The following is a 230,686-nucleotide window of genomic DNA, read 5'->3' as shown; positions in this document are numbered from 1 at the left end:
GCCACCTTTGCCATCACCACCATAGCGGGCTTCCTGGCGTTCACGGAAAAATTCTTTATAGGTCATCACCGGTTTATCCGGGTGGTTATCTTTCATATGTTGCACATAGGTATCGTAGTCAGGTACGCCGACGAGCATACGTGCGGCCTGCCCTAAATATTTCCCTGCCTGACCGAGGTTGCCGAACATTCGTTTTCTCCAAAGAAAAATACCCTGCATCATTATGCAGGGTATCCATCAAATCACCATCAGTGGTGCGACGAAACTTTGACGCCACCCTCAGGAACCGGCACGTATGGCGTTTCCTGATCGGTACGTTTCGGGTTTTTGTGCGCTGCCATGGCCGTTTTGATGCCAAAGAAGATGATGCTGTAGACCACCAGCAGGAACAGGATGCTCAAACCGGCGTTGGTGTAGTTGTTCACCACGATATGGTTCATGTTGGCAACCTGTTGTGCGGTCAGTTCGGCACCGCCCTCGGCGATTTTGCGCTTGTACTCCTTGGCCAGGAACAGGAAACCTTCCAACTGCGGATTGTCGCTGAACAGTTTCAGGCCGAGTGCGTAGGTGGTGCAGATCAGCAGCCAGATAGCCGGAACCACGGTCACCCAGATGTACTTGGCGCGCTTCATCTTAATCAGCACAACGGTCGCCAGAACCAGCGCCACCGCAGCCAGCATCTGGTTGGAGATACCAAACAGCGGCCACAGGCTCTTCACGCCGCCGAGCGGATCGACCACGCCCTGATACAGCAGGTAACCCCACAGGCCAACGCAGCCCGCGGTGCCGACCATGCCTGCTACCAGTGAATCGGTTTTCTTCAGGAACGGCACAAAGTTGCCCAACAAATCCTGCAGCATAAAGCGGCCGGAACGGGTGCCCGCGTCCAGCGCGGTCAGGATAAACAGCGCTTCAAACAGAATGCCGAAGTGGTACCAGAAGCCCATATTCGCGCCAGGGATGATCTGGTGGAACACGTGAGCGATACCCACCGCCAAGGTCGGTGCGCCACCGGCACGGTTCAGCACCGAAGGTTCGCCGATGTCCGTTGCGGTTTGCAGGATCTGTTCTGGGCTGATCACAAAGCCCCAGGAACTGACGGTGGCCGCCGCGTGGGCGGTTACGTCACGCAAAGAGGCCATGATCATCGGCGCATCTTCGGTTCCCAGGCGGTGCAGGTCTGGCATGGTGATGCCGAGCGCCGCCGGTGGGGTGTTCATGGCAAAGTACAGGCCTGGCTCGATAATTGAAGCCGCCACCAGCGCCATAATCGCCACGAAGGATTCCATCAGCATGGCGCCGTAACCGATAAAACGCGCATCGGTTTCGTTGGCCAGCAGTTTAGGCGTGGTGCCGGAAGCGATCAGCGCGTGGAAGCCGGAAACGGCACCGCAGGCAATGGTAATAAACAGGAACGGGAACAGGGTGCCTTTCCACACTGGGCCAGTGCCGTCAACAAACTGCGTCACTGCCGGCATTTTCAGGTCTGGGTTGAGGATCACGATACCGATCGCCAGCCCGACGATCACGCCAATTTTCAGGAAGGTCGCCAGGTAATCGCGCGGCGCCAGGATCAGCCACACCGGCAGCAGGGCGGAGATAAAGGCATAGCCGATCAGGGTGTAGGTGATGGTGGTGTCTTTAAAGGTCAGCGCCGGGCCCCAGTAAGGGTCATGGGCGATCACCCCGCCGAACCAGATCGAGGCCACCAGCAGCACGATGCCAATGATCGAGACTTCACCCACGCGGCCAGGGCGCAGGAAGCGCATATAGATGCCCATAAACAGGGCAATCGGCACGGTGGAGCAGACGGTAAATACGCCCCACGGGCTTTCTGCCAGGGCTTTCACCACGATCAGCGCCAATACTGCCAGGATGATGATCATAATCAGGAAGCAGCCAAACAGCGCGATGGTGCCTGGGATTGGGCCCATTTCCTTTTTGATGATCTCGCCCAAAGAGGCACCGTTACGGCGTGAAGAGATAAACAGCACCATAAAGTCCTGTACCGCCCCTGCCAGCACCACGCCGCCTAGCAGCCACAGCGTGCCGGGCAGGTAGCCGACCTGTGCCGCCAGCACCGGGCCAACCAAAGGGCCAGCACCGGCGATCGCCGCAAAGTGGTGGCCGAACAGCACGTTCTTGTTGGTTGGCACATAGTTCAGGCCATCGTTATTCACCACCGCCGGTGTGGCGCGGGTGGCGTCCAACTGCATCACCTTGGTGGCGATGTAAAGGCTGTAGTAACGATACGCCACTAGGTAGACCGCTACCGAGGCGACGATGATCCACAGCGCACTGATGCTTTCACCACGGCGCAATGCCACCACGCCCAGGCAGGAAGCACCCAGTATTCCCAGTAAGATCCATGGGATATGTTTTAAAATTCCCTCGCGTTTCATGAGGTGTCCTTATTCCAATCTGCAAAAAATGAGTGATAAATCCGGTTATTTGTTGTTGCAGGCAAACAGCCGCCTGTTATCGGACATCGGTGTTGTAACGTCTTCCCCTGGTAGGGGCAGGTTTAGGAACAGCTCATCATCACTGGCCTGGGGAGGGGAATACATCTGATTTTCAGCCAGCGGTTTAATACGCTGATGAGCGGTTGGAATCGAAAGGTGAGCGGTTAGGCTGGGGTGAGTTGGGGCAGAGTATGCCCCATGGATGTGTCAGGCCGTATTACAGTGACCGCACCTTATCCCAGCTTAAACCGAAGCGCGCCAGGTATTTCCGCAGCCGGTCAGCATCGTTGGGCTGCTTTTTCTGCTGGCGTGAGACGGCAAACAGTTGCCGTCCGGCTTCGGAAAGCGAAGCAGAGGCACGGCACACCTTCAGCACCGTTGCCAACTGGCTTTGTTCGAACAGGTCGATCTCGGCCAGTTCTGCCGGCAGTGGAATTGCTGGGCTTTCTTGCCAGTGTGATTTCAGCCGGGCAATCTCTTCATCAACCAACGGTTGAGTGATGCGCCCTTGCTCCGCCAAGGTTGCCATGCGGGCGATGGAGGAACCCAGCTCGCGGAAGTTGCCGCGCCAAGCGGCCTGCGGTGAGTGGGCAAAGGCCAGGTAATGCTGCCGGGCGTGTTTATCGAAGCGCACCTGTGTCTGGTTGCTGCGGGCAAAGCGCTGTAATTCATAATCGATATTCGGCTCGATATCTTCGCGGCGCTCCGCCAGGCCAGGCAGCGGAAAGGTCCACATATTGATACGTGCGTATAAATCCTCGCGAAAACGGCCTTGGGCGATCCAGTCGCGCATATTGCGATGCGTACCGGCAATCAGTTGGAAATCGCTGCTGGCCTCTTTGTCGGAGCCAAAGGGGAAGAAGCGTTTCTCTTCAATGGCTTTCAGCAGCATCGCCTGTTCGTCTAACCCCAGCTCGGCGATCTCATCCAGAAACAGCACGCCGCCGTCGGCCTCGCGCAGCAGGCCCGCCCGCGCCTGCAGTGCGCCGGTAAACGCGCCTTTCACATGGCCGAACAGCGTGGACATGGCGTTATCGCCGCGCAAAGTGGCGCAGTTCACCGCCACGAAACGGCCTTTTACCAAGTGGCGGCAGTGGCGCAGTTGATAGATACGTTCGGCCAAAAAGGACTTACCCGCGCCGGTGGGGCCGGTGAGCAGCAGCGGGGCATGGGAGCGCAGAGCCACGCGTTCGATCTGGTCAATCAGGGCATTAAAGGTAGCGTTACGCGTCTCAATACCAGATTTCAGGAAGGATACCGAGCGCTGTTGCTCGTGCAGGAAACGGCTGGTGAGGGCCGCGTAGCGGCTGAGATCCAGATCGATCACCGAGTAGATCCCCTGCGGTGACGGGCGATCGGTTTTCTCTCCAGGGGCGGTTTGCAGCAGTTGCGCGGGCAGGTAGCGCGCTTCCGTCAGCAGGAACCAGCAGATCTGCACCACGTGGGTGCCGGTGGTGATGTGCACCAGATAATCTTCGTTCTCGGTATCAAACGGATAGCGGCTGGCGAAATCCAGAAAGGCGCTGTACACCTCTTCCAAATCCCAGGGATCCTTTAGCGCTACCTGTTGCAGCACCACCTGAGTGGCGGGCGACACCGCCACGATGTCTTCAGCCACCTGCTGAGCCATGCCTTTATCACGCGGCTGGTGCAGCAGTTCCAGGCGATCGATCGGCAGATCGGCCTGCTGGCACAGCCCCACCGTCGGCCGCCATTTGCTCCAGCGGTTTTCCCGTTTTCCGCGCCTGTCCAGCGTGGTGCCTAAAACCCCGATCACAACTTTACGCTTCATGTTATCCCATAAGATAAATAGTTATCCTTAAAGATAAAATATCCTCTTATTGACGTTCGCTCCACTGGAACGTGAAAATTATTAATTTGTTTACTATCAATGAATTAATTTTTATTAAGCGATGTTTATCCGAGTTGGCACAGCTTTCGCTATATCAATAGGGTCAATAAAAAAGGATGACCAACATAATGAAAAATAACTATGAACTGATGGCACCGGTAAACAGTGCACCGATCAAAATGTGGACACAGGGCGTGCCCGTTGAGCCAGAAGCGCGCGAGCAATTGCTGAATACGGCAAAAATGCCATTTATTTTCAAACACCTGGCGGTCATGCCGGATGTGCATCTGGGTAAAGGCTCCACTATTGGCAGCGTTATTCCAACTCGCGGTGCGATTATCCCGGCGGCGGTGGGTGTGGATATCGGTTGCGGCATGATTGCGGTGCGCACTTCGCTGGTGGCTGCCGATCTACCAGATAGTCTGGCCGGGCTGCGTAGCGCTATCGAACAGGCGGTGCCCCATGGCCGGACTTCAACCCGCTCGAAAAGAGACAAAGGGGCGTGGGCTAACCCGCCGCAAACGGTGGATCAACACTGGGCCACGTTGGCACCGCGCTTTAAGCGCCTGACCGATAAATACCCGCAGTTGCTGAAAACCAACAATTACCAGCATTTGGGAACCTTGGGGACGGGGAACCACTTTATCGAAGTCTGCCTGGATGAAACGCAGCAGGTGTGGGTGATGCTGCACAGCGGTTCCCGGGGCGTAGGTAATGCCATCGGATCGTTGTTTATCGCGCTGGCACAGCAGGATATGCAGCAGCATATCGCCAATCTGCCGGACCGTAATCTGGCCTATTTCGAAGAGGGCAGCCTGCATTTTGACGATTACATGGAGGCGGTTGGCTGGGCGCAGGATTTTGCCCGTCATAACCGGGAAGTGATGATGGAACACGTGTTGGCAGCGCTGTCGCGCATCGTGACCAAGCCGTTTACCACCCAGCAGGAGGCGGTGAACTGTCACCATAACTATGTGCAGCGCGAGACGCATTTTGGTGAGCCGGTGTTGGTGACGCGTAAAGGGGCGGTATCGGCGCAAAAGGGGCAGATGGGGATTATTCCTGGCTCAATGGGGGCAAAAAGCTTCATCGTGCGTGGTTTGGGGAACGAAGAAAGCTTCTGCTCCTGCAGCCACGGTGCCGGGCGAACCATGAGCCGTACGGCGGCGAAAAAACGCTTCACCGTGGCCGACCAGATTCAGGCAACCCAGCATGTGGAATGCCGTAAAGACAGCGAGGTGATCGATGAGATCCCTATGGCTTATAAAGACATCGACGCCGTGATGGCAGCGCAATCTTCGCTGGTGGAGATTGTGCACACTCTGCGGCAGGTGGTGTGTGTGAAAGGATAAGAATGATGGAACAGCAGTTAAATGGCGTAGGCAGCGCGATGCGGGAAAAAGTCACGCAGGTGCTGCGTGACGTGGAGCAGCGTTACGATGTGCGGGTGCTGTATGCCTGCGAATCCGGCAGCCGTGGCTGGGGCTTTGCCTCACCAGATAGCGATTATGACGTGCGTTTTTTGTACGTCCACCCGCCGCAATGGTATCTGCGGGTCGAGCCGCAGCGGGATGTGATCGAACTGCCGATCGATCATGAGCTGGACGTGTGCGGCTGGGAATGGCGCAAGGCGCTGGGTTTGCTGAAACGGGCTAACCCAACGCTGATCGAGTGGCTGGATTCCCCGGTGATCTATCAGGAAACCGCCGAGAGCATCGCGGCGTTGCGCAGCATAGTTCCCGAGTGGTTCTCCGCCCAGCGGGCGCGTTGGCACTATCTGTCGATGGCGCGGAAAAACTTCCGCGGTTACCTACAGGGGGAACAGGTGCGGCTGAAGAAATATTTCTACGTATTGCGCCCGCTGCTGGCGGTGCGCTGGATCGAAGCGGGTAAGGGGGCACCGCCGATGCGCTTTGACAGGCTGCTGGCCGCAACGGTGCAGGATCCGCGGTTGTTGGCAGAGATCCACCAGCTATTGGCGGCGAAACGGCGCGCTGGTGAGGCGGAATATGGCCCGCGCCGGGAAGCGATCCACGCGTTTATCACCCAGGAACTGGCGGCAGATGCCCGGCAGACGGCGCTGCCTGCGAGCCCGGCGCGCAGCGATCGATCGTTGGATCAGCTGCTTTATCGTACGGTGATGGGGTAATTTGCGGGGGGGCGGTATTTCCTCGGAGTTCCCATTCCCTTGTATAGAGGGGGAGGGGAAGCTCACCAAACTAAAGCCTCCTGCCAGCGACAATGATCCGGAGTATCGCGATTAACGGCGCTCGGCATAGCCTTTTCGGTGTGCTTTCTCTTCACCGCCTTTACGCCGATCGTTAGCTCCAGATAACCACAGGTAAAGTAAGTGAAAATGAATCGTACATGAGGATTGACGTGGTTTGACAATTTGGGGAAGAAAAGACGTCTGATTTTTGGCCAGCGGCGTAATACGTGGGTAAACGACGAGCGACGGCGATTAATGAGGCCGAGATCCATCCGTGGACAATAATAACATCACTCGAGGTTGTTTCCCGTAGCGGCAGTTACAGCGTGTTGTATGAAACTCTGCTTAATATGTTCCGCTCTGATAAAGCAGCGCATTAGACAAACTCTCGTACTAACCTGCGGCGTTTTGATAAGCGCGAGGTTTTTTGATCAATGCCTTCCAGCAGAATGGGCACAGTAAACCTTCTTTTCCGTAGGGGGGAATCAGGCATTAATGGCGATAATTTGTGGAGCAGGGTTTCCTTGCCGTTATTATCTACCAGCAAAGGATGCATTGAACGCATCTTGAGCTTCACGAGTGCCGAACGTTTATGGCAGCTTACGGTTTTTTCACTAATACTAAGCTCCTCGGCGATCTGCATAACGGATTGCCCGTTCAATAGCCGGAACAACATGCTCAACTCACGCTGGGTGAGCGTCTTGCCTGCGGGTTTGGAACGCTGATACATGTCAGTATGCATTGAAGCGGCATGGTGCAACTGTTGCTGCAACTGCCTGGTAGGCATTGAAATATCGATAAATGCCCAGGTATTCTTCAGGCTCCCAAGGTAGTATTGCAGCCTAGGCAGATAGCTGGGATCGCCAATTAATAATATTCTGCTGCTTAGCGGGACTTTAGCTAAACGCCCATAAACTAAATTAATCAATGATGCAGGATTATAGTCACTATAGCCTAAGGCGATAATGGCAATATCTCCCGAAATAAATTCACTGACGTCTGACGCAAATTTTGCTGGTGAATTACTGCTGCCAATAACGTTAACATTATGAAAGGAAAACGTATTATTAATTAACGCTCTTAAGCCAAGATAGGTGAAATGGCAGGCGCATTGCAGCACAATTTTTTTTTGATACATGGTTTAAGCCTAAAATTCCAAGTAGAGCTGATGATATTTTTTATCAGGTCAGAGGGAGTGTTATTTTTTATGAGGCAATAGCAGAAGGTAAGTAATGTTACTTTCACTGCCAAATTCGTTGACGAGGTGCACTATAAAAGTTGTCTTTTACCTTGGGGAGATGATATTTTGTTTTGCGTTATGCGTATATTGATTGTGTAAAATTAAAATTATAAAAATCAAATGGATAGACTTAATGATGTCAATTTATCAATATGATAATCATTTAGGGTTAATATAAGTGATATTCAGCTATCAGTCTGACAAATATTAGGGTTTATCATCGCTTGTCCGCCGCGTGAATTATTCAAAGGATATACGATGAATATTTTATGAAGAAATAGCCCATACCATTGATATGGGCTAGTAAAATAGTGAGAAAGGTCAGGTTGTCAGCGTACAGCAATTACTTCAACGCAATGCGGATCACATCGTCTGGTGCCGTGGCTTCTTTATCACGGCTGGATGCCTGTTTCACGCTCACATACAGGGTCTGCCCATCCGGCGACAACGCCAGGCTGTTCGGGTGGACCGGGGTCTTGAGCGTGCTCAGCAGTTTGTAACTTTTAGCATCGATCACGCTTACCGTGCCTGCTTTGCGATGAGTGACATACACTTCATTACGCGCCGGATTAAACAGTACGGCCAGCGATTCCGGCAGGTCGATTTTTTGCAGAATACTGCCGTTGCGGGTATCGACCACCAAGACTTGTGGCTGTTTGGAATCGGTGAGAAAGGCACGATGCGTGGCTGGATCCAGGCTGATGTTCAGGAAGAAATGCTCTTTCGACTCATCCAGCTTTTTGCGTGACAGAATCTTGTCGGTCTTGGTATCGATGGTCACCAACTCGCCTGCGGCATTGGTCACATACAGGCGGTTTGCTGCCGCATCCAACGCCAGGCCGGTGCCAAATTTACCGGTATCGGTGATGGTGGTGCGCAGGGTCAGATCTTTACCATCGACCACCCACACCACGCTGGACTCCCCCAGGCCGGTGATATACAGGGTATCGCTGCTGGCATCGGCCACCAGTTCACGCGGGGCCAGCGGTTTTACCGTATCGGAGCGTTTGCGGGCGTCCAGCACTAGGCGGCCTTTCACTTCGCCGGTTTTGCTGTCGATGGCGGTGACCGAATTACTGACGGTATTGCCAAAGTAGAGCGTGCCGGTTTGGGGGTTGATGGCGGCGCCAAAGGGTTTCAGGTCGCTATGAATAATTTGCGTGATATCCAGCGTTTGCGGATCCAGACGATAGACGATCCCGCCCTTGTCCAGCTTGCGGCTCTGCGAAGTTGCCAGATACAGCGCATTCTCGCTCTGGCTGTACACCATTTCGTAGGCCCCTTTACCGATCGGTTTGCGCAGTAACTCCGGTTCCGTCTGCGCTCGCAGCGCGCTGGTAAACATCAGGGTGGTGAGTAGCAAGAGAGGGTAAACCGCGCGCCCGCTCAACCGGCGGCCAAGTGTCGTAACAGTATTCATACAGGCTCCATTTCATCAAAGTACAGAACGCCACAGGGCACAGGCCCTGCGGCCAAATTCAGGCTCAACATTGAATCAAAGATAAACATCCGTTCGGTCACGGCGTTGCATGCCGAACTCTTACTTGGTAATGATAATCATTATTAATAAAGAAAGGGAGCGTTTTTTCATGTTGCAGAGGATGAAAGGCGGGCTTGGCTAATATTCCCCCTGTTCAATGGTTTCCGCTAGCGCCTGCGCGGCGGCGGAAAGCTGATGCTGCGCCAGCCGGATCAACCCCACCCGTTTTTCGATCTGTGGGGCGATCAACGGCACGCACTGTGCCCCTAACTCCTCCATCTGTTTTACGCACAGGGCGGGAACCGCGCTGACGCCCAGGCCGCTGGCCACCATGCGGCCTACCGTCACCAACTGATGGCTTTCAAATGCCACCTCCAGCTTTTTGCCACTGCGCAGTAACTCCTGCTCCAGCAGCAGCCGCACCGCCGAAGGACGTTGCAGGGCAATGAAGTCCATGGTCAGCAATTCGCGCCAGGTGACATGGCTTTTACAGGCCAATGTCGACTCTTTGGGCACGATGGCGACAAAGCGATCGGTACACAGAGGGGTGAAATGCAGGGTGTCGCTGGGTTCGGGTTCAAAGGCGATGCCCATCTCCACGCGCCCTTCGCGGATCATCTCGAAAACCTGTTCGTTAATCACGTCGTGAACGGCCACGTTGATACCAGCATAGCGATCGCGGAACGCTTTCAACCTTGGCGGGAGCTGGTTGGCGGCGAAAGAGGGCATGGCGGCAATCGCCACCTTACCCCGTTGCAGGGTAAAGCGTTGCCGCAGCGTTTCTTCAACGTTATCCCAGTCGGCCAACAGTTGCCGGGCCAGCGGAAACAGGGTTGCGCCCTCAGGGGTGAGCGTTACGCGCCGCGTGGTGCGCAACAGCAGTGGCCCGCCCAGCGTCTCCTCCAGCCCGCGAATCGCCAGGCTTAATGCCGGTTGTGAAAGATTGAGTTGTTCGCTTGCTTGGGCAAAGTTAAGAGTGTGAGCTACCGCTAAAAACGCACGTAACTGCTTGACGCTCATTTTCATTCTCACACCTGTTAACTCTTTGTTAAATATTAATTAACATTATATTGATAAGTATTCCAAATTAATAGCGTATAAAAACAAAATTAACAAATCACTGTTGTACGCTGATGATGCCTGCGCACGGGGAAAGCACACCGCTTTCGCCACACCATTTGCAGAGGCAAGCGTATGGCAGGGCTCGATAAACGCGTCAGTAGCTATCAGGAAGCGCTGGATGGCTTGACGGATAACATGACGGTGCTGGCAGGGGGATTTGGCCTGTGCGGCATTGCAGAAAATCTGATCGGCGAAATCCGCCGCCGTGGGGTGAGCGGGTTGACGGTGGTGTCGAATAATTGCGGTGTTGATGGCTTCGGCCTCGGCCTGCTGCTGGAAAACCGGCAGATCCGCAAAATCATTGCTTCCTACGTCGGTGAGAATGCGCTGTTCGAGCAGTTGGCGCTTAACGGTGAACTGGAGGTGGAACTGACCCCGCAAGGTACGCTGGCGGAGAAGGTGCGTGCAGGGGGGGCAGGGATCCCGGCTTTCTTTACCGCCACTGGCTACGGCACCCCGATCGCCGAGGGCAAAGAGGTGCGTCAATTCAATCAGCGCCCCTACATTCTTGAGCAGGCGATCACCGGCGATTTCGCCATCATCAAAGGCTGGAAGGCCGATCATTACGGCAACGTCATCTATCGCCATACGGCACAGAACTTCAACCCGCTGATGGCCACCGCCGCGCGCATCACGGTGGTGGAAGTGGAAGAGATCGTGGCCCCCGGTGAGCTGGATCCGGCTGCGATCCACACCCCCGGTATTTATGTCGATCGCCTGATTCAGGGCACTTTCGAAAAGCGCATAGAACAGCGCACCCTTCGTTCCTGAGGAGAACCCGATGCTTACCCGTGAACAAATGGCGCAACGCGTAGCGCAAGAGCTGCGTGATGGTGACTACGTCAACCTGGGGATCGGCATCCCGACGCTGGTGGCCAACTATGTCCCGCAGGGGATGGATGTGATGTTGCAGTCCGAAAACGGGCTGTTGGGCATGGGGGAGTTCCCCACCGAGGCCGAGCTGGATGCCGACATGATCAACGCAGGCAAACAGACCGTGACGGCGCGATTGGGGGCGGCCATTTTCGACTCGGCACAGTCTTTCGCCATGATCCGCGGTGGCCATGTGGATCTCACCGTGCTGGGGGCGTTTGAAGTGGACGTGGCGGGCAATATCGCCTCGTGGATGATCCCCGGCAAGCTGGTGAAAGGCATGGGCGGCGCGATGGATTTAGTAGCAGGGGCTGAAAACATCATCGTGGTGATGACCCATGCCGCAAAGAACGGCGAATCCAAGCTGCTGCCGCGCTGCACGTTGCCGCTGACCGGGGCCAATTGTATTCGTCGGGTGCTGACCGATCTGGCCTATCTCGAGATTGAGAAAGGGGCGTTTGTGCTGCGTGAACGGGCGCCGGGCGTCAGCGTGGAGGAGATCGTCGCCAAAACGGTCGGTGAACTGATCGTACCGGATCATGTTCCCGAAATGCGCTTCTGATACAGGAGGTTAACATGCATGACGTGGTGATTGTGGCAGCAACCCGCACGCCGGTAGGCCGTTTCCAAGGGGCACTCGCGCCGCTCTCGGCGGTGGATCTTGGTACGGCGGTAGTGAAGGCTTTGCTGGCCAACAGCGGTGTGGCAGCGGAAAGCGTGGATGAAGTGATCCTCGGGCAGGTGCTGACGGCGGGCTGTGGCCAGAACCCGGCACGGCAAACGGCGCTCAATGCCGGTCTGCCTTTTGGTGTACCGGCTTTCACTCTCAATAAAGTGTGCGGTTCAGGGTTGAAGGCGGTGCATCTGGCGGCGCAGGCGATCCGCTGCGGTGACGCGCAGATCGTGATTGCCGGCGGGCAGGAAAGCATGAGCCAGGCACCTTATCTGATGGCCGGTGCGCGCGCCGGGCTGCGCTTAGGCCATGCCCAGATGGTCGACAGCGTGATCCACGACGGCCTGTGGGATGCGTTCAACGATTACCACATGGGCGTTACCGCCGAGAATCTGGCACAGCGCGATGACATCAGCCGTGCGGAACAGGATCGCTTTGCCGTGCAGTCACAGCAAAAGGCCCATGCCGCACAGCAGGCTGGGCGTTTTATACCAGAAATCACTCCGGTTCTGGTGCCGCGCGGCAAGCAGGAGTTTTTACGGGTAGCGCAGGATGAGCAACCACGGGCGGACACCACCGAAGATCTGCTGGCCCGTTTGCGCCCGGCGTTCAGCCAGCCAGGTTCGGTTACCGCAGGCAACGCCTCATCACTCAATGATGGCGCGGCGGCGGTGTTGCTGATGAGTGCGCAAAAGGCGGCGGAGTTGCGGCTACCGGTGCTGGCACGCATTGCCGCTTATGCATCGGCGGGGGTAGATCCGGCTCTCATGGGTATCGGCCCGGTCGAGGCTGCGCGCCGCACCTTAGCCAAAGCCGGTTGGGCACTGGATCAGGTCGATCTGATCGAAGCCAACGAGGCCTTTGCCGCACAGGCGCTGGCCGTAGGTAAAGCATTGGCTTGGAACAGTGAACGGGTGAACGTCAACGGTGGGGCGATCGCGCTTGGCCACCCGATCGGCGCTTCCGGCTGCCGCATTCTGGTGACGCTGCTGCACGAAATGCAGCGCCGCGCGGTTAACAAAGGGTTAGCGATGCTGTGCATCGGCGGTGGGCAAGGGGTGGCACTGGCCGTTGAGCGTGCCTGAGCCATCGGTGGATTCTGTGTCGTGAATCTGTACTCGAAAATAATAATTAGATGAGGACTCATTGATGAGCGTTTTGATTGCCCTGGCCGCACTGGCCGTTTTGATGCTGGCGGCCTATCGCGGCTACAGCGTGATCCTGTTTGCGCCGATCGCCGCGCTGGGGGCGGTACTATTGACCGACCCTGGCGCGGTAGCTCCCACTTTCACCGGGCTGTTTATGGAGAAAATGGTCGGCTTTATCAAACTCTATTTTCCGGTATTTTTGCTAGGGGCGGTGTTTGGCAAGCTGATCGAACTCTCCGGCTTTTCCCGTTCGATTGTGGCCGCTGCGATTGGCATCCTGGGGCGCCGCCATGCGATCCCGGTGATCGTCCTGGTGTGTGCGCTGCTCACCTACGGCGGTGTTTCTCTGTTCGTGGTGGCGTTTGCAGTGTATCCGTTTGCGGCTGAACTGTTCCGCCAGAGCGGCATCCCGAAGCGCCTGATCCCGGCGACGGTGGCGCTGGGCGCTTTTTCTTTCACTATGGACGCACTACCCGGCACCCCGCAGATCCAGAACATCATTCCCACCAGCTTTTTTGGCACCACCGCCTGGGCCGCCCCCTGGCTTGGGCTGATAGGTTCACTGTTTATTATCGTGGTCGGTTTGGCCTACCTTGAGCGGCAGCGCCATAAGGCGCAGTTGCGCGGTGAAGGCTATGGTACCGCGCTGCTGAATGAACCGGAAACACCAGAAAATATCAACCTGCCCAACCCGTGGATTGCGATTATGCCGCTGATTCTGGTGGGGTTGTTGAATCTTGGCTTCACACGCTGGATCCCACAGTGGTATGGCCCCAGTCACGAACTGTTGTTGGCTGGCCTGGCTAAACCGATCACCGTCGAAGTGAGCAAACTTACGGCAATCTGGGCGGTGCAGGCTGCGCTGCTGAGTGGCATTGTGGTGGTGCTGCTGTTCGGCTTGCGTAATATCCGTGGCCGCTTGGCCGAAGGCAGTAAAAACGCGGTAGGGGGCGCGATGCTGGCGGCGATGAATACCGCGTCGGAATACGGCTTTGGTGCGGTGATCGCCGCTTTACCAGGATTTTTGGTGTTATCCAAGGCGCTGGCAACCATCCCCGACCCGCTGTTGAACGAGGCCCTCAGCGTCACGCTGCTGGCGGGGATTACCGGCTCGGCGTCCGGTGGCATGAGCATTGCGCTGGCGGCAATGTCGGACTCCTTTATTGCCGCTGCCCATGCGGCAGATATTCCGTTGGAAGTGCTGCACCGCGTGGCTTCGATGGCCAGCGGCGGCATGGACACTCTGCCGCATAACGGTGCGGTTATCACCCTGTTGGCGATTACCGGGTTGAGTCACCGGCAGGCCTATGGCGGTATCTTCGCTATCACCCTGATCAAGAGCGCCGCGGTGCTGTTTGTGATAGGGGTGTTCTACCTGACCGGCATTGTATAGAGGAGCATTAACATGAAGTTACAGGGTAAAACGGCACTGGTCACCGGTTCAACCAGCGGTATTGGCCTTGGCCTGGCCTCTTCGCTGGCGGCGGCAGGGGCGCACGTGATCCTTAACGGTTTTGGCGATATCGAGCGGGCGAAGGATCACATCGCCAGCGTTGGCCAAGCACCGGGCTATCACGCGGCGGATCTCAGCGATCCTCAGCAGATCGGCGACATGATGGACTATGTTAACCGTGAGTTTGGCGGGGCCGATATTCTGGTCAACAACGCCGGGATCCAACACGTTGCCAAGGTGGAGGTGTTTCCGCCAGAACAATGGGATGCGATCCTGGCGATTAACCTTTCCTCGGTATTCCATACCAGTCGCTTGGCCTTACCCGGCATGCGTGAGCGTGGCTGGGGGCGCATTATTAATGTGGCGTCGGTACATGGCTTGGTGGCATCCAAAGAGAAGGCCGCCTACGTGGCCGCCAAACACGGCGTGATTGGCTTGACCAAAACTATTGCGCTGGAAACCGCGCGCACCGCAATCACCTGCAATGCTATCTGCCCTGGCTGGGTGTTGACTCCCTTGGTACAGCAGCAGATTGATCGGCGTATTGCCGCCGGGATCGACCCGCAACAGGCGCAGGATGATTTGTTGGCCGAGAAACAACCTTCACAGGCGTTTGTCACCCCGGAACAGCTGGGGGAACTGGCGCTGTTCCTGTGCAGCGATGCGGCTGTGCAGGTGCGCGGTGCTGCGTGGAATATGGACGGTGGCTGGCTGGCCCAGTGAGACAATCGGCGAAGAATATCGGGCTCAGAAATGGCGCTTCTGGGCCGATATCTTCACAAAGTTTACCGTGCAGCACATCTGGCGACAAAAAAGTGTGATATTTGCTCCAGTAATGTTTCACCTTGTGGGGAAGTGCACATATAATGCGCATCCGGTCACACTTGGCCGGCTATACCCGGTGCCCTTCAAGCCGCAGGGGTGTTGGCTGCCTTCGTTCACCCCAGTCACTTGGTTTACCAAGCTCCTGGGGTTTATGAGCCTCATGACTGAGGCTCACCCGAAGGGCCAGCGCAAGCGCTGTTCAAATCGGTCAAAGACCGATTTGTCACTCAGTTGCCGCCTATCTGCAACTTGAAGTCGCTTGGGTATAAATACTTATTAATCATAGCCAGTGCGGCCACCACTCTAATACGAAGATGAAAATGAGCATTCGCGCGTTATTAACCCTGTTTACGGCACTGGCTGCGTTTAGCCATGCAGCCCTCGCCGTTGTATACCCTTTGCCAGCCAAGAATAGTCGTCTGGTTGGCGAAAATATCCAGATTACCGTGCCAGCAGACAGCAAACTGCCGTTGGAGAGCTTTGCGGCTCAGTACCAGATGGGCCTGAGCAATATGTTGGAAGCCAACCCGGGCGTGGATCCGTTCCTGCCGTTACCGGGCAGCACGTTGACCATTCCACATCAGCTGATCCTGCCGGATGCACCACGTGAAGGCATCATCATCAACAGTGCTGAAATGCGTCTGTACTATTATCCGAAAGGCACCAATACCGTGGTAGTGCTGCCGATTGGTATCGGTCAGTTGGGTAAAGACACTCCGCTAAACTGGATCACCAGCGTACAGCGCAAGAAAGACGGCCCAACCTGGACGCCAACCGCCAAAATGCGTGAAGAGTATGCGGCTGAGGGCGAGATCCTGCCAGCGGTATACCCTGCCGGGCCGGATAACCCAATGGGGCTGTACGCGCTGTACGTCGGCCGCCTGTATGCCATTCACGGCACCAATGCCAATTTCGGTATCGGCCTGCGCGTGAGTCATGGCTGCGTGCGTTTGCGTGCTGACGACATCAAATACCTGTTCGACAGCGTGCCGGTCGGCACCCGCGTGCAGTTTATCAATGAGCCAGTGAAAGCCACCGTTGAGCCGGACGGTTCACGTTATCTGGAAGTGCATAATCCACTGTCTTCCAGCGAAGAAGAGCTGAAGTCTAAAGAGCCGGTGCCGATCATCTTCTCTCAAGCCGTTGGCAAAACGCTGATGGATCCGAGCGTTGACCAGAATGAAGTTAAGTCTGCCGTTGACGCGCGTTTGGGGTACCCGGTCCGCGTTGGTTGATAGTTTTGATAGATTAAAAGCGCCTGCGGGCGCTTCAGACTGCTGACAAAGCCCGTTATTAGGGAGAGCGTGCCGAAGGGGTCGTAGCGGCGTAAGCCGCCGGAGCGCCCCTCGGTGCGCTAGGCCCGAGTATCTCGGGTTCAAAAGCGACTTTGTCATCAACCTCAAGCGCCTGCGGGCGCTTTTTTTGCTACTTAACGCCCCCGTTTTGCCACTAGGGTGAATCGGTAGTCTTCGCTTTTAAAGACGTTACGGCTGAACTCAAATACCGTGCCATCACTCAGAAAACCGGTGGAGACTTTCTCCAGAACCGGCTTTTGGGCATCAATCCCCAGCGCCTTCACCGCATCTTCGGAGGGCATCACCGGAATAATCTCCTGCTCGCTACGGTCAATCACCAGCTTTTTCACCTGCTCGATATAGTGATACTTGGATTTTTGCATCACCTCGTAACTGAGATCGGGGAACAGCGCCAACGGCATCCAGGTTTCTTCCAGCGTAACCGGCTTCTGCTTGATGTAACGCACCCGCTTGACGTAATACACCTTATCGTCGGTGGTCAGACGTAGCGCTTCGGCGATCGCCGGGCTGGCTTGGGTGACCTGAAAGATCAGCACATCGCTGTGGGTTTCCACGTTACGGTCCGCCAGCTTTTCATAGAAACTGGTCAGCTGATAAATATCGTAATTAACCCGCTCTTCCTTCACATACCAGCCGCTGCCCTGAAGGCTTTCGATCACCCGCTCTTCGGTCAGCAACTTCAGCGCCTGGCGCACCGTCACCCGGCTGACGCCGTACTGTTCACGCAACAGGGCTTCTGTCGGCAGTGCATCCCCTGGCTTCAGTTCGCCGTTGGCAATCTGTTGGCGCAGAGTATCCGCAATCTGGCGATAAATAGGCTTCTTGCTCAAGATGTTGGCATCCCCGGTGGTGGTATGGCTTTCTGCCAGCATTCTAGCCTTGGTACCGTGAGAAACAAAACAATAACCCCTGTTCTGATTGAATTAGCATTTAATTGTCATGGATATGAATTAATACAAATTTAATACAAAAATGGTGATGATTTGAAATTGATCACAAAGTAGTATGGTATTGCTTGTTATGATCGTCACCTGTCTGGTGATGGAGCCATGTTGGCTCCGCAGCGAAAGTAGTTAAACCGAGGATAGCGATGAACCTGAGCAGCCTGACCCACCCCAGCCTGATAAACCTGCAAACGGAGTTTGCAGGGCGCGATCAGGCCATTCATCTGCTGGCCGATCAACTGGCCGCACAAGGAAAATTGCACGACAAAGAGGCTTTCCTGCAGGCGGTATTCGCCCGCGAAGCGCAGGGCCCTACGGCTCTGGGGGAAGGGCTGGCGGTGCCGCACGGTAAAAGCGACACGGTTAAAGAGGCGGCATTTGCCGTCGCTACGCTGAAAACCCCGATTGACTGGGAAGGCATTGATGGCCCGGAAAGCGTCAACCTGATCTTCCTGCTGGCGATCCCGCAAGATCAGGCCGGTTCCACCCATATGCAATTGCTTACCACGCTGACTACCGCGCTGGTGGATGACGATATTCGTGCGGCGGTATTGCAGGCCACCACGGCGGAACAGCTGCTGGCCCTGTTGTCCCAAGATGCTGCAGAGCCTGAACAACCGCAGCAGGATGCTGCCCAGCCAACGATCGTGTGTGTGACCGCCTGCCCGGCGGGGATTGCCCATACTTATATGGCGGCGGAATATCTGGAAAAGGCGGGGCGCAAGCTCGGCATTAACGTCTACGTGGAAAAACAGGGTGCCAACGGCATCGAAGGCCGCCTGACGGCCGAGCAACTGAATCGGGCCACCGCCTGCGTGTTTGCCGCTGAGGTGGCGATCAAAGAGGTGGAACGCTTCAACGGCATTCCGCGCATTGAAACGCCGGTGGCGGAACCGATCAAACATGCTGAACGCATTCTTAACCAGGCGCTGGAAGCGGGCAAATCCGGCAACGGTGCCGAACGCGTCAAGCAGCAGGATGTACCTGCACAGAAACCGAGTGTGAAAACCGAACTCAAGCAGGCGCTGCTGAGCGGTATCTCTTTTGCCGTGCCGCTGATCGTTGCGGGTGGTACGGTGCTGGCGGTGGCGGTGCTGTTGGCACAGATCCTCGGCCTGCAACATCTGTTCGACCAGGAGAACTCCTGGCTGTGGATGTATCGCAAACTGGGTGGCGGCATGCTCGGCACCCTGATGGTGCCGGTGCTGGCTGCTTACACCGCCTATTCGCTGGCCGACAAACCGGCGCTGGGCCCCGGCTTTGCTGCCGGGCTGGCGGCAAATATGATCGGCTCCGGCTTTCTCGGTGGTGTGGTTGGCGGTTTGATCGCTGGCTATCTGATGCGTTGGGTAAAAGCCCATGTGCGCCTCAGCCCGAACTTCAACGGTTTCTTGACGTTTTACCTGTACCCGGTGATAGGCACCCTGGTGGCGGGCAGCCTGATGCTGTTTGTGATTGGCCAGCCGGTGGCCTGGTTGAACAACGGCCTGACCAGCTGGCTCAACGGCCTGTCCGGCACCAATGCGCTAGTGCTGGGGGCGATCCTCGGCTTTATGTGCTCGTTCGATCTCGGCGGCCCGGTGAACAAGGCGGCTTATGCCTTCTGCCTGGGGGCGATGGCCAACGGCGTGTTCGGCCCCTACGCGATCTTCGGCGCGGTCAAAATGGTGTCTGCTTTTACCGTTACCGCCTCGACGATGCTGGCACCGCGCCTGTTCCAGCAGTTTGAAATCGAAACCGGTAAATCCACCTGGCTGCTGGGCCTGGCGGGCATCACCGAAGGGGCTATCCCGATGGCGATTGAAGATCCGCTGCGGGTGATCGGTTCTTTCCTGGTGGGATCGGTAGTCACCGGCGCGCTGGTGGGGGGTATGGGCATCGGCCTGTCGACGCCGGGCGCGGGGATCTTCTCGCTGTTCCTGCTGCATGACAATGGGCTGGGCGGGCTGCTGGCGGCGGCTATCTGGCTGGGTGCGGCGCTGATTGGCACGGTGATTTCCACCCTGGTGCTGATCCTCTGGCGGCGTCAGGCGATGAAGCAGGGCAAATACACTATTGCTCAGCCGCAGTAATTTCGGGTTCGCATTTCCCCTCACCCTAACCCTTTCCCTCTGGGAGAGGGAACTGAGTCGGTGTTGCGGGGGAAATAGTGTTCCCCCTCTCCCTGGGGAGAGGGCCGGGGTGATGAGCTAGCAGCCTCACCTCGAACGGTTTAGCGTTAACTGATTGGCAGTCTATTGAATGCGCTGCCCTATTTAGGAATTGAAGATGAAAGCAGTATCACGAGTTCATATAACGCCGCATATGCACTGGGATCGTGAGTGGTATTTTACCACCGAGGAGTCACGCATCCTGCTGATTAACAATATGGAAGAGATCCTGACCCGGCTGGAAACCGATCCCGAGTACCGGTTCTATGTGCTGGACGGGCAAACGGCGGTGCTGGAAGATTATTTTGCCATCAAGCCGGAAAACACCGAGCGGGTGAAGGCGCTGGTGCAGGCGGGCAAGCTGATTATCGGCCCGTGGTATACCCAGACCGACACCATGGTGGTCTCCGGTGAATCCATCGTCCGCAACCTGATGTACGGTATGCGCGATTGTTTAGCTTTCGGTGAGCCGATGAAGATTGGTTACCTGCCGGACTCTTTCAGCATGTCCTCGCAGCTACCGCACATCTTCAACGGCTTTGGCATCACGCGTGCCATGTTCTGGCGTGGTTGCTCCGAGCGCCACGGCACCGACAAAACCGAATTCCTGTGGCAGAGCAACGACGGCAGCGAAGTGGCGGCGCAGGTGCTGCCGTTGGGCTACGCCATCGGTAAATATCTGCCGGAAGATGAAGCCGGGCTGCGCAAGCGGCTGGACAGCTACTTCAAGGTGCTGGAAAACGCCTCGGTTACCCAAGACATCCTGCTGCCCAACGGCCACGATCAGATGCCGCTGCAGCAGAATATCTTCTCGGTGATGGCCAAGCTGCGCGAGATCTACCCGCAGCGCGAATTTGTCATGAGCCGTTTTGAAGAAGTGTTTGAGCGCATCGAAGCCAGCCGTGAACGTTTGGCGACGCTGAAAGGTGAATTCAACGACGGCAAGTACATGCGCGTGCACCGCACTATCTCCTCTACCCGCATGGACATCAAGATCGCCCACGCGGAGATCGAGAACAAGATCGTCAATATTCTCGAACCGCTGGCGGCGATCGCCTGGTCGTTGGGCTTCGAATATCACCACGGCCTGTTGGAGAAAATGTGGAAAGAGATCCTGAAAAACCACGCGCACGACAGCATCGGCTGCTGCTGTAGCGACAAGGTGCATCAGGAGATCATGACGCGCTTTATCCTGGCGGATGACATGGCCGAAAATCTGGTGCGCTTCTATATGCGCAAGATTGTCGACAACATGCCGGTGCAGCACAGCGATGCGGAAGGTCAGGTGGCCGACAAACTGACCTTCTTCAACCTGCTGCCTTACGCCCGTGAAGAGGTGATCAACACCACCATCCGCATTCGTGCCCAGCAGTTCTCGCTGGTGGACGACCAGGGCCAGCCGGTGGAGTACTTTATTCGTGCCGCACGGGAGATCGACCCAGGCTTGGTGGATCGCCAAATCGTCCATTACGGTAACTACGATCCGTTTATGGAATACGATATTCAGCTGCGCCAAAGTTTACCGGCAATGGGTTATTGCACTCTGCATATCCACGCCAATCAGACCGGGGTTCAGCGCCAACCTGCGGCGCAGCCAGCGGACCTGCTGGAAAACCGCTATTACCGCATCGGCCTGAATGCTAACGGCACGCTGGATATTGAAGATAAGCAGACCGGCTGCCGCTACCAACAGGTGCTGCAACTGGAAGACGGCTCGGACGACGGCGACGAATACGACTATTCTCCTTCCCGCCAGGAGTGGTTGATCTACTCCACGCAGAGCGCTGTGACCACCGCCATCCGCCACGAAGCCTGGCAAAGCACCGCCACGTTGGCACTGCGTATGGCGCTGCCCGCCAATCTGCAACAGCGCGCCGAACGCCAAACCGACGGCTATCTGGACGTGCAGTGCCAGATCACGCTGGCGCACGATAGCCGCCGCATCGATATTGAGATGCAACTGGATAATCAGGCCGACGATCACCGCGTGCGCGTGCTGATCCCAACGCCGTTTGCCAGCGAAACCGTGCTGGCGGATAACCAGTTTGGCAGCATTACCCGCCCGGTGGACGATCCGGCGATGGCGTATTGGCAGCAAGAAGGCTGGAAGGAAGCACCGATCCCGGTGTGGCAACTGATGAACTTTGCCGCGTTGCACGATCGGCACCATGGCTTGGCGCTGTTCACCGAAGGGCTGCGCGAGTTTGAGATTGTCGGTGAACGCCGCGATACCTTTGCGCTGACGCTGTTCCGCTCGGTCGGCGTGCTGGGCAAGGAAGAGTTACTGCTGCGTCCAGGCCGCCCTTCCGGCATCAAACTGCCGACGCCGGATTCGCAGATGCGTGGCAAACTGCACTGCCGCTTCAGCCTGTTCAGCTTTGCGGGCGATCCGCATCAGGCGGGCGTGATGCAGCAGGCGCGAGCCTATGTCACGCCGGTGCGTTGCTACAACAAGATCCCGTTCGATGCGATGAAGCTGAACCTGGCGGCATTCCGCACCCCGCTGCGTTTTAGCCTGCTGTCGATGGCGGAATCTGGCCCGGTGCTCAGCGTGCTGAAGAAGGCCGAAGATGCCGAAGCCCTGATCATCCGCGTCTACAACCCTTCAGAACAGGTGACGATCGGCGGGCAGCTCACGCTGGAACAACCGCCGCAGGCGTGGTTGGAAACCGGCATGGATGAACAGCCGTTGGCGCAACAGAACGCGGTAAACGGCGACTTCGGCCAGCTTGCGCCGTGCCAGTCGAAGACTTTCCGGTTTATTCGCTAGTTATGCTGTTAGAGGCGTGGATATCCACGCCTCTAAACAGGAATTACAGATCAAACTCCCGCGCCAACCTATCAAGTGCCGCGCGCTGGAACTGGTTGAAAGCTTCTCTAGGCTGCTGTTGCTGAATAAACCCCAGCAGCGGATCCTGCACTTCGGTGCGTATTCCGCTCAGTTCCTCCATTACCGCTAACCCGCAGAACGGCACGTAGGCTTCGGCATAACCGCCCTCATGAACCATCACCAGTTTGCTACCGCTCCTCTTCCTCTGCCAGTTCGGCGCTTAACAGGCTGAGCTGGCGCGACAGGCCAGAGCTTTGCCAGAAGCCGCGTTCATCAAAGAAGAAACCGGTTTTTCTTTTCACCTTATAGTGCCTGTTAAACGGCGCGGCTTGTGCGGCGAAGCCAGTAGGATCAACGGTAGGCATTGCGATTGAGTGTTTGGACATAATAAATATCCTTGATTTTCATCCATAAATATCCGTAACGCCGTTTTTTGAATATATGGAAGCCTTGCCCGGTAGAGGGCATTAATACCGGTGCTTATTGCTCAACGTTGAGTGGTTAAAATGGATCAGCCGTGAGCGATAAAGCCGCGGGCAACCAGCTCCGTGCGGCTAACCACTGCCGTTTTGGCAAAAATATTGCGCATATGCGTTTTCACCGTCGACAGTGAAATCCCCAGCTTCAGGGCAATGCGCTTATTGCTCGCCCCTTCTCGCACCATATTGACGATCTCCTGCTCTTTGGCGGTGAGCAGCGGTGTTTCTGCGTCGGGCAGCAGATCGCGCGTGGCCAGTTCGATCAGCGGCATGATCGCCCGCAATCGGCTGCGTTCGGGCTCGGTGAATGGTGTATCGCGGATCAGGGAAACCCCGGCAATGATCCGTTTGCGCTGGCGGATAAAAATCTCTGTCATATCGCGCATTTGGTTTGGCAGCATAAAGTCGTGATAGTAGTGACTGTTATTGGCGAAGGCTGCCGGGCTCATCCCCACCACGGTGCTTTCCTGCTGGTGGAAATTGGCGGGGCGATGCGGATCAAACTGCTGAAAGTGATTCAGATATTGCTGGTGAGTGTGATCGGAAATGCCATGCAGGATGTAATGATCGGGCTGCAGATCCGGATCCACCAGATAGAATACCGCCGCAGAAACCGGGATCAGATGCGCAATGGTATTCAGACAGCTTGAGATAAAAGCGTCGTTACGCACGGGGGATGATGTGGCTGGCATGATTCATTTTCCTCCCTTGATCGCTGGTGGTATAGGTTCAGTGCTGCGCAATATATGAACGTTTTGAGCATAGTTATAGCAAGTTATTAACACAATAAAAACATATTAACAACGTGAGCGTGATTGCAAGAAAATACATTAATAACAATATCCCCGGTATTATTGGGTGGGCTATTTCCTTCTTATCTTTACCCTTTTCATTAACACATTAATAAAAATGATTTTGCAGTTTCCCGCTGAATTTACAACGGTTTCTGCGGGTTTTACCTGCGGCGGATTTGGTGCTGCGGCGTGCTACAAATAGCATTCATGCCGGGATGGCCTCGTTCTTAAGAACGATAGCCAGCCTTTTGTGGGGTAAAAGGGGATCGTAAGTCTTTCCTACAGCGCGGTTTCTTACACATAGCGCGTTCGTCTATGTTAGGCAGGGGTCATGGGAATTGCCGTAAAAAACGCCACTCGATGAAACGACAGTGAACGGCAATTGCAGGGCCCAAGGCGGGGCCTTGCACCCGCGCCTACGCTTAACATGGCCTGCCCGTTGCGCGGGTGCCTTTGCTGCGCCTCCGTTGCCGGACGGCGCGGCTCAATTAACGTTGCTGTTCATCTCGCCTCAACCGGCCACGCATTAACTGACCGGCATTAGGCTATAGCCCGTTAACCCGTTGGTCTTTCGGGTATTTCACCGTATAGGATAACCCCAGTTTACGGGCCTGATTCGGGGCCAGATCCAGCACCCATTGGACTTCGCCGGTATCTTTATTGTAATTGGCACCGTCGTAGCTGAGGCCATCGACCGTAATGGATGAATCACGGCTAATCGGTACCTGATCCAGCACCACCAGCTTAATTGGCTCTTTACGGGTGTTTTTAACCTCCATGACGTAGGAATATTGCTGGCTGGCTGAATTACCAAAAAACTCGGATTTAGCGGTGAGCTGTTTGTCATTCTCACGGTTAATAATAATTTTCTTATCCCGGCCTAAAGACAGATCCAGCGTTTCTTTGGCGTTCTTGATATTGATCTCTCCTTGCCCGACAAAAGAACCTTCAAAGAAAATGCTCGATTTACCCGGCAGCAGATTGAGGTTTTCCCAATCTTTTAGCTGAACCTGCAAAAACGCATCCTGCTCCAGTTTGGGTACCACCATATAGCGGTAATCGCCTTGTACATCGACATCTTTAATCAATACCGCATGAGCTTTGCCATCGGCGGCAATATTGTACGGCAAGGAAATGCTGAAACGGGTATTAACACCGCCGACATCGGTGACCACATATTCCGACAGGGATTTACGGTTAGCCTTTTGCACCAGCTCCCCTGCCAGGGTAGCGGTGGACGCATCGGCCATCGGCGCGGGGGCCATGGCGGGCATTGGCACTTCTTGGGCTACCCTCTTGCTGCGTGCATAATCTTTATACAGATCGAGATACCAGGGGGCTAAACGCGGGGCCTGCGCGCCTTCGCTGGGGTTGCCGCTGGAAAGCGTCAGATTCACTTTATTCCAGTTAATGCCGCTGTTCTGAAAGACGTTGGCTTTATAGCTGAGCTTCACCGGGTGATTGATATTTTCTACCCGCACATCGTAGGTGGGTACCCAGCCTGCATCCTGAATCACGTAGGATAATTTAATATCGCTGGTCACGGCCTTCGGGGTGTAAAACTTCACCACCACCTGATTCACCGCTTGGCCGGTTTTTTGCTGCGCCTCCTCAAGCTGACTGTTCAGTTTTTCGATATTTTTATCGATGGCGGCGATCTTTTCCTTGATATCAATATCCGCCAGCAGCGCCTCACTCATGCGCTTGCTTACCAACTCAAGCATCTGGTTAATTTGCTCAACCGAAGCGCCTTCTTTCTCGCCGCCCAGCGCTTTATTGCTTTCCAGCACCGAGAGCTGCGCCTGGATCACTTCCCGCTGCACGTTCAATTGGCTTTGTTCGCGGGTTGCCGCTTCGATCTGCGTGGTCAGTTGCACCACTTCCGGCGAGATATTCTCTGTGAGAAAGTCGCGCTTGACGCTGGAGGATTGAACCACCACCCCGTTATCGGCATCCAGCATCAGGCTTTGTTCATTCACCCCGCTGGCGATATTGGTGAATACCACTTCGCTTTCACCCGCCGGTAAGGTGACTTTTGCGCTATTGAATAGCTCGGCTCCGCGAATAAACACCGTCACGTCATTGAGCTTAACCTCCTGTACCTGCGTTGTGGCATAGGCTGGGCAGGTTAAAACCAGCGAGGTGCACAGCAATGTGGTTCTTAATCCCTGTATGGTCATCGCGTTATCCTTAAATATTTTGAGGTAATAGGCGTACATTATTCATACCGGCATAGAGAAGCAAATGCGCCGTACCTGCATGATGTTTTCCACAAGTGACCCCCTATCGTCCTTAAGGACGATAGTCAGCCTTTTCCTTTCCTTTCTATAGTGAGATCGCTGCTGATGCGCAGCCACAACACCAGCTAGCAACACCGGGTCAAAAACTATAAAGAGGAAGTAACCATGAACCTGTCATCACGGCTCCATGCCCAGCTTGAACGGGGCAAGGTCGGGTTCCCCACCACGTTAGCCAGTTCGGTTGGGGTGATAATGGCCAGCCCGGTGATCCTGACCGTGACCAGCGGTTTTGGCATCGGTGGCGACACCTTCGCATTGGCGATGCTGATCGCCTTTATCATGATGCAAGCGCAGCTCACCACCTTCTCTGAAGCAGCGGCGATCCTGCCAACCACCGGCTCGGTGTATGACTATATCTCCTGCGGCATGGGGCGGTTTTTTGCCATTACCGGCACGCTGTCTGCCTACCTGATCGTGCATATCTTTGCTGGCACCGCTGAAACCATCCTTTCCGGCATCATGGCGCTGGTGAATTTTGAGCATCTCAACACCCTGATGGAAAGCCACAACAGCTCATGGATGGTCGGCGTTGGCCTGGTGATCATCTTTGGTTTGCTGAACGCGCTGGGTATCGAAGCCTTTGGCAAGGCTGAAGTGGTGCTGACATTCTGCATGTGGACCACGCTGATGATCTTCTCGATCAGCGGCTTACTGTTACCCCACGCGGTGCCGCTGGAGGGCTGGTTTGGCAGCACGCTAAATGTTGGCGATCCGGTGGCGGTATTCAGCCTGGTGGGCATGGCGATGTTTATGTTTGTCGGCTGCGAACTGGTGACGCCGATGGCGCCGGAGATCAAACGTTCCCACCGCGTCATCCCGCGTGCCATGTCGCTGGGGCTGTGTGGCGTGGCGCTGTGCATGGCGCTGTACGGCGCAGCGCTCAGTCATCAGGTGGAAAACGTGGTGGTGGATGCCGCTAATGGCGTTCATCTGCTGGATACGCCGATGGCTATCCCGGCGTTTGCTGGCCAGGTGATGGGGAATTTCGGCAAATATTGGTTGGGCGTCGGGCTGCTGCTGGCCGGGGCGGCCACCATTAACACCCTGATGGCGGCGGTGCCGCGCATTATCTACGGCATGGTGCTGGACGGCGCGATGCCACGCATGTTTGCCTACCTGCACCCACGTTTTAAAACGCCGGTGGTGGCGATCGCCGCCGCAGTGCTGATCCCCTGCGTGCATGCCTTTGCCATCCAGGGCAATCTGGATCGTATTATGCCGATGGTGCTGGCGGCGGTGTGCGCCTGGGGCGTGGCCTATCTGCTGGTCACCTGCTCGGTGGTGATCCTGCGCATCCGCCGCCCGGATCTGCCGCGCGCCTATAAGTCGCCGTGGTTCCCGCTGCCGCAGATCGTCTCCAGCATCGGCATTGTGCTGGCGATCTTCTACATCACGCCGCCGGGGATGAACCCGCGCGATGTCTATATCCCGTTTGGCATCATGATCGGCCTGACTTCCGCCTACGCGTTGTTCTGGACGCTGTTTGTGCAGAAGGTCAATCCGTTCAAACCGGTACCGGTTGAAGAGGTGCTGGAGAGCGCTTTTGCCAAAGCGGAAAACGAGGAGGTGGAGTTTGATCGGCTTACTTCCCTCTCTTAACCGTTTCTGGCGGCGCGATCCTCCCGGCTATCAGCCGGGGAGAACGCTGGATCGCCTGAGCAATAACCTGCGGCCATACGCCTGTGAGCGGCTGGCGGCCAGCCAACTGCGGCTCACGCTGCCGCAGGGGCCGGTGATCGACGTCTGCGAGCAGGTGCAATCGCTGTTTCTGGCGCATATTGTCACCCACCGTTTTCGCCTGCGCGGCCGCACGGCCTTCGCTGAGCCGCTGGTGCTGCAGATTATCACCGGCGGTTGGCTGCGCCGTAATGGCGTGATTTATCGCACCAAAGCCAAACATGGCAGCGCCCAGCGGCTGCTGACCATGCTGCGGCAATACCCACAAATCGGGGCCACCCTGGAGAAGCTCGATTTCCGCCGCGCCACGCTCAGCGTGCAAGACGGTGGCTGGCAGTTGGATATTGAGCATTTTGCCGCTTCCGAAGTGGTGAGCCGCCTCCCCGCCAGCCGTCGTTATCTGCGGCTGGAGGCCGAGCAGCGGCGTTTGCTGTTGAGCAGTTTCCTGATGATCGGCCAACTGATGGAGAAATGCGATGAATAGAGTGGTGGTGATCACCGGGGGCGGCACCGGCATTGGCGCCGCCTGCGCGCGGCTGTTGGCGCAGCAGGGCGACCGGGTATTTATCGTTGGCCGCCGCCGTGAACCGCTGAACGCGCTGGCGGATGAGATAGGTGCGCAGGCCGTGGTTGGCGATGCCGCCAGTGGTGAAAGCTGGCAGAAGGCGATCTTACCGGCGATTTTAGCCCAGGCCGGACGGATCGATTGCCTGATCGGCTGCGCCGGAGGCATGGGGCTGGGGCGCATCACTGAAGTGAGTGACGGCCAGTGGCAGCAGGCGCTGGACAGCAATCTTAACAGCGCCTTTGCCAGCGCGCGCGCCTGCCTGCCGGAATTGGTGAACCGCGGTGGCAACCTGCTGTTTGTCGCCTCGATCGCCTCATTGGCCGCCGGGCCGGAGGTGTGCGGCTACGTGACCGCCAAGCATGCGCTGATCGGCCTGATGCGCTCCATCGCCCGCGATTATGGCCCGCAGGGTGTGCGTGCCAACGCGGTATGCCCCGGTTGGGTGACCACGCCGATGGCCGATGAAGAGATGCAGCCGCTGATGGTGGCGCACAATTTAACCTTGGAACAGGCTTATCAGCGGGTTTGCCGTGATGTGCCGCTGCGCCGCCCGGCCAGCGCCGAAGAGATCGCGCAGGTGTGCTGTTTTCTCTGCTCGCCGCAGGCATCGATTATTACCGGCGCCACGCTGGTGGCGGATGGTGGTTCGACGATTGTCGATGTTCCGACCCTGGCTTTCACCTCTTTGTAAGGAGCAGCAGATGAGTTCAGAAGCGGTATTTATTCAGGTTGGCGCGCTGGCAGAAGGTTTCGCCCCGCATAGCCATACGCTGGAGCAACAAGATTTGGCGGGGCTTGAGCTGGCTTTCTGTTTTGCCGCAGGGGAAACGGTGAACTGCCGTTTCAATGACGATCACACCTTGTGCTGGGGGGCACTGCGTGTCGATTACCGCGCCACCAGCATCCGCCCGGGGATCCTGTTTATCGATTTTCTCGATCCGCAGTGCGCTAACGGCAGTATTACGCTGGTGTGCGATCGCCAGCAGGGCAACTTTACTGCGGTATACGGCCAATTGCCGGATGAACCCCAGGTGCGGTTGGATGCTTTTAGCCGGGTCGAGCAGGGGTTGCCGCTGACGGCGGTGAATGTGCAGCTGCGCTTTGGCCGCTTAGACCAAAGCGCTGCGGCCTTGCCACAGTTGACCGACGAACTGATCGGCATGCGTAATCTGTACACCTACAGCCCGACAGAACGTTACGAGCATATCTATCTGAATGACAATTTCTATGCCTGGCAGTGCCTGGATGGCGTGGAGCAAGGGCTGGCGGACGTCGATCGCTGCCACTATGTGAAGGTGGCGGAAAAGCTCTACCTGTTCGTCTGGCGTGAGAAGATTGTGCCGACGCTCGGCGTGGTGCTGATCGATCTGCAAGGGATGCGCACCGACGGCAAGATCCTCGGCTATCAGGGCAGTGATTTCAATGTGTTGAGCAACTTTGCCGTGGGGGCTCATGCGCAGATCCTGAATATAACTCGCTACCCGCTGGCCTGAGAGAATAGGTTACCGGCTTTACGTCGGGTTCGAGTGCTTACTCGTTGGCATCAACGGCCAGATTGTCTGGCTGTTGATCGCCGAGCTTGATCAACTCATCCAGCAATCCCATCAATTGCTCCATCTTCTGGCGTGAAAACGCCGCTTCGATCTCCTGATAACCCTGTTCTACCTGATGACGCGCCAACTCATACAGCTCCTGGCCTTGCTGGGTCAGCGAGACATACAGTTTGCGCTGATCGTTAACCGGTTTGAGACGGAAGATCAGTTTATCCCGCTCCATGCGCGACAGAATGCCGGTCAGGCTAGGGCGCAGAATGCAGGTTGCCGCGGCTAATTCGTGAAATTCAATCGAACGGCTCTTGGCCAATACGCGAATGATACGCCACTGCTGCTCCGTCAGGTTATGGCTTTTCAGGATCGGGCGGAAGAACCCCATGGCGGTTTCACGCGCCTGCAACAGGGCGATGGTCAGCGATTCATGCATGTGTATGGCCTTTACTTTCAATACGTTCTGCTGTTGAAGGAGATAGTTTTGTTAATAACTTAATAGTAGCTAATTTTCTTACGCCGAAGAAAGCAAAAGTACCGGCGGCGGTGAAGAAAGGCGCTGAAAAAGGTTAACGAATTGAATAATAGCAGCAATGTTTTTTCTTTGTGAATATTTTGTTATCGCGATCACAAATTAAATTAACCGCGTTGCGTAAAAGCTGAACAGCGTATAAAAGTAATCATTAATATATTAATGAATAGTGATTGCGCAGTTTTGCCCTTGAAGGAGTCTCTATGAAAGGCACCGTATTTTCCGTTGCACTGAATCACCGCAGCCAGCTTGATGCCTGGGATCAGGCGTTTCGCTCGGCCCCGTATCAAACCCCGCCGAAGACGCCGGTGTGGTTTATCAAACCTCGCAACACCCATCTTATCAACGGCGGCAGCATTCCCTTCCCGGCCGGTGAAACCGTGCAGAGTGGGGCGACCTTGGCGGTGGTGATCGGTACCACCGCGCGTAAGGTGCCGGTGGCGAAGGTGGCTGATTATGTTGCCGGTTATGCGCTGGCGAACGACGTCAGCCTGCCGGAAACCAGCTTTTACCGCCCGGCGATCAAAGCTAAATGCCGCGACGGTTTTTGCCCGCTCGGCGAAGTGGTGCCGTTGAACAATGTGGATCGCCTGGAGATCGTTACCGAAATCAACGGGGTCGAGCAGGATCGCTGGTCAACTGCCGATCTGGTGCGTTCGGTGCCGGAACTGATCGCCGCCATCAGTGATTTCATTACCCTGCAGCCGGGTGATGCAGTGCTGATTGGCACGCCGCACCAGCGGGTGGAAATCAAACCGGGCGATCGGGTGACGGTGCGTGCCGTAGGTTCAGCTTTACCAGCCCTGACTAACCGCGTGATGCAGGTAGGAGAATAATCATGAAACATGCTCGTATCCGCCATCATGGCCAGATTGTTAACGTCACCGTTGATGAGCACTTACAGGTCACGCTACCGGACGGCAGCAAGCTAGATGAATACGACGTCGAGTGGCTACCGCCTGCGGAAGGTACGGTGTTTGCCCTCGGCCTGAACTATGCCGACCACGCCAGTGAGCTGGAATTTAAAGCGCCAGAGGAACCCCTGGTATTCCTGAAAGGGCCCAACACTCTGACCGGCCACCGCCAGGTATCGGTGCGCCCGGCGGGCGTCGACTATATGCATTACGAAGCCGAGCTGGTGGCGGTGATCGGTAAAACCGCGCGCAACGTCAGCCGCGAACAGGCGCTGGAGTACGTGGCCGGCTACACCCTGTGTAACGACTACGCGATCCGCGATTACCTGGAAAACTACTACCGGCCCAATCTGCGGGTAAAAAGCCGCGACACCCTGACGCCGATCGGCCCCTACATTGTCGATCGTGACGATGTTAACGATCCGCACAACCTGGTGCTCAGCACCTACGTCAACGGCGAATTGCGCCAGCGCGGCACCACCGCCGATATGATCTTCGACATCCCCTTCCTGATTGCTTACCTGAGCGAATTTATGACGCTGCAGCCGGGCGACATGATCGCCACCGGCACGCCGAAAGGCTTGGCCGATGTGCAACCGGGCGACGAAGTGGTGGTGGAGATTGAAGGCATTGGCCGCTTGGTCAACCACATTATCAGTGAAAAAGAGTACGAGGAGAGCCTGCGATGAAAACCATCAACCATTGGATCAACGGTAAAAACGTCGCCAGTAAAGAGTATTTCACCACCACTAACCCGGCTAACGGTGAAGTGCTGGCGGAAGTGGCCTCCGGCGGCCAGTTGGAGATCGATCAGGCGGTAGCTGCCGCCAAAGAGGCTTTCCCGAAGTGGGCCAATACGCCGATGAAAGAGCGCGCGCGCCTGATGCGCCGCCTGGGGGAACTGATCGACCAAAACGTGCCGCAGATTGCCGAGATGGAAACCGCCGACACCGGTTTGCCGATCCACCAGACCAAAAACGTGCTGATCCCGCGTGCTTCACATAACTTTGAGTTCTTTGCCGAAATCTGTCAGCAGATGAACGGCCGCACCTACCCGGTGGACGACAAGATGCTCAACTACACGCTGATCCAGCCGGTAGGGGTGTGTGCGCTGGTGTCGCCATGGAACGTGCCGTTCATGACCGCCACCTGGAAGACCGCGCCTTGCCTGGCGTTGGGCAACACCGCAGTGCTAAAAATGTCCGAGCTGTCGCCGCTGACCGCCGATCGTCTGGGCGAACTGGCGCTGGAGGCCGGTATTCCGGCTGGGGTGCTGAACGTGGTGCAGGGCTACGGTGCTAGCGCAGGAGATGCGCTGGTGCGTCATAAAGACGTGCGCGCGGTGTCGTTCACCGGCGGTACGGCTACCGGTCGCCGCATTATTGAAAGCGCCGGGCTGAAGAAATTCTCGATGGAGCTGGGGGGTAAATCGCCGGTGCTGATTTTTGAAGATGCCGACATTGAGCGCGCGTTGGACGCCGCGCTGTTCACCATCTTCTCAATCAACGGTGAGCGCTGCACCGCCGGTTCACGCATCTTTATTCAGGAAAGCATCTACCCGGAATTCGTCAAACGCTTTGCCGAGCGTGCCAACCGCCTGCGCGTGGGCGATCCGCAGGATCCAAACACCCAGGTGGGGGCGCTGATCAGCCCGCAGCACTGGGAGAAAGTGTCTGGCTATATCCGCCTGGGCATCGAAGAGGGGGCAACCCTGCTGGCGGGCGGCCCGGACAAACCGGCGGGCCTGAGCCACGGCAACTTCCTACGCCCAACGGTGCTGGCGGATGTCGACAACCGTATGCGCGTTGCGCAGGAGGAGATTTTCGGGCCGGTGGCCTGCCTGCTGCCGTTCAAATCCGAAGAAGACGGCCTGCGCATGGCCAACGACGTGGAGTACGGCCTGGCGTCGTACATCTGGACGCAGGATGTGAGCAAGGTGCTGCGTCTGGCCCGCAATATTGAGGCCGGTATGGTGTTCGTCAACACCCAGAACGTCCGTGACCTGCGTCAGCCGTTTGGCGGGGTGAAAGCCTCCGGCACCGGCCGCGAAGGGGGCGAGTACAGCTTTGAAGTGTTTGCCGAAATGAAAAACGTCTGTATCTCCATGGGGGATCACCCGATCCCACGCTGGGGGGTGTAACAGACATTTCCCCCACAGGCGGAACCGGATACCGATAAATGAGGGCCTGACCGGCTAATTCTCATCAGTTAAGGCTAACCAGTTCCCTCTCCCTTGGGGAGAGGGTTAGGGTGAGGGGACAATCACCGCACGACTTGCCCCTCACCCCGGCCCTCTCCCACAGGGAGAGGGGGCGATGCCTTGAGCCATTGATGCATTATTATGCAGCTTTGCGCTTAACTGACCAGCATTAGCCTGACCGGCCCCAATACCCCTACTTTCTACGGTTCCGTGTGGGCTTTGACTATGAAAACCCGATAAGTTTTCAAGTGAGGATATCGATATGGGTAAGTTAGCATTAGCCGCAAAGATCACACACGTTCCTTCCATGTATCTGTCTGAGCTGCCGGGCAAGCACCACGGTTGCCGCCAGGCGGCGATCGCCGGCCATAAAGAGATCGGCGCGCGCTGCCGTGAGCTGGGCGTTGACACCATTATCGTGTTCGACACCCACTGGCTGGTGAACAGCGCCTACCACATCAACTGCACCTCGCACTTTAAAGGGGTCTATACCAGCAACGAACTGCCGCACTTCATTCGCGATATGGATTATGAGTACGACGGTAACCCGGAGCTGGGCCACCTGATCGCCGAAGAAGCCTGCAAGCTCGGGGTGCGCGCCAAGGCGCACGAGATCCCAAGCCTGGAGCTGGAATACGGCACGCTGGTGCCGATGCGTTACATGAACAGCGATCGGCACTTCAAGGTGGTGTCCATTTCTGCCTTCTGCACCGTGCATGACTTTGCCGACAGCCGCCGCATGGGCGAAGCGATCAAAACCGCGATCGAGAAATACGACGGCACCGTGGCGGTACTGGCCAGCGGCTCGCTGTCACACCGCTTTATCGACGATCAGCGCGCCGAACAAGGCATGAACAGCTACACCCGCCAGTTCGATCAGCAGATGGACGAACGCGTGGTGCAACTGTGGAAAGCCGGGCGCTTCAGCGAGTTCTGCGAAATGCTGCCGGAGTACGCCAACTACTGCTATGGCGAAGGCAACATGCACGACACCGTGATGCTGCTCGGCCTGTTGGGCTGGGATAAGTACGCAGGCGAGGTGGAGTTTGTCACCCCGCTGTTTGCCAGCTCTGGTACCGGGCAGGTGAATGCCGTATTCCCACTCCCTGCTGAAGCCTGAGGTGCCTGATGCCCCACTTTTATGCTGAATGTACTGACAACATCCGCCGGGAGGCGGATTTGCCCGCGCTGTTTGCCAAGGTGCATCACGCGCTGGCAGAAACCGGCATTTTCCCGCTGGCGGGCATCCGCAGCCGCGCCATCTGGCTGGATACCTGGCAGATGGCTGACGGCAAGCAGAACTATGCCTTTGTGCATATGACGCTGAAGATCGGCCATGGCCGCAGCCTGGAAAGCCGCCAACAGGTGGCAGAAATGCTGTTCATCCTGATCAAGGATCACTTCGCCGCGCTGATGGCCAAGCGCTATCTGGCGCTCTCTTTCACCTTGGAAGAGCTGGATCCGGTGCTGAATTACAAGCAGAACAACGTCCACGCGCTGTTTAGTAAAAACTGAAGAAGAGGAAGGGCCATCCATGCTGGATAAAGACGTACTGAGCCGAGCCGTGCAGCGCCTGCATCAGGCGGAAAAGAATCGGGAGCAGATCCGTGCGCTGTCGCTGGATCACCCGGAGATCACCATCGAAGATGCCTATGCCATCCAGCGCCAATGGGTTGAGCTGAAGATCGCCGAAGGGCGCACCTTGAAAGGCCACAAGATCGGCCTGACGTCGCGCGCCATGCAGATGAGTTCGCAGATCACCGAGCCGGACTACGGTGCGCTGCTGGACGACATGTTCTTCAACGACGGCAGCGACATTCCTTTCGATCGCTTCATTGTGCCGCGCGTGGAAGTGGAACTGGCGTTTGTGCTGGCGAAACCGCTGCGCGGGCCGAACTGCACGCTGTTTGATGTGTATAACGCCACCGACTATGTGATCCCGGCGCTGGAGATTATCGATGCGCGCAGTCACAACGTCGATCCGCAAACCCAGCGGCCCCGCAAGGTGTTCGACACCATCTCTGACAATGCCGCCAATGCCGGTGTGGTGATGGGCGGGCGGCCGATCAAGCCGGACGCGCTGGATCTGCGCTGGATCAGTGCGTTGCTGTATCGCAACGGGGTGATTGAAGAGTCTGGCGTGGCGGCGGCGGTGCTGAATCACCCGGCCAACGGCGTGGCGTGGCTGGCGAATAAGCTGTTCCCGTATGACGTGGAACTGCAGGCCGGACAGATCATTCTTGGGGGCTCTTTCACCCGGCCGGTGCCCGCGCGCCGTGGCGACACTTTCCATGCGGATTACGGCCCAATGGGCTGCATCAGCTGCAGGTTTGTCTGATCGCTCCCCCTCACCCTGACCCTCTCCCCGAGGGAGAGGGGACGGATCGAGTTCGTTGGGGCGGTGGTGCAGAGGCTAATCAAGTGCGCCGATTGCTCCCTCTCCCCGAGGGAGAGGGGACGGATCGAGTTCGTTGGGGCGGTGGTGCAAAGGCTAATCAAGAGCAGCGATTGCTCCCTCTCCCTGAGGGAGAGGGGACGGATCGAGTTCGTTGGGGCGGTGGTGCAAAGGCTAATCAAGAGCAGCGATTGCTCCCTCTCCCTGAGGGAGAGGGTTGGGGTGAGGGGGAAATACCTAATGGAGAACACAATGCTAACTAACCAATTTAAACAGGCCTTGCGGGACAAACGCCCGCAGATCGGCCTGTGGCTAGGGCTATGCAGCAGCTACAGCGCCGAACTGCTGGCCGGAGCCGGGTTCGACTGGCTGCTGATCGACGGTGAACACGCACCGAACAACGTGCAGACGGTGCTTAGCCAACTGCAGGCAGTGGCACCTTATCCCAGCCATCCGGTGGTGCGCCCGGCCTGGAACGATGCGGTGCTGATCAAACAACTGCTGGACGTGGGGGCACAAACCTTGCTGATCCCAATGATCCAGAACGCTGAACAGGCACTGGCAGCAGTGCGCGCCACCCGCTATCCGCCACACGGTATCCGTGGCGTGGGCAGTGCGCTGGCTCGAGCATCACGCTGGAACCGGGTGCCTAACTATCTGCAGCAGGCCGACAGCCAGATGTGCGTACTGGTGCAGATCGAAACCCGTGAAGCGGTGAGCAATTTGGATGCCATTTTGCAGGTGGAAGGCGTGGACGGTGTGTTTATCGGCCCGGCGGATCTCAGTGCCGATATGGGGTTTGCGGGCAATCCGCAGCACCCGGAAGTGCAACGCACCATTGATGATGCCATCGCACGCATCAGCGCTGCTGGCAAAGCTCCTGGCATTCTGACTGCTCAGAGGGAACTGGCGCGGCATTATCTGGAGTCTGGCGCGCTGTTCGTTGCCGTTGGGGTGGATACCACTCTGCTGGCGCGGGCGGCTGAATCCTTGGCAAGTCAATTCAAGCGTGGCAAACCGGCAGAGCAATCCCCGGGCGTCTACTAATCGGAGTCACTATGAGCAACGTCGATTCGCTGAAACCGTTCAACCCGGCACAGCAACATAAAGCGTTAACCGCTACCGAGCAGTCGGTGATTAAAAAGTTATTTCGGCGCCTGATTATTTTCTTATTTGTGTTGTTTGTTTTCTCGTTTCTTGACCGCATCAACATCGGGTTTGCCGGTTTGACCATGAAGCAAGACCTCGGTCTTAGCTCCACCATGTTCGGCATGGCCGCAACGCTGTTTTATGTCACCTACGTGATTTTCGGCATCCCCAGCAACATGATGCTGAGCAGGGTAGGTGCACGGCGCTGGATCGCCACCATTATGGTGCTGTGGGGCATCGCTTCCACCTGCACCATGTTCGCCACCGGGCCAACCAGCCTGTATATCCTGCGGATGATCGTCGGTATCACCGAGGCGGGCTTCCTGCCGGGGATCCTGGTCTATCTCACCTACTGGTTCCCGGCGTTCTACCGCGCCCGTGCCAATGCGTTGTTTATGATTGCCATGCCGGTAACCATGGCGTTGGGTTCGCTAGTGTCCGGCTACATTCTGGCGATGGACGGCATGATGAACCTGAAAGGCTGGCAATGGCTGTTCCTGCTGGAAGGCATTCCATCGGTGATCCTGGGTGTGGTGGTGTGGTTCTATCTCGACGATACGCCAGCCAAAGCCAAATGGCTGACGGACGAAGAGAAAAGCAGCCTGCAGGCGATGATGGAGGCGGATAAACTGCAACTGGTGCAGCCGGAAGGGCCGAGTAGCCATCGGGCTTTGCAGCAGCGCAGCCTGTGGCGTGAAGTGCTGACGCCAGTGGTGCTGATGTATACGTTGGCCTATTTCTGCCTGACCAACACCCTGAGCGCCATCAATATCTGGACGCCGCAGATCCTGCAAAGCTTTAATCAGGGCAGCAGTAACATTGTCATCGGCATTCTGGCGGCGATCCCGCAGATCTGTACTATCGCCGGTATGATTTGGTGGAGTAAACGTTCGGATCGGTTGCAGGAGCGTAAATACCACACCGCGTTGCCCTACCTGTTTGCCGCTGCGGGTTGGCTGCTGGCTTCGGCCACCAACCACAGCATGATCCAACTGCTGGGGATTGTGATGGCATCCGTCGGCTCCTTTACGGCGATGGCGATCTTCTGGACCACGCCCGATCAGTCGATTAGCTTTGAGGCGCGTGCGGTAGGGATTGCGGTGATCAACGCTACCGGCAATATCGGTTCGGCGGTCAGCCCGCTGCTGATCGGCTGGTTTAAGGACGTCACCGGCAGTTTCAACTCCGGGCTGTATTTTGTTTCGGCGTTGCTGATTATCGGTGCCGTGCTGGTATGGCGTATCCCGATGAAAGATTCGCGGCCGCGTGCCACGCCTTAAATTAAAAAATCAGGGGGTAGCATTTGAACCCCCGCTCTTCTCATCACCGGAGGACAACGTGCAGAAAAATACCGGCTTTATCGTCAATATCGATATTTGCAAAGAGTATGACGCGCATTACGCCGCCGATGAAGTGCACTACGAAACCTTCGCGGGCCTGGCGGCGTTTTTCGGCCGTGATATGCAGGTGCATTGGCATGAAAGCTTTTTTCAGGTGCACTTTCTGGAAACCGGCAAGATCGAGCTGCAGCTCGACGATCAGCACTATTCGGTGCAAGCGCCTTTATTTATCCTGACGCCGCCTTCGGTGCCGCATGCCTTTTTCACCGAACCGGACAGCGATGGCCATGTGCTGACGGTGCGCCAGGAGCTGATCTGGCCGGTGCTGGAGCGGTTATACCCCGGCAGCAGCCTGACGCTGGATATGCCGGGTATCTGCCTCTCATTGGCCGATGCGCCGCAGGAACTGGCGGCGCTCAGCCATTATTGGGCACTGATCCGCCGTGAATTCAGCCAGAAGATGATGGGCCGTGAACAGACGCTGGTATTATTGGCGCAGGCGGTATTTACGTTACTGCTGCGTAATACTTCGTTGGAAGACAAGGCGGCCAGCGGGATGCGCAGCGAGCTGAAACTGTTCCAGCGCTTTAATCAGATGGTGGATGAACACTTCCGCGATCATCTGCCGGTGCCGGAATATGCCCAGGCGCTGGGGGTGACGGAATCACGCCTCAATGATTTGTGTCGCCGCTTTGCCAATCGGTCACCGAAGCGGCTGATTTTCGACCGGATGCTGCGTGAGGCCAAACGTATGCTGCTGTTCAGCGCTTTTACGGTGCATGAGACCGCCTATAATCTGGGCTTCAAAGATCCGGCCTATTTTGCCCGCTTCTTCAACCGGCTGGCAGGGTGCTCGCCCTCAGCCTATCGCGCTCGATAAAATACAGGGCGAATAACCTCGCCCTGTACCCTGACCATTAGCCTTTATTGGCCACCAAATCCCCCACCAGCCGGTTGACCGGATCGCTCATATTGGTGAACTTGGTTAATTCTGAGCGGGTTACCACCACGAAGACGCCGATATTTTTCTGCGGCACCATCGCCATATAGGTAATAAAGCCACCGCCGCCGCCGGTTTTCTGAATGATACCCGGCAGGCCATCTTTCGGGGCCATGTAAACCCAACCTAGCCCCAGTGCATCAGCTTGGCCAGGGACATCCATCCCCTTCAGCGAAGCCAGATCCTTACGCTGGAAATACATGGTCTGCTCGCTCATCGCCGTTGGCTTGCGCGCACCGGTGACGTTGGAGGACAGGAACTGCTGCATCCAGCGCTGCATATCACGCGGGGTGGAATAGACGCCGCCGCTGCCTGCGGCGGCGGTAGTATCGCGGCAGGCGCTTGGCCCGCTGGCGGCCACCATCAGGCGTGAACATTGCTCGGCGCTGGGCGTCAGCGTGGTATCCACCATGCCGAGCGGAGCGGTGATCTTTTCGCGCAGCAGAGCGTTGTAGGACTTGCCTGCGGCGCGTGACAGCGCATCAGCCAGCAGATCGTAGGCCAGATTCGAGTAAGCGGCGCGTACACCCGGCGGCACGGTGATGCTGGCGTGCGCCAGCCACTGCCAGCGCTGGGTTTTGGTTGGCCAGGTGAATACCGGGGTTTTTGGCGGTTTTTTGCCGGGGTGTTCACGCGGCAGGGCACTGGTGTGCGTGGCCAAGTTCAACAGTGTAATCGGCTGGCGTGCATTGTAAGACGGCACATAAGCCCCTTTAGGGGCGTATTTACGCAGTGGATCGGTGAGCTTTACCTTACCTTCTGCTGCCATCTTGACCATCACTTCGCTGGTCATCAGCTTGGTGATAGACGCAATGCGGATCAGGGAGTCTGGGCGTGGGCGCTGATCGTTACCCGGTTTGGTATCACCAAAGCTGCGGTTGACCACCTGATTATTATCGATGACCACCAGCGCCATGCCGGTCGCACCGCTGTTGAAGAAGATATGTTCGGCATATTGATCGACAATCTGTGACGTCAGTTGAGTTGCGGCGGCCTGGCTGACCAGCGGCGTGGCACACAGGCCCAGCGCCAGCAATAAAGCGGAGAGTGAGGTCTTCAACGGTCGTTTTCCATTTTAAAATGCTGCAGGGAACGGCAAAAGTCGCTTCTTAGTGTAATGCGCGATTGCCGGAATGACATGTGTAAAACGTGGCGGCAGAGAAATTTTTACCGCCATGGCGCGCCGCAAGGCCGTGCTGGCCATCAAGACGAAGCGGCATGCGGGCTGCAGGCCTGTTGAATATTGTTACGGCCATGGCTTTTTGCCCGATACAGCGCGCTGTCGGCGGCACAGATGGCGGCGTCAACGTTCAGTTCTTCCAACATGGCAATACCGGCGCTCAGCGTTACCTTAGTAATCTCCAGCGGATCGCGGTGATGGGGAATGCGCAGTTCCTGCACGCATTGACGCACGTTTTCTGCCAGAGAAGCCGCGTACTCTGCGCTGACGTTGATCAGCAGCACCAGAAACTCCTCACCACCGTAACGCACGACAATATCCCGTGAACGCACCGTATCGCGAATGGCGGTGGCCACCTGAAGCAAAGCCTGATCGCCCATGGTATGGCCGTAGCGATCGTTGTAGGCCTTGAAATGATCGACATCGAGCAGCAATACGAAATGGTGGCCTGCGGTGGGCGCGAGTAACTGGTTGAGCTTGTTTTCCAGCCCACGGCGGTTATACAGGCCGGTTAACGGATCCAACATGCTCAGATCGCTGAACTTATCGCGCTCGTGATACAGGCGGGCCACCAGATTCTGGGTAAAGATTTCGCTGCGTTTCAGCATCAGATGATGAAGCGAAAAGGCCACGATCGGCAGCAGAATGGTGAACAGGATGCGCAGAGTATTCTGCATATCGTCCAACCACAGAATGGTCAGCGCTGAAGGCACGGCGTTCAGGCAGAAGGCCATCACGTTATCTGTCAGGGAGATTGCGCTGATAAAGAAAATGCTGAACAGGCTGATTAACAGAAAGCTGTGATTATCGTTGGGGCTGTATTGATGCTTGACGTAAATATGTGCTGCCCACAGGAGCCCGAGAATCGTAGCAAACAGATTTAGCTTTCTGATGTATTTCTGTGGTGAGCGCAGCGCATAGCCCAATGCCGCCAGGCAGAACAGAGGAATGCCGATCAAGGGCAAGGTAAACGCCGGGGTCACCTGAAAGGGGACCATTAAAGTAAAGAGGGCAGAGGCGGCATTCATTGATAAGAAAAGCAATAAAGATAAACGGTGCTTGCTGTTTTGCAGCTCCAGATAAGAACGCGCGCTCATACAGGGATCACTCTTTGCCTAATTGTTCTGCCGGAAAAATAAGGTTGTGAAAATTCCTGGTGCGTGAATTAAGCACCTGCGATGAATGGTTTTAGTTAATTATTATTAATATACTAATATTTATAAGAATTTTCTTAAGTCAAATTATCATTTTTTCGCCAGGCTGTCATCTGTGTTCCAGCGGGTGAGTGAAAATGATGCGCAGGGAAAAAAAGTATTATATGATATTGGTTATCATTATCATTTAAGGCTGGGGTTATCATGATTGCTGCGATGATCACCGCATGTGGGTTGTGGATCGTCAGTGGGTGCTTAGGCAAGCGGTTGGCCAGCGCTTGGGGCATATTGTTACCCTGCGCCCTGATGCCGTTAATCGCGCTGATTGACCTCAACATGATGCAATTGCGCACTCTGATCGTCATTGCCATGCTGGCGACGCTGGTGATGCTGTTTAACAGCCAACTGCGCCATTATCTGCTGCTGCCGTCATTTATGGCACTGGCAGGTGGAGTCGCCGCTATCAGCCTGCATTTCAGCTTTGGTTAAAACGACAAAATCACGCATGAGCGTGTTGGATTTTCAAAGGGTTTAATACGGGGATAAACGGGAGAGAATTCATCAATTGGTGCGAAGAGAGGGACTTGAACCCTCACGTCCGTAAGGACACTAACACCTGAAGCTAGCGCGTCTACCAATTCCGCCACCTTCGCACAGTCGATGTTGTTGCTTTTGATTTATATCACCAGCTTGGTGCGAAGAGAGGGACTTGAACCCTCACGTCCGTAAGAACACTAACACCTGAAGCTAGCGCGTCTACCAATTCCGCCACCTTCGCATTGATGCTGTGCAATATAAATCATGTGGTTATTGGTGCGAAGAGAGGGACTTGAACCCTCACGTCCGTAAGGACACTAACACCTGAAGCTAGCGCGTCTACCAATTCCGCCACCTTCGCATACCAGAAACATTACCGGAGTAACGCTACCACGGAGGCGAATTCTAGAGATTTTGGCGGGTACGTCAATAGTTATTTCCTGGTTTGAGGGCGTTTGCTGGAAAAAACGCCTCATCAGCGTTGATGATAACCATCAAACAGAGTAATCAGCCAATCAATCAATACCCTGACGCGTGGCGCGAGGAAACGGCCAGGGGGATACATGATGTAGATCGGCATCGGTGGCGGCGGTGTTGCGGCCAACACTTCCACCATTTCTCCTGTCTGCAACCAGGGAGCCACCGAGTAGCGGGAGGCCTGAATCAATCCCATCCCGGCGCGGCAGGCGCTGGTATAAGCATCGGCTCCGCTGACGCTCAGCTTGCTGGGTAATTCACGTAATTCGAGCTTGCCGTTACGACAGAATTCCAATGGATAGTTACGGTTGTTGACCAGCGAGAAATAACCCACGGCCTGATGGTGTTGCAGATCGTCGATCGACTGCGGCGTGCCGAACGCTTGCAGATAAGCAGGCGACGCGCAGGTCAGCTGCGGCATCTGGGCTATCAGCCGCGCAACCAGGGTATCGTCTTCGGTTTCCCAGGCGCGTAGCACGCAGTCCACGCCTTCACGCAGCAGATCCACATGGGTGTCGTTAGCACCCAGCGCCAGCTCAATCTCCGGGTACCGCTGGTAAAAATCCGCCAGCGCCGGGATGACAATCTCCCGCGCCAGCGAATGCGGCATATCGATACGCACTTTACCCGCCGGTTGCTGCTTATGCTGATGGAATAACGTATCCGCCTCTTCCAGCGCATCCAGCAGTTGCAGGCAGTGTTGATAGTACAGCGTACCTTCGGCAGTGATATGTACCTGCCGCGTGGTGCGCAGCAGCAGGCGCACGCCGAGCCGCTGCTCCAGCCACTTTAACGCATTACTCACTGTGGCACGCGGCAACTGCAGGCGCTCAGCCGCGCGGCTGAAGCTGCCCAGCTCGACGATCCGGGTAAAGATACGCATGGCCTGAATTTGATCCATCTTTCCGCCCGCCATTGTTAGTCAATTATGAACAGTGATGTGCAATCTTCATTATTTATCTTTGCTGCGTAAACAACCAGACTTTGTTGCGATATAGACCGCTCACTGAGGACAGCACAATGCAACAACGTCAATTAGGTTCTAACGGCCCCGTCGTTTCGGCTCTGGGTTTAGGCTGCATGGGAATGAGCGACTTTTACTCCACCGCCAGCGATGAAAAAGAGGCGATCGCCACGCTGCACCGGGCATTGGAGCTGGGCATCACGCTGCTGGATACTGCCGATATGTACGGCCCGCATACCAATGAGCAACTGCTTGGCAAAGCGCTCAAAGGCAAGCGCGATAGCGTATTTCTGGCGACTAAGTTCGGCATTGTGCGCGATCCGGCCGATCCCAGCGCTCGTGGTGTGAACAGCAAACCGGCATATATCCGCCGCTCGGTCGAAGGCAGCCTGCAACGCTTGGGGGTGGAAACCATCGATCTTTATTATCAGCACCGCGTTGATCCGCAGGTGCCGATCGAAGAGGTGGTGGGCACCATGGCGGATCTGATTACAGAGGGCAAAATCCGCTATATCGGTTTAAGCGAAGCCTCGGTTGCCACACTGGAGCGGGCGCACAAAGTGCATCCGATTACCGCACTACAGACCGAATATTCGCTGTGGACGCGGGATGCGGAGCAAGGGCAGCTTGCGGCCTGCGAACGGTTGGGCATTGGTTTTGTCGCTTACAGCCCGCTGGGGCGCGGTTTTCTGACCGGGGCGATCCAACGCTCGGAAGATCTGGCTGAGGACGATTTCCGCCGTGGTAATCCGCGTTTCCAGGGCGAAAACTTCGCCCGCAACCTCGCTCTGGTGGAAAAAGTCAGTGAATTGGCGCGGCACAAGGGGGTTGCCCCTTCACAGTTGGCACTGGCGTGGGTGATGGCACAAGGGGAACATATTGTGCCGATCCCAGGCACCAAGCGCAGGCGCTATCTGGAAGAGAACGCTGCGGCGGCAGAGATAACGCTGAGCGCGCAGGAACTGGCGGCGATCGAGGCGGTATTCCCACTGGCAGGCGTGGCTGGCGCGCGTTATACGCAGGTGGGGATGGAGTTTATTAACGGCTAATATACCCGTCGTCAATCAAACTGCAGGGGTGTTGGCTGCCTTTGCTCACCCCAGTCACATAGTGGCCTATGCTCCTGGGGGCTCACTCAGTTGCCGCCTACCTGCATCTTGATTGAACTTGGGTATATCTAAAAAGGGCGCTGAAGTGCGCCCGTATCATTACAATGCAGGGTTACTTTTTCTTCTTCGGATCGCGCGGTGGGCGGCCAATGGTGGCCTGATACACCTTAAAGCGGCCATTCTGTGCCAGTACTTCGTGGCTGCCAAAGGTGGCATCCAGAATATCCGGGTACGGCAGGAAGGCGTTGGCCACAATGCGCAACTGCCCACCGATCGGCAGATGTTTTACGGCACCACGGATCAGGGTTTCTGCAGCGGTCAGGCTGGTTGCCAAGCCGTCATGGAATGGCGGGTTGGAGATGATCAGGTCAAAGCGGCCGGTAATGTCGGAATAGACGTTACTGACGATCACTTCACCTTCAATACCGTTAGCGGCCAGCGTGGCACGGCTGGATTCCACTGCGGCGGCGTTCACATCGCTCAGCGTCAGCTTCATTTTTGGCGACAGCTTGGACAGCACCGCAGCCATGACACCGGCACCGCAACCCACATCCAGCACTTTGCCTTTCATGTGTTTTTCCAGCGTAGACAGCAGCAGCGAACTGCCGACATCCAGCCCATCACGGCTGAACACGCCCGGCAGGGTTTTCACTTCCAGATCGTGCAACTGATAGCTTTCCCACCAGTCCGCCAGATCAAACTCAGTCTGAACATCGATGCGGCCATGATACAAACCGCAACGACGTGCGCTGTCGATCTTGGCAAGCTGGGCATGGCCTTCCAGAGTTTGTTCTGCGCTGCGCACACCGCTGCGGTTTTCACCGACGACAAAAATTTCTGCACCGACCGGCAGCAAGGACAGCAGATTGCACAGTTGGAATTGTGCTTCCTGTTTGCTCTTTGGCCAGTAATAAACCAGCGTGTCGCAAGCGGCAGCGAAGGCCGGGTCAACCGTCAGGCCGAATTGTGCATTTTCGCCCATCATCCGGTTCAGTAACTGCCAGTGATGGTATTGCTGGGTGTGGACACGCACATCAGCGGCCTCGAATTGGGCCGGCAGGGTGTCCTGCAGATCGCCTGCGAACAGGACGCGGCGTGCAACAAATTCATCACTGTGGCGCAGCATGACTTCACTGGCGGGGGTTAATGCAGACATCAGTTTTTGGCTCCTCAAAATTAGGAGAGGGATTATAGAGCTTTGTGGCGAGATGTTCGACGGGTTTATCTACCCTAAGGGATATATGCAATAGCGTGGGCTGAGCGGGTTTGTTAGCATAGCGCGGCACATGGCAGGCATAGTGCGCAACACACGGGAACCGGTATGGCATCAAAACGCGATTGGCTGTTACAACAACTGGGGATTACGCAGTGGACATTGCGCCGCCCTGGCGCGTTGCAGGGCGAGATCGCGGTCACTCTGCCTGCGGAGGTACGCTTGCTGGTGGTGGCACAGGTATTGCCCGATCCTCAAGATCCCTTGTTTTGTGACGTGCTGCGCAGCCTGGGGCTGCAACCGGCGCAAACCTATGGCTTGACGCCGGATCAGGTCGCCATGCTGCCAGAAGATACCGAATGTAACAGTTGGCGGTTGGGCATTGCGGAGCCGCTTGCGGTGGCCGGTGCGCAGCTATACAGCCCGGCGCTGGCCGAGCTTTCTCAAGATGCGGGTGCTAAACGCGCACTCTGGCAGCAGATTTGTCACCATGAACAACATTTCTCCCCTGACAACGGCCGATCTGGCCACCGCCTTCAAGATTGAACAAGCCAGCCATGCCTTTCCCTGGACGGAGGCAACGTTTGCCAGCAATCAAGGTGAGCGTTATCTCAACCTGAAGCTGGAAAACGCGGGGCAGATGGCGGGGTTTGCCATTACCCAGATCGTGCTGGATGAAGCCACGCTGTTTAACATCGCTATTCACCCAGATTGGCAGCGCCGGGGTTTTGGCCGCACGCTGTTAACTGCGCTGATCGCACAGCTTGAAGCGCGTGGCGTGGTCACGCTGTGGCTGGAAGTGCGTGCTTCCAACCGTGGGGCGATTGCGCTGTACGAAGATCTCGGGTTTAACGAAGTGACGGTGCGCCGCAACTATTATCCTGCCGCTAACGGCCGCGAAGATGCGATCGTGATGGCGCTGCCGCTGGGGTAGCGCTGCTTGCCGAAAAAACCATTGATTGTCACCGGTTGGCAAATCAGCGAAAATGGCCCACTGTTACCTTTTCATTACCGCTTTGCCTGGCACCGCTATTGACGCGTTTGCGATGATTGCAGGGCGGACCAACTGTAGAATCTGAAAAACATGTCTCCTAGTGAATTCGCTCGCGAAGTCTCGAAAAGAAGAACTTTCGCCATTATCTCGCACCCCGATGCTGGTAAAACCACCATTACCGAGAAGGTGCTGCTGTTCGGACAGGCTATCCAGACCGCCGGTACGGTAAAAGGCCGTGGCTCAAGCCAGCATGCCAAATCCGACTGGATGGAGATGGAGAAGCAGCGTGGTATCTCGATCACCACTTCGGTGATGCAGTTCCCGTACCGCGAATGTCTGGTCAACCTGCTGGATACCCCAGGGCACGAAGACTTCTCTGAAGATACCTATCGTACCCTGACCGCGGTGGACTGCTGCCTGATGGTGATCGACGCCGCAAAAGGCGTTGAAGATCGTACCCGCAAGCTGATGGAGGTCACCCGCCTGCGTGATACGCCGATCCTGACCTTTATGAACAAGCTTGACCGCGACATCCGCGATCCGATGGAAGTGATGGATGAAGTGGAGCGTGAGCTGAAAATCGCCTGCTCACCGATCACCTGGCCGATTGGCTGCGGCAAGCTGTTCAAAGGGGTTTATCACCTCTATAAAGATGAAACATATCTGTATCAGAGCGGTAAAGGCCATACCATTCAGGAAGTGCGCATCGTCAAAGGCTTGAACAACCCGGATCTCGACGCTGCGGTAGGTGAAGACTTGGCTGCGCAACTGCGTGAAGAACTGGAACTGGTGCAAGGGGCCTCCCACGAGTTTGAGCTGGAAGCCTTTCTGGCCGGTGAGCTGACCCCGGTGTTCTTCGGCACCGCTTTGGGCAACTTCGGCGTGGATCATATGCTGGATGGGTTAGTGGCCTGGGCCCCTGCGCCGATGCCGCGTAAAACCGATACCCGTGAGGTGGTGGCTGCGGAAGAGAAATTCACCGGCTTTGTGTTCAAGATCCAGGCGAATATGGATCCGAAACACCGCGATCGCGTGGCCTTTATGCGCGTGGTGTCCGGTAAGTATGAGAAGGGGATGAAACTGCGTCAGGTGCGTACCGGCAAAGACGTGGTGATCTCCGATGCGCTGACCTTTATGGCGGGTGACCGTTCTCATGTGGAAGAGGCTTACCCAGGCGATATTATCGGTTTGCATAACCACGGCACCATTCAGATTGGCGACAGCTTCACGCAGGGTGAAGACATGAAGTTCACCGGCATTCCGAACTTTGCCCCTGAGCTGTTCCGCCGCATCCGCCTGCGCGATCCGCTTAAGCAGAAACAGCTGCTGAAAGGGCTGGTGCAGCTGTCGGAAGAAGGGGCTGTGCAGGTATTCCGTCCTATCGCCAACAACGATCTGATCGTCGGGGCCGTCGGTGTGCTGCAGTTCGACGTGGTGGTCGCGCGTTTGAAATCCGAATACAACGTGGAAGCGCTGTATGAGTCGGTGAACGTTTCCACTGCCCGTTGGGTGGAGTGCAGCGACGTGAAGAAGTTCGAAGAGTTCAAACGCAAGAACGAACTGAACCTGGCGCTGGATGGGGGCGATAATCTCTCTTACATCGCACCGACCATGGTGAACCTCAATCTGACGCAGGAGCGTTATCCAGAGGTGGTGTTCCGCAAAACCCGCGAACACTAATTTGCCGATGCGGCACCGCATTCTCGCGGTGCCCATTCTTCCCTCCGCTGCGTGCTTTCTGCACTTATCTTGCTAATTAATAATATTAATTTATCAATTTTACCTGCGTTGTTTGGCTAACGGCTCCATTGACATCCTGCTGCAAATTTCGCCTGATAGGCTATATTTATCAGGGCATCCGCTGTTTAATGAGCAAAAACAACTGCCATTCAATCACTTTTTAGAGGGTTGTTTTGCATTGTTGCCGATCGGAGACAGCTGTACCTTAGCAATATCAATAAGATAGCACCGGTGTTGTTGATTAATCCCCTCACTGTCGTCGATAGGTGACGGTTTCTTGCTTAATCACGGCGCGTTGTTTTTTTTGTTGTTGATTTAACAGCATTTTGTAAGGTTGGCATAGATTTTGCTAGAGACTTATCGTGAACGTTTGATAGTAGAGTAATCGTAAAGTATTCACTCGAGTTCGCCGCGATAACGCGGCACAGGATCCGCCGTTGATGGGGATTCACAACAAGAAGGAAGAGATCGATGAAAAATACCAAGTTTACACACTCTCTGATGGCTATCGTTTTGGGTTCTGTTCTGGTAAGTGGCAGTGCGTTGGCGCAAGAGTCGCTGCTTAATAAAGCCACCAGCGTGGCTGATAGCGCGGGTGCCAAAATCGATAGCTCGATGAAAAAAGTCGACGGCTATATGGATGACAGTGCGACAACGGCGAAAGTAAAAAGCGCATTGGTTGAAGATAAAGCCATCAAGAGCACCGATATTTCGGTGGTTACGGAGAAGGGCGTGGTAACGCTCAGCGGTTTTGTCAGCAGCCAGGCGCAGGCGGAACGGGCCGTTGCGGCTGCCGGTAAGGTGGAAGGGGTGAAATCCGTCAGCGACAAGCTGCACGTGAAAGATGAAGCCACACAGTCCGTGAAGGCCTACGCCGGTGATACCGCAACCACCAGTGAGCTGAAGGCCAAACTGCTGGCGGATGACATCGTACCTTCCCGTCATGTGAAAGTAGAGACCACCGACGGTGTGGTGCAGCTTTCCGGCACGGTAAAAACGCAGGCGCAATCCGAGCGGGCAGAAAGCATTGCCAAAGCCATTGATGGCGTGAAAAGCGTCAAGAACGACCTGGCTGTTAAACCCTAAACCGAGTTCAACGTACTGAATCACTCAGGGGCGCGATGAATTGCGCCCCTGAGTAAGGGGAAGCTTATGTTTCGTTGGGGCATCATCTTTTTAATCATCGCACTGATCGCAGCCGCACTGGGCTTCAGCTCATTGGCTGGCACCGCCGCTTGGGCGGCTAAAATGGTGTTCGTAGTGGGGATCATTCTGTTTCTGGTCAGCCTGTTTGCCGGCCGTCGGCGCCCTTAACTTTTCGTGCAAAGTGTAACAAAGCTTAATTCCTTTTCTCGTCGTCTGGAGAGTTCAGTCATGAATAGCGATATCATTCTCGGCCGCTGGAAACAGTGGAAAGGCCAGGTCTGGCAGGCATGGGCAGAGTTTTCCGGCAGTGACTGCGCTTGGTTAACCGGGAGCAATGACTGCCTCTCTGGCGTATTGCAAGAAGATTACGGAAGAGAGCAAGAAGAGTTATCCTCAGTAAAACGGCCACATTGAGGAGACAGGGTTGGGATACAGAATACCCATCACGCTCGGCAACATAGAACCGCTGGCGTATAAACCCTTCCGGCCCGGTAAAATGGCGCTGGTGTGTGAGGGCGGCGGGCAGCGCGGCATCTTTACTGCCGGCGTGCTGGACGAACTGCAGCGCGCCCGCTTTAACCCTTTTGAGCTGATGATCGGCACTTCCGCTGGTGCGCAGAACCTTTCGGCCTTTATTTGCGGCCAGATGGGCTATGCGCGACGCGTGATTACCCGTTACACCACATCGGCCAATTTCTTCAACCCCTTGCGCTTTGTGCGCGGTGGGCATCTCATCGATCTCGATTGGTTGATCGATATCACTTCACAGCAACTGCCGCTGGCGCTCGATGTCGCCGAGCAGCATCTTAGCAATGGCCGTGAACTGCTAATGTGCGCCTGCCGCAGCGATGATTTCGAGCCCACCTACCTGCGGGCTGAGCGTGACAACTGGTTGCCCGCGATCAAGGCATCAAGCGCCATTCCTGGCTTTTACCGTCAGGGCGTGGAACTGGACGGAGTCAGCTATCTGGATGGCGGTATCAGCGCAGCCATTCCGGTTGAAGAAGCCTATCGTCGGGGGGCTGATACCATTGTGGTGATCCGCACCGTGCCTTCGCAAATGTATTACACGCCGCAGTGGCTGAAGCGCATGGAACACTGGTTGAGTGACAGTAGCCTACAGCAGATGGTGCGCATCATGCAGCAGCATGAGCAGAGCTATCATCGCATCCAGCAGTTTATTGAGCAGCCGCCGGGCAAGCTGCGCATCTTCGAAATATTCCCCCCCAAACCGCTGGCGAGTAACGCGCTCGGCAGCCGTTTGCCCGCGCTGAACCAGGATTATCACCTTGGCCGCCGCTGTGGGCGCTATTTTCTGGCGACGGTCGGCCATTGGCTGCTGGAGCAGGAGCAAGCTGGGGGCAGCAAGGTGGAGCCCCTCGTTTCCCGCCGCTTGTTGCAGCCGGAAAGCGTGCGCATGCCTTCGCCGATCGCTACAGACGGTGGACATCCGCACGGCCATGAAACTGCGCGGGCAACGGCAAAAATCGTTCTGCCGCATGCTCCTGCCGCTGGCGATGGAGACGCGCCGTGAATTACGTGTTTACCGATACCCACTGCCATTTTGACTTCCCGCCGTTTAGCGGTCATGAGAACGAAAGCCTGGCGTTGGCCGCACAGGCCGGCGTGCGGCGGATCATTGTGCCAGCGGTCACGGCGGATCGTTTCGCCCAGGTATTAAAGCTGGCGCACGAGCATGAACCGCTGTTTGCCGCCCTGGGGCTGCATCCGTTGTATATTGCGCAGCATCAGGATGAACACCTTGAGCTGTTGGCGGAGTGTCTCACCGCTCGCCCCGGCAAATTGGTGGCGGTAGGGGAGATTGGGCTGGATCTGTATATGGAGGAGCCCCAGTTTGATCGCCAGCAGACGTTGCTCAAGCAACAGCTCGGTTTGGCGAAGCGCCATGATCTGCCGGTGATCCTGCATTCCCGCCGTAGCCACGATCAACTGGCTGCCGCGTTGCGCCGGGCCGATGTGCCGCGCCGTGGCGTGGTGCACGGCTTTGCGGGCAGCCTGGCGCAGGCGCAGGCATTTATCCGGCAGGGGTATTACATCGGCGTTGGTGGCACTATCAGTTACGAACGCGCGCAGAAAACCCGCAGCGTGATGGCACAGTTGCCGCTGGCATCACTGTTGCTGGAGACCGACGCGCCGGATATGCCGCTGGCGGGCTACCAGGGGCAGCCTAACCGCCCTGAGCGGGCAGCCGAAGTTTTTCAGGCCCTGTGCCAGTTACGGCCTGAGCCACCTGATGAAATTGCCCACTGCCTGCAGAAAAATGCCCTGTCTTTGTTCGCGCTAGAGCGATAAATGTGATTGGAATCATATAACAAAGTTTTGACTTACATCTGTTTGTATACATTTGTGACATAAAATGAGGCGAAATTCGTTTCGCTCAGTATAATTGCGCCCCGTTATTGACTCTTAAGCACCCCTGCGGGTTCAACGCTCAGGGATGCATTACTTTTTCGCAACAGGGATATTTTCACATGCAACTCATCATGAGCCTGGTCGGTATGGTGGTACTGATCGCCATTGCTGTGCTGCTTTCCAGCAACCGACACGCTATTAAACTGCGTACCGTGCTCGGGGCATTTATCATTCAAGTCGGTATCGGTGCGCTGGTGCTGTACGTACCTTTAGGCCGCCGCATTCTGGGGGGCATGTCTGAAGGGGTAGCCAACGTCATCGCTTACGGCAATCAGGGCATCTCTTTCATCTTTGGCGGCCTGGTTTCCGACAAAATGTTCGAGGTGTTCGGCGGCGGTGGCTTTGTGTTCGCGCTGCGCGTACTGCCAGTGATCGTGTTCTTCTCCTCGCTGATCGCCGTGCTCTACTATCTGGGCATAATGCAACTGGTGATTAAAGTGCTTGGTGGTGGCCTGCAGAAACTGCTGGGCACCTCGCGCACTGAGTCGCTGTCGGCAACGGCTAACATCTTCGTGGGCCAGACCGAAGCGCCTCTGGTGGTGCGGCCGTATATTGCCACCATGACGCAGTCTGAGCTGTTTGCGGTGATGTGTGGTGGTTTGGCGTCGGTGGCCGGTTCGGTGCTGGCAGGTTATGCCCAGATGGGGGTGCCGCTGGAGTACCTGATCGCCGCCTCCTTTATGGCCGCGCCAGGTGGCTTGCTGTTCGCCAAGCTGATGGTGCCGGAAACTGAAAAATCGCACGACACCGATGACGCGATGAAGCTGATTGCCGCAGAAGATCGCCCGGCCAACGTGATTGATGCGGCGGCATCGGGTGCGGCATCGGGGATGCAGCTGGCGCTGAACGTGGGCGCGATGCTGCTGGCGTTTATCGCCCTGATCGCCTTGCTGAACGGCATGTTGGGCGGCATTGGCGGCTGGTTCAACTTCCCGCAGTTGTCGTTGGAACTGATCCTGGGCTGGCTCTTCTCTCCGATCGCCTTCCTGATTGGCGTGCCGTGGAGCGAAGCGATGGTAGCCGGTTCGTTTATCGGCCAGAAGGTGATCGTCAACGAGTTCGTGGCCTATATGAACTTTGGTGCTTATCTACGTCCAGACGACGTGGTTGCCGCCGAGGGCTTGCAGGTGCTGTCTCAGCACACCAAGGCAGTTATCTCCTTTGCGCTGTGCGGCTTTGCCAACCTGTCTTCCGTGGCAATTCTGCTCGGGGGGTTGGGCAGCATGGCACCGAACCGTCGACATGACATTGCCCGCTTTGGCTTGAAAGCCGTGGTTGCCGGTACGCTCTCCAACCTGATGAGCGCCACCATCGCTGGGTTCTTTTTGGCGCTGTAAGCTAAACTTGAAACTATCCCCCGGCCTATTCTGCTGGGGGATGCTGCACGACTTCCTGATACGGGCACGCTTGATGTGCCCGCCATTGCTTACCTGGTTGTTTAACGATTCTGTGAACGACATCGCGTTATTATGTGATTTAAATCACATATAATTCCGGTTTGTTGCATGGATATTTCATAGAATGTGAATCACAGCACGAATCCGCCAAGGCTGTCGTGTTTCAATAGTTGGAAGGGCTATATGCGGTGAGAAGGATCTCAGTTGCCGCCGTGGGGACTGTGCTCACGTGGCTGTCTTCAAGGAACCAAGTCCGCTCGCCAACATCCGAGTGTTTATACTCTAAATAATTCGAGTTGCATGACAAAAACGCAATGCGTTTTTGAACAGCGCTTGCGCAGGCCCGGTAGGGTGAGCCTCATTGATGAGGCTCATAGTCACCAGGAGCATAGGCCACTATGTGACTGGTGCGACCGGGCGCAGCCAACACCCAGGCAACTTGAAGTATGACGAGTAAAGTTGGAGAGTTTTATGACCGAACTAACCGCAGCAGCGCAGCGCGCGCTGAATCTGATGGATCTCACCACGCTGAATGACGATGACACCGACGAGAAGGTGATCGCGCTGTGTCGTCAGGCCAACAGCCCGGCGGGCCATACTGCCGCCATCTGCATCTACCCGCGTTTTATCCCGATTGCGCGCAAAACGCTGCGTGAGCAAGGGACGCCTGACATCCGCATTGCAACCGTCACCAACTTCCCGCACGGCAATGATGACATCGATATCGCGCTGGCGGAAACCCGCGCGGCCATCGCCTACGGGGCCGACGAAGTGGACGTGGTGTTCCCTTACCGTGCCTTGATCGCCGGTAATGAGCAGGTGGGTTTTCAACTGGTGCAACAGTGCAAACAGGCCTGTGCCGCCGCCAACGTATTGCTGAAGGTGATCATCGAAACCGGTGAGCTCAAGCAGGCGGATCTGATCCGTAAAGCCTCCGCAATTGCCATCAACGCCGGGGCGGATTTTATCAAAACCTCCACCGGGAAAGTGCCGGTTAACGCCACGCTGGAAAGCGCCGAACTGATGATGACGGTGATCCGCGAGCTGGGCGTCAGCAAAACCGTGGGCTTTAAGCCTGCCGGTGGCGTGCGCACGGCAGAAGAGGCACAACGCTATCTACAACTTGCCGAACGTATCCTGGGGGAAGGCTGGGCCGACGCACGCCACTTCCGCTTTGGCGCTTCGAGCCTGTTGGCCAGCCTGCTGACTACGCTGGGGCATAGCACCCAAGTTACTGGCAACGGTTACTGATGCTCTAACGCTACGCGTTGGCGCAGTGAAATTAAATAGCTCAAGCAGGGGGATGCCTTGTTCCTGGCGCAAGAAATAATCCGTAAAAAACGTGACGGCCAGCCGTTGAGCGAAGCAGAAATCCGCTTCTTCATCAATGGGGTACGTGACAACGTGGTTTCCGAAGGGCAGATCGCCGCGCTGGCGATGACCATCTACTTCCACGATATGAACATGGCGGAGCGCGTGGCGCTCACCATGGCGATGCGCGATTCTGGCACGGTGCTTGATTGGAAAAGCCTGGCGCTGAACGGCCCGATTGTCGATAAGCACTCTACCGGCGGCGTGGGAGATGTCACCTCGCTGATGCTCGGCCCGATGGTGGCCGCCTGCGGTGGCTACGTGCCGATGATTTCTGGCCGGGGTTTAGGCCACACCGGCGGCACGCTGGATAAGCTGGAAGCCATTCCGGGCTTCACTATTTTCCCCGATGACAATGCGTTTCGTAAAATCATCAAAGACGTCGGCGTGGCGATTATCGGCCAGACCAGCTCGCTGGCCCCGGCGGATAAGCGTTTTTACGCCACGCGCGATATTACCGCCACCGTCGATTCCATCCCGTTGATCACTGCCTCTATTCTGGCGAAGAAACTGGCGGAAGGGTTGGATGCGTTGGTGATGGATGTCAAAGTGGGGTCGGGGGCTTTTATGCCGACTCACCAGCTTTCGCAAGATCTGGCGCAGGCGATCGTCGGTGTAGCCAACGGGGCGGGGTGTAAAACCACCGCGCTGCTCACCGATATGAATCAGGTGCTGGCTTCCAGCGCCGGTAACGCGCTGGAAGTGCGTGAAGCCGTGCGTTTCCTGACCGGTGAGTACCGCAACCCGCGCCTGCTGGAAGTGACCATGGCGCTGTGCGTGGAAATGCTGCTTTCCGGCGGCTTGGCGACCGACGACGCCGATGCCCGCGCCAAGCTGCAAGCGGTATTGGACAATGGTAAAGCGGCAGAGGTGTTTGGCCGCATGGTGGCTGCGCAACAGGGGCCGCTGGACTTTGTGGAGCGTTACGACAGCTACCTGCCAACGGCTACCTTGAGTAAACCGGTTTATGCTGATAAACCGGGCATCATCACCGCGATGGATACCCGCGCGTTGGGGATGGCGGTTGTCGCGTTGGGCGGTGGCCGTCGCCGGGCTACTGACAGCATCGACTACAGCGTCGGCCTGGCAGAAATGGCACGCTTGGGCGATGAGGTTGGCACGCAGCGCCCGCTGGCGGTGATCCATGCCAACGATGAAGAAAGCTGGCAACAGGCGGCAAACGCGGTACGCAGTGCGATTGTGATGGGCGATAAAGCCCCGGTAACCACGCCGGTGGTGTATCAGCGCATCACGCAATAACCGCGATTTTTAAAGCATCAGGAGCGGTAGATAACACCGCTCAGATGCTTAATATGACGCCCCTTCTCCCTTTGGGAGAGGGCCGGGGTGAGGGGCAATGGCCACGGTGATATTCCCCTCTCCTTAAAGGAGAGGAAACGGGTTAGCCTTAACCTAACAGTATTAGGAGCGGTAGCGGCTTTTTCGCTGCTGCCCACAGCAGGAGAACAGAATGAAACGCACCTATATCATGGTACTGGACTCGTTCGGCATCGGCGCCAGCGCCGACGCGAAACGTTTTGGTGACGAAGGCGCCGATACCCTCGGCCATATCGCGGCAGCCTGTGCGCGTGGTGAAGCCAACGTAGGCCGCAGCGGCCCGCTGACGCTGCCGAACCTGAGCCGCCTGGGCTTGGGCAAAGCGGCGCAAGAGTCTACCGGCAACTTCCCGGTAGGATTGGACCCAAATGCCGAGATCATCGGCGCTTATGGCTATGCCAGCGAGCTTTCTTCAGGTAAAGACACGCCGTCCGGCCACTGGGAGATCGCCGGTGTCCCAGTGTTGTTCGACTGGGGCTATTTCAAGGACGAGCACAACAGCTTCCCGCAGGAACTGCTGGATAAACTGGTGGCGCGCGCCAACCTGCCGGGCTATCTCGGCAACTGCCACTCTTCTGGCACGGTGATCCTCGATCAACTGGGGGAAGAGCACATGAAAACCGGCAAGCCGATTTTTTACACCTCGGCGGATTCGGTGTTCCAGATCGCCTGCCACGAAGAAACCTTTGGTCTGGATCGTCTGTACGAACTGTGTGAAATTGCCCGCGAAGAGCTGACCAAAGGCGGTTACAACATTGGCCGCGTGATTGCGCGCCCGTTCCTTGGCGACAAGCCGGGCAGCTTCCAACGCACCGGTAACCGTCACGATCTGGCGGTGGAGCCGCCTGCACCCACCGTGCTGAAGAAGCTGGTTGATGAAAAGGGCGGTGAAGTGGTGTCCATCGGCAAAATTGCCGATATCTATGCCAACGTCGGTATTACCCAGAAAGTGAAGGCCAATGGCATTGATGCGCTGTTCGATGCCACGCTGCGTGAAATGGAAAAAGCCGGTGATAACTCCATCGTGTTCACCAACTTCGTTGATTTCGACTCCTCTTACGGCCACCGCCGCGACGTGGCCGGTTATGCCGCCGCGTTGGAACAGTTTGACCGCCGCTTGCCGGAACTGCTGGAGCGCGTTACGGGTGATGACATCATCATTTTCACCGCCGACCACGGCTGTGACCCGACCTGGGCGGGCACCGATCACACGCGTGAACACATTCCGGTGCTGGTGTATGGCCCGAAAGTGAAGCCGGGTTCGCTGGGGCACCGTGAAACCTTCGCTGACATCGGCCAAACCGTCGCCAGCTATTTTGGCCTGTCGCCGATGGATTACGGTAAAACCCTATTTTAAGACTGTAGATTGCGTTGGCGTTAAGCCAGCGCCTTTTTTAATAAGAATTGAGGGAAGAGATTATGGCTACGCCACATATTAATGCAGAAATGGGTGATTTCGCTGACGTGGTGTTGATGCCGGGCGATCCGCTACGGGCAAAATACATCGCTGAAACCTTCCTGGAAGGGGCGGTAGAAGTGAACAACGTGCGCGGCATGCTGGGCTTCACCGGCACCTACAAAGGCCGCAAAATCTCGGTGATGGGCCACGGCATGGGCATTCCATCCTGTTCCATCTATGCGCGTGAGCTGATCGCCGAATTTGGCGTGAAGAAAATCATTCGCGTTGGCTCCTGCGGTGCGGTGCGTGATGATATCAAACTGCGTGATGTGGTGATCGGTATGGGGGCTTGCACCGATTCCAAAGTGAACCGTATGCGCTTCAAAGATCACGACTATGCTGCGATTGCTGATTTCGACATGGTGCGTAACGCGGTTGACGCGGCGGCGGCACAGGGTATCCCGGCGCGCGTGGGCAACATTTTCTCCGCCGATCTGTTCTATACGCCCGATCCAGAGATGTTCCAGGTGATGAAGAAGTACGGCATTCTGGGCGTAGAAATGGAAGCGGCGGGCATCTACGGCGTGGCCGCAGAGCTGTACGAAGAGTTCGGCTGTAAAGCGCTGACCATCTGCACCGTATCCGATCACATCCTGCGTCAGGAAGCAACCACCGCCGCGGAGCGCCAGACTACCTTTAACGAAATGATCGTTATCGCGCTGGAATCTGTGCTGCTGGGCGATAAAGCATAAATATCACAGGGGCGCAGGACGTTGCGCCCTTTACCCATCTATTCATCGTTTCCTAAGTCTGCTTTGCTAATCCTTTACCTTTCCGCTAATTAGCGCTATTACTTTATTCACCAATCTATTCACTATGCTATTCAACGATGAGCAGTGTCGAACAAATCTTGCGTCATGGCCCGGCCACGGCCCAGGAGCTTACCGGTGCACTTGGCATCAGCCAGCCAACGCTATCGCGCCGGATCCGCGCTTTGGCGGGGGCGGTGCTGGCCATTGGTAAAGGCCGGGCGACGCGCTATGCGTTAAGGCGTGATGTCAGCGGTGAGTCGCACTTCCCGCTGTACCGCATCGATGAATTGGGTAAGGCACATGGGTTTGCCACGCTCTATCCCCTGTATCCAGCGGACAGTTGCGCAGTGCACAATGAGCAAAGCGGAGAATGGCAGCTTTACGATGGTTTGCCTTGGTATCTGAACGATCTGCGCCCAATAGGTTTTCTTGGTCGCGCCTGGGGGAAAGCCGCTGCCCGGCCACTCCGGCTGCCGGAAGATGTCCTGCGATGGAATGAAGATCAGCGTTTGCAGGCGCTTTGCCAGTATGGTGAAGATATGAGTGGCGATTTGTTGCCGGGGGCGGGAAGCTATCAACGCTGGCTGACGCGTGAGCCTGAACATCCGGTGCCGTTAGCGGACAAAGCCGCGCATTACGCGGCCCTTTCTGCCCGTGCGTTAGCGGGAGAGCTGGTTGGTTCTTCCGCCGGTGGTGAGCAACCCAAGTTTACTGTTTATGCCGAACTGGTTGGCGCGCGCTATGGCCATGTTTTGGTGAAGTTCAGCGCCGCCCCGGAGAATATTATTGCTCAGCGCTGGAGTGATTTGCTGATCGCCGAGTCATTAGCGTTGCAGGTGGTCACGGAGGCCGGGTTGCCTGCTGCTCCTGCGAAGGTGCTGTTTGGTGACGATCGGCAGTGTTTTTTGGAGCTTGAACGCTTCGATCGCGTTGGTGAGTATGGCCGCGTCGCCATGGTTTCGCTGGAGGCTCTGGATGCCGAATTCAGCGGCAGCGGTAGTGCTAACTGGGTCAAGGCGGCGGAAAGGTTATTACAGCGGGGAGTGATCGAGCGCCATACTTATCAGAGAATCGCGCTGTATTGGGCATTTGGCCGGCTGATCGCCAACAGCGATATGCACCAGGGGAATCTGTCGTTTCTGCGCCCGCAGCAGCAACCTGTAGCGTTGGCCCCGTTGTATGACATGCTGCCGATGGCGTTTGCGCCCGCCAATAGCGGCAACATGCGGCAGGAGGCGCTGGAGATCGGCCTGAGCAACGAAGTCAGCGGAGCCATTTGGCGGCGGGCAGAACTGATGGCGCTGGAATTCTGGCAGCGCACCGCGCTACATCCGCAGATCGGCAAACCGTTCCGTGCCATTGCGGTAAAAATGCATAAGCAGCTCCAAGCGTTGAATGAGCGCATTCAGCGCTTGGCTTAGCTCAGTCTTTTTTCTCTTCTGTCTCTGCCTTTTCGTCATCGCTTTCTGCCAGCGGCGTATTAGCCGTCAACAGGTACGGCGACTGCTGCCAGCGGCTGCGGCGGCCTTGCAGCAGCGTGCGCGCCAGAATAATGCCGATGGCCAATGCCAGCAGGATCATCAGGCGCAGCAGGTTGGTGGTGTTATCCACCTGTTTGGATTCGGTGCCCAGCACGTGGGTATCGAGCGTGACACGGATAAAACCGATGGGGCCATCTTTGCCCTTGATCGACTCGACAAGCTGATGGTTGAAATAGCTGCCCGCGCGTTTGCCGTCGAGCGATAGGCGATCGCGCACGCTGATTTGCTCACCGGAATGGGCCACCAGCGTGCCGTCCAACTGATAGACGCTGGCGTCGAGGATCCGGCTGTGGTCGGTGAGCTGTTGCAGAATGCTGTCAATGCGCTGGTTGTCGATATCACCGTCATCATCCAGCAACGGAGCCAGGCTAAAAGCCACCTGTTTGGTCAGCGTTTGTGCCAGTTGTTCCACCTGTTCCGATCGCGCCATTTGGTGGCTCAGGCTAAAATAGGAGGCACCTTGCATCAGCATTACGAGCAAAGTCAGGCAAATCAGGATAATAGCGGTGCGGTGCAGGCGGAATTTCAGTTTAGCTTTAGCCATGCGGCTTCCTTGGTCTTTTGGACGCTTTATGTTGCCAGAACCAAGGGCGATAGGATAGCTTTACCCGTCGTCTTTCCAGCTGCAGTTTATTCAGGAGTCAATGATGTCGAATAGTCTGACCTATTGCGATCTCCCTGCCGAGATCTCTCAATGGCCGGGTCTTCCCCTTTCGCTGAGCGGTGACGAAGTCATGCCGCTGGATTATCGAGCGGGTCATACCGGTTGGCTATTATATGGCAGAAAACTGGATAAAGAGCGCATCACTCAGTTCCAGCGCAAGCTCGGGGCGGCGATGGTGATCGTCACCGCCTGGAATGTCGAGGATTATCAGGTGGTGCGCCTGGCGGGCACGCTGTCTGCGCGCGCCAAGCTGCTGGCGGCCGAGAACGGGCTGGACGTGGCGCCGCTTGGCAAGATCCCGCATTTGCGTACGCCGGGCCTGCTGGTGATGGATATGGATTCCACTGCGATCCAGATTGAATGCATTGACGAAATCGCCAAGCTGGCCGGAGTGGGCGAGCAGGTGGCGGAAGTCACCGAACGCGCGATGCGCGGTGAGCTTGATTTCACCGCCAGCCTGCGCCAGCGCGTCGGCACGCTGAAAGGGGCCGACGCCAAGATTCTGCAGCAGGTGCGCGATGAACTCCCCCTGATGCCAGGGCTGACCAGCCTGGTGCATAAACTGCAGGCGCTGGACTGGCATGTGGCGATCGCTTCTGGCGGGTTTACCTATTACGCTGAATATCTGCGCGACAAGCTGAAACTGGTGGCGATCGCCGCCAACGAACTGGAAATCCGCAACGGTAAATTGACGGGCGAAGTGCTGGGGCCGGTGGTGGATGCGCAACATAAAGCCGACACGCTGGTGAAACTGGCGGAAAAGCTGGGTATTCCGTTGCAGCAAACCGTGGCGATCGGCGACGGTGCCAACGATCTGAAAATGATGCAGGTGGCCGGGCTGGGCATTGCCTATCATGCGAAGCCCAAGGTGTATGAAAAGGCGCAGGTGTCGATTCGCCATGCCGATCTGCTGGGGGTGCTCTGTGTGCTCACCGGCAGCTTGAAACATGAGGTGAGGTAACCGTGGCTAAAGCAGCAAAACGGGCGTTTGTCTGTAATGAATGTGGTGCAGATTATCCGCGCTGGCAGGGGCAGTGCAGCGCTTGCAATGCCTGGAACACCATTACGGAGGTGCGCCTGGCTGCGGTGTCTTCATCTTCTGCCCGTACCGAGCGCTTCAGCGGTTATGCCGGCGATGCGGGCGTCAGCCGGGTGCAGAAGCTGTCGGACATCAGCCTGGAAGAGTTGCCGCGTTTCTCTACCGGCTTCCTCGAATTTGACCGCGTACTGGGCGGCGGGGTGGTGCCAGGCAGTGCTATTCTGATCGGCGGTAACCCCGGCGCCGGGAAAAGTACCCTGCTGCTGCAAGTGCTGTGCAAGCTTTCCGAACAGATGAAAACCCTGTACGTCACCGGCGAAGAGTCGCTGCAGCAGGTGGCGATGCGCGCTCACCGTTTGGGGCTGCCAACCGGTGGCCTGAATATGCTGTCGGAAACCAGCATCGAACAGATCTGCCTGATCGCCGAGCAGGAACAGCCACGGCTGATGGTGATCGACTCGATCCAGGTGATGCATATGGCGGATATCCAGTCTTCGCCGGGCAGCGTGGCGCAGGTGCGTGAAACCGCCGCTTACCTGACGCGCTTTGCCAAAACCCGCGGCGTAGCGATTGTGATGGTCGGCCACGTAACGAAAGATGGTTCGCTGGCCGGGCCGAAAGTGCTGGAGCACTGTATCGACTGTTCCGTGCTGCTCGACGGCGATGCCGACTCCCGTTTCCGTACCTTGCGCAGCCATAAGAACCGCTTCGGCGCGGTGAATGAGCTGGGCGTATTTGCCATGACCGAACAGGGCCTGCGTGAAGTCAGCAACCCTTCCGCCATCTTCCTCAGCCGTGGCGATGAAGTCACCTCCGGCAGTTCGGTGATGGTGGTATGGGAAGGCACGCGCCCGCTGCTGGTAGAGATTCAGGCGCTGGTGGATCACTCGATGATGGCCAACCCGCGCCGCGTAGCGGTGGGGTTGGAGCAGAACCGCTTGGCGATCCTGCTGGCAGTGCTGCACCGCCACGGCGGTTTGCAGATGTCGGATCAGGACGTATTCGTCAACGTGGTGGGCGGGGTGAAGGTCAGCGAAACCAGCGCCGATCTGGCGCTGCTGCTGGCGCTGGTGTCCAGTTTCCGCGATCGTCCGTTGCCTGACGACCTTGTGGTGTTTGGCGAAGTCGGGCTGGCGGGGGAGATCCGCCCAGTGCCAAGCGGCCAGGAGCGTATCTCCGAAGCGGCAAAACACGGCTTCAAGCGCGCCATCGTGCCGCATGCCAACGTGCCGAAGAAGCCGCCAGCCAATATGCAGGTGTTTGGCGTGAAGAAGCTGGCGGATGCCTTGAGCATTCTGGATGAGCTTTAAGTGAGCCGTAATATTGCCTTGTTTAGTCTATTATACCCGTTAGCTTTTATGCCGCAGCCAACAGCGCTGCGGCTTGAAAGATGAAGGATATATAAACTTGGAGGGGTTATGCGGCAGTTCGATTACCTGAAAGCGGCGATTAAGCAAAAGGGTTGTACATTACAACAGGTGGCCGATGCCAGCAGCATGACCAAAGGCTATCTCAGCCAACTGTTGAACGATAAAATCAAGAGCCCCAGTGCGCAGAAGCTGGAGGCCGTACACCGTTTTCTCGGGCTGGAATTCCCGCGCCGCGAGAAAAAAGTCGGCGTGGTGTTTGGTAAATTTTACCCGCTGCACACCGGCCATATTTACCTGATCCAACGTGCCTGTAGCCAGGTGGACGAGCTGCACGTGATTCTGTGTCATGACGAGCCGCGCGATCGCGAACTGTTCGAGAACAGCTCGATGTCACAGCAACCGACGGTCAGCGACCGCCTGCGCTGGCTGCTGCAAACCTTCAAATACCAGAAAAACATCCATATCCACTCCTTCGACGAGAAAGGCATCGAACCTTACCCGCACGGTTGGGATGTCTGGAGCAACGGTATGAAGAACTTCATGGAGCAGAAGGGCATCGTGCCGAGCTTTATCTATTCCAGCGAAGAGCAGGATGCGCCGCGCTACCGTGAGCATCTGGATATCGAAACCATTCTGGTGGATCCCGAACGCTCCTTTATGAACATCAGCGGCCGTCAGATCCGCCAGGATCCGTTCCGCTACTGGGACTATATCCCGACCGAAGTGAAGCCGTTCTTCGTGCGTACCGTGGCCATTTTGGGCGGTGAATCCAGCGGCAAATCCACGCTGGTGAACAAGCTGGCGAATATCTTCAACACCACCAGTGCCTGGGAATATGGCCGTGACTACGTGTTCTCCCACCTGGGTGGCGACGAGATGGCGCTGCAGTACTCGGACTACGACAAGATTGCGCTCGGGCAGGCGCAGTACGTGGATTTTGCGGTGAAATATGCCAACAAAGTGGCGTTTATCGACACCGATTTTGTCACCACTCAGGCGTTCTGCAAGAAATATGAAGGGCGAGAGCACCCGTTTGTGCAGGCGTTGATCGATGAGTACCGTTTCGACCTGGTGATCCTGCTGGAGAATAATACGCCGTGGGTGGCTGATGGTTTACGCAGCCTGGGTAACCCGGTCGATCGCAAAGCGTTTCAGCACTTGCTGGAAGAGATGCTGCGTGCCAATAACATCGAATACGTGCACGTTGAATCCAGCGATTATGAAGAGCGTTTCCTGCGCTGCGTTGAGCTGGTCAAGCAATTGCTGGCGGCGGATGCCAGCCGGTTGGTAGGGGTTTCCCCGCTGTCGCGCTGAAGGATGAGGGCGCAGCAGACTGCGCCCTGACGTTATCAATAAACAATCACTAACTTACCCTGCATATGGCCTTCCAGCAGCTTGGCATGTGCAGCGGCCACTGTTTCCACCGTCAGGCCATGCAGCGTTTCGCTCAGCGTGGTCTTCAGTTGCCCGGCATCCAGCAGCTGCGCCATTTGCTTGAGGATCTCCCCTTGCTCGGCAATATCCGGCGTGGTGAACATGCTGCGGGTGAACATGAATTCCCAATGCAGCGCAGCGCTTTTCAGCTTCAGCGCGTTCTGATCGAGCGGCTGGGTGTTTTCCACGATGGTGCAGATATCGCCCAGCGGGGCGATCAACTCGCTGATGGCAGGCCAGTGGCCGTCGGTATCATTCAGGCACAGGATGTAATCGACGTGCTTAATGCCTTCTTTGGCCAGATTGGCTTGCAGATCGCGGTAATCCACCACCAGTTCGGCACCGCGCTCGCGGCACCAGGCGGCAGATTCGGGGCGTGAAGCGGTGGCAATCACTTTCACCTTGCTGCGTTGCGCGGCCAGCGGGATCGCCAGGGAACCCACGCCACCGGCTCCGCCGATGATCAGCAGGGTTTTACCCGCTGCGGCATCCTGGATCTTCAGATGTTCAAACAGCGCTTCCCAGGCGGTGAGGGCAGTCAGCGGCATGGCGGCGGCCTCGGCCCAGTTCAGCGTGCGCGGCTTATGCGCGGTAATGCGTGAGTCGATCAGTTGCTGGGTGCTGTTGCTGCCTGGGCGGGTGATATCCCCGGCGTACCACACTTCGTCACCGGGTTTGAAACCCGTTACGCTGCTGCCGACCGCCAGCACCACGCCGCTGGCATCCCAGCCGAGAATACGTGGCTGCTGCAGACCATTCTTCTGTAAGTTGGCATGAACCTTGGTATCCACCGGGTTGACGGAAACGGCTTTCACCTCTACCAGCAGATCGTACTGGCCCGGCGTGGGTTGCTCTGGGGCGATCTCAATAAAGCGGGCGGGATTTTGCGGATCGACGGCAATGGCCTTGATTGACATGGCGCTGCTCCTTTGAATAGGTATTTACTCTAAGGGATAAGAAAAAGCCCGCATAGTGCGGGCGCAGACTGCTGACAAAGCCCGTTATTAGGGAGAGCGAGCCGAAGGGGTCGTAGCGGCGTAAGCCGCCGGAGCGCCCCTCGGTGCGCTAGGCCCGAGTATCTCGGGTTCAAAAGCGACTTTGTCATCAACTTCAGCCCGCATAGCACGGGCTGAATCGGATTACTTGGTGACTCTTTTGTACTTGATGCGGCGCGGTTCCAATGCTTCGGCACCCAGAGTGCGCTTCTTGTACTCTTCGTATTCGGTAAAGTTACCTTCGAAGAATTCAATTTTGCCTTCATCCTGATAATCCAGAATGTGGGTGGCAATACGGTCAAGGAACCAACGGTCGTGCGAGATCACCATCGCGCAGCCTGGGAATTCCAGCAGGGCGTTTTCCAGCGCGCGCAGGGTTTCGATATCCAGGTCGTTGGTCGGTTCATCGAGCAGCAGCACGTTGCCGCCAACCTGCAGCAGCTTGGCCAGATGCAGACGCCCGCGTTCACCACCGGACAGCTCACCCACGCGTTTACCCTGATCGACGCCCTTGAAGTTAAAGCGGCCGACGTAGGCGCGGCTTGGCATTTCGGTGTTGCCGATGCGCATGATGTCCTGGCCGCCGGAGACTTCTTCCCATACGGTTTTGGCGTTATCCATGCTGTCGCGGAACTGATCGACCGAGGCCAGCTTGACGGTATCACCCAGCGTGATGCTGCCGGAATCAGGCTGTTCCTGACCGGACATCATGCGGAACAACGTCGATTTACCGGCACCGTTCGGGCCGATAATGCCGACGATTGCGCCTTTAGGTACCGAGAAAGAGAGATCGTCGATCAACACGCGATCGCCATAAGACTTGCGCAGGTTGCTGACTTCCACCACTTTATCGCCCAAGCGTGCGCCCGGTGGGATAAACAGTTCGTTGGTTTCGTTACGTTTCTGGTATTCGGTGCTGTTCAGCTCTTCAAAGCGTGCCAGGCGGGCTTTACCCTTAGACTGACGCCCTTTGGTGCCCTGACGCACCCACTCCAGCTCTTTCTCGATTGACTTACGGCGAGCGGCTTCGGAAGAGGCTTCCTGCGCTAAGCGAGCGTCTTTCTGCTCCAGCCAGGAAGAGTAGTTGCCTTCCCACGGAATGCCCTCGCCACGGTCCAGCTCGAGGATCCAACCCGCAACGTTATCCAGGAAGTAACGGTCGTGGGTGATCGCCACTACGGTGCCTTCGAAGTCGTGCAGGAAGCGCTCCAGCCAGGCCACGGATTCTGCATCCAGGTGGTTGGTTGGTTCGTCCAGCAGCAGCATGTCCGGCTTTTCCAGCAGCAGGCGGCACAGCGCAACGCGGCGGCGCTCACCACCGGAAAGGTTGGCGATCTTGGCATCCCACTCCGGCAGGCGCAGAGCATCGGCGGCGCGCTCAAGCTGGGCGTTGAGGTTGTGGCCATCGTGCGCCTGAATGATCTCTTCCAGGCGGCCTTGCTCTGCGGCCAGCTTGTCGAAATCAGCCCCTTCTTCAGCGTACAGCGCGTACACTTCGTCAAGGCGTTTCAGGGCACCCACCACTTCTGCCAACGCTTCTTCTACCGACTCGCGTACGGTGTGTTCCAGGTTGAGCTGCGGTTCCTGTGGCAGATAGCCAATCTTGATACCCGGTTGCGGGCGAGCTTCCCCTTCGATATCGGTATCGATGCCGGCCATAATGCGCAGCAGGGTGGATTTACCGGCGCCGTTCAGGCCCAGTACGCCAATTTTGGCCCCAGGGAAGAAACTCAGGGAGATGTTTTTCAGAATATGACGCTTCGGCGGAACCACTTTGCCGACGCGATGCATGGTATAGACGTATTGAGCCACGTTGCTCCGAGCCTCTCTATCAGTTTTTATAGGATGTCTGGCGGCACGAGTGTAGCCCGTTTCAGCAACAGATCCCAGACCTCCCACGACGATCGCTAAGTATACCCGTTAATGTGCGCGGCAGGGGAATTTGCCGCCGATAAAGAAAAACGCCCGGCAGGGAAGCCGGGCGCTGGATAAAAATTGGCGCAGAGCTTACGCCGTTTTTTTGCGGTTTGCCTTGATGCGCACGATAACCCACTTCTCGGCTTCCACAATCAGGAACAGCGCGACCGCAATCAGCAGCGTGATGCCCCAGTAGAACAGCGGCAGCGGTTCGGTGCCGAACAGCGAGTTCATGAATGGCAGGTAAATGATGGCCATCTGTAACAGCAGCAGCACGCCGCTCACCAGCCACAGGCCTTTGTTCATAAACACCTGACGATTCAGCGGGAAGCGATCGGCCGTGCGGCAGTTGAACATATAAACCCACTGCGCGGTGACCAGGGTTTGCAGCAGCACGGTACGGATGAATTCGCTGCTGTAACCGCGCGGTGCCATCCAGGCTTCCAGTATGAAGGCGCTGATGGCGATCAGAATACCGACAAAGCCGATGCGCCAGATGGCGTGCAGATCCAGCACGTGGCTGCCCGGTACGCGCGGCTTACGGTGCATCAACCCTTTCTCCGCCGGTTCATACGCCAGGCCGAACGACAGGGTGGTTGACGTAGCCATGTTCATCCACAGGATCTGGATCGGGGTTAACGGTAGTATCGCTCCCGCCAGAATGGCGATGATGATCAACAGGCCCTGCGCCAGGTTGGTGGGGAGCACGAACAGGATGGTTTTCTTCAGGTTGTCATATACCCGGCGGCCTTCTTTCACCGCGCTGGCGATGGTGGCGAAATTATCGTCGGTCAAGACCATATCTGCGGCTTCTTTGGTGACCTCGGTGCCTTTGATCCCCATGGCGATACCAACATCGGCCTGTTTCAGCGCTGGCGCGTCGTTGACGCCATCGCCGGTCATACCGACCACTTCCCCCCGATGTTGCAAGGCTTTTACCAGGCGCAGCTTATGTTCCGGGCTGGTGCGGGCAAAGATATCGTAATGCGCAGCCGCTTCTGCCAGCGCTTTATCATCCATATGCTCCAACTGGTTGCCGGTGATGGAGTCCTGGCTGTTACCGATACCGAGCATGGCGCCGATGGCCATAGCGGTTGTCTGGTGGTCGCCGGTGATCATCTTCACGCGGATACCGGCCTGCTGGCATTCGGCGATGGCGGCAATCGCTTCAGGGCGTGGCGGATCCATCACCCCGGCGATGCCGATAAACACCATCTGCTGGCGGATATCGTCATGATCCAGCTTGACGGCTTCGTCAGGTGTGGTTTTGCTGGCGGCAGCCACCATGCGCAAGCCTTGTTCGGCAAAGCGCGACATCTCTTTTTCCCAGTAGTCGCGGCGGAACGGTTTGATGCCGGACTCGGTCAACTCCAATTCGCACAGCGAGAACAGCACGTCAGGGGCGCCGGTGAGGAACACCTGATTTTTGCCTGCTACCTGGCTGCGTACTGCCATGTATTTGTAGCTGGAGTCGAACGGGATCTTCGCCAACTGACGGGTTTCGCCGATCGCCAGTTCGGCTTTCATTGCCAACACTTTCAACGCACCTTCCGTCGGGCTGCCGGTGATGATCCAGCGGCCGCTGTCATCCTGCTTCACCTGGCTGTCGTTACACAGGGTGATGGCGGTAATGAACTGCGCCAGCGTGGGGATGTCCTGCACCCGCGCCTGTTTGTTGCTATCGGCGAAGAAAATGCCGCCGGTGGGCTGATAGCTCTCGCCTTCTACGCGGAAGGAATGATCGGCCATGATGACGTTTTTCGCCGTCATTTCGTTCATGGTCAGGGTGCCGGTTTTATCCGAGCAGATCACCGTCATCGAACCGAGGGTTTCTACCGTTGGCAGTTTGCGGATGATCGCGCGGTTGCGCGCCATCGCCTGCACGCCCAGCGACAGGATGATCGAGATGATGGCAGGCAGTCCCTCGGGTACCGAGGCTACCGCCAGGCTGATCAAGGCCAGCAGCAACTCACCGATCGGCATATCGCGCAGCGTTAAGGCGAACAGGCCCAACAGCACCATCATCACCAGGATCAGGATAAAGATCCCTTTGCCCAGACGGTCCATCTGTTGCAGCAGCGGTGTGCGCTGGGTTTCAACGGTAGAGATCATCTCGCTGATGTGGCCGAGCTCGGTATGACCACCGGTGGCGATCACCACGCCTTTGGCATTCCCGGCGCTGATGGTGGTGCCAGAGAACAGCAGGTTGGTGCGATCGCCAATCATTGCTTCTTCAGTAATGGCATCGGTTTGTTTGGAGACAACGGTCGATTCGCCGGTCAGGATCGCCTCTTCAACCTGCAGGTTGTGCGATTCCAACAGCCGCAGATCGGCAGGGATTTTATCGCCAGGGCGCAGCAACACGATATCGCCGGGCACCAGGTCTTCGGCATTCACCGTATGGTTAATCCCGTCACGCACCACGATCGCCTGGCTGGAAAGCATATTCCGAATACCTTTCAGCGATTTCTCTGCGCTGTTTTCCTGGATAAAGCCGATCAGCGCGTTGATGACAGCCACGCCAAGGATCACCACGGTATCGATCCAGTGGCCCATCACCGCCTTAAGAAAGGCCGCGGCCAGCAGGATATAGATCAGCACATCTTTGAAATGGGCAATAAAGCGCATGAAAGCGCTTTTCCCGGCCTTTTCAGGCAGCGCATTCGGGCCGAATTTAGCCAGGCGTGCGGTGGCTTCTTGTTCACTCAAGCCTTCGGGCTGGCTGTTTAAACGCTGAAGAGTTTCTTCGATATCATACTGATACCACGCTTTCTCCGGAGTAATGGGGGCATGGGGCTCATTGGGGGAATGTGTTGGCATGTGGCACCTCTCCTAAAAGTAAATTGAATCTGTATTATCCACTTGCGTCGGCAGCCCCTTTGCCGGAGATGGTATCCATGGTTTTGCTGTCATACAGGCGTGAATATTAATAATTTTCAACAACCCAGTGGGTAAGTCATTGGCCGCATGATAGTAAGTAATCGCTAGCTTAGAATTTTGATCTGGAATAACAAAATCAAATTAATCATTGTTGTTTTATCAATAATGTGAATATTTCTGTTTTAACATTTGTTTACTGTCATTTTGTGTATAGAAAAACAAGGTGCCAGCAAAGAAAACTATAGAACATCCCGCCTATTGTTGATGAAAAAAGTTTAGATAATCACCTGAGTTATCAAGATCTCAATTCGAAACCAGATTGCCGTACAATGAAATACGCAGTGGCAGTAAACTTCTTATAATCTAAGGAATGGATATACGTTTCTGCTGTCTATGATAAGTATCAAGTGCTGCTGAACGTGGTGCGTAGGCTTCTTGGCAAGACAACCCAGTGAGGAAAGAGTAAGTATGGACAAATGGCGGCTTCTGGCAGTAGGCCTGTGCCTCACAGCATTTTCTGGTGCAGCATTGGCAGATTCTTTGGATGCCCAGCGTCAGCGTTACCTGCAAATCAAGCAGGCTTGGGACAACAATCAGCAGGACGTAGTGCAGCAACTGTTGCCGACGCTGCAGGATTATCCGCTGTATCCGTACCTGGAATACCGCCAGTTAACGCAGAATCTCAGCACTGCCAGCGTTGCGCAGGTGAGTCAATTCCTGCAGAAAAACCCGACCTTACCGCCTGCCCAATCGCTGTCTGCTCGCTTTGTCAATGAACTAGCAAGCCGTGAGGACTGGCGCACGCTGCTGGCGTTCAGCCCGCAGGCCCCTAAACCCGTTGCGGCGCGTTGTAATTATTATTATGCCAAATGGATAACCGGCGATCAGCAAGCTGCCTGGCGCGGTGCCGATGAGATCTGGTTGAGTGGTAAAACCCTGCCGGGCTCCTGCGACAAGCTGTTCGGCGTCTGGCAGACTGCCGGTAAGCAAACTCCTCTGAATACCCTAGCGCGCATGAAATTGGCATTGGCTGAGGGTAACAGCAGCCTGGTGAACTACCTGTATCGCCAGTTGCCTGCCAGTTATCAGACTATGGGTGATGCCTTGGTTCGCCTGCAAAACGATCCCGCCACGGTAGAGTCATTTGCCCGCAGCGTTGGCCCGACCGATTTTACCCGTTCTGCTACCAGCATCGTTTTCGCCCGGTTGGCGCGCCAGGACGCGGAACGTGCCCGTGCGATGATCCCGACCCTTGCCCGTCTGCAGAAAATGAGTGACAGCGAGAAGCTGGAACTGGAAGAGGCGGTGGCCTGGCGGTTGATGGGCAGTGATGCCACTTTTGAGCAGGCTCAATGGCGCGATCGGGTGATCTTGCGCAGCCAGTCTCCCGCACTGTTGGAACGCCGGGTGCGTATGGCACTGGGGGCGGGCGATCGTGCGGGGCTGAAAACCTGGCTGGCGCGTTTGCCGGAAGAATCCCGCAATAAAGACGAATGGCGTTACTGGCGTGCCAGTGAATTGATCGATGAAGGCAAGCGCAGCGAAGGGGAGCAGATACTGCGGAGCCTGATGAATGAACGTGGTTTTTATCCGATGGTAGCGGCCCAAAAGCTGAATATGCCTTACCCAGTAAAGGTGCTTGCTGCTGCCAAGCCCAGCGCTGCGCTGGTGAATGGCCCGGAAATTGCCCGCGTGCGTGAGCTGATGTACTGGAATATGGACAACCTGGCGCGCAGTGAATGGAGTTCGTTCGTGGCCAGCCGTAGCAAGCCTGAGCAGGAAGCCTTGGCGCGTTATGCTTTCGATCAGAAATGGGCCGATCTGAGCGTGCAGGCAACCATCGTCGCCAAGCTGTGGGATCACCTGGAAGAGCGCTTCCCGATGGCTTGGTCACAGGAGTTCCATCGTGCCACAGAGGATAAAGGCATTACGCCAAGTTATGCGATGGCCATTGCCCGCCAGGAAAGCGCCTGGAACCCGAAAGCCCAGTCACCAGTCGGTGCTACCGGGCTGATGCAGGTGATGCCGCGTACCGCTCAGCATACGGTGGAAATGTACAGCATTCCGGGCTACTCCAGCCCAAGCCAATTGTTTGATCCTAAAACCAATATCAACATTGGCACCAGCTATCTCGAGTCGGTGTACCAGCAATTTGGCCGTAACCGTATTCTGTCTTCGGCGGCTTATAACGCTGGCCCGTCGCGGGTGAATACCTGGTTAGGGAATAGCGATGGCCGCGTTGACGCGGTGGCGTTTGTAGAAAGTATTCCTTTCTCGGAAACCCGCTCTTACGTGAAGAACGTCTTGGCTTACGATGCGTTTTATCGCTACTTCATGCATCGTCCGGCGAAGGTGTTGACCGATGCGGAATGGCAGCGGCGCTATTGAGATTAAACCTATAACGCTACTGGCCTGAATTTTGCGGGCCAGTAGGGATATGGTATGCTGCTGTACTAGTTAAATAGTATGGTGGCTGCCATGACGCAATTATCACTTAACGATCCCGCTATTTCAGAACCAGGCAACGACGATTGGTTGCGCTTTGTGGCGCTGTTGAAAAGTTCGTTTACCCAAGATCTGCACCAACAACTGATGCAACTGCTGCTGACGCCGGACGAACGGGCCGCACTGGGGACGCGCGTGCGGATTATTCAGGAGTTGATGCGTGGTGAAATGAGCCAGCGTGAACTGAAGGACGAACTGGGGGCAGGGATTGCCACCATTACTCGTGGTTCGAACAGCCTGAAAGCGGCATCCCCGGCGTTGAAGCAGTGGCTGGAGCAGCAGTTGCTGGGCGATGCACAGTAGCATCACCCCAGCGGATTATTGAGGTGGCGTATTGTTAGCGTAGCTGCGGTAAATCGGGTTGTGAAACGGCACTAGAGCAAGCAGCAGTGCCTGATAGTAAACGCTGGTGCGGCTCAGCCTGCCATCGGTAAAAATGCCGATCGCGCCCCCTTGACGCTTAACCTCGGTATTGCCCGTCAGCTCCGCCATTTCACTCCCCAGTTCGCGGCCAGCGCGAATTCCCTGTAAAATAGTCTCTGGCAGCATCAGGCTGGCAGAGCGCGATTCACCACGGGTTTGCGGGTTTTCTATCGTCATCCAGGCAAAGGTCATGTTCTCTTCGATCCCGGCCTCGACGCCAACCCAAAAGTCGGCCTCTGGCCGCACCTGCCGTGCTTCCATCACCCGCTGCCGCGCACCGGTACGCGTTTCGACATTGCCTATCGGTTGCATTGAGACGCCGCTGGCGACGTCTACCGATTCAATACGGCACTGGTCCTCGCCAAAGGTATCGGCAAAGGCCAGTTGAATAGCCTTGATCTTTGCCGGGTTGGTAGTTGCAGCTATAACATGGTACATAACGGGTTTAATATCCTTCTGTCACAATACGCCAAGCGTTGGTATCAGTGGCCGCCGGGCGCAGATAAACTCAAGTTTCACGCAGTATAACGGAAAACAAACATGTTACAGGTATACCTTGTTCGCCACGGCGAAACGGAATGGAACGCGGCCCGTCGTATTCAAGGCCAGTCCGACAGCCCGTTAACCGCTAAAGGCGAATATCAGGCACGACAGGTTGCCAAGCGCATGCGTCTTGAAGGCATTACGCACGTGATTACCAGCGATCTGGGCCGCACCCGTCGCACTGCGCAAATTATTGCAGAGGCGTGTGGTTGTGACGTGATTAACGACGCGCGGCTGCGTGAACTGCACATGGGCGTTCTGGAGGAACGCTTTATCGACAGCCTGACACCGCAGGAAGAGCAGTGGCGTAAGCAGATGGTCGATGGTACTGCCGACGCCCGTATCCCTCAAGGTGAATCTATGGTGGAGTTGGGTGAACGCGTGCGTGCCGCGCTGGAAAACTGCCTGACGTTGCCGCAGGGCAGCAAGCCGCTGATCGTCAGCCACGGTATCGCCCTGGGCTGCCTGATTAGCACGGTGCTGGGGCTGCCGGCGTATGCGGAGCGCCGCCTGCGCCTGCGTAACTGTTCGCTATCACGGGTTGATTATCAGCAAAGCCAGTGGCTGGCCTCTGGCTGGATCGTGGAAACCGCGGGCGATGTTTCGCACCTGGACATGCCCGCGTTAGACGAACTGCAGCGTTAACGCCGGACCGGGATCAGGTAATCGCACCTGATCTCTGTGGATGCCTGAGGCGGCCTGCGGTCACCTTGCGGATAAAAACGCTCAATGTCATGCCCTTTGCGGCGCGTCAGTTTGAGCGCTGGCAGGCAGGTACCGTACAGCATCAGGATAAAATCTTGCAGGCCTGAACTCGGCCCTTGATAGCAGAACATGGCATATTCGCCGCCTTGCAGTATTATCGGCTGGCCTTCCTGAACGTTGGCTGGCACGTGATGCGGCTCCAGCGCGGTGGTGTACAGCACTTCCTGCTCGTCGTCCCGCTCCTGGCTTGGCCGTGAATGGTGCAGGCCGTACAGCACCGGGGGCAGGGTTTTTGCCTCTCCCAAATATTGCCGCCAGAATTGTGCACGCAGCTCGTTGCGGAAGTTGGAGATCTGTTCCAAGGTACAGGAATAGCTCTGTGTCAGGCCAATCAGGTGCTGCTCTGACAGGGTGACAAACTCCGGCTGCGGCAGAGTAAATGCTCCTAAGCGTATCGGTGGGCAGATGCCTGATGCGCTCCAGTCTTCGGCACGGCGATACAAGGCGGGTGTTTGGGTAAACTGTTTTTTGAACGCGCGGGTGAAGGTTTGCTGCGAGTCGAAGCGGTATTGTAAGGCAATATCCAGAATCGGGCGGCTGGTTAAGCGTAACGCGACCGCGGCTTTGGATAATCTCCTGGCCCGAATGTAAGCGCCGATGGCGTTACCGGTGATATCTTTGAACATCCGTTGCAGATGCCATTTAGAGTAGCCCGCTTTTGCTGCCACGTTGTCCAATGACAAAGGTTGGTCCAAATGGCTTTCCAGCCAGCTAAGCAGATCACGAATGATACCGGCTTGATCCATAGATCTTCCTCGTAGAGCTGTAGGGTCGGGACCCGAACGATTTCATTAATCACGCTGGTACCTGATGCTAACTGATTTATCCATCAATCAGTTGCATGACACACCGTGTCCCTCTCTATGCGCCGGGCAACAACCGGGGGAGCCACACACTAACAAGCATAAAGAAATGAAGATGCCCGCATAATAGCAATTTTTTTCTTCTGCGACTCCCAAAGATTTTTCCCCCGTGCTGTGCTAAAAATGGCAGCTCGGGTCGAGAAAATCTCTGTTCTGTGATCTAAAACATAAGCGTTCTTAATTACCGCACCGTTTTCCTTTAGGCAGTTTTCTTGGAGTTAAGTAAATGAAAAAAGGATGGATATTTTTGTTTGGCCTCGTTTGTGCAACGATCAACGGTGCGCAGGCGGAGCTGGTTGGTTCAGTGGATACGGTATTTAAACTGTTTGGTCCAGACCATAAAATTGTGATTGAAGCGTTCGATGATCCGGATGTTAAAAATGTAACCTGTTATATCAGCCGTGCAAAAACCGGCGGGCTGAAAGGCGGTCTTGGGCTGGCGGAAGATACCTCGGATGCGGCGATTTCCTGCCAGCAGGTTGGCCCTATCGTGCTGAATGACAAGATTAAAAACGGTAAGTCAGAAGGCACCGTGGTGTTCCAGAAGCGGACGTCGCTGGTGTTCAAAAAGCTGCAGGTAGTGCGTTTTTATGATGCTAAACGTAATGCGCTGGTCTATTTGACCTATTCGGATAAAGTGATTGACGGTTCACCGAAGAATGCCTTGAGCGCGGTACCAATCATCCCTTGGGGTGAGGCCAAATAAAACAAAAGGGGTCAGCATGATGCTGGCCCCCCTAGATAAAGCGTTGCGGAAGTTATTCTTCCAGATCGCCGCAGAAGCGATAACCTTCACCATGGATGGTAGCAATGATTTCCGGCGTATCCGGCGTGGATTCAAAGTGCTTACGAATGCGGCGGATCGTGACGTCGACGGTGCGATCGTGCGGTTTCAGCTCGCGGCCGGTCATCTTCTTAAGCAATTCACCGCGGGACTGGATCTTGCCCGGGTTCTCACAGAAGTGCAGCATGGCGCGGAATTCGCTGCGCGGCAGTTTGTACTGCTCGCCTGCCGGGCTGATCAGAGAACGGCTGTTGATGTCCAGTTCCCAACCATTAAATTTGTAGCTTTCAACCAGCTTGCGCTCTTCGCCGACGCTACCCAGATTCATGGTGCGTGACAGCAGGTTGCGCGCACGGATAGTCAGCTCGCGCGGATTGAAGGGTTTAGTGATGTAATCATCGGCACCAATTTCCAGGCCAAGGATTTTATCCACTTCGTTATCACGGCCTGTCAGGAACATCAACGCCACGCTGGCTTGCTCACGCAGTTCGCGTGCCAACAGTAAACCGTTTTTGCCCGGCAGGTTGATATCCATGATAACCAGGTTGATATCATTTTCAGACAGGATGTTGTGCATTTCTGCACCGTCATTGGCTTCATGAACAATGTAGCCTTCCGCCTCGAAAATGCTCTTCAGGGTGTTACGAGTGACTAACTCGTCTTCGACAATCAGAATGTGCGGGGTCTGCATATTTGCTACCTAAAATTGCCAACAAAATAGAAAATAGGAAGTACAGAAGTCTTTGTATTCTTCGTGGAGGGCAGAGATACCGCTCACGTTCCCTCTAATGATCAAACGACTAAAGTACGTAAACTCGTTCTTGATGCACTTTCCATCAATGTCAACAAGATCGCTAGCTTGGAGGAGACGCTATTACCAGCATCCCCAAATGATGCCAAAACGGCGCATATCCTAACCCTATTAACAGCAATATAACAGCGCGTACCGAATTCATCACCCAACAAAACTACGCTTTGTTGACATATATCAAATTCAATTCTAGCACGTTAACAGATTTGTGAAAAACACTTACAGAAATGCAAGCTTAAGCCATAGATTAACAAATTCTGTGAACGATTCAGCATTGTCCACCGTGATGCGTTACAATCGCTGATTAACTGGTAGGGTGAAATTGTTAATTGCATGATTAATAAATAAATTAAATGTAATCTTGTAGATATTAAGCTTTCATTTGATTTATGTAACCAAAGTGCTGTTTATCCCTATTTTTGGGGGTAATGAGTCATGTTAACCATTTGTAAATATAATCAGGCTGCCCCCAACAGTCAAAGAACTATTTTTACTTTTTGCTGGAGTAATGATGCAGTTTCATATCGTGTTAGTGGCTCCGGCGCGGCCGGAAAATGTGGGCGCAGCAGCGCGTGCGATGAAAACCATGGGCTTCAGCTCGTTGCGTATTGTCGACAGCGAGGCTCATCTGCAGCCTGCTGCGCGTTGGGTGGCACATGGCGCGGGTGACATTCTGGATGCGGTACAGACGTTCCCTTCCTTGCAACAGGCGTTGGCCGATGTGGATTTTACCGTGGCCACCACTGCCCGCAGCCGCGCTCGTTTTCATTATTACTGCACGCCGCAGCAACTGACTGGGCAATTGCTAGAGCGCCAACAGTGGGTGCAGCAGGCGGCGTTGGTGTTTGGTCGCGAAGATTCTGGCCTGACCAATGAAGAGCTGGAACTGGCGGACTTACTGACCGGCGTGCCGATGATTGCTGACTACCCTTCGCTTAATCTTGGTCAGGCGGTGATGGTGTATTGCTATCAGCTTGCGCAATTGATGCAGATTGGCCCGCCGAGGGAACCTGCCGCCGATGCTGGGCAATTGAAGGCGTTGCGTCAGCGCACCGATCGGCTGTTGAACACTCTGGAGGTTAGCGATGACCAAAAATTGCGCGATTGGCTCCATCAACGGCTGGGAGTCTTACAACAGCGCGATCTCGTGATGTTGCATACGCTGCTGCATGACATCGAAAAAAAATTGATGAAGTGATGTTAAGGTTATTTTTTGATAATCTAGTTTAATCCACTGTGAATTAGGCTTTTTATTGATTTTTTATTCTGCAATTTTGGTTTTGGTCTGTTTCATTGCGCAGACTCCTAATTGCTCATTAAGTGAGCGGTTTGAAGAAATAATTTGACTTGGGAAAGCGATTGCTTTAACCAATAGAGGTGACAAGATTCTAATGAGACAGACAGACCAAATGCGAACCATCAGCCTGAATACCACAATTATTACCACCACCGATACCACAGGTAACGGGGCGGGCTGACGCGCACAGGAAAGAGAAGAAAAAAGCCCGCACCTAACCAGTGCGGGCTTTTTTTTCGTCATAAATTCAGGAGATAAACAGAAATGCGAGTACTGAAATTTGGTGGGACCTCGGTAGCAAACGCGGAACGCTTTCTGCGCGTTGCCGATATCGTGGAGAATAACGCGCGTCAAGGGCAGGTAGCCACGGTATTGTCCGCACCCGCCAAGATCACCAATCACTTGGTGGCGATGATAGAAAAAACGGTAGCCGGGCAGGATATTCAGCCCACGATGAGCGATGCCGAGCGCATTTTTGCCGAGTTGTTGAGCGGTTTGGCCAAGGCATTACCGGGTTTTGAGTACGATCGCCTGAAAGCGCTGGTCGATCAGGAATTCGCACAGTTGAAACAGGTGCTGCACGGCGTGGCGCTGCTCGGGCAGTGCCCGGATAGCGTGAATGCTGCCATCATCTGCCGTGGCGAAAAGCTTTCCATCGCTATGATGGAGGGGGTATTCAAAGCCAGAGGGTATCCGGTCACCGTGATTAACCCGGTGGAAAAACTGCTCGCGCAAGGCCACTATCTGGAATCTACCGTCGATATTGCCGAATCCACGAAGCGTATTGCCGCTGCCGCTATTCCAGCGGACCACATCGTGCTGATGGCCGGTTTTACCGCCGGTAACGACAAGGGCGAATTGGTGGTACTGGGGCGTAATGGTTCTGATTATTCCGCTGCCGTGCTGGCCGCTTGCCTGCGTGCGGACTGTTGTGAGATCTGGACCGATGTCGACGGCGTTTATACCTGCGATCCGCGTACGGTGCCCGACGCCAGATTGCTGAAATCGATGTCGTACCAGGAAGCGATGGAGCTTTCTTACTTCGGCGCCAAAGTGCTTCACCCGCGTACCATCACTCCGATTGCCCAGTTCCAAATTCCCTGCCTGATTAAAAACACCGCCAACCCACAAGCTCCCGGCACTCTGATCGGTGGTCAAAGCGTGGACGACGAGATGCCAGTGAAGGGCATCACCAACCTGAACAATATGGCGATGATCAACGTTTCCGGCCCGGGCATGAAAGGGATGGTGGGCATGGCGGCGCGAGTGTTTGCCGTGATGTCGCGGGCGCGGATCTCCGTGGTGCTGATTACGCAATCCTCTTCCGAATACAGCATCAGCTTCTGTGTGCCACAGAGCGAGCTGCAGCGTGCGCGCCGTGCTCTGGAAGAAGAGTTCTATCTGGAACTGAAAGACGGCGTGCTGGAACCGCTGGACGTGATGGAGCGCCTGGCGATCATCTCGGTGGTGGGTGACGGTATGCGTACCTTGCGCGGTATCTCTGCGCGCTTCTTCTCGGCCTTGGCGCGTGCCAACATCAACATCGTTGCTATTGCCCAGGGGTCTTCTGAACGTTCTATCTCCGTGGTGGTCGATAATGATTCCGCAACAACCGGCGTGCGCGTCAGCCACCAGATGCTGTTCAACACCGATCAGGTGATTGAAGTGTTTGTGATTGGCGTGGGCGGCGTGGGCGGGGCATTGATCGAACAGATTTATCGCCAGCAACCCTGGCTGAAGCAAAAGCACATCGATCTGCGCGTCTGTGGTATCGCCAACTCGCGCGCTATGCTGACCAACGTGCACGGCATTTCGCTGGAAAGCTGGCGCGATGAGCTGGGCAGTGCGCAGGAGCCGTTCAACCTTGGGCGCCTGATCCGCTTGGTGAAGGAGTACCACCTGCTGAACCCGGTGATCGTCGACTGTACTTCCAGCCAGGCGGTGGCCGATCAGTATGCTGATTTCCTCGCCGATGGTTTCCACGTGGTGACGCCAAACAAGAAGGCCAATACCTCGTCAATGAACTATTACCAGCGCTTGCGCAGCGCGGCTGCGGGTTCACGCCGCAAGTTCCTGTACGATACCAACGTGGGTGCAGGCCTGCCGGTGATCGAAAACCTGCAGAATCTGCTTAACGCGGGTGATGAACTGACGCGTTTCTCCGGTATCCTGTCGGGCTCACTGTCGTTTATCTTTGGCAAGCTGGATGAAGGCATGTCGCTGTCGGCCGCCACCCTGAAGGCCAAGGCGAATGGTTACACCGAGCCCGATCCGCGTGACGATCTCTCCGGTATGGATGTGGCACGTAAGCTGCTGATTCTGGCACGTGAAGCGGGTTATGCGCTTGAGCTGAGCGATATTGAGGTTGAGTCGGTGCTGCCTGCGTCCTTTGACGCGTCGGGGGACGTAGAGAGCTTCCTGGCTCGCCTGCCTGAGTTGGACGCCGAATTCGGCCGTCGCGTGGCCGATGCCGCTGAGCAAGGTAAAGTATTGCGCTACGTGGGGGCGATCGAAGAGGGGCGTTGCCAGGTGCGTATTGATGCGGTAGATGACAACGATCCGTTGTATAAAGTGAAGAACGGTGAGAATGCCCTGGCCTTCTACAGCCGTTATTATCAACCATTGCCGCTGGTGCTGCGTGGTTATGGCGCAGGTAATGATGTGACGGCGGCAGGGGTATTTGCCGATCTGTTGCGCACACTGTCATGGAAGTTGGGAGTTTAATATGGTTAAGGTGTATGCACCGGCCTCAATTGGTAACGTCAGCGTCGGGTTCGACGTGCTGGGGGCGGCGGTTTCCCCTATCGACGGTTCATTGCTGGGCGACTGCGTCAGCGTAGAGGCGGCCTCTCGCTTCAGCCTGGAAAATGCCGGGCGCTTTGTCAGTAAGCTGCCTGCGGATCCGCAAGAGAACATCGTCTACCAGTGCTGGGAGCGTTTCTGCCAGGAAATCGGCCGCGAGGTTCCGGTGGCGATGCGGCTGGAGAAGAATATGCCGATCGGTTCAGGGCTGGGTTCCAGCGCCTGTTCGGTAGTGGCTGGCCTGATGGCGATGAACGAGTTTTGCCAGCGCCCGTTGAATAACATGCAACTGCTGGCGCTGATGGGCGAGTTGGAAGGGCGCATTTCCGGCAGCGTGCATTATGACAACGTTGCTCCGTGCTATCTCGGCGGTTTGCAACTGATGCTGGAAGAAGAGGGCAATATCTGTCAGGAAGTGCCCTGCTTCAAAGAGTGGCTGTGGGTGATGGCTTACCCCGGTATCAAAGTCTCGACCGCAGAAGCGCGTGCCATTCTGCCTGCGCAGTATCGCCGTCAGGACTGTATCAGCCATGGTCGCTATCTGGCGGGCTTTATTCACGCGTGCCACACGCAGCAACCGCGCTTGGCCGCCAAGCTGATGCAGGATGTGATTGCTGAACCTTACCGTACCCGCCTGCTGCCGGGCTTTGCCGAAGCGCGCAAAGCCTCGCAGGAACTCGGCGCGCTGGCCTGCGGCATTTCCGGTTCCGGCCCAACGCTGTTTGCGATCTGTGACGACGGCGCGACTGCACAACGCATGGCCGATTGGCTGACTAATCACTATCTGCAAAACGATGAAGGTTTTGTTCATATTTGCCGCTTGGATACCACTGGCGCACGACTATTGGGATAACGCATGAAACTGTACAACCTTAAAGACCATAATGAACAGGTCAGCTTCGCACAGGCGATCAAACAGGGATTGGGTAAGCAGCAGGGGCTGTTTTTCCCGCTAGAATTGCCCGAGTTTGAACTGGGCGAGATCGATCACCTGCTGGAAATGGATTTCGTCACCCGCAGCACCAAGATCCTGTCAGCCTTTATCGGCGATGAGATCGCTGAAGCCGCGCTGTACCAGCGTGTCAAAGCCGCCTTTGCCTTCCCGGCGCCGGTCGCACCGGTTGAGAGCGATGTAGCTTGTCTGGAACTGTTCCATGGCCCAACGCTGGCGTTTAAAGACTTCGGTGGCCGTTTTATGGCGCAGATGCTGGCGGAAGTGGCAGGCGATCAGCCGGTCACCATCCTGACCGCCACCTCTGGCGATACCGGTGCCGCCGTGGCTCATGCCTTCTACGGGCTGAAAAACGTGCGGGTGGTGATCCTGTATCCACAGGGCAAGATCAGCCCGCTGCAGGAAAAACTGTTCTGTACCCTGGGGGGGAATATTCACACCGTGGCGATCGATGGCGACTTCGATGCCTGCCAGGCGTTGGTCAAACAGGCGTTTGACGACCAGGAACTGAAAGATGCAGTACATCTGAACTCGGCTAACTCGATCAACATCAGCCGCCTGTTGGCGCAGATCTGTTACTACTTCGAAGCGGTGGCACAACTGCCGCAGGAAGCCCGCAACCAACTGGTGATTTCCGTACCAAGCGGCAACTTTGGCGATCTGACCGCCGGGCTGTTGGCGAAGTCCTTAGGGCTGCCGGTGAAGCGCTTTATTGCCGCCACTAATGCCAACGATACCGTGCCGCGTTTCCTGAGCAACGGCGAATGGCAGCCGCATGCGACCGTGGCGACGCTGTCCAATGCCATGGACGTCAGCCAGCCTAACAACTGGCCACGGGTGGAAGAGCTGTTCCGCCGCAAAATCTGGCAGCTTAAAGAGTTGGGCCACGCAGCGGTGAGCGATGAAACCACCAAAGACACCATGAAAGCGCTGGCGGCGCTGGGCTACCTTTCCGAACCGCACGCGGCGATCGCCTACCGTGCGCTGCGCGATCAACTGAAAGAAGGGGAATTCGGCCTGTTCTTGGGCACGGCACATCCGGCCAAGTTCAAAGAGAGCGTTGAAGCGATTCTGGATCAGGAATTACCGTTGCCAGAAGCACTGGCAGCGCGTGCCAATCTGCCGCTGCTGTCGCATCACATGTCGGCTGATTTCGCCAAGCTGCGTCAATTCCTGATGGGCTTACCGGCCTGATGGAGGGGGGCGCTCAGCGCCCCTTGTGCTACCTAAGAGCCGCTTGCTGACAGGCGGCTTTATTGTTCTGGGCGTTTGAACACCAGTTCGTTACCCGCTGATGCTGCTTCGTCAAAGGCATAGCCTTCCAGATCGAAATCAACCAGTTGCTCGCTTTTGGTCAAACGGTTTTTGATGATAAAGCGGCTCATCAGCCCACGCGCTTTTTTGGCATAAAAACTGATCACCTTATACTTGCCGTTCTTCTCATCAAGGAATACCGGCTTGATCAATGAACCTTGCAGCTTAGCCGGTTGTACCGATTTGAAATATTCGTCAGAGGCCAGGTTAACGATCACATCATCACCTTGCTGCTTGAGCGCCTCGTTCAGTTTCTTGGTGATCCGATCGCCCCAGAAGCTGTACAGATCCTTGCCTTTCGGGTTTTCTAACTTAATGCCCATTTCCAGACGGTAAGGCATCATCAGATCCAACGGGCGCAGCACGCCGTACAAGCCGGAAAGCATCCGCAGATGCTGTTGGGCAAAGTCGAAATCGTCTTCGCTGAAATCCTGTGCCTGCAACCCGGTATACACATCGCCTTTAAACGCCAGCAAAGCCTGGCGGGCATTCTCCGGGGTGAACGTCGGCTGCCACTCACTGAAACGAGCGGCATTCAGGCCGGCAAGCTTATCGCTGATGCTCATCAGGCTGGCAATTTGTGCGGGCGTCAGTTTGCGGCAGAGAGTGATCAGCGCCTTCGATTTGTCCAGCAGCTCGGGTTGCGTAAAGCGTTCGGTCGCCAGTGGGCTTGCGTAGTCGAGGGTCTTGGCAGGTGAAATAATAACGAGCATGGCCACATCCTGTTTATCAAAGAACAGATACTGTAACAAAAAGCGCGGCAGAAGGGATAAATGGCTTTAAAAGGGCGTACCTGTCGCACGCCCTGAATGGTTATTACGGCTTTTTGCGCTCCCAGATGCCGGGCTCAAGCTGGGTCTGCAGCTCAGGGTAATAGGTGGCGTCGAAGGTCGGCAACTTGCCGATCGAGCGCTGTTGGTTGTAATCCCGGGCCAGTTTGAAAGCTACGCCAGACAGCAACAGGATCGCTGTCAGATTGGTGATGGCCATCAGCGCCATGGAGATATCTGCCAGGCGCCACACCATCGGCAATTCGGCCAGCGAACCGAACATCACCATACCCAAGGCCACGCAACGGAAAGCCAGCAATCCTGCAGGATGATTACGCTCAAGAAAAATCAGATTGCTTTCGGCATAGGCGTAATTGGCGATGATGGAGGTAAAGGCAAAGAAGAAAATAGCCACCGCCACAAAAGTGGAACCCCAGTCGCCAACAGCACTGCTCAGCGCCCGCTGGGTCAGCTCAATACCGCTGATATGACCTTGAGGATGGTCCAGCACGCCGGAAGACAAAATAATGGCGGCCGTAGCGCTGCAAATCACGATGGTATCGATAAAGACACCGAGCATTTGCACATAACCCTGTGAGGCCGGATGCGGCGGATATGGGGTGGCAGAAGCGGCCGCGTTAGGTGCAGAGCCCATACCGGCTTCGTTGGAGAATAACCCCCGCTGCACCCCTTGGGTCATCGCTTGGGAAATGCCATAACCGACGGCTCCTGCTGCCGCTTCCTGCAGGCCGAAGGCGCTTTTAACGATCAACGCTAGGATCGCTGGCATGTGCTCAATGTTCTGAGCGATGATCCATAACGCCAGCAGCAGATAAATGACCGCCATCAGCGGAACCACCTTTTCAGCCACGCGGGCGATGGAGCGAATACCGCCGAAGATCACCACGCCACTCAGCATAACCAGTGCCATTCCCACATAGATGGGATTGAAATTAAAGGCAACTGCACTGGCCTGCGCAATGGAGTTGGCCTGCACGGCATTGAATACTAAACCAAAGGCGATAATCAGGAAAATGGAAAACAGCACACCCATCCACCGCATCCCTAGTCCCTTTTCCATATAGTAGGCAGGGCCACCACGGTAGTTGCCGTTATTGTCTTTGGTTTTGTATAACTGGGCCAAGGTACTTTCGATAAAAGAGGTCGCCATGCCGATAAAGGCCACCACCCACATCCAGAAGATGGCACCAGGGCCGCCGGCGGTGAGGGCGATTGCGACGCCGGTCAGGTTGCCGGTGCCGACACGGGCGGCCAGCGACGTGCAGAGTGCTTGAAAAGAGGAGATACCGGCGCTGTCACTCTTGGTGCTGTTCTTCAACACGGAAAACATGTGGCTGAAGTGGCGGAGCTGAATAAAGCGGGTTCGCAAAGTGAAATAAATGCCAACGCCCAGTAGCAGATAGATGAGCACCGATCTCCACAGGATATTGTTGATAAAGTTGATGAGGTCTGTCACAGATCACTCCTTGTTAAGCCCTACAGCGCATTGCGCTCCCTTTACTCAAAGTGAAAAGGTGCCTAGCTAATCTTTACAATCAGTTAGCTGAAATCGCCTTGGTATTACGGGGGTGAGAATTTGCTTGGATTGTAGACGTAAATATATCGTTCGGCGCGAATTTAACATAATTTACAGCTGCGAGTGTACGGTAATGTCGCGCTATTTCATCGTAAATTCCGAAGATTATTGATGTAAACGGTTGCTTGCGTAAGGATGAAACACCTGCCGTTGAGCGATGATTTTCCAGCCTTGCACCGGGCCTTGCGCATGTTATTATCAGGGCGAGGCATGGTTGAACGATGCCAAAAGTTCATGCACAAACGATGAGATAATGCCAACATGACCGATAAATTAACTTCCCTACGCCAGTTCACTACGGTGGTTGCGGATACGGGGGATATCGCTGCGATGAAGCTGTATCAACCGCAAGATGCCACCACCAACCCTTCGCTGATCCTCAATGCAGCCCAAATTCCTGAATACCGTAAACTGATTGATGAAGCTATCGCCTGGGCGCGCGAGCAGAGCAGCGATCGTCAGCAGCAGGTTGCCGACGCGGCAGACAAACTGGCGGTCAACATTGGTCTGGAGATCCTGAAACTGGTTCCAGGCCGTATCTCCACCGAAGTGGATGCGCGCCTGTCTTATGATACCGAAGCCAGCGTTGCCAAAGCTAAACGCCTGATCAAACTTTATAATGAAGCGGGTATCGGCAATGATCGTATCCTGATCAAGCTGGCGTCTACCTGGCAGGGCATTCGTGCGGCGGAACGTCTGGAAAAAGAAGGCATCAACTGTAACCTGACGCTGCTGTTCTCCTTCGCCCAGGCACGTGCCTGCGCCGAAGCCGGTGTTTATCTTATTTCTCCGTTTGTTGGCCGTATCCTTGATTGGTACAAAGCCAATGGCGACAAGAAAGAGTTTGCCCCACATGAAGATCCGGGCGTAATTTCCGTGACTGAAATTTATCAGTACTACAAGCAGCACGGCTATGAAACGGTTGTGATGGGGGCAAGTTTCCGCAACATCGGTGAAATCATCGAGTTGGCCGGCTGCGATCGCCTGACCATCGCTCCTTCCCTGCTGAAAGAGCTGGCTGAGAGCGAAGGGGCGTTGGAGCGTAAACTGTCCTATACCGGTGAAGTGAAAGCTCGTCCTGCACCGCTGACTGAGCCCGAGTTCTACTGGCAGCACAACCAGGATCCCATGGCGGTTGAGAAACTGACCGATGGTATCCGCAAATTTGCCGTAGACCAGGGCAAGCTGGAAAAAATGATCGCTGACCTGCTGTAATTAACGGCAACTGGCATCGAAAAAGGTGGCTTAGGCCGCCTTTTTTATATCTGTTTTCCTCGGCAGTGGGCCGACAACTTATACTTTACGGATGAGTAACAGGGCGGGGGAGACTCCATCCGCAGCACTTTAGCAACAGAGGTTAAGCATGGACACATTACGTATTGGTTTGGTTTCTATTTCCGATCGCGCTTCCGGCGGCGTTTATCAGGATCGAGGGATCCCTGCCCTAGAGGCTTGGCTAAGCCGCGCGCTGGCAACGCCTTTCGAACTGGAAACTCGGCTGATCCCCGATGAACAGATGCTGATTGAGCATACATTGTGCGAACTGGTCGATGAAATGGGCTGCCACCTGGTGCTGACCACAGGCGGCACTGGCCCGGCGCGCCGTGATGTGACCCCCGATGCCACCTTGGAGATTGCCGATCGTGTGATGCCCGGTTTCGGGGAGCAGATGCGGCAAATCAGCTTGCACTACGTGCCAACGGCGATTCTTTCGCGCCAGGTCGGCGTGATCCGCAAGCAGGCCCTAATCATCAATCTGCCAGGGCAGCCAAAATCGATTCAGGAAACGCTGGAAGGGGTGAAAGACGATCAGGGAAAAGTGCTGGTGCATGGGATTTTCGCCAGCGTGCCTTACTGCATTCAATTGCTTGAGGGGCCGTATGTGGAGACTCATGAGGGCGTGGTTGCCGCATTTCGCCCTAAAAACGCGCGCCGCGAGGTAAATAGCTAAGAGTCAACCGCCTGCGAAATCGCGTTCAACGGATTTGGTGTGAAAATAGTTTGCCGTTATAGTAAGGATTCGTTTACAAAAAGCGGCGTGCTTTTTTTGTTCTTGTTTCCTCTGACGGTATCTTATGCACCACGACAATAATCGCCGGTTGAACCGGCAAGACTACAAAACTCTGACCCTGGCGGCCCTGGGCGGTGCGTTAGAGTTCTATGATTTCATCATTTTTGTTTTCTTCGCTGCGGTAATGGGCGAACTTTTCTTCCCGGCAGATATGCCGGAATGGCTACGCCAGGTACAAACTTTTGGCATCTTTGCGGCGGGTTATCTGGCTCGTCCGCTGGGCGGCATCATCATGGCGCACTTTGGCGATCTGGTTGGCCGTAAAAAGATGTTCACCCTGAGTATTTTGTTGATGGCGTTACCGACGCTGGCGATGGGGATGTTGCCAACCTATGCCAGTATCGGTATTGCGGCCCCGCTGTTACTGCTGCTGATGCGCGTACTGCAAGGTGCGGCGATTGGCGGTGAAGTGCCAGGGGCTTGGGTGTTTGTGGCCGAACACGTGCCGCGCAAGCGCATTGGTTTTGCCTGCGGCACGCTTACTGCCGGGCTGACCGCCGGCATCCTGCTGGGTTCGGTGGTGGCAACCGTGATCAATACCACGCTCAGCCAGCAGACGATCCTCAACGGTGGCTGGCGTATTCCGTTCTTCCTCGGCGGTATTTTTGGCCTGTTCGCCATGTATCTGCGCCGCTGGCTGCAGGAAACGCCGATCTTTATCGAGATGCAGGAACGTAAGGCGCTGGCGGAGGAGTTGCCGCTGAAATCGGTGATAGTGAATCACAAGAAAGAAGTGGCGGTCTCGATGCTGATGACCTGGCTGCTGTCGGCCGGGATTGTGGTGGTGATCCTGATGACGCCAACCTATCTGCAGAAACAGTTCGGCATTGCCCCGGCGCTGTCGCTGCAGGCCAACAGCATTGCGATCGTGATGCTGACTATAGGCTGCATCACCTCAGGCCTGGCGGCCGATCGCTTTGGTGCCAGTAAAACCTTTATCGTTGGCAGTCTGCTGTTGGCCGCCTGCAGTTGGCTGTTCTACCAGACGATAGGAACCCACCCGGAAATGCTGTTTGCGACCTATGCGCTGGTGGGTTTCAGCGTTGGGATCGTAGGGGCGGTGCCTTACGTGCTGGTGCGGGCCTTCCCGGCAGAGGTGCGGTTTAGCGGGATCTCATTCTCCTATAATGTGGCCTATGCCATCTTTGGTGGGTTAACCCCGATCTTTGTCACCTTAATCATGAAGTTAACGCCGTTAGCCCCGGCTTACTATGTGCTGGCGCTGTCGATGATCGGCTTGCTGTTGGGGATCTACCTGCGTCGCGATCTCAACAGTGAGAACAACCTGTAGCGCCCCGCTTTCTGAGAAGCAAAAAAAAGCCCTGTCGTTGCTGCAACGGCAGGGCTTTTTGCTAGCAGATCGCTACCGATCAGGCGGTTACGGCAACCGGTGCCGCTTGTGCTGCCGTTACGCTGCCGATAGGCAGCACGGTGCGGCCTACTTGCTCATTGAGCACTTCTGCCATCGCCAGATAAATGGCGCTGGCACCACAGATGACCCCTTCATAACCGGCAAAGGTCAGGATGGCGTGGTTGCCGGTCATATTGCCAACGGCCAGCAAGGCAAACAGCAAGGTCAGGCTGGCGAACACGAATTGCAGCGCACGGTTGGCGCGCAAAGTGCCAAAGAACATAAACAGGGTGAAAATGCCCCACAGCGCCAGATACACACCGAGAACGGTGGCGTCGGTAGGGTCTGCCAGGCCCATGCGTGGCAGCAGCAGGACTCCCACCAGGCTCAGCCAGAAACAACCGTAAGAAGTAAAGGCGGTCAGGCCGAAGGTATTGCCTTTTTTGAATTCAAGAATGCCAGCAAAAATCTGTGCCATGCCACCGAAGAAAATCCCCATACTGATGATGACGGAAGTCAGTGGAAAAAAGCCCGCATTGTGTAGGTTCAGCAAGACGGTGGTCATCCCGAACCCCATCAGACCGAGAGGGCCTGGATTCGCCAGCTTGTTGGTGTGCATATGTCCTCTGCAATAACAGAATATTAACGGAAATGGATAGGCCCGCAGTCTTTCAAGCCACTTGAAATATTTGGGGTATCGATAAATTCATAGTTGGTCTGAATGGCTGTAAAAATCTCACTTCCATCAGAGCGCGCGGCATCATAATGATCCCCACCAAAGGAAACAATGATCTGACAGGTGGTAAAAACGAAATTTTTTTTGCTCTGGCCCTTGATGCTGGTTCGGATGGCCCCATCTTATTGACAACCGCAGTTGCCAACCGCGGATATCCTCTTCACCTTGCCAATTGCTGTCTGCCTGCAGTTTTCAAGGTGAAGAGGATCAGACGGGAATGTCGGGCAGTTGAAAAATAAAGAATCGCCCGCATATAGGTTAGCAACCTGACCGATTATGAATTTTTTAGTGGAGATGTTTAGATGGGCAAAATTATTGGTATCGACCTGGGTACTACCAACTCTTGTGTAGCAATTATGGATGGCGGCAAGGCACGTGTGCTGGAGAACGCCGAAGGCGATCGCACAACACCTTCAATCATCGCATATACCCAGGATGGTGAAATTCTGGTTGGCCAGCCTGCTAAGCGTCAGGCGGTCACTAACCCACAGAACACCCTGTTTGCGATCAAGCGCCTGATTGGCCGCCGCTTCCAGGATGACGAAGCACAGCGTGATAAAGCGATCATGCCTTACAGCATCATTGCGGCTGATAACGGCGATGCTTGGCTGGAAGTGAAAGGCCAGAAGATGGCACCTCCGCAGATTTCTGCTGAAGTGCTGAAGAAAATGAAGAAAACGGCGGAAGATTATCTGGGTGAGCCTGTAACCGAAGCGGTCATTACCGTTCCTGCTTACTTCAACGATGCTCAGCGTCAGGCTACCAAAGACGCAGGCCGCATCGCGGGCCTGGAAGTTAAACGTATCATCAACGAACCTACCGCTGCAGCTCTGGCCTATGGCCTGGACAAAGAAGTGGGCAACCGCACCATCGCGGTATACGACCTGGGTGGTGGTACTTTCGATATCTCTATTATCGAAATCGATGACGTCGATGGTGAAAAAACCTTCGAAGTACTGGCAACCAACGGTGATACTCACCTGGGTGGTGAAGACTTCGACAGCCGCCTGATCAACTACCTGGTTGAAGAGTTCAAGAAAGATCAGGGTATGGATCTGCGCAACGATCCGTTGGCGATGCAGCGCCTGAAAGAAGCCGCTGAGAAAGCGAAGATTGAACTCTCTTCTGCTCAGCAGACCGATGTCAACCTGCCGTACATTACTGCAGATGCTTCCGGTCCAAAACACATGAATATCAAAGTGACCCGCGCCAAGCTCGAGTCACTGGTAGAAGATCTGGTTGCGCGTTCTATCGAACCACTGAAAGTGGCTCTGAAAGACGCAGGACTGTCGGTTTCCGACATTCAGGACGTGATCCTGGTGGGCGGCCAAACTCGTATGCCACTGGTTCAGAAGACTGTGGCTGACTTCTTCGGTAAAGAACCGCGTAAAGACGTTAACCCGGACGAAGCGGTGGCGGTAGGTGCTGCGGTTCAGGGTGGTGTGTTGGCTGGTGATGTGAAAGATGTTCTGCTGCTGGACGTAACCCCGCTGTCGCTGGGTATCGAAACCATGGGCAGCGTGATGACGCCGCTGATCACCAAAAATACTACCATCCCAACCAAGCACAGCCAGGTGTTCTCAACCGCTGAAGACAACCAGGCGGCGGTGACCATCCACGTGCTGCAGGGTGAGCGTAAGCGTGCTAACGACAACAAGTCACTGGGCCAGTTCAACCTGGACGGTATCCAGCCAGCGCCACGCGGTATGGCTCAGATCGAAGTGACTTTCGATATCGATGCCGACGGTATTCTGCATGTGTCTGCTAAGGACAAGAACACCGGCCGTGAGCAGAAGATCACCATCAAGGCTTCTTCTGGTCTGAACGAAGAAGAAATCCAGAAAATGGTGCGCGATGCAGAAGTGAACGCTGAAGCAGACCGTAAGTTCGAAGAACTGGTGCAGACCCGTAACCAGGCGGATCACCTGATCCACGGTACCCGTAAGCAACTGGAAGAAGCGGGCGACAAACTGCCTGCGGAAGACAAAACGGCTATCGAAGCGGCCCTGAAAGATCTGGAAGCTGCGGTGAAAGGCGAAGATAAAGCCGAGATCGAAGCGAAAACCCAGGCTCTGGTGCAGGTTTCCGGCAAGCTGCTGGAAATGGCACAAGCTCAGGCGCAGGCTCAGGGTGCTGATGCTGGTGCCGACAACGCGGCGAAGAAAGACGACGACGTGGTTGATGCCGAGTTCGAAGAAGTTAAAGACAAAAAATAATCGCCCTTAAGCGGGCACGGTGCGGCCACAGGCCGTAACCGGAAACCAGCACGGGCGTCGAGGCAACTCTACGCCCGTGCACGCATGTTAAGGGTAAGAGAAATAATGGCGAAGAAAGATTATTACGAGGTGCTCGGCGTCGCCAAAACGGCAGATGAGCGTGAGATCAAAAAGGCGTACAAACGCCTGGCGATGAAGTATCACCCTGACCGTAATCAGGAAAAAGACGCCGAAACCAAATTCAAAGAAGTTAAAGAAGCCTACGAGATCCTGACCGACGATCAAAAGCGTGCTGCTTACGATCAGTATGGTCATGCCGCCTTTGAACAAGGTGGCATGGGCGGCGGCGGCGCTGGGGCCGATTTTAGCGATATCTTTGGTGACGTGTTTGGCGACATTTTCGGTGGTGGTCGCCGTCAGCGTGCCAGCCGGGGTTCAGATCTGCGTTACAACATGGATCTGACGCTGGAAGAAGCCGTGCGCGGTGTGACCAAAGAGATCCGTATCCCGACGCTGGAAGAGTGCGATGTCTGCCACGGCAGCGGTGCCAAGCCCGGCAGTTCGCCGGTCACCTGTCCGACCTGCCATGGTCAGGGCCAGGTGCAGATGCGCCAAGGGTTTTTCACCGTACAGCAGGCCTGTCCGCATTGCCATGGGCGCGGCCAGATCATCAAAGATCCGTGCAACAAATGCCATGGCCATGGCCGGGTAGAGAGATCCAAAACGCTGTCGGTGAAAATCCCGGCAGGTGTTGATACCGGCGATCGTATCCGTTTGGCAGGTGAAGGGGAAGCCGGTGAGCACGGTGCTCCAGCGGGCGATCTGTACGTGCAGGTGCAGGTGAAGGCGCACCCGATTTTTGAGCGTGAAGGCAACAACCTGTATTGCGAAGTGCCGATTAACTTTGCTATGGCGGCGTTGGGGGGGGAGATTGAAGTCCCAACGCTCGATGGCCGAGTGAAGCTGAAAGTCCCGGCTGAAACCCAGACCGGTAAACTGTTCCGCATGCGTGGTAAAGGTGTGAAATCGGTACGCGGTGGTAGCCAGGGTGACCTGCTGTGCCGTGTGGTGGTCGAGACGCCGGTGAATCTCAACGATAAGCAGAAACAGCTGTTGAAAGAGCTGGAAGAAAGCCTTGGTGGCCCTTCCGGGGATAAGAACAGCCCGCGTTCGAAAAGCTTTTTCGACGGCGTGAAAAAGTTTTTTGACGATCTGACGCGCTAATCTGCTGTTCCTGTCAGTACCATGAAAACCCCGGTTTGAAACGCCGGGGTTTTTTTGTTGCTGCTACACTGTTAATACCCATATTAAAAACGTGATTAATATCCTCAATAGATCGTTTTTTACGAATTTAATAACGCTTATAAACTGTTTTTTTCGAAATGAAACGACGTCTATACTCAGTGCATTGTTTAAAAAATCAAGGCGTATGCCTGGTTAAGATCCGGAGTGACGTACTGTGACTAATATTATCCGTCAGTTTTTACGCCAAGAAGCAGCGGGCGGCATTATCCTGATCGTGGCCGCCGTAGTGGCACTGATCATGGCCAATACCCCAATGCAGGGCCTGTATCAGGCATTCCTCAATTTGCCGGTGATGGTCAAGGTCTCATCGCTGGAGATCGCGAAACCACTGCTGCTGTGGATTAACGATGGACTGATGGCGATCTTCTTCCTGGTGGTTGGCCTGGAGGTTAAGCGTGAGCTGATACAAGGGTCATTGGCTGGCCGTGATAAAGCCGTTTTCCCGGCGATCGCCGCTTTGGGGGGAATGCTGATACCTGCGTTGGTCTACCTGCTGTTTAACGGTGCTGATGAAGTTACGCGCCAGGGATGGGCGATCCCGGCGGCAACCGATATCGCCTTTGCCCTCGGGGTGATGGCGCTGTTGGGTAACCGCGTTCCGACCAGTTTGAAAGTATTCCTTCTGGCATTGGCGATTATTGATGACCTGGGGGTCATCATCATTATTGCGCTGTTCTATACCCATGGGGTGTCGATGGTGGCTCTGGGCGTAGCCGCGGCAGCGATTACCGTTCTGGCGCTGATGAACTGGCGTGGGGTGGGTAAAACTTCGCTGTATATGATCGTCGGCTTGGTACTGTGGGTAGCCATCCTGAAGTCTGGCGTACATGCCACGTTGGCGGGGGTGATTGTCGGTTTCATGATACCGCTGAATGCCAAGAATGAGCCCTCACCCTCTGAAACCTTGGAGCATGAACTGCATCCTTGGGTGGCATTCTTGATTTTGCCCTTGTTTGCATTTGCCAATGCCGGTGTTTCGTTACAGGGTGTATCCTTGAGCGGATTGACCTCCTTGCTGCCACTGGGAATTGCCGCAGGCTTGTTTATCGGTAAGCCTCTGGGGATTTTTGTGTTTAGCTGGCTGGCCGTGAAGCTGGGGATCGCGCAGTTGCCTCAAGGTATTGGATTCAAACAGGTGTTTGCCGTTGCCGTGCTCTGCGGTATCGGTTTTACCATGTCGATCTTTATTGCTTCATTGGCATTTGCGGATGCTGACGCGGCTCTCAGTACTTATTCCAAGTTGGGAATACTATTGGGCTCGACGAGTGCCGCCGTGGTGGGTTATGGCCTGTTACGCCTTGCGTTACCGCCAGGAAAATAACTTTTTAGGGTTATCTCTCAAGGATGTTGAGGAATTACAATAGCGTCATGTAGGGGCAGCACCGTATGAGCACGGTGCTGCCCCGGCTATTTATAACTTTGTGTTGTCTTAAATAAAGCAAAGGGAAGCTGTCGCTCATCATGGCAGAACGTGTGCCAAAGAGCAGCCCAAGGAGAACACCTCGTGAGAATGTCACATATCAATTTTAATCACCTGTATTACTTTTGGCAGGTTTGTAAAGCAGGATCGGTGGTGGGCGCTGCAGAGGCATTGTTCCTTACCCCACAGACGATTACTGGCCAAATCAAAGCGTTGGAAGAGCGGCTTAACGGTAAATTGTTTAAACGCCAAGGGCGCGGGCTGGTGCCTTCTGAACTGGGGCAACTGGTTTTCCGCTATGCCGATAAAATGTTTATGCTCAGCCAGGAAATGCTGGATATCGTCAACTATCGCAAGGAATCTAACCTGCTGTTTGACGTTGGCGTAGCTGATGCCTTGTCCAAACGCTTGGTCAGCCAGGTATTGGAAACGGCGGTGGTGGTGGATAACGAACAAATTCATCTGCGCTGTTTTGAGTCAACGCATGAGATGCTGCTTGAGCAACTGAGCCAACACAAGTTGGATATGATCCTGTCGGATTGCCCGGTAGACTCCAGCCAGCAGGAAGGCTTGTTCTCTCTGAAGCTGGGGGAGTGCGGTATCAGCTTCTTCTGTCAACAACCGGTGCCGGATCTGCCGTTCCCGGCCTGCCTGGAGCAGCGGCGTTTGCTGATCCCGGGGCGGCGTTCGATGTTAGGACGCAAACTGCTCAACTGGTTCAACACTCAGGGGATTAAAGTAGAAATACTCGGGGAGTTTGACGATGCGGCATTGATGAAGGCTTTTGGTTTGTACCACAACGCGATCTTCGTTGCCCCCACGCTGTATGCGCAGGATACCTATAACGATGATAACGTGGTGGAGATTGGGCGGATCGACAGCGTGCAGGAAGAGTACTACATCATTTTCGCTGAACGTATGATCCAGCACCCGGCGGTGCAGCGGGTGTGCAACAAAGACTTCTCGGCGCTGTTTGCTCTCTAGCGGCAGATTATGGGTGTAAAAAAACCTGCCGAAGCAGGTTTTTTTAACAAGCAGACAACGTAAAGCTTATTGCATTGCGTTGATGCGCGCAGTCAGGTTTGACTTATGGCGTGCTGCTTTGTTCTTATGGATCAGGCCTTTAGCTGCCTGACGATCCACAAGTGGTTGCATTACGAGGAATGCGTTTTGTGCTGCTTCTTTGTCGCCAGATGCGATAGCTGCGTCTACCTTCTTGATAAAGGTACGCACCATTGAGCGACGGCTAGCGTTATGCTTGCGGCGTTTCTCAGACTGTATGGCGCGTTTCTTAGCTGATTTGATATTAGCCAAGGTCCAACTCCCAAATATATTCTATTGAGGACAATTCAAAGGCCGAGGAATATGCCCTTTTAGCCTTCGTTTGTCAATGGATTTGTGCAAATAAGCGCCGTTTGTACGGGCGGCACTTGCTACGTTGTGATGGCGCAGGATTTTACCAGCTTCGGCCATGGGAATACAGTGTTTCGCGAGAAAAATCGCCCAGTGATTTACATCACACTCTGCAAGCGGCTGGCGGTCATGGATTATCCCCCGTCTTTCAAGCGGCTGCCGGAAGGCAGGCTTGATATCAGTTGGCTAATATACCACGCATTGCGCAGGATAAACGGTGGTTAAGGCGATTTTCCTCGGGTATGGTATGACTATCTATCTCACAGGAAACAATCGCTGGTTAACCTTAACCGCTGTACAAGGTATAATCCGCCGATTTCCATTGTTTTGAGCCAGCTATGCAGCTAATTCGCGGCATCCATAATATCCGTGCACGCCACCATGGTTGCGTGCTCACCATCGGCAACTTTGACGGCGTACACCGTGGTCACAAGGCGCTGTTGGAACAGTTGAAGCATGAGGGGCAACGCCTCGGGCTGCCGGTGATGGTCATGATCTTTGAGCCGCAGCCACTGGAACTGTTTGCCGCTGACAAGGCTCCTGCACGCCTCACGCGTTTGCGTGACAAGGCGAAATATTTGGCGCAGGCCGGGGTAGATTACCTGCTGTGCGTCAAGTTTGATCCCCGTTTTGCCGCCAATACCGCGCAGGCGTTTGTCGCCGAACTGCTGGTGGAAAAACTGGGCGTGCAATTCCTGATGGTGGGGGATGACTTCCGCTTTGGCGCTGGCCGTATAGGTGATTTCACCTTGCTGCAGAAAGCCGGGGAAGAGTACGGTTTTGCGGTGATGAGTACGCCAACCTTTCGTGAAGGGGAACTGCGTATCAGCAGCACGGCGATCCGCAATGCGCTGCGTGATGACGATCTCGCGCTTGCCGAAACGCTGCTTGGTCACCCTTATAGCATTTCAGGCCGCGTAGTGCATGGCGATGAACTGGGGCGCACCATCGGTTTCCCCACCGCCAACCTGCCGCTCAAGCGCCTGGTGGCACCGGTAAAGGGTGTCTATGCGGTCGATGTTTACGGTCTTGGCCCTGAACCACTGCCGGGTGTCGCCAATATTGGCACGCGGCCAACCGTTGCTGGCGTGCGTCAGCAACTGGAAGTCCATCTGTTGGATGTCACAATGGATCTTTATGGGCGCCATATTGACGTGGTGCTCAGCGCGAAATTGCGCAATGAACAGCGTTTTGCTTCGCTCGATGCGCTGAAGCAGCAAATCGCCAATGATGTGGTGACGGCCCGGAAATTCTTCGGGCTACAGACACCGATTTAATGTCTATACCCTAAATAATTTGAGTTGCAGGAAGGCGGCAACGCTGCTTACAGCGGCCCCGAAGGGGAGAGGCCCATGGATGGGCCGAGTAACAGAGCCAACGCACCTGCAACTTGAAGTATGACGGGTATATAGCCGAAAACGGAACCGAGAATCTAATGAGTGACTACAAGAATACCCTGAACTTGCCGGAAACAGGGTTCCCGATGCGTGGCGATCTCGCCAAGCGCGAACCTGACATGCTTGCCCGTTGGTATGAACAGGATCTGTACGGGATGATTCGTGCTGCCAAAAAGGGCAAGAAATCCTTTATTTTGCATGATGGCCCTCCGTATGCGAATGGCAGCCTTCATATTGGTCACTCGGTAAACAAGATCCTGAAAGACATTATTGTCAAATCTAAAGGGATGGCCGGCTTAGATTCACCTTACGTTCCGGGTTGGGACTGCCACGGCTTGCCGATCGAACTGAAAGTTGAGCAACTGTATGGCAAACCGGGCGAGAAACTGACCCCGGCGGAATTCCGCCAGAAGTGCCGTGAGTATGCGGCCGAACAGATTGAAGGCCAGAAGAAAGACTTTATCCGTATGGGAGTCCTGGGGGATTGGGAACATCCGTACCTGACCATGGACTTCAAAACCGAAGCCAACATCATTCGCGCGCTGGGCAAGATCATCAGCAACGGCCACCTGCTGAAGGGTGCCAAGCCGGTACACTGGTGTACCGACTGTGGTTCATCCTTGGCGGAAGCGGAAGTGGAGTATTACGACAAAACTTCCCCGTCGATCGACGTGACGTTCCACGCGGTGGATGCGGCGGCGGTTGCGGCCAAATTTGGTGTGCACAGCGTTAATGGCCCGATCTCCCTGGTGATCTGGACCACGACCCCTTGGACATTGCCAGCTAACCGCGCGATCTCGCTCAACCCGGAATCTGCTTACCAACTGGTGCAGGTAGAAGGCCAATGCCTGATCCTGGCGGCGGATCTGGTTGAAAGCGTGATGAAGCGCGTTGGTATTACCCATTGGGCAGTGCTGGGCGACTGCAAAGGTGCCGATCTGGAACTGATGCGTTTCACCCATCCGTTTATGGGCTTTGACGTGCCGGCGATCCTGGGGGATCACGTCACGCTGGATGCCGGTACCGGTGCGGTGCACACGGCGCCAGGCCACGGCCCGGACGACTTTGTCATCGGTCAGAAATATGGCCTGGAAGTGGCTAACCCGGTCGGCCCGAACGGCTGCTATCTGCCGGGCACCTACCCGTCGCTGGATGGTAAGTTCGTGTTCAAAGCCAACGATCTGATCGTTGAGCTGCTGCGTGAAAAAGGCGGGTTGCTACACGTTGAGAAATTGCTGCATAGCTACCCGTGCTGCTGGCGTCACAAAACGCCGATCATCTTCCGTGCCACGCCGCAATGGTTCGTCAGCATGGATCAGAAAGGCTTGCGTCAGCAGTCGCTGGCCGAGATCAAAGGCGTGAAGTGGATCCCAGATTGGGGCCAGGCGCGCATTGAAATGATGGTAGCTAACCGCCCGGACTGGTGTATCTCGCGTCAGCGTACCTGGGGTGTGCCTATGTCGCTGTTCGTGCACAAAGACACCGAGCAACTTCATCCACGCAGCGTTGAGCTGATGGAAGAAGTGGCGAAACGCGTTGAGCAGGATGGCATTCAGGCGTGGTGGGATCTGGACGCTGCCGATATTCTCGGTGCCGAAGCGGCCGACTACGTAAAAGTGCCAGACACGCTGGACGTGTGGTTTGACTCTGGTTCAACCCATTCTTCGGTCGTGGATGTGCGCCCTGAGTTCAACGGCCACGGGGCCGACATGTACCTGGAAGGTTCTGACCAGCATCGCGGCTGGTTTATGTCATCATTGATGATCTCGACCGCCATGAAAGGCAAGGCACCTTATAAAGAAGTGTTGACCCACGGTTTCACCGTCGATGGTCAGGGCCGCAAGATGTCCAAATCCATCGGCAACACCGTCAGCCCGCAGGACGTGATGAACAAGCTGGGTGGCGACATTCTGCGCCTGTGGGTGGCCTCTACCGACTACACCGGTGAGATCGCGGTTTCCGACGAGATCCTCAAGCGTGCCGCCGATTCCTATCGCCGTATCCGTAACACCGCGCGTTTCCTGCTGGCGAACCTGAACGGGTTTGATCCCAGCACCGACAGCGTGGCTGCGGAAGAGATGGTGGTGCTGGATCGCTGGGCGGTGGGGCGTGCATTGGCGGCACAGCAGGATATCGAACAGGCATATGCCAACTACGATTTCCATGAAGTGGTGCAGCGCCTGATGCAGTTCTGCTCGGTTGAGATGGGTTCCTTCTATCTGGACATCATCAAAGATCGTCAGTACACCGCGAAAAGCGACAGCGTCGCTCGCCGTAGCTGCCAGACTGCGCTGTTCCACATTGCCGAAGCGCTGGTGCGTTGGATGGCACCGATCATGTCCTTCACCGCTGATGAGATCTGGAGCTTCCTGCCGGGCAAGCGTGCGCAGTATGTCTTCACCGAAGAGTGGTACAGCGGGCTGTTCGGGCTGGCCGAAGGTGAAAGCATGAACGACGCCTTCTGGGAAGAACTGCTGAAAGTGCGTGGTGAAGTCAACAAGGTGCTGGAGCAGGCGCGTGCGGACAAACGCATTGGCGGTTCGCTGGAAGCCGCAGTCACTCTGTATGCGGATAACGAACTGGCGGCACGCCTCAACAGCCTGCAGGATGAACTGCGTTTTGTGCTGCTGACCTCTGCCGCCGCGGTGGCACCATTGGCCGATGCGCCAGCGGATGCACAGCCAAGCGAACTGATAAAAGGGCTGAAAATTGCCTTCAGCACCGCTGACGGTGAGAAATGCCCGCGTTGCTGGCACTACACCACCGACATCGGTCAGGTTGCAGAACATGCAGAACTCTGTGGCCGCTGTGTCACTAACGTCGCCGGTGACGGTGAAAAACGCAACTACGCCTGATGAATGAGCGCCTGATGAGTAGACCGATAAGTTCGACCGGCTTGCGCTGGCTGTGGCTGGTAGTGGTAGTGCTGGCGCTGGATCTTGCCAGCAAACAGTGGATCCTGAATAACTTCGTGCTGGGCCAGACCCAGCCGTTGTTCCCCTCATTCAACCTGTACTATGCGCGTAACTATGGTGCGGCGTTCAGTTTCCTGGCGGATCATGGCGGCTGGCAGCGCTGGTTCTTCGCCGGTATTGCTATCGCGATCGTGGTAGTGCTGCTGGTGATGATGTATCGCAACAGCGCGCAGCAGAAGCTGAGCAATATTGCCTACGCCTTTATTATTGGTGGGGCGCTCGGCAACCTGTTTGATCGTCTGTGGCACGGTTTTGTTGTCGACTTTATCGACTTCTACATCGGCAACTGGCACTACCCGACCTTTAACCTGGCAGACAGCTTTATCTGCGTCGGGGCAGCGATGATTGTGCTGGAAGGTTTTCTGCCGGCGAAGAAACGCGTGAAGAGTGAAGGTAAGTAATATGACGGTTCAGGTTAGCAGTAACAGCGCGGTACTGGTGCATTTTACGCTGAAACTGGCGGACGGTTCGACCGCAGAATCCACTCGCGGTAATGGCAAACCGGCGCTGTTTCGCCTGGGGGATGGCAGCCTGTCGGCACCTCTGGAGCAGCAACTGCTGGGTCTGCGGGCCGGTGACAAGTGCGCTTTCACCCTGCAACCGGAAGCGGCATTCGGTATCGAGAACCCGGATCTGATCCAGTTTTTCTCGCGCCGTGACTTTGCCGAAACCGGCGTGCCGGAGGTGGGGACCATCATGCTGTTTAGCGCCATCGACGGCAGCGAAATGCCCGGCGTTGTGCGTGAAGTGGCGGAAGATTCCATCACCGTGGATTTCAACCATCCGTTGGCGGGGCATCCGGTCACCTTCGATATTGAAGTGCTGGAGATTGACCCGCAGCCGCAGCAGGAGGCAACGCATGCAAATATTGCTGGCTAACCCACGCGGTTTTTGCGCAGGGGTTGATCGTGCGATCAGCATTGTGGAGCGTGCGCTGGAGATTTACGGCGCACCTATCTATGTGCGTCACGAAGTGGTGCACAACCGCTATGTGGTAGACAGCCTGCGCGAACGCGGCGCGGTGTTTATTGAAGAGATCTCTGAAGTGCCGGACGGTTCGATCCTGATCTTCTCTGCGCACGGAGTGTCTCAGGCGGTGCGTGCCGAAGCGAAAGCCCGCGAACTGACTATGCTGTTCGACGCCACCTGTCCGCTGGTGACCAAAGTGCATATGGAAGTGGCTCGTGCCAGCCGTAAGGGCACGGAAGCGATCCTGATTGGTCACGCCGGGCACCCGGAAGTGGAGGGCACCATGGGCCAGTACAGCAACCCGAAAGGAGGCATGTACTTGGTAGAGTCGCCTGAAGATGTCTGGAAGCTGCAGGTGAAGAACGAAGGTAACCTGTGCTTTATGACGCAGACCACGCTGTCGGTGGATGATACTTCCGAGGTGATCGATGCGCTGCGCAAGCGCTTCCCGAATATCATCGGGCCGCGTAAGGATGATATCTGCTATGCCACCACTAACCGCCAGGAAGCCGTACGCAATCTGGCGGGGGATGCCGATGTGGTACTGGTGGTCGGATCAAAAAACTCCTCCAATTCAAACCGCCTGGCCGAATTGGCGCAGCGCGTCGGTAAACCCGCTTACCTGATTGATTCGGCGGCGGACATCCAAGAGTCTTGGTTGAAAGATGCCAGCAGCATTGGCGTCACCGCTGGGGCCTCGGCGCCAGACGTGCTGGTTCAGGATGTGATCAGCCGCTTGAAGACATTGGGTGGTCAGGATGTTCATGAGATCAGCGGCCGCGAAGAGAACATCGTGTTTGAAGTGCCAAAAGAGCTGCGGGTAGACATCAAGCAGATCGAATAAGCGATTAAACACCGCATCATCACGGGAAGCCAAGGGCTTCCCGTTTTTCGTTAGGGGTCTGCCAGACCCGTTACTGAGCTTACTAAGCGCCATTCGTGGCGCTTTTTTTATGCACGCTAACAGACAAGACAGGTTCTGTTGCCGACCACACTACCGCAACCCGGTGAAGGCTCTGGGGGCGCTGACGTAAGATTTATCTGGCAGAGGGCGCTGTAGCTAGCACCGAGGGAGTGGGATAGCGGCACCTACCTGCAAAGGAGGATTAAGTGGTGGTTAAGCGTTGAAAGCGAAGTCATCAGCCCGGTATAAGCCCGGGTTTTTTTGACCCTAGCGTCTTGCGACAACCTTGTATCCACAACCCAAAAACTTAACGAAATGATGAGGAACACAATGAAAAAGATAGCGATTTATTCACTGCTCGCCACAATGATGACATCAAGCGGCGCATTTGCTGCCAGTGACAGTATTGTGGCAACGTCTACCCCACCTCAGTACGAGGCCCCGAGCAAACAAGCCAGGGGGGTATTCGGCGGTGATACCACCACCTATGTAAAGTGCGTCTATAAAGTGGGCGGCCAGGATGACAGTAATCCCTCCTCGTCCTGGCTATGGGCGAAAGTGGGGGGCGACTACGCGAAGCTGAAGGGCTATTGGTATAACTCAATGCCACTGGCGAACATGTTCTATACCGAAGCAGCGCATGGGGAGGTGATGAACTTGTGTCATAGCACCTTGGCGGCAGCAGGGGTCAACTCCCCTATTGTTATCCCTTACGCCTCTGATTACACCCTGTCCTACTACTATGTGATCTGGAACCAAGGGGTTAAACAGCCGGTTATCAAGGTGGGTGCTCGGGAGCTTGATCGTATGGTGGTTTTTGGTGACAGCCTGAGTGACACCATCAACGTCTATAACGGCTCATACGGTACCGTGCCGAACAGTACCACCTGGTTACTGGGCCATTTCTCTAATGGCAAGCTTTGGCATGAGCACCTGGCTAACGCATTGAATCTGCCAAGCTACGTGTGGGCGACGGGCAATGCGGAAAGCGGGGAGAAACCCTTCTTCAACGGATTCAGCAAGCAGGTCGATTCGTTCAAGGATTACGCCGCTCGAACCCAAGGTTACGATATTGGCAAAACGCTGTTTACCGTGCTGTTTGGCGGAAATGACTTTATCACCGGGGGGAAAAACGCCAACGAGGTTATCGAGCAATACAGCACGCAACTGGATCGCCTGGCCCAACTGGGGGCGAAGCAGGTTGCGGTTTTCCGGCTGCCAGATTTTTCAGTTATCCCGAACGTTGCCAAGTGGACGGCGGCTGATAAGGCCAAGCTGAAAGAGAACAGCGTGTTGTTCAATGATCAGGTCGAGAAGCTGATCGCTAAGCTCAATGCGACCTATCCTCAAACGACGTTCTATACGCTGAAGCTGGATGACGCGTTTAAACAGGTCTTGGAAAATAGCGATAAATACGGCTTTGTGAATAAGACGGACACCTGCCTGGATATTTCCCAAAGCGGGCTCAGCTATGCGGCAGGGGCCAGTGCGAAAACGGCCTGTAAGAACAGTAATGCGGCGTTTGTATTCTGGGACAATATGCACCCGACCACCAAAACGCATGGATTGCTGGCGGAGCTGTTAAAGGCTGAGATGGTGCGGGGGCTTGCGGCTCCATAACCATCGCCGAGCGTAGTTGATTTTTAGATTGGCATAACCCACCCGCCTTCTTGGTAATGCTTGTCAGTTAAGGCTAACCAGTTCCCTCTCCCTTGGGGAGAGGGTTAGGGTGAGGGGATGAACACCGTACTACAAGCCCCTCACCCCGGCCCTCTCCCACGGGGAGAGGGGGCGATTCCTTTAGCAATTGCACACGATTATGAAGTTTTGCGTTTAACTGACCGGCATTACCCGCCTTATTGGCGGGTTTTTACTGGCGTATCCGTCCGGTGATCCAGCCTCCCGCACCGATCTTTTTTCCGCATAGAAACTGCATAGTTATGTAAGTTCATGCGTACGATCTTGCTTGCCCGATTGTTAATCAATTGATAGCGTTACTGATAAAAGCATCGGGATAACATAATATTCTAATTCTGCATGAAATCCTCTGGCAGCGATCGGGCAGGGCAGTTACTCTGAACCTTATGCTCGTCATAGGGGCACCAAAATCAAGAAGAGAGAAATGTATGACTGATTCACAGATCCGCATCGCAATTGCGGGGTCCGGTGGCCGCATGGGGCGTCAATTGATTCAGGCGGTACAGCAGGCGCAGGGCGTAGTGCTGGGGGCCGCATTGGAGCGCCCAGGTTCAAGCCTGGTGGGAACCGATGCCGGTGAACTGGCTGGAGTCGGGGCGCTGGGGGTCATCGTCAGCGACAGCCTGGATAGCGTGGCCGATGATTTCGATATTCTGATCGATTTCACCCGCCCAGAAGGCACCTTGGCACACCTGGCATTTTGTGTGGCACATAAAAAAGGCATGGTGATTGGCACCACCGGTTTTGATGATGCGGGGAAGGCGGCAATTGGTGATGCTGCCCAACAGATTGGCATCGTGTTTGCTGCCAACTTCAGCGTTGGCGTTAACGTGATGCTCAAATTGTTGGAAAAAGCCGCTAAAGTGATGGGCGACTATACCGATATTGAGATTGTCGAAGCGCACCATCGCCACAAAGTGGATGCCCCTTCCGGCACGGCTTTGGCGATGGGAGAAGTAATTGCCGCTGCGCTGGGGCGTGATTTGAAAGAGTGCGCGGTTTATCAACGCGTTGGCTATACCGGCGAGCGCGATCCGCAGAGCATCGGTTTTGCCACTATACGTGCCGGGGATATTGTGGGTGAGCATACCGCCATGTTTGCCGATATTGGCGAACGGGTAGAAATTACCCATAAAGCCTCAAGCCGCATGACTTTTGCTAATGGTGCCGTGCGCGCAGCATCCTGGGTCCGAAAGCAGCCAAAAGGGCTGTTTGATATGCGTGATGTTCTCGGTTTAGAGCAGTTATAATGTTTTTCATACCATCGTGATGTGGTTGTGTTGATCATAGTACTATGATAATAGGGCAATAATTTTATTGTCCTTTTTTTTAACCATTAAAATAGGGTTTATTTTCGTTTCTAATATGATAATGGCTATTTATAGTGCTTATCTTTTGGTTTTATCCCTTTTTATATCCTCGATTGTTGATTGGTATCGAATTTTCTCCACTGTCATGGTTTTTTTGTGTCATTGTGTCTCGCAACCGTTTACTCGCCCGAGTTTCCGTATGTTTTTATCGGTGTGAAGCCCATAAAACCGTGAGAACAGCAAAAATACGATAAAAAATGGCGCCATGAGTAGACAAGTTGGGCACTCATCATTAAAATGCGCCCAATTTGCCAAAAATTAGCCTTGAGGGCGGTTTTTGCATTGATTTAGGCGGTGAAATCTGAATTAATATGCAAATATTGTGATTGATTATTCCTCGGAGGGTGTTTTGATTAAGTCAGCGCTATTGGTTCTGGAAGACGGAACCCAATTCCACGGTCGGGCCATCGGGGCAGAGGGAACGGCAGTGGGGGAAGTGGTCTTCAATACATCGATGACCGGCTATCAAGAAATCCTCACTGATCCTTCCTACTCCCGCCAGATCGTTACTCTTACTTATCCCCATATCGGCAATGTCGGCACCAATGCTTCCGACGAAGAATCCTCCGCTGTTCATGCTCAAGGCCTCGTCATTCGTGACCTCCCACTGATTGCCAGCAACTATCGCAACGAAGAAGGCCTGGCTGAATACCTCAAGCGTAACAACATTGTGGCGATCGCCGATATTGATACCCGCAAGCTGACCCGGCTGCTGCGCGAAAAGGGCGCACAAAACGGCTGCATTATTGTCGGTGATGTCACCAATGCTGAACTGGCGCTGCAGAAAGCCAAGGCCTTCCCTGGCCTGAAAGGCATGGATCTGGCGAAAGAGGTCACCACCAAAGAAGCCTACGCCTGGCAGCAGGGCAGTTGGACTTTGGAAGGCGATCTGCCAGAGGCTAAAGCGGCGAGCGAATTGCCATTCCACGTGGTGGCTTACGACTTCGGTGCCAAACGCAACATCTTGCGCATGCTGGTGGATCGCGGCTGCCGCCTGACGGTGGTGCCTGCGCAAACCTCTGCTGAAGAGGTGTTGAAAATGAATCCCGACGGCATCTTCCTGTCCAACGGCCCCGGTGACCCGGAGCCGTGTGACTACGCGATTGCCGCCATCAAGCAGTTCCTGGAAACCGACATTCCGGTATTCGGTATCTGCCTGGGCCACCAACTGTTGGCGCTCGCCAGCGGTGCCAAAACCATGAAGATGAAGCTCGGCCACCACGGTGGTAACCATCCGGTTAAAGATCTGGATAACAATACCGTGATGATCACCGCGCAAAACCACGGCTTTGCGGTGGATGAACATAATCTGCCCGCTACGCTACGCGTCACGCACAAATCCCTGTTCGACCACACGGTGCAAGGGATCCACCGCACCGATAAAGCGGCGTTCAGCTTCCAGGGGCACCCTGAAGCCAGCCCCGGCCCGCACGACGCAGCGCCGCTGTTCGATCACTTTATCGAACTGATTGAGACTTACCGTTCCAACGCCAAATAATCAGGAGCCATAAAAAATGCCAAAACGTACTGATATAAAAAGCATCCTGATCCTCGGCGCTGGCCCGATCGTAATCGGCCAAGCGTGTGAGTTCGACTACTCCGGTGCCCAGGCCTGTAAGGCGCTGCGTGAAGAGGGTTACCGCGTTATTCTGGTCAACTCCAACCCGGCAACCATCATGACCGACCCGGAAATGGCCGATGCGACCTACATCGAGCCGATTCACTGGGAAGTGGTGCGTAAAATCATTGAAAAAGAGCGCCCGGATGCGGTGCTGCCGACCATGGGCGGCCAGACGGCGCTGAACTGTGCGCTGGAACTGGAGCGCCAGGGCGTGCTGGCCGAGTTCGGTGTGACCATGATCGGTGCCACGGCCGATGCCATCGATAAAGCGGAAGATCGCCGCCGTTTTGACATCGCCATGAAGAAAATCGGCCTGGACACCGCGCGCTCCGGCATCGCCCATAATATGGAAGAAGCGCTGGCGGTGGCCGCTGACGTCGGTTTCCCGTGCATTATCCGCCCATCGTTCACCATGGGTGGCACCGGCGGCGGCATCGCTTACAACCGCGAAGAGTTCGAAGAGATCTGCGAGCGCGGCCTGGATCTGTCGCCGACCAAAGAGCTGCTGATCGACGAATCGCTGATCGGTTGGAAAGAGTACGAAATGGAAGTGGTGCGCGATAAGAACGACAACTGCATCATTGTTTGCTCCATTGAAAACATCGACGCAATGGGCATCCATACCGGCGACTCAATCACCGTGGCACCGGCTCAGACGCTGACCGACAAAGAATACCAAATCATGCGCAATGCCTCGATGGCGGTGCTGCGAGAGATCGGCGTCGAAACCGGCGGCTCTAACGTACAGTTCTCGGTAAACCCGAAAACCGGCCGCCTGATCGTGATCGAAATGAACCCGCGCGTGTCCCGTTCTTCCGCGCTGGCGTCGAAAGCCACCGGCTTCCCGATCGCCAAAATTGCCGCCAAGCTGGCGGTGGGTTACACCCTCGACGAACTGATGAACGACATCACCGGTGGCCGCACTCCGGCGTCCTTTGAGCCGTCTATCGATTACGTCGTGACCAAGATCCCACGTTTCAACTTCGAGAAATTTGTGGGTGCTAACGATCGCCTGACCACCCAGATGAAGTCGGTCGGTGAAGTGATGGCGATTGGCCGTACTCAGCAGGAATCCCTGCAAAAAGCGCTGCGTGGCCTGGAAGTGGGGGCCACCGGTTTCGATCCGAAGGTTAGTCTGGACGATCCGGAAGCGCTGACCAAGATCCGCCGTGAACTGAAAGACGCCGGTTGCGATCGTATCTGGTATATCGCCGACGCTTTCCGCGCCGGGATGTCTGTAGACGGCGTGTTCAACCTGACCAATATCGATCGCTGGTTCCTGGTGCAGATCGAGGAATTGGTGCGTTTGGAAGAGCAAGTGGCCGAGGCAGGGATTAACGGCCTGAACGCCGGGTTCCTGCGCACCCTGAAGCGTAAAGGCTTTGCCGATGCGCGTTTGGCCAAGCTGGTTGGCGTTTCGGAACACGAGATCCGCAAGCTGCGCCACAGCTTTAACCTGCACCCGGTTTACAAACGTGTGGATACCTGCGCGGCGGAATTTGCCACCGACACCGCTTACATGTATTCCACCTATGAAGAAGAGTGCGAATCCAACCCGACCAACGATCGCCCGAAAGTGATGGTGCTTGGCGGTGGCCCGAACCGTATCGGCCAGGGTATCGAATTTGACTACTGCTGCGTGCACGCCTCGCTGGCGCTGCGTGAAGACGGCTACGAGACCATCATGGTCAACTGTAACCCGGAAACCGTGTCTACCGATTACGACACCTCGGATCGCCTGTACTTCGAACCGGTAACGCTGGAAGACGTGCTGGAAATCGTGCGCATCGAGAAGCCCAAAGGCGTGATCGTACAGTACGGCGGCCAGACTCCGCTGAAGCTGGCGCGTGAGCTGGAAGCCGCAGGTGTGCCGATTATCGGCACCAGCCCAGATGCCATCGACCGTGCCGAAGATCGTGAGCGTTTCCAACAGGCGGTTAACCGTCTGGGCCTAAAGCAACCGGCTAACGCTACCGTCGCCACCATTGAGCAGGCGGTAGAAAAAGCCGCTGGCATCGGTTATCCGCTGGTGGTGCGCCCGTCCTATGTGCTGGGGGGCCGCGCAATGGAAATCGTGTATGACGAAATCGACCTGCGCCGTTACTTCCAAAATGCGGTCAGCGTGTCCAATGATGCCCCGGTGCTGCTGGATCGCTTCCTGGATGATGCGGTAGAAGTGGACGTTGATGCCATCTGCGACGGCGAGCGTGTGCTGATCGGCGGCATCATGGAGCACATCGAACAGGCTGGCGTGCACTCAGGTGACTCCGCGTGTTCATTGCCAGCTTACACCTTGAGCAAAGAGATCCAGGATGTGATGCGTCAGCAGGTTGAAAAGCTGGCGTTTGAGCTGCAGGTGCGTGGTTTGATGAACGTGCAGTTCGCGGTGAAGAACAACGAAGTCTATCTGATCGAAGTGAACCCGCGCGCGGCACGTACCGTACCGTTCGTCTCCAAAGCCACCGGTGTGCCGCTGGCGAAGGTGGCGGCGCGCGTGATGGCGGGCAAGTCATTGGCTGAGCAAGGCGTCACCGAAGAGATTATCCCGCCGTACTACTCGGTAAAAGAAGTGGTGCTGCCGTTCAACAAATTCCCTGGCGTTGACCCGATCCTTGGGCCGGAAATGCGCTCGACCGGTGAAGTGATGGGCGTTGGCCGCACCTTCGCCGAAGCGTTCTCCAAAGCGATGCTGGGCAGCAATTCAGGGATGAAGAAACAGGGCCGCGCGCTGCTGTCGGTGCGTGAAGGGGATAAAGCCCGCGTGGTGGATTTGGCTGCCAGCCTGCTGAAACAGGGCTTCGAGCTGGATGCGACTCACGGTACCGCAGTGGTGCTGGGTGAAGCAGGGATTAACCCACGCCTGGTCAACAAGGTGCACGAAGGCCGCCCGCACATTCAGGATCGCATCAAGAATGGTGAGTACACCTATATTGTGAACACCACCGCAGGCCGTCAGGCGATTGAGGATTCCAAGCTGATTCGCCGCAGCGCGCTGCAATACAAAGTGCATTATGACACCACGCTGAATGGCGGCTTTGCTACGGCAATGGCGCTGAAGGCGGATCCTACCGAGCAGGTAACTTCGGTACAGGAACTGCACGCGCGTATCAAGTAATCGCATATTACCAAAGTGGAACCAATAAGGGCGGGATCAACCCGCCCTTTTCCTTTTCTCAATCAAGCAATTTGCTCATTCTCGATAAAAATTTCCGCTATCAATACCTCCGTAAACTGCCACGATATAAGCTTGATGTAAGGCACGAAACGACGAGAAGCACATGATCCTGATTATTTATGCCCATCCCTATCCCCGGCATTCTCATGCCAATCAGCGCCTATTGCAGGCGGTAAAAGATATTCCCGGTGTGGAAATCCGCACGCTGTATGAGCTCTATCCGGATTTCAACATCGATATCAGCGCCGAACAGCGGGCGTTGGAACAGGCAGATATGGTGGTATTGCAACATCCGATGCAGTGGTACAGCCAGCCGCCGTTGCTGAAGTTGTGGATCGACAAAGTGTTGGAGCACGGCTGGGCCTATGGCCACGACGGTAACGCGCTGGTGGGGAAAGACTGCTTGTGGGTAGTCACTAGCGGCGGTGACGAACAGCATTTCGCGCTGGGGGATTACCCTAATTTTGCCGCCCTGGCTCAGCCGCTACAGGCCACGGCCATTTACTGTGGGATGAAATGGCAGCCCTATTTTGCGGTGCATGACACCTTCACCTGCAATGAGCCGGCGCTGATTGCGGCGGGCGAGGCCTACCGCCAGCGGTTGGTGCAATATCTGCTGGAGCACGGTGAAGCGGCGGCAGAGCAGGAGCAAGCGCATGGATAATCACAATATGATGATTGAAGGGCTGATCTATCTCGGCTCTGCTGCGCTGTTTGTGCCCATTGCCGTGCGGCTTGGCTTGGGACCGGTGCTGGGTTATCTGATTGCTGGTTGTATCATCGGCCCCTGGGGGCTGAAGTTGGTTTCTGATGCTGAATCCATCCTGAACTTCGCCGAGATCGGCGTAGTATTGATGCTGTTTATCATCGGTCTGGAGCTGGATCCCCGGCGTCTGTGGACGCTGCGCGCGGCGGTATTCGGTGGTGGCAGTATTCAGATGGTGGCCTGCGGGCTGGCTTTGAGCGCCTTTTGTTATTTTCTGGGGCTGAGCTGGAAAGTGGCGCTGCTGATTGGCCTGACGCTGGCGCTGTCTTCAACGGCCATCGCCATGCAGGCGATGAGTGAGCGCAATTTAACCCCATCGCCGATTGGCCGCAGTTCGTTTGCCGTGCTGTTGTTCCAGGATATTGCGGCGATCCCGCTGGTGGCGATGATCCCGTTGCTGGCCAGCAGCGGCGCGGCTACCACGCTGGGGGCTTTTGCGCTGTCTGCCGCGAAAGTGGTTGGCGTCTTGACGATGGTAATATTGCTGGGGCGCTACGTGACGCGGCCATTGCTGCATTTTGTAGCGCGATCCGGCATGCGCGAAGTCTTCAGCGCCGTCGCGCTGTTCCTGGTGTTTGGCTTCGGCATCCTGCTGGAAATGGCTGGCCTTTCCATGGCGATGGGGGCGTTTCTTGCCGGTGTGCTGCTGGCCAGCTCGGAATATCGTCACGCGTTGGAAAGTGATATTCAGCCGTTTAAAGGGCTGCTGCTTGGCCTGTTCTTTATCGGCGTTGGGATGTCGATCGATTTTGGCACCCTGCTGCACCATCCGCTACTGATCGCCTCACTGCTGCTAGGCTTTATGTTGCTGAAGGCGCTGCTGCTGTGGCTGGTGGCACCGCTCCTTGGCGTGCCGAAGCGCCAGCGCGGGTTGTTTGCCATTCTGTTGGGGCAGGGCAGTGAGTTTGCCTTTGTGATCTTTGGTGCCGCGCAGATGGCGGGCGTGCTGCCACCGGAGTGGGCCAAACCGCTGACGCTGGCGGTAGCGCTTTCAATGGCGGCGACCCCGTTGCTGTTGGTGGTTGCGACCCGGCTGGAAAAGAACGCGCCGCAAGGCGATCGCCCGGCGGATGAGATCGACGAAGACAATGCCAGCGTGATCATCGCCGGGTTTGGCCGTTTCGGCCAGATCGCGGGCCGTATGCTGCTGGCCAACGGCGTGCAGACCGTGGTATTGGATCACGATCCCGATCATATCGAAACGCTGCGCAAATTCGGCACCAAGGTGTTTTATGGTGATGCCACGCGTGTCGAACTGTTGGAAGCGGCTGGAGCGGCACAGGCCAAGATCTTGATCAACGCCATTGATGATGTAGCGGCAAACCTGCAACTGACGGAATTGGCCAGGCATCATTTCCCTCATCTGAAAATCGTAGCGCGCGCCCGTGATGTGGATCACTGGTACCAACTGCGGCAGTTGGGGGTAGAAAACCTGGAGCGTGAAACCTTTGAAAGTTCGCTGCGTATCGGGCGTGAAACGCTGGAATTGCTGGGGCTGGATGCTTATGAAGCGCGTGAGAAAGCCGATACTTTCCGCCGCTATAACCTGAAGATGCTGGAAGATACGCTGGAGAATTATCAGGATACCGAATTCCGCATCGCCAGCCTGCAACGGGCGAAAGAGATGCTGTCGGCGGCTATCGAACAGGATCAGATGCGCTTGGTGCGCGTGCAACAGACCGGCTGGCGTGGGAGTATTGACGGTAAAGCCCCCGAGGAAGGTGTGGTCGAAGCAAAAGGATAAGGATTGATTGGCCCTTTTCATCTGGAAAGGGCTAAACATAAAACCCGCTGGTTTCAGCTCAGGGCGACTTTAATCCCCAGCGCAATCAGCATTCCACCTAATAATTTGTCGGCCACCTTTTGCGTTTTTGCCAGCCCACGCCGCACCGGTCCGCTCTGGATCAAAAACACCAACACTGGCCACCAGATGGCCGAGAGGCCGAAAATAATCCCTGCGTACCACAGCTTTTCGCCGATACCAGAATTGATTTGCAGTACTTGGGTGAACATCGCCAGGAAGAACAGCGTGGCTTTTGGGTTAAGCAGATTACACAAATAGCCCTGCACGAAGGCATTTTTCAAGCTGATCTGCTGCTGGGGTAGGTTACTGATATCGACCTTGCTACTCCCGTGCGCACGCAGTGCCTGAACCCCCACCCAGATCAGATACACCGCTCCGGCATATTTCAGCACATTGAACAGCCACGGCGTGGTGGTGATCACCACCGCCAGCCCGGCAACGCAGTAAGACATATGAGTGGCAACGCCACAAATCACACCGAGTGCGGTCATCATTGCGGCCAGCCGCGGATAACGGGCGGCATTTTTAATCACCAGAAAGAAATCTGGCCCGGGTGAAAGCATCCCCAAGGTGGCGATACTGGCAACGAATAATGAAGTTTCAAGCATGTTGCTGTCTCAAAGCGAAAGGTACAACAGTGGCGATAATAACGTGACTCCCCCTGATGCGCATCAACCTATTAAGGTAATCTTTGGTTATATGATGAGCATTCATTCAGGGGAGTGGTTGGGGACTATGAAGCAGGAATTAACCATTGAAATGCCGGGTGTACACCGGCAGCAACGTGAAATAACCCGCCTGTGTATTCAGTGCGCTTTGCTGCTGTTGCAGCATGGTGCAGAAAGCATGGTGGTGGAACAGCTATCAACTCGTCTCGGCCTGGCGCTTGGGATGGACAGTGTGGAAAGCTCGATTTCGGCCAATGCCGTGGTGTTGACCACCATCAGCAATGAGGCGTGCCTGACGACCACACGTAAGAATGTCGATCGCGGTATCAATATGCAGATTGTCACCGAGGTTCAGCACATTGTGATCCTCGCCGAGCACAGCCTGGCGGATGCTCAGGACGTGGCGCGGCGTTTTGACAAGATCCGCCCGCTGCGTTATCCGCGCGGGCTGGTGGTGTTGATGGTGGCCCTGTCGTGCGGCTGCTTCAGCGTGCTGAATGGCGGCGGGGCGGATGCTTTTGTCGTCACTTTCTTGGCCAGTGGGGTGGCGATGTTTGTGCGCCAGATGCTCACGGCTCGCCATATGAATCCGTTGATTAACTTTTGCCTGACGGCATTTGTTGCCACCTCGGTTTCCGGCCTGCTGCTGCGGCTACCGCTGTTCAGCCAGACGTCAAGCGTGGCGATGGCGGCCAGCGTTTTACTGCTGGTGCCGGGGTTCCCGTTGATTAATGCGGTAGCCGATATGTTCAAAGGCCATGTGAATACCGGGCTGGCTCGCTGGGCCATGGCCAGCCTGCTGACGCTGGCGACCTGTATTGGTGTGGTGATGGCTATGTCGTTGTGGGGTCTGCGGGGGTGGTCATGAGTCTGTTGTGGGCACTGGTACAGGATATGTTGCTGGCGGCGGTGCCAGCGCTAGGGTTTGCCATGGTGTTTAACGTGCCGGCTCGTGCCTTGCGTTATTGCGCTCTGCTGGGCGCGGTGGGCCATGGTTCGCGGATGCTGATGATGCATTTTGGCATGAATATCGAGTGGGCTTCCTTTCTGGCGGCCATTCTGATCGGCATTATCGGGATTCAGTGGTCCCGTTGGCTGTTGGCTCACCCGAAGGTTTTTACCGTTGCGGCGGTGATCCCAATGTTCCCCGGTATCTCCGCGTATACCGCGATGATCAGCGTGGTAGAGATTTCGCACCTGGGGTACAGCGAAGCATTGATGTCAGTGATGATATCCAACTTCCTCAAAGCCTGTTTTATCGTTGGTGCACTGTCGATCGGCCTGTCGGTGCCAGGTCTGTGGTTATATCGTAAACGCCCGGGAGTCTAGCTCCGGCATGATTTCAGGCCACAGGCTTTATTGTGGCTTGAAATCTCTCTTGAACATCAATTAACCCAATAAGAGCCGTCTTATATATTCATATTGCATGATTAGCCTATCGACGCTGGCAGGGGGTTTACGTATAGTGTGAGCAATTTTGCTGCCTACACAGGGTTAAACAATGATTATCAGCCTGATCGCTGCCTTGGCGGCGGATCGCGTCATCGGTATGGAAAACGCCATGCCGTGGCACCTGCCAGCGGATTTAGCGTGGTTCAAACGTAACACGTTGAATAAGCCGGTGATTATGGGTCGTAAGACCTTTGAGTCAATTGGTCGCCCACTGCCGGGCCGCCATAATATCGTTTTGAGCAGCCAACCTGGCACTGAAGAAGGGGTAACCTGGGTCAGTTCCCTTGATGAAGCGTTGGCGGCTGCCGGTCAGGTGGAAGAGGTAATGGTAATGGGGGGCGGCAGGGTTTATACCCAGTTTCTTTCTCGTGCCAACCGGCTGTATCTGACGCACATCGACGCCGAGGTGGAGGGCGATACGCACTTCCCGGATTATGAGCCTGATGAGTGGGAAACCTCGTTTAGCGAATTCCATGATGCTGATGCACTGAATTCTCACGGCTATTGCTTCGAGATCCTGGAGCGCCGTTAAGCCAGCCAGGCAACCATGGGCACCCTTGGGTGCCCATGGTTTTTTTAAGAGGCGGCTAGCGTATCCAGGCCGTCTATGACATCACGGCAGTTGGATGGTTGAACAAAGTATTTTTTGTCTTCCCAACGTAGCATCGTCAGATTTCCGCCCCAGCAGCAGCCGGTATCCAGGCCAATCACACCTTCCGGCGTGCCTTTGCCTTCCAATGAAGCCCAGTGGCCAAAAATAATGGTGTACTCAGGATCGACCAGGCGCGGCAGCTCAAACCAGGGTTTCAGCGGCGCAGGCGCACTGCCTGGCGCATCTTTGCAGATCATGTCTAGCTGGCCATTCGGGAAGCAGTAACGCATGCGCGTTAGAGCATTAGTGCTGAAACGCAGGCGTGCTAAGCCGCTCAGATCAGGGCTCCAGTTGTTCGGCATATCACCGTACATGGCATCCAGAAACAGCGGGTAGCTGTCACTGCTCAACACGGCTTCCACTTCACGCGCACAGAGCTGCGCGGTGTCGATATCCCACTGTGGGGTGATGCCGGCATGGCCCATGATCAGCTTGTGCTCATCATCCACCTGCAGCACCGGTTGGCGGCGCAGCCAGTTAACCAACTCGTCCCGATCGGGGGCTTCCAGTAACGGCGTGAGACGATCCTTAGGCTTGTTGCGGCTGATACCCGCATACACGGCCAGCAGATGCAGATCGTGATTGCCCAGCACCATACGCACTGCTGGCCCGAGTGAACGCACATAGCGCAAGACCTCGAGCGAAGCGGGGCCACGTGCGACCAGATCGCCCGTCAGCCACAGTTGATCGTGCAATGGATCGAAAGCCGCTTGTGCTAACAGCGCCTGCAGCTCATCGAGACAACCGTGAATATCGCCAATAAGATAAGTCGACATATTAGTGAATCAACGTTGGAATGGCTAAACGGAACACGGGAATGGCGGTGCGGAATGTCTGACCTTGATGATCAACCATCTCGTAGTGGCCTTCCATGGTACCCAGCGGCGTTTCAAGCACGGCACCGCTGGTATATTGATACTCGCTGCCGGGCCGGATAATCGGCTGTTCACCGATCACCCCTTCACCCTGAACTTCAGTCTGACGACCGTTACTGTTGGTAATCAGCCAGTAACGGCCCAGGAGTTGCACGTCGAAACGCCCCAGATTGCGGATGGTGATGGTATAGGCGAAGACGTAACGCTCTTCCTCAGGTATCGATTGTGATTCCACATAAATACTTTGTACCTGAATACATACACGAGGCGAATCGATCATGGTGATACTCCTTATTGCTGCAGCGCTGAAAGCCAGTTTGCCAACTTGCAGTATTGCGCTACAGAAATATTTTCAGCTCTGAGCGTCGGATCGACGCCGAGTTCCGTCAACTGTTCCGGGGTAAACAGATCGCCCAGGCTGTTGCGGATGGTTTTCCTGCGCTGGTTAAACGCCTGAGTCGTGATGCGGCTTAGCATGCGCACATCCCCCACCGGGTGTGGGATCACAAGGTGCGGCACCAGGCGGACCACGGCGGAATCGACTTTAGGTGGTGGAGCGAACGCGGTAGGCGGCACTTCCAGCACCGGAATAACGTTGCAGTAATACTGCGCCATCACGGTCAAACGCCCGTAAGCTTTGCTGTTCGGGCCGGCAACCAGGCGGTTTACCACTTCCTTTTGCAACATGAAATGCATGTCGCGAATAGCGGAAGTATAGCTGAAAAGGTGGAACATCAACGGCGTCGAGATGTTATACGGCAGGTTGCCGAACACGCGCAGCGACTGGCCCGCTTCTTCAGCCAGTTCGGCGAAGTTGACCGTCATGGCATCTTGCTGGTGGATGGTCAGTTTGTCTTTCAACTGCGGATGCGTGGCCAAGCGGGCGGCCAGATCGCGATCCAGCTCGATCACCGTCATGCGATCCATACGGGCACCAACCGGTTCGGTCAGTGCGCCCAGACCTGGGCCGATCTCAATAACCGCTTCACCCGGTTGAGGATGAATGGCCGAGACAATGCTATCGATGACAAACTGATCGGTTAAAAAGTTTTGTCCAAAGCGTTTGCGGGCAAAGTGCCCTTGGTGGACTCTATTATTCATTACAATTAATTATCATTTTAATGGCGAGATTTAAGGCCGTTTTGAAGCTGCCTGCATCGGCGGTGCCGGTGCCAGCCAATTCCAACGCGGTACCGTGGTCGACCGAGGTACGGATAAAAGGTAAACCGAGAGTGATGTTCACCGCCCGGCCAAACCCTTGGTATTTTAGCACCGGCAGGCCCTGATCGTGATACATCGCCAGCACGGCATCGGCATGTTGCAGATATTTCGGCTGGAACAGCGTGTCTGCTGGCAATGGGCCGACCAGGTTAATGCCGCGGCCGCGCAGGGTATCGAGAGCAGGGATGATCACATCCAGCTCTTCACGCCCCATATGGCCGCCTTCTCCGGCGTGCGGGTTCAGCCCGCAGACGTAGATCTGTGGTTGTTTGATGCCAAATTTGCTCTTCAGATCGCCGTCGAGGATGGTGATTACCTCAAACAGGCTCTGCTGCGTGATAGCACCCGGCACCGCTAACAGGGGCAGGTGCGTAGTGGCTAACGCAACGCGCAGTTCTTCGGTAGCCAGCATCATCACGACGCGATCGCAGTGGCTGCGATCGGCAAAGAATTCGGTATGGCCAATGAACGGGAGCCCGCCGTCGTTGATCACGCCTTTGTTGACCGGCCCGGTAATCAAGGCGGCAAATTCGCCGTTCAGGCTGCCGTCACAGGCACGGGCCAGGGTTTCCACCACGTAAGCGCTGTTGGCAACGTTCAGTTCGCCCGGCACCACGGCGGCGGCGACGTTAATAGGGAGGATCGTCAGCGTACCTGCGCGCTGCGGCTGTGCCGGTTGTTCCGGCTGATAGTCACGCAGCGCCAACGGCAGTTTCAGCAAGCGGGCACGCTCAAGCAGCAAGGCCGGATCGGCACACACCACCAGTTCAACAGGCCAATCCTGTTGCGCCAGCACTGCCACCAGATCCGGCCCAACCCCGGCTGGCTCGCCGGGGGTGATCACGATACGTTTATTGTTGTGCATTGCTTCCATTGAGGATCTTCACGTAAGCAGCAGCACGTTGTTCCTGCATCCAGGTTTGCGCTTCTTCAGCAAACTTGCGGTTAAACAACATGCGGTAAGCACGATCTTTCTGCGCCGCGTCGGTTTTATCCACTTGGCGAGTATCCAGCAACTGGATCAGGTGCCAACCAAAGGAGGAGTGCACCGGTTCGCTGAGCTCGCCTTTCTGCAGCTTCATCAATGCATCACGGAAGGCCGGATCGTACATGTCTGGAGACGCCCAGCCCAGATCGCCACCCTGCAGTGCAGAACCCGGATCCTGAGAAAGCTGTTTGGCTTCATCTTCAAACTTCGCCGTACCACTTTTGATGGCGGCAGCCACTTCCTGCAATTTTGCCCGCGCCTGATCGTCGGTCATGACCACCGACGGTTTCAGCAGAATATGGCGAGCGTGCACTTCGGTCACTGAAATGGACTGGTTCCCCCCGCGCATATCGTTTACTTTCAGAATATGGAAACCGACACCGGAACGGATCGGGCCAACGACCTCGCCTTTTTTGGCGTTGATCAGCCTTTCAGCGAACAGCGTAGGCAGTTCCTGCAGTTTGCCCCAGCCCATCTGGCCGCCTTTCAGCGCCTGGGAGTCGGCAGAGTAAGTGATCGCCAATTTACCGAAGTCTGCACCACCGTTGATTTCGCCCACCAGACGTTTTGCCATCGCTTCGGCTTCATCAACCTGTTTTTGCGACGGGTTTTCCGGCAGTGGAATCAGGATGTGGCTAAGGTTGACTTCGGTATCGCCACCGTTCTGCGCACCAACCTGCTTGGCCAGTGCATCCACTTCCTGAGGCAGGATGGTCACACGGCGGCGCACTTCGTTGTTGCGCACTTCTGAAATCAGCATTTCTTTGCGGATTTGCGCACGATAGGTGTTGTAGTTCAAGCCTTCAGCCGCCAGGCGGGTGCGCATTTGATCGAGGCTCATTTTGTTCTGAGCGGCGATATCGGTAATCGCTTTATCCACATCGGCATCAGAAGCGGTAATACCCATCTTCTGCGCCATCTGTAACAGGATGTTATCCATGATCAGTCGTTCGAGGATCTGGTGACGCAACGTGCTGTCGTCCGGTAATTGCTGGCCGGTCTGCTGTGCGTTAAGTTTCACCGATTGCATTAAACCGTTCACGTCGCTCTCAAGTACTACACCGTTATCGACGACGGCGGCGACTTTATCCACTTCTTGGGGTGCTGCGAACGCGGTATTGGCACAAACTACCAATCCGAGAAGAAGCGTTCTCCAGTTCTTCATACATTTCCCATTATGTAATCCGCAAATGCGGGTGAAAGTTATCATTTTTCAATGTGTTCAATATGCCCTTGTAACGACGAGCATACATCAGAATGCGCGCTGGTAAGGCAATATGCCGGAGCGCAGCATTTCCGTGGTGCCGAGGCTGTGATCGTTGCTTAGGCCACGCAGTTCAATGTTGAATGAAACTTTGTTGTCATATTTACTGGTCTGGTTTCCGGCATCCCAGTCGGTGATTTTCCGTTCGTATCCTAGGTTAACCGCCCAGCAGCAAGTGTTGTAACGCAAGCCCACCAACTGGTTCGCCGTCTGCTTCGCACGGGTATCATAGTAATATGCCCCCACGACGGCCCAGCGATCGGCAATTGGCCAGCTGGCGGTAGTTCCCAACTGCGAGATACCGTCCTGATAGCCTGGATTCTTAATACCTGGCAAAGTTGCCGCGATATATTCCGGGCTGGCATAGCGGTAATTCAACTGCACCATGCGATTTGCATCCTGACGGTATTCAATGACTGAATCCCCCAATGCAACGCTATTAAGGCGGGTGTCGTACTGCACACCGCCACGCAGGCCCCAGCGATCGTCAATCTTCCAATAGGTGTCACCAGCCCATACTACGCTGCCGGTATCATCACTGTTATCAAAGTTACTTCTTTTATCACCCGTCCGCGAGCGGCTGAGGTAATAAATTTGACCAACAGAAACGTTGAAACGTTCAACTAATGCATCATCATAAATGCGTGATGTGACCCCAGTTGCCAGACGATTCTGTGAAGCGATGCGATCCAACCCGCTGTAAGAACGATCGCGGAACAGACCGGAGTAGTCGGTTTGCAGCAGGGTTGAGTCATAGCTATAGATGTTGCTTTGATCGTGATAAGGGACATACAGATACTGCATGCGCGGCTCAATGGTCTGGGTATAGTCCTGCACCAGGTCCATGGGGCGTTCAAATACCACTTTACCGTCACTCTTGAACTGCGGAATGACGCGGTTGACCGAACCGTCGAGGTTTGGCGCCGCGTTGCCGGTACGGCCTGCATAATTCGCTGCAAAACCGTTAGGAATCTCCTGCTGGTAGTGCGTTGCCATCACTTTGGCTTCGGTATTCAGGCTACCCCAGCTGTTGGCCAACGGCAGATTGATGGCCGGTGCAACGTGCCAGCGGGTGGCTTCCGGGTTGTTCGGATTCACGCTGGTGAATTTGGCAACCTGGCCGTAAGTGTGCAAATCAAATGGACCAAGATCGGTTTTGTAATAGTTGAGATCCAACTGAGGCTGGGCACGGTAGGCATTTTGGTTGCCGACACCGCTGAAAATCTGGAACTGTTTTGATGCCAGCGTGGCATCCCAGTTTTCATTCGCATAGCCTACGCTGTATTTCTGTGTGGCATAGCCATCGGTGGTGGCACCGTATTTAGAATCCAAATCGGTGAAGTAATAGGGATCGCTAACCTTGGTGTAATCGATATTGAAACGCCACACCTTGTCCATCACGCCGCTATGGCCCCAGTAGAACAACCAGCGTTTGCTGTTGTCCATTGCGCCATGATCTTTCTCAAACTGGCGATCGCTTGGCAGCCAGTCTAATGCCAAGGTGCCCAGGCCCGGTTGCACCAGATAGCGAAATTCGTTCTGCCACTGCAGGCCACGCTGCGTCATATAACGTGGCGTAATGGTGGCATCAAAGTTTGGCGCAATGTTCCAGTAATACGGCAGCGTGAACTCGAAGCCGTTGTTACTGCCATATTTAGCGTTGGGGATCAGGAAACCCGAACGGCGCTTGCTGCCAACCGGCAGTTGCATATAGGGGCTGTAAAATACCGGTACACTGCCAATCTTGAAGCGGGCATTCCAGACTTCGGCCACTTCTTCTTCGCGATCGTGGATCACTTCAGAGCCAACGACGCTCCAACTGTTGTCCCCCGGCAGGCAGGAGGTGAAGGTGCCATTTTCCAAAATGGTGTAGCGGTTCTGGCCGCGCATCTTCATTTTTTCGGCATTGCCACGCCCCTGACGGCCCACCATCTGGTAGTCGCCTTTATACACATCGGTATCTTTGGTATTCAGGTTTGACCAGGCTTTCGGGCCTTTCAGTTTGATTTGGCTATCATCGTAATGCACATTTCCCGTGGCGGTCACGGTACGCACAGGATCAGGCTGCCCCGCCTTTTGCGTTTGGTTCATTTCAACCTGTTCCGCCGTCAGCGTGCTGTTACCCTGCGTGATATTGACGTTACCGCTAAACAGAGCACTGCCTGGGTAATGGGCGCGTGAATCATCGGCAAGGATGGTCACGGGAAGGCTGCTTGGGTCGCCATTGATGATGGGTTTATTGTAAGTAGGTACGCCGAGCATACATTGCTCGGCCAGATCAGCCAGCGCATGCTGACTGTAAAGTGCCGTCCAAATCAGAGTGGCCAGCAGTGTTGGGAAACTTTTTTTCATACGCGGTTTTGGTGTTCCGTCATCATAGGCATCATATCCGGCAAACGGTCAGAGACTATATCACTCATCAGCGTTGCGCTAGCGTTAAATCCTGCCGTTTGGTTACGCCGTTGTTAGGCGCAAAGATAAATGACGGGTATGATAATCCAAATCTTGTGAAAAATCGCCTTAACCCTGGTGTGAAACGGGGGAGATGTGCGGCTTGCGGTTGATAATTGAGGAGTCTATGCAGTATTGGGGCAAACTGCTCGGAGTGATTGTCGCCATTTGGTCTGGCGCGGGATTCTGGGGTGTAGTTTTGGGGCTGATTGTCGGCCATATGATCGATACTGCGCGTAATAACAAGCGCAGCCGAGGCTTTTTTGCCGACCAGCAAACGCGGCAGACGTTGTTCTTCCGCACCACTTTTCAGGTGATGGGCCACCTGACCAAATCGAAAGGGCGTGTTACCGAGGCAGATATTCAGATCGCCAGCCTGTTTATGGACCGTCTGCAGCTGCACGGCGAGGCACGTACTGCCGCGCAGCAGGCGTTCCGTGAAGGTAAGCAGAGCCAGTTTCCATTGCGCGAAACGCTGCAGCAGTTCCGCAGCATCTGCTTTGGGCGTTTCGATCTGATTCGGATGTTTCTGGAAATTCAGATCCAGGCGGCTTTTGCCGATGGCTCGCTGCATCCGAACGAACGACAGGTGCTGTATGTGATCGCCGAAGAACTGGGGATCTCACGCGCGCAGTTCGACCAATTCCTCAGCATGATGGAAGGTGGACGTCAGTTTGGCGGCGGTAGCTGGCAGGGGCAGCAAGGGGGCCATTCGCACGGGGGTTACCAGCAGGCGCAACGTGGCCCGACGCTGGAGGATGCCTGCAAGGTGCTGGGCGTCAGCAGCACAGACGATGCGGCTGTCATCAAGCGAGCCTACCGCAAACTGATGAGCGAACATCACCCGGATAAACTGGTGGCAAAAGGCTTGCCACCGGAAATGATGGAGATGGCCAAGCAGAAAGCGCAGGAGATTCAGGCAGCCTATGACCTGATCAAGCGTGAGAAAGGCTTCAAGTAAGTTATTCAGTAATAGTAATAGATAGAGGGGCCTGGTTAACCGGGCCCCTTTGTATTTACATCAGAAATCCGGTTCCGCACGAAAATGCAGTGGGATCTGGGATAGCGGATGGGTAATGCGTAACTCTTGCGCGTGTAACTGAAGGCGCGATGCCATCGCTTTGGCTGCCGGGTGTGCGTAAAAACCGTCACCCAGGATCGGGTGCCCCAGCGCCAGCATATGAACACGCAACTGGTGCGAACGCCCGGTGATCGGCTTCAGCAGGACTCGCGTGCTGCCATCGGCATCACGGGAAAGCACCTGATATTCCGTTTGCGCTGCTTTACCGGTTTCAAAACACACCTTTTGCAGCGGCCGGTTTGGCCAGTCACAAATCAGCGGTAAATCCACCAGCCCCTCATCATGTTCCATATGCCCCCACACGCGGGCGATATAAGATTTCTGCGGTTCGCGCTCGCGAAACTGGCGCTTCAACTCGCGCTCGGCGGCTTTGTTCAGGGCGACTACAATCACTCCACTGGTAGCCATATCCAAACGATGCACCGACTCAGCGCTGGGGAAGTCGGCCTGGATGCGCGTCATCACGCTGTCTTTGTTTTCCGGCGCACGCCCAGGAACGGAAAGCAGTCCGCTGGGTTTATTGACCACGATGATGTGCTCATCCTGATAAATTACGATCATAGGTACCTATTAGAGCTAACGCTATCGAGCGTGAATTATTGCGGGTGAGTATAACAGGAGTTGTCGGTGTGGCGGAGAAACGGGTGCAGACGGTGACTTAATGGATGTTGCAACTATGTTGCAAAAACTTGTATAGCCGATCACACAAATAGCCAATCCATTACATTGTGTCTTTTTTTTGTGAAAATGTAGATATATTCTAATTATGAATACAAAAATACCTGCATCCGTAGGAATATCTGCTTGCTTGGAGACTCACCGCATGAACACCATGACGACAGAAAAACCATCGCTGAAAAATGAAAATAGACCGGTTATACCGGGGGTGACGTTATCGACATTCCCCGATTCCCCTCGCTTATTAACGCTCAATTTCAGTGCTGAAGTCACCGAGCGCTTTTTGCAACAGACCGAGCAATGGCCGATACAGGCGCTGGAATATAAATCGCTGCTACGGTTTCGTATCGCCAAAATATTAGATGACCTCTGTGCTAACCAGCTCCAGTCGTTCCTGTTGCAAACGCTGCTGGCCCGCTCTCAGGGGGCACTGCTGATCCAGGCTGAAGGCATCAATCGTGTCGAACAGAGTGATGACATGGTCAAGCTGGCCACGGCGATAGCTCATCTGATTGGCCGTTCCAATTTTGACTCGATGAGTGGCCAATATTACGCCCGCTTTGTGGTGAAGAACGTTGATAATTCAGACAGTTACTTGCGGCAGCCGCACCGGGTGCTGGAACTGCATAACGACGGCACCTACGTGGATGAGGTGACCGACTATGTGATGATGATGAAAATCGACGAACAGAATATGCAGGGGGGCGACTCTATGCTGTTGCACCTGGATGACTGGGAGCAGTTGGATACCTATTTTCGTCACCCGCTAGCTCGCCAGACCATGCGCTGGTCTGCGCCTCCGAGCAAGAATACCCTGAAAGACGTTTTCCATCCGGTGTTTGACGTTGACGATCATGGCCGCCCGGTGATGCGTTATATCGATCAGTTCGTGCAACCGAAAGATTTCACCGAAGGTAACTGGCTAAGCGATCTGTCCGATGCCCTGGAAAGCAGCCAGAACAAGCTGTTCATTCCGGTGCCGGTTGGCAGTATTTTATTGATTAATAACCTGTTCTGGCTCCATGGGCGCGATAGGTTTACGCCACACCCGGAGCTGCGGCGTGAATTGATGCGTCAGCGTGGTTATTTCAATGTGCCACAGAGTCGTACTTAATCTCTGTTAATCGCCTGGAAGGGGATGCCGCAAGATGTATGATTTTGTGATAATCGGCGGGGGCATTATTGGCATGTCCACCGCCATGCAGTTGATTGCAACCTATCCCGATGCCCGTATTGCCGTGCTGGAAAAGGAACCTGAACTGGCACAGCATCAAACTGGGCATAACAGTGGCGTGATCCATGCCGGGGTGTATTACACTCCCGGCAGCCTGAAGGCACGCTTTTGTCTGGCGGGCAATCAAGCCACCAAGGTGTTTTGCGATCGGCATGGGATCCGCTATAGCGACTGCGGCAAAATGCTGGTCGCCACCACGCCATTGGAGATGGAACGCATGCGTGCCCTGTGGGAGCGCACGGCGGCCAACGGCTTGCAGCGGGAATGGCTAAATGCGCAGCAGTTGCAGGAGAGAGAACCCAACATTGTCGGGCTTGGGGGGATTTTTGTTCCTTCCAGCAGTATCGTCAGCTATCGCGAGGTAACGATGGCGATGGCTCGCGTGTTTCAACAAGCGGGTGGGGAAATCTTTTATCAGGCTGAAGTGCAGGCGTTGCATGAACACTCGCAGGGCGTGGTGGTCAGTACGCCGCAGGCCGAGTTTTCTGCGCGTTATCTGGTGACCTGCTCTGGCCTGATGGCCGATCGGTTGGTCAAGATGTTGGGGATCGAACCCGGCTTTATGATTTGCCCGTTCCGTGGCGAGTATTTCCGTTTGGCGAGCCAGCATAATAACATCGTGAATCACCTGATTTATCCGATCCCCGATCCTGCGGTGCCTTTCTTGGGCGTCCATTTAACGCGCATGATCGATGGTAGCGTCACCGTGGGGCCCAATGCGGTATTGGCCTGGAAGCGGGAAGGTTACCATAAAAGGGATATTTCCTGGCGCGACACCCTGGAAATGGCCAGCTATGCGGGCATTCGCAAATTGATGTACCAGAATCTGTCTTTGGGCGTGGGGGAAATGAAAAACTCGCTGTTCAAACGCGGTTATCTCAAGCTGGTACAGAAATATTGCCCTAGCCTGACGGAACAGGATCTGTGGCCTTACCCGGCCGGGGTGCGCGCCCAGGCCGTGTCGCCTGAGGGGAAACTGATTGATGATTTCCTGTTTGTTACTACCGCGCGCACCATCCATGTCTGTAATGCCCCGTCACCGGCGGCGACATCGGCGCTCCCTATTGGCCAGCATATTGTCGGCAAAGTGCAGGCATTGTTAGAAAAGCAGCCGTCATCTGGGGCCAATCTGCGCGCCGCAGTGACGGCGGTTTAAACCAACAATGTTCAAATCACCATCAATGCTGCCGGGCATTTATGGTGATCTCCCATCATGCCTTGCTCCGCAGGCGCTTCTTCTCCCGACCGAACTGGTTATCTGCCGGTATTTCATTATAATTAAAGGCCTTATGTTTCAAGAGATGGGATCGTAATGACTCTCCAGCAAAATGCGGTATTTGATGGTTATCATTATCTGAAAAGAGACATTATTCGCGGTGTTTTTCAGCCCAACGAAAAGCTGCGTATGAGTCTGCTGACCAGTCGCTATAACCTGGGGGTTGGCCCGTTACGCGAAGCCCTGTCACAGTTGGTGGCAGAAAATCTGGTGACCGCGATCAGCCAGAAAGGCTACCGCGTAGCTCCCATGTCACAGGCCGAGTTGCTGGATATTTTTGATGCCCGCGCCAATCTAGAGGCGATGCTGGTCACGCTGGCGATTGAGCGCGGCAACGATGATTGGGAAGCGAATATTCTGGCGCAGACGCACCGTCTGGCCAAGATGAGCACCGTCGCCACCAGCGAAGCGCTGCTGGACGAGTGGGATCAACGCCATCAGGCATTCCACAGCGCCATTGTTGCCGGTTGCGGCTCGCACGCTTTATTGCAGATGCGCGATCGGCTGTTCGATCTGGCGGCGCGTTATCGCTTTTTATGGCTAAGAAAGACGGTGTTTTCCGCCAGCGTGATGGAAAATAAACACCAGGAACATCAGGAACTGGTCAAACTGGTGCTGGCACGTGATAGCCGCCAGGCCAGCGAACTGATGCGTGAACATTTGCTGACGCCAATCCCTATCATCATGCAGGTGATGGAACAAAATAACCTGCAGCAGAATGACAATGACTGAGGGCTGATGGTCGGTTTAGCCTGTGGCGGCATCGCGCACCGCAGTTAGAAAGGCCGATAAGATCGGGCGTTGATCGTCCGTTTGCCAGATACAGTAAGCCTGAGAGAGTAATGCCACTTCCTCGAGCGCAATAAAGCTCACGCCCGCCATCGCCGCACTCCGCAGGCTGGCGGGCACCAGTGCAACGCCAAATCCTTGCGCCACCAGCGAGAGAACGCTCAGCCAGTGGCGCGCTTCACAGCGAATGTCAGGATCGATCCCCGCGCTAAAGCACAGGGATTGGATGCGATCATAGTAATAAGGCGATACCTGGCGTGAAAACACGATAAACCGCTCATCCCGCAGATCACGCAGGTTAAGCGCCGCGTTGCCAGCCAAGGGATGCTGCTGCGGCAGGCAGGCCACTAATTCCTCGCTGGAAAACAGCAGTGAAGAAACCCCCTCCGGCAAGCGCGACGCATGAACAAACCCGACATCGAGGCTGCCGTGTGCCAGCTCGGTTAACTGATCTTTGGTATTCAGCTCCAGCATATTGAGCCGCAAGCCTGCTCGCGACTGCTGAAACTGCTGTAATAGCCTGGGGAGCCCCTGATACAGCAGAGCGCCAACAAAACCGATGCGCAAATGGCCGGTAACGCCCTGATCGATGTCACGCACCTGGTGCATGGTGCTGTTCATGCGATCGATCAGCGCCTGGGCTGCGGGCACCAGCGCCTCTCCGGCCGCGGTCAGCCGCACCTTCTGATGGCTGCGTTCAAACAACCTTGCCCCGATGGTTTCCTCCAACTGGCGGATGCTCACGCTCAGTGGCGGTTGAGAGATGGCAAGGCGGCTGGCGGCCCGGCCGAAATGCAGCTCATCAGCCAACACCAGAAAGTAGCGTAAACGGCGAATATCCACGGTATACCCATTCCTTTTTACTGCCCTTGAAAAGCCACCCTAGCACGGTTGCAACCATGCTTCTGGGCGGCACCCGGCAAATCACCACGACACGATGCTTTTAGCCTATCGGCCGATAGGGAAACAGTATTAGACAGCCTCTTTCGTTTAACAAAATATAAACATAAATACAACAATATGGGGCTGAGTATGTATACCGTTATCAATCAGCAGGACAATATCCCGGATCAATCCGGTGCCAACCTTTATCTCACCGACGCGCCGCTGGAGGCCTTGCTGGTGGCCTATCTGCCGGCAGAGCTGCGCGCCCATCTGCGGCCTTATCTGCAGAAACTCGGCGCGCTGGCTGGGGGGGCACTGAGTGAACTGGCGGATCTGGCAGATAAGAACCCGCCGCAGCTGCAGGTGCGCACCCGAACCGGCACCGATCGGCAACGCATTTTAAAACATCCGGCTTTCGTCGAGCTGGAACGCTACGCGTTTAGCGAGTTCGCCCTGGCCACCATCTCACATCGGCAAGATGTGCTGGGCTGGCAAGGGCAACTGCCGCCGCTGGCCAAGTATCTGTTTACCTACCTGTTCGTGCAGGCCGAGTTTGGCCTGATGTGCCCGGTATCGATGACCGACTCGCTGACCCGCACGCTGAAAAAATATGGCTCCCCTGAGCTGGTGGCTAAATATCTGCCACGGCTTACCTCGCTCGATCCCGCCACGCTGATGCAAGGGGCGATGTTTATGACCGAGCAGGGGGCGGGCTCTGATATTGCGGCCACCACCACGCTGGCGGTAGACATGGATAACCACTACCGGCTGTACGGTGATAAATGGTTCTGTTCTAACCCCGATGCCGAACTGGCGATGGTGTTGGCGCGCATTGAAGGCGCACCGGAAGGGATGAAAGGGGTATCGCTGTTCCTGCTGCCGCGCACGTTGGACGATGGTTCAACCAATGCCTATCGCATTTTGCGCCTGAAGGACAAACTCGGGACGCGCTCGATGGCCAGCGGTGAAATCCGCCTTGAAGGGGCCACTGCCTATCTGGTGGGTGAGGCCGGGCGCGGCTTTGTGCAGATGGCGGATATGGTCAATAACTCCAGGTTGTCCAACGGGGTGCGCTCTGCGGGGCTGATGCGCCGGGCGGTCAGCGAGGCGTTCTATATCGCCCGCCATCGCCAGGCCTTCGGTAAAAAACTGATCGAACTGCCGCTGATGAGAAAGCAGTTGCTGAAGATACTGCTCCCCAGCGAGCAGGCGCGCAGCATGGTCTTCCAAACGGCAGAGGTGCTGCGCCGTTCCGATAGCGGCGATAAAAACGCCTATGCGCTGCTGCGTATTCTGACCCCGCTGATCAAATTCCGCGCCTGCCGCGATGCCCGCAAGGTGACCGCCGATGCCATGGAGATCCGCGGTGGCTGTGGTTACATCGAAGAGTGGGGCGATCCGCGTTTGGTCAGAGATGCGCATTTGGGCTCGATCTGGGAAGGGACCAGCAACATTGTCGCTCTGGACGTGCGGCGCGCCATCCTGCGTGAGCAATCGCTGGAGGCGCTGCAGGTATACCTCGAGCAACTGCTGGCAGAGGCGCATCTGGACAATGCCATGCGTGCCCGTTTCCTCAGCGCACAGCAGCGAGCCTTTGCCCTGGCAGAGGCGGCCGCCACGGCAGAGGGCAGCAGCCTGACGCGCCGCGCCGCCAGCGGCCTGTACAACCTGGTCAGCGCGGCGGCGATGGCCTGGGAGAGCCATCACACCGACGCTCCGGCGCGTTTGCATCTGGCCGAACAGGTCTTGATCCACAAGCTGTTGCCTGTCGATCCCTTAACGGTAGAAAACCCGCTGTCTGAGGAGATTGAAGAACTGCTGCTGGCGAGCGCCTACCTCTGAGCAAGCCCATCTTCCCGGTAATGGTGGCCGGGATCTCTGGCTTCACAAAGCAACCATACCTGCAGGAGTAACGGTTATGACCATTCCTAGCGTTGGCGCATTAGCTGGTCTTCGCGTTATTGATTTATCCCGCGTCTTGGGCGGGCCCTATTGTGGGCAGGTGTTGGGCGATCATGGTGCCGATGTGCTTAAGATCGAACCTCCACAGGGTGACGAAACCCGTACCTGGGGGCCGCCTTTTCAGGCCGGAGTGGCCGCGTATTATATTGGCCTGAACCGCAACAAACGTGGGATGTACCTTGATTTATCGCAGGAAAGCGCTCGCCAAACGCTGTACGAACTGTTGGCCGATGCTGATGTGCTAATCGAAAATTTCAAGACCGGCACCATGGAGAAGTGGGGCATCGGTTATGAGGCTCTGGCCGCGCGTTTTCCGCGCCTGATCCACTGCCGCGTCAGCGGCTTTGGTGCCGATGGCCCATTAGGCGGCCTGGTGGGTTACGATGCGTCGATTCAGGCGATGACCGGGATCATGAGCGTTAACGGTGAGCCTGACGGCGAACCCCTGCGCGTTGGCGTGCCGCTGGTCGATCAGGCTACCGGGATGAATGCGGTGATTGGCATCTTGATGGCGCTTTATGAACGCACCCGCAGCGGCCTGGGGCAATTTGTTGAGGCCAGCCTGTTTGATACCGGCTTATCGCTGTTGCACCCTTATTCCACCAACTGGTTTGCCAACCAGCAGCCGCCGCAGCGCTCGGGTAATGCCCATGCCAATATCTACCCTTATGATATTTTCCCCAGCGCCAGCGTGCCGATCTTTCTCGGCGTCGGCAACGACAAGCAGTTTGCGCTGCTGTGCCAGTGCCTGGATGCGCCATCCCTGAGTGAAGATCCGCGCTTCGCCACGCCCAAATTGCGTTCACTGAATCGCGCTGAGTTACGTAGCGCGCTGGTTTCCCTGCTCGCCAATCGCGAAGGGATTGAATGTGCTGAACAGTTGCTGCGCAGCGGCGTGCCCAGTGCACCATTGCTGAACATAGAGGCTGCACTGCAGCACCCGCACACCCGCCACCGTGGCATGGTGGTGACGATGGGGGATAGCTATACGGGGGTCGCCTCGCCGATCAAACTCAGCCGCACTCCAGCCAGCTATCGGCTACTGCCCCCGGTGGGAACGCCGGAGGAGGCAAAAAATGCCAGATAATCATCAGCCTGATCGGGGCCTGCATCTTGAACGCAGTGGCAACATACTGATTGTGATCCTCGATAATCCACCGGTCAATGCGTTGGGTTTGCGCGTGCGTCGCGGGCTGCTGGCGGCGCTGCGGCAAGCGCAGAGTGAGGAACAAATCCACGCGCTGCTGCTACTGGGGTCAGGAAAGAACTTTGCTGCCGGGGCGGATATCCGTGAATTCAATCAACCGCGCCAGCCGCCGCTGCTGCGAGAGGTCTGCGATCAAATCGAAACCTGCACGAAGCCGGTGATTGCGGCTATTGCGGGTAATGCACTGGGCGGTGGGTTAGAGGTTGCCATGGCGGCGCATTACCGGCTGGCGGTCAAGGGCAGCCGTTTGGGGTTGCCGGAAGTTAATCTGGGGCTGCTGCCCGGGGCCGGGGGCAGCCAGCGCAGCGTGCGGCTGATTGGGGCGGAAGCGGCTTTGGATCTGATGCTCAGTGGCCGCCCGCTGTCTGCCGAACAGGCGCTAGAACTGGGGATGGTGGATCGGCTGGGGTTGGATGCCCGCGTTGATGGCTTGGTTTATGCCCACGAACTGCTGGCCGATCGCTGTGGAGTGCGCCGCAGCAGTGAACTCACTACCCGGCTTGCCGATTCGGCAGCCCAACAGGCGGCGATTGATGCGGCGCGCACCAAATTGCCAACGCAGTTTCGCGGTCTGTTTTCCCCGGCGTTGATTATTGACTGCGTGGCCGCTGCCTGCGAACAGCCGTTTGCGGCAGGTTGCCAGTTTGAAGCTGCACAATTCCAACGCTGCCTGGCGAGCCCGCAGCATCGGGCCCTGTTATACGCCTTTCAGGCCGAACGCGCCGCTGCCAAACTGCCGGATACCACCGGGTTGGCGATAGCTGCTTTTAGCCAGGCAGGGGTGATTGGCGGCGGCACCATGGGGGCGGGTATTGCGGTGGTGATGCTGGAAGCGGATCTGCAGGTTACTTTGCTCGAACGTGATGAGCAGAGCCTGGCAGCGGGCCTGAGTCGAGTAGAGGAGTTCTATCGTCAACGGGTGAGTAAAAAGCGGCTTTCGGCTACGGCCGCCGCCGCACGCCTGGCGAAATTGCGCGGAACCACAGAATACCGGGATTTGGCCACGGCCGATTTGGTGGTTGAAGCGGTGTATGAGGATCTGGCGGCCAAGCAGGCGGTTTTCCGTCAGTTAGATAGCCACTGCAAACCCGGTGCGATCCTGGCCAGCAATACTTCTTATCTGGATATTGCTGCCATTGCAGCGGTGACCAACAGGCCGCAAGCGGTTATCGGCTTACACTTCTTTTCCCCAGCACCGGTGATGCGTCTGCTGGAGATCGTGGTGCCGCCGCAGGCAGCGGCTGAGGTGATTGCCAGTGCTGTGGTGCTGGCCCGCAGGCTCGGTAAAGTTCCAGTGCGTACCGGCATCTGCGACGGTTTTATCGGCAACCGCATCATGTCCGTCTACCGGCGGGCGGCAGAGGCAATGCTGGAGGACGGCGCTTCGCCGTACCAGATCGACACCGCGGTGCGTGAATTCGGTTTTGCCATGGGGCCTTTCCAGATCCTCGACGTGGCCGGTGGTGATATTGCCTGGGCGACGCGCAAGCGCCGGGCGGCGCAGCGGGATCCGCAGGAGCGTTACGTGCAGATTGCCGATCGCCTGTGTGAACAGGGTTGGTTCGGGCAAAAAAGCGGGCGCGGTTGGTATCGTTATGAGCCTGGTTCAAACCATGGGGTGCAGGATCCGGCGGTGCTGGAGATTGTCGCCCGTGAGCGCGAGCGTGCGGGCGTCACGCCGCGGCCCTTCAGCGCCGAAGAGATCGTGCGTCGCTATCTGGCGGCGATGATTAACGAAGGTGCTAACCTGCTTGCCGAGGGCATTGCGCTGCGCCCATTGGACGTTGATGTGGTGCTGCTGGCTGGTTACGGCTTCCCGCGTTATCGCGGCGGGCCGTTGTATTATGCTGATAAGATTGGTTTGGCGCGGGTATTGGATGATATCACCACTTTTGCCGCCGAAGATCCGCAGTTTTGGCGTCCTTCACCGTTGCTTATCCGTTTGGTGGAGCAAGGGCAGACATTTGCCAGTCTTAATGCAGAATAGCGGTCTGGGAGGGGAAATCCTCGCTCTGATCTTAGTGTCGCTGAGTTAAACCATCATTATGGGGTAGATGCTAGATGTGATGTTCTCTCCCCGTGGGCTGTCTCTTATTTACATATCGGATGAGTATTTATTTCGGTCGCTAAACATTCTGTGTTCATTCGGCAGCAGGGTGAACGCGACCGAGCCAAGGGCCCTAGGCGGGGCCCTTGGCAATCCGCGCCTTCGCCATATCAGGCGGCCGCTGCGCGGCTCCCCTCACTCCGCCACAGCGCATAACGGCCGGCTACGATAGTCGTCCCTGACTGTCTCGCCTGACCGCGCCGTCCATGGCGCGGTCGCCTATGCGCTGTGTCTCCGTTCGGCGCCTTCAATGGCTTCAACACCAGCGCTCACCTAACCTATTGCATTGTTTTAATTTCTATTATCAACACCTATGTCGATGTTGTCCGGTACTCACAGATTCGGGGGGTGACGTTGAGCGCATCATGGCCTGCTGAGCAAGGCACCGTTGCCAGGGGCAGCCTGCCATGGACGGCAGGCTGAGGCGAGACAGGAAGGGACGCCTGTCGTAGCCGACCCGCCCGGCGACGGGGGCGTAGCGAAGGTACCCGCGTAGCGGGCAGGACATGTTAAGCGTTGGCGCGGGTGCAGGGCCCCGCCTTGGGCCCTGCAATTGCCGCTCACTGTTGTTTCATAGAATTGCACTCTGTTTACGGCAATTCCCATGAAACCAAGCCTGCATAGACGAACGCGTTGTGTTTAAGAGACCGCCCATGTAGAGGGAACTGGTTAGCCACAACCGAACTACGCTGCGCCCTACTAACACTCAATGCCCAAAATAAGCCCGGTGCAACTCCTCCATATCAATATCGTTGGCCGCTTTGGTAAAGATCATCTTACCGCTGCGCATTAGGCAGACCCGATCGGCCAGCTTGATCGACAACTGAGTGTTCTGCTCCACCAGCAACAGGGTTTTGCCATGCTCGCGCAGGCGGGCAAAGCAGGCAAACAGCTCGTTAACCACCACCGGGGCTAAGCCCAAAGAAGGTTCGTCGATCAGGATCATACTGGGATCGGACATTAAACAGCGGCCCACCGCCAGCATTTGCGCCTCCCCGCCGGAAAGCACGCCCGCTAACTGCTTCTGCCGTTCGGCCAGGCGTGGAAATATGGCATAAACTTCTGCCAGACGCGGTTTCACATGCTGGCGGCTGGCCTTCTGAAAGGCCCCCATAATCAGGTTATCTTCGACCGTCATATCGCGGAAAATCATGCGCCCTTCCGGGATCAGCGCCAGGCCGCTGCGCTTGGTATGCCAGGGGGAAAGTTTACCGACGTCGATGTTCTGATAGGTAATCTGCCCCTGTTTTAACGGCAGCAGCCCGGCGATGGTTTTCAGCAGCGTGGTCTTGCCCGCGCCGTTCGGCCCGACGATGGCGGTGACCGTCCCTGGCTGGATCTGCAGCGAGATGTCCCACAGAATATTGATCGCGCCGTAGCCACCGCGCACCTGTTGAATGTTAAGCATAGGCCTCTCCGGTATAGCTGCGGATCACCACAGGATCGTTGAACACCTGGGTTGGCGTGCCATCTGCGATCAGGCGGCCAAAGTTGAGGATCCACACGCGTTGGCACAGCGCTGTGACCGTTTCCAGATCGTGTTCGATCAGCAGAATGCTCAAGCCGTATTCGGCATGGATCCGCCCCAGCATCTGTTGAAAGCGTTTTTTACCGCTGGTTTCCAGCCCGGCCAGCACCTCGTCAAGCAACAGCAGCTGCGGTTCGGTGGCGAGGGCCTTGGCGACTTCCAGCGCTTTCAGTTCGCTGAGCGAGAGCTCAGTGGCGGCGTCGCGTTCGGCCTTATCACGCAGGCCGACCAGTTCCAGAATGTCCCTCAGCCGGGCAAGATTGACCTTACCGGTGGCAAAACGTTGCGCCACCCGCACATTTTCCATCACGCTCAGTTCATGCATCGGCTGCGGTACTTGGAAAGTACGGCCAATTCCCAGACGAGCGCGGCGATGGATCCCACCCCGCTGGCCCAAGGGAGTGCCATGGAAACTGAGTGTGCCAGCGGTGGGTTGCACCAGGCCGGAAATAGCGTTAAACAGCGTGGTTTTGCCCGCGCCGTTCGGGCCAACCAACCCGACGATTTCGTTTTGTCCCACCATCAAAGACACATTATCGATGGCGGTAACCGCGCCGAATGACACGCTGACTCCGTCAAGCTTTAGCACGATAGAACCTCCTTTGGGCTGAACGTAACAGTGGTAACAGGCCGCGCGGGCTGATCAGGATCATCACCACCAGTAATCCGCCCAGGATCATCTGGTGCCCGGTAGGGAACAGAACTTTGAACAGCAACTGGTCGGTTAAATAGACCACCAAAGCGCCGATCAGCGGGCCATTCAGCGAACGGAAACCGCCGAAGATCGCCGCGATGATCGGCACAATCACCCAGGAGGCGTTGAACGCGTAATCGGGTTCGAGGAAATTCATATGGTGCGCGTTGAATGCCCCGACCAGCCCGGTCATAAAGGCAGACAGCAACAGCACCAGCGCTTTCAGCAGCAGGCTGTTCACCCCAGCCACCTGGGTGGCGGCTTCTGAGTCGTGCATCGCTTTCAACGCCAAGCCGTAATCGCTGCGCGCCAAGGCGGCATAAATCAGTAAAAACAGCGTCACCAGCGCCAGGATCACGTAATAGACACCGAGCTTGCTGCTCAGGGCAAATCCCATCACGTTGGGCAACGAGGAGATACCGGATAGCCCCGCTGAACCGCCGGTGATCCCCTCGAGCTGAACGGCCAGCACCCGAAAGATTTGCGAATAGGCGAGGATGGCCAAGGCAAAATAGGTGCCTTTCAGGCGCAGGGTGGGCAGCATCAGCAAGGTGGTGACCGCCGCGGCCAAGCCCCCGCACAGCATCGAGAGCAGCACCGGCATACCGCTGTTCATCGCCAGCATGGACGAGATATAGGCACCGGTGCCGAAGAAGGCCGAGTGGCCAAAGCTGACCATGCCGCCGAGGTTACCCAACATCGCCCAGGCCAGTGCCAAGGCGCCGATCGTCAGGGCATCGGTAAACATGCTCAGGACATAGGGCTGCTGAGACCAGATGGCGGGCACCAGGATTGCCAGCAGTAACGGGAACCACATTAGGTTAATCAATGATTTCATCATGATCGCATTATCCCTGACGCCGTACTGCGCCGAACAAACCATTAGGACGCAGGAACAGTACCAGCAGGAACAGCCCCATACTGATTAAGTCCTGCCAGGCCGGGTTGAGCAGGGTGGCGCTCATGGCTTCAGCCACACCGATCACAATCGCCCCCACTAACACGCCAGGAATAGAACCGATCCCCGCCAGCACGGTAATAATGAACGCCTTAATGGTCAGCGCTTCCCCTAACGAGGGCTGGATCACCCGGGTGCAGTAGATCGCTACCCCGGCCACCGAGGCCATCATCCCTGCCAGCAGGAATGAGATCATCTCGGTCTGTTTCGGGTTGATCCCCATCAGCATCGCGGCTTCGCGGTGGCTGGAAACCGCCCGCACGGCGCGGCCATACCAGCTGCGTGCCAGCCATTTCCAGAGCAGAACCAGTAACAGCAGGCTCATCACGAACGCTACCAGTTCACCCTGCATGGCATACAGATCGCCGATCACGATCGGCTCCTGTAACCACACTGAGCTGCTGGAGCGGATATTGGCATTCCAGATCAGCAGGATCAGGTTGGTGAGAATCACGCCCACGCCATAGGTTAACAGCAGTGAGTTGAGTTCCCGGTCGATCTTGATGCGGCTGAGCAGCGCATAGATCCCGAGCGCGGCGGCACACACCACCACAAACGCCAGCGGGATTGACCAGAGCGGCCCGAAACCGGTAGACGACTCGAAGGTATAGGCAATATAGCCTGCCAGCAGCACCAGCTCGCCATGCGCCAGATTCACCAGCCGCATAATGCCAAACACCAGCGCCAGCCCCAGTGCAACCAGGGCGTACACACTGCCCGCCAGCAGGCCGGAATATAACGATTGAAGCAATAATTCAGTCATGCACACCTCTTATTCAGGTGGGGTGAACATCCAGACAGCACGGCTTTACCAAGGCGTACCTGGAAATTCCATGGTCCCCGTAGCGGCGCTCGCAGGCCAGACAATGGCGATTTTCCCCTTTTGGTGTTGGCCGATGTTCTGCATGAATTCCTCATTGTCACCCTGCGCGCTGAAGCGTACCTGGCCAATGATGGTGTCCACCGCGGTAGAGCGCAGTTCCTGGGCAATGCCGCCTTTCTCCAGCGTGCCTGCCGCTTCTGCCCGGGCGATGGCTTCGAACAGCAGCATGCCCTGCACAAAACCGTACTGTGAAAGGTAATCCGGCTCATGCGGGTAGAGTTTGCGGAACGCGGCCTCAAACGCCTGGCCTTCTGGCCGGTTGAAGGTGACCGGAACCGGCAGCATCTCGGTACCGTAGGTTTTGTCGACTAAGTCAGGGAAGTCCTGATACATCTTGGCGGTGGCGATTTGCCAGGCACCGACCATGGCCTTCACCGGCGGCCGGAGCACTCTGGTGGCCCGCAAAATGCCGACATAATCGTTCTCATAGCCAATCATGTTGATGGCATCCGGCCGATCTTGCAGCTTGATCTTGTTGATAATCGGCTTGAAATCCACCGTGGTGGCTTCAAAGGGGTGCATGGTGACCGTGACGCCTTTCTCGGCCATCTGTTGCTGCATCATGCGTGCCATTTCGCTGGTGGATTTCTTGGTGGAATAGATGATGGCCAGCTTGTTGATCTGCATGGTATCCAGCAGGCCAGCCATCGCTTTGACATAGCCGGTGGTATTGTTGATGCGAAAGAAAGAGTGGAAGCCTTGGGTGAGAAACTCACTGCTGGTGCCCCCCGAGGTCATAAAGGGCAGCCCCAGTTTATCGGCCGCAGTCGCGGCAGGCCCAACGATATCAGAGGTGGCTCCGCCGGTAATGGCGATCACGTTATTGGCGGCTAATCTTTCTACCGCCGCCACCGCTTTAGCCGGTGAGGATTCATCGTCGATCGTCTGGATCTTGATCTTTACGCTGCCGGGGCGCTGGTTAAACACCGCTTCCGCGACTTTGATCCCTTCATGCATACCCGTGCCACCGCGGGCATTCACTCCGGTCAGTGAGATCACTTCACCGACCTGGTATTGCGCCGCGTGGGCGGGCGATTGGGCTGTCAGTGCAGCGATGCACGACAAGCTAATGGTGAGCCATTTTGTTAAGTTCATCGTTCCTCCCAGAATAACGGTTTTTTTCATCCCCTTGCTCTTACAAGTTGCAGGGACAGTGCTCCATGAACCTGGCCAAGCGCTGGCTTGGCCATGCCGTCGAGGGTTACTTCAGTTGTTACTTGCCCACATCTTGGCGCCTGTTGGTTCCGAGCAACGGCGGCCTGTTTATTTTGATTTGCGCAACGGTGGTGCTGCGGTAATGAGCACGGCACAGAAGCGTTCCTGTTTCTCTGGTGTTGGCTACAGACAGGGTTTACTCATGGGCATTGCAGGTGAATAACGATGTCATTCTCGATTAATATAGACATAATGAAATAATTTATACAAAATAATGTTACAAAAAATAATCAAAAAGTTAGATATATGTTGCAAATAATGGCTATTTGTTTGCATGCCTAGCTCACAGAGGGTTGTTCCCACCGCGCAGGTTTATGGTTCTCATTAGCGGCGCGAGATTTGCATAAGATAATGTTTTTATTGATTAAAATTCTATTCAGCATGCGTTTATCTGTGATGGTGTACGCACGCCTATAGGCCGCTATGCTGGAGCGCTGGCCAGCTTACGTGCCGATGATCTCGCCGCGATCCCTCTAGCGGTATTACGCCAGTTGGGGCTGCCTGATGATGCCGAGCAGGTTAACCGGAATGGTGGGGCTATCGCCTTGGGGCATCCTTTGGGCATGAGCGGGGCACGTTTAGCGTTGACGGTAACTTTGGAATTGGAGTGGCGTTATGCGCTCTGCACCCTGTGCATCGGCGTCGGGCAGGGGATTCTGGAGCGTGTTGGGGAATAAATGGGGAACTGAAACTCTCATGCTGGTTAGTTAAGCGCAAAGCGACATAATCACGCATCAATTGCTAAAGGCGTCGCCCCCTCTCCCTGTGGGAGAGGGCCGGGGTGAGGGGCAAGTCGTGCGGTGATCGTCCCCTCACCCTAACCCTCTCCCTAAGGGAGAGGGAACTAACCATTAGAGCCAAAGCTCCCCGCTTGCGATTATTGGTGAGTCACTACCACCAGACGGATGGCATCCAAGCGCCAGCCTGCTTCGTTGAGGTTGGCCAGCACCTGCTTGCGGTTGAACTCCAACGCTTCCACTTCATCGTCGCGGATGTTCGGGTTAACCGCTTTCAGGGCTTCCAGGCGTGCCAGCTCGGTACTCAGCTTGTCATCGGCTTCCTGCTTGGCCAGTTCGATCAGTTCGCGTGCCTGTGCTTCCACCAGGCTTTCAGCCTGTTGCAGCATCGCGTGCACGTCCTGCTGCACCGCATTCACCAGCTTGCTGGAAGTGTGGCGGTTCACCGCGTTCAACTGGCGGTTAAAGCTTTCGAACTCCACCTGTGCCGCCAGATTGGTGCCTTTACGATCCATCAGCATACGGATTGGCGTGGGGGGCAGGAAGCGGGTCAACTGCAGGTGTTTCGGCGCCTGCGCCTCGACCACATACACCAGTTCTACCAGCAGCGTTCCCACCGGCAGCGATTTGTTCTTCAGCAGGGATACCGCACAACTGCCGGTATCACCAGACAGGATCAGGTCCAGGCCGTTGCGGATAATCGGGTGTTCCCAACTGACGAACTGGGCATCTTCCCGCGACAGGGCCTGATCGCGATCGAAAGTCACGGTGCAGCCATCCTGCGGCAAGCCCGGGAAATCCGGCACCAGCATATGGTCTGACGGCGTCAGCACGATCAGGTTATCGCTGCGGTCTTCCTGATTAATGCCGACGATGTCGAACAGGTTAAGGGCAAAACTCACCAGATTGATGTCGTTGTCCTGTGCGGCAATCGCTTCTGCCAGCGCCAGGGCTTTTTCACCGCCGTTGGAGTGCATTTCCAGCAACCGATCGCGCCCCTGTTCCAACTGCGCCTTGAGTTGATTGTGCTGCTGGCGGCAGGCGTGGATAAACTCGTCCAGCCCTTCCTGCTCGGTTGGCGCTGCCAAGTAACCAATCAACTGCTCGTAGCTGCTGTCGTAAATAGGGCGGCCGGTCGGGCAGGTGTGCTCGAAGGCATCCAGCCCTTCGTGGAACCAACGCCCCAATATCGCCTGCGCGGTGTCTTCCAGGTAAGGCACCATAATCTGAATATCGTGCATCTGGCCGATACGATCCAGGCGGCCGATACGCTGTTCCAGCAGGTCTGGGTTGAACGGCAGATCGAACATCACCATCTGGCTGGCAAACTGGAAGTTACGCCCTTCGGAACCGATTTCAGAACACAGCAGCACCTGCGCCCCTTCTTCTTGTGAGGCGAAGTAGGCGGCGGCGCGATCGCGCTCGATAATCGTCAGCCCTTCGTGGAACACGGCGGCGCGGATCGCTTCCCGCTCACGCAACACCTGCTCCAGTTGCAGCGCGGTGTCGGCTTTAGCACAAATCACCAGCACTTTTTCATGGCGGTTGGCGATCAGGTAGTCCAGCAGCCATTCCACACGCGGGTCAAAGTTCCACCAGGTGGCATTTTCCCCTTCGAATTCCTGATAAATCTGCTCGGGGTACAGCATATCGCGGGCGCGGGCTTCGACGCTTTTCTTCGCCCCCATAATGCTGGAGACTTTGATCGCCGTCTGATACTGGGCTGGCAGCGGCAGCTTGATCTGATGCAGGTTGCGGCGCGGGAAGCCCTTCACCCCGTTGCGGGTGTTACGGAACAGCACGCGGCTGGTGCCATGGCGATCCATCAGCATGGTGACCAGTTCCTGGCGCGCCTGCACGCTGTTATCGCTGTCGCTGTTGGCCGCTTTGAGCAACGGCTCAATGTCCTGTTCGTCAATCAGTTCGCCCAGCAGGTTGAGTTTATCGTCGGCCAGGCGCTCGCCGCTTAGCAGCAGCGTGACCGCATCGGCGACCGGGCGATATTTCTGCTGCTCGGTGACAAACTCTTCGTAATCATGGAAACGGCTCGGATCCAGCAGGCGCAAACGGGCGAAATGGCTTTGCTGGCCAAGCTGCTCTGGGGTTGCGGTCAGCAGCAGCACGCCGGGGATATGTTCTGCCAACTGCTCGATCACCTGGTATTCACGGCTGGGGGCCTCTTCACTCCAGGCCAGATGGTGGGCTTCGTCCACCACCAGCAGATCCCAATGGGCGTCGGCCAACTGCTCAAGGCGCTGTTTGTTGCGGCGCACGAAGTCCAGCGAGCAGATCACCAACTGTTCGGTTTCGAACGGGTTGCTGCTATCCAGCATCGCTTCGGAATAGCGGCTGTCGTCGAACAGTGAGAAATAGATGTTGAAGCGGCGCATCATCTCGACCAGCCACTGGTGTTGCAGGGTTTCCGGCACCACGATCAGCACGCGTTCGGCGCGGCCGGCCAGCAGTTGCTGGTGAATGATCATCCCGGCTTCGATGGTTTTACCCAGGCCAACTTCATCCGCCAGCAGCACGCGCGGCGCATGGCGCTGGCCGACTTCATAGGCGATGTGTAACTGGTGTGGGATCAGGCTGGCGCGCATACCGCGCAGGCCAGCGAACGGCAGGCGGTACTGCTCACTCTGGTATTTACGTGCGCGAAAGCGCAGAGCAAAACGATCCATACGGTCGATCTGGCCGGCAAACAGGCGGTCCTGTGGTTTGCTGAAGGTCAGTTTGCTGTCCAGCAGTACTTCGCGCATGGCAACCCCTGCTTCCTGGGTATCCATGCGCAGGCCGATATAGGTCAGCAGGCCGTTTTCCTCTTTGACTTCCTCTACCTGCAACTGCCAGCCTTCATGATGGCTGATGGTATCACCCGGATTAAACATCACGCGGGTGATCGGCGAGTCGTTTCTGGCATAGAGGCGGTTTTCGCCGGTGGCGGGGAAAAGCAGGGTGACCATACGCACATCCAGCGCTACCACAGTTCCCAGTCCCAATTCGCTTTCCGTATCGCTGATCCAGCGTTGACCAAGTGTAAAAGGCATAGTTTGTCGGCTCGATTCTTATTAAGTAAGTCTTATCGCCAGGCAGGTGGGGACTGGCGACCTGTTTCAAATGCTTTTTATTCTCTAATGCTGGTCAGTTAAGACTAACCAGCTCCCTCTCCTTGGGGAGAGGGGGCGCAACTTTCAGCAATGTGCCGAATGGTGATGCACTTTCTGCTTAACTGACCGTCGTTACGCTATTCCCGGTTTGTTTTCATTTGACGGGCAATAGCTATTAACACCATGAATACGTCATCAATACGGCACGGTGAATGGTTCAGAATTTGGGAAGGGCGCTATGGTAATGGAAGGCGACGCATTCGTCACCTGCAAAACCCGATGATTTTTCTGACCTCTTTCTACCGCTTGGCTGGTAAGAATAATATCAGAATAGCCCCATCTGCCCGGTCACCAACGTGGTGAAATCGTCGTGCAGAAATGGAAGTATAGCGTCTGCTACCGGTTGTAGCTGACGTTCGAGATAATGATCGTAATCAATCGGTGAATGTTGCGTTTCCAGCGGTTCTGGCCCGGCGAGGGTCATCACGTAGCTGATCCATCCCCCGTTCTGATACTGCAACGGCCGCCCTTGCTGGCGGTTATAGTCGTCGGCGATGCGCGCCGCGCGCACATGAGGCGGCACGTTACGCTGGTAATCGCTCAGCTTGCGCCGCAGGCGCTTGCGGTAGACCAACTGATCGTCAAATTCACCGTTGAGCGTTTTAGCCACGTAGTCACGAACAAAATCCTGGTAGGGCAACTGCTTGAAAATCAGCCGGTAAAGCTGCTGCTGGAACTGTTGCGCCAGCGGGGTCCAGTCGCTGCGCACCGTTTCCAGGCCTTTATACACCATCTGTTCGCTGCCGTCCGGTTTGGCAATCAGCCCTGCGTAACGCTTTTTGCTGCCCTGTTCCGCACCGCGGATGGTGGGCATCAGAAAGCGTGAGTAATGGGTTTCAAACTCCAGCTCCAGCGCATTTTCCAACCCGTACTGCTGTTGCAGGTGCTGCTGCCACCACTGGTTGACGTGTGCGACCAGCTGGCGGCCAATCTCTGTTGCCTGTGGATCGCTGTGCGCTTGCTTCAGCCAGACGAAGGTCGAGTCGGTATCGCCGTAGATCACCTGATAGCCTTGTGCCTCGATCAGTTCCCGCGTCTGGCGCATGATCTCATGGCCGCGCAGGGTGATCGACGAAGCCAGGCGCGGATCGAAGAAACGGCACCCGCTCGAGCCCAGCACGCCGTAAAAGGCGTTCATGATGATCTTCAACGCCTGCGACAGCGGCTTATTCTGCTGGCGTTTGGCCGCTTCACGCCCCTGCCAGATCTGGTTGACGATCTCCGGCAGGCAGTGCTTGCTGCGCGAAAAACGCGCCTGGCGAAAGCCGGGAACGGAATCGGCATCGTCAGGGTGCTGCATGCCTTCCACCAGCCCGACCGGGTCGATCAAGAAAGTGCGGATGATCGACGGGTACAGGCTTTTGTAATCCAGCACCAGAACCGAATCATACAGGCCGGGCTGTGAGTCCATCACAAAGCCGCCGGGGCTGTGTTCCTCGGGCAACTCCCCCAGATTAGGGGCCACGTAGCCCTGCCGGTGCATGCGCGGGATATACAGGTGGCTGAACGCCGCCACCGATCCGCCGCTGCGATCGGCCGCCAGACCGGTGACGGTGGCGCGTTCCAGCAAGAAGGTCAGCAGTTCGGTTTTGGCAAAGATGCGTGTGACTAATTCGCAGTCTTTCAGGTTATAACGTGCCAGCGCCGGCTTATCTTCGGCGAAGCGCCGATCGATTTCGGCCATGCGCTGGTAAGGATTGTCGATCGCTTTGCCTTCGCCCAGCAGCGCTTGTGACACCGACTCCAGGCTGAAAGAGGGGAAGTTCCAGGTTGCTGATTTCAGCGCTTCGATACCGTCGATAATCAAGCGCCCGGCGGCGCTGGCAAAGAAGTGGTTATGCTTGAAGCCATGTTCGCGCCACTCCAGCAGGTTGCCGCCACGGCCAAAGCGCAGCGGGATCTGGTAGCGTTCGGCATGTTTTTGCAACACCCGCAGATCAAACTGCACCAGGTTCCAACCGATAATCGCATCGGGATCGTGCTGTTCCAGCCACTGATTCAACCGTTCCAGCAGCTGTGGGCGGCTGTTGCAGTATTCCAGATCGAAATCCAGCGCTTCATTGCCGCCATTGGCCGGGCCGAGCATGTAGACCTGGCGTTGGCCGCAGCCTTCGAGCGCGATGGAGTAAAGCTCACCATGGGCGGTGGTTTCGATGTCCAACGAGACCAGCTTAAGGGCTGGGCGGTAGTCCGGTGCCGGTTTCATCTGGCCGTTGAACAATGAGCCTTTACCATCAGCCTGGCCGCTGAACCACACCGGAGCGGTGATAAAACGCTCCATCAGATAGCGCTCGGGCGGGCGGATATCGGCCTCAAAAACGCTGACGCCGCCTTCTCTCAGCAGTTTCTCCAGCTTGATGAGCTGGCGATGTTGGCGGCAGTAAAGGCCGAGCACCGGGCGGGAGTGAAAGTCCAGCAGCGGCAGGGGTTTCAGTTCGACATGGCGTTCTTCGCGTAGCAGTAATTCGGCGCGCGCCTGCTGCTCGGCGGGGATAAAGGCCACCGAGGTTTGTGCTGCCAGTTTAAGCTGTTGTGGCCCGCGGTCGGTCGCCAGCCAGAATTCGACTTCGGTACCGGCCGGAGTGTCGCGCCAGTGGCGAGTGAGTATGAAGCCTTGCTCTAGAGATCCCATATACCCTTCGTCTTTCAAGCCGCAGCGTTGTTGGCTGCGTGCGCTTACCCCAGTCACTTACTTGAGTAAGCTCCTGGGGATGCTCGCCCTTGCCGCCTAGCTGCAACTTGAAATCCGTTGGGTATACACCCTTCTTCAAGCCGCAGCGTTGTTGGCTGCGTGCGTTTACCCCAGTCACTTACTTGAGTAAGCATCCTGGGGATGCTCGCCCTTGCCGCCTAGCTGCAACTTGAAATCCGTTGGGTATACACCCTTCTTCAAGCCGCAGCGTTGTTGGCTGCGTGCGTTTACCCCAGTTACTTACTTGAGTAAGCATCCTGGGGATGCTCGCCCTTGCCGCCTAGCTGCAACTTGAAATCCATAGGGTATACACCCTTCTTCAAGCCGCAGCGTTGTTGCGAAATCAAATGAATTTTAGCATGGTCTTTTATACAGTATTTTTTCATGATCGTCTTATCTAAACAAAAGCACATATAATTCATTGATTGACTCGCTGTGAGGTGAGCCGGAGAATCCTTCGCCCACGCGCACTTGCTAACGAACAGAGGTCTAATGGAAGCCTATTTACAGCACCTGATCGCTCAGTCATTGGCTTTCACCCTGATGGTGGTCATGTTGGTAGCGTTTCTGGAGTCATTGGCTCTGGTCGGGCTGCTGCTGCCCGGCACGGTGATGATGGCCAGCATCGGCGCACTGATTGGCAGCGGCAAGGTGGATTTCTATATGGCCTGGGGGGCGGGGATTGTCGGCTGCCTGCTGGGCGACTGGAGCTCCTATTTTATCGGCCGCGCCTTCAAAGGGCCCCTGCATCGCTGGTCATTTCTGCAAAAGAATCGGTCGATGCTGGATAAAACCGAGCACGCGCTGCATCAGCACAGCATGGTTACCGTGCTGATTGGCCGCTTTGTTGGCCCAACCCGCCCACTGGTGCCGATGGTGGCCGGGATGCTCGATCTGCCGCCCTACAAATTTGCCCTGCCGAATATTATCGGCTGCTTGACCTGGCCGCCGGTCTACTTCCTCCCCGGCATTCTGGCTGGTGTGGCGATCGATATTCCTAACAGTGCTGGCAGCGGCTTATTCAAGGGGCTGCTGCTTGAGGTGGCGCTGCTGATATGGCTGGCCGCTTGGCTGAGCTGGCGCTGGTGGCGTGAAGGTAAACGCTCTGCTGATAAGTTGGCGCGCTGGCTTACGCCGTTGCGCTTGCGCGTCGTCTGTGTAGTGAGCTGGGTTGCCGTATTGGTCAGTGTCTATTATTTGGTGCAACAACCGCTGATGCCGGTTTATGGTCACTTATTGTGGAAGGTATTGGCGGGGTAATCATACCGTCTTTTCGCAAGCGGCAGCCTGGTTGGCCGCCGCTTGCAATCAGAGAGTCTGCATCTTACTGGAAGAAGGCTTCCAACTGTTCAAACACGCGCATATCTTCGTTATGGCGTTTCACCTGCAACACATCTTCCAGCTTTTCGACTTGGCTGATCATCTGCACCAGGCGTTGATCGTCGGCTACCAGCAGCCAAATGCGGCTTTGCGAACCGTCTTTCAGCGGCATACAGAGGATCCCTTCCACGTTGAACGCGCGGCGGGCAAACAGGCCACAAACGTGCGTCATAACTCCCGGATGGTTACGCACCGCCAGCTCCAGGATCACCTGAGGGTTCTTTTGTAGTGACTGCATGGCTTATTCTCCAATCATTTCAATGTTGGCGGCACCCGGTGGCACCATCGGGTAAACTTTTTCGTTCATATCGATCAACGCATGGATCAGGCATGGGCCCGGGCGGTTGATGGCTTCCATCAGCGCGGCCTGTGGATCTTCCTCGGCGTTGAGATCGCAGGTGTCCAAGCCGAAACCGGCGGCAATTTTCAGGAAGTCGGTACGCTTCGGGTAGGTGGCGGCATAGATATGCTGCTGATAGAACAGGGTTTGCTGCTGGTGTACCAGCCCGAGCGCCTGATTGTTCATCAGAATGATTTTGACGTCCAGATCGTGCTCAACCGCCGTTGCCATTTCCTGAATGTTCATCATCAGGCTGCCGTCGCCGGAGAAACACAGCACTTTGCGCTGCGGTTCGGCCAGCGCTGCGCCGATCGCCGCTGGCAGGCCAAAGCCCATGGTGCCTAAGCCGCCGGAGGTCAGCCATTGGCGCGCGCGGCTCAGTGGATAAGCCTGCGCCACCCACATCTGGTGCTGGCCGACGTCGGTGGTGATAATGGCGTTTTCATCCACGCAGCGCGCGGCGGCTTTCACCAGGCCGTAATGGCTCAGCGGGTCTTCAGCATTCGGCATGCTGAACGGGAATTCATCTTTCAGATCGTTAACGATCTTCAGCCAAGCAGTGCGGGGTTGCGCTTCGATCATCGGCAGCAATTGTTGCAGCACCTGGCCGACATCGCCATGAATCGCGACATTGGCCTGTTTAATCTTGCCCAGTTCAGCGCGATCGATATCCACGTGGATGATGTCGGCGTTCGGGCAGAACTGTTCGGTTTTACCGATGGCGCGATCGTCAAAACGAGCACCCAGCACGATCAGCAGATCGGCTTCCTGCAGGATAAAGTTGGTGCTGCGTGCCGCGTGCATGCCCAGCATCCCCAGAGACAATGGGTGCTCTACCGGCATCGCTCCCAGCGCCATCAGGGTCATGGTGGTGGGCAGGTTGGCGCGTTCGGCCATCTGCAAGGCGGCCTTGTGCGCTTCGCCACTGATAATACCGCCACCGAGATACAGCACCGGGCGCTTGGCCTGATTGATCATAGCGGCGGCCTGGGTGACCTGTGCGCTATCGAAGGCCGGTGGCGCGTCCGGCACGGCGATCGGTGGCAACTCATCCAGTTCGATGACAGCGGTTTGCACGTCTTTCGGGACGTCGATCCACACCGGGCCTGGGCGGCCCGATTCGGCGATGCGGAAGGCATCGCAGATCACCTGTGGCAGTTCACGGATATCGCGCACCAGGTGGTTATATTTGGTAATCGGGATCGAAATACCGTAGGTATCGACTTCCTGAAAGGCGTCGGTGCCGATCATTGACGATGCCACCTGGCCAGTAATACACACCAGTGGGATGGAGTCGAGTTTGGCATCGGCGATGGCGGTCACCAGATTGGTGGCCCCTGGGCCGCTGGAAGAGATGCAGACCGCCGCTTTGCCGTTGGTGCGTGCCATGCCCTGGGCCATAAAGCCGGCGCCCTGTTCATGCCGGGCCAACACGTGTTTGATGACGGTGCTTTGGCTCAGTGCATCGTACAGCGGCAGCGCTGCGCCGCCGGGGATCCCTGCAATGGTGTTAATCCCTTGGCGTTCCAGCAGATGCACGATCAACTGCGCGCCGGTGAAGCGTTGTTTCTGGTGTGGCGTACCCGAAATTGCCATGTTCCTATCCTTTGTCATGGCCGGTTTGCATTTCTGGGCAGGGGGACTAAAACAAGAAACCCCGCCCGGTTTTGCGCCGGCGGGGTTTGGGAATCGATGCGTTGATTCGGACCCTACGGCGCACTGCCGACGACCACCACCACACGCACGACGACCACCACCGCGGCTGGTAGCGCGGTTGTTAGTAGGGTCGAAGTCAGCGAGGATGCGATCACAGGGAACCTTATCATCAGTAGTAAAAAACAGAGTTTTATAAAACCACAGGTGCAAAATCTGCACAACAGGTTTGTGCGTTCAGCATAAAAAACGCGCCTTTGATCACATTCTTGCTGCAATACCCAACACGCGTGCCTCTGGAGTGCTGCCTTCGATCAACGCCTGGGTTGGGCCATCGTAATAGATGCGGCCATCTACCACCAGTAAGGTGCGGGGGGCGATGCGCGCCGCATCTTCCAGATTGTGCGAAACCATCAGCAGCGTGAGCTGGCGAAGAGCGCACACTTCCTGCAGCAGGAGCAGCATCTCACTGCGTAACGCCGGGTCGAGCGCAGAAAAAGGCTCATCGAGCAACAGAATTGGTTGCTGGCGAATCAGGCAGCGTGCCAAAGCAGCACGTTGGCGCTGGCCGCCGGAAAGCTGCGCGGGCAGGCGTTGCAGATGATCTTCCAGCCCGACCTGCAGGGCGATCTGCGCCAACTGCTGCTTCTGGGCGGCATTCAAGCGCAGCCCGGGATCCAGCCCCAGCCCGATGTTTTGCGCCACCGTTAAATGGGCAAACAGGTTGTTTTCCTGAAACAGCATGGAAATCGGGCGTTTGGCCGGCGGGGTGGCGGTGTGATCGCAGCCATTCAGCAGGAGTTTGCCACTGGCCGCCGGTAAAAAACCGGCGATCAGGCTGAGCAGGGTACTTTTACCGGCCCCGCTTGGCCCCAGCACCGCGACATGCTCGCCGGGCTGGATGCGTAAATCAAAACGCATCGGCAGGTGTTCGTACAGATAGGTCAGTCTTTCAAGCGTTAGCATTAGTATTGCGGCCCGGTAAGCGTTCAATCAGGGTAAATAACAGGAAACACAATAACAGCAACAGCGCGGCGGTGACGGCACCGTCGTTGCTGCGGTAGGAACCAATCTGCTGATACAGGTAAAAAGGCAGCGTGCGGAACTGCTCGTTGCCGAACAGGGCAACCACGCCGAAATCGCCAATCGACAGCACGCAGGCAAAGGCTAACGCCTGCGCCAACGGGCGCTGCAGTGCCTTCAGCTCAATCCAGCGCAAACGCTGCCAGCCGTGCATATCCAATGACAGGCACAGGGGATTGTAACGTTCGGCCAGATCGCGCATCGGGTTTTCCAGCACTTTCAACGCGTAAGGCACCGCCATCAGTGCGTTGGTGAGGATCACCAGCGCATAGGGGGATTGGGGTAACCCGATCGTATCGTTCAGCAGCAGGAAGAAGCCGGTTGCCAGCACGATGCCAGGCATGGCCAGGATCAGCATGCCGCTCAGCTCCAGCATTTGGCCCTGCGCGGGCTGCTGCCGCAGTTTCAACTCGCGGCTGCTCCACAGCAGCATCATGGTCAGCACTACGCAGAGCAGGCCGGCTCCGAGGGCGATGCGCAGCGAAGTGAACAGCGCCTGCCACAGTATTGGCTGTTGCAGCACGGTGATAAGGCGGTGATTGGCTCCGTCGGCAATCACCGCCAGCAGTGGCGGCAGCAGCAGCAGCAGGGCAGCACCGATCAGTAACCCATCGCTGATGCGCCGCCAGCAGCTGTCTTGCGGGTTGCGCCAGATTTGGCCATGGGTATGGCCGACCGGCAGCGCCTGGCTCAGGCGTTGGCTGAGTACCACCAATCCCAGGCAGCAGGTCAGTTGGATCAGGGCCAGCAGCGCAGCGCGGCTGAGATCGTAGTCGTAACTCAAGGCCTGATAGATCGCCAGCTCAATGGTGGTGGCCTGCGGCCCGCCACCGAGGGACAACACGGTGGCAAAACTGGCGAAGCACAGCATGAAAATCAATGCGCCGCTGGGTAGGATCTGGCGGCGCAGCGCGGGCCATTCTACAAAGCGGAACTGTTGCCAGCCGTTCATCCCCAGTTGGGCCGCCAGTTGGCGTTGTTCCGCGGGGATATTTTCCAGCGCCTGCAACAGTAAACGGGCCGCCAGCGGCAGGTTAAAGAACAGGTGTGCCAGCAGGATGCCTTGCAGGCCGTAGGGCGAGAAGCTGTAGTTGATTCCCAGCCAGCCGCATAGCACTGCCAGCCAGCCTTGTTTGCCATACACGCTCAGAAGGCCGAACACCGCGACCAGCACTGGCAATACCAGCGTCATGGCGCACAGGCGCAGCAGCAGGTTGCGCCCAGGGAAGCGCCGCCGATAAAGCGCGCGGGCCAGCGGGATGGCGGGCAGCACCGAAATCAGCGCCGATAACAGCGCCTGCCAGAAGGTAAAACGCACCACGTGCCACAGATAGCGGTCTTGCCACAGGCTGCGCCAGTCGCTGCCGGGGGCGTGTCGCCATAGGGAACCCATCGCCAGCAACGCGATCAGCCCGATCAGGCCAGCGGCCAGCAGCCCTGGCCATAACCAGCGCGGGATCACTGGCTGACGGCGGTTTGCCACGCCCGGATCCAGTCGCCACGGTGTTTGGCGACCTCTTCAGCACTGAATTGCAATGCCTTTTGCGGCACCGTCATCTGCTCAAAGCCGGCTGGCAGCGTAGTGTCAATCACCGGGTACATCCAGTTACCGGTAGGAATGATGTTCTGGAAAGCGGGCGTGACCATAAATTGCATAAAGCGCTCGGCCAGTTCAGGTTGTTTGCTGGCCTTTAGTTTAGCGGCCACTTCCGTCTGCAGGTAATGGCCTTCGCTGAAGTTGGCAGCGGCGTAGTTGTCTTTTTTCTCTTCAATCAGGTGATAAGCCGGGGAGGTGGTATAACTGAGTACCAGGTCGCTTTCACCTTTCAGGAACAGACCATAGGCCTCACTCCAGCCTTTGGTGACGGTTACCGTTTTTTTCGCCAGCTGTTGCCAGGCTTCCGGTGCTTTGTCGCCGTACACTTTCTGCATCCACAGCAGCAGGCCGAGCCCTGGCGTGCTGGTGCGCGGATCCTGATAAATAATCTTCCAGGGGTGATCGCCGCTCACCAGTTCCTGCAGGCTTTTCGGCGGATTTTTCAGTTTGTCTTTGTTGTAAACAAAGGCGAAGTAGCCGTAATCGTAAGGAATAAAGGTGTTGTCCTGCCAGCCACCGGGCACGGCCAGCTTGCTGGTATCAACCTGGCTTTCGGCGAACAGGCCGGTTTGCTTTGCGGCTTGCAGCAGGTTGTTGTCCAACCCCAGTACGATATCGGCAGGGCTGTTGTTGCCCTCCATCCGCACACGGTTGAGCAGTGAAACGCCGTCTTCCAGCGCCACGAATTTCAATTCACAATCGCAATCGGCCTCAAAGGCTTTTTTAATCGCCGGGCCTGGGCCCCAATCGGCGGCGAAAGAATCGTAGGTGTAGACCGTTAGCGTAGGCTTGGCCAGCACGGGCGCAGCCGCTAGCAGCAATAGGCAGGGCAGGTATTTTTTGACCACTTTGCACTCCTGAAATTTAAGGGGGCAAAGGTATCTGAGGGCGGTATCCCTATCATCTTGCAAGCCGAAGCGTTGCTGGCGGCTGCTTGAGATCTATCGGGGATAAGCGACGCGGTACTCAAATCCCTCCGCCGGTATTGACCGGATCAGGTTCGACGGGTGTGCTCTCAGCGGAAAAAAACGTGCTGCGCGCGTGTTGATCCGACGTTGGGCAGTGCTCGCAATCCTCATGTACTTAAGTACACTCCGGTTGCTGTGCGCTGGCCGCCGTCGCCTGAACACGGCTCGCTGCGTTTTCAAGCAGCGCTCGTTGTTTTCCGCACCCCGTTGAGACGGCGCTATTGTAGAGATTAACGGGCAGCGGTGAAAGCGACTTATGTTTCCGGCGGGGCGAACCAGGCTGATTTAAAATCGAACCACCCGAGGGTATTCATGCGCACCCCGCGCATGGTGCGTTGGCCGTGCAACTGCAGCCAATGATGAAACAATGGGTGCAACTGGTGGCTACTGACCAGACGCTGGCAGAACTCCGCCAGCGGTAAGCGGTTGTCGCGCCACAACGCGGCATCTTCGGCGATATCAGAGCTCAAACAGTGCTGAATTAACGGCATTTCATACAGCGTGGCAAACAGGGAAAATTCCAACGGCAGAGTGAAGTTGGCGCTGCCAAGCCATAAATCGCTGTTTGCGTCACCTTTATGCCAACTATCGTAATTGATGATCTGCACGTTAAGCCTGATGTCATGCTGGTTGAGTAGGGCAGCGATAGCCTGCTGGATGGCGTGGAATTCCGAGTGTTCGCCGTAGAACGTCAGCGTCAGTTCCGTCAGCCCCGCAGGTTTGAGCTGTTGCCCCAGTGCACGGTTATGCAACCAGCGTGGCAGAATGCCGTAGGCCGGTGCCCAATAGCGCTGGTATACCGATCCTGCGTGGCTCAGCAGGGCGATGGGGTTGATCAATTCGCTTAGCCAACTGCGGATTTCAGGGTTGGCCGCCAGCGTTGAGCGCTGGTCAAACAGCAGAAAATAGCAGCCTTCCTCCAGGCGGCTTTCCAGCTCGTTTTTGCTGGTTTCGTCCCCTTGCAATTGCACGCCGGAATGCACCAATTCTTCGGTCACCTCTGGCAGCACCCAGATGTTGACTTCATCAATCAGCGCGCGATAACCAAAATAATCGTCAAAGGCATGGATCTTCATCTGGCTGCGATGATTGTGCACCACGCTGTAAGGCCCGGTGCCGATCGGATGACGGGCGAAGTCCGGCAGGCTCTGCCATTCGCGCGGCAGGATCATGGCATGCACGCTGCCCAGCAACCACGGCAGCCAGTAATCCGGGCTGTGCAGGTGGACATCGATCACATAAGGTGTAGGGGAAGTGACCTGGCGGATATGAGAAAACAGGGGCTGCGGGATCAACCGCTGTAATGAATGGATCACGTCTTCCATCTCCAGTTCACGGCCATGATGGAAGCGGATCGCCGGGCGCAGATAAAAGCGCCAATGCAACGGCGTTACGGCCTGCCAGTGGTGTGAAAGATCGGATTCGATTTCCCCGTTTTCCTCATTTATACGCGTCAGGCCGTTAAAAATCTGCCGCGCCAGATGGGTCTCTGAGCGGCGTAATGCCGAGCCGGGCAGCAGGTTGTAAAGCTGACGATAGTAAAGCACGCGGAGAATATGCTTCCCTTGGCGAAAGCTGCGCCCCAGTTGAGAAAGCAGCATCTGACGTACGGCATTTTTGTCGCCAACCAATTGCACCAGTTGATCGATTTTATCCTGCTCCAGCAACTCTTCAGCACGCTGTTGCTGAAGTGCCAGGCCGGTGTAATGGAAGCTGAGCTGTGAGCGTTTACCGCGGCCAGCCTCGGCCTGCCAGGTGAGCCAGCCCTGCTGCTGCATGGCCCCGAGTAAAGATCGCACATGACGGCGCGAGCAATTGAGCACGTCGGCCAGTTCCTGCAGCGTGGTTTCGGTGGCTTGACCGTGGCAGCGTTGCCACAGGCGGATAAACTGTTGTTGCAAGCGCGAGGTAGACATAAAAGAGGAACTCTCCGGCATCAATCCGTCAATTTATCTTTCCCTATATTACGCCGATAATTTCCCCAGATATACTCTAAGTAATTCGAGTTGCAGGACAAAAACGCAGCGCGTTTTTGAACAACACGACTTGTGCTGGCCCCGAAGGGGCGAGGCCCAAACTTAGGCCGAGCAAGCGCAGCCAACGCACATGCAGCTTGAAGTACGACGAGTAAAAAGTGTTTCTGAGTAATGGTGCATTTCACCAGCCAGTGGGGTAACCCACTGGTATTTTTATCTGCGACGTTGCTTTCTTCTGCAATTTTCCTTCTGTAGCATAAGCTTCTTTGTTTCTCGTCAGGGATGCAGGTATGAATTTCAAACGCTGGTTGCCACGCCGCTTCAATCCCGTTTTTGCCACTTTTCTGATCATCGCCTTTCTTACCGGTATCGCGGGTGCGTTACAGGCGCCGACGCTGAGCTTATTCCTCACCACCGAAGTGAAGGTTCGCCCACTCTGGGTTGGGCTGTTTTATACCCTGAATGCGATCGCCGGGATTATTGTCAGCTTCCTGCTGGCGAAGCGTTCCGACAATCGTGGAGACAGGCGTAAGCTGATCCTGCTGTGCTGCTTAATGGCGGTGGGCAATAGCCTGCTGTTTGCCTTCAATCGCGATTATCTGACCCTGATTACCGCCGGGGTTCTGCTGGCGGCGATCGCCAATACGGCAATGCCGCAGATTTTCGCGCTGGCGCGGGAATATGCCGACAGTTCGGCGCGTGAAGTGGTGATGTTCAGCTCGCTGATGCGCGCCCAGCTTTCATTGGCCTGGGTGATTGGCCCGCCGCTGTCGTTCATGCTGGCGCTGAATTACGGTTTTACCACGATGTTTCTGGTGGCTGCGGCGATTTTTGCCATCAGTGTATTGTTGGTGTGGCTGATCTTGCCTTCGGTGCCGCGGGCACAGGTTGAAATCAGCGTAGATTCACCGCCCATTGCGCCAATCGCAGCCTGGCGTGACCCGGATGTGCGCCTGCTATTTCTGGCTTCGATGCTGATGTGGACCTGCAATACCATGTATATCATCGATATGCCGTTGTATATCACTGCCGATCTTGGCTTGTCTGATCGGTTGGCGGGGCTGCTGATGGGCACGGCCGCGGGGCTGGAGATCCCAGCGATGCTGTTGGCGGGTTATTACGTCAAACGCTTTGGTAAACGCAACATGATGCTATTGGCGGTTGCGGCGGGAGTGTTGTTCTATGCCGGGCTGGTGCTGTTCAAATTCAAGGCCGCTTTGATGGTGTTGCAGTTATTCAATGCGATTTTTATCGGCATTATCGCCGGGATCGGCATGTTGTATTTTCAGGATTTGATGCCGGGGCGACCGGGGGCGGCAACCACCATGTTTACCAACAGTATCTCCACCGGCGTGATCCTGGCTGGCATACTGCAAGGGGCTTTGGTGGAGCATTTTGGTCATTATGCGGTTTACTGGCTGATCACCCTGCTGGCGATGCTGTCACTCTGGATGTGCGCCAGAGTGCGGGAAGTGTGAAATTGAACGCTGCCTTACTTGATGCATGTCATTGAGAAAATTGCGCCATACTCCCTAAGATAGGTTCAATCAGAGCGCGAAGCTCGCGTTCTTGTCCATCTTGCTGTTGAGATGCCGATCCTGTTGATAAATGTGGGTATGTTATGGATAAACTAACGCCGCTCAAGCCCGTTCCTTCCCTGATTGCCGTCATTACTGCACTGCTTATCTGGTTCGTCATTCCGGTACCTGAAGGGGTTGCCCCCAATGCCTGGCATTTGCTGGCGCTGTTTATTGGTACCATCGTGGCCATTATCGGCAAGGCAATGCCGATTGGCGCGGTTTCCATTATTGCCATTGCGCTGGTGGCGTTGACCGGCGTGACTAACCCGGGCAAGCCCGGTGCGGCGCTGGATGATGCGCTGAGTGGCTTTTCCAACCAGCTTATCTGGCTGATTGGTTTCTCAATCATGATCTCCCTCAGCCTGAATAAAACCGGGTTGGGCGCACGTATTGGCTACTACTTTATCTCGCTGTTCGGCAAGCGGACGCTCGGGATCGCCTATGCGCTGACCATGGCGGAAACGGTGCTGGCTCCGGTGACGCCGAGTAATACCGCCCGTGGTGGCGGGATCATCCACCCGATCATGAAGTCAATCGCCGACAGCTTTGGTTCCAAACCCGAGTTGAATACCTCTGGTACCATTGGCCGCTATCTGGCGTTGGTGAACTACAACATTAACCCGATCACTTCGGCGATGTTTATCACCGCAACCGCGCCTAACCCGTTGGTGGTTAACCTTATTGCTAAAGGAACGGGCTCCGAGTTTGAACTAACCTGGTCGATGTGGGCGATAGCCGCGCTGGCACCGGCGATCTGTTCGCTGATCGTGATGCCGCTGGTGATCTATCTGCTGTATCCGCCGGAAATTAAAAGCACCCCCGACGCGCCGCGCTTCGCGCAGGAAAAACTGCAGGCGCTTGGGGTGATTACCTTGGCAGAGAAGATCACGCTGGGCGTGTTTGCCTTGCTGCTGATACTGTGGGCCGGGGTTCCTGCCATGATCTTTGGCCCGGAACTGGCGGTGAACCCCACCACCGCGGCGGTGATTGGCTTGGCTATCTTGCTGATGACTGGTGTGTTGAGCTGGGATGACGTGCTGAAACACAAAGGAGCCTGGGATACCGTGGTGTGGTTCGCCGCACTGGTGATGATGGCGACCTTCCTTGGCAAACTCGGGCTGATTGGCTGGCTGTCGAAAACCGTCGGGGCCGGCATTGATAATATGGGCATGAGCTGGGTTGGCGGGACGATACTGCTGACGCTGGTTTATCTCTATTCCCACTACTTCTTTGCCAGCACCACCGCCCACGTGACCGCCATGTTTGCCGCCTTCTTCGCCGCCGGTATTGCGCTGGGTGCGCCGCCCGCGCTGCTTGGCCTGATCCTGGCGTTCTCTTCGTCGCTGATGATGTCTCTGACCCACTATGCGACCGGCACCGCGCCGATTATCTTCGGCTCCGGCTATGCGACGCTGGGGGAATGGTGGAAAACCGGTTTTGTGATGAGCGTGGTCAACCTGCTGATCTGGATGGTGGTTGGCGGGCTGTGGTGGAAGTGGTTGGGTTATTGGTAATACCCCTCATACTTGAAGCTGCTGCTGTGTTGGCTGCGTCAGCTCACCCCTGTCACTTAGTTATCTAAGCTCCAGGGGATTATGAGCCTCATCAATGAGGCTCACCCTGCGAGCTAGCGCTTTCCGCCTTGCCGCAGCTCCATTATTTAGGGTATTACAGAGGATTAGTTCAGAAATGCCGGTTGCTGGGCCTCGAAGCGTGAGATATCCGCTTCGTGCTGCAGCGTCAGGCCGATGCTGTCCAAACCGTTCATCATGCAGTGGCGGCGGAAGCTGTCGATCTCAAACGGATAACTTTTGCCCCCGGCATTCACCGTCTGGTTTTCCAGATCCACCACAAACGTGATCCCTTCGTTCTCCGCCACCAGTTTGAACAGCGTATCGACATCCTGTTCGCTCAGGGTGACCGGCAGTAACTGGTTGTTGAACGAGTTGCCGTAGAAAATATCGGCAAAGCTCGGTGCAATCACCACCTTAAAACCGTAATCGGTCAGCGCCCAAGGGGCATGTTCGCGGGAAGAGCCACAGCCAAAGTTTTCGCGCGCTAACAGGATACTGGCCCCTTGGTAACGCGGTTGGTTCAGGATGAACTCTGGGTTAGGCTGCTGACCGGCATCGTCCAGAAAACGCCAGTCGTTGAACAGATGCTGGCCGAAACCGGTACGGGTCACTTTTTGCAGAAACTGCTTCGGGATAATGGCGTCGGTATCGACGTTGGCCGCATCCAGAGGCACCACTAAACCGGTATGTTGAATAAATTTAGCCACGGTGATGCTCCTTAGTGCAGTTCACGGATATCGGCGAAATGGCCAGTCACGGCAGCGGCAGCAGCCATCGCCGGGCTGAGCAGATGGGTACGCCCACCACGGCCCTGACGCCCTTCGAAGTTACGGTTGCTGGTGGACGCGCAGCGCTCGCCTGGATTCAGGCGATCGTTGTTCATCGCCAGACACATGGAGCAGCCAGGCAAACGCCATTCAAAACCGGCTTCGATAAAGATCTTGTCCAGCCCTTCGGCTTCCGCCTGGGCTTTCACCGGGCCAGAGCCTGGCACCACAATGGCCTGCACACCGTTCGCCACTTTACGCCCTTTGGCAATCGCTGCCGCCGCGCGCAGATCTTCGATGCGTGAGTTGGTGCAGGAACCGATAAACACTTTATCGATCGCCACGTCGGTCAGCTTGATACCCGGTTTCAGGTCCATATATGCCAGCGCTTTTTCAGCAGAAGCACGCTCAACCGGATCGCTGAAAGATTCTGGTGCCGGGATCGCCTGATTGACGGCAATAACCTGGCCGGGGTTGGTGCCCCAGGTAACCTGAGGTGCGATGTCTTCGGCGCGCAGGGTGACAACGGTATCGAATTTGGCATCGGCGTCGGATTTCAGCGTGCGCCAGTAGGCAACCGCCTGCTCCCAGTTGGCACCGGTCGGCGCAAACTGACGGCCCTTCAGGTAATCGAAGGTGGTGTCGTCGGGGGCTACCAGGCCCGCCTTGGCACCCATTTCAATCGCCATGTTGCACAACGTCATGCGGCCTTCCATGCTCAAGGCCTCAATGGCTTTGCCGCAGAACTCAACGACGTGGCCGGTACCACCGGCACTGCCGGTTTTACCGATGATCGCCAGCACGATGTCCTTCGCGGTGATGCCTGCTGCGGCTTCACCGGTCACTTCAATCTTCATGGTCTTGGCACGGCCCTGCTTCAGGGTTTGCGTTGCCAGCACGTGCTCAACTTCTGAAGTGCCGATCCCAAACGCCAGTGAACCGAAGGCGCCGTGGGTGGCGGTGTGGGAATCGCCACAGACGATGGTCATGCCCGGCAGCGTCATACCCTGCTCAGGGCCGATAACGTGCACAATCCCCTGGAACGGGTGATTCAGGTCATATAAAGAAACGCCGAATTCCGCACAGTTCTTGATCAGCTCCTGCATCTGGATGCGCGCCATCTCGCCGCTGGCGTTGATATCTTTGGTCTGGGTGGAAACGTTGTGATCCATGGTGGCAAAGGTTTTGCCCGGCTGGCGCACTTTACGGCCCATTGCGCGCAGGCCGTCGAACGCCTGTGGAGAGGTGACTTCATGCACCAGGTGGCGATCGATATACAGCAGCGGCGTTTCGTTCGGTGCTTCATGCACGACGTGAGCATCGTACAGTTTCTGATATAAGGTCTTGCCCATGATTTATGCCCCCTCAGCCACGAAACGGGCAATGATATCGCCCATTTCACTGGTGCCGATCGCTTTGCCGTCACCGGCCAGATCGGCGGTGCGGTAACCCTGTTCCAGCGCCTGATTGATGGCGCGCTCAATGGCGTCTGCGGCTTCATCGGCACCCAGGCTGTAACGCAGCAGCAGAGCTGCAGACAGAATCTGTGCGATCGGGTTGGCAATGTTTTTGCCTGCGATGTCCGGCGCGGAGCCGCCCGCCGGTTCATACAGACCGAAGCCTTGCTCGTTCAGGCTGGCGGAAGGCAGCATCCCCATGGAACCGGTGATCATCGCGCATTCATCAGACAGGATGTCACCGAACAGGTTGGAACACAGCAGCACGTCGAACTGGGACGGATCTTTGATCAACTGCATGGTCGCGTTGTCGATGTACATGTGCGACAGCGACACGTCCGGGTAATCTTTAGCAACCTGGGTCACCACTTCACGCCACAGGATCGAGCTTTGCAGCACGTTAGCTTTATCGATGGAAGTCACTTTATTGCGGCGCTTGCGGGCTGACTCAAAGGCGATACGCGCAATACGTTCGATCTCAAAACGGTGGTATACCTCGGTATCGAAAGCCCGCTCATGCATGCCCTGGCCTTCGCGGCCCTTCGGCTGGCCGAAGTAGATGCCACCGGTCAGTTCACGCACGCACAGGATATCGAAGCTGCGGGCTGCGATGTCGGCACGCAGCGGGCAGAACGCTTCCAGCCCCTGATACAGGCGTGCCGGGCGCAGGTTGCTGAACAGCTTGAAGTGTTTGCGCAACGGCAGCAGCGCACCGCGCTCAGGCTGCTCTGCCGGTGGCAGGTTTTCCCATTTCGGGCCACCGACGGAGCCGAAAAGAATGGCATCGGCCTGTTCACAGCCCGCCAGAGTGGCTGCGGGCAGCGGCGTGCCCTGGCGATCGATGGCAATGCCACCGACGTCGTACTCGGATTGGGTGATGCGGATACCAAAACGCTGGCGCACTGCATCCAACACTTTATGGGCTTGGGCCATCACTTCCGGACCGATTCCGTCTCCGGGCAAGACGGCAATGTGGTAAGTCTTCGTCATGTTCACACCGTTTCCTGATTATTTTGTTGTTTGGTTTGCTGCAGACGCTGCTTTTCTTTTTCTACCTGCTGTGAGCGCCAGATATTATTTAATACGTGAATCATTGCCTTGGCGGAGGATTCGACGATGTCGGTAGCCAGGCCCACGCCGTGGAAACGGCGGCCCTGGTAGGACACGACGATATCCACCTGGCCGAGGGCGTCGCGGCCCTGGCCTTTGGCGGTCAACTGGTATTTCACCAGTTCGATAGGGTATTCGGTGATGCGGTTGATCGCTTGATATACCGCGTCTACCGGACCGTTACCGGTTGCCGCTTCGGCTTTTTCTTCATCGCCACAGATCAGCTTGACCGAGGCGGTAGCCATAATACTGCTGCCGGACTGTACGCTGAAGTAGCCCAGGCTGAAATGTTCCGGTTCTTCCTGCTGTTTGTTGATAAAGGCCAGCGCTTCCAGATCGTAATCGAACACCTGGCCTTTCTTGTCGGCTAATTTCAGGAAGGCCGAGTACAACACGTCCAGATTGTAATCCTGCTCTTTGTAGCCCATTTCTTCCATACGGTGTTTGACCGCGGCGCGGCCGGAGCGTGAGGTCAGGTTCAACTGTACGTCTTTCAGACCAATGGTCTGCGGAGTCATGATCTCGTAGTTTTCGCGGTTTTTCAGCACACCATCCTGATGGATGCCGGAAGAGTGTGCGAACGCGTTTGAGCCGACGATGGCTTTGTTGGCAGGAATTGGCATGTTGCACAACTGGCTGACCAACTGGCTGGTGCGGTAAATTTCCTGATGATTGATATTGGTGTGCACATTCATGATGTCCTGGCGAACTTTGATCGCCATGATCACTTCTTCCAGTGAACAGTTACCCGCGCGTTCGCCGATACCGTTCAAGGTGCCTTCTACCTGGCGAGCACCGGCCTGTACGGCGGCGATCGAGTTACCTACCGCCATGCCCAGATCGTCGTGGCAGTGAACGGAAATAATTGCTTTATCAATGTTTGGTACGCGGTCATACAGTGTGGTGATAATGCCGCCGAACTGGTTAGGCGTGGTGTAACCGACGGTATCGGGGATGTTGATGGTGGTCGCACCGGCGTTGATGGCCGCTTCCACCACGCGACACAGATTATCAATCGGTGTACGGCCTGCATCTTCGCAAGAGAACTCAACATCATCCGTATAGTTTCGTGCGCGTTTCACCGAACGCACTGCCATTTCCAGCACTTCATCAAACGAGCGCTTTAACTTTGACTCGATGTGTAAGGTGGAGGTGGCCAGGAACACATGGATACGGAAGGCTTCGGCCACGCGCAGCGCTTCGGCTGCCACGTCAATGTCGTTGTCTACGCAGCGGGCCAAGCCACAAACGCGGCTGTTTTTGATCTGGCGGGCAATAGTTTGCACGGATTCAAAATCCCCCGGAGAAGACACCGGGAAGCCGACTTCCATCACATCGACACCCATCCTTTCCAGCGCCATGGCGATCTGAATCTTTTCTTTCACACTCAGGCTGGCTTGCAGTGCCTGCTCGCCGTCTCGCAATGTGGTATCGAAAATAATGACTTGTTGGCTCATTTGATAGTTCCTTATCGTGTTTGTTTCACGCTAAGCGGGCAAAAAAAAACCCGCGCACTAGCGCGGGTTTCTACAGATGATGGGCTGAATCAGTTCTGAACCCCGCCCACCAGCATACCGCGCAAAGAAGATGCGTTAAGTAGTAGGCCTAGTAGACGTTGAGTACGGATCATGGAGGTCAGCTTCTCTAAAATGTGTTCGTTGCCTAATTTGATACTTTATTGGCTGGGTGATGTCAACATTTGATTAATGGTCGGACGAGCTCAGAGGCCAGGGTAGGGAATAAGTACGCCAGACAAAAGCTCGGTAAAAAAACCGTTCAGAAGGTTAAAAAAAACGTCAGATTTGCGAGTTTTTTAGCATAAATGACATCAATTCCGTGCTACGGCATTGATTCTTAATGTCGCTCAGTTAGAATTCCTAGTGCGTAAAAATAAGGAAGTCCTGAGTTGGCTATGAAATGAATAGTAACTTGTTATTCACTTGGTGAATCTATGGATTTATAGTATTCATGAGGTGTATTTGATCTGAAATGCCGATACATCAAAGGCTATTAAGTCACACGAAAAGCATCTATTTTAAGCGTTCACGATTGTCCATTATGCCGTTTTATGGTCTTATTCATCGTGATTATGGATGCCTGCTTGGTGCCCACGACTTGAGTGTAAAACCTGCCAATTGTTTGCACGCCGTTATTGTTTTCCGACGCTAAAGCGTCGGGTGCGATGCACAGGGCGTAACTTTTCGCCGTTGTGTCACGTTTTTATAGGATGATGCTCGATTGTTATCCTAAGTGGATAGTGAATAGGGATAACTAATTTCGCCGTGTGGGAATAACGTAATGTTACTTTTAGCATGATATTCCCCTGCGCGCTGGCGGAATTATCTACATGGGACTTAGTGGAGTTAGATATGTCTGAATATAATTCAGGAACTGTCTTAGAAAAAGAAAGTGGCGATATTCATTTGCGCAGCGTAGACCTTAATTTACTCACTGTTTTTGATGCAGTTATGCAAATGCAGAATATTACCCGCGCCGCCAACTCGTTGGGTATGTCACAGCCCGCAGTGAGCAATGCCGTAGCGCGTTTAAAAGTCATGTTCAATGATGAGTTGTTTGTGCGGTTTGGCCGCGGCATCCAGCCCACCATGCGTGCACGCCAGCTTTTCGGGCCGGTGCGCCAAGCATTACAATTGGTTCAGAATGAGTTACCAGGTGCCGGATTTGATGCCCTGACCAGTGAACGCACTTTTACGCTTTCTATCTGCAGCCCATTGGATATCCGCCTCACGGCAAAAATAATCAACAACGTCAAGAATATGGCACCGAATGTACGGTTGCAGGCAAAATCCTATCTGAACAATAATATTGAGCATCAATTACGTTATCAGGAAACTGAATTCGTTATTGGTTATACCCGTTTTGAACACCCTGAATTTCAAAATGTTGCTTTATTTGAGGATGAATTAAGCTTGGTGGCAGCGCAGTCACATCCACGTCTGGCGAACAGCGTTACCCAAGAGCAAATGCTGGTTGAGCAGCATGCGGTCATATCCTTGGAACGTTTCTGTTCCTTCAGTAAGCCCTTCTATGTTGAAGAGATCGCACAGCGTGGCATTACCCAGCAATGTACCGACCTGTTCAGCGTGTTGAATATTGTGGCAATGACTGAAATGGTGGCTATCACCCCGCGTTGGTTTGCGGAGCAACATGCGCAAGCGTTACAGTTAAAAATCATGCCATTACCTTGGGAAAAGAAGGATGCTACCTGCTATCTTTCTTGGCATGAGTCCGCTGAGAGGGATAAAGGCCATCAATGGATGAAGTCTGTGCTCAGCCAGTCAGAATTATTGCGTTAGTTTAGCGATTTATTAACCCGACACACTTGTGCGTATGTCGGGTCAATAATCTAGTGGTATCTATTAATAAGAAAAAGCTTGGTTTATTGCTAGGAGTATTCTTAATTATTGTGTTCTGGTAACGTTTTCTATGCAGTATTTTAATAAATTTCTATTTATGAAATTAAATTCTGCATTAAATGTTATCACTGGAGTTTTAGCCTGTTAATCCTTTGTCACTCATCTTCCTCTCTTTTATCTATGCAGAATAACGCTTTTGGCCCGCCCGCGATGCCCTGAACCAGGGCTAAATAGGGATAACCCAATTTTAGCTCACACTTTTACGCTGAAATCCCTTTTCCAGGTGTTGGTGAGCCGGTAGACTGCGCAAAAAAAAGTAAACACGTGTAAGCTGAGATCGAGGAACTTGAGTTCCGATCGTGGTTGACCGTTTGATTCATTTCAGGCTTAGAGCTCTATGACCAATAAATTGCAGCATTACCATCTGGTCCAACGTATCCAGCACCAAATTTCCCAGCGTGCTGACCGCACTGCTTTTCGCCAGTGGTCCCCTCAGGGAGAAACGCACTTGACCTGGTCACAGGTTGGTACCCATGTGGAGCACATTGCCAGTGCGCTTTTGGCACAGGGTGTTGAGGTGCAGGAGCGTGTCGCGATCTTTGCCAATAATTGTATGGCCTGGTCGCTGGCCGATCTGGCTATTCTGCAACTGCGTGCTGTCAGCGTTCCTTTGTATGCGACCAACACCGCAGCGCAGGCCGCTTTTATCATCAATGATGCCGATATTCGCATTGTGTTTGTCGGTGCGCAGGCACAACTGGATGCGGCTATCGCGCTACGCGCGATTTGCCCACAGCTCACCCAGATTATCGTGTTTGACGACGCCGCTGATTTACGTGGTTGTGAAATTGCCCAGTACCTGAGCCATTTTGAGCGCGAAGCGGATGTTGAACGCTTTGACACTTTGCGCTGGGAGAGAGTGGCTGATAGCAGCCTGCAGGATCTGTTTACCCTGATTTATACCTCTGGCACCACCGGTGAGCCGAAAGGCGTGATGCTGGATTACCGTAATATGGCGGCGCAACTGCAACTGCATGACGATCGCATCACGGTAACGGAAGATGATGTTTCGCTCAGCTTCTTACCGTTGTCACATGTTTTTGAACGGGCCTGGAGCTTCTTTATCATGCATTCCGGTGCTCAGAACGTCTATCTGCCGAATACCGACTGGGTACGTGAGGCGATGGCTGAGGTGAAGCCCACCCTGATGTGTGCGGTGCCGCGTTTTTATGAAAAAATCTTCAGCGCGGTGCATGAGAAGGTCGCGCGCGCGCCCTGGTTGCGCCGCGCGCTGTTCCATTGGGCGATTGTTTGCGGTGAACGCAAGTTCTTGCAGGAACGCGCGGGCAGGCCGCTTGGCAAACTGTTCGATCTTTCCCACCATTGGGCAGACAAGCTGGTGCTGAGTAAGCTGCGTGCAATTCTGGGTGGGCGGGTACGTTTTCTGCCTGCGGCCGGCGCCAAACTGGATGACAACGTCATTCTGTTTTTCGAGGCGATGGGGGTGAACATCAAGTACGGCTATGGCATGACGGAAACCTGTGCCACGGTCTCCTGTTGGGAAGAGAATAATTTCCGCTTTGGCTCGATCGGCAAACCCTTACCGGGGGTGGAAGTGCGCATTGGTGAAGAGAACGAGATCCAGGTGCGTGGGCCGATCGTGATGCGTGGTTATTTCAATAAACCGCAGGAAACCGCCGATACCTTTACGGCTGATGGTTGGTTGAAAACCGGCGACGCCGGTATGATCGACGAAAGTGGCAACTTGTTCATCACCGAGCGGTTGAAGGATTTGATGAAAACCTCCGGTGGTAAGTACATTGCCCCGCAAATGCTGGAGGGCACTCTGGTACAGGATCGCTTTATTGAGCAGGTTGCGATCATCGCCGATGCGCGCAAGTTTGTTTCCGCACTGATCGTGCCCAGTTTTGAGTCGCTGGAAGAGTATGCCCGATCGATTAATCTGAAGTATCAGGATCGGCTAGAGTTGCTGCGTAACAGCCATATTATTGAAATGTTTGAAAAACGTCTGCGTGAGATGCAAAAAGAGCTGGCACTGTTCGAGCAGGTGAAAAAGTTTACTCTGCTACCTGCGGCGTTCTCCATGGAACTGGGTGAACTGACGCCAACGCTGAAGCTGCGGCGTAAGGTGATCTTGCAGCGCTATCAGAATGAGATCGAATCCATGTATCAGGAAAAGTTATAACGTTGTCAGGTGAAGGTTTTTCCCAGTGAAAAACTATCAGAACTCTTCATCTGATATCGTTCTGTAATTTCCTGAATTTCCGAAACAATGCCTGGTTGTTATGTTTATAGCCAGTGCATTGTTTCTGTAAGTTCCCTATCTCCCCTTTAATGACAATAACCTTGTTGTTAATAAGTTGTTTTGCCGTTTGCCTGCCTCATATTCTGACGTTATGTTAGGCTGTACGTTGGTATTGAGCGCCGCTGACACGGTTTAATGCTGCGATACAGCCTGGTGAGTTTTAGAATATCCATCAATTTTGGGGCGTTGCCCCGCAACAGGCGCTTCGTTCCGGCGCCAGACAAGAATTAAGCAAGCCTGGAGGCAAACCCATGGAGATGTTGTCAGGAGCCGAGATGATCGTCCGATCGTTGATCGATCAGGGCGTTAAACATGTATTCGGCTATCCGGGCGGGGCGGTACTCGATATTTATGACGCCCTGCACACGGTTGGGGGAATCGATCATATTCTGGTGCGGCATGAGCAGGGCGCCGTGCATATGGCCGATGGCTATGCGCGTGCAACCGGTGAAGTGGGGGTGGTTCTGGTCACCTCCGGCCCTGGTGCAACCAATGCGATTACCGGTATCGCTACCGCCTATATGGATTCCATCCCGATGGTGGTGCTTTCCGGCCAGGTAACCAGCTCACTGATTGGTTACGATGCCTTCCAGGAGTGCGATATGGTGGGGATCTCGCGCCCGGTGGTGAAGCACAGCTTCCTGGTGAAGCGCACGGAAGATATCCCTTCCGTACTGAAAAAAGCCTTTTATCTGGCGTCTACCGGCCGTCCTGGCCCGGTGGTGATCGATCTGCCCAAAGATATCGTCGGCCCGGCGGTGAAAATGCCTTACGCCTACCCGAAAGACGTCAGCATGCGCTCTTATAACCCAACGGTGCAGGGGCATCGTGGGCAGATAAAGCGCGCGTTGCAGACCATTCTGGCCGCGAAAAAACCGGTGATGTATATCGGGGGCGGCGCAATCAATTCAGGCTGTCATGAAGAGTTGCTGCAGTTGGCGGAAAAGCTGAATCTGCCGGTAACCTGTACATTGATGGGCTTAGGGGCTTTTCCTGGCACCCATCGGCAAAGTGTGGGCATGTTGGGGATGCACGGCACTTATGAAGCCAATAAAACCATGCATCACTCTGATGTGATCTTTGCCATTGGCGTGCGTTTTGACGATCGTACCACCAACAACCTGATCAAATATTGCCCTGACGCCACCGTGCTGCATATTGATATCGATCCGACCTCCATTTCCAAAACGGTCGATGCCGATATTCCCATCGTCGGTGATGCCAAGCAGGTGCTGGTGCAAATGCTGGAGCTGTTGGCGCAGAGTGATAAAGCGCAGGATTTCGATGCGCTGCGCGATTGGTGGCAGTCGATTGAGCAGTGGCGGGCACGTGATTGCCTGAGTTACGACAAAAGCAGTGGCACCATCAAGCCGCAGGCGGTGATTGAAACCTTGCACCGGCTGACCAAAGGCGATGCGTACGTCACTTCTGACGTCGGCCAGCACCAGATGTTTGCCGCGCTCTACTATCCGTTTGATAAACCACGCCGTTGGATTAATTCCGGTGGTTTGGGCACCATGGGCTTTGGCCTGCCTGCGGCGCTTGGGGTGAAGCTGGCCCTGCCGGAAGAAACCGTGGTGTGTGTGACCGGTGATGGCAGTATCCAGATGAATATTCAGGAATTGTCCACCGCCCTGCAATACAACCTGCCGGTGATTGTGCTCAATCTGAACAACGGCTATCTGGGCATGGTGAAGCAGTGGCAGGATATGATCTACTCAGGTCGCCATTCTCAGTCTTACATGAATTCTCTGCCGGACTTTGTGAAGCTGGCAGAGGCTTATGGTCATATGGGCATTGCCATTCGCACGCCAGATGAACTGGAAAGCAAGCTGGCACAGGCGCTGGCCGAGAAAGAGCGGCTGGTATTTGTCGATGTTACCGTCGATGAAAGCGAACATGTTTACCCAATGCAGATCCGCGGTGGAAGCATGGACGATATGTGGTTAAGCAAAACGGAGAGAACCTGATGAGGCGCCGTATTTTATCTGTACTACTGGAAAACGAATCCGGTGCATTGTCGCGCGTGGTTGGGCTGTTCTCCCAGCGTGGCTATAACATTGAGAGCCTGACGGTCGCGCCAACTGACGATCCGACGCTGTCACGCATGACCATTCAGACCGTTGGCGATGAAAAGGTGCTGGAGCAGATTGAAAAGCAACTGCACAAACTGGTCGATGTGTTGCGCGTCAGCGAACTGGTCCAAGGGGCGCACGTGGAGCGTGAAATCATGCTGGTGAAGTTGCAGGCCAGCGGCTACGGGCGTGAAGAGGTGAAGCGCAGCACGGACATTTTCCGCGGCCAGATTGTGGATGTCACGGCTTCGCTGTACACCGTTCAACTGGCAGGCACCAGCGACAAGCTAGATGCTTTCCTCAATGCCGTGCGTGAAGTGGCAGAAATTGTTGAGGTCGCCCGTTCGGGAATTGTGGGCGTTTCCCGCGGCGATAAAATCATGCGCTAACCACGCTGCATGCTTGCTGACCAACGAGAGGGCGTAGCTTTATGGCTGCGCCCTTTCTTTTCACTTTTTGTTCGTTTGCTGGCACCTTTCTGCAAAAGCGGTTGCTCGGTCGGGTTTTCTGCGGTTAGATCCAAAGACTGGGATGAATAACCACTGTAGTTATTATGGTTACTCACGATCTCTCCGCTTTCAAATCGCCGCTTTGTTTGGCTGCTATCTGAGAGTGTAAGAGTTAAGCCGCAATCTTAATTGCTATTTTATTTTCAGCGTCATTAAGGGGTTAACGTGAAACTGGATGAAATCGCGCGTCTCGCCGGCGTTTCGCGCACCACGGCCAGTTATGTCATCAACGGCAAGGCGAAGCAGTATCGTGTCAGCGATAAAACCGTCGAAAAAGTGATGGCCGTGGTCAGGGAGCACAACTATCACCCGAATGCTGTCGCGGCGGGGTTACGCGCTGGCCGTACTCGTTCAATCGGCCTGGTGATACCCGATCTGGAAAATACCAGCTATACCCGCATCGCCAACTATCTGGAGCGCCAGGCGCGCCAGCGTGGTTATCAACTGCTGATCGCTTGTTCAGAAGATCAGCCGGATAACGAAATGCGCTGCGTGGAGCATCTGCTGCAACGCCAGGTGGATGCGATCATCGTGTCGACTGCCTTGCCGCCGGAGCATCCTTTCTACCAGCGCTGGGCTAACGATCCTTTCCCGATTATTGCGTTAGACCGTGCGCTGGATCGTGAGCATTTTATCAGCGTTGTCGGGGCCGATCAGGAAGACTCCTTGGCTCTGGCGCAGGAATTGCGCAGCTTCCCGGCGAAATCGGTGCTGTATCTTGGGGCTCTGCCAGAGCTTTCGGTGAGTTTTCTGCGTGAGCAGGGGTTCCGTCAAGCGTGGCAGGATGACGAACGCCCCGTGGACTATCTGTATGCCAACAGCTATGAACGCGAGGCGGCAGGGGCGCTGTTTGCCGAATGGCTGAAAACCCACTCAATGCCGCAGGCGCTGTTTACCACCTCCTTTTCACTGTTACAGGGCGTGATGGATGTGACGCTGAAAAAGTATGGCCGCTTACCGACGGATCTGGCGATCGCCACCTTTGGTGATAATGAGCTGTTGGATTTCCTGGAATGCCCAGTGCTGGCCGTTGCGCAGCGCCATCGCGATGTGGCTGAGCGGGTGCTGGAACTGGTTCTGGCAAGCCTTGACGAGCCACGTAAGCCGAAGCCGGGCATGACGCGCATTCGCCGTAACCTGTTCCGCCGCGGCAGCCTGAGCCGGAGATGAGTGAATAGGGCCAGCATGCCGCTGGCCTTTGGCTTTATACATATCCCACAACGCGGAATAGCCGGCGGCAATATTCCAGAAAATAGCCGTATACCACTCCCATCGCCATCGATACCAGCGCATTGCTGGCTACCGCCGCCATGATTTGTTGCTCATCAGCTCCCACGCTCCACAAAATAGCGGCGTAAACCGGTGACTGAAAACTGACATAGGCCAGAAGATCGGCCAGATTGCGCAGCAAAAACTGCCCGTGTGGGAGACGGCGGGCTGTTGCGATAAAAAAGTCGCGGTAGCGGCCGTAGGGCCAGGCAATAAGAATATTGACGGGAATCGACAATAAACGCGAAGAGAGCGATTGGCCGAAACTCATGCCAGAAATCAGGATCTCGATCGCCATACCTGCCAGAAAACAGTACACCACCAAGGCAAAGGTATCGGCGGCGGCACTGCGTAAGCGTGAAGCAGGTGAAAACATGGGAACAACTCCTGGCGTTAGGTTAACCTGTCTGCTTTGAATGTTAATTTAGTGTAATAAACTGACTTATTGACTTTTTACTAGTCTACTAATCTATTTTGTTAATTTTAATTAGCTTAATATTTTTATTTTTAACGGTTGTTTGGTTTTTATCCTGACGAGAGGAGCTAAAATACAGATTGGAGGGATTAAAATTGGTGAACATCAACAAAGTAATTAAAAACAATGAGTTGTGGATTTTACCTTGATTTTGGTGCAAAAATGCCAGTTAGCGAGAAATCAAAAGAAATGTAAAAAAATGCAACCTGAAGGCTAAAAGATTATTTTGAGAGTAATCCCATCATATGAATTAAAATCGTGACCGGTAAGGCGGTGCTATTTGAAAGGGATATTTTTCTTATGAATTATCCATGCGTGGAATAATTGAAGTAAAATAGCGCGCGGTTTACGGCGAAATATCTATCGAGTGTTATTAAGTCAATGGTTTATAGCACATGATGGCAAATGGGTAAGCCAGGGCCAGGCCTTGTTGGATGCGGCTTGCCGCAGGGTGATACCCAATGATGACGTGATTGAAAAGTGAGACCTGGGTTGCAGAAGGAAGTAATGAGTCAATTAATCGCCAATTTGTCAGTTTTTTAACCACCTCATTTCTGTTTAGGAAATTCTTCTCGTTTATCATGGTGTTAATTTTTATTCGTTTAATTAATCGAGTTCCTTTCGTGAGTCACCCCTCAGAATGAACACTGAAATATTGCCAAAGCGCTGCCGCTCTGGCTTGACAAGGTTTTCATACCCTCCGTAAACTCCATTATGTGGGGATTTGTGGAGTAAAGTGGTGAAAAAGGTCACCAGGGGGTAACTCAGGTATGTTCCGTGGAGCAACGATGGTTAACCTCGACAGTAAAGGACGGCTCGCCGTACCTACCCGTTATCGGGATTTACTGAATGAGGCGTCGCAAGGCCAAATGGTTTGCACCATTGACCTCCATCAGCCCTGCCTGTTGCTTTATCCATTACCCGAGTGGGAAATCATTGAACAAAAATTGTCCCGTCTGTCGAGCATGAATCCCGCGGAGCGCCGCGTTCAGCGCTTGCTGTTAGGGCATGCTAGCGAGTGTCAGATGGATAGTGCCGGGCGCCTGTTGTTAGCCAGTACGCTGCGTCAACACGCCAGGCTGAGTAAAGAAGTGATGCTGGTCGGGCAGTTCAACAAGTTTGAACTGTGGGATGAACAGACCTGGTATCTACAAGTCAAGAAGGATATTGACGCTGAACAGTCCACTCAGGAACCGTTATCTGAGCGGCTACAGGACTTGTCACTATAAGCATGTTGGAAAACTATAAGCACACCACCGTCCTGTTGGATGAGGCCGTAAATGGCCTCAATATCCGCAGCAATGGCACATACATTGACGGAACTTTTGGTCGCGGTGGCCATTCTCGTCTGATTCTGTCCCAGTTGGGGCCGGAAGGACGTTTACTGGCAATTGATCGCGATCCGCAGGCTATTGCCGCTGCCGAATCGATTGAAGATCCCCGTTTTACTATCATACATGGCCCGTTTTCGGATCTGGCGCACTACGTGCAGGAGCGCGATCTGGTGGGAAAAATTGACGGCGTATTGCTCGATCTGGGTGTTTCCTCTCCTCAGTTGGATGATGCCGAACGCGGTTTTTCCTTCATGCGCGACGGCCCGCTGGATATGCGTATGGATCCCTCAAACGGCCATTCTGCCGCCGAATGGCTGATGAAAGCGGAAGCTGACGATATCGCCTGGGTGCTGAAAACCTTCGGTGAAGAACGTTTTGCCAAGCGTATTGCCCGCGCCATCGTCGAAAGAAACCGTGTAGAACCGATGACGCGCACCAAAGAGTTGGCGGATCTGATCGCCAATGCCAGTCCGTTCCGTGAAAAGCACAAACATCCGGCAACGCGTAGTTTCCAGGCGATTCGTATTTATATCAACAGCGAACTTGAAGAGATTGAGCGTGCTCTGGACGGCGCGTTAGAGGTGCTGGCTCCGCAGGGGCGCCTGTCAATCATCAGCTTCCATTCGCTGGAAGATCGCATCGTCAAACGCTTTATGCGCCACCACAGCCGTGGGGCTCAGGTTCCCGCCGGGATTCCGCTAACTGAAGCGCAGTTGCGTGAGATGGGAGGCCGCACGCTGAAAGCACTGGGCAAAATGATGCCGTCTGACGATGAAGTGGCGGAAAATCCGCGTGCTCGCAGCTCGGTACTGCGCATTGCCGAGAGGATGCCCGCGTGATTGGCCATGAGCGCCACGGACTGGTCGGGGTTATTGGCGGTGATTTGCTGCGTAACGCCAAGATCCCGCTGATTCTGTTGATCGCCGTGCTGGTGACTGCTGTTTTTGTGGTCACCACCGCGCACCGTACACGCCTGCTGACCGCCGAGCGCGAGCAGTTGGTGCTGGAGAGGGATGCGCTGGATATCGAGTGGCGTAACCTGATTCTGGAAGAGAACGCCCTTGGCGATCATAGCCGCGTGGAACGTATCGCTACGGAGAAACTGCAGATGCAGCACGTTGATCCATCGCAGGAAAATATCATCGTTAAACCATAAAGGGCTTAACCACATTCACGATACGGAGCTGAAAGGTAACAGATGAAAGCAGTACGCCCCGGTAAGTTGAAACGCCAGGAAGATCAAGCCAGCTTTGTCAGCTGGCGTTTTGCGTTGCTGTGCGGCTGTATTCTGCTGGCGTTGGTCGGGTTGATGGTGCGCGTGGCTTATCTGCAGGTGATTAACCCGGATCGGCTGGTAAAAGAAGGCGACATGCGCTCGCTGCGCGTGCAGGAAGTTCCTACCGCGCGCGGCATGATCAGCGATCGCTCAGGCCGGCCATTGGCCGTGAGCGTGCCGGTAAACGCTGTGTGGGCCGATCCGAAAGAGCTGATCGAGCGCGGCGGAATTACGTTGGATTCGCGCTGGAAGGCGCTTTCTGATGCGTTGCAGATCCCGCTCGATCAGTTATCCAACCGTATTAACGCCAACCCGAAAGGGCGCTTTGTTTACCTGGCTCGCCAGGTCAACCCGGCGATTGGTGACTATATCCATAAGCTGAAACTGCCGGGTATTTACCTGCGTCAGGAGTCACGCCGTTACTACCCTTCAGGGCAGGTAACTTCACACATTATCGGCGTCACTAATATTGATGGCGAAGGCATCGAAGGGGTTGAAAAAAGCTTTAATCGCTGGCTAACCGGGCAACCGGGTGAGCGAACCGTGCGTAAAGATCGTTATGGCCGGGTGATTGAGGATGTCTCCTCGGTAGACAGCCTGGCGGCGCACAACCTGATGCTGAGCATTGATGAACGTTTGCAGGCGCTGGTGTATCGCGAATTGAATAACGCAGTGGCCTTCAACAAGGCTGAGTCGGGCACTGCGGTACTGGTGGATGTGAATACCGGCGAAGTGTTGGCGATGGCCAACAGCCCGTCGTACAACCCGAACAACATGGCCGGTACGCCTAAAGACACCATGCGTAACCGTGCAATAACCGATATTTTTGAACCGGGTTCCACAGTGAAACCGATGGTGGTGATGACGGCATTGCAGCACGGCGTGGTGAAAGAGAACAGCGTGCTCAATACCGTTCCTTACCGCATTAACGGCCATGAAATCAAAGATGTGGCGCGTTATTCGGAACTGTCCATGACCGGGATCTTGCAGAAGTCGAGTAACGTCGGTGTGTCTAAGCTGGCGTTAGCGATGCCGTCCTCAGCGTTAGTAGATACTTACTCGCGCTTTGGGCTGGGAAAAGCGACCAATTTGGGGCTGGTCGGAGAAAGCAGTGGCTTATACCCAAAAAAACAACGGTGGTCTGACATAGAGAGGGCCACCTTCTCTTTCGGCTACGGGCTAATGGTAACGCCGTTACAGTTAGCGCGAGTCTATGCCACGATCGGCAGCCTGGGCGTGTATCGCCCATTGTCGATCACCAAAGTTGATCCACCGGTTGCCGGTGAGCGCGTCTTCCCTGAAGCCACGGTGCGTACCGTGGTGCACATGATGGAAAGCGTGGCCTTGCCGGGCGGCGGCGGTGTGAAGGCGGCCATCAAGGGCTACCGCATCGCGATTAAAACCGGTACCGCTAAAAAAGTCGGCCCGGACGGCAAATACGTCAACCGCTATATCGCTTATACCGCGGGTGTGGCACCCGCGAGTCAACCCCGTTTTGCTCTGGTGGTGGTGATCAACGATCCACAGGGCGGGAAGTACTACGGCGGTGCGATTTCTGCACCCGTATTTGGTGCGATCATGGGGGGCGTGCTGCGGATCATGAACATTGAGCCGGATGCGTTGCCCACCGGTGACAAAAGCGAATTAGTTATCAACAGTAAAGAGGGTACAGGTGGCAGATCGTAATTTACGCGATTTACTCGCTCCTTGGGTGCCAGCGGCACCCGAGCGCCGGCTTAGGGAAATGATATTAGACAGCCGCATTGCGGCTGCCGGAGATCTGTTTGTCGCCGTCGTCGGCCACCAAACGGATGGCCGCCGCTATATTCCGCAAGCCATCGCACAAGGGGTTGCTGCCGTTATCGCCGAAGCCGAAGGCCAGGCTGAAGATGGTAAAATCTGCGAAATGCACGGCGTTCCCGTGATTTACCTGAGTCAACTCAATCAGCGCCTTTCCGCTCTGGCCGGGCGTTTTTACCAGCAGCCTGCAGAACGCTTGCGTTTGATCGGCGTGACCGGTACCAACGGCAAAACCACTACCACGCAACTGTTGGCGCAGTGGAGTCAACTGCTGGGCGAAACAGCCGCGGTGATGGGAACGGTTGGCAACGGTTTGCTGGATCAGGTTTGCCCGACGGAAAACACCACCGGTTCCGCGGTGGATGTCCAGCATATCCTTAACGATCTGGCCGAACAGGGTGCAACCTTTGCTGCGATGGAAGTCTCATCACATGGTCTGGTGCAACACCGTGTGGCCGCTTTGCGTTTTGCTGCGGCCGTGTTTACCAACCTGAGCCGCGATCATCTGGATTATCACGGCGATATGGCCAGCTACGAAGCGGCTAAATGGTCACTGTTTGCGGCCCATGACGTTGGGCAGGCGATTATCAATGCTGACGATGAAGTCGGGCAGCGCTGGTTGGCGCAACTGCCGGATGCTGTGGCCGTGACCATGCAAGATAACCTGCAGCCTGGCTGCCGTGGCCGCTGGCTGAAAGCCACGGCGGTGAACTATCACGATAACGGCGCCACGATTCATTTCAGCTCAAGCTGGGGCGATGGCGAGATTGAAAGCCGCCTGATGGGGGCGTTCAACGTCAGCAATCTGTTGTTGGCGCTGGCAACCTTACTGTCGCTCGGTTACCCGTTTGCTGACCTGGTGAAAACCGCCAATCAGCTACAGCCGGTTTGTGGTCGTATGGAAGTGTTTAATGCTCCGGGCAAACCCACGGTGGTAGTGGATTATGCCCACACCCCGGACGCCTTGGAGAAAGCCTTGGAAGCCGCACGTCTGCACTGCCTGGGGCAATTGTGGTGCGTGTTTGGCTGCGGCGGCGATCGCGACAAAGGTAAGCGCCCACTTATGGGGGGCATTGCCGAGCAATTCGCCGATCGGGTGGTGGTCACCGACGATAACCCACGCACCGAAGAGCCACAGGCAATTATCAAAGATATTCTCGCTGGGTTGCTGGATGCCGGGCATGTGCAGGTGATCCATGGGCGCGCTGAAGCCGTCACCAGCGCCATTATGCAAGCACAAGAACAGGATGTCGTCTTGGTGGCAGGCAAAGGCCATGAGGATTATCAAGTAGTGGGGAACCGTCGCCTGGACTACTCCGATCGTACCACCGTTGCGCGTCTGCTGGGGGTGTTGGCATGATCCCGGTATCTCTGAAGACCCTGGCTGAGGTACTGAGCGCCGAGCTGATCGGTGCCGATTGCTCAATCACTGAAGTGACGACAGATACGCGTCAGATCACACCAGGCTGCCTGTTTGTGGCGCTGAAGGGGGAACGCTTCGACGCCCATGATTTTGCCCCTGACGCCATCGCCGCAGGTGCCGGGGCGCTGCTGGTAAGTAAGCGCTTATTGGGGGATGTGCCGCAACTGGTGGTGAAAGACACCCGCATTGCGTTGGGGCAACTGGCCGCCTGGGTTCGTCAGCAAGTGTCGGCCAAAGTGGTGGCTCTGACCGGTTCATCGGGCAAGACCTCGGTGAAAGAAATGGCCGCCGCGATTCTGCGCGAGTGCGGCGAGGTGCTGTATACCGCCGGTAATTTCAACAATGACATTGGCGTGCCGCTGACGCTGCTACGCCTGCAGCCACAGCATGATTTTGCCGTGATTGAATTGGGCGCGAATCATATTGGTGAGATCGCTTATACCACCGCCTTAACCCAGCCGCAGAGCGCACTGGTGAATAATCTGGCGGCGGCACACCTGGAAGGGTTTGGTTCTTTGGCCGGTGTGGCTCAGGCCAAAGGTGAAATATTTGGCGGTTTGCCCACAAATGGCGTGGCGATCATCAACGCGGATAATAACGACTGGCCACACTGGCAGGCCCAATTACAAGGCAAAAAAGTGTGGCGTTTCTCGCCGCAGGCGGCAGGGGCGGTAGACTTTTTTGCCAGTGATATCCAGGTGAATGGTAAGGGTACGCAGTTTACGCTGCACAGCCCGTTTGGCACGGTGGCTGTTGAGCTGCCGCTGCCGGGCCGCCATAACGTGGCGAATGCTCTGGCGGCAGCGGCGCTGGCAATGTCAGTGGGTGCAACGTTAGAAGCGGTGCGCAAAGGGTTGCAACAACTGCAAGCGGTGCCGGGGCGTTTATGCCCGGTGGTGTTGGCAGAAGGCAAGCTGCTGCTGGACGATAGCTACAATGCCAACGTCGGTTCAATGATCGCGGCGGCACAGACGCTGGCAGAGATGCCGGGCTACCGGGTGATGGTGGTTGGCGATATGGCCGAGTTGGGCGCAGACGCTGAAGAGTGCCACCGTCAGGTGGGTGAAGCTGCCCGTGCGGCCGGGGTGGATAAAGTGATCAGCGTGGGCCAATTAAGCCAAACGCTGAGTTCGGCTGCCGGTAACGGTGAGCATTATCAGGATAAGACAGCAGTGATCGCGCGCGTAGCGGAATTACTGTCAGCACATGCGGTAATTACCGTGTTAATCAAAGGTTCACGTAGTGCCGCAATGGAGCAGGTAGTACGCGCGTTACAGGAGAAAGCACCATGTTAGTTTGGCTGGCCGAGCATTTGGTCAAGTATTACTCCGGCTTCAACGTCTTTTCCTACCTGACGTTCAGGGCCATCGTCAGCCTGCTGACCGCGCTGTTTATTTCTCTGTGGATGGGGCCGCGGGTGATTAAACGCCTGCAGGAAATGTCCTTCGGCCAGGTGGTGCGTAACGACGGGCCGGAATCACACTTCAGCAAACGCGGCACGCCAACCATGGGCGGCATCATGATCCTGACCTCCATCACCATTTCGGTGCTGATGTGGGCCTATCCGTCCAACCCTTATGTGTGGTGCGTGCTGTTTGTACTGGTGGGTTACGGCATCATCGGTTTTGTCGATGACTATCGTAAAGTGGTGCGCAAGGATACCAGAGGGTTGATTGCCCGCTGGAAGTACTTCTGGCAATCGGTGATTGCGCTGCTTGCTGCTTTTACCATGTATGCGATAGGAAAAGACACACCAGCCACCGAGCTGGTGGTGCCGTTTTTCAAGGACGTCATGCCGCAGCTTGGTCTGCTGTATGTGCTGCTGGCTTACTTTGTGATTGTCGGTACCAGCAACGCGGTCAACCTGACCGATGGCTTGGATGGCTTGGCGATCATGCCAACCGTGTTCGTGGCCGCCGGTTTTGCGCTGGTCGCCTGGGCTACCGGTAATACGAATTTCGCCAGCTACCTGCATATCCCGTATCTGCGCCATGCCGGTGAACTGGTGATTGTGTGTACCGCGATTGTCGGGGCGGGGTTAGGCTTCCTGTGGTTCAACACTTACCCGGCTCAGGTGTTTATGGGCGATGTCGGCTCATTGGCACTGGGGGGGGCGCTGGGGACGATCGCCGTGCTGCTGCGTCAGGAGTTTTTGCTGGTGATTATGGGGGGCGTGTTCGTGGTTGAAACGCTGTCGGTGATCCTGCAGGTGGGGTCGTTCAAGCTGCGCGGGCAACGTATTTTCCGTATGGCGCCGATCCATCACCACTACGAATTGAAAGGCTGGCCAGAACCGCGCGTGATCGTGCGCTTCTGGATTATTTCGCTGATGCTGGTGCTGATTGGCCTGGCGACGCTCAAGGTGCGCTAATTATGGTGGATTATCAGGGTAAAAAAGTAGTCATCATCGGGTTGGGCCTTACCGGCTTGTCCTGTGTTGATTTCTTTATGGCGCGCGGCGTGACGCCGCGCGTTATGGATACCCGCATTGCTCCGCCAGGGCTGGATAAGCTGCCTGAGAGCGTGGAGCGGCATCTGGGCGATCTGAATCAGGATTGGCTGCTGGAGGCGGATCTGATCGTTGCCAGCCCTGGTATGGCTTTGGCAACACCGGCGCTGAGCGCTGCTGCGGATGCCGGTGTGGAGATCGTTGGTGACGTCGAGCTGTTTTGCCGTGAGGCGCAGGCACCGATTGTGGCGATCACCGGTTCCAACGGCAAAAGCACTGTGACCACACTGGTGGGCGAAATGGCTAAAGCTGCCGGTTGGGCGGTGGGCGTCGGCGGCAATATCGGCCTGCCAGCACTCAGTTTGCTGCGCCAGGAATGCCAGCTTTACGTGCTGGAACTGTCGAGCTTCCAACTGGAAACCACCTCAAGCCTGCGTGCCGCTGCCGCGACCATCCTCAACGTGACCGAAGACCATATGGATCGCTATCCGTTTGGCTTGCAGCAGTACCGTGCCGCCAAACTGCGGATCTATGAAAATGCCGGCGTGTGCGTGGTGAACGCGGATGATGCGCTGACCATGCCGGTACGTGGCGCTGATGCGCGCTGTGTCAGTTTTGGTGCCGATGTAGGGGATTACCATCTCAACCGCCAGCAGGGCGAAATCTGGCTGCGGGTTAACGGTGAAAAAGTCCTCAACACCCGTGAGATGAAGCTTACGGGCCAGCATAACTACACCAACGCACTGGCGGCTTTAGCGTTGGCCGATGCGGTCAAACTGCCGCGCTCTTCCAGCCTGAAGGCGCTGACCACCTTTGCTGGCCTGGAACACCGCTTCCAACTGGTGTGGGAGCACGATGGGGTCCGCTGGATTAATGATTCCAAAGCTACCAACGTCGGCAGCACCGAAGCGGCCCTGAACGGTTTGCAGGTGGAAGGAACGCTGCACCTGTTGTTGGGCGGCGATGGTAAATCTGCCGATTTCTCGCCGCTGGCGCGTTATCTGCAAGGCGACAACATTCGTTTGTATTGCTTTGGTCGTGATGGTGCGCAACTGGCTGGGTTGCGCGCTGATATTGCTACTTTGACTGAAACCATGGAACAGGCGATGCAAACGATCGCTGGCCGAGTGAAAGCGGGCGATATGGTGCTGTTGTCGCCCGCCTGTGCCAGCCTGGATCAGTTCCGTAATTTTGAAGTGCGTGGCAATGAGTTCGCCCGTCTGGCGCAGGAGCTTGGTGGATGAGACTACGGATGCCGACGTTTGGCCTGGCTAACAAACTGAAAGACTGGGTGATGGGATCGCGTGAAAGTGATTCAGTCAACATGGTGCTGTATGACCGAACCCTGTTGTGGTTGACCTTCGGTTTGGCCGTTGTCGGTTTTGTGATGGTGACATCAGCCTCAATGCCGATCGGCCAACGTCTGGCAGAAGATCCGTTCCTGTTTGCCAAGCGTGATGCCCTTTATCTGGCACTGGCATTTGGCTTGTCACTGATCACGCTGCGTATTCCGATGGAAGTATGGCAGCGTTACAGCACCGCCATGCTGCTGCTGTCGATGGTGATGCTGCTGATCGTCTTGGTGGTGGGCAGTTCGGTGAACGGCGCATCGCGCTGGATCTCCCTGGGGCCGCTGCGTATTCAGCCTGCCGAGCTCTCTAAATTGTCGTTGTTCTGTTACCTGTCGAGTTATCTGGTACGTAAGGTCGATGAAGTCCGCAGTAACTTCTGGGGCTTCTGTAAGCCGATGGGGGTAATGGTGGTGCTGGCGGTGTTGCTGCTGGCACAGCCGGATTTGGGGACGGTGGTGGTGCTGTTTATCACCACCTTGGCGATGCTGTTTCTGGCCGGTGCCAAGATGTGGCAGTTCCTGGCGATTATCGGCTCCGGTGCGTTTGCGGTAGGGCTGCTGGTGGTTGCAGAGCCTTACCGTATGCGCCGTGTGACCTCCTTCTGGAACCCCTGGGCCGATCCGTTTGGCAGTGGTTACCAGTTAACCCAGTCGCTGATGGCGTTTGGCCGCGGTGAGTTCTGGGGGCAAGGGCTAGGTAACTCCGTGCAGAAACTGGAGTATCTGCCAGAGGCGCACACCGACTTTATCTTCGCGATTCTAGGTGAGGAATTAGGCTATATCGGTGTGGTTTTAGCCCTGTTAATGGTATTCTTCGTCGCTTTTCGCGCGATGTCGATTGGCCGGCGCGCACTGGAGATCAATCAGCGATTTTCCGGTTTTTTGGCCTGTTCGATCGGCATTTGGTTCAGTTTCCAGGCGTTGGTTAACGTAGGGGCGGCGGCGGGGATGCTGCCGACTAAAGGGCTGACGCTGCCGCTGATCAGTTACGGTGGTTCGAGTCTGTTGATTATGTCAACGGCGATTGTGCTGTTGCTGCGTATTGATTATGAAACACGCCTGACTAAAGCGCAGGCGTTTGTGAAGAGGTAACGGATGAGCGGTAAAGCGAAGCGTTTAATGGTGATGGCAGGCGGTACCGGTGGGCATGTGTTCCCGGGGCTGGCGGTCGCGCATCATCTGATGGCGCAAGGCTGGCAGGTGCGCTGGCTTGGAACCGCCGACCGTATGGAAGCCGACCTGGTGCCAAAGCATGGGATCGAGATTGATTTTATACGCATTTCCGGCTTGCGCGGCAAAGGTTTGAAGGCCCAGTTGACCGCGCCGTTGCGCATCTGGCGTGCCGTGCGTCAGGCCAAGGCGATTATGTGCAGCTATCAGCCAGATGTGGTGTTGGGCATGGGCGGTTATGTTTCTGGCCCCGGAGGCTTGGCTGCCTGGTTGTGCGGCATCCCGGTGGTGCTGCACGAGCAGAACGGCATTGCGGGGTTGACCAATCGCTGGCTGTCACGCATTGCCAAAACGGTATTACAGGCTTTCCCCGGCGCATTCCCCAGCGCGGAGGTGGTGGGTAACCCGGTGCGGACCGATGTGCTGGCATTGCCATTACCTGCGGAGCGCCTAGCTGGGCGTGAAGGGCCGGTTCGCGTGCTGGTGATTGGCGGAAGCCAGGGTGCACGCGTGCTGAATCAGACGGTTCCCGAAGCCGCGGCGCTGTTGGGCGATAAAATCACCCTCTGGCATCAGGTAGGCAAGGGGGCGCTGGAAACGGTATTGCTTGACTATGAAAGGGCAGGGCAGACCCAGCACAACGTTACAGAGTTTATCGACGACATGGCAGCGGCCTATGCTTGGGCCGACGTGGTGGTGTGCCGTTCCGGTGCGTTGACCGTCAGTGAGATTGCGGCGGCCGGCTTACCTGCCATCTTCGTGCCTTTCCCGCATAAAGATCGTCAGCAGTACTGGAATGCCCGTCCGCTGGAGGCGGCAGGTGCGGCGAAAATTATTGAACAGCCGCAGTTTACCGCTGGAGCACTGGCGGAACTGTTGGCGGGCTGGGATCGCCCAACGTTACTGATGATGGCTGAAAAAGCCCGTGCGGTAGCGATCCCGGATGCAACAGAACGCGTGGCGGCGGAGATCGTTCGCGTAGCTAAATAGATCATGCAGGGCTTGGCTCGCCGAGCCTTATGAAGAATAAGCAATGTGGGGTTCGCAGATTGAACCCGGATAGAGAGAGTGATGAATACACAACAATTGGCGAAACTACGTACTTTCGTGCCTGAGATGCGACGCGTCCGGCACATCCACTTTGTTGGCATCGGTGGTGCTGGCATGGGGGGTATCGCCGAAGTGTTGGCTAACGAAGGTTATCAGATCAGCGGTTCCGACCTGGCACCGAATCCGGTCACCCAACAGTTAAGCGAGCTTGGGGCAACGATTTATTTCCATCATCGCCCAGAGAATGTGCTGGATGCCAGCGTGGTGGTGGTTTCAACGGCGATTTCGGCAGATAACCCAGAGATCGTCGCGGCCCGTGAGGCACGTATTCCAGTGATCCAGCGTGCAGAGATGCTGGCTGAACTGATGCGCTACCGTCATGGCATCGCCATTGCCGGTACGCACGGCAAAACCACCACCACCGCGATGGTGTCAAGTATTTATGCTGAAGGTGGGTTGGATCCGACCTTTGTTAACGGCGGATTGGTGAAGGCGGCGGGTACCCATGCGCGCCTGGGCTCCAGCCGTTACCTGATTGCCGAAGCCGATGAGAGCGACGCTTCATTCCTGCATTTGCAGCCAATGGTGGCGATTGTCACCAATATCGAAGCCGACCATATGGATACCTACCATGGCGATTTCGAAAACCTGAAGCAGACGTTCATCAGTTTCCTGCATAACCTGCCGTTCTATGGCCGTGCGGTGATGTGTATTGACGATCCTGTCGTGCGTGAACTGTTGCCGCGAGTTGGCCGCCACATCACCACTTACGGCTTCAGTGAAGATGCTGACGTGCGCGTAGAGAGCTATCGGCAGCTTGGGCACCAGGGGCACTTTACCCTGAGCCGTCAGGACAAACCGTTGCTGACCGTGACCCTGAACGCGCCGGGCCGCCATAATGCGCTGAACGCCGCGGCGGCGGTGGCGGTGGCCACGGAAGAGGGCATTAGCGATGAGGCCATTCTGCGTGCGTTGGCTGGTTTTCAGGGTACGGGCCGTCGCTTTGATTTCCTGGGGGATTTCCCGCTGGCAGCGGTTAATGGCAAACCGGGTAGCGCGATGCTGGTGGACGATTATGGCCATCACCCAACTGAAGTGGATGCGACCATCAAGGCCGCGCGTGCAGGCTGGCCGAGCAAACGCGTGGTGATGATTTTCCAACCGCACCGCTTCACGCGTACTCGCGATCTGTACGATGATTTTGCCCATGTGCTGTCGCAGGTGGATGTGCTGCTGATGCTGGATGTTTATCCGGCCGGTGAAGCGCCGATCCCCGGGGCCGACAGCCGTTCGCTGTGTCGTACTATCCGCAATCGCGGCAAGCTGGATCCGATTCTGGTTGCCGATGCGGAAATCATGCCGGAAACCTTGGCACAATTGTTACAAGATGACGATCTTATCCTGGTGCAAGGTGCCGGTAACGTCGGTAAAATCGCGCGCAAGCTGGCTGAGCTTAAGCTGCAGCCGCAGAACAAAGAGGAGGCTCAGCATGGCTGATAAAGTTGCCGTGTTACTGGGTGGAACCTCCGCAGAACGAGAGGTGTCACTGCAATCCGGTGCGGCGGTGCTGGCTGGGTTGAAAGAGGCCGGTATTGACGCTCATCCTGTCGATACCCGCGATTTCCCAGTGGCTCAATTGAAAGATCACGGTTTCAGCAAGGTCTTTATCGCGCTGCATGGGCGCGGTGGTGAAGATGGTACTTTACAGGGGCTGTTGGAGTATTTGCAGTTGCCTTACACCGGCAGCGGCGTTATGGCATCGGCGCTGACCATGGACAAGTGGCGCACCAAGCTGGTGTGGCAATCGATGGGTTTACCGATCGCTCCGTATGTGGCGCTGTGCCGTGAGCAGTACTTTAGTCAAGAGCGTGACAGCCTGCTGGCTGCGGTGGCCGCGCTGGGGTTGCCGTTGATCGTCAAGCCTAGCCGCGAAGGCTCCAGCGTCGGCATGAGTAAGGTCACTGAGAGCAGCGCGCTTGCAAGTGCGTTGGAAGAGGCTTTCCGTCATGATGATGATGTGCTGGTGGAGAAATGGCTGAGCGGCCCTGAGTATACCGTGGCGATCCTCGGTGATCGGGTATTGCCTTCCATCCGCATTCAGCCAGCTGGTGTGTTTTACGACTATCAGGCCAAATACATTGCCGATGATACCCAGTATTTCTGCCCGAGTGGCCTGAGTGCGCAGCAGGAAGCCGAGATGGCGGCACTGGCACTGCGAGCCTATCGTGGGCTAGGTTGCCGCGGTTGGGGGCGTGTTGACGTGATGCAGGACAGCGATGGGGGAGTCTATCTGCTGGAGGTGAATACCTCGCCAGGCATGACCAGTCACAGTCTGGTGCCGATGGCAGCGCGCCAGGCTGGGTTGACCTTCTCGCAGTTGGTTGCGGCAATTCTGGCGTTGGCTGACTGAGATGTCGCAAGCTGCTCTGAATGCGCGCGAGCGCGTGGTGGATAACGGCCCGCGCCGCAGCAACGGAACCCAACTGGCAGGCATGATTTTCCTGCTGATGGTGTTAGGAACGATCTTGTGGGGCGGTTGGGCGGTGATTGGCTGGATGAAAGATGCCAGCCGCTTGCCACTCTCGAAACTGGTGGTGACCGGCGAGCGCCATTACACCACTAATGACGATATTCGCCAGGCGATCCTGGCGTTGGGCGCACCGGGCACGTTCATGACGCAGGATGTGGACATTATCCAGCAGCAGATTGAGCGCCTGCCATGGATCCAGCAGGCCAGCGTGCGCAAGCAGTGGCCGGATGAGCTGAAGATCCACCTGGTGGAGTATGTCCCGGTGGCGCACTGGAATGATTTGCACATGGTGGATGCTGCCGGTAAGTCGTTCAGCGTACCGGCAGAGCGCTTAGGTAAACAGAAATTACCGTTGCTCTATGGCCCGGAAGGGAGCGAGCAGGATGTTTTGGAAGGGTATCGTGCGATGAGCAGCATGTTAGCGGCCAGCAAGTACTCGCTTAAAATGGCGTCTATGACGGCCCGCCACTCATGGCAGTTAGCTTTGGATAACGATGTTCGGCTGGAGCTGGGACGTGACGATCGCATGGGGCGCCTGCAACGCTTTATCGGGCTTTACCCGGTGTTGCAGCAGCAGGCACAGGCGGAAAACAAGCGTATCAGCTATGTCGATTTACGTTACGACACCGGTGCTTCGGTCGGTTGGGCCCCGGCGTTTATTGACCCGCAGGCAGCTGGCGAACGGTCAGACAGTAATCAGCAACAGAATCAGGCACAGGCAAAACAACAATGATCAAGTCGACGGACAGAAAACTGGTAGTTGGACTGGAGATCGGTACTGCAAAAGTCTCCGCATTGGTAGGGGAAGTTCTGCCCGATGGCATGGTCAACATTATCGGGGTGGGCAGTTGCCCGTCTCGCGGTATGGATAAGGGTGGTGTCAACGACCTGGAGTCGGTAGTGAAATGCGTTCAGCGTGCTATCGATCAGGCCGAACTGATGGCTGATTGTCAGATTTCTTCGGTTTACCTCGCATTATCAGGTAAACATATTAGCTGTCAGAACGAAATAGGGATGGTGCCTATTTCAGAAGAGGAAGTGACGCAGGAGGATGTGGAAAATGTGGTGCATACCGCCAAATCGGTACGTGTCCGCGATGAACACCGCATTCTGCACGTTATCCCTCAGGAATATGCCATCGATTATCAGGAAGGGATCAAAAACCCGGTGGGGTTATCCGGCGTGCGTATGCAGGCCAAGGTGCACCTGATCACCTGCCATAACGATATGGCAAAGAATATTGTCAAAGCGGTGGAACGTTGTGGTCTGAAAGTGGATCAACTGATTTTCGCCGGTCTGGCGGCCAGCTATGCGGTGCTGACCGAAGATGAGCGTGAACTCGGCGTCTGTGTGGTGGATATCGGCGGTGGCACCATGGATATGGCGGTGTATACCGGCGGCGCGCTGCGCCACACCAAAGTGATCCCTTATGCCGGGAACGTGGTCACCAGCGATATCGCCTATGCCTTCGGGACACCGCCGGCAGACGCGGAAGCGATTAAAGTTCGACACGGCTGTGCGCTTGGGTCGATTGTTAGCAAGGATGAGAGTGTAGAGGTGCCTAGCGTTGGGGGCCGACCCCCGCGTAGTCTGCAAAGACAGACACTGGCTGAAGTGATTGAGCCACGCTACACCGAACTGTTGAATCTGGTTAACGATGAAATTTTACAATTGCAGGAGCAACTACGGAGCCAAGGGGTGAAGCATCATCTGGCAGCAGGTATTGTGCTGACCGGCGGTGCCGCCCAGATTGACGGCTTGGCAGCCTGTGCGCAACGGGTGTTCCACACCCAGGTGCGCATCGGCCAACCCTTAAACATCACGGGGCTGACGGACTACGCACAGGAGCCTTATTACTCCACGGCGGTAGGGTTGTTGCACTATGGAAAAGAGTCTCATCTGAGCGGTGAGGCAGAAGTAGAAAAACGCGCCTCAGTGGGCAATTGGTTTAAACGTATCAATAGCTGGCTGAGAAAAGAGTTTTAATGTTTCAACAAAGAGATCATGCTGAATTATCTTTTTATGATCTCGCAGCGACAGGCACAAAACGGAGAGAAACTATGTTTGAACCAATGGAACTAACCAATGACGCGGTGATTAAAGTCATCGGCGTCGGCGGTGGCGGTGGCAACGCCGTTGAACACATGGTGCGCGAGCGCATCGAAGGTGTTGAATTCTTTGCCGTTAACACCGACGCTCAGGCGTTACGTAAAACGGCAGTGGGCCAAACCATCCAGATTGGTAGCGGTATTACCAAAGGGTTGGGGGCAGGCGCGAACCCGGAAGTGGGTCGTAATTCGGCGGAAGAAGACCGTGAAGCCCTGCGTGTAGCCCTGGAAGGTGCAGACATGGTCTTTATCGCGGCTGGCATGGGTGGCGGTACCGGTACCGGTGCCGCGCCCGTTGTGGCTGAAGTTGCCAAAGATCTGGGTATTCTGACCGTCGCCGTGGTGACCAAGCCGTTCAATTTTGAAGGCAAGAAGCGCATGGCGTTCGCTGAACAGGGTATCGCTGAGCTATCCAAACACGTGGACTCGCTGATCACTATCCCTAACGACAAACTGCTGAAAGTGCTGGGCCGCGGCATTTCTCTGCTGGACGCGTTTGGCGCGGCTAACGACGTGCTGAAAGGCGCGGTGCAGGGTATTGCCGAACTGATCACCCGTCCGGGCCTGATGAATGTCGACTTTGCCGACGTGCGCACCGTAATGTCCGAAATGGGCTATGCGATGATGGGTTCCGGTGTGGCAAGCGGCGAAGACCGTGCGGAAGAAGCAGCGGAAATGGCGATCTCTAGCCCACTGCTGGAAGATATCGATCTGTCCGGTGCACGTGGCGTGCTGGTCAACATCACCGCTGGCTTCGATCTGCGTCTGGATGAATTTGAAACCGTGGGTAACACTATCCGTGCCTTCGCTTCTGACAACGCGACCGTGGTGATCGGGACTTCGCTGGATCCGGAAATGAACGACGAACTGCGTGTGACCGTGGTGGCTACCGGTATCGGTATGGACAAACGTCCTGAAATCACGCTGGTAACCAATAAACAGGCCAGCCAGCCAGTGATGGATCACCGTTACCAGCAGCATGGTATGTCGCCGTTGACGCAGGAGGTTAAACCTGCTGCCAAAGTGGTGAACGATCAGAGCACGCAACCGAATAAAGAGCCCGACTATCTTGATATTCCAGCCTTCCTGCGTAAGCAGGCTGACTAGGAATAAGCTGATATTTTGGAATCTCCGCTCTTTGTGCTAAACTGTCCCGCCGGCCGTGCTGTATGCTTGGCCGGTAGGATGGATAAACACTGCGAGATAAAACGATGATCAAACAAAGGACATTAAAACGTATTATTCAGACGACGGGTGTCGGTTTGCATACCGGCAAGAAAGTCACGCTGATAATGCGCCCAGCGCCGGCGAACACCGGGGTCATCTATCGTCGCACTGACTTGAATCCACCGGTTGATTTCCCGGCAGATGCAAAATCCGTGCGTGATACCATGCTCTGTACTTGCTTGGTGAATGAGTCAGACGTGCGTATTTCAACCGTTGAGCATCTCAATGCTGCGCTGGCGGGTTTGGGCATCGATAACATCATTATTGAAGTTGATGCTGCTGAAATCCCTATTATGGACGGTAGTGCCAGCCCGTTTGTGTTCCTGTTGCTGGATGCTGGCATAGAAGAACTGAACTCGGCGAAGAAATTCCTGCGTTTGAAAGAGACAGTGCGCGTAGAAGATGGTGATAAGTGGGCAGAGCTGTCCCCGCATAACGGGTTCCGCCTGGACTTCACTATTGATTTCAACCACCCGGCTATTGATGCCAGCACGCAGCGTTACCGCCTTGATTTCTCAGCGGATTCGTTTGTGCGCCAAATCAGCCGCGCGCGTACTTTCGGTTTCATGCGTGATATCGAATACCTGCAATCCCGTGGTTTAGCCTTGGGCGGCAGTTTCGATTGCGCCATTGTGGTAGACGACTATCGTGTCTTGAACGAAGACGGCCTGCGCTTCGAAGACGAATTCGTACGCCACAAAATGCTGGATGCCATCGGCGATCTGTTTATGTGCGGCCATAACATCATTGGCGCGTTCACCGCGTACAAGTCTGGTCATGCGCTGAACAACAAGTTGCTGCAGGCGGTTCTGGCGAAACAGGAAGCTTGGGAATACGTAACCTTCCAGGATGAAGCTGAAATGCCGTTGGCATTTAAAGCTCCTTCTACCGTGTTGGCGTAAACCCATACCGCTGATTATTTATCACGACTGGTAGCGTTGGCTCTCTCTCCTGCCAACGACGCCAGTCGTTCCAGTATTTTGCGTAATTTCTCTGGGCTGCGCGCCGCTAATCCTCGTAATTCATCCGCACTTTCCTGGCTTAAGTGACGCAAAGGGGCTGTGCTCTGCGCGTTTTCGGTCGTTTTTACAACATCCTGCACCTGACTGCTGCCTTTTGCCATCAAGGCTGGATTAATCCTGATGTCGATCGACAACAATGATGGTAGAATTTGCGCTCGTAGTGCGGATAGCAGGCTGGGTTGTTCATAGCGCAAGCGCATCATCCAACTTGCATTAGCGGTTTCCAGCACTAAAACACCCTGTCTGAAGTTGGCGACACGGCACCATGGGTGCAACTGGGCGGGCAACAGGCCCCTCACTGCGCGGTTGAGTTTCAGTAGCGCCAAGGCGCGTTGCTGAACGTTATGCAGTGGCCCTTTCTCTGTTGTGAGAGCGTCGTCGAACAGGACATCTAATAATTGTGGACGGCTATCGCGCATGATGGGCTCCGGCGGATTATAAACTCGTGATCGGTATTCTAAATCGTTGGCGACAATTTGGCAGACGTTATTTCTGGCCCCATCTCCTGTTAGGGATGGTCGCGGCCACGCTTGGCGTACCCCAAAATCTGTCCGGCACGTCCGATCAAACCGCGGTGCCGAGCACCTCGTCCAGCCTTAACCGCCAGAATTCGGTCAGTGAGGCCTTCAACAGCCTGGCGTTGCTGCAGGAAGTACATCGCCGCCCAACGTTTGGCGTCGATTATTGGCATCAGCATGCGCTTCGTACCGTCATTCGTCACCTTTCTTTTGCTCTTGCCCCGCAGGCGATTTATGCGCGCGTGCAGGAAGCGGAGCAGGATGCCGTTGAGCCGCCATTGCAGGTGGCACAACTGGCGTTGCTCTCCACGCTCAATGCGTTGCTGACGCATGAGCCGAAACCCCCGACTATCATTCGTGATACCAATCATTCCGTTGTTCCTTCTTTGGCGCAGCATCAGGCCGGGCTGTGGCTCGCTCAGGTGCAGGGTATTCGCGCCGGGCCTGGCCTTTTCAACTGATTCTTGCCCTGCGGGCAACCAACACCACCGAAACAACAGCGAGTTGATGGCGAATATCGCGTCGTCGCGTAAGAGATATTAAGAATCATGTTAAACAAATTATTGACCAAAGTTTTTGGCAGCAGCAACGATCGTACCCTGCGCCGTATGCGTAAAGCGGTTGAAGCGATCAACCGTATGGAACCGGACATGGAAAAACTGTCCGACACTGAATTACAGGCCAAGACCGACGAATTTCGTGAACGTCTGAAGAATGGCGAAGTGCTGGAAAGCCTGATCCCAGAAGCCTTTGCCGTAGTGCGTGAAGCCAGTAAGCGCGTGTTTGGCATGCGCCACTTCGACGTGCAGTTGCTGGGTGGGATGGTGCTGAATGAGCGTTGTATCGCCGAAATGCGTACCGGTGAAGGTAAAACCCTGACGGCGACCTTGCCCGCTTACCTCAATGCCCTGAGCGGCCGTGGTGTGCACGTGGTGACCGTCAACGACTATCTGGCACAGCGTGATGCCGAAAATAACCGTCCGCTGTTCGAGTTCCTTGGCCTGAGCGTGGGGATCAACCTGCCAAATATGCCAGCAGTAGCCAAGCGTGAAGCTTATGCTGCTGATATCACCTACGGTACCAACAACGAATACGGTTTTGACTACCTGCGTGACAACATGGCGTTCAGCCCGGAAGAGCGTGTGCAACGTAAACTGCACTATGCGCTGGTGGATGAAGTTGACTCCATCCTGATCGATGAAGCACGTACTCCGCTGATCATCTCCGGCCCGGCCGAAGACAGCTCAGAGATGTACATCAAGGTCAACAAGCTGATTCCTCAGTTGATCCGCCAGGAAAAAGAAGATTCTGACACCTTCCAGGGGGAAGGCCACTTCTCGGTGGATGAGAAAGCACGCCAGGTTCACCTGACTGAACGTGGTTTGATCCTGATCGAGCAGATGTTGGTGGATGCCAACATTATGGAAGAAGGCGAATCGCTGTATTCGCCAACTAACATCATGCTGATGCACCATGTAACTGCCGCATTGCGAGCTCATGTGCTGTTCACCCGTGACGTGGATTACATCGTCAAAGACGGTGAAGTCATCATTGTTGATGAGCACACCGGCCGTACCATGCAGGGCCGCCGCTGGTCTGATGGCTTGCATCAGGCGGTAGAAGCGAAAGAAGGCGTGGAAATCCAGAACGAAAACCAGACGCTGGCTTCGATCACCTTCCAGAACTACTTCCGTCTGTATGAGAAGCTGGCCGGTATGACCGGTACTGCCGATACCGAAGCGTTTGAATTCCGCTCGATCTACAAGCTGGATACGATCGTGGTGCCGACCAACCGCCCAATGATCCGTAAAGATATGCCGGATCTGGTCTACATGACCGAAAAAGAAAAGATCGCGGCAATCATTGAAGATATTCGTGAGCGCACCACTAATGGCCAACCCGTGCTGGTCGGTACCATCTCGATTGAAAAATCTGAAGTGGTTTCCCGTGAGCTGACGAAGGCCGGGATTGAGCACAAAGTGCTGAACGCCAAGTTCCACGCCATGGAAGCAGAGATCGTGGCACAGGCGGGGCAGACAGCCGCAGTGACCATCGCCACCAACATGGCAGGCCGTGGTACGGATATCGTGCTGGGGGGAAGCTGGCAGGCGGAGATCGCGCAGTTGGAAGATCCGAGCGAAGAGCAGATCGCGGCGATCAAAGATGCGTGGCAAATCCGCCATGACGCGGTGCTGGCTGCCGGTGGTTTGCATATTATCGGTACCGAGCGCCATGAATCACGCCGTATCGATAACCAGCTGCGTGGCCGTTCTGGTCGTCAGGGTGATGCGGGGTCTTCCCGTTTCTATCTGTCGATGGAAGATGCGCTGATGCGTATTTTTGCCTCGGACCGCGTATCCGGCATGATGCGTAAGCTGGGTATGAAAGACGGCGAAGCGATTGAGCATCCATGGGTAACCAAAGCGATTGCCAACGCGCAGCGTAAAGTAGAAAGCCGTAACTTTGATATCCGTAAGCAGTTGCTGGAATACGACGATGTGGCTAACGATCAACGCCGTGCGATCTACAGCCAGCGTAACGAACTGCTGGACGTATCGGACGTGAGCGAAACCATTAGCAGCATCCGTGAAGACGTATTCAAAACCACGATTGATAACTACATTCCGCCGCAGTCGCTGGAAGAAATGTGGGACGTGAAGGGGCTGGAAGAGCGTTTGAAGAGCGATTTCGATCTGGACATGCCGATCGCCGAATGGCTGGACAAAGAACCGCAGCTGCATGAAGAAACCTTGCGTGAGCGTATTCTGGAGAAAGCGAAAGAAGATTACCTGCGCAAAGAGGAAGTTGTTGGTGCTGAGATGATGCGTAACTTCGAGAAGGGGGTGATGTTGCAGACCCTGGACTCGCTGTGGAAAGAGCATCTGGCGGCAATGGATTATCTGCGCCAAGGGATCCACCTGCGCGGTTATGCGCAAAAAGATCCGAAGCAGGAATACAAGCGTGAATCTTTCAATATGTTTGGCAACATGCTGGAGTCACTGAAGTATGAAGTGATCAGCGTACTGAGCAAGGTTCAGGTACGTATGCCGGAAGAAGTTGAAGCTCTGGAACTGCAGCGTCGTGAAGAAGCCGCGCGTCTGGCGCGTCAGCAACAGCTGAGCCACCAGGAAGAGAACGCGTTGGCCATTGAGGATCCAAACTCACCGGCGGTAGCTGAGCGTAAAGTGGGGCGTAACGATCCTTGTCCGTGCGGTTCCGGCAAGAAATATAAGCAGTGCCACGGCCGTTTGCAAAAGTAAGCGGGCAGTAGTGAGTCACTAAACATAGGGGTTCAGCTTGCTGAACCTCTTTTTTTGCAGGCAACGATTGGGAGGATGCGATGAAGCACCTGAACATCGCCGTAGGTATTATCCGTAACCCACGGCAGGAGATCTTTATCACGCGCCGTGCGGCCGATGCACACATGGCTGGTTTTTGGGAGTTTCCCGGCGGCAAGATTGAGCAGGGTGAAACGCCGGAACAGGCATTACGCCGTGAATTGCAGGAGGAAACCGGCATTGATGCACACCAGACACAGCTGTTGGAGGTACTGGAACATCATTTCACCGATCGGATTGTGACGCTGAATTTCTATCTGGTGGAGGGTTGGACGGGCGAGCCATATGGCCGTGAAGGCCAGCCAATGCGCTGGGTGAAGCAGGTAGATCTGCGTGAGGATGAGTTCCCAGAGGCCAATGCCAGAATTATCAAATTGCTGGTTAAGCAAGCCATTACTGCAAAATGATTTTTTCGGCCTGGCATGCCAGGCCTAGATGATGACGGCTAACGATCGCGATCGTCTTCTTCACTCCAGTCTTCGGTTTCTGACAGATCGCCAGTGCTTGGAATACGTTTCTCTTCGTCAGCCCATTCACCAAGATCGATCAGTTGGCAACGTTTGCAGCAGAATGGGCGATAGGGGCTGATTTCACCCCAAACGACACCTTTGCCACAGGTTGGGCATTTCACTACGGTCGTCATATTTCTTCCTTACTTCCCTCAGCATGCGAAAGCGTTATCTCAGTGTCTTAACAGCAGGCCAACTCAAAGTCTAAACGCTCTGGCACCATGCCATTTTCACTGTCTAACGGCAAGAAACGGATGGCATAACGCGTTTTGTGGCCGGAGATCTGCGGATATAGCTGATAAGCCAGATCGATATTCAAGCGTAGCAGATCGGCCCCCTCGGCGTTGTCCTGAAAGAAACCATTCAAACTGGTTTGCTTACGGAAAGCACCGGCCTGACGCACCAGATCCAACACTATGGTCAGCGCTTGGCGCAGTGGTTCCAAGGTCTCCAGCCAGGCAGCAACGTCGGCATCACGCTCATGTTGGGCAATGTGCATCCAGATATGCAACGTCGGTAAGTCAAAACTGCAACAGCCACCTGGAATACTCAGGCGCTGGCGAACCAGGCTGATCAGGCGATCTTCACGCAGTGCCTGGCCCATGCGCGGAGCCGACATCAACGAGGCCGCACGTGCTTTTAGCTGGCTGCGCAACTGATTGATTACAGACATGTCTACGCCGGGCACTTCGGCCCATTGCAGCAATTTTTGCTGCTGGCGCTCCAGTTCTTTCAGGAGTTCGGTGCGGACTTCACCACGTTCCAGCACGTCCAACAGATCTGCGACGGTGCGGAAAAAGGTCAGGGCGATGGCGGTTTCGCTTAATTCCCTTTGGCCATGCAGTTGTTGCAGTAAAAACTCAATGCGCAGCCAGGTACGCATTTTTTCATTTAACGGGTGTTCAAAGAGAACGGTTAGGGAAGCGTCACTCATTCAGTTTAATCCTGTCGGGTCTCTGGCATTGCCAACTCAAGATAGCGGCGATGCAGTGCGGCAACATAAGGCTCAATTCCCTGAGCCGTGCCGCTATTGTCAATAACATCGTCGGCAACCGCCAAGCGTTGTTCACGCGTAGCCTGTGCAGACAAAATATCCTGTGCCTGCTGGCGGCTGATGCCGTCGCGGGCGATAGTTCTGGCGAGTTGCGTCTCGTTATCAACATCGACAACCAAAACGCGATCGGCGCGATCCTGCAGATGGTTTTCCACCAGCAGTGGCACTACCCACAGTGCGTAAGGGCCGTCGACCTGCGCCAGTTGACGCTGGGTTTCCTGGTGAATCAGTGGATGCAGTAACTGGTTAAGCCAGGTTTTTTCGTCAGGATGACTAAAGATACGCTGACGTAGCGCAGAACGGTTGAGTGAACCGTCACCCAGCAACATTTTATTACCAAAATGTGCAGAGATAGCCGCCAAAGCGGGGCTTCCTGGTTCAACAACCTGACGGGCAATCACGTCAGCATCAACGATGGCCACGCCCAAACGCGCAAAAGCGTCTGCAATGGTCGACTTGCCGCTGCCGATACCGCCTGTCAATGCAACAATGTAGGCCATGGTACGGGAGACATCCTGATATTCACCAAAAAATAATAAACGAATCATAAAGCGATCGCGCAGAAGTGCAAGCTGGCGCGAGCGACTTACCCCGTATCGCAGGATATCACTCCGCCAGAGGGGGAAAGGGGCGGAGAAAGTGATGTGGAAATCACATTGCGATGTCGTAGGTAAATTTATGGGATTGTAGCGTAAATAAAGGCGAAATCGCAGTCTTGCCGAGTGATTATTAGTGCGTATGATAGCGTCACTGGAACTGGCATTAATCTACCCATCGCCTTTCAAGCCGCAGCGTTGCCAGCTGTGCTTGCCCACTCCAGTCACTTACTTGAGTAAGCTCCTGGAAATAGGCAGGTTGGCCACTGAGCCGTCGCTTGAAGCTCATCGGGTACAGGTTCGAACATCCCCCTGCGATCCGTCGCCAAAAACCAGGAAATTATTTGTCATGCGTATTGAAGAAGATTTGAAGCTGGGCTTTAAAGATGTGTTGATTCGCCCAAAGCGCTCCACGCTGAAAAGCCGCTCAGAAGTTGAACTGGAACGTCAGTTTACCTTCAAACATTCAGGTTGGAACTGGTCTGGAGTGCCGATTATTGCTGCCAACATGGATACGGTTGGCACCTTCCGCATGGCTGAAGCTTTGGCATCCTTCGAGATCCTTACCGCTGTTCATAAGCATTACACCGTTGAGCAATGGGCTGAGTTTGTGCAGCGTGTGCCGGAATCCACTCTGCGCCACGTGATGGTGTCTACTGGCACCTCCGAAGCCGACTTCGTGAAAATGAAGCAGATTCTGGCCTTATCCCCAGGGCTGAAGTTCATCTGTATCGATGTGGCAAACGGCTACTCTGAACACTTCGTTGCCTTCTTGCATAAAGCCCGTGAAGCCTGCCCGAATCATGTGATTTGTGCCGGTAACGTGGTGACCGGTGAAATGGTCGAAGAACTGATCCTATCTGGCGCTGATATTGTTAAAGTGGGTATCGGCCCAGGTTCTGTTTGTACCACCCGCGTGAAAACCGGTGTGGGCTACCCGCAGCTTTCTGCCGTGATCGAGTGCGCTGATGCCGCACACGGTCTGGGTGGCCAGATCGTCAGTGACGGTGGTTGTTCGGTACCGGGCGACGTGGCTAAAGCTTTCGGCGGTGGCGCAGACTTTGTGATGCTCGGCGGTATGCTGGCGGGGCACGATGAATGCGAAGGCACCGTAGTGGAAGAGAACGGCGAGAAATTCATGCTGTTCTACGGCATGAGTTCTGAATCTGCGATGAAACGCCACGTAGGCGGTGTTGCCGGCTACCGTGCCGCAGAAGGGAAAACCGTCAGGCTGCCGCTGCGTGGTGAAGTTGAGTTTACCGTGCGTGATATCCTGGGTGGTTTGCGTTCTGCCTGTACTTATGTCGGTGCTGAGCGTTTGAAAGAACTGACTAAGCGTACTACCTTTATCCGCGTCGCGGAGCAGGAAAATCGCGTTTTCGGCAGTAAATAAGCCTCCGAAACCCAGCTTTAAACCCGGTTAACGCCGGGTTTTGTATTTCTGCACTACCCCAACACGTTTCCCAGTTGGAAAATAGGCAAATACATGGCGATGACCAAGGCGCCGACAATGCCGCCAACCACCATCATCAGCATAGGCTCAAGCGTTTGTGCCAGCGTATCAGCCAGTTCGTGAGTCTGCTGTTCATGCCAGTGCGCCAGCTTCTCTAAAAGGATATCCAGCGTACCGGATTCTTCGCCAACCCGGACCAGTTGCTGGCACAGGGAGGGGAATAACGCCTGTTGGGATAACGCGCGGTGGAAAGGGTGTCCTTGAGCTAGCTGTTGTTGAATAGCTTCCAATGCCTGGCGATAAAACAGGTTACCTACCGACAGCGTAGCGGCATGTAGCCCTTCAACCAGCGTGAGGCCTGCCTGTTGGGTCATGGTCAGGATGCGGAATATCTGGCTGAGGCAATTGCCTTTTATCAACGAAGCAATCAGCGGGATGCGTAGCTGTGCGGCCTGTTCACGCCGTTGCCAATCGGGCAACGGATGCAGCCAGCGCAGATACCCCCCTGCCAGCCCCGCTAGGCTCACCAGCAGATAAGGTCCGGCACCGATCAACAGTGCGGACAGATTCAGCAACCCTTGGGTAAACCAGGGGAGTGGCGCATTGAATGATTGATATACCTTGGCAAACTCCGGCAGCACCATCACCAACATCAATATGCTGACCAGTATGGCCACCACACAGATAAACAGCGGGTAGCGCAGGGCTTTCGCCACCTTTTTCTGCAGCTTTTGCTGGGCTTCCTGTTGCTGTGCCAACTGCAGGCAGCAGCGGTCAAGGTTGCCGGTTAGTTCACCGATGGCAATCAACTGGCGGTAGATCAGTGGGAACACGGCCTGCTGCTCGCTAATCACCTCAGAGAAAGGTTGCCCCAGAGCCACTTTATGGCTGATTTCCAACAACAGGCAGCGCCATGCCGCTGATTGATGCTCTTTGGCCAGCAGTTGCAGGCTGTTGACCAGCGGCAGGCCAGCCTGTAACAGGGTGGCCAATTGCCGGGTAAATTGGATCATCGGCTCACCACGCCAGAGGCGCGAAGTGATGCGTTTCCCTGCGCTGATTTGATAAGGCTGTAGCCCTTGCTCAAGCAGTTGCTGGTAAACCTGATTTTTGTCATCGACCATGAATTCCCCTTGGCGGATAGCGCCTTGAGAATCGATCGCCTGCCACAGGTAGAGACGGCACTTTTTCATAGGTTTGCCTCGCTGCCCGCTGCCGTGCCAACAACGCGATACACCTCTGCCAGCGACGTTGTCCCTTGTGCCACCAGCGCTAAACCAGCTTGCAGCAGCGTTATTTGCCCCTGCTGTTGTGCAATGTCTGCTAGTTGGGCCGCTGAAGCATTTTGCAGCAGGGCATCTTGTACTTCAGGGGTGATGGTCAGCAGTTCATAGAGGCCAATGCGGCCGTAATAGCCACCAAAACAATGTTCACAACCGCTAGCGCTCCAGTGGGTTAGCGGCTCAGGCCAGAGACTGGCCGGGAAACGCGGGTAATCGCTCTGCGGATAACGGCAGTGTGAGCATAAGCGCCGCACCAGGCGCTGGGCGATGATCAACTTCAGGCAGGCGGCCAGCAGATAGCCGGGGATGCCCATTTGGGTCAGGCGCGTCAGGGTTTCGCTGGTGGAGTTGGTATGCAGGGTTGAAAGCACCAAATGCCCGGTTTGTGCGGCTTTTACGGCGATCTCGGCGGTTTCTCTGTCGCGGATCTCGCCGATCATGATGACGTCAGGATCCTGGCGCAGCAGCGCCCGCAAGACGCGGGCGAAATCCAGATCGGTCTTGCTGTTGATCTGGGTTTGGTTGATGCCGAATACCGGGATCTCAATCGGATCTTCCACGCTGCATAGATTGCTCTGTATATCATTCAACTGGCGCAGGCCGCTGTAGAGCGTGACGGTTTTACCACTGCCGGTGGGGCCAGTAACCAGGATCATTCCTTGCGGGCTGGCGAGGGCATTGGCATACAGCCCAAGCGCTGCCGGGCTCATACCGAGCTGTTCGAGCAGCAGTTCCTGGCGGTCGGTTTGCAGGATCCTCAACACCACTTTTTCGCCATATAGCGTCGGCAACGTTGAAATACGCATTGAGAAACTGGCGTTATCCAACTGTGCGCTGAGTTGGCCGTCCTGCGGCAGACGGCGCTCTGCAATATCCAACTGCCCCATGATTTTCAGCCTGGCGATAATGCGCGTGGCCAGTGGAAAAGGAGGGGATACGATGGCCTGTAAAACACCGTCAATCCTTAGCCGGACGCGGAGCGTTTGCTGATAAGGTTCAAAGTGTATATCAGAGGCTCGTCGTTGAATGGCGCTGCGCAGGGTCTGATTGATAAATTGCACCACCGGAGTCTCGCTGTCGTCATTAAGCGAGGGCGCACTACCTTCTGCAATTTCTGGCGAAGGTACGCTGTCGGCAGATTGCCACTGATTCTGCGCCTGTTCCAGACGAGCAAGGGGCCATTGTTCAACCACAATGCTTTTGCCAGCGGCGAAGCGCAGCGCTTGCACCAGCGCGGGTGGGATCTCACCGTGCAAGGCGATGGTCAGTTGCTGGGCATTTTCGCTGAGTGCCAAGGCCTGGTAGCGCTGGCAGAGTGCGTGGATTTCATCGCTGATGCTCATTTCGGTGGCCCTCATTCAGTTGCATCATCAAAGCGGAATACTTCCTGGCAAGTTTCCTTGAGGTTACTGTCATCGCTGCTGCATAGGCGCGTCCAGCGGATTAAGCCAGAGGGATCCTGTACCGGCGTGAGCGTGGTGCTCAGCCCTTGTAAGCTTTGCGTACCGGTCAGGCTGATGGCTCCCTGGCTGACCTCAATTTTACTGACATAGCGTGATGCCGCACCGGCGGGGATGCCTTTGCTACCTGCGTTGCAACCGGTTGGGCTGCCGTTTTCCAGCGAACAAAGTTCGACTGCCATCTTGTAAGGCGTCATCGCCTGCAACATGTCGGTCATGGCTGCTTTCTGGATGTAGCGTTGATAAGCGGGAATGCCGATAGCACTCAATATGGCGATAATCGCAATGACCACCATTAACTCGATCAAGGTAAAACCGCGTTGTGTTTCCATCTGTTGTCTCCTCCCAATAAGCGTGGAGGCAACGTTAAAACGCTGGGCTGACGCTGGCGAGCGGGCGATGACGATTGTGCGCGGGCGTTCCAGTGCAACGTGTTGGCGTTGCGGGCGGTTAAAAAATAATGCGTGGTAATTCGCAGATTAGGAAATGAGAAACGCCTCTCTGCGGCGGCAAAGAGGCTGTTCGAGAGAGAGTATTATTGAAAACGCATCGATAAATCGAGAGCGGTGACGTGCTTGGTCAATGCCCCTACCGAGATGTAGTCTACGCCGGTTGCGGCAAATTCCCGCAGGGTCTGGGCGGTGACGTTACCGGAAACTTCGAGCTGTGTTCGCCCCTGAGCCAAGGCAACGGCATCGCGCATCATCGCCACGCTGAAATTATCCAGCATCACGATGTCGGCACCGGCATCCAGCGCCTGCTGTAGTTCGTCCAGTGATTCAACCTCCACCTCTACCGGGACGTCGGCGTGCAGCCAGAAGGCTTTTTCCACTGCGTTTTTGATCGAGCCAGAAGCAATGATGTGGTTTTCTTTAATCAGGAAAGCGTCAGAAAGGCCCAGACGATGATTGCTGCCGCCGCCGCACAGCACGGCATATTTTAACGCAGTACGCAGGCCTGGCAGCGTTTTGCGCGTATCCAGCAGGCGGGTTTGTGTGCCTTTAAGCAATTCAACGTAATGGCTGACTGCGGTGGCGACACCGGAAAGGGTCTGGACAAAATTCAGCGCAGTGCGCTCGCCGGTCAGCAGGATGCGCGCTGGGCCACTCAGGTGACACAGGGGCTGGTTAGGCACCAGACGATCGCCATCCTGCACCAGCCACTCTATTCTCACCAGCCCACCCAATTGGATAAACACTTCATCTATCCAGCGGCGGCCACAGAAAATACCCGGTTCGCGGGTGATGACGGTGGCTTCAGCCTGCTTGTCTGGTGGGAGTAATTGCGCGGTAATATCGCGCTCGGCATCCACTTCCCCCCCCAGATCTTCTCTCAGCGCCTGGGCAACGGTATAAGGGATATCACTTTCAATACGTTCAAGAAGCGCGGTACGGCGACTGTCAGCACTGTAACGGCGTGTCGGCATAGAAAACTCCGGAATGGGCGGTAGGTTTGTAAGCGATCATGCTACTCTGTTGCGAAAGCAAGTACCACCGTAGCGAGGTCAGGTGCTGTTCTGGAACGCCAGTGTTAAAGGCAGTTCTACCTGGTAACAAACCGCTCAGCCCAGCGGCGCTAAGCTGGGTAAAGATAACGAGATGAGAGGATTAGCTAATGACGCTGTTTACGCTGTTACTGGTTCTGGCGTGGGAACGTCTATTTAAACTGGGTGAGCATTGGCAGTTGGACCACCGTCTTGAAGTGGTGTTTCAGCGCCTGCACCGGTTTTCGCTGGCACAAACGCTGTTTATGGTTATTGTCTGGATGGCGCTGATCGGGGGCATCCTGTGGTTGGCTAAAGGCCTGCTTTTTGGTGTGGTCGTGCTGCTGTTGTGGATCCTGATTGGGCTGCTGTGCGTGGGGGCGGGTATCAAGCGTAAGCATTACCGTGCCTATTTAAACGCTGCCCGTCAGGGCGACGAGCATGCCAGCGATCAGATGGCAGAAGAATTGGCCTTGATCCATGGCCTCCCGGTTGGTTGTAGCAAAGAAGAGCGGCTGCGCGGGCTGCAGAATGCGCTGCTGTGGATTAACTATCGCTATTATCTGGCACCGTTATTCTGGTTTGTGGTAGGCGGGCCTTATGGGCCGATTGCGCTGGCAGGCTATGCTTTTCTGCGCGCTTATCAAACCTGGTTGGCGCGCCACCAGACGCCGCTGGAGCGTTCCCAGGCCGGTATCGATTTTCTGCTGCACTGGCTGGATTGGATCCCGGTGCGGTTGGCTGGGGTGGCCTATGCGCTATTTGGTCACGGTGAAAAAGCCTTGCCTGCCTGGTTTGCTTCGTTAGGCGATCGCCATACTTCACAATATCTGGTGTTGACGCGTCTGGCGCAGTTCTCTTTAGCGCGCGATCCGCATGATGATCAGGTGCAGACACCACGAGCTGCGGTCACGCTGGCGCGGAAGGTGACAATGATTATCCTGGTAGTGGTAGCGCTGCTGACAATTTACGGTACGTTGGTTTAAACCGCAGTGTAGTGAGAGAGCGGGCGCGCAATGCGCCCGCGAACTGATTTACAGCTTGGCGAAGCAGCGGCGGGCTGCAGCGACTGTGCGCTGAATGTCTTCATCGCTGTGTGCGACCGACATAAACCCGGCCTCGAATGCTGAGGGCGCCAGATAAATCCCTTCGTCCAGCATCAGGTGGAAGAAGCGCTTGAAGCGTTCAACATCACATTGCATCACGTCCTGATAGCGGGTGACGGCTGGTGCGTCGGTAAAGAACAGGCCGAACATACCGCCAACATGGTTGACGACAAACGGAATGTTTTCGGCTTTTGCCGCTTCCAGCAGGCCTCTGGCCAGTTTGTCGGTCAGTTCAGTCAACGTCTGGTGGATGCCCACTTGTGAAACCTCGGTCAGACAGGCGAAACCTGCCGCCATGGCAATCGGGTTGCCCGACAGCGTCCCGGCCTGATAGACCGGCCCGGTGGGGGCCAATGCGTCCATCACTTCACGACTGCCACCGAAGGCCCCGACCGGCATGCCGCCGCCGATAATTTTGCCGAGGCAGGTCAGATCCGGCACCACATCGTAATAACTTTGCGCACCCGCCAGGGCAACGCGGAACCCGGTCATGACTTCGTCAATAATCAGCAGCGCGCCATATTGATCGCACAATGCGCGCAGGCCGGGCAGGAATTCTGGCAGTGGTGGTACGCAGTTCATGTTGCCTGCTACCGGTTCAACGATGATACAGGCGATCTCTGCAGGGTATTGCTCAAACGCGCTACGCACAGACTCAAGATCGTTAAAGGTGCAGGTCAGGGTATGCTTGGCGAAATCGGCCGGTACGCCCGGTGAGTTTGGCTGGCCTAGCGTCAGTGCGCCGGAGCCGGCTTTGACCAGCAGGCAGTCGGCGTGGCCGTGATAACAACCTTCAAACTTGATGATTTTGTCACGGTGGGTGTAACCGCGCGCCAGACGAATGGCGCTCATGGTGGCTTCCGTACCGGAGTTCACCATACGTACCATATCCATCGTCGGCACCAGTTCGGTAACCAACTGCGCCATTTTGACTTCCATTTCGGTCGGTGCGCCAAAGCTCAGGCCACGCTGCGCCGCTTCGATGACCGCATTACGGATCGCCGGATGATTGTGGCCCAGCACCATGGGGCCCCAGGAACCGACGTAATCGATATAGGCTTTGCCATCGGCATCAAAAAGGTAAGCACCGTCAGCGCGTTCGATAAACAGTGGTGTGCCGCCGACACCGGTGAATGCACGCACCGGAGAGTTAACCCCGCCGGGGATTAACTGCTGCGCCTGGGCATACAGACTTTCGGACTTGCTGTGTAAGCTCATAAATCGGCTCCTGGGTTTTTATTTGAATGATTTGACCGCGCTATTCTAGAGGAGAGCGCTACGTTATGAAACGATCGCGTGTTGATGAACCGAGGTGGCCCGCTCAGTTTCAGGGGGCAAGCTCTTGTATTCCTCGGTATTGAGCCGCACATTAGGCGAGCAGGCTTGGGTTGCGGCAAAAGAAACAGGTAAAGAAAATACAACAAATGCGGTGAATACTTGAACGCAACACTCAGGTATTAGATAATCAAAGGTATTGATCGGGCTAGCCTGATGCGCAACATGTTGGGAGTAAAGAGTATGAGTGATGAAACAGCACTGCCCCTGCAATTTACCGAGGCAGCAGCAAACAAGGTTAAGTTCCTGATTGCTGACGAAGAAAATCCAAACCTGAAGTTGCGGGTTTACATTACCGGTGGCGGTTGCAGCGGATTCCAGTACGGTTTCACTTTTGACGACAAGGTCAACGACGGTGACATGACCATCGAGAAGCAAGGCGTTGCGCTGGTGGTTGACCCAATGAGCCTGCAATATCTGGTTGGTGGTTCGGTGGATTACACCGAAGGGCTGGAGGGTTCACGTTTTGTGGTGACCAACCCGAATGCTAAAACGACCTGCGGTTGTGGTTCTTCATTCAGTATCTGAGCCCCTAAGCTATGAAAAAACCCGCCAACCTTAACGGTTCGCGGGTTTTTTATTATTTTTCGAGGATAAAGGCAGGTAACTTCAGGTGCCAGCGGATGGCCGCCAGTCGGATACCCAGTGTGATCGCCATGCCCAGCATCATGGCCTGCTGTAGCGGCATCCCGAAGGTGTAGAATGCGGTGGTATGCACGATCCCACCGATAATGCAGGCGGTGGCGTAGACCTCGGTGCGCAGGATCATCGGGATCTCACGGGCCAGCACGTCGCGGATAATGCCGCCGCCGACGCCGGTAATCACCCCCATGCATACGGCCACCAGCGGGCTGGTGCCCGCAGCCAGCGCTTTATTGACGCCAATGCCAACGAATACCGCTAACCCCACCGCGTCCAGCACCGGCAGGATCCATTTCGGCAAGCGGCGCGGCTGGCGCACCAGCAGCAGCGTCAGCACGCAGGTGATCATGGCGACCACCAGATCGGTCGGATCTTTCACCCAGAATACCGGCCCGTTGGCCAGCGCCATATCGCGGATCGTCCCGCCGCCCACGGCGGTTACCACGCCCAGCACCAGTACGCCGAACGGATCCATCCGCAGTTTCCCCGCCAGCAAGACACCAGAGATAGCAAACACCGCCGTACCGAGAATATCTAACCAAAAAACCAGCATTATTTGATCTCCGCCAGTTGGCTACAGAGCTCCTGGGCCGCCAGCATAATGCGTGGCCCGGCGCGGTTGAACCAGTCTTCATTCAGCGCAATGACAGGAACGGCCAACTGTGGCGCCCAGAACGCCTTCACGCTGGCGATCTGCTGTGCGCCACCGGTGATGACGATGGTCTGCGGCTGGCGCGCCAGCACCTGTTCGCGGCTGATCTGCGGCCACGGCATGCGGCTGTCGGCAAAAATGTTTTCTGCGCCGCACAGCGCAAGCACCTGGCTTTGCAGCGTGGCTGCGGAAGCGGTGAACAAAGGCTGGGTGCCAAACTGCAACAATACGCGGCGTGGCTGATTATGAGCATATTGGGCTTTCAGCACGGCCATTTGCTGGCGCATGCTCTCTGCGGCCTGATACGCCTGCTCTGGATGAGGGCTGTATTGCGCCAGCGCATCCAGCGACTTTGCGATGTCATCAATATTTTTGGCATCTGCGTAAAAGATCGGGATACCGAATGAGGCGAGCTGATCCAATAGCCGCTGCGGGTTACCGCCGCGCCAGGCGAGGATCAGGTCCGGCTTCAGCGCCAAGATCCGCTCCAGATTCATACCTTGCCACGAAGCCACCTGTTCCAGCTTTTTTGCGGCAGGGGGGTAATCCGAGTAGGCGCTCGCCGCCACCAGGGTTTCGCCCATGCCGGCAGCATAGGCGAGCTCCGTGGTGTTGGGTGCCAGGCTGATAACACGCTGAGCTGCGCTGGCGGGCAGTGCAAGGCATAATGCCAGCAGCCATAACAGTGCCTTCACATTAACCGCGCTTAGCCAGAGCTTGCAGCATGGCGTTAACCATCAGCGACGACTGTTTGGCGGCAACGGTCAGGAATTCGTCAAAGCTCATGTGTGATTCCTGGTCTGCCACGTCGGAAATCGCGCGCACCACCACAAATGGCGTGCCGTACTGGTGGCAGACATGGCCCACGGCGGCGGCTTCCATCTCAACTGCTGCCACGCTCGGGAAGGTGGCGCGGATGCGTGCCAGCGGCTCAGCGCCGTTGATGAAAGCATCACCGCTGCAAATCAGGCCGCGCACGGCGTGCAGATCAAGCTGTTTGATGCAGCTTTCCGCCAGGGCGATCAGCTCATCGTTGGCAACAAAGGCCGCCGGGCAACCGGCCATCTGACCCGGTTGATAACCGAAGGCGGTGACATCGGCATCGTGATAGCGCACTTCTTCTGAAATCACGATATCCCCTACTTTCAGCGTTGATGCCAAACCACCGGCGGAACCGGTATTGATCACCACATCGGGCTGGCAATGTTCCAGCAGCAGTGTGGTACCCAGCGCTGCCGCGACTTTGCCGATCCCGGATTTCAGCAGTGCGACGTCGACTCCGCCAATCTGACCGGTATAGATTTCACAGCCTGCGCGCTGAATGGTCTGACGGTTTTCAATTTGCGCGCGCAGTAGGGTAACTTCTTCTTCCATTGCGCCGATGATGCCTACTTTCATAAATAACACTCGCTGATTGGGTGTGGAAATTGCGCCATAGTCTATCATGGCTCTGAAAGAGAGATAATCCGCAATACCGTTGCATCTGCCGCCGGGAATTGATATCACGGAGGGAGTGCGCAACGGTGGGAGAAACAGATGTCCGGGATCGACTTTAAGCAGAAGATCAGCTTTCAGCGGCCATTCAGCAAGCCGGTTGAGGCCGAAGAAGAATACGATATCGTCCGGCAGTTTGAGAGCGATCGTGGGCGCATCGTCAATTCGGCGGCGATCCGCCGTTTGCAGCAAAAAACGCAGGTGTTCCCGCTGGAGCGTAATGCGGCGGTGCGCAGCCGCCTGACCCATTCGATGGAAGTGCAGCAGGTGGGGCGGCATATTGCCAAAGAGATCCTCAACCGTTTCAAACAGGATCAGCGTATTGATGCGCTCGGCCTGAGCAAACTGCTCGATCCGTTTGAGAGCATTGTGGAAATGGCCTGCCTGATGCACGACATTGGCAACCCGCCCTTTGGTCATTTCGGCGAATCGGCGATCAACAACTGGTTCCGCCAGCGTCTTGATCCGGCCAACTGCGGCAGCGAGCCGAGCAGCCATGAGGGTTGCTCGGTTGACGTGTTGCGCCTGCGTGAAGGGGAAAGCGATCTGAACCGGCTGCGCAGCCGCATCAGGGAGGATCTCAGCCAGTTCGAAGGCAATGCTCAGGCGATCCGCCTGGTGCATACCCTGTTGAAGCTGAACCTGACCTATGCCCAGGTCGGTTGCATTCTGAAATATACCCGCCCGGCTTATTGGGCGAGCGATATCCCGGACAGCCACAGTTACCTGATGAAAAAGCCGGGTTTTTATCTGGCGGAAGAGGCGTTTGTCGATCGTTTACGGCGGGAATTGAATATGGGGGAATTCGATCGTTTCCCTCTCACCTATATTATGGAAGCCGCTGATGATATTTCTTATTGCGTTGCCGATCTGGAAGATGCGGTAGAAAAAAACATTTTTACCGTGGAGCAATTGTATCAGCATTTAACGCAGGAATGGGGGGAAGTCACTCCAGGGGATTTATTTGATAAAACCGTGGCCAGCGCATTTCGTAAAATCGATCGTGGCGGTGCGCGCCGAAGTTCTGAAGATCAGTTTTTTATGTACCTGCGGGTTTTTACCGTGGCGCGGTTGGTGCCGCATGCCGCCCAGCGTTTTATCGATAATCTGGATGCGGTTTTTCATGGCCGCTTTAATGGTGCGCTGCTGGAGGACACCAGCCCGGTATATAAGCTGCTGGAAATCTTTAAAAACGTGGCTTTCAAACATGTGTTCAATCACCCCGAGGTTGAACAGCTTGAGCTGCAGGGTTACCGGGTGATCAGCGGTCTGCTGGATATCTATAGCCCGTTGCTGGCGATGTCGCAGGCGGACTTCAGCCAACTGGTGCGCGATGACAGCCACCGTGCATTTCCAATTGAAACGCGGCTTTTTCACAAGCTTTCCACTAAACATCGTTTGGCTTACGTTGAAGCGGTGGAGGGGTTGCAGCATCTTTCCACGGAGCAGCAAGCGATCAGAGAATATTATTTTCGCGCACGATTATTGCAGGATTATATCAGCGGTATGACCGATCTTTATGCTTATGATGAATATCGTCGTTTAATGGCAGCGGAATAATATACCCGTCACACTTCAAGTTGCTTGGGTGTTGGCTGCCTTCGTGTCCCCCAGTCACTTACCTGATTGAACTCCTGGGGCTTCACTCAGTTGCCGCTTACAAGCAACTCGAATTATTTTGGATATAAATTCACTACGAAATTTCTTATTTTACAGCCGGCATGGTCAGCTCGAAGTATTATTTCGAGTTTTGTAAAGATGCACAATATTTGTTTACTATTAGCTATCTCTCGCGGTTGGAACTTCAGTGTTTTAATACGCTCTGAATAGGCACAAATTCGCAGTATTTCCTGAACGACTTTTAAAGAGACACGCAGATGAAAAAAACCGTATTAGTTTTAAGCGCCTTGGCATTCAGCATTGGTTTGACTTTGGGGCCGATAGCGAGCGCCAACGCTGCAGAAAGTGCATCGGCATCGCCGAGTTCGCAACAGATGCCGAGCCTGGCTCCGATGCTGGAAAAAGTGATGCCGTCCGTGGTGAGCATCAACGTTGAAGGCAGCACGCCGGTGAGCGCACAACAAAGAATGCCTCAGCAGTTCCAACAGTTCTTTGGCGAAAATTCGCCGTTCTGCCAGGATGGTTCACCGTTCCAGGGATCACCGATGTGTCAGGGGGGCCAGGCCGGGCCTGGTGGCGATCAGGGGGCCAAGGAAACCTTTAAGGCTCTGGGTTCCGGTGTCATCATCGATGCTGCTAAAGGCTATGTGGTGACCAACAACCACGTGGTAGACAATGCCAGCAAGATCCAGGTGCAACTGAGCGATGGCCGTCGCTTCGAAGCCAAAGTGATCGGTAAGGATCCGCGCTCGGATATCGCGCTGATCCAACTGAAAGACGCTAAAAATCTGACGGCGGTCAAGATGGCCGATTCCGAGCAATTACGCGTGGGGGATTATACCGTGGCGATCGGTAACCCGTATGGTCTGGGTGAAACCGTCACCTCCGGTATTGTTTCTGCACTGGGGCGCAGTGGCCTGAACATCGAGAATTACGAGAACTTTATTCAGACCGACGCCGCGATTAACCGGGGTAACTCCGGTGGTGCGCTGGTGAACCTGAATGGTGAACTGATCGGTATCAACACCGCGATTCTGGCACCGGACGGTGGCAACATTGGCATTGGTTTCGCTATCCCAAGCAATATGGTGAAAAACCTGACGTCACAAATGGTGGAGTTCGGCCAGGTGAAACGCGGCGAGCTTGGGATTATGGGGACCGAACTGAACTCTGAGCTGGCGCAGGCAATGAAGGTTGACGCTCAACGCGGCGCGTTTATCAGCCAGGTTATGCCGAAGTCTTCGGCTGAGAAAGCCGGTATCAAGGCTGGTGACGTGATCGTGACCTTGAACGGTAAAGCGATCTCCAGCTTTGCTTCGTTCCGTGCGGAAATCGGTACCCTGCCAATTGGTACTAAAATGTCGCTGGGCCTGATCCGTGAAGGCAAACCGTTGACGGTTGAACTGACGCTGGAACAAAGCAGCCAGGCGCAGGTTGAGTCCGGCAATATCTATACCGGTATCGAAGGGGCCGAACTGAGTAACGGCACCGGCAGCCAGAAAGGGGTGAAAGTGGACAACGTGAAAGCGGGCAGTGCTGCAGCGCGCGTCGGCTTGAAGAAAGGCGACCTGATCCTCGGTGTGAACCAGCAGCCGGTAGAGAATTTGGGGGAGCTGCGTAAAATCCTCGACAGCAAACCTTCGGTATTGGCGCTGAATATCCAACGTGGTGACTCTACGCTGTATCTGCTGATGCAATAAGATTCAACGGCGTGTAAACCTGTAAAACAACCAAGCCCAAACAACGTTTGGGCTTCATGCTATTTAAGGCCGGTATTCAGGAATTACTCAGATAGAACCGTGCTTCGGTATTCACCAGCTCTATTTCATCCAGCAATTCCAGCCATTCAGGTTCAAGATCGCGGCTGTGTGCGCCTTGACGTAATTGCTGCTCCAGGTAATAGCACAATTGCTTGAGGCGTGGCACGCCGCTGTAACTGCAACTGCCATGCAGCTTGTGAATCAGATCGAGAATCCCCTCATCAACTTCCCCTGCCAACAGCGCCTTTACCCGTTCAGTGACTTCTGGCAGAAATTCGACCAGCATCTGCAGCAGATCGTGGGCTAAATCTTCTTTATTGGCGGCCTGACGCAGCGCTAACTGCCAGTCTAATGATAATGGCAACTCAGTGGCGCTGCGCGGAATAACAGGTTCTGGCGCGAACTCGTGGGTGTGGTAACGGGCTAACACTTGTGAGAGCATGGTTTCATCAATCGGTTTGGCCAGGTAGTCGTCCATGCCTGACCGCAACAGATGCTCACGCTCACCGCTGATCGCATGGGCGGTGACTGCGACGATCGGGGTGGAATTGTGATGGGGCATCTGGCGAATCAGTTCACCAGCACGGATGCCATCAATATTGGGCATCTGAATATCCATCAGGATCATGTCCAGCACGTTTTCACGAGCAAGGGCAATGGCTTCTTCGCCACTCCCGCACAGTAGGGTATTTTCCACCAGTTCCTCCAGCAGGGTACCAATCAGTTTCAGGTTCGCTGGGTTATCATCCACCGCCATCACCGTCAGCGGCAGGCGTTGGCGCACCGGCGGTGCGGCTAACTGTTGTATGGCCTCCATTCGTAGCAACGGATACAAGCGATTGCTGGTGATCGGCTTAATCAGGCAGCCAATCGCACCGAGTTTTTTCATTTCTTCGGCATCAACCTGCGATTGGCTTGGCAAAGCAAGGATCACCCGCTTGGCGGCTTTCAGTGCGTCATTCAGCTTATCCCGGTGCTGGGGGATGCTGCCTCGATAAGGGATCGGGACGCCAAGCAGCAGGTAGTCGTAATCATTTTTCGGCAGTTTCCCCAACGTCGGTGAATGAGTGACAATCAGTTGGGTGACGCTCAGCATGTTCATTGTGGCCTGAGCGGCCGTTGGGTTGGCTTCGATGTAGGCCAGCGTTTTACCACGCAGGTCTGGCAGACTTGGCGGAGGTGACAGCATGCCGTCATTGAGATCGAGCGTAATATGGAACCAAAAGGTTGAACCGCGATTCAATTGGCTGTAGAAGCAGATATCGCCATTCATCTCTTTCACCAGTTTCTGAGTAATCACCAGACCTAACCCGGTGCCGCCGTGGCGGCGCGAAATGCTGGCATCCGCCTGGCGGAATGCCTGGAACAACTGCGACTGCTGACGCTCCGAAATACCGATGCCGGTATCGTGGATCTGCACCTCCAGTTCCACCTGCCGTTCCAGTTGATCGCGCAATTCGACGCGGATATCAATATTGCCGGTTTCGGTGAATTTGATAGCGTTGCCAAGCAGGTTGGTAATAACCTGCTGCAGGCGCAGTGAATCGCCAATCACTTGCTCAGGCACATCATTGTGCACATCCAGCGTCAGTTCCAACCCCTTTTCATGGGCGCTAGGGGCCAGCAGCACGATCACTTCGTCCAAAGTTTCACGCAGCGAGAACGGAATATGCTCCAGTATCAGTTTACCCGCTTCCAGCTTGGAGAAATCCAACACGTCGTTGATGATGGTCAGCAGGTTATTGGCTGAGCGTTCAATGGTTTGCAGATAATCGGTCTGCGTGGCGCTCAGCGAGGTTTTCAGCATCTGGCGAGTAAAGCCAATCACGCCATTGAGTGGCGTACGCAGCTCATGGGACATATTGGCCAGGAATTCAGACTTGATGCGCGCGGCTTCCTGCGCACGCTTCTTGGCCAGATCCAGCTCGACGTTCTGGATCTCCATTTGCTCCAGCGTTTCGCGCAGATCGGAGGTCGCCTGATCGATGTTCTGTTGCATTTCCTCGTGATACGCGGTCAGTGACATCGCCATCGAGTTGATGCCGTTTTTCAGCATGTGCAGTTCGCCAAGCATAAAGCCTTCCACCCGGCTGTCGAGCTGGCCACGGCGAATGCGGTCCACGGTATTGACCATATTGCGTATTGGGCCAGTCACGTCGCGCATCAGGCGATAGGCAAACAGGATGGCGATACACATACACAGCAGTAACAGCAGGGTGGAAATAAAGACTTCCTTATATTGCTGCAGCCGTACCGATTTCAGATCCAGTTCGATCGCCACATAGCCAAGCCGGTTTTCGGTGTGCGCTTCGCTACCGGTTGACTCGTCCAGAATGGGGTTTTCTGACAGGATGGGGGTACGCAGGATTAATGAATCACCGCGCCGGGTTAACATCAGTTCGTTGGGCAGTGGCACATCTTTCGGCATCTGCAACAGGGTATAATTGTGATGATAATTGGAGGTGACGAACAGTTTGTTCTGTGCGTCAAATACGGAAATCGAACGTACGATATCCGAATGGCGGCGGTGCAGCAGGCCGACCAACTGCCTGACCGACTCGCGGCTGCGGAAAGTCATGCCGTATTCGCTTGCCACTGCCAGAGGCTCAATGATGCTGGCCCCTGCATCAACCAACTGTTCCTGCAGCTCGTTGTAGCGGTGAACCACAAAGAAGGTACTGAGCAACAAACCGATCAGTAAAGTCGGTGCCAGGATCAGTATCATCATGCGTGCGCGCAGGCTGTATTTGGTCATGGGATTCCAATGTGGGAGAATTGGGCTAATCCTAGCTTAGTGAACCAGAACTCATTCGACAATTATGGCGCAATTCTACTCTCCCAAACGCCGCATGACGACCCGGCAAGCCTCACAAATATTGACTATCACCGTAACGGACCTCGATCCGTTCGGCCAAGGCGTAACGCATCATGAAGGTAAAGCGATTTTTGTCCCCGGCGTATTGCCGGGTGAGCAGGCGGAGATCCAACTGACGGAAGACAAACGCCAGTTCGCCAAGGGCAAGTTGAAACGCTTGCTGAGCTACAGCCCAGAGCGGGTGGAGCCCCGTTGCCCGCATTTTGGCGTCTGCGGTGGTTGCCAGCAGCAGCATGCTTCGCAAGCGTTGCAACAGCAGAGCAAAGCGGCAGCGCTGCTGAGACTGATTGGCCGTGCTACTGGTGTGACGCCGCAGCCGGAGCCGGTGATCGCCGGGCCTGAATACGGTTATCGGCGGCGGGCGCGTTTGGGGCTACAGTGGCAGCCGAAGCAGCAAAAGCTGCTGATGGGTTTTCACCAATCCGCTTCGACTGATTTAGTTGAGGTGAAACAGTGTTCGGTATTAGCGCCTGAACTGGAGCAATTGCTGGTGCCGTTACGGCAATGCCTCAGCGGCCTGCAGGCCGTTAAGCGTCTGGGCCACGCCGAACTGGTGCTGGCGGATAATGGCCCAGTGTTGGTGCTGCGCCATCTCGAGGTATTGAAAACTGCCGATCGACACGCGTTAGCGGCTTTTGCGCAGCAAAGAAAAGTAACGGTTTATTTAGCCCCCGACAGCGATCGGCTCGAAAAACTGTGCGGTGAAGCGCCGTATTATCAGGTCGACGGGCTACGCTTAGAGTTCAGTCCGCGTGATTTTATTCAGGTTAATGATGCGGTCAATCAGCAAATGGTGGCTCAGGCCCTTGAATGGTTAGAGATTGAGCCCAATGATCGAATACTGGACCTGTTTTGCGGGATGGGCAACTTTACTCTGCCATTGGCCCGGCGTGCCAGAGCGGTGGTGGGCATTGAAGGAGTTGCCACGCTGGTAACGAATGGGCAATATAATGCGCATAAGAATTTACTGAGTAATCTGTCTTTTTTCCATGAGAATCTGGAAGATGATGTTGCACAGCAGCCTTGGGCAGCTCAAGGTTTTGATAAAGTGATGTTAGATCCCGCCCGTGCAGGTGCGGCGGGTGTGATGTCACATATTGTAAAACTGGCGCCAACGCGGGTGGTGTATGTTTCCTGTAACCCCACGACGCTGGCACGTGACAGTAAAGTGCTACTGGACGCCGGTTATCGTCTTGCCCGTGTACGGATGTTGGATATGTTTCCGCATACGGGGCATCTTGAATCCATGGCGCTGTTTATCCAAACGCCTGGAGTCGCTGCAAAGTAGGGAGAAGTTATGGTTGCGGTAAGAAGTGCACATCTGAATAAGGCGGGGGAATTTGCTCTCGATGATTGGATTGCCAGCCTGGGGCTACCTAACCCGCAGTCATGTGAGCGATTAGCCGCAACCTGGCGTTACTGCGAGCAGCAGACCCAAAGCCATGCCGATGCCCCCTTGTTGCTGTGGCGCGGCGTGGAAATGGTGGAGATTCTCTCGACCCTCAGCATGGACAACGACAGCATGCGCGCTGCGCTGTTGTTCCCGCTGGTGGATGCGGGCATCGTGCCGGAAGCCACCCTGACCGAAGCCTTTGGCTCCGGTATCACCTCGCTGGTGCATGGCGTGCGCGATATGGACGCCATTCGCCAGCTGAAAGCCACGCATAACGACTCCATGGGTTCCGAACAGGTCGACAACGTGCGCCGCATGCTGTTGGCGATGGTGGAAGATTTCCGCTGCGTGGTGATCAAGCTGGCGGAGCGGATTGCCCATCTGCGTGAAGTGAAAGATGCGCCGGAAGATGAACGCGTGCTGGCGGCCAAAGAGTGTTTCAACATCTACGCACCCTTGGCTAATCGCTTGGGCATTGGCCAGTTGAAATGGGAGCTGGAGGATTTCTGCTTCCGCTATCTGCACCCGGATGAATACAAGCGCATTGCCAAATTGCTGCACGAGCGCCGCATCGATCGTGAACAGTTTATTGATGATTTTGTCGCCTCGCTGCAAAAAGCGATGGGGGATGAAGGTATCAAGGCCGAAATCTATGGCCGTCCAAAGCATATCTACAGCATCTGGCGCAAGATGCAGAAAAAGTCACTGGCGTTTGACGAACTGTTCGACGTGCGTGCGGTGCGGGTAGTGGTTGAACGCTTGCAGGATTGCTATGCCGCTTTGGGCATTGTGCATACTCATTTCCGCCATCTGCCCGACGAGTTCGACGACTACGTCGCTAACCCGAAGCCGAACGGTTATCAGTCCATTCATACCGTCGTGCTGGGGCCGCGCGGTAAAACGCTGGAAATCCAGATCCGCACCCGCCAGATGCACGAAGATGCCGAACTGGGCGTTGCCGCGCACTGGAAATACAAAGAGGGCGCGGTCGTTACCGCCCGTTCCGGCTACGAAGAGCGCATTGCCTGGCTGCGTAAGCTGATCGCCTGGCAGGAAGAGATGGCGGACTCGGGCGAAATGCTCGACGAAGTGCGCAGCCAGGTGTTTGACGATCGCGTCTACGTGTTTACCCCGAAGGGCGATGTTATCGATCTGCCAGCGGGCTCCACGCCGCTGGACTTTGCTTACCATATTCACAGTGACGTCGGTCACCGCTGTATCGGTGCCAAGATTGGCGGCCGTATCGTGCCCTTTACCTATCAGTTGCAGATGGGCGATCAGGTTGAAGTGATCACCCAGAAACAGCCGAACCCAAGCCGCGACTGGCTGAATCCGAACCTCGGCTATATCACCACCAGCCGTGGTCGCTCGAAGATCCACAACTGGTTCCGCAAGCAGGATCGCGACAAAAACATCCTGGCCGGGCGGCAGATGCTGGACAATGAGCTGGAACATCTTGGTATCAGCCTGAAAGAGGCCGAAAAGCTGCTGATCCCGCGCTATAACGTCAATTCGCTGGACGAAGTGCTGGCTGGGATTGGCGGTGGGGATATCCGCCTGAATCAGATGGTGAACTTCCTGCAGGGTAAATTCAACAAACCGAGTGCTGAAGAGCAGGATCGCCAGGCGCTGCGTCAGTTGACCCAGCAGAAGGCGCCAGCCGCAACGGCCCGCAATAAAGACAATGGCCGCGTGGTGGTGGAGGGTGTTGGCAACCTGATGCACCATATTGCTCGCTGTTGCCAGCCAATCCCAGGCGACGACATTGTTGGTTTTATCACACAGGGGCGGGGGATTTCGATCCACCGGGCAGATTGCGATCAACTGGCCGATCTGCAATCTCATGCGCCAGAGCGTATTGTTGACGCGGTGTGGGGGGAAAGCTACTCCAGCGGTTATTCGCTGGTGGTGCGTGTGGTTGCGAACGATCGCAGCGGTTTGTTGCGTGATATCACCACGATCCTGGCTAACGAGAAGGTCAACGTGCTGGGCGTTGCCAGCAGGAGTGATACCAAAAAGCAGTTGGCCACCATTGATATGGATATCGAGATCTACAACCAGCAGGTGCTGGGGCGCGTGTTAGCCAAGCTGAATCAGTTGCCGGATGTGATTGACGCCAAACGCTTACATGGCAGCTAAATCCTTCGTCTTTCAAGCCGCATCGTTGTTGGCTGCGAACCTTTACCAGGTCCATCCGTGGGCTTGGTAAAGGTTCTTGTTGCCTGTGTGCATCTCGAAATCCATTAGGTATTCTCTCCATGTGGGCATAATATTTTGTGCCTATTCTTTTGTCAGAGATTTCAAGATGATCCAATTCACCCCGTTGCAACGCCTGCTGACCATTATGAAAACCTTGCGCGATCCACAGTCGGGTTGCCCCTGGGATCGCCAACAGACCTTTGCGACGATCGCACCCTATACGCTGGAAGAAACCTACGAAGTGCTGGACGCCATCGAACGCCAGGATTATGCCGATCTGCGCGATGAGCTGGGAGACCTGCTGTTCCAGGTGGTGTTTTATGCCCAGATGGGGCAAGAGCAGGGGCTGTTTGATTTCGACCAGATCTGCAACGCTATCAGCGACAAACTGGAGCGCCGCCACCCGCATATTTTTGGTGAAGCCGACGCCGCCGACAGCGAAGCGGTTTCCGCCCGTTGGGAGCAACTGAAGGCTGGCGAGCGCGCGGAGAAGGCGCTGCATTCGGTGCTGGATGACATCCCCAATGCATTGCCCGCGCTGATGAAAGCCCACAAGATCCAGAAGCGCTGTGCAACGGTCGGTTTCGACTGGCATACGCTGGGCCCGGTGCTGGAAAAGGTGTACGAAGAGATCGACGAAGTGATGCACGAAGCGCAGCAGGCGGTGGTGGACGAGCAGAAGCTGGAAGAGGAGATTGGCGATCTGCTGTTTGCCACGGTCAATCTTTCCCGCCATCTCGGCCATAAGGCGGAGAGTGCCTTGCAGGCCGCCAACCGCAAATTCGAACGCCGTTTTCGCCAGGTTGAGGCGATAGTGCAACAGAGCGGGTTGAAGATGGAACAGGCCACGCTGGAACAGATGGAAGAGGTGTGGCAGCAGGTGAAACAACAGGAAAACTCATCAGAGCCTGAGGGCTAAAGCACATCACTTGTTTGATCGGCAACAAAGTTTGCTCTCGCTGAAACGGTTAAGCTCACAGTCCTATCTTGCTGAATTGCACATTGTGTGGCAGAAAAGTCAACAAACTGAATTGTAAGGTGTTTTATTACGCCAGAAGGCAGTTTACCGACAAAATTTCAAGCTAACCTATTGTTTTAAAAAGGCAGAGAGAGTGATGCTGGCTGACTAAACCTGGATGAACTCACGGCGGTGACAGAGATGATGGATGGCAAAACGATCGTTTGTAGGTCTGGAGAGGTTCGGGTATACTACTTTCCCGTCCTGGTTCTTCCATCGTCTTTAAACCTAAACTCTCAGGTTCAGCATGACAACTAATTATATTTTTGTGACCGGCGGGGTCGTTTCCTCTCTGGGTAAAGGCATTGCCGCAGCCTCTTTGGCGGCTATTCTCGAAGCCCGTGGCCTCAACGTTACCATCATGAAACTGGACCCGTACATCAACGTGGATCCGGGCACCATGAGCCCGATTCAGCATGGGGAAGTTTTCGTCACCGAAGACGGCGCAGAAACCGATCTGGATCTGGGCCACTACGAGCGCTTCATCCGCACCAAAATGACGCGTCGTAACAACTTCACTACCGGCCGTATCTATTCCGACGTTCTGCGTAAGGAACGCCGTGGCGACTATCTGGGCGCCACCGTACAGGTTATCCCGCACATCACCAATGCCATTAAAGAACGCATTATCGAAGGCGGCGAAGGCCACGATGTGGTGCTGGTGGAGATCGGCGGCACCGTGGGAGATATCGAATCCCTGCCGTTCCTGGAAGCGATTCGTCAGATGGCGGTTGAAGTGGGCCGTGAGCATACGCTGTACATGCACCTGACGTTGGTCCCGTACCTGGCGGCGGCCGGTGAAGTGAAAACCAAGCCGACCCAGCATTCCGTTAAAGAGCTGCTCTCCATCGGTATTCAGCCGGATGTGCTGATCTGCCGCTCTGATCGCACCGTGCCAGCCAACGAGCGCGCGAAAATCGCCCTGTTCTGTAATGTGCCGGAAAAAGCGGTTATCTCGCTGAAAGATATTGATTCTATTTATAAAATCCCAGGCCTGTTGAAATCGCAAGGGCTGGACGACTATATTTGTAAACGATTCAGCCTCAATGCCCCCGAAGCCAATCTGAGCGAGTGGGAGCAGGTGGTTTATGAAGAAGCCAATCCAGGCGGCGAAGTGACCATCGGTATGGTCGGCAAATATGTCGAATTGCCGGATGCCTACAAGTCGGTGATTGAAGCGCTGAAGCACGGTGGCCTGAAAAACCGTTTGACCGTTAATATCAAGCTGATCGATTCGCAGGATGTGGAAACTCGCGGTGTGGAAGTTCTGAAAGGGCTGGACGCGATTCTGATCCCTGGCGGCTTCGGTTACCGTGGCGTGGAAGGTAAGGTGATGACCGCGCAGTATGCGCGTGAGAATAATATCCCTTATCTGGGTATTTGCCTGGGTATGCAGGTGGCGCTGATTGAGTTTGCCCGTAACGTTGCGGGTATGGCGAATGCCAACTCCACCGAATTTGTGCCAGACTGCAAGTACCCGGTGGTGGCGTTAATCACCGAGTGGCGTGACGAAGACGGCAACGTTGAAGTGCGCAGCGAAGAAAGTGATTTGGGTGGCACCATGCGCGTCGGCGGGCAGCAATGCCATCTGACCGACAACAGCCTGGTGCGCCAGATGTACGGTGAACCGACCATCGTTGAGCGCCATCGCCACCGTTATGAAGTGAACAACATGCTGTTGAAGCCGATCGAGGCCGCGGGTTTACGCGTTGCTGGCCGTTCTGCGGATAACAAGCTGGTTGAGATTATCGAGCTGCCGAACCATCCGTGGTTTGTTGCTTGCCAGTTCCACCCGGAATTTACGTCGACGCCGCGTGATGGGCATCCGTTGTTTGCCGGCTTTGTCAAAGCGGCGGGTGAGTATCAGAAGCGTCAGGCGAAATAAGCGTTTTTAGTCAGCAACGCGCGGCCAAAACCGCGCGTTGTTTGTCTGGAGTTTTAGTCTAACTTGTGACTTGAGGAAAACCCATATGTCCAAAATTGTGAAAGTCATCGGCCGTGAAATCATCGACTCACGCGGCAATCCAACTGTTGAAGCCGAAGTTCATCTGGAAGGCGGTTTCGTCGGTCTGGCTGCAGCGCCGTCAGGGGCTTCTACCGGTTCCCGTGAAGCACTGGAACTGCGTGACGGTGACAAGTCTCGTTTCCTGGGTAAAGGCGTACTGAAAGCGGTTGCTGCCGTTAATGGCCCAATTGCTCAGGCTGTGCTGGGTAAAGATGCCAAAGACCAGGCTAACATCGATAAGATCATGATCGACCTGGACGGCACTGAGAACAAATCCAATTTCGGCGCTAACGCTATTCTGGCGGTTTCTCTGGCCGCTGCCAAAGCTGCTGCTGCTTCCAAAGGCATGCCGCTGTATGAGCACATCGCTGAACTGAACGGCACCCCAGGCAAATTCTCTATGCCTCTGCCAATGATGAACATCATCAACGGTGGCGAGCACGCAGACAACAACGTCGACATTCAGGAATTCATGATTCAGCCAGTGGGCGCGAAAACCCTGAAAGAAGCCGTACGTATGGGTTCTGAAGTGTTCCATCACCTGGCAAAAGTGCTGAAAGCCAAAGGCATGAACACGGCGGTGGGTGACGAAGGTGGCTATGCGCCAAACCTGGGTTCTAACGCCGAAGCTCTGGCTGTTATCGCTGAAGCGGTGAAAGCGGCAGGTTACGAGCTGGGTAAAGACGTTACTCTGGCCATGGACTGTGCAGCCTCTGAATTCTACAAAGACGGCAAATACGTGCTGGCTGGCGAAGGCAACAAAGCCTTCACATCTGAAGAGTTCACTCACTTCCTGGAAGACCTGACCAAACAGTACCCGATCGTTTCTATCGAAGACGGTCTGGACGAGTCTGACTGGGCTGGCTTCGCTTACCAGACCAAAGTGCTGGGCGACAAGATCCAACTGGTAGGTGACGATCTGTTCGTAACCAACACCAAGATCCTGAAAGAAGGCATCGAGAAAGGCATCGCGAACTCCATTCTGATCAAATTCAACCAGATCGGTTCTCTGACCGAAACTCTGGCGGCGATCAAGATGGCGAAAGACGCAGGTTACACCGCGGTGATCTCTCACCGTTCAGGTGAAACCGAAGACGCTACCATCGCTGACCTGGCGGTAGGTACTGCGGCTGGCCAGATCAAAACCGGTTCTATGAGCCGTTCTGACCGTGTAGCGAAGTACAACCAACTGATCCGTATCGAAGAAGCGCTGGGTAGCCGCGCACCGTTTAATGGCCTGAAAGAAGTTAAAGGTCAGTAATCGTCATAACGGTTTGGTTTGTTGGTAAATTATTCACGGGGAGTGCTTAGGGCACTCCCCGTTTTTTTATGACGTGAACCGCGAACGTGGCGCTTACAGGTTCTGCGCTGAGGCCACGGCGCATGGTGCTTTCTTCCGCACCCACAGCCAGTAAGCCAGGGTGAGTAAGGCGACCCAGACCAGGCCGACATACAGTGCGATGCGGCTTTCCTCGAAGTAACCCAGCAGCCCGATCACAAACACCATAAACGCCGTTGCTACCGCGGGAGCGACTGGCCACCAGGGCACCGGGAAGCTCAGTTGGCTGACTTCTTCTTTGGTGAGCGTGCGGCGCATGGCGATCTGCGACAGCAGGATCATCAGCCACACCCAAACGGTGGCAAAGGTGGCGATCGATGCAATGATCATGAAGATCTGTTTCGGGATGAAATAGTTGAGCACCACCGCCAGCAGCAGCGCGATGGACATCACCAGCACCGTCATCCAAGGTACACCGCTGGAAGTCAGCTTGGAGAAGCTATTCGGCGCCTGGCCGTCGCTGGCCATACCGTACATCATGCGGCCTGCACCAAAGATGTCGCTGTTGATGGCGGAGATGGCGGCGGTGATCACCACGACGTTCAACACGTTAGCGGCGGAGCTGATGCCCAGATTACTGAAGATCTCCACGAACGGGCTGCCTTTCTGGCCGATACTGTTCCACGGATAAATCGCCATCAGCACCAGTAGGGTCAATACGTAGAATAACAGTATGCGTATCGGCACGGAGTTGATGGCTTTCGGCAAGACGGTGGCCGGATCTTTGGCTTCGCTGGCGGTAATCCCGATAATTTCAATGCCACCGAAGGCAAACATCACCACGGCCAGCGAGGCGACGACGCCGCCAATGCCGTTGGGCATAAAGCCACCGTGTTGCCACAGGTTGCTGAAGCCGGTGGCTTCATGTGACTGGCCGAAGCCGAACATCATCACCGCCGCACCGCCGACGATCATCGCCACAATCGCCGCGACTTTCACTAGCGAAAGCCAGAACTCCATTTCACCGAATACTTTGACGTTGCACATGTTGAGTGCGCCGATAAACATAATGATGCTCAGCACCCAGACCCACTGCGCGACATCCGGGAACCACAGCCCCATATAGATGCCGAAGGCGGTGACATCGGCCAGGGCGACGATCACCATTTCGAAGGTGTAGGTCCAGCCGGTGAGAAACCCGGCTAATGGGCCAAGATAGTGGCTGGCATAGTGGCCGAAGGAACCGGAAACCGGCTGATGAACTGCCATCTCCCCCAGCGCACGCATGACCATAAACACGGCTGCGCCGCCGACCAGATAGGCCAACAGCACGGCGGGGCCGGCCAGTTGGATAGCGCCTGCCGAACCGTAAAACAGCCCGGTGCCGATGGCGGAACCCAAGGCCATAAAGCGAATGTGACGTGCATTCAAGCCACGCCGGAGCTGAGTTTTTTCGTTACGCATGTTGCTTCCCCGTTTTAGAGTTGTTGTCGGACAGGCAGCACTGCCCACACCGGGGGAACGAACCCGGTGGGACAGAGTACGAACTTGTAGGGTATATCCCTCTGTTTTTCAAACCGCAGTGTTGTTTTCTACGATTTGAAACCCATTAGGTGTGTAAAGGGCTATGCCTGGCTAGGCAACAGCGCCGCGGGCATCAGCGATGTCAGGTGACCTGCTGCCAACAACTGACTTGCAGCTTCGATATCGGGGGCGAAGAACCGATCCTTATCGTAGTAACTGACATGTTCGCGCAGCAGGCGGCGTGCCTGCTCCAGGCTTTCGGTGGTTTGCAGGCCTTTGCGCAGATCCAGCCCCTGACAGGCCGCCAGCCATTCCACCGCCAGGATACCGCGCACGTTATCGGCCATTTCCCACAGGCGGCGGCCAGCGGCAGGTGCCATGGAGACGTGGTCTTCCTGGTTGGCAGAGGTGGGAATACTGTCGACGCTGGCCGGGTGGGCCAGCGCTTTGTTCTCGCTGGTCAAGGCTGCTGCCGTGACCTGAGCGATCATAAAGCCTGAGTTCACGCCGCCGTTATCCACCAAGAAGGGCGGTAGCTGCGACATGTGTTTATCCATCATCAAGGAAATACGGCGTTCGGTGAGCGAACCGATTTCGGCGAATGCCAACGCCAGGTTATCGGCGGCCATGGCTACCGGCTCGGCGTGGAAGTTACCACCGGAGAGCACATCGCCCTGTTCGGCAAATACCAGCGGGTTGTCGGAAACCGCGTTGGCTTCGATCTCCAGCACCTCTGCCGCATTGCGGATCTGCGTCAGGCACGCCCCCATCACCTGTGGCTGGCAGCGCAGAGAGTAGGGATCTTGCACCTTCTCACAGTTCTGGTGTGAATCGGATACGGCGCTGCGTTGGCCCAACAGGTGGCGATAGGCCGCGGCGGCGTCGATCTGGCCGCGCTGGCCGCGCACTTCGTGGATTCGAGCATCGAACGGGCTGCGAGAACCTAATGCTGCTTCTACCGTCAGGCTGCCGGTCACGGTGGCTGCCGCGTATAAATCTTCTGCATCAAACAGGCCGCGTAGGGCAAAGGCGGCGGAGACCTGTGTGCCGTTGAGCAGGGCTAGTCCTTCTTTGGCGGCAAGCTGAATCGGCTTCAGGCCTGCTTTGGCCAGCGCCTCAACGGCTGGCAACCATTCGCCCTGATAACGGGCCTTGCCTTCACCCAGCAATACCAGGCTCATGTGCGCCAGCGGGGCCAGATCGCCGGAAGCACCGACAGAGCCTTTCAGTGGGATATGCGGATAGACTTCGGCGTTCACCAGGGCCATCAATGCCTGAATCACTTCCAGGCGGATGCCGGAAAAACCGCGTGACAGGCTGTTGATCTTCAGCACCATGATCAGGCGCACCAGGCTGTCGTCGGTGGCTGCTCCCACTCCTGCCGCATGTGAAAGAACGATGGAACGCTGCAAGTTTTCCAAATCTTCGCGGGCGATGCGGGTTGAGGCCAGCAGGCCAAAGCCGGTGTTGATGCCGTAGGTGGTACGGTTTTCTGCCACAATGCGCTCTACACAGGCCACGCTTTTTTGGATCGCGCCATAGGCATTGTCGTCCAGAGTCAGCTTCACCGGATGTTGATAAACCTGGCGCAGCTCGGCAAGTGTCAGTTTTCCTGGGCGGATAGTCAGCGCTTTCATGCTTTGTCTCCCTGAGTGGCCGCGACCATTGGCAGGTTGAGGCCCTGCTCACGTGCACAATCGATAGCAATATCATAGCCTGCATCGGCATGGCGCATCACGCCGGTGGCCGGATCGTTATGCAGTACGCGGGCGATACGCTCAGCGGCTTCGTCGGTGCCGTCACAGACGATCACCATCCCGGAATGCTGCGAGAAGCCCATACCGACGCCACCACCGTGGTGCAGAGAAACCCAGGTTGCACCGCTGGCGGTGTTCAGCAGGGCATTGAGCAGCGGCCAGTCAGATACTGCGTCTGAGCCGTCTTTCATCGCTTCGGTTTCACGGTTCGGGCTGGATACTGAGCCGGAATCCAGATGATCGCGGCCAATGACGATTGGCGCGGACAGTTCGCCACGGCGCACCATTTCATTGAACGCCAGCCCCAGCTTGGCGCGTTGGCCCAGGCCAACCCAGCAGATACGCGCTGGCAAGCCCTGGAAGCTGATGCGCTCACGCGCCATGTCCAACCAGCGATGCAGATGCTCATCGTCTGGGATCAGCTCTTTCACCATGGCATCGGTCTTAAAGATATCCTGCGGATCGCCAGACAGTGCCGCCCAGCGGAACGGACCGACGCCGCGGCAGAACAGCGGGCGGATATATGCCGGAACAAAGCCTGGGAAGTCGAAGGCATTGCTGACACCCATCTCTTTTGCCATCTGGCGGATGTTGTTGCCATAGTCAAAGGTCGGCACGCCCATTTTCTGGAATGCCAGCATCGCTTCAACATGTTCGGCCATGGATTGTTTGGCCGCTTTGACCACCAGCGCGGGTTCGGTCTGCGCACGGCGGCGATACTCTTCCCAGCTCCAGCCTTTTGGCAGGTAACCGTTGAGCGGATCGTGGGCGCTGGTCTGATCGGTCACCATATCCGGGCGCACACCGCGTTTGACCAACTCCGGCAGGATCTCTGCCGCATTGCCACACAGCGCGATGGAGATGGCTTTGCCCTCGGCGGTGTAGCGCTTGATACGCGCCAGTGCGTCGTCCAGATCGGTTGCCTGCTCATCGACGTAGCGGGTTTTCAGGCGAAAATCGATGCGGCTCTGCTGACATTCGATGTTCAGCGAGCAAGCGCCAGCCAGCGTGGCGGCCAGTGGCTGTGCGCCGCCCATGCCACCCAGGCCAGCGGTTAATACCCAGCGGCCCTGCAGGCTGCCGTTGTAATGCTGGCGCCCTGCTTCGACGAAGGTTTCATAAGTGCCTTGCACGATGCCTTGGCTACCAATGTAGATCCAACTGCCGGCGGTCATCTGGCCGTACATCGCCAGGCCCTTGGCATCCAGTTCGTTGAAGTGCTCCCAGGTCGCCCAATGGGGCACCAGGTTAGAGTTGGCGATCAGCACGCGCGGGGCATTGCTGTGAGTTTTGAATACGCCGACCGGCTTGCCGGACTGCACCAGCAGGGTTTCGTCGTTTTCCAGTTTTTTGAGGGTTTCGACAATCTTGTCGTAGCAATCCCAATCACGGGCAGCGCGGCCGATACCGCCATACACCACCAGCTCGTGCGGATTTTCCGCTACTTCAGGATCGAGATTGTTCATTAGCATACGCAGGGGAGCTTCGGTCAGCCAGCTCTTGGCATTTAATTGTGTGCCGCGGGGAGCGCGTATATCGACGTTGCGAACTTTGTTATTTGCAGTCACAGCTATTTCCTCAAACAGTATCGGTACAAATTTTATGACACAGCAGTAGATCACTCACCATGTCATAACAATGCGTCGGGATAATTAACATATACTTGTATGTACAAGCATATGCAACACTGACCAGTCAGCGAGGAAAATGCCATAAGAAAAAGTGATTTCTTTTTTTAATCAATCAACTAGCTTAGAAATGAGTGGGAAAACCATGGGTTTAACCCAGAAAAATAGTGAGCTACCAGACAAAAATGAATTAAAGTTGCGTCATTTTTGAGCGTTAAATCACAATAATTTTACATACCCATTACAAGTTAGATGCGTGGCCATAAAAGAGCCATATCGTAGCTGGGGGCTGCCAGGATTCGCTGGCCCGATGCTGGGCAGCGCTGTGGCGCATAATTTGAAATCTGCGATAATACCCTTTTGCCCTGCCAGATTGAGAAGCCAATGCAGTATCCGATTAACGAAATGTTTCAAACCTTGCAAGGTGAAGGCTATTTTACCGGTGTTCCGGCTATTTTTATCCGCCTGCAGGGCTGCCCTGTGGGGTGTAGCTGGTGTGATACCAAACACACCTGGGAAAAGGATACCGATCGGGAAGTGGATATGCAGCGGATCCTGGTGAAAACCGCCGAGAGCGATGCTTGGGGCAGCGCCAGCGCCGAACAGCTGCTTGAGGTGATCCAGCAGCAAGGTTACACCGCCCGCCATATTGTGATTACCGGTGGTGAACCCTGCATCTACGATCTGATCCCGCTGACCACGTTGTTTGAAAACAGTGGCTATGGCTGCCAGATCGAAACCAGCGGTACCCATGAGATCCTCTGTTCGCCTACCACCTGGGTGACGGTTTCACCAAAAGTGAAGATGCGTGGGGGGTTGACCGTCTTGCCACAGGCGCTGATGCGTGCTGATGAGATCAAACATCCGGTCGGGCGCGAGCGTGATATTGATGCATTGGATGAGTTACTGGCAACGCTGCAGGATGAAAAACGCCGTATTATCGCGTTGCAGCCGATCAGCCAGAAAGAAGAGGCGACGCGTTTGTGTATTGCCACCTGCATCGCTCGCAACTGGCGGCTTTCGATGCAGACGCATAAGTATTTGAATATTGCCTGAGATTTGCCAATGTGAGGAAAGAGGGTGAGGGAACGAAAGCCCCTCACTCTGTGCTTTCATCTTTCAGCCTTTATACACACAGCCTGCGGTACAGGTTTCTTTCACCATCACCGCCGTCAATTCCGGCAGCTGCGGTTTGAGTTGCTGCCAGATCCAGGCGGCCAGGACTTCGCTGGTGGGATTTTCCAATCCGGGAATATCGTTCAGATAATGGTGGTCCAGGCGTTGCCAAATTGGCTCAAACGCCGCCTTCAGTTCGGCAAAATCCATTACCCAACCGGTGTGTGCATCCACTTCACCCGTGACTTCCAAGCGCACCATAAATGAATGCCCATGCAGGCGGCCACACTTATGGCCTTCAGGGACATGCGGCAAACGATGGGCAGCTTCAAATAGAAAATCTTTAAACAGCGTGGTTGCCATTATTTTGGCCTCATTGATTCTAAAAACGCCGCACAGTGTAGCGAAAAGCGGCTTTGCTTACCATTTATACCCTTCTTCCCACCTTGCTCTTTCAAACCGCTGTGGCTCAGCCATCGGTGGGGTTAACACTTTTTTTGTTTGGTCGGCGCAGTGCTTATCGGATGAGGTCGTTAACCCTAAATCCGCTTCATGCAAAAAAGAGTAAAAAAAGTGTTTTACTTTCATGGCGATAAAAAAACTCTCTTAGTGCTTTAAGCGTTATCACTTACCAGAAAAACAGCTTAGTCATTTTGGTTATTATTTATTGCTATCCCTTATTTAATCGTTGCAATGACGCTCGGTAACCTTACAAACTCTCCTGATCTACAAATAACGACAATACAGCGACTGACACTGGCTAAGCATAGGATATCCGTACTGCGATGACGACTCAGGTTCCCCCAACATCTTTGCTCCCGCTGACACCCGAACAGTTGGCACGCCTTCAGGCCGCGATTGGTGAATATTCCCCCACGCAACTGGCGTGGCTGTCCGGCTATTTCTGGGGAATGGTTAATCAGCAACCGGGAGCTGTCGCCAGCACCGCGGATGTACCTGCTGCCGCGGCGGCGGCCAGCATTACCCTGATCTCTGCCTCACAGACTGGCAATGCGCGCCGGTTGGCGGAACAGCTGCGTGACGATCTGCTGGCGGCTAAACTGAGCGTCACCTTGGTGAATGCGGGTGACTACAAGTTCAAACAAATCGCTCAGGAACGCCTGCTGGTGCTCATCGCCTCGACGCAAGGGGAAGGCGAACCGGCGGAAGAAGCCGTGGCTCTGCATAAATTCCTGCATTCCAAAAAAGCGCCAAAACTCACCGACACCGCCTTTGCCGTATTCGGTTTGGGCGACACCTCTTACGAGAACTTCTGCCAATCCGGTAAAGACTTTGATGCCAAGCTGGCCGAGCTGGGCGCTGAGCGGCTGGTTGAACGCATTGATGCCGATGTGGAATACCAAGAGCTGGCAAGCGCCTGGCGCAAGCAGGTGGTGGAGGTGCTGAAGGGGCGAGCGCCAGCAGAAGGTAGTGCGCCAAGCCTATTAGCGAGCGGTGCTGCCGATCTGCACAGCAGCAGTCTTTACAGCAAAGAGCAGCCGCTGACCGCGCAACTGGCGGTGAAGCAAAAGATTACCGGCCGTGGCTCAGATAAAGATGTGCGCCATATCGAGATCGACTTAGGGGATTCCGGTTTGCGTTATCAACCGGGGGACGCGTTGGGTGTCTGGTTTGATAACGATCCGCTGTTGGTGGACGAATTGGTGCAGTTGCTGTGGCTGAAGGGGGACGAACCGGTTGCGGTAGAAGGTAACACCCTGCCGCTGCGCGATGCGTTGCGCACCCACTTTGAACTGACGCAGAACACCACACTCATTGTGGAAAAATACGCTGCGCTGTCACGTGATGAAAAACTGATTGGCCTGCTGGCCGATAAATCCAAGCTGCAACACTACGCGCACAATACGCCGATTGTTGACATGGTGCGCCAGGCTCCGGCGGATTTGCACGCTGAGCAATTGATTGGTCTGTTGCGCCCGTTAACGCCACGTTTGTATTCGATCGCCTCTTCTCAGGCAGAGAATGAAAACGAAGTGCATATCACCGTGGGGGTGGTGCGTTACGACATCGATGGCCGTGCCCGTGCCGGTGGCGCTTCCAGCTTCCTGGCGGATCGTCTGGAAGAAGAGGGCGAACTGCGGGTGTTTATCGAACATAACGACAACTTCCGTCTGCCAGCCAACCCTGAAACGCCGGTGATCATGATCGGCCCCGGCACCGGTATTGCGCCGTTCCGCGCCTTTATGCAGCAGCGTGAGGCCGATGGCGCAACGGGGAAAAACTGGCTGTTCTTCGGCAACCCGCATTTTACCGAAGATTTTCTGTATCAGGTTGAATGGCAACGCTATGTGAAAGACGGCTTACTGACCCGTATCGATCTGGCCTGGTCGCGCGATCAGCAGCATAAAGTCTACGTGCAGGACAAACTGCGCGAACAGGGTGCAGAAGTCTGGCGCTGGATCCAGCAAGGTGCCCATATTTATGTCTGTGGCGATGCTAACCGCATGGCGAAAGACGTTGAAAACACATTATTAGCACTGGTGGCCGAGCACGGTGGTATGGATACCGAGCAGGCAGATGAATTTTTAAGTGAGCTGCGCCTTGAGCGCCGTTATCAGCGAGATGTTTACTGATGAGTGATAAACACCCAGGGCCTCTGGTGGTTGAAGGCAAATTGGCCGATGCCGAGCGCTTGAAGAAAGAGAGCAACTTCCTGCGCGGTACCATTGCGGAGGACTTAAAAGACGGCCTGACCGGCGGCTTTAACGGCGACAACTTCCTGCTGATCCGTTTCCACGGTATGTACCAACAGGACGATCGTGATATTCGCGCAGAGCGTGCCGAGCAAAAACTGGAACCCCGCCACGCCATGATGCTGCGCTGCCGCCTGCCAGGTGGGATTATCACCCCGCAGCAGTGGTTGGGCATCGATAAATTTGCGCAGGAAAGCACCCTGTACGGTAGCATCCGTATTACTAACCGCCAGACGTTCCAGTTCCACGGCATCCTGAAAGGCAATGTGAAACCGGCCCACCAGTTGTTGAACCGTCTGGGGTTGGACGCATTGGCTACCGCCAATGACGTTAACCGTAACGTGCTGTGTACCTCGAATCCGGTAGAGTCTGAGCTGCATCTGCAAGCCTACGAGTGGGCGAAGAAAATCTCTGAGCACCTGTTACCGCGCACCCGAGCTTACGCCGAAGTGTGGTTGGATCAGGAAAAGATCGCGACCACCGATGAAGAGCCGATCCTCGGGGCCACCTATCTGCCGCGTAAGTTTAAAACTACGGTGGTGATCCCGCCGCAAAACGATGTCGATCTGCACGCCAATGACATGAACTTTGTGGCGATCGCTAAAAACGGCAAGTTGGTGGGCTTTAACCTGCTAGTGGGGGGGGGGTTGTCGATCGAACACGGTAATAAGAAAACCTATGCGCGCAAGGCGAGTGAATTCGGTTATATCCCGTTGGAGCACACGTTGGCGGTGGCTGAAGCGGTGGTTACGACCCAGCGTGATT

Annotated in this window: 192 protein-coding genes, 3 tRNA genes, 4 pseudogenes and 1 other annotated feature (2 of these 200 cut by a window edge); of the genes and pseudogenes, 123 read left to right on the top strand and 76 right to left on the bottom strand. The window is 55.5% G+C overall.

The genetic code is table 11. The annotated features are described in order from the left end of the window. The 3 genes from BMI79_RS13595 to rtcR form a co-directional block, all read right to left on the bottom strand. Positions 1-189, bottom strand: the 5' portion of a protein-coding gene (locus tag BMI79_RS13595; protein ID WP_076942667.1) for a YbdD/YjiX family protein. The gene continues 15 nt to the left of window position 1, outside the view; the window shows 189 of its 204 coding nt (coding positions 1-189); it begins with the start codon at positions 187-189; its stop codon lies beyond the left edge, outside the window. Between the two features lie 59 nt (positions 190-248). Then, entirely contained in the window at positions 249-2,402 is a 2,154-nt protein-coding gene (locus tag BMI79_RS13590; protein ID WP_076942666.1) for a carbon starvation CstA family protein, read from the bottom strand. 277 nt (positions 2,403-2,679) lie between these two features. Beyond that, complete coding sequence (gene rtcR, locus BMI79_RS13585; RefSeq protein ID WP_076942665.1) at positions 2,680-4,254, bottom strand: RNA repair transcriptional activator RtcR; 1,575 nt, start codon at positions 4,252-4,254, stop codon at positions 2,680-2,682. A gap of 188 nt (positions 4,255-4,442) precedes the next feature. On the opposite strand from rtcR, the gene BMI79_RS13580 reads away from it, so the two are divergent. Together BMI79_RS13580 and BMI79_RS13575 are read left to right on the top strand one after the other, a co-directional pair. Continuing rightward, the gene (locus BMI79_RS13580) at positions 4,443-5,666 is read left to right on the top strand and encodes an RtcB family protein (protein ID WP_241680018.1); all 1,224 of its coding nucleotides are present in this window, start codon (positions 4,443-4,445) and stop codon (positions 5,664-5,666) included. 2 nt (positions 5,667-5,668) lie between these two features. Further along, positions 5,669-6,463: a nucleotidyltransferase domain-containing protein gene (locus BMI79_RS13575; protein ID WP_076942663.1), complete on the top strand. Its 795-nt coding sequence runs from the start codon at positions 5,669-5,671 to the stop codon at positions 6,461-6,463. 436 nt (positions 6,464-6,899) lie between these two features. Here BMI79_RS13575 and BMI79_RS13570 read toward each other — a convergent pair whose 3' ends face one another. The 3 genes from BMI79_RS13570 to BMI79_RS13560 form a co-directional block, all read right to left on the bottom strand. Further along, positions 6,900-7,661 (bottom strand): helix-turn-helix domain-containing protein, encoded by a 762-nt coding sequence (locus tag BMI79_RS13570; protein ID WP_076942662.1) that lies wholly within the window; start codon positions 7,659-7,661, stop codon positions 6,900-6,902. Positions 7,662-8,106: 445 nt separating this feature from the next. Further along, positions 8,107-9,183, bottom strand: a complete 1,077-nt coding sequence (yncE, locus tag BMI79_RS13565; RefSeq protein WP_076942661.1) for a 7-bladed beta-propeller protein YncE — start codon at positions 9,181-9,183, stop codon at positions 8,107-8,109. A gap of 198 nt (positions 9,184-9,381) precedes the next feature. Next, positions 9,382-10,269 carry a LysR family transcriptional regulator gene (locus BMI79_RS13560; protein ID WP_076942660.1) on the bottom strand — a complete coding sequence of 296 codons (888 nt, stop codon included), beginning with the start codon at positions 10,267-10,269 and terminating at the stop codon, positions 9,382-9,384. A 168-nt stretch (positions 10,270-10,437) separates the two neighbouring features. Here BMI79_RS13560 and BMI79_RS13555 point away from each other — a divergent pair, with 168 nt between their 5' ends. From BMI79_RS13555 to BMI79_RS13525, 6 genes are all read left to right on the top strand, one after another. Beyond that, positions 10,438-11,136 carry a CoA transferase subunit A gene (locus BMI79_RS13555; RefSeq protein ID WP_076942659.1) on the top strand — a complete coding sequence of 233 codons (699 nt, stop codon included), beginning with the start codon at positions 10,438-10,440 and terminating at the stop codon, positions 11,134-11,136. A 10-nt stretch (positions 11,137-11,146) separates the two neighbouring features. Beyond that, positions 11,147-11,800, top strand: a complete 654-nt coding sequence (locus BMI79_RS13550) for a CoA transferase subunit B (RefSeq protein ID WP_076942658.1) — start codon at positions 11,147-11,149, stop codon at positions 11,798-11,800. A 14-nt stretch (positions 11,801-11,814) separates the two neighbouring features. After that, the gene (locus BMI79_RS13545) at positions 11,815-12,996 is read left to right on the top strand and encodes an acetyl-CoA C-acetyltransferase (protein WP_076942657.1); all 1,182 of its coding nucleotides are present in this window, start codon (positions 11,815-11,817) and stop codon (positions 12,994-12,996) included. Between the two features lie 61 nt (positions 12,997-13,057). Further along, entirely contained in the window at positions 13,058-14,452 is a 1,395-nt protein-coding gene (locus BMI79_RS13540; RefSeq protein WP_208611207.1) for a GntP family permease, read from the top strand. Between the two features lie 12 nt (positions 14,453-14,464). Then, a complete protein-coding gene (locus tag BMI79_RS13535; protein WP_076942655.1) occupies positions 14,465-15,235 on the top strand; it encodes a 3-hydroxybutyrate dehydrogenase in 771 nt (256 codons plus the stop codon). A gap of 416 nt (positions 15,236-15,651) precedes the next feature. Continuing rightward, a complete protein-coding gene (locus tag BMI79_RS13525) occupies positions 15,652-16,572 on the top strand; it encodes a L,D-transpeptidase family protein (protein WP_076942654.1) in 921 nt (306 codons plus the stop codon). Positions 16,573-16,766: 194 nt separating this feature from the next. Here BMI79_RS13525 and BMI79_RS13520 read toward each other — a convergent pair whose 3' ends face one another. Continuing rightward, positions 16,767-17,483: a GntR family transcriptional regulator gene (locus tag BMI79_RS13520; protein ID WP_095996137.1), complete on the bottom strand. Its 717-nt coding sequence runs from the start codon at positions 17,481-17,483 to the stop codon at positions 16,767-16,769. Between the two features lie 260 nt (positions 17,484-17,743). Here BMI79_RS13520 and mngA point away from each other — a divergent pair, with 260 nt between their 5' ends. Together mngA and mngB are read left to right on the top strand one after the other, a co-directional pair. Beyond that, positions 17,744-19,669: a PTS 2-O-a-mannosyl-D-glycerate transporter subunit IIABC gene (mngA, locus tag BMI79_RS13515; protein WP_076942652.1), complete on the top strand. Its 1,926-nt coding sequence runs from the start codon at positions 17,744-17,746 to the stop codon at positions 19,667-19,669. Between the two features lie 196 nt (positions 19,670-19,865). Further along, on the top strand, positions 19,866-22,517 hold the full coding sequence (mngB, locus tag BMI79_RS13510; protein WP_076942651.1) for a mannosylglycerate hydrolase: 2,652 nt from the start codon (positions 19,866-19,868) through the stop codon (positions 22,515-22,517). A 43-nt stretch (positions 22,518-22,560) separates the two neighbouring features. Here the strand turns inward: mngB and BMI79_RS13505 are convergent. The 4 genes and pseudogenes from BMI79_RS13505 to BMI79_RS13490 all read right to left on the bottom strand — a co-directional run. After that, positions 22,561-22,770, bottom strand: a pseudogene (locus tag BMI79_RS13505) (class II histone deacetylase); the annotation flags it as partial. Continuing rightward, entirely contained in the window at positions 22,766-22,963 is a 198-nt protein-coding gene (locus BMI79_RS13500) for a hypothetical protein (RefSeq protein WP_076942650.1), read from the bottom strand. The pseudogene BMI79_RS13505 and the gene BMI79_RS13500, both read right to left, overlap by 5 nt. Positions 22,964-23,088: 125 nt before the next feature. Further along, entirely contained in the window at positions 23,089-23,748 is a 660-nt protein-coding gene (locus BMI79_RS13495; protein ID WP_076942649.1) for a helix-turn-helix domain-containing protein, read from the bottom strand. Positions 23,749-24,395: 647 nt separating this feature from the next. After that, positions 24,396-26,030, bottom strand: a complete 1,635-nt coding sequence (locus tag BMI79_RS13490; RefSeq protein ID WP_076942648.1) for a DUF4139 domain-containing protein — start codon at positions 26,028-26,030, stop codon at positions 24,396-24,398. Positions 26,031-26,255: 225 nt separating this feature from the next. Between BMI79_RS13490 and BMI79_RS13485 the strand changes: the two genes are divergently transcribed. From BMI79_RS13485 to BMI79_RS13470, 4 genes are read left to right on the top strand one after another with little or no spacing between them, the layout of a single operon-like run. Further along, positions 26,256-27,749: an APC family permease gene (locus tag BMI79_RS13485; protein ID WP_076942647.1), complete on the top strand. Its 1,494-nt coding sequence runs from the start codon at positions 26,256-26,258 to the stop codon at positions 27,747-27,749. Next, positions 27,724-28,311, top strand: coding sequence for a DUF3156 family protein (locus BMI79_RS13480; protein WP_076942646.1), 588 nt, complete (start codon positions 27,724-27,726; stop codon positions 28,309-28,311). Before BMI79_RS13485 ends, BMI79_RS13480 begins: the two co-directional genes overlap by 26 nt. Next, positions 28,304-29,086 carry an SDR family NAD(P)-dependent oxidoreductase gene (locus tag BMI79_RS13475; RefSeq protein WP_076942645.1) on the top strand — a complete coding sequence of 261 codons (783 nt, stop codon included), beginning with the start codon at positions 28,304-28,306 and terminating at the stop codon, positions 29,084-29,086. Before BMI79_RS13480 ends, BMI79_RS13475 begins: the two co-directional genes overlap by 8 nt. Before the next feature lie 10 nt (positions 29,087-29,096). After that, on the top strand, positions 29,097-29,888 hold the full coding sequence (locus tag BMI79_RS13470; protein ID WP_076942644.1) for a MoaF C-terminal domain-containing protein: 792 nt from the start codon (positions 29,097-29,099) through the stop codon (positions 29,886-29,888). Positions 29,889-29,925: 37 nt separating this feature from the next. Here the strand turns inward: BMI79_RS13470 and hpaR are convergent, their stop codons facing one another. Further along, positions 29,926-30,375 (bottom strand): homoprotocatechuate degradation operon regulator HpaR, encoded by a 450-nt coding sequence (gene hpaR, locus BMI79_RS13465; protein ID WP_076942643.1) that lies wholly within the window; start codon positions 30,373-30,375, stop codon positions 29,926-29,928. Between the two features lie 299 nt (positions 30,376-30,674). Here hpaR and BMI79_RS13460 point away from each other — a divergent pair, with 299 nt between their 5' ends. From BMI79_RS13460 to hpaA, 9 genes are all read left to right on the top strand, one after another. Beyond that, complete coding sequence (locus BMI79_RS13460) at positions 30,675-31,307, top strand: fumarylacetoacetate hydrolase family protein (RefSeq protein ID WP_076942642.1); 633 nt, start codon at positions 30,675-30,677, stop codon at positions 31,305-31,307. A gap of 2 nt (positions 31,308-31,309) precedes the next feature. Continuing rightward, positions 31,310-32,074 (top strand): fumarylacetoacetate hydrolase family protein, encoded by a 765-nt coding sequence (locus tag BMI79_RS13455; RefSeq protein WP_076942641.1) that lies wholly within the window; start codon positions 31,310-31,312, stop codon positions 32,072-32,074. Next, entirely contained in the window at positions 32,071-33,525 is a 1,455-nt protein-coding gene (gene hpaE, locus BMI79_RS13450; RefSeq protein WP_076942640.1) for a 5-carboxymethyl-2-hydroxymuconate semialdehyde dehydrogenase, read from the top strand. The genes BMI79_RS13455 and hpaE overlap by 4 nt, the downstream gene beginning before the upstream one ends. A gap of 322 nt (positions 33,526-33,847) precedes the next feature. Continuing rightward, entirely contained in the window at positions 33,848-34,705 is an 858-nt protein-coding gene (hpaD, locus tag BMI79_RS13445) for a 3,4-dihydroxyphenylacetate 2,3-dioxygenase (RefSeq protein WP_076942639.1), read from the top strand. Between the two features lie 8 nt (positions 34,706-34,713). Next, a complete protein-coding gene (locus tag BMI79_RS13440; protein ID WP_076942638.1) occupies positions 34,714-35,100 on the top strand; it encodes a 5-carboxymethyl-2-hydroxymuconate Delta-isomerase in 387 nt (128 codons plus the stop codon). 19 nt (positions 35,101-35,119) lie between these two features. After that, positions 35,120-35,923 (top strand): 2-oxo-hept-4-ene-1,7-dioate hydratase, encoded by an 804-nt coding sequence (hpaH, locus tag BMI79_RS13435; RefSeq protein ID WP_076942637.1) that lies wholly within the window; start codon positions 35,120-35,122, stop codon positions 35,921-35,923. Between the two features lie 309 nt (positions 35,924-36,232). Beyond that, positions 36,233-37,027: a 4-hydroxy-2-oxoheptanedioate aldolase gene (hpaI, locus tag BMI79_RS13425; protein WP_076942635.1), complete on the top strand. Its 795-nt coding sequence runs from the start codon at positions 36,233-36,235 to the stop codon at positions 37,025-37,027. Positions 37,028-37,038: 11 nt separating this feature from the next. Beyond that, positions 37,039-38,409 (top strand): 4-hydroxyphenylacetate permease, encoded by a 1,371-nt coding sequence (gene hpaX, locus BMI79_RS13420; RefSeq protein ID WP_076942634.1) that lies wholly within the window; start codon positions 37,039-37,041, stop codon positions 38,407-38,409. A gap of 58 nt (positions 38,410-38,467) precedes the next feature. Continuing rightward, positions 38,468-39,349 (top strand): 4-hydroxyphenylacetate catabolism regulatory protein HpaA, encoded by an 882-nt coding sequence (hpaA, locus tag BMI79_RS13415; protein WP_076942633.1) that lies wholly within the window; start codon positions 38,468-38,470, stop codon positions 39,347-39,349. Between the two features lie 37 nt (positions 39,350-39,386). On the opposite strand, the gene ampH is transcribed toward hpaA, so the two are convergent. Then, on the bottom strand, positions 39,387-40,529 hold the full coding sequence (gene ampH / locus BMI79_RS13410) for a D-alanyl-D-alanine-carboxypeptidase/endopeptidase AmpH (RefSeq protein ID WP_076942632.1): 1,143 nt from the start codon (positions 40,527-40,529) through the stop codon (positions 39,387-39,389). Positions 40,530-40,672: 143 nt separating this feature from the next. After that, positions 40,673-41,746, bottom strand: coding sequence for a GGDEF domain-containing protein (locus tag BMI79_RS13405; protein WP_076942631.1), 1,074 nt, complete (start codon positions 41,744-41,746; stop codon positions 40,673-40,675). A 261-nt stretch (positions 41,747-42,007) separates the two neighbouring features. Here BMI79_RS13405 and BMI79_RS13400 point away from each other — a divergent pair, with 261 nt between their 5' ends. Then, entirely contained in the window at positions 42,008-42,292 is a 285-nt protein-coding gene (locus BMI79_RS13400; protein ID WP_076942630.1) for a DUF1435 domain-containing protein, read from the top strand. A gap of 77 nt (positions 42,293-42,369) precedes the next feature. On the opposite strand, the gene BMI79_RS13395 is transcribed toward BMI79_RS13400, so the two are convergent. The 4 genes and pseudogenes from BMI79_RS13395 to BMI79_RS13380 form a co-directional block, all read right to left on the bottom strand. Next, positions 42,370-42,456: transfer RNA gene (locus BMI79_RS13395), tRNA-Leu, on the bottom strand. A 38-nt stretch (positions 42,457-42,494) separates the two neighbouring features. After that, positions 42,495-42,581 (bottom strand) — tRNA-Leu (locus BMI79_RS13390). Positions 42,582-42,614: 33 nt separating this feature from the next. Then, positions 42,615-42,701 (bottom strand) — tRNA-Leu (locus tag BMI79_RS13385). A gap of 65 nt (positions 42,702-42,766) precedes the next feature. After that, a pseudogene (locus BMI79_RS13380) lies at positions 42,767-43,718 on the bottom strand (LysR family transcriptional regulator). Positions 43,719-43,837: 119 nt separating this feature from the next. On the opposite strand from BMI79_RS13380, the gene BMI79_RS13375 reads away from it, so the two are divergent. Next, positions 43,838-44,830: an aldo/keto reductase gene (locus BMI79_RS13375; protein ID WP_076942628.1), complete on the top strand. Its 993-nt coding sequence runs from the start codon at positions 43,838-43,840 to the stop codon at positions 44,828-44,830. 172 nt (positions 44,831-45,002) lie between these two features. Here BMI79_RS13375 and rsmC read toward each other — a convergent pair whose 3' ends face one another. Continuing rightward, positions 45,003-46,046, bottom strand: coding sequence for a 16S rRNA (guanine(1207)-N(2))-methyltransferase RsmC (gene rsmC / locus BMI79_RS13370; RefSeq protein WP_076942627.1), 1,044 nt, complete (start codon positions 46,044-46,046; stop codon positions 45,003-45,005). Positions 46,047-46,211: 165 nt separating this feature from the next. Here rsmC and BMI79_RS13365 point away from each other — a divergent pair, with 165 nt between their 5' ends. The 14 genes from BMI79_RS13365 (at position 46,212) to yjjJ (ending at position 60,154) form a co-directional block, all read left to right on the top strand. Beyond that, complete coding sequence (locus BMI79_RS13365; protein ID WP_076942626.1) at positions 46,212-46,649, top strand: DNA polymerase III subunit psi; 438 nt, start codon at positions 46,212-46,214, stop codon at positions 46,647-46,649. Continuing rightward, positions 46,594-47,037, top strand: a complete 444-nt coding sequence (gene rimI, locus BMI79_RS13360) for a ribosomal protein S18-alanine N-acetyltransferase (RefSeq protein WP_076942625.1) — start codon at positions 46,594-46,596, stop codon at positions 47,035-47,037. The genes BMI79_RS13365 and rimI overlap by 56 nt, the downstream gene beginning before the upstream one ends. A gap of 150 nt (positions 47,038-47,187) precedes the next feature. Next, positions 47,188-48,777, top strand: a complete 1,590-nt coding sequence (prfC, locus tag BMI79_RS13355) for a peptide chain release factor 3 (protein WP_076942624.1) — start codon at positions 47,188-47,190, stop codon at positions 48,775-48,777. A 531-nt stretch (positions 48,778-49,308) separates the two neighbouring features. Further along, positions 49,309-49,923: a molecular chaperone OsmY gene (gene osmY / locus BMI79_RS13350; protein WP_076942623.1), complete on the top strand. Its 615-nt coding sequence runs from the start codon at positions 49,309-49,311 to the stop codon at positions 49,921-49,923. A 66-nt stretch (positions 49,924-49,989) separates the two neighbouring features. Next, positions 49,990-50,151 carry a DUF1328 domain-containing protein gene (locus BMI79_RS13345; protein WP_076942622.1) on the top strand — a complete coding sequence of 54 codons (162 nt, stop codon included), beginning with the start codon at positions 49,990-49,992 and terminating at the stop codon, positions 50,149-50,151. 60 nt (positions 50,152-50,211) lie between these two features. Beyond that, complete coding sequence (locus BMI79_RS13340) at positions 50,212-50,397, top strand: CsbD family protein (RefSeq protein ID WP_076942621.1); 186 nt, start codon at positions 50,212-50,214, stop codon at positions 50,395-50,397. Between the two features lie 10 nt (positions 50,398-50,407). Then, positions 50,408-51,517 carry a patatin-like phospholipase family protein gene (locus BMI79_RS13335; RefSeq protein WP_076942620.1) on the top strand — a complete coding sequence of 370 codons (1,110 nt, stop codon included), beginning with the start codon at positions 50,408-50,410 and terminating at the stop codon, positions 51,515-51,517. After that, positions 51,514-52,296, top strand: coding sequence for a TatD family hydrolase (locus BMI79_RS13330; protein WP_076942619.1), 783 nt, complete (start codon positions 51,514-51,516; stop codon positions 52,294-52,296). The genes BMI79_RS13335 and BMI79_RS13330 overlap by 4 nt, the downstream gene beginning before the upstream one ends. 179 nt (positions 52,297-52,475) lie before the next feature. After that, positions 52,476-53,753, top strand: coding sequence for a NupC/NupG family nucleoside CNT transporter (locus BMI79_RS13325; protein WP_076942618.1), 1,278 nt, complete (start codon positions 52,476-52,478; stop codon positions 53,751-53,753). 531 nt (positions 53,754-54,284) lie between these two features. After that, a complete protein-coding gene (gene deoC / locus BMI79_RS13320; RefSeq protein ID WP_076942617.1) occupies positions 54,285-55,064 on the top strand; it encodes a deoxyribose-phosphate aldolase in 780 nt (259 codons plus the stop codon). 57 nt (positions 55,065-55,121) lie between these two features. Next, positions 55,122-56,444, top strand: coding sequence for a thymidine phosphorylase (deoA, locus tag BMI79_RS13315; protein WP_076942616.1), 1,323 nt, complete (start codon positions 55,122-55,124; stop codon positions 56,442-56,444). 211 nt (positions 56,445-56,655) lie between these two features. Further along, complete coding sequence (gene deoB, locus BMI79_RS13310; protein WP_076942615.1) at positions 56,656-57,879, top strand: phosphopentomutase; 1,224 nt, start codon at positions 56,656-56,658, stop codon at positions 57,877-57,879. Between the two features lie 62 nt (positions 57,880-57,941). Next, a complete protein-coding gene (deoD, locus tag BMI79_RS13305) occupies positions 57,942-58,673 on the top strand; it encodes a purine-nucleoside phosphorylase (protein ID WP_076942614.1) in 732 nt (243 codons plus the stop codon). A gap of 137 nt (positions 58,674-58,810) precedes the next feature. Then, a complete protein-coding gene (gene yjjJ / locus BMI79_RS13300; protein WP_076942613.1) occupies positions 58,811-60,154 on the top strand; it encodes a type II toxin-antitoxin system HipA family toxin YjjJ in 1,344 nt (447 codons plus the stop codon). A gap of 1 nt (position 60,155) precedes the next feature. Here yjjJ and BMI79_RS13295 read toward each other — a convergent pair whose 3' ends face one another. After that, positions 60,156-60,818, bottom strand: a complete 663-nt coding sequence (locus BMI79_RS13295) for a YtjB family periplasmic protein (protein ID WP_076942612.1) — start codon at positions 60,816-60,818, stop codon at positions 60,156-60,158. Positions 60,819-60,921: 103 nt separating this feature from the next. On the opposite strand from BMI79_RS13295, the gene serB reads away from it, so the two are divergent. The 3 genes from serB (at position 60,922) to nadR (ending at position 64,661) form a co-directional block, all read left to right on the top strand. After that, complete coding sequence (serB, locus tag BMI79_RS13290; RefSeq protein ID WP_076942611.1) at positions 60,922-61,899, top strand: phosphoserine phosphatase; 978 nt, start codon at positions 60,922-60,924, stop codon at positions 61,897-61,899. A gap of 2 nt (positions 61,900-61,901) precedes the next feature. Continuing rightward, complete coding sequence (gene radA, locus BMI79_RS13285) at positions 61,902-63,287, top strand: DNA repair protein RadA (RefSeq protein ID WP_076942610.1); 1,386 nt, start codon at positions 61,902-61,904, stop codon at positions 63,285-63,287. Positions 63,288-63,395: 108 nt separating this feature from the next. Then, on the top strand, positions 63,396-64,661 hold the full coding sequence (gene nadR / locus BMI79_RS13280; protein WP_076942609.1) for a multifunctional transcriptional regulator/nicotinamide-nucleotide adenylyltransferase/ribosylnicotinamide kinase NadR: 1,266 nt from the start codon (positions 63,396-63,398) through the stop codon (positions 64,659-64,661). A 35-nt stretch (positions 64,662-64,696) separates the two neighbouring features. Here nadR and BMI79_RS13275 read toward each other — a convergent pair whose 3' ends face one another. From BMI79_RS13275 to BMI79_RS13265, 3 genes are all read right to left on the bottom strand, one after another. Further along, positions 64,697-65,698: a zinc-binding alcohol dehydrogenase family protein gene (locus BMI79_RS13275; protein WP_076942608.1), complete on the bottom strand. Its 1,002-nt coding sequence runs from the start codon at positions 65,696-65,698 to the stop codon at positions 64,697-64,699. A gap of 222 nt (positions 65,699-65,920) precedes the next feature. Next, positions 65,921-67,588, bottom strand: coding sequence for an energy-dependent translational throttle protein EttA (gene ettA / locus BMI79_RS13270; RefSeq protein WP_076942607.1), 1,668 nt, complete (start codon positions 67,586-67,588; stop codon positions 65,921-65,923). A 195-nt stretch (positions 67,589-67,783) separates the two neighbouring features. Next, a complete protein-coding gene (locus BMI79_RS13265) occupies positions 67,784-70,513 on the bottom strand; it encodes a cation-transporting P-type ATPase (RefSeq protein WP_076942606.1) in 2,730 nt (909 codons plus the stop codon). 528 nt (positions 70,514-71,041) lie between these two features. On the opposite strand from BMI79_RS13265, the gene sltY reads away from it, so the two are divergent. Next, the gene (sltY, locus tag BMI79_RS13260; RefSeq protein ID WP_076942605.1) at positions 71,042-72,961 is read left to right on the top strand and encodes a murein transglycosylase; all 1,920 of its coding nucleotides are present in this window, start codon (positions 71,042-71,044) and stop codon (positions 72,959-72,961) included. A 90-nt stretch (positions 72,962-73,051) separates the two neighbouring features. Next, the gene (trpR, locus tag BMI79_RS13255) at positions 73,052-73,381 is read left to right on the top strand and encodes a trp operon repressor (RefSeq protein WP_076942688.1); all 330 of its coding nucleotides are present in this window, start codon (positions 73,052-73,054) and stop codon (positions 73,379-73,381) included. 15 nt (positions 73,382-73,396) lie between these two features. Here the strand turns inward: trpR and yjjX are convergent, their stop codons facing one another. After that, positions 73,397-73,939, bottom strand: a complete 543-nt coding sequence (gene yjjX / locus BMI79_RS13250) for an inosine/xanthosine triphosphatase (protein ID WP_076942604.1) — start codon at positions 73,937-73,939, stop codon at positions 73,397-73,399. 102 nt (positions 73,940-74,041) lie between these two features. Between yjjX and gpmB the strand changes: the two genes are divergently transcribed. After that, on the top strand, positions 74,042-74,689 hold the full coding sequence (gene gpmB / locus BMI79_RS13245) for a 2,3-diphosphoglycerate-dependent phosphoglycerate mutase GpmB (protein ID WP_076942603.1): 648 nt from the start codon (positions 74,042-74,044) through the stop codon (positions 74,687-74,689). On the opposite strand, the gene robA is transcribed toward gpmB, so the two are convergent. Beyond that, a complete protein-coding gene (gene robA, locus BMI79_RS13240; protein WP_076942602.1) occupies positions 74,686-75,555 on the bottom strand; it encodes an MDR efflux pump AcrAB transcriptional activator RobA in 870 nt (289 codons plus the stop codon). The two genes, gpmB and robA, sit on opposite strands and share 4 nt — an antisense overlap. Before the next feature lie 343 nt (positions 75,556-75,898). On the opposite strand from robA, the gene creA reads away from it, so the two are divergent. Continuing rightward, positions 75,899-76,378 carry a protein CreA gene (gene creA, locus BMI79_RS13235; protein ID WP_076942601.1) on the top strand — a complete coding sequence of 160 codons (480 nt, stop codon included), beginning with the start codon at positions 75,899-75,901 and terminating at the stop codon, positions 76,376-76,378. Between the two features lie 52 nt (positions 76,379-76,430). On the opposite strand, the gene arcA is transcribed toward creA, so the two are convergent. Beyond that, entirely contained in the window at positions 76,431-77,147 is a 717-nt protein-coding gene (arcA, locus tag BMI79_RS13230; RefSeq protein ID WP_076942600.1) for a two-component system response regulator ArcA, read from the bottom strand. A gap of 108 nt (positions 77,148-77,255) precedes the next feature. Between arcA and yjjY the strand changes: the two are divergent. The 6 genes and pseudogenes from yjjY to thrC form a co-directional block, all read left to right on the top strand. Next, a pseudogene (gene yjjY, locus BMI79_RS24500) lies at positions 77,256-77,393 on the top strand (YjjY family protein); the annotation flags it as partial. Between the two features lie 385 nt (positions 77,394-77,778). Beyond that, positions 77,779-78,465, top strand: a complete 687-nt coding sequence (locus BMI79_RS13220; protein WP_076942598.1) for a tRNA/rRNA methyltransferase — start codon at positions 77,779-77,781, stop codon at positions 78,463-78,465. Positions 78,466-78,658: 193 nt separating this feature from the next. Next, on the top strand, positions 78,659-78,745 hold the full coding sequence (thrL, locus tag BMI79_RS13215) for a thr operon leader peptide (RefSeq protein ID WP_076942597.1): 87 nt from the start codon (positions 78,659-78,661) through the stop codon (positions 78,743-78,745). Beyond that, positions 78,684-78,802: a sequence feature (Thr leader region), on the top strand. Its footprint overlaps the gene before it by 62 nt. A 26-nt stretch (positions 78,803-78,828) precedes the next feature. After that, entirely contained in the window at positions 78,829-81,288 is a 2,460-nt protein-coding gene (thrA, locus tag BMI79_RS13210; protein ID WP_076942596.1) for a bifunctional aspartate kinase/homoserine dehydrogenase I, read from the top strand. Position 81,289: 1 nt separating this feature from the next. Then, complete coding sequence (thrB, locus tag BMI79_RS13205; RefSeq protein ID WP_076942595.1) at positions 81,290-82,219, top strand: homoserine kinase; 930 nt, start codon at positions 81,290-81,292, stop codon at positions 82,217-82,219. A 3-nt stretch (positions 82,220-82,222) separates the two neighbouring features. Then, a complete protein-coding gene (gene thrC, locus BMI79_RS13200; RefSeq protein ID WP_076942594.1) occupies positions 82,223-83,512 on the top strand; it encodes a threonine synthase in 1,290 nt (429 codons plus the stop codon). A gap of 59 nt (positions 83,513-83,571) precedes the next feature. Here thrC and yaaA read toward each other — a convergent pair whose 3' ends face one another. Together yaaA and BMI79_RS13190 are read right to left on the bottom strand one after the other, a co-directional pair. Further along, on the bottom strand, positions 83,572-84,345 hold the full coding sequence (yaaA, locus tag BMI79_RS13195) for a peroxide stress protein YaaA (RefSeq protein ID WP_076942687.1): 774 nt from the start codon (positions 84,343-84,345) through the stop codon (positions 83,572-83,574). 103 nt (positions 84,346-84,448) lie between these two features. Then, positions 84,449-85,879: an alanine/glycine:cation symporter family protein gene (locus BMI79_RS13190; protein ID WP_076942593.1), complete on the bottom strand. Its 1,431-nt coding sequence runs from the start codon at positions 85,877-85,879 to the stop codon at positions 84,449-84,451. A 381-nt stretch (positions 85,880-86,260) separates the two neighbouring features. Here BMI79_RS13190 and tal point away from each other — a divergent pair, with 381 nt between their 5' ends. The 3 genes from tal to BMI79_RS13175 all read left to right on the top strand — a co-directional run bounded on the left by tal (position 86,261) and on the right by BMI79_RS13175 (position 89,361). After that, entirely contained in the window at positions 86,261-87,214 is a 954-nt protein-coding gene (gene tal / locus BMI79_RS13185) for a transaldolase (protein ID WP_076942592.1), read from the top strand. 148 nt (positions 87,215-87,362) lie between these two features. Next, positions 87,363-87,950 (top strand): molybdopterin adenylyltransferase, encoded by a 588-nt coding sequence (mog, locus tag BMI79_RS13180; RefSeq protein ID WP_076942591.1) that lies wholly within the window; start codon positions 87,363-87,365, stop codon positions 87,948-87,950. Positions 87,951-88,074: 124 nt separating this feature from the next. After that, positions 88,075-89,361 (top strand): MFS transporter, encoded by a 1,287-nt coding sequence (locus BMI79_RS13175; protein ID WP_076942590.1) that lies wholly within the window; start codon positions 88,075-88,077, stop codon positions 89,359-89,361. A gap of 79 nt (positions 89,362-89,440) precedes the next feature. Here BMI79_RS13175 and satP read toward each other — a convergent pair whose 3' ends face one another. Further along, positions 89,441-90,040, bottom strand: coding sequence for an acetate uptake transporter (satP, locus tag BMI79_RS13170; protein WP_076942589.1), 600 nt, complete (start codon positions 90,038-90,040; stop codon positions 89,441-89,443). Positions 90,041-90,186: 146 nt separating this feature from the next. Between satP and BMI79_RS23575 the strand changes: the two genes are divergently transcribed. The 5 genes from BMI79_RS23575 (at position 90,187) to nhaR (ending at position 96,082) form a co-directional block, all read left to right on the top strand. Then, positions 90,187-90,396, top strand: coding sequence for a hypothetical protein (locus BMI79_RS23575; RefSeq protein WP_125828797.1), 210 nt, complete (start codon positions 90,187-90,189; stop codon positions 90,394-90,396). A 63-nt stretch (positions 90,397-90,459) separates the two neighbouring features. Continuing rightward, positions 90,460-92,373, top strand: coding sequence for a molecular chaperone DnaK (gene dnaK / locus BMI79_RS13165; RefSeq protein WP_076942588.1), 1,914 nt, complete (start codon positions 90,460-90,462; stop codon positions 92,371-92,373). 105 nt (positions 92,374-92,478) lie between these two features. Continuing rightward, the gene (dnaJ, locus tag BMI79_RS13160) at positions 92,479-93,597 is read left to right on the top strand and encodes a molecular chaperone DnaJ (RefSeq protein ID WP_076942587.1); all 1,119 of its coding nucleotides are present in this window, start codon (positions 92,479-92,481) and stop codon (positions 93,595-93,597) included. 235 nt (positions 93,598-93,832) lie between these two features. Continuing rightward, positions 93,833-94,999, top strand: a complete 1,167-nt coding sequence (nhaA, locus tag BMI79_RS13155) for a Na+/H+ antiporter NhaA (RefSeq protein WP_076942586.1) — start codon at positions 93,833-93,835, stop codon at positions 94,997-94,999. Between the two features lie 183 nt (positions 95,000-95,182). Continuing rightward, positions 95,183-96,082, top strand: coding sequence for a transcriptional activator NhaR (gene nhaR / locus BMI79_RS13150; RefSeq protein WP_076942585.1), 900 nt, complete (start codon positions 95,183-95,185; stop codon positions 96,080-96,082). Positions 96,083-96,148: 66 nt separating this feature from the next. Here the strand turns inward: nhaR and rpsT are convergent, their stop codons facing one another. Next, positions 96,149-96,412 carry a 30S ribosomal protein S20 gene (rpsT, locus tag BMI79_RS13145; RefSeq protein WP_076942584.1) on the bottom strand — a complete coding sequence of 88 codons (264 nt, stop codon included), beginning with the start codon at positions 96,410-96,412 and terminating at the stop codon, positions 96,149-96,151. Positions 96,413-96,849: 437 nt separating this feature from the next. On the opposite strand from rpsT, the gene ribF reads away from it, so the two are divergent. The 11 genes from ribF (at position 96,850) to kefC (ending at position 113,130) form a co-directional block, all read left to right on the top strand. Then, a complete protein-coding gene (gene ribF / locus BMI79_RS13140; RefSeq protein WP_076942583.1) occupies positions 96,850-97,788 on the top strand; it encodes a bifunctional riboflavin kinase/FAD synthetase in 939 nt (312 codons plus the stop codon). Positions 97,789-97,946: 158 nt separating this feature from the next. Further along, entirely contained in the window at positions 97,947-100,763 is a 2,817-nt protein-coding gene (gene ileS, locus BMI79_RS13135; protein WP_076942582.1) for an isoleucine--tRNA ligase, read from the top strand. A 14-nt stretch (positions 100,764-100,777) separates the two neighbouring features. Beyond that, complete coding sequence (gene lspA / locus BMI79_RS13130) at positions 100,778-101,284, top strand: signal peptidase II (protein WP_076942686.1); 507 nt, start codon at positions 100,778-100,780, stop codon at positions 101,282-101,284. 1 nt (position 101,285) lies between these two features. Continuing rightward, positions 101,286-101,762 (top strand): FKBP-type peptidyl-prolyl cis-trans isomerase, encoded by a 477-nt coding sequence (fkpB, locus tag BMI79_RS13125; protein ID WP_076942581.1) that lies wholly within the window; start codon positions 101,286-101,288, stop codon positions 101,760-101,762. Continuing rightward, positions 101,743-102,696, top strand: coding sequence for a 4-hydroxy-3-methylbut-2-enyl diphosphate reductase (gene ispH / locus BMI79_RS13120; RefSeq protein ID WP_076942580.1), 954 nt, complete (start codon positions 101,743-101,745; stop codon positions 102,694-102,696). Before fkpB ends, ispH begins: the two co-directional genes overlap by 20 nt. A 390-nt stretch (positions 102,697-103,086) precedes the next feature. Next, a complete protein-coding gene (locus BMI79_RS13115) occupies positions 103,087-104,376 on the top strand; it encodes an SGNH/GDSL hydrolase family protein (protein WP_076942579.1) in 1,290 nt (429 codons plus the stop codon). Between the two features lie 506 nt (positions 104,377-104,882). Next, positions 104,883-105,704 carry a 4-hydroxy-tetrahydrodipicolinate reductase gene (gene dapB, locus BMI79_RS13110; protein WP_076942578.1) on the top strand — a complete coding sequence of 274 codons (822 nt, stop codon included), beginning with the start codon at positions 104,883-104,885 and terminating at the stop codon, positions 105,702-105,704. Between the two features lie 469 nt (positions 105,705-106,173). Continuing rightward, positions 106,174-107,322, top strand: coding sequence for a glutamine-hydrolyzing carbamoyl-phosphate synthase small subunit (gene carA / locus BMI79_RS13105; protein WP_076942685.1), 1,149 nt, complete (start codon positions 106,174-106,176; stop codon positions 107,320-107,322). Between the two features lie 16 nt (positions 107,323-107,338). Then, positions 107,339-110,560, top strand: coding sequence for a carbamoyl-phosphate synthase large subunit (gene carB / locus BMI79_RS13100; protein ID WP_076942577.1), 3,222 nt, complete (start codon positions 107,339-107,341; stop codon positions 110,558-110,560). 163 nt (positions 110,561-110,723) lie between these two features. Beyond that, entirely contained in the window at positions 110,724-111,284 is a 561-nt protein-coding gene (gene kefF / locus BMI79_RS13095) for a glutathione-regulated potassium-efflux system oxidoreductase KefF (RefSeq protein ID WP_076942576.1), read from the top strand. Continuing rightward, positions 111,277-113,130 carry a glutathione-regulated potassium-efflux system protein KefC gene (gene kefC / locus BMI79_RS13090; RefSeq protein ID WP_076942575.1) on the top strand — a complete coding sequence of 618 codons (1,854 nt, stop codon included), beginning with the start codon at positions 111,277-111,279 and terminating at the stop codon, positions 113,128-113,130. Before kefF ends, kefC begins: the two co-directional genes overlap by 8 nt. A gap of 53 nt (positions 113,131-113,183) precedes the next feature. Here kefC and BMI79_RS13085 read toward each other — a convergent pair whose 3' ends face one another. Next, positions 113,184-113,798 carry a LysE family translocator gene (locus tag BMI79_RS13085; protein WP_076942574.1) on the bottom strand — a complete coding sequence of 205 codons (615 nt, stop codon included), beginning with the start codon at positions 113,796-113,798 and terminating at the stop codon, positions 113,184-113,186. A gap of 127 nt (positions 113,799-113,925) precedes the next feature. On the opposite strand from BMI79_RS13085, the gene BMI79_RS13080 reads away from it, so the two are divergent. The 3 genes from BMI79_RS13080 (at position 113,926) to folA (ending at position 115,842) form a co-directional block, all read left to right on the top strand. Next, positions 113,926-114,726 carry a threonine/serine exporter family protein gene (locus BMI79_RS13080; protein WP_076942684.1) on the top strand — a complete coding sequence of 267 codons (801 nt, stop codon included), beginning with the start codon at positions 113,926-113,928 and terminating at the stop codon, positions 114,724-114,726. Next, positions 114,723-115,187, top strand: a complete 465-nt coding sequence (locus BMI79_RS13075) for a threonine/serine exporter (protein WP_076942573.1) — start codon at positions 114,723-114,725, stop codon at positions 115,185-115,187. The genes BMI79_RS13080 and BMI79_RS13075 overlap by 4 nt, the downstream gene beginning before the upstream one ends. A 175-nt stretch (positions 115,188-115,362) precedes the next feature. Next, positions 115,363-115,842, top strand: coding sequence for a type 3 dihydrofolate reductase (gene folA, locus BMI79_RS13070; RefSeq protein ID WP_197091741.1), 480 nt, complete (start codon positions 115,363-115,365; stop codon positions 115,840-115,842). 44 nt (positions 115,843-115,886) lie between these two features. Here the strand turns inward: folA and apaH are convergent, their stop codons facing one another. The 6 genes from apaH to lptD form a co-directional block, all read right to left on the bottom strand. Further along, the gene (apaH, locus tag BMI79_RS13065) at positions 115,887-116,738 is read right to left on the bottom strand and encodes a bis(5'-nucleosyl)-tetraphosphatase (symmetrical) ApaH (protein ID WP_076942571.1); all 852 of its coding nucleotides are present in this window, start codon (positions 116,736-116,738) and stop codon (positions 115,887-115,889) included. Between the two features lies 1 nt (position 116,739). Continuing rightward, entirely contained in the window at positions 116,740-117,117 is a 378-nt protein-coding gene (gene apaG / locus BMI79_RS13060) for a Co2+/Mg2+ efflux protein ApaG (protein WP_076942570.1), read from the bottom strand. 11 nt (positions 117,118-117,128) lie between these two features. After that, entirely contained in the window at positions 117,129-117,938 is an 810-nt protein-coding gene (rsmA, locus tag BMI79_RS13055; protein WP_076942569.1) for a 16S rRNA (adenine(1518)-N(6)/adenine(1519)-N(6))-dimethyltransferase RsmA, read from the bottom strand. Beyond that, positions 117,931-118,923: a 4-hydroxythreonine-4-phosphate dehydrogenase PdxA gene (gene pdxA, locus BMI79_RS13050; protein WP_076942683.1), complete on the bottom strand. Its 993-nt coding sequence runs from the start codon at positions 118,921-118,923 to the stop codon at positions 117,931-117,933. The genes rsmA and pdxA overlap by 8 nt, the downstream gene beginning before the upstream one ends. Continuing rightward, complete coding sequence (gene surA / locus BMI79_RS13045) at positions 118,910-120,211, bottom strand: peptidylprolyl isomerase SurA (protein ID WP_076942568.1); 1,302 nt, start codon at positions 120,209-120,211, stop codon at positions 118,910-118,912. Before surA ends, pdxA begins: the two co-directional genes overlap by 14 nt. A gap of 87 nt (positions 120,212-120,298) precedes the next feature. After that, positions 120,299-122,662, bottom strand: coding sequence for an LPS assembly protein LptD (lptD, locus tag BMI79_RS13040; protein ID WP_076942567.1), 2,364 nt, complete (start codon positions 122,660-122,662; stop codon positions 120,299-120,301). A 226-nt stretch (positions 122,663-122,888) separates the two neighbouring features. On the opposite strand from lptD, the gene djlA reads away from it, so the two are divergent. Continuing rightward, positions 122,889-123,722 carry a co-chaperone DjlA gene (djlA, locus tag BMI79_RS13035; protein ID WP_076942566.1) on the top strand — a complete coding sequence of 278 codons (834 nt, stop codon included), beginning with the start codon at positions 122,889-122,891 and terminating at the stop codon, positions 123,720-123,722. Between the two features lie 60 nt (positions 123,723-123,782). On the opposite strand, the gene rluA is transcribed toward djlA, so the two are convergent. Next, positions 123,783-124,403 (bottom strand): bifunctional tRNA pseudouridine(32) synthase/23S rRNA pseudouridine(746) synthase RluA, encoded by a 621-nt coding sequence (gene rluA, locus BMI79_RS13030; protein ID WP_076942565.1) that lies wholly within the window; start codon positions 124,401-124,403, stop codon positions 123,783-123,785. Between the two features lie 262 nt (positions 124,404-124,665). Here rluA and glaH point away from each other — a divergent pair, with 262 nt between their 5' ends. The 3 genes from glaH (at position 124,666) to csiR (ending at position 127,762) form a co-directional block, all read left to right on the top strand. Next, positions 124,666-125,634 carry a glutarate dioxygenase GlaH gene (glaH, locus tag BMI79_RS13025; RefSeq protein ID WP_076942564.1) on the top strand — a complete coding sequence of 323 codons (969 nt, stop codon included), beginning with the start codon at positions 124,666-124,668 and terminating at the stop codon, positions 125,632-125,634. Positions 125,635-125,668: 34 nt separating this feature from the next. Next, a complete protein-coding gene (gene lhgO, locus BMI79_RS13020) occupies positions 125,669-126,910 on the top strand; it encodes an L-2-hydroxyglutarate oxidase (protein WP_076942563.1) in 1,242 nt (413 codons plus the stop codon). A gap of 156 nt (positions 126,911-127,066) precedes the next feature. Further along, positions 127,067-127,762 carry a DNA-binding transcriptional regulator CsiR gene (gene csiR / locus BMI79_RS13015; RefSeq protein ID WP_076942562.1) on the top strand — a complete coding sequence of 232 codons (696 nt, stop codon included), beginning with the start codon at positions 127,067-127,069 and terminating at the stop codon, positions 127,760-127,762. Positions 127,763-127,777: 15 nt separating this feature from the next. Here the strand turns inward: csiR and BMI79_RS13010 are convergent, their stop codons facing one another. Beyond that, the gene (locus BMI79_RS13010) at positions 127,778-128,662 is read right to left on the bottom strand and encodes a LysR family transcriptional regulator (protein ID WP_076942561.1); all 885 of its coding nucleotides are present in this window, start codon (positions 128,660-128,662) and stop codon (positions 127,778-127,780) included. Positions 128,663-128,851: 189 nt separating this feature from the next. Here BMI79_RS13010 and BMI79_RS13005 point away from each other — a divergent pair, with 189 nt between their 5' ends. The 3 genes from BMI79_RS13005 to BMI79_RS12995 all read left to right on the top strand — a co-directional run bounded on the left by BMI79_RS13005 (position 128,852) and on the right by BMI79_RS12995 (position 133,860). Then, positions 128,852-130,546, top strand: a complete 1,695-nt coding sequence (locus tag BMI79_RS13005) for an acyl-CoA dehydrogenase family protein (RefSeq protein WP_076942560.1) — start codon at positions 128,852-128,854, stop codon at positions 130,544-130,546. A 76-nt stretch (positions 130,547-130,622) separates the two neighbouring features. Then, positions 130,623-131,753 carry a CaiB/BaiF CoA transferase family protein gene (locus BMI79_RS13000; protein WP_076942559.1) on the top strand — a complete coding sequence of 377 codons (1,131 nt, stop codon included), beginning with the start codon at positions 130,623-130,625 and terminating at the stop codon, positions 131,751-131,753. Further along, entirely contained in the window at positions 131,743-133,860 is a 2,118-nt protein-coding gene (locus BMI79_RS12995) for a 3-hydroxyacyl-CoA dehydrogenase NAD-binding domain-containing protein (protein ID WP_076942558.1), read from the top strand. The genes BMI79_RS13000 and BMI79_RS12995 overlap by 11 nt, the downstream gene beginning before the upstream one ends. Positions 133,861-134,686: 826 nt before the next feature. Here the strand turns inward: BMI79_RS12995 and BMI79_RS12990 are convergent. From BMI79_RS12990 to BMI79_RS12970, 5 genes are read right to left on the bottom strand one after another with little or no spacing between them, the layout of a single operon-like run. After that, a complete protein-coding gene (locus BMI79_RS12990) occupies positions 134,687-135,388 on the bottom strand; it encodes an ABC transporter ATP-binding protein (protein WP_076942557.1) in 702 nt (233 codons plus the stop codon). After that, a complete protein-coding gene (locus BMI79_RS12985) occupies positions 135,381-136,097 on the bottom strand; it encodes an ABC transporter ATP-binding protein (protein WP_076942681.1) in 717 nt (238 codons plus the stop codon). The genes BMI79_RS12990 and BMI79_RS12985 overlap by 8 nt, the downstream gene beginning before the upstream one ends. Next, the gene (locus BMI79_RS12980) at positions 136,084-137,043 is read right to left on the bottom strand and encodes a branched-chain amino acid ABC transporter permease (RefSeq protein ID WP_208611205.1); all 960 of its coding nucleotides are present in this window, start codon (positions 137,041-137,043) and stop codon (positions 136,084-136,086) included. Before BMI79_RS12980 ends, BMI79_RS12985 begins: the two co-directional genes overlap by 14 nt. 7 nt (positions 137,044-137,050) lie before the next feature. After that, positions 137,051-137,923, bottom strand: a complete 873-nt coding sequence (locus tag BMI79_RS12975) for a branched-chain amino acid ABC transporter permease (RefSeq protein WP_076942556.1) — start codon at positions 137,921-137,923, stop codon at positions 137,051-137,053. Positions 137,924-137,968: 45 nt separating this feature from the next. Continuing rightward, positions 137,969-139,138 carry an ABC transporter substrate-binding protein gene (locus BMI79_RS12970; RefSeq protein WP_076942680.1) on the bottom strand — a complete coding sequence of 390 codons (1,170 nt, stop codon included), beginning with the start codon at positions 139,136-139,138 and terminating at the stop codon, positions 137,969-137,971. Positions 139,139-139,203: 65 nt separating this feature from the next. Between BMI79_RS12970 and BMI79_RS23815 the strand changes: the two genes are divergently transcribed. Together BMI79_RS23815 and BMI79_RS12965 are read left to right on the top strand one after the other, a co-directional pair. Continuing rightward, entirely contained in the window at positions 139,204-139,341 is a 138-nt protein-coding gene (locus tag BMI79_RS23815) for a hypothetical protein (protein WP_158069117.1), read from the top strand. Between the two features lie 378 nt (positions 139,342-139,719). Further along, positions 139,720-139,935 (top strand): annotated as a pseudogene (locus BMI79_RS12965) (3-oxoadipyl-CoA thiolase); the annotation flags it as partial. A 200-nt stretch (positions 139,936-140,135) separates the two neighbouring features. On the opposite strand, the gene rapA reads toward BMI79_RS12965, so the two are convergent. Continuing rightward, positions 140,136-143,042, bottom strand: a complete 2,907-nt coding sequence (gene rapA / locus BMI79_RS12960) for an RNA polymerase-associated protein RapA (RefSeq protein WP_076942555.1) — start codon at positions 143,040-143,042, stop codon at positions 140,136-140,138. 385 nt (positions 143,043-143,427) lie between these two features. After that, positions 143,428-145,794 (bottom strand): DNA polymerase II, encoded by a 2,367-nt coding sequence (locus BMI79_RS12955; RefSeq protein ID WP_076942554.1) that lies wholly within the window; start codon positions 145,792-145,794, stop codon positions 143,428-143,430. Positions 145,795-146,346: 552 nt separating this feature from the next. Here BMI79_RS12955 and BMI79_RS12940 point away from each other — a divergent pair. Further along, a complete protein-coding gene (locus BMI79_RS12940; protein ID WP_076942551.1) occupies positions 146,347-147,114 on the top strand; it encodes a DedA family protein in 768 nt (255 codons plus the stop codon). Positions 147,115-147,178: 64 nt separating this feature from the next. Here BMI79_RS12940 and ilvN (BMI79_RS12935) read toward each other — a convergent pair whose 3' ends face one another. The 7 genes from ilvN (BMI79_RS12935) to sgrR all read right to left on the bottom strand — a co-directional run bounded on the left by ilvN (BMI79_RS12935) (position 147,179) and on the right by sgrR (position 154,791). Beyond that, positions 147,179-147,472, bottom strand: coding sequence for an acetolactate synthase small subunit (ilvN, locus tag BMI79_RS12935; RefSeq protein ID WP_076942550.1), 294 nt, complete (start codon positions 147,470-147,472; stop codon positions 147,179-147,181). 3 nt (positions 147,473-147,475) lie between these two features. Further along, positions 147,476-149,170 (bottom strand): acetolactate synthase large subunit, encoded by a 1,695-nt coding sequence (gene ilvB / locus BMI79_RS12930; protein WP_076942549.1) that lies wholly within the window; start codon positions 149,168-149,170, stop codon positions 147,476-147,478. Positions 149,171-149,283: 113 nt separating this feature from the next. Then, positions 149,284-149,400 carry an ilvB operon leader peptide IvbL gene (gene ivbL, locus BMI79_RS23565; RefSeq protein ID WP_425272356.1) on the bottom strand — a complete coding sequence of 39 codons (117 nt, stop codon included), beginning with the start codon at positions 149,398-149,400 and terminating at the stop codon, positions 149,284-149,286. 88 nt (positions 149,401-149,488) lie between these two features. After that, positions 149,489-150,193, bottom strand: coding sequence for a thiamine ABC transporter ATP-binding protein ThiQ (gene thiQ / locus BMI79_RS12925; RefSeq protein ID WP_076942548.1), 705 nt, complete (start codon positions 150,191-150,193; stop codon positions 149,489-149,491). Continuing rightward, complete coding sequence (thiP, locus tag BMI79_RS12920) at positions 150,180-151,793, bottom strand: thiamine/thiamine pyrophosphate ABC transporter permease ThiP (protein ID WP_076942547.1); 1,614 nt, start codon at positions 151,791-151,793, stop codon at positions 150,180-150,182. Before thiP ends, thiQ begins: the two co-directional genes overlap by 14 nt. Further along, a complete protein-coding gene (gene thiB / locus BMI79_RS12915; RefSeq protein WP_076942546.1) occupies positions 151,769-152,755 on the bottom strand; it encodes a thiamine ABC transporter substrate binding subunit in 987 nt (328 codons plus the stop codon). Before thiB ends, thiP begins: the two co-directional genes overlap by 25 nt. A gap of 374 nt (positions 152,756-153,129) precedes the next feature. Next, on the bottom strand, positions 153,130-154,791 hold the full coding sequence (sgrR, locus tag BMI79_RS12910) for an HTH-type transcriptional regulator SgrR (RefSeq protein WP_076942545.1): 1,662 nt from the start codon (positions 154,789-154,791) through the stop codon (positions 153,130-153,132). 350 nt (positions 154,792-155,141) lie between these two features. On the opposite strand from sgrR, the gene BMI79_RS12905 reads away from it, so the two are divergent. Further along, positions 155,142-156,329, top strand: coding sequence for an MFS transporter (locus BMI79_RS12905; protein ID WP_076942544.1), 1,188 nt, complete (start codon positions 155,142-155,144; stop codon positions 156,327-156,329). A gap of 143 nt (positions 156,330-156,472) precedes the next feature. Next, positions 156,473-157,945: a DASS family sodium-coupled anion symporter gene (locus BMI79_RS12900; protein ID WP_076942543.1), complete on the top strand. Its 1,473-nt coding sequence runs from the start codon at positions 156,473-156,475 to the stop codon at positions 157,943-157,945. 164 nt (positions 157,946-158,109) lie between these two features. Here BMI79_RS12900 and leuD read toward each other — a convergent pair whose 3' ends face one another. From leuD to leuL, 5 genes are all read right to left on the bottom strand, one after another. Continuing rightward, positions 158,110-158,712: a 3-isopropylmalate dehydratase small subunit gene (gene leuD / locus BMI79_RS12895; RefSeq protein ID WP_076942542.1), complete on the bottom strand. Its 603-nt coding sequence runs from the start codon at positions 158,710-158,712 to the stop codon at positions 158,110-158,112. A gap of 11 nt (positions 158,713-158,723) precedes the next feature. Continuing rightward, positions 158,724-160,124, bottom strand: a complete 1,401-nt coding sequence (leuC, locus tag BMI79_RS12890) for a 3-isopropylmalate dehydratase large subunit (protein ID WP_076942541.1) — start codon at positions 160,122-160,124, stop codon at positions 158,724-158,726. Between the two features lie 3 nt (positions 160,125-160,127). After that, entirely contained in the window at positions 160,128-161,219 is a 1,092-nt protein-coding gene (leuB, locus tag BMI79_RS12885) for a 3-isopropylmalate dehydrogenase (RefSeq protein ID WP_076942540.1), read from the bottom strand. A gap of 2 nt (positions 161,220-161,221) precedes the next feature. Then, complete coding sequence (leuA, locus tag BMI79_RS12880; protein WP_076942539.1) at positions 161,222-162,796, bottom strand: 2-isopropylmalate synthase; 1,575 nt, start codon at positions 162,794-162,796, stop codon at positions 161,222-161,224. Positions 162,797-162,885: 89 nt separating this feature from the next. Then, positions 162,886-162,969 carry a leu operon leader peptide gene (gene leuL, locus BMI79_RS24595; protein WP_125828799.1) on the bottom strand — a complete coding sequence of 28 codons (84 nt, stop codon included), beginning with the start codon at positions 162,967-162,969 and terminating at the stop codon, positions 162,886-162,888. A 739-nt stretch (positions 162,970-163,708) separates the two neighbouring features. On the opposite strand from leuL, the gene leuO reads away from it, so the two are divergent. The 5 genes from leuO to cra all read left to right on the top strand — a co-directional run bounded on the left by leuO (position 163,709) and on the right by cra (position 170,796). Further along, positions 163,709-164,656, top strand: coding sequence for a transcriptional regulator LeuO (gene leuO, locus BMI79_RS12875; protein WP_076942538.1), 948 nt, complete (start codon positions 163,709-163,711; stop codon positions 164,654-164,656). Positions 164,657-165,113: 457 nt separating this feature from the next. Next, a complete protein-coding gene (locus BMI79_RS12870) occupies positions 165,114-166,922 on the top strand; it encodes an AMP-dependent synthetase/ligase (protein ID WP_076942537.1) in 1,809 nt (602 codons plus the stop codon). Between the two features lie 371 nt (positions 166,923-167,293). Then, positions 167,294-169,012, top strand: a complete 1,719-nt coding sequence (ilvI, locus tag BMI79_RS12865; protein WP_076942536.1) for an acetolactate synthase 3 large subunit — start codon at positions 167,294-167,296, stop codon at positions 169,010-169,012. Continuing rightward, complete coding sequence (ilvN, locus tag BMI79_RS12860; RefSeq protein WP_095996131.1) at positions 169,012-169,506, top strand: acetolactate synthase small subunit; 495 nt, start codon at positions 169,012-169,014, stop codon at positions 169,504-169,506. The genes ilvI and ilvN (BMI79_RS12860) overlap by 1 nt, the downstream gene beginning before the upstream one ends. 285 nt (positions 169,507-169,791) lie before the next feature. Further along, positions 169,792-170,796: a catabolite repressor/activator gene (gene cra / locus BMI79_RS12855; RefSeq protein WP_076942534.1), complete on the top strand. Its 1,005-nt coding sequence runs from the start codon at positions 169,792-169,794 to the stop codon at positions 170,794-170,796. Positions 170,797-170,830: 34 nt separating this feature from the next. On the opposite strand, the gene BMI79_RS12850 is transcribed toward cra, so the two are convergent. Then, positions 170,831-171,271 (bottom strand): L-alanine exporter AlaE, encoded by a 441-nt coding sequence (locus BMI79_RS12850; RefSeq protein ID WP_076942533.1) that lies wholly within the window; start codon positions 171,269-171,271, stop codon positions 170,831-170,833. A gap of 869 nt (positions 171,272-172,140) precedes the next feature. Between BMI79_RS12850 and mraZ the strand changes: the two genes are divergently transcribed. The 16 genes from mraZ (at position 172,141) to lpxC (ending at position 189,990) form a co-directional block, all read left to right on the top strand. Further along, a complete protein-coding gene (mraZ, locus tag BMI79_RS12840) occupies positions 172,141-172,599 on the top strand; it encodes a division/cell wall cluster transcriptional repressor MraZ (protein WP_076942531.1) in 459 nt (152 codons plus the stop codon). A 2-nt stretch (positions 172,600-172,601) separates the two neighbouring features. After that, on the top strand, positions 172,602-173,543 hold the full coding sequence (gene rsmH / locus BMI79_RS12835; protein WP_076942530.1) for a 16S rRNA (cytosine(1402)-N(4))-methyltransferase RsmH: 942 nt from the start codon (positions 172,602-172,604) through the stop codon (positions 173,541-173,543). Further along, positions 173,540-173,860 carry a cell division protein FtsL gene (gene ftsL / locus BMI79_RS12830; RefSeq protein WP_076942529.1) on the top strand — a complete coding sequence of 107 codons (321 nt, stop codon included), beginning with the start codon at positions 173,540-173,542 and terminating at the stop codon, positions 173,858-173,860. The genes rsmH and ftsL overlap by 4 nt, the downstream gene beginning before the upstream one ends. Before the next feature lie 42 nt (positions 173,861-173,902). Further along, positions 173,903-175,666, top strand: a complete 1,764-nt coding sequence (locus BMI79_RS12825) for a peptidoglycan glycosyltransferase FtsI (protein ID WP_076942528.1) — start codon at positions 173,903-173,905, stop codon at positions 175,664-175,666. Next, complete coding sequence (gene murE / locus BMI79_RS12820; RefSeq protein WP_076942527.1) at positions 175,653-177,140, top strand: UDP-N-acetylmuramoyl-L-alanyl-D-glutamate--2,6-diaminopimelate ligase; 1,488 nt, start codon at positions 175,653-175,655, stop codon at positions 177,138-177,140. Before BMI79_RS12825 ends, murE begins: the two co-directional genes overlap by 14 nt. Then, positions 177,137-178,498 (top strand): UDP-N-acetylmuramoyl-tripeptide--D-alanyl-D-alanine ligase, encoded by a 1,362-nt coding sequence (gene murF / locus BMI79_RS12815; RefSeq protein WP_076942526.1) that lies wholly within the window; start codon positions 177,137-177,139, stop codon positions 178,496-178,498. The genes murE and murF overlap by 4 nt, the downstream gene beginning before the upstream one ends. Continuing rightward, complete coding sequence (gene mraY, locus BMI79_RS12810) at positions 178,492-179,574, top strand: phospho-N-acetylmuramoyl-pentapeptide-transferase (RefSeq protein ID WP_076942525.1); 1,083 nt, start codon at positions 178,492-178,494, stop codon at positions 179,572-179,574. Before murF ends, mraY begins: the two co-directional genes overlap by 7 nt. Positions 179,575-179,576: 2 nt before the next feature. Next, positions 179,577-180,896: a UDP-N-acetylmuramoyl-L-alanine--D-glutamate ligase gene (murD, locus tag BMI79_RS12805; RefSeq protein ID WP_076942524.1), complete on the top strand. Its 1,320-nt coding sequence runs from the start codon at positions 179,577-179,579 to the stop codon at positions 180,894-180,896. Next, positions 180,893-182,095: a cell division protein FtsW gene (gene ftsW, locus BMI79_RS12800; protein ID WP_076942523.1), complete on the top strand. Its 1,203-nt coding sequence runs from the start codon at positions 180,893-180,895 to the stop codon at positions 182,093-182,095. Before murD ends, ftsW begins: the two co-directional genes overlap by 4 nt. A gap of 3 nt (positions 182,096-182,098) precedes the next feature. Then, on the top strand, positions 182,099-183,163 hold the full coding sequence (murG, locus tag BMI79_RS12795; protein ID WP_076942522.1) for an undecaprenyldiphospho-muramoylpentapeptide beta-N-acetylglucosaminyltransferase: 1,065 nt from the start codon (positions 182,099-182,101) through the stop codon (positions 183,161-183,163). Between the two features lie 81 nt (positions 183,164-183,244). After that, a complete protein-coding gene (murC, locus tag BMI79_RS12790) occupies positions 183,245-184,720 on the top strand; it encodes a UDP-N-acetylmuramate--L-alanine ligase (protein WP_076942521.1) in 1,476 nt (491 codons plus the stop codon). Further along, a complete protein-coding gene (locus tag BMI79_RS12785) occupies positions 184,713-185,633 on the top strand; it encodes a D-alanine--D-alanine ligase (protein WP_076942520.1) in 921 nt (306 codons plus the stop codon). The genes murC and BMI79_RS12785 overlap by 8 nt, the downstream gene beginning before the upstream one ends. A gap of 1 nt (position 185,634) precedes the next feature. Continuing rightward, the gene (ftsQ, locus tag BMI79_RS12780) at positions 185,635-186,486 is read left to right on the top strand and encodes a cell division protein FtsQ (protein ID WP_076942519.1); all 852 of its coding nucleotides are present in this window, start codon (positions 185,635-185,637) and stop codon (positions 186,484-186,486) included. Beyond that, positions 186,483-187,739 carry a cell division protein FtsA gene (ftsA, locus tag BMI79_RS12775; protein ID WP_076942518.1) on the top strand — a complete coding sequence of 419 codons (1,257 nt, stop codon included), beginning with the start codon at positions 186,483-186,485 and terminating at the stop codon, positions 187,737-187,739. Before ftsQ ends, ftsA begins: the two co-directional genes overlap by 4 nt. Positions 187,740-187,813: 74 nt before the next feature. Further along, positions 187,814-188,968 carry a cell division protein FtsZ gene (gene ftsZ / locus BMI79_RS12770; protein ID WP_076942517.1) on the top strand — a complete coding sequence of 385 codons (1,155 nt, stop codon included), beginning with the start codon at positions 187,814-187,816 and terminating at the stop codon, positions 188,966-188,968. A gap of 104 nt (positions 188,969-189,072) precedes the next feature. Beyond that, positions 189,073-189,990, top strand: coding sequence for a UDP-3-O-acyl-N-acetylglucosamine deacetylase (gene lpxC / locus BMI79_RS12765; protein ID WP_076942516.1), 918 nt, complete (start codon positions 189,073-189,075; stop codon positions 189,988-189,990). A gap of 14 nt (positions 189,991-190,004) precedes the next feature. Here lpxC and BMI79_RS12760 read toward each other — a convergent pair whose 3' ends face one another. Further along, a complete protein-coding gene (locus BMI79_RS12760) occupies positions 190,005-190,529 on the bottom strand; it encodes a DUF721 domain-containing protein (RefSeq protein ID WP_076942515.1) in 525 nt (174 codons plus the stop codon). Positions 190,530-190,555: 26 nt separating this feature from the next. On the opposite strand from BMI79_RS12760, the gene secM reads away from it, so the two are divergent. From secM to mutT, 3 genes are all read left to right on the top strand, one after another. After that, complete coding sequence (gene secM, locus BMI79_RS12755) at positions 190,556-191,089, top strand: secA translation cis-regulator SecM (protein ID WP_076942514.1); 534 nt, start codon at positions 190,556-190,558, stop codon at positions 191,087-191,089. 87 nt (positions 191,090-191,176) lie between these two features. Beyond that, positions 191,177-193,888: a preprotein translocase subunit SecA gene (gene secA / locus BMI79_RS12750; RefSeq protein ID WP_076942513.1), complete on the top strand. Its 2,712-nt coding sequence runs from the start codon at positions 191,177-191,179 to the stop codon at positions 193,886-193,888. An 80-nt stretch (positions 193,889-193,968) separates the two neighbouring features. Further along, the gene (gene mutT / locus BMI79_RS12745; RefSeq protein WP_076942512.1) at positions 193,969-194,373 is read left to right on the top strand and encodes an 8-oxo-dGTP diphosphatase MutT; all 405 of its coding nucleotides are present in this window, start codon (positions 193,969-193,971) and stop codon (positions 194,371-194,373) included. Positions 194,374-194,411: 38 nt separating this feature from the next. Here the strand turns inward: mutT and yacG are convergent, their stop codons facing one another. Genes yacG through coaE form a run of 3 tightly spaced genes read right to left on the bottom strand, consistent with a single transcriptional unit; the run spans position 194,412 to position 196,029 of the window. Further along, positions 194,412-194,609 (bottom strand): DNA gyrase inhibitor YacG, encoded by a 198-nt coding sequence (gene yacG / locus BMI79_RS12740; protein ID WP_076942511.1) that lies wholly within the window; start codon positions 194,607-194,609, stop codon positions 194,412-194,414. Between the two features lie 47 nt (positions 194,610-194,656). Next, on the bottom strand, positions 194,657-195,409 hold the full coding sequence (zapD, locus tag BMI79_RS12735) for a cell division protein ZapD (RefSeq protein ID WP_076942510.1): 753 nt from the start codon (positions 195,407-195,409) through the stop codon (positions 194,657-194,659). Positions 195,410-195,414: 5 nt separating this feature from the next. Further along, positions 195,415-196,029 carry a dephospho-CoA kinase gene (gene coaE / locus BMI79_RS12730; protein ID WP_076942509.1) on the bottom strand — a complete coding sequence of 205 codons (615 nt, stop codon included), beginning with the start codon at positions 196,027-196,029 and terminating at the stop codon, positions 195,415-195,417. A 445-nt stretch (positions 196,030-196,474) separates the two neighbouring features. On the opposite strand from coaE, the gene BMI79_RS12725 reads away from it, so the two are divergent. Further along, on the top strand, positions 196,475-197,518 hold the full coding sequence (locus tag BMI79_RS12725; RefSeq protein WP_076942508.1) for a GMP reductase: 1,044 nt from the start codon (positions 196,475-196,477) through the stop codon (positions 197,516-197,518). Positions 197,519-197,571: 53 nt separating this feature from the next. On the opposite strand, the gene hofC is transcribed toward BMI79_RS12725, so the two are convergent. From hofC to nadC, 4 genes are all read right to left on the bottom strand, one after another. Then, positions 197,572-198,771: a protein transport protein HofC gene (gene hofC / locus BMI79_RS12720; protein ID WP_076942507.1), complete on the bottom strand. Its 1,200-nt coding sequence runs from the start codon at positions 198,769-198,771 to the stop codon at positions 197,572-197,574. Beyond that, positions 198,768-200,204 (bottom strand): type II secretion system protein GspE, encoded by a 1,437-nt coding sequence (gene gspE, locus BMI79_RS12715; RefSeq protein ID WP_076942679.1) that lies wholly within the window; start codon positions 200,202-200,204, stop codon positions 198,768-198,770. The genes hofC and gspE overlap by 4 nt, the downstream gene beginning before the upstream one ends. Positions 200,205-200,215: 11 nt before the next feature. Next, entirely contained in the window at positions 200,216-200,653 is a 438-nt protein-coding gene (gene ppdD / locus BMI79_RS12710) for a prepilin peptidase-dependent pilin (protein WP_076942506.1), read from the bottom strand. Positions 200,654-200,856: 203 nt separating this feature from the next. Further along, on the bottom strand, positions 200,857-201,747 hold the full coding sequence (nadC, locus tag BMI79_RS12705) for a carboxylating nicotinate-nucleotide diphosphorylase (RefSeq protein ID WP_076942505.1): 891 nt from the start codon (positions 201,745-201,747) through the stop codon (positions 200,857-200,859). A 188-nt stretch (positions 201,748-201,935) separates the two neighbouring features. On the opposite strand from nadC, the gene ampE reads away from it, so the two are divergent. Further along, positions 201,936-202,790: a beta-lactamase regulator AmpE gene (ampE, locus tag BMI79_RS12700; RefSeq protein ID WP_076942504.1), complete on the top strand. Its 855-nt coding sequence runs from the start codon at positions 201,936-201,938 to the stop codon at positions 202,788-202,790. 48 nt (positions 202,791-202,838) lie between these two features. On the opposite strand, the gene hemL is transcribed toward ampE, so the two are convergent. Beyond that, positions 202,839-204,128, bottom strand: a complete 1,290-nt coding sequence (gene hemL / locus BMI79_RS12695) for a glutamate-1-semialdehyde 2,1-aminomutase (protein ID WP_076942503.1) — start codon at positions 204,126-204,128, stop codon at positions 202,839-202,841. A gap of 300 nt (positions 204,129-204,428) precedes the next feature. Between hemL and erpA the strand changes: the two genes are divergently transcribed. After that, on the top strand, positions 204,429-204,773 hold the full coding sequence (gene erpA / locus BMI79_RS12690; protein WP_019455090.1) for an iron-sulfur cluster insertion protein ErpA: 345 nt from the start codon (positions 204,429-204,431) through the stop codon (positions 204,771-204,773). 52 nt (positions 204,774-204,825) lie between these two features. On the opposite strand, the gene BMI79_RS12685 is transcribed toward erpA, so the two are convergent. The 3 genes from BMI79_RS12685 to mtnN are packed head-to-tail and all read right to left on the bottom strand — an operon-like array spanning position 204,826 to position 206,937. Next, positions 204,826-205,440, bottom strand: a complete 615-nt coding sequence (locus tag BMI79_RS12685; protein ID WP_076942502.1) for a TRIC cation channel family protein — start codon at positions 205,438-205,440, stop codon at positions 204,826-204,828. Then, positions 205,440-206,234, bottom strand: a complete 795-nt coding sequence (gene btuF / locus BMI79_RS12680) for a vitamin B12 ABC transporter substrate-binding protein BtuF (protein ID WP_076942501.1) — start codon at positions 206,232-206,234, stop codon at positions 205,440-205,442. The genes BMI79_RS12685 and btuF overlap by 1 nt, the downstream gene beginning before the upstream one ends. Before the next feature lies 1 nt (position 206,235). After that, positions 206,236-206,937: a 5'-methylthioadenosine/S-adenosylhomocysteine nucleosidase gene (mtnN, locus tag BMI79_RS12675; RefSeq protein WP_076942500.1), complete on the bottom strand. Its 702-nt coding sequence runs from the start codon at positions 206,935-206,937 to the stop codon at positions 206,236-206,238. Positions 206,938-207,075: 138 nt separating this feature from the next. Between mtnN and dgt the strand changes: the two genes are divergently transcribed. Both dgt and degP read left to right on the top strand, forming a co-directional pair. Then, entirely contained in the window at positions 207,076-208,593 is a 1,518-nt protein-coding gene (dgt, locus tag BMI79_RS12670) for a dGTPase (protein ID WP_076942499.1), read from the top strand. 317 nt (positions 208,594-208,910) lie between these two features. Continuing rightward, entirely contained in the window at positions 208,911-210,353 is a 1,443-nt protein-coding gene (gene degP / locus BMI79_RS12665) for a serine endoprotease DegP (RefSeq protein WP_076942498.1), read from the top strand. Positions 210,354-210,429: 76 nt separating this feature from the next. Here the strand turns inward: degP and barA are convergent, their stop codons facing one another. Continuing rightward, positions 210,430-213,168 (bottom strand): two-component sensor histidine kinase BarA, encoded by a 2,739-nt coding sequence (barA, locus tag BMI79_RS12660; protein ID WP_076942497.1) that lies wholly within the window; start codon positions 213,166-213,168, stop codon positions 210,430-210,432. Between the two features lie 64 nt (positions 213,169-213,232). On the opposite strand from barA, the gene rlmD reads away from it, so the two are divergent. The 5 genes from rlmD (at position 213,233) to eno (ending at position 221,164) form a co-directional block, all read left to right on the top strand. Then, positions 213,233-214,576 (top strand): 23S rRNA (uracil(1939)-C(5))-methyltransferase RlmD, encoded by a 1,344-nt coding sequence (gene rlmD / locus BMI79_RS12655; protein WP_076942496.1) that lies wholly within the window; start codon positions 213,233-213,235, stop codon positions 214,574-214,576. Positions 214,577-214,585: 9 nt separating this feature from the next. Beyond that, positions 214,586-216,820: a GTP diphosphokinase gene (relA, locus tag BMI79_RS12650; RefSeq protein ID WP_076942495.1), complete on the top strand. Its 2,235-nt coding sequence runs from the start codon at positions 214,586-214,588 to the stop codon at positions 216,818-216,820. 166 nt (positions 216,821-216,986) lie between these two features. Then, entirely contained in the window at positions 216,987-217,799 is an 813-nt protein-coding gene (mazG, locus tag BMI79_RS12645) for a nucleoside triphosphate pyrophosphohydrolase (protein WP_076942494.1), read from the top strand. A gap of 346 nt (positions 217,800-218,145) precedes the next feature. Further along, entirely contained in the window at positions 218,146-219,783 is a 1,638-nt protein-coding gene (gene pyrG / locus BMI79_RS12640) for a glutamine hydrolyzing CTP synthase (protein WP_076942493.1), read from the top strand. 85 nt (positions 219,784-219,868) lie between these two features. Continuing rightward, complete coding sequence (gene eno / locus BMI79_RS12635) at positions 219,869-221,164, top strand: phosphopyruvate hydratase (RefSeq protein WP_076942492.1); 1,296 nt, start codon at positions 219,869-219,871, stop codon at positions 221,162-221,164. A gap of 93 nt (positions 221,165-221,257) precedes the next feature. Here the strand turns inward: eno and BMI79_RS12630 are convergent, their stop codons facing one another. The 3 genes from BMI79_RS12630 to hutU form a co-directional block, all read right to left on the bottom strand. Further along, the gene (locus tag BMI79_RS12630; RefSeq protein ID WP_076942491.1) at positions 221,258-222,646 is read right to left on the bottom strand and encodes an amino acid permease; all 1,389 of its coding nucleotides are present in this window, start codon (positions 222,644-222,646) and stop codon (positions 221,258-221,260) included. A gap of 161 nt (positions 222,647-222,807) precedes the next feature. After that, positions 222,808-224,343, bottom strand: coding sequence for a histidine ammonia-lyase (gene hutH / locus BMI79_RS12625; RefSeq protein WP_076942490.1), 1,536 nt, complete (start codon positions 224,341-224,343; stop codon positions 222,808-222,810). Next, entirely contained in the window at positions 224,340-226,031 is a 1,692-nt protein-coding gene (hutU, locus tag BMI79_RS12620; protein ID WP_076942489.1) for a urocanate hydratase, read from the bottom strand. The genes hutH and hutU overlap by 4 nt, the downstream gene beginning before the upstream one ends. A gap of 444 nt (positions 226,032-226,475) precedes the next feature. Here hutU and queE point away from each other — a divergent pair, with 444 nt between their 5' ends. Beyond that, a complete protein-coding gene (queE, locus tag BMI79_RS12615) occupies positions 226,476-227,147 on the top strand; it encodes a 7-carboxy-7-deazaguanine synthase QueE (protein WP_076942488.1) in 672 nt (223 codons plus the stop codon). A 63-nt stretch (positions 227,148-227,210) separates the two neighbouring features. On the opposite strand, the gene queD is transcribed toward queE, so the two are convergent. Continuing rightward, positions 227,211-227,570: a 6-carboxytetrahydropterin synthase QueD gene (queD, locus tag BMI79_RS12610; protein WP_076942487.1), complete on the bottom strand. Its 360-nt coding sequence runs from the start codon at positions 227,568-227,570 to the stop codon at positions 227,211-227,213. A 422-nt stretch (positions 227,571-227,992) separates the two neighbouring features. On the opposite strand from queD, the gene cysJ reads away from it, so the two are divergent. Together cysJ and cysI are read left to right on the top strand one after the other, a co-directional pair. Beyond that, positions 227,993-229,801, top strand: coding sequence for an NADPH-dependent assimilatory sulfite reductase flavoprotein subunit (gene cysJ, locus BMI79_RS12605; RefSeq protein ID WP_076942486.1), 1,809 nt, complete (start codon positions 227,993-227,995; stop codon positions 229,799-229,801). Continuing rightward, positions 229,801-230,686, top strand: the 5' portion of a protein-coding gene (gene cysI, locus BMI79_RS12600; RefSeq protein WP_076942485.1) for an assimilatory sulfite reductase (NADPH) hemoprotein subunit. 830 nt of this gene lie beyond the right edge of the window; the window shows 886 of its 1,716 coding nt (coding positions 1-886); its start codon is at positions 229,801-229,803; its stop codon lies off the right edge, out of view. The genes cysJ and cysI overlap by 1 nt, the downstream gene beginning before the upstream one ends.

The sequence above is a fragment of the Serratia oryzae genome (genome assembly GCF_001976145.1).
Lineage (GTDB): Bacteria > Pseudomonadota > Gammaproteobacteria > Enterobacterales > Enterobacteriaceae > Chania > Chania oryzae.
The sequence above is the reverse complement of the archived record's forward strand: the minus strand, read 5'-3'. Positions and strand labels throughout refer to the sequence as shown.

What these genes read in the sequence shown, in the direction of transcription:
- BMI79_RS13590 (WP_076942666.1), bottom strand. Translation starts at nt 2,402, where the DNA reads ATGAAACGCGAGGGAATTTTAAAACATATCCCATGGATCTTACTGGGA.
- rtcR (WP_076942665.1), bottom strand. Translation starts at nt 4,254, where the DNA reads ATGAAGCGTAAAGTTGTGATCGGGGTTTTAGGCACCACGCTGGACAGG.
- BMI79_RS13580 (WP_241680018.1), top strand. Translation starts at nt 4,443, where the DNA reads ATGAAAAATAACTATGAACTGATGGCACCGGTAAACAGTGCACCGATC.
- BMI79_RS13575 (WP_076942663.1), top strand. Translation starts at nt 5,669, where the DNA reads ATGATGGAACAGCAGTTAAATGGCGTAGGCAGCGCGATGCGGGAAAAA.
- BMI79_RS13570 (WP_076942662.1), bottom strand. Translation starts at nt 7,661, where the DNA reads ATGTATCAAAAAAAAATTGTGCTGCAATGCGCCTGCCATTTCACCTAT.
- yncE (WP_076942661.1), bottom strand. Translation starts at nt 9,183, where the DNA reads ATGAATACTGTTACGACACTTGGCCGCCGGTTGAGCGGGCGCGCGGTT.
- BMI79_RS13560 (WP_076942660.1), bottom strand. Translation starts at nt 10,269, where the DNA reads ATGAAAATGAGCGTCAAGCAGTTACGTGCGTTTTTAGCGGTAGCTCAC.
- BMI79_RS13555 (WP_076942659.1), top strand. Translation starts at nt 10,438, where the DNA reads ATGGCAGGGCTCGATAAACGCGTCAGTAGCTATCAGGAAGCGCTGGAT.
- BMI79_RS13550 (WP_076942658.1), top strand. Translation starts at nt 11,147, where the DNA reads ATGCTTACCCGTGAACAAATGGCGCAACGCGTAGCGCAAGAGCTGCGT.
- BMI79_RS13545 (WP_076942657.1), top strand. Translation starts at nt 11,815, where the DNA reads ATGCATGACGTGGTGATTGTGGCAGCAACCCGCACGCCGGTAGGCCGT.
- BMI79_RS13535 (WP_076942655.1), top strand. Translation starts at nt 14,465, where the DNA reads ATGAAGTTACAGGGTAAAACGGCACTGGTCACCGGTTCAACCAGCGGT.
- BMI79_RS13525 (WP_076942654.1), top strand. Translation starts at nt 15,652, where the DNA reads ATGAAAATGAGCATTCGCGCGTTATTAACCCTGTTTACGGCACTGGCT.
- mngA (WP_076942652.1), top strand. Translation starts at nt 17,744, where the DNA reads ATGAACCTGAGCAGCCTGACCCACCCCAGCCTGATAAACCTGCAAACG.
- mngB (WP_076942651.1), top strand. Translation starts at nt 19,866, where the DNA reads ATGAAAGCAGTATCACGAGTTCATATAACGCCGCATATGCACTGGGAT.
- BMI79_RS13500 (WP_076942650.1), bottom strand. Translation starts at nt 22,963, where the DNA reads ATGTCCAAACACTCAATCGCAATGCCTACCGTTGATCCTACTGGCTTC.
- BMI79_RS13495 (WP_076942649.1), bottom strand. Translation starts at nt 23,748, where the DNA reads ATGCCAGCCACATCATCCCCCGTGCGTAACGACGCTTTTATCTCAAGC.
- BMI79_RS13490 (WP_076942648.1), bottom strand. Translation starts at nt 26,030, where the DNA reads ATGACCATACAGGGATTAAGAACCACATTGCTGTGCACCTCGCTGGTT.
- BMI79_RS13485 (WP_076942647.1), top strand. Translation starts at nt 26,256, where the DNA reads ATGAACCTGTCATCACGGCTCCATGCCCAGCTTGAACGGGGCAAGGTC.
- BMI79_RS13475 (WP_076942645.1), top strand. Translation starts at nt 28,304, where the DNA reads ATGAATAGAGTGGTGGTGATCACCGGGGGCGGCACCGGCATTGGCGCC.
- BMI79_RS13470 (WP_076942644.1), top strand. Translation starts at nt 29,097, where the DNA reads ATGAGTTCAGAAGCGGTATTTATTCAGGTTGGCGCGCTGGCAGAAGGT.
- hpaR (WP_076942643.1), bottom strand. Translation starts at nt 30,375, where the DNA reads ATGCATGAATCGCTGACCATCGCCCTGTTGCAGGCGCGTGAAACCGCC.
- BMI79_RS13460 (WP_076942642.1), top strand. Translation starts at nt 30,675, where the DNA reads ATGAAAGGCACCGTATTTTCCGTTGCACTGAATCACCGCAGCCAGCTT.
- BMI79_RS13455 (WP_076942641.1), top strand. Translation starts at nt 31,310, where the DNA reads ATGAAACATGCTCGTATCCGCCATCATGGCCAGATTGTTAACGTCACC.
- hpaE (WP_076942640.1), top strand. Translation starts at nt 32,071, where the DNA reads ATGAAAACCATCAACCATTGGATCAACGGTAAAAACGTCGCCAGTAAA.
- hpaD (WP_076942639.1), top strand. Translation starts at nt 33,848, where the DNA reads ATGGGTAAGTTAGCATTAGCCGCAAAGATCACACACGTTCCTTCCATG.
- BMI79_RS13440 (WP_076942638.1), top strand. Translation starts at nt 34,714, where the DNA reads ATGCCCCACTTTTATGCTGAATGTACTGACAACATCCGCCGGGAGGCG.
- hpaH (WP_076942637.1), top strand. Translation starts at nt 35,120, where the DNA reads ATGCTGGATAAAGACGTACTGAGCCGAGCCGTGCAGCGCCTGCATCAG.
- hpaI (WP_076942635.1), top strand. Translation starts at nt 36,233, where the DNA reads ATGCTAACTAACCAATTTAAACAGGCCTTGCGGGACAAACGCCCGCAG.
- hpaX (WP_076942634.1), top strand. Translation starts at nt 37,039, where the DNA reads ATGAGCAACGTCGATTCGCTGAAACCGTTCAACCCGGCACAGCAACAT.
- BMI79_RS13405 (WP_076942631.1), bottom strand. Translation starts at nt 41,746, where the DNA reads ATGAGCGCGCGTTCTTATCTGGAGCTGCAAAACAGCAAGCACCGTTTA.
- BMI79_RS13400 (WP_076942630.1), top strand. Translation starts at nt 42,008, where the DNA reads ATGATTGCTGCGATGATCACCGCATGTGGGTTGTGGATCGTCAGTGGG.
- BMI79_RS13375 (WP_076942628.1), top strand. Translation starts at nt 43,838, where the DNA reads ATGCAACAACGTCAATTAGGTTCTAACGGCCCCGTCGTTTCGGCTCTG.
- rsmC (WP_076942627.1), bottom strand. Translation starts at nt 46,046, where the DNA reads ATGTCTGCATTAACCCCCGCCAGTGAAGTCATGCTGCGCCACAGTGAT.
- BMI79_RS13365 (WP_076942626.1), top strand. Translation starts at nt 46,212, where the DNA reads ATGGCATCAAAACGCGATTGGCTGTTACAACAACTGGGGATTACGCAG.
- rimI (WP_076942625.1), top strand. Translation starts at nt 46,594, where the DNA reads ATGAACAACATTTCTCCCCTGACAACGGCCGATCTGGCCACCGCCTTC.
- prfC (WP_076942624.1), top strand. Translation starts at nt 47,188, where the DNA reads ATGTCTCCTAGTGAATTCGCTCGCGAAGTCTCGAAAAGAAGAACTTTC.
- osmY (WP_076942623.1), top strand. Translation starts at nt 49,309, where the DNA reads ATGAAAAATACCAAGTTTACACACTCTCTGATGGCTATCGTTTTGGGT.
- BMI79_RS13345 (WP_076942622.1), top strand. Translation starts at nt 49,990, where the DNA reads ATGTTTCGTTGGGGCATCATCTTTTTAATCATCGCACTGATCGCAGCC.
- BMI79_RS13340 (WP_076942621.1), top strand. Translation starts at nt 50,212, where the DNA reads ATGAATAGCGATATCATTCTCGGCCGCTGGAAACAGTGGAAAGGCCAG.
- BMI79_RS13325 (WP_076942618.1), top strand. Translation starts at nt 52,476, where the DNA reads ATGCAACTCATCATGAGCCTGGTCGGTATGGTGGTACTGATCGCCATT.
- deoC (WP_076942617.1), top strand. Translation starts at nt 54,285, where the DNA reads ATGACCGAACTAACCGCAGCAGCGCAGCGCGCGCTGAATCTGATGGAT.
- deoB (WP_076942615.1), top strand. Translation starts at nt 56,656, where the DNA reads ATGAAACGCACCTATATCATGGTACTGGACTCGTTCGGCATCGGCGCC.
- deoD (WP_076942614.1), top strand. Translation starts at nt 57,942, where the DNA reads ATGGCTACGCCACATATTAATGCAGAAATGGGTGATTTCGCTGACGTG.
- yjjJ (WP_076942613.1), top strand. Translation starts at nt 58,811, where the DNA reads ATGAGCAGTGTCGAACAAATCTTGCGTCATGGCCCGGCCACGGCCCAG.
- BMI79_RS13295 (WP_076942612.1), bottom strand. Translation starts at nt 60,818, where the DNA reads ATGGCTAAAGCTAAACTGAAATTCCGCCTGCACCGCACCGCTATTATC.
- serB (WP_076942611.1), top strand. Translation starts at nt 60,922, where the DNA reads ATGTCGAATAGTCTGACCTATTGCGATCTCCCTGCCGAGATCTCTCAA.
- nadR (WP_076942609.1), top strand. Translation starts at nt 63,396, where the DNA reads ATGCGGCAGTTCGATTACCTGAAAGCGGCGATTAAGCAAAAGGGTTGT.
- BMI79_RS13275 (WP_076942608.1), bottom strand. Translation starts at nt 65,698, where the DNA reads ATGTCAATCAAGGCCATTGCCGTCGATCCGCAAAATCCCGCCCGCTTT.
- BMI79_RS13265 (WP_076942606.1), bottom strand. Translation starts at nt 70,513, where the DNA reads ATGCCAACACATTCCCCCAATGAGCCCCATGCCCCCATTACTCCGGAG.
- sltY (WP_076942605.1), top strand. Translation starts at nt 71,042, where the DNA reads ATGGACAAATGGCGGCTTCTGGCAGTAGGCCTGTGCCTCACAGCATTT.
- trpR (WP_076942688.1), top strand. Translation starts at nt 73,052, where the DNA reads ATGACGCAATTATCACTTAACGATCCCGCTATTTCAGAACCAGGCAAC.
- yjjX (WP_076942604.1), bottom strand. Translation starts at nt 73,939, where the DNA reads ATGTACCATGTTATAGCTGCAACTACCAACCCGGCAAAGATCAAGGCT.
- gpmB (WP_076942603.1), top strand. Translation starts at nt 74,042, where the DNA reads ATGTTACAGGTATACCTTGTTCGCCACGGCGAAACGGAATGGAACGCG.
- robA (WP_076942602.1), bottom strand. Translation starts at nt 75,555, where the DNA reads ATGGATCAAGCCGGTATCATTCGTGATCTGCTTAGCTGGCTGGAAAGC.
- creA (WP_076942601.1), top strand. Translation starts at nt 75,899, where the DNA reads ATGAAAAAAGGATGGATATTTTTGTTTGGCCTCGTTTGTGCAACGATC.
- arcA (WP_076942600.1), bottom strand. Translation starts at nt 77,147, where the DNA reads ATGCAGACCCCGCACATTCTGATTGTCGAAGACGAGTTAGTCACTCGT.
- BMI79_RS13220 (WP_076942598.1), top strand. Translation starts at nt 77,779, where the DNA reads ATGCAGTTTCATATCGTGTTAGTGGCTCCGGCGCGGCCGGAAAATGTG.
- thrL (WP_076942597.1), top strand. Translation starts at nt 78,659, where the DNA reads ATGAGACAGACAGACCAAATGCGAACCATCAGCCTGAATACCACAATT.
- thrA (WP_076942596.1), top strand. Translation starts at nt 78,829, where the DNA reads ATGCGAGTACTGAAATTTGGTGGGACCTCGGTAGCAAACGCGGAACGC.
- thrB (WP_076942595.1), top strand. Translation starts at nt 81,290, where the DNA reads ATGGTTAAGGTGTATGCACCGGCCTCAATTGGTAACGTCAGCGTCGGG.
- thrC (WP_076942594.1), top strand. Translation starts at nt 82,223, where the DNA reads ATGAAACTGTACAACCTTAAAGACCATAATGAACAGGTCAGCTTCGCA.
- yaaA (WP_076942687.1), bottom strand. Translation starts at nt 84,345, where the DNA reads ATGCTCGTTATTATTTCACCTGCCAAGACCCTCGACTACGCAAGCCCA.
- tal (WP_076942592.1), top strand. Translation starts at nt 86,261, where the DNA reads ATGACCGATAAATTAACTTCCCTACGCCAGTTCACTACGGTGGTTGCG.
- mog (WP_076942591.1), top strand. Translation starts at nt 87,363, where the DNA reads ATGGACACATTACGTATTGGTTTGGTTTCTATTTCCGATCGCGCTTCC.
- BMI79_RS13175 (WP_076942590.1), top strand. Translation starts at nt 88,075, where the DNA reads ATGCACCACGACAATAATCGCCGGTTGAACCGGCAAGACTACAAAACT.
- satP (WP_076942589.1), bottom strand. Translation starts at nt 90,040, where the DNA reads ATGCACACCAACAAGCTGGCGAATCCAGGCCCTCTCGGTCTGATGGGG.
- BMI79_RS23575 (WP_125828797.1), top strand. Translation starts at nt 90,187, where the DNA reads ATGATCCCCACCAAAGGAAACAATGATCTGACAGGTGGTAAAAACGAA.
- dnaK (WP_076942588.1), top strand. Translation starts at nt 90,460, where the DNA reads ATGGGCAAAATTATTGGTATCGACCTGGGTACTACCAACTCTTGTGTA.
- dnaJ (WP_076942587.1), top strand. Translation starts at nt 92,479, where the DNA reads ATGGCGAAGAAAGATTATTACGAGGTGCTCGGCGTCGCCAAAACGGCA.
- ribF (WP_076942583.1), top strand. Translation starts at nt 96,850, where the DNA reads ATGCAGCTAATTCGCGGCATCCATAATATCCGTGCACGCCACCATGGT.
- ileS (WP_076942582.1), top strand. Translation starts at nt 97,947, where the DNA reads ATGAGTGACTACAAGAATACCCTGAACTTGCCGGAAACAGGGTTCCCG.
- lspA (WP_076942686.1), top strand. Translation starts at nt 100,778, where the DNA reads ATGAGTAGACCGATAAGTTCGACCGGCTTGCGCTGGCTGTGGCTGGTA.
- fkpB (WP_076942581.1), top strand. Translation starts at nt 101,286, where the DNA reads ATGACGGTTCAGGTTAGCAGTAACAGCGCGGTACTGGTGCATTTTACG.
- ispH (WP_076942580.1), top strand. Translation starts at nt 101,743, where the DNA reads ATGCAAATATTGCTGGCTAACCCACGCGGTTTTTGCGCAGGGGTTGAT.
- BMI79_RS13115 (WP_076942579.1), top strand. Translation starts at nt 103,087, where the DNA reads ATGAAAAAGATAGCGATTTATTCACTGCTCGCCACAATGATGACATCA.
- dapB (WP_076942578.1), top strand. Translation starts at nt 104,883, where the DNA reads ATGACTGATTCACAGATCCGCATCGCAATTGCGGGGTCCGGTGGCCGC.
- carB (WP_076942577.1), top strand. Translation starts at nt 107,339, where the DNA reads ATGCCAAAACGTACTGATATAAAAAGCATCCTGATCCTCGGCGCTGGC.
- kefF (WP_076942576.1), top strand. Translation starts at nt 110,724, where the DNA reads ATGATCCTGATTATTTATGCCCATCCCTATCCCCGGCATTCTCATGCC.
- kefC (WP_076942575.1), top strand. Translation starts at nt 111,277, where the DNA reads ATGGATAATCACAATATGATGATTGAAGGGCTGATCTATCTCGGCTCT.
- BMI79_RS13085 (WP_076942574.1), bottom strand. Translation starts at nt 113,798, where the DNA reads ATGCTTGAAACTTCATTATTCGTTGCCAGTATCGCCACCTTGGGGATG.
- BMI79_RS13080 (WP_076942684.1), top strand. Translation starts at nt 113,926, where the DNA reads ATGAAGCAGGAATTAACCATTGAAATGCCGGGTGTACACCGGCAGCAA.
- BMI79_RS13075 (WP_076942573.1), top strand. Translation starts at nt 114,723, where the DNA reads ATGAGTCTGTTGTGGGCACTGGTACAGGATATGTTGCTGGCGGCGGTG.
- apaH (WP_076942571.1), bottom strand. Translation starts at nt 116,738, where the DNA reads ATGTCGACTTATCTTATTGGCGATATTCACGGTTGTCTCGATGAGCTG.
- apaG (WP_076942570.1), bottom strand. Translation starts at nt 117,117, where the DNA reads ATGATCGATTCGCCTCGTGTATGTATTCAGGTACAAAGTATTTATGTG.
- rsmA (WP_076942569.1), bottom strand. Translation starts at nt 117,938, where the DNA reads ATGAATAATAGAGTCCACCAAGGGCACTTTGCCCGCAAACGCTTTGGA.
- pdxA (WP_076942683.1), bottom strand. Translation starts at nt 118,923, where the DNA reads ATGCACAACAATAAACGTATCGTGATCACCCCCGGCGAGCCAGCCGGG.
- surA (WP_076942568.1), bottom strand. Translation starts at nt 120,211, where the DNA reads ATGAAGAACTGGAGAACGCTTCTTCTCGGATTGGTAGTTTGTGCCAAT.
- lptD (WP_076942567.1), bottom strand. Translation starts at nt 122,662, where the DNA reads ATGAAAAAAAGTTTCCCAACACTGCTGGCCACTCTGATTTGGACGGCA.
- djlA (WP_076942566.1), top strand. Translation starts at nt 122,889, where the DNA reads ATGCAGTATTGGGGCAAACTGCTCGGAGTGATTGTCGCCATTTGGTCT.
- rluA (WP_076942565.1), bottom strand. Translation starts at nt 124,403, where the DNA reads ATGATCGTAATTTATCAGGATGAGCACATCATCGTGGTCAATAAACCC.
- glaH (WP_076942564.1), top strand. Translation starts at nt 124,666, where the DNA reads ATGAACACCATGACGACAGAAAAACCATCGCTGAAAAATGAAAATAGA.
- lhgO (WP_076942563.1), top strand. Translation starts at nt 125,669, where the DNA reads ATGTATGATTTTGTGATAATCGGCGGGGGCATTATTGGCATGTCCACC.
- csiR (WP_076942562.1), top strand. Translation starts at nt 127,067, where the DNA reads ATGACTCTCCAGCAAAATGCGGTATTTGATGGTTATCATTATCTGAAA.
- BMI79_RS13005 (WP_076942560.1), top strand. Translation starts at nt 128,852, where the DNA reads ATGTATACCGTTATCAATCAGCAGGACAATATCCCGGATCAATCCGGT.
- BMI79_RS13000 (WP_076942559.1), top strand. Translation starts at nt 130,623, where the DNA reads ATGACCATTCCTAGCGTTGGCGCATTAGCTGGTCTTCGCGTTATTGAT.
- BMI79_RS12995 (WP_076942558.1), top strand. Translation starts at nt 131,743, where the DNA reads ATGCCAGATAATCATCAGCCTGATCGGGGCCTGCATCTTGAACGCAGT.
- BMI79_RS12990 (WP_076942557.1), bottom strand. Translation starts at nt 135,388, where the DNA reads ATGCTTAACATTCAACAGGTGCGCGGTGGCTACGGCGCGATCAATATT.
- BMI79_RS12980 (WP_208611205.1), bottom strand. Translation starts at nt 137,043, where the DNA reads ATGATGAAATCATTGATTAACCTAATGTGGTTCCCGTTACTGCTGGCA.
- BMI79_RS12975 (WP_076942556.1), bottom strand. Translation starts at nt 137,923, where the DNA reads ATGACTGAATTATTGCTTCAATCGTTATATTCCGGCCTGCTGGCGGGC.
- BMI79_RS12970 (WP_076942680.1), bottom strand. Translation starts at nt 139,138, where the DNA reads ATGAACTTAACAAAATGGCTCACCATTAGCTTGTCGTGCATCGCTGCA.
- BMI79_RS23815 (WP_158069117.1), top strand. Translation starts at nt 139,204, where the DNA reads ATGAACCTGGCCAAGCGCTGGCTTGGCCATGCCGTCGAGGGTTACTTC.
- rapA (WP_076942555.1), bottom strand. Translation starts at nt 143,042, where the DNA reads ATGCCTTTTACACTTGGTCAACGCTGGATCAGCGATACGGAAAGCGAA.
- BMI79_RS12955 (WP_076942554.1), bottom strand. Translation starts at nt 145,794, where the DNA reads ATGGGATCTCTAGAGCAAGGCTTCATACTCACTCGCCACTGGCGCGAC.
- BMI79_RS12940 (WP_076942551.1), top strand. Translation starts at nt 146,347, where the DNA reads ATGGAAGCCTATTTACAGCACCTGATCGCTCAGTCATTGGCTTTCACC.
- ilvN (WP_076942550.1), bottom strand. Translation starts at nt 147,472, where the DNA reads ATGCAGTCACTACAAAAGAACCCTCAGGTGATCCTGGAGCTGGCGGTG.
- ilvB (WP_076942549.1), bottom strand. Translation starts at nt 149,170, where the DNA reads ATGGCAATTTCGGGTACGCCACACCAGAAACAACGCTTCACCGGCGCG.
- ivbL (WP_425272356.1), bottom strand. Translation starts at nt 149,400, where the DNA reads ATGATAAGGTTCCCTGTGATCGCATCCTCGCTGACTTCGACCCTACTA.
- thiQ (WP_076942548.1), bottom strand. Translation starts at nt 150,193, where the DNA reads ATGCTAACGCTTGAAAGACTGACCTATCTGTACGAACACCTGCCGATG.
- sgrR (WP_076942545.1), bottom strand. Translation starts at nt 154,791, where the DNA reads ATGTCTACCTCGCGCTTGCAACAACAGTTTATCCGCCTGTGGCAACGC.
- BMI79_RS12905 (WP_076942544.1), top strand. Translation starts at nt 155,142, where the DNA reads ATGAATTTCAAACGCTGGTTGCCACGCCGCTTCAATCCCGTTTTTGCC.
- BMI79_RS12900 (WP_076942543.1), top strand. Translation starts at nt 156,473, where the DNA reads ATGGATAAACTAACGCCGCTCAAGCCCGTTCCTTCCCTGATTGCCGTC.
- leuC (WP_076942541.1), bottom strand. Translation starts at nt 160,124, where the DNA reads ATGGGCAAGACCTTATATCAGAAACTGTACGATGCTCACGTCGTGCAT.
- leuB (WP_076942540.1), bottom strand. Translation starts at nt 161,219, where the DNA reads ATGACGAAGACTTACCACATTGCCGTCTTGCCCGGAGACGGAATCGGT.
- leuA (WP_076942539.1), bottom strand. Translation starts at nt 162,796, where the DNA reads ATGAGCCAACAAGTCATTATTTTCGATACCACATTGCGAGACGGCGAG.
- leuL (WP_125828799.1), bottom strand. Translation starts at nt 162,969, where the DNA reads ATGATCCGTACTCAACGTCTACTAGGCCTACTACTTAACGCATCTTCT.
- leuO (WP_076942538.1), top strand. Translation starts at nt 163,709, where the DNA reads ATGTCTGAATATAATTCAGGAACTGTCTTAGAAAAAGAAAGTGGCGAT.
- BMI79_RS12870 (WP_076942537.1), top strand. Translation starts at nt 165,114, where the DNA reads ATGACCAATAAATTGCAGCATTACCATCTGGTCCAACGTATCCAGCAC.
- ilvI (WP_076942536.1), top strand. Translation starts at nt 167,294, where the DNA reads ATGGAGATGTTGTCAGGAGCCGAGATGATCGTCCGATCGTTGATCGAT.
- ilvN (WP_095996131.1), top strand. Translation starts at nt 169,012, where the DNA reads ATGAGGCGCCGTATTTTATCTGTACTACTGGAAAACGAATCCGGTGCA.
- BMI79_RS12850 (WP_076942533.1), bottom strand. Translation starts at nt 171,271, where the DNA reads ATGTTTTCACCTGCTTCACGCTTACGCAGTGCCGCCGCCGATACCTTT.
- mraZ (WP_076942531.1), top strand. Translation starts at nt 172,141, where the DNA reads ATGTTCCGTGGAGCAACGATGGTTAACCTCGACAGTAAAGGACGGCTC.
- rsmH (WP_076942530.1), top strand. Translation starts at nt 172,602, where the DNA reads ATGTTGGAAAACTATAAGCACACCACCGTCCTGTTGGATGAGGCCGTA.
- BMI79_RS12825 (WP_076942528.1), top strand. Translation starts at nt 173,903, where the DNA reads ATGAAAGCAGTACGCCCCGGTAAGTTGAAACGCCAGGAAGATCAAGCC.
- murF (WP_076942526.1), top strand. Translation starts at nt 177,137, where the DNA reads ATGATCCCGGTATCTCTGAAGACCCTGGCTGAGGTACTGAGCGCCGAG.
- mraY (WP_076942525.1), top strand. Translation starts at nt 178,492, where the DNA reads ATGTTAGTTTGGCTGGCCGAGCATTTGGTCAAGTATTACTCCGGCTTC.
- murD (WP_076942524.1), top strand. Translation starts at nt 179,577, where the DNA reads ATGGTGGATTATCAGGGTAAAAAAGTAGTCATCATCGGGTTGGGCCTT.
- ftsW (WP_076942523.1), top strand. Translation starts at nt 180,893, where the DNA reads ATGAGACTACGGATGCCGACGTTTGGCCTGGCTAACAAACTGAAAGAC.
- murG (WP_076942522.1), top strand. Translation starts at nt 182,099, where the DNA reads ATGAGCGGTAAAGCGAAGCGTTTAATGGTGATGGCAGGCGGTACCGGT.
- murC (WP_076942521.1), top strand. Translation starts at nt 183,245, where the DNA reads ATGAATACACAACAATTGGCGAAACTACGTACTTTCGTGCCTGAGATG.
- BMI79_RS12785 (WP_076942520.1), top strand. Translation starts at nt 184,713, where the DNA reads ATGGCTGATAAAGTTGCCGTGTTACTGGGTGGAACCTCCGCAGAACGA.
- ftsQ (WP_076942519.1), top strand. Translation starts at nt 185,635, where the DNA reads ATGTCGCAAGCTGCTCTGAATGCGCGCGAGCGCGTGGTGGATAACGGC.
- ftsA (WP_076942518.1), top strand. Translation starts at nt 186,483, where the DNA reads ATGATCAAGTCGACGGACAGAAAACTGGTAGTTGGACTGGAGATCGGT.
- ftsZ (WP_076942517.1), top strand. Translation starts at nt 187,814, where the DNA reads ATGTTTGAACCAATGGAACTAACCAATGACGCGGTGATTAAAGTCATC.
- lpxC (WP_076942516.1), top strand. Translation starts at nt 189,073, where the DNA reads ATGATCAAACAAAGGACATTAAAACGTATTATTCAGACGACGGGTGTC.
- BMI79_RS12760 (WP_076942515.1), bottom strand. Translation starts at nt 190,529, where the DNA reads ATGCGCGATAGCCGTCCACAATTATTAGATGTCCTGTTCGACGACGCT.
- secA (WP_076942513.1), top strand. Translation starts at nt 191,177, where the DNA reads ATGTTAAACAAATTATTGACCAAAGTTTTTGGCAGCAGCAACGATCGT.
- mutT (WP_076942512.1), top strand. Translation starts at nt 193,969, where the DNA reads ATGAAGCACCTGAACATCGCCGTAGGTATTATCCGTAACCCACGGCAG.
- yacG (WP_076942511.1), bottom strand. Translation starts at nt 194,609, where the DNA reads ATGACGACCGTAGTGAAATGCCCAACCTGTGGCAAAGGTGTCGTTTGG.
- zapD (WP_076942510.1), bottom strand. Translation starts at nt 195,409, where the DNA reads ATGAGTGACGCTTCCCTAACCGTTCTCTTTGAACACCCGTTAAATGAA.
- coaE (WP_076942509.1), bottom strand. Translation starts at nt 196,029, where the DNA reads ATGGCCTACATTGTTGCATTGACAGGCGGTATCGGCAGCGGCAAGTCG.
- BMI79_RS12725 (WP_076942508.1), top strand. Translation starts at nt 196,475, where the DNA reads ATGCGTATTGAAGAAGATTTGAAGCTGGGCTTTAAAGATGTGTTGATT.
- hofC (WP_076942507.1), bottom strand. Translation starts at nt 198,771, where the DNA reads ATGAAAAAGTGCCGTCTCTACCTGTGGCAGGCGATCGATTCTCAAGGC.
- gspE (WP_076942679.1), bottom strand. Translation starts at nt 200,204, where the DNA reads ATGAGCATCAGCGATGAAATCCACGCACTCTGCCAGCGCTACCAGGCC.
- ppdD (WP_076942506.1), bottom strand. Translation starts at nt 200,653, where the DNA reads ATGGAAACACAACGCGGTTTTACCTTGATCGAGTTAATGGTGGTCATT.
- nadC (WP_076942505.1), bottom strand. Translation starts at nt 201,747, where the DNA reads ATGCCGACACGCCGTTACAGTGCTGACAGTCGCCGTACCGCGCTTCTT.
- ampE (WP_076942504.1), top strand. Translation starts at nt 201,936, where the DNA reads ATGACGCTGTTTACGCTGTTACTGGTTCTGGCGTGGGAACGTCTATTT.
- hemL (WP_076942503.1), bottom strand. Translation starts at nt 204,128, where the DNA reads ATGAGCTTACACAGCAAGTCCGAAAGTCTGTATGCCCAGGCGCAGCAG.
- erpA (WP_019455090.1), top strand. Translation starts at nt 204,429, where the DNA reads ATGAGTGATGAAACAGCACTGCCCCTGCAATTTACCGAGGCAGCAGCA.
- BMI79_RS12685 (WP_076942502.1), bottom strand. Translation starts at nt 205,440, where the DNA reads ATGCTGGTTTTTTGGTTAGATATTCTCGGTACGGCGGTGTTTGCTATC.
- mtnN (WP_076942500.1), bottom strand. Translation starts at nt 206,937, where the DNA reads ATGAAAGTAGGCATCATCGGCGCAATGGAAGAAGAAGTTACCCTACTG.
- dgt (WP_076942499.1), top strand. Translation starts at nt 207,076, where the DNA reads ATGTCCGGGATCGACTTTAAGCAGAAGATCAGCTTTCAGCGGCCATTC.
- degP (WP_076942498.1), top strand. Translation starts at nt 208,911, where the DNA reads ATGAAAAAAACCGTATTAGTTTTAAGCGCCTTGGCATTCAGCATTGGT.
- barA (WP_076942497.1), bottom strand. Translation starts at nt 213,168, where the DNA reads ATGACCAAATACAGCCTGCGCGCACGCATGATGATACTGATCCTGGCA.
- rlmD (WP_076942496.1), top strand. Translation starts at nt 213,233, where the DNA reads ATGGCGCAATTCTACTCTCCCAAACGCCGCATGACGACCCGGCAAGCC.
- relA (WP_076942495.1), top strand. Translation starts at nt 214,586, where the DNA reads ATGGTTGCGGTAAGAAGTGCACATCTGAATAAGGCGGGGGAATTTGCT.
- mazG (WP_076942494.1), top strand. Translation starts at nt 216,987, where the DNA reads ATGATCCAATTCACCCCGTTGCAACGCCTGCTGACCATTATGAAAACC.
- pyrG (WP_076942493.1), top strand. Translation starts at nt 218,146, where the DNA reads ATGACAACTAATTATATTTTTGTGACCGGCGGGGTCGTTTCCTCTCTG.
- eno (WP_076942492.1), top strand. Translation starts at nt 219,869, where the DNA reads ATGTCCAAAATTGTGAAAGTCATCGGCCGTGAAATCATCGACTCACGC.
- BMI79_RS12630 (WP_076942491.1), bottom strand. Translation starts at nt 222,646, where the DNA reads ATGCGTAACGAAAAAACTCAGCTCCGGCGTGGCTTGAATGCACGTCAC.
- hutH (WP_076942490.1), bottom strand. Translation starts at nt 224,343, where the DNA reads ATGAAAGCGCTGACTATCCGCCCAGGAAAACTGACACTTGCCGAGCTG.
- queE (WP_076942488.1), top strand. Translation starts at nt 226,476, where the DNA reads ATGCAGTATCCGATTAACGAAATGTTTCAAACCTTGCAAGGTGAAGGC.
- queD (WP_076942487.1), bottom strand. Translation starts at nt 227,570, where the DNA reads ATGGCAACCACGCTGTTTAAAGATTTTCTATTTGAAGCTGCCCATCGT.
- cysJ (WP_076942486.1), top strand. Translation starts at nt 227,993, where the DNA reads ATGACGACTCAGGTTCCCCCAACATCTTTGCTCCCGCTGACACCCGAA.